Annotated in this window: 221 protein-coding genes, 1 tRNA gene and 3 pseudogenes; 116 read left to right on the plus strand and 109 right to left on the minus strand. The window is 74.3% G+C overall.

All coding sequences use genetic code 11. The features are described 5' to 3' along the window. Positions 1-306 precede the first annotated feature (306 nt). Genes Q1A09_RS08635 through Q1A09_RS08650 form a run of 4 tightly spaced genes read left to right on the plus strand, consistent with a single transcriptional unit; the run spans position 307 to position 5,391 of the window. Positions 307-1,185 carry a hypothetical protein gene (locus Q1A09_RS08635; RefSeq protein ID WP_299953613.1) on the plus strand — a complete coding sequence of 293 codons (879 nt, stop codon included), beginning with the start codon at positions 307-309 and terminating at the stop codon, positions 1,183-1,185. A 33-nt stretch (positions 1,186-1,218) separates the two neighbouring features. Further along, positions 1,219-3,306 carry a glycosyltransferase gene (locus Q1A09_RS08640; protein ID WP_299953615.1) on the plus strand — a complete coding sequence of 696 codons (2,088 nt, stop codon included), beginning with the start codon at positions 1,219-1,221 and terminating at the stop codon, positions 3,304-3,306. Further along, positions 3,303-4,244 (plus strand): glycosyltransferase family 2 protein, encoded by a 942-nt coding sequence (locus Q1A09_RS08645; RefSeq protein WP_299953617.1) that lies wholly within the window; start codon positions 3,303-3,305, stop codon positions 4,242-4,244. Before Q1A09_RS08640 ends, Q1A09_RS08645 begins: the two co-directional genes overlap by 4 nt. After that, positions 4,237-5,391, plus strand: a complete 1,155-nt coding sequence (locus tag Q1A09_RS08650; RefSeq protein ID WP_299953619.1) for an acyltransferase — start codon at positions 4,237-4,239, stop codon at positions 5,389-5,391. The genes Q1A09_RS08645 and Q1A09_RS08650 overlap by 8 nt, the downstream gene beginning before the upstream one ends. 10 nt (positions 5,392-5,401) lie before the next feature. Here Q1A09_RS08650 and Q1A09_RS08655 read toward each other — a convergent pair whose 3' ends face one another. After that, positions 5,402-6,436, minus strand: a complete 1,035-nt coding sequence (locus tag Q1A09_RS08655) for a hypothetical protein (RefSeq protein WP_299953621.1) — start codon at positions 6,434-6,436, stop codon at positions 5,402-5,404. 220 nt (positions 6,437-6,656) lie between these two features. On the opposite strand from Q1A09_RS08655, the gene Q1A09_RS08660 reads away from it, so the two are divergent. From Q1A09_RS08660 to Q1A09_RS08705, 10 genes are all read left to right on the plus strand, one after another. After that, positions 6,657-7,736 (plus strand): polysaccharide pyruvyl transferase family protein, encoded by a 1,080-nt coding sequence (locus Q1A09_RS08660; protein ID WP_299953623.1) that lies wholly within the window; start codon positions 6,657-6,659, stop codon positions 7,734-7,736. Continuing rightward, a complete protein-coding gene (locus Q1A09_RS08665; protein ID WP_299953624.1) occupies positions 7,733-9,298 on the plus strand; it encodes a lipopolysaccharide biosynthesis protein in 1,566 nt (521 codons plus the stop codon). Before Q1A09_RS08660 ends, Q1A09_RS08665 begins: the two co-directional genes overlap by 4 nt. Positions 9,299-9,301: 3 nt before the next feature. Next, the gene (locus Q1A09_RS08670) at positions 9,302-10,615 is read left to right on the plus strand and encodes a hypothetical protein (protein WP_299953626.1); all 1,314 of its coding nucleotides are present in this window, start codon (positions 9,302-9,304) and stop codon (positions 10,613-10,615) included. A 67-nt stretch (positions 10,616-10,682) separates the two neighbouring features. After that, positions 10,683-12,212 (plus strand): polysaccharide biosynthesis tyrosine autokinase, encoded by a 1,530-nt coding sequence (locus Q1A09_RS08675; RefSeq protein ID WP_299953629.1) that lies wholly within the window; start codon positions 10,683-10,685, stop codon positions 12,210-12,212. After that, positions 12,209-12,820 (plus strand): hypothetical protein, encoded by a 612-nt coding sequence (locus Q1A09_RS08680; RefSeq protein ID WP_299953631.1) that lies wholly within the window; start codon positions 12,209-12,211, stop codon positions 12,818-12,820. Before Q1A09_RS08675 ends, Q1A09_RS08680 begins: the two co-directional genes overlap by 4 nt. A 203-nt stretch (positions 12,821-13,023) precedes the next feature. Continuing rightward, positions 13,024-13,482, plus strand: coding sequence for an adenylyltransferase/cytidyltransferase family protein (locus tag Q1A09_RS08685; RefSeq protein WP_299953633.1), 459 nt, complete (start codon positions 13,024-13,026; stop codon positions 13,480-13,482). Positions 13,483-13,599: 117 nt separating this feature from the next. Continuing rightward, complete coding sequence (gene mfd / locus Q1A09_RS08690) at positions 13,600-17,145, plus strand: transcription-repair coupling factor (protein WP_299953635.1); 3,546 nt, start codon at positions 13,600-13,602, stop codon at positions 17,143-17,145. A gap of 105 nt (positions 17,146-17,250) precedes the next feature. Beyond that, positions 17,251-18,234 carry a SurA N-terminal domain-containing protein gene (locus tag Q1A09_RS08695; protein ID WP_299953636.1) on the plus strand — a complete coding sequence of 328 codons (984 nt, stop codon included), beginning with the start codon at positions 17,251-17,253 and terminating at the stop codon, positions 18,232-18,234. 4 nt (positions 18,235-18,238) lie between these two features. After that, positions 18,239-19,156, plus strand: a complete 918-nt coding sequence (locus Q1A09_RS08700; protein WP_299953637.1) for a MazG family protein — start codon at positions 18,239-18,241, stop codon at positions 19,154-19,156. Positions 19,157-19,289: 133 nt separating this feature from the next. Then, positions 19,290-20,564 (plus strand): mechanosensitive ion channel family protein, encoded by a 1,275-nt coding sequence (locus Q1A09_RS08705; protein WP_299953638.1) that lies wholly within the window; start codon positions 19,290-19,292, stop codon positions 20,562-20,564. A gap of 9 nt (positions 20,565-20,573) precedes the next feature. Here the strand turns inward: Q1A09_RS08705 and Q1A09_RS08710 are convergent, their stop codons facing one another. Then, positions 20,574-21,542 carry a DUF3592 domain-containing protein gene (locus Q1A09_RS08710; protein ID WP_299953639.1) on the minus strand — a complete coding sequence of 323 codons (969 nt, stop codon included), beginning with the start codon at positions 21,540-21,542 and terminating at the stop codon, positions 20,574-20,576. Positions 21,543-21,658: 116 nt separating this feature from the next. Between Q1A09_RS08710 and eno the strand changes: the two genes are divergently transcribed. The 4 genes from eno to Q1A09_RS08730 all read left to right on the plus strand — a co-directional run bounded on the left by eno (position 21,659) and on the right by Q1A09_RS08730 (position 25,208). After that, the gene (eno, locus tag Q1A09_RS08715; RefSeq protein WP_299953640.1) at positions 21,659-22,945 is read left to right on the plus strand and encodes a phosphopyruvate hydratase; all 1,287 of its coding nucleotides are present in this window, start codon (positions 21,659-21,661) and stop codon (positions 22,943-22,945) included. An 83-nt stretch (positions 22,946-23,028) separates the two neighbouring features. Then, positions 23,029-23,577 carry a septum formation initiator family protein gene (locus Q1A09_RS08720; protein WP_299953643.1) on the plus strand — a complete coding sequence of 183 codons (549 nt, stop codon included), beginning with the start codon at positions 23,029-23,031 and terminating at the stop codon, positions 23,575-23,577. Between the two features lie 96 nt (positions 23,578-23,673). Next, entirely contained in the window at positions 23,674-24,261 is a 588-nt protein-coding gene (locus tag Q1A09_RS08725) for a DUF501 domain-containing protein (protein ID WP_299953645.1), read from the plus strand. After that, positions 24,258-25,208, plus strand: coding sequence for a Ppx/GppA phosphatase family protein (locus Q1A09_RS08730; protein ID WP_299953646.1), 951 nt, complete (start codon positions 24,258-24,260; stop codon positions 25,206-25,208). The genes Q1A09_RS08725 and Q1A09_RS08730 overlap by 4 nt, the downstream gene beginning before the upstream one ends. A gap of 94 nt (positions 25,209-25,302) precedes the next feature. On the opposite strand, the gene Q1A09_RS08735 is transcribed toward Q1A09_RS08730, so the two are convergent. Then, the gene (locus Q1A09_RS08735) at positions 25,303-25,608 is read right to left on the minus strand and encodes a DUF4235 domain-containing protein (protein ID WP_299953648.1); all 306 of its coding nucleotides are present in this window, start codon (positions 25,606-25,608) and stop codon (positions 25,303-25,305) included. Between the two features lie 59 nt (positions 25,609-25,667). Between Q1A09_RS08735 and Q1A09_RS08740 the strand changes: the two genes are divergently transcribed. The 3 genes from Q1A09_RS08740 to Q1A09_RS08750 all read left to right on the plus strand — a co-directional run bounded on the left by Q1A09_RS08740 (position 25,668) and on the right by Q1A09_RS08750 (position 27,451). Continuing rightward, a complete protein-coding gene (locus Q1A09_RS08740; protein WP_299953650.1) occupies positions 25,668-26,429 on the plus strand; it encodes a uracil-DNA glycosylase in 762 nt (253 codons plus the stop codon). Between the two features lie 9 nt (positions 26,430-26,438). Beyond that, positions 26,439-26,512, plus strand: a tRNA-Leu gene (locus Q1A09_RS08745). 117 nt (positions 26,513-26,629) lie between these two features. Then, entirely contained in the window at positions 26,630-27,451 is an 822-nt protein-coding gene (locus Q1A09_RS08750; protein ID WP_299953652.1) for a Bax inhibitor-1/YccA family protein, read from the plus strand. 170 nt (positions 27,452-27,621) lie between these two features. Here Q1A09_RS08750 and Q1A09_RS08755 read toward each other — a convergent pair whose 3' ends face one another. Together Q1A09_RS08755 and Q1A09_RS08760 are read right to left on the minus strand one after the other, a co-directional pair. Further along, entirely contained in the window at positions 27,622-28,842 is a 1,221-nt protein-coding gene (locus tag Q1A09_RS08755; RefSeq protein WP_299953655.1) for an acetyl-CoA C-acetyltransferase, read from the minus strand. Positions 28,843-28,934: 92 nt separating this feature from the next. Then, on the minus strand, positions 28,935-29,954 hold the full coding sequence (locus tag Q1A09_RS08760; protein WP_299953658.1) for an SGNH/GDSL hydrolase family protein: 1,020 nt from the start codon (positions 29,952-29,954) through the stop codon (positions 28,935-28,937). Between the two features lie 87 nt (positions 29,955-30,041). Here Q1A09_RS08760 and Q1A09_RS08765 point away from each other — a divergent pair, with 87 nt between their 5' ends. Next, positions 30,042-31,394, plus strand: coding sequence for a DUF2252 domain-containing protein (locus tag Q1A09_RS08765; protein ID WP_299953661.1), 1,353 nt, complete (start codon positions 30,042-30,044; stop codon positions 31,392-31,394). 12 nt (positions 31,395-31,406) lie between these two features. Here Q1A09_RS08765 and Q1A09_RS08770 read toward each other — a convergent pair whose 3' ends face one another. From Q1A09_RS08770 to Q1A09_RS08780, 3 genes are all read right to left on the minus strand, one after another. Further along, positions 31,407-31,877, minus strand: coding sequence for a GNAT family N-acetyltransferase (locus Q1A09_RS08770; protein WP_299953663.1), 471 nt, complete (start codon positions 31,875-31,877; stop codon positions 31,407-31,409). 70 nt (positions 31,878-31,947) lie between these two features. Next, entirely contained in the window at positions 31,948-33,942 is a 1,995-nt protein-coding gene (locus Q1A09_RS08775) for a VWA domain-containing protein (protein WP_299953666.1), read from the minus strand. Between the two features lies 1 nt (position 33,943). Further along, positions 33,944-35,425 carry a sigma 54-interacting transcriptional regulator gene (locus Q1A09_RS08780; RefSeq protein WP_299953669.1) on the minus strand — a complete coding sequence of 494 codons (1,482 nt, stop codon included), beginning with the start codon at positions 35,423-35,425 and terminating at the stop codon, positions 33,944-33,946. 102 nt (positions 35,426-35,527) lie between these two features. Between Q1A09_RS08780 and ilvA the strand changes: the two genes are divergently transcribed. The 4 genes from ilvA (at position 35,528) to Q1A09_RS08800 (ending at position 41,039) form a co-directional block, all read left to right on the plus strand. Further along, positions 35,528-36,730: a threonine ammonia-lyase gene (ilvA, locus tag Q1A09_RS08785; protein WP_299953672.1), complete on the plus strand. Its 1,203-nt coding sequence runs from the start codon at positions 35,528-35,530 to the stop codon at positions 36,728-36,730. Positions 36,731-36,916: 186 nt separating this feature from the next. Beyond that, positions 36,917-37,918, plus strand: coding sequence for an ATP-binding cassette domain-containing protein (locus Q1A09_RS08790; RefSeq protein ID WP_299953675.1), 1,002 nt, complete (start codon positions 36,917-36,919; stop codon positions 37,916-37,918). Then, entirely contained in the window at positions 37,915-38,724 is an 810-nt protein-coding gene (locus Q1A09_RS08795; RefSeq protein WP_299953678.1) for an ABC transporter permease, read from the plus strand. The genes Q1A09_RS08790 and Q1A09_RS08795 overlap by 4 nt, the downstream gene beginning before the upstream one ends. 233 nt (positions 38,725-38,957) lie before the next feature. Further along, a complete protein-coding gene (locus tag Q1A09_RS08800; RefSeq protein WP_299953681.1) occupies positions 38,958-41,039 on the plus strand; it encodes a M3 family metallopeptidase in 2,082 nt (693 codons plus the stop codon). A 76-nt stretch (positions 41,040-41,115) separates the two neighbouring features. On the opposite strand, the gene Q1A09_RS08805 is transcribed toward Q1A09_RS08800, so the two are convergent. After that, entirely contained in the window at positions 41,116-41,460 is a 345-nt protein-coding gene (locus Q1A09_RS08805; protein ID WP_222192310.1) for an RNHCP domain-containing protein, read from the minus strand. An 8-nt stretch (positions 41,461-41,468) separates the two neighbouring features. Further along, positions 41,469-41,975: a transcription elongation factor GreA gene (gene greA / locus Q1A09_RS08810; RefSeq protein ID WP_299953688.1), complete on the minus strand. Its 507-nt coding sequence runs from the start codon at positions 41,973-41,975 to the stop codon at positions 41,469-41,471. Between the two features lie 280 nt (positions 41,976-42,255). On the opposite strand from greA, the gene mca reads away from it, so the two are divergent. Genes mca through Q1A09_RS08825 form a run of 3 tightly spaced genes read left to right on the plus strand, consistent with a single transcriptional unit; the run spans position 42,256 to position 44,014 of the window. Further along, positions 42,256-43,143 (plus strand): mycothiol conjugate amidase Mca, encoded by an 888-nt coding sequence (gene mca / locus Q1A09_RS08815; protein ID WP_299953691.1) that lies wholly within the window; start codon positions 42,256-42,258, stop codon positions 43,141-43,143. Beyond that, positions 43,140-43,460, plus strand: a complete 321-nt coding sequence (locus Q1A09_RS08820) for a hypothetical protein (RefSeq protein WP_299953694.1) — start codon at positions 43,140-43,142, stop codon at positions 43,458-43,460. The genes mca and Q1A09_RS08820 overlap by 4 nt, the downstream gene beginning before the upstream one ends. Positions 43,461-43,495: 35 nt before the next feature. Then, a complete protein-coding gene (locus Q1A09_RS08825; RefSeq protein WP_299953697.1) occupies positions 43,496-44,014 on the plus strand; it encodes a phosphate-starvation-inducible PsiE family protein in 519 nt (172 codons plus the stop codon). Between the two features lie 15 nt (positions 44,015-44,029). Here Q1A09_RS08825 and Q1A09_RS08830 read toward each other — a convergent pair whose 3' ends face one another. Then, complete coding sequence (locus Q1A09_RS08830) at positions 44,030-44,608, minus strand: hypothetical protein (protein WP_299953700.1); 579 nt, start codon at positions 44,606-44,608, stop codon at positions 44,030-44,032. A gap of 203 nt (positions 44,609-44,811) precedes the next feature. On the opposite strand from Q1A09_RS08830, the gene Q1A09_RS08835 reads away from it, so the two are divergent. Together Q1A09_RS08835 and Q1A09_RS08840 are read left to right on the plus strand one after the other, a co-directional pair. Next, a complete protein-coding gene (locus Q1A09_RS08835; RefSeq protein ID WP_299953703.1) occupies positions 44,812-45,399 on the plus strand; it encodes a hypothetical protein in 588 nt (195 codons plus the stop codon). A 24-nt stretch (positions 45,400-45,423) separates the two neighbouring features. Continuing rightward, positions 45,424-46,674: a geranylgeranyl reductase family protein gene (locus tag Q1A09_RS08840; RefSeq protein WP_299953705.1), complete on the plus strand. Its 1,251-nt coding sequence runs from the start codon at positions 45,424-45,426 to the stop codon at positions 46,672-46,674. Positions 46,675-46,879: 205 nt separating this feature from the next. Here Q1A09_RS08840 and Q1A09_RS08845 read toward each other — a convergent pair whose 3' ends face one another. Then, positions 46,880-47,710, minus strand: a complete 831-nt coding sequence (locus Q1A09_RS08845) for a hemolysin III family protein (protein WP_299953708.1) — start codon at positions 47,708-47,710, stop codon at positions 46,880-46,882. Between the two features lie 125 nt (positions 47,711-47,835). Here Q1A09_RS08845 and Q1A09_RS08850 point away from each other — a divergent pair, with 125 nt between their 5' ends. From Q1A09_RS08850 to Q1A09_RS08865, 4 genes are all read left to right on the plus strand, one after another. Then, positions 47,836-48,615 carry an isoprenyl transferase gene (locus tag Q1A09_RS08850; RefSeq protein WP_299953711.1) on the plus strand — a complete coding sequence of 260 codons (780 nt, stop codon included), beginning with the start codon at positions 47,836-47,838 and terminating at the stop codon, positions 48,613-48,615. Positions 48,616-48,747: 132 nt separating this feature from the next. Continuing rightward, entirely contained in the window at positions 48,748-49,965 is a 1,218-nt protein-coding gene (locus Q1A09_RS08855; protein WP_299953714.1) for a DUF885 domain-containing protein, read from the plus strand. A gap of 3 nt (positions 49,966-49,968) precedes the next feature. Beyond that, the gene (locus Q1A09_RS08860) at positions 49,969-50,166 is read left to right on the plus strand and encodes a hypothetical protein (RefSeq protein ID WP_299953717.1); all 198 of its coding nucleotides are present in this window, start codon (positions 49,969-49,971) and stop codon (positions 50,164-50,166) included. Positions 50,167-50,473: 307 nt separating this feature from the next. Beyond that, positions 50,474-51,769: a PhoH family protein gene (locus Q1A09_RS08865; RefSeq protein ID WP_299953720.1), complete on the plus strand. Its 1,296-nt coding sequence runs from the start codon at positions 50,474-50,476 to the stop codon at positions 51,767-51,769. Between the two features lie 113 nt (positions 51,770-51,882). On the opposite strand, the gene Q1A09_RS08870 is transcribed toward Q1A09_RS08865, so the two are convergent. The 31 genes from Q1A09_RS08870 to Q1A09_RS09020 form a co-directional block, all read right to left on the minus strand. Next, positions 51,883-52,131 carry a hypothetical protein gene (locus Q1A09_RS08870; RefSeq protein ID WP_299953722.1) on the minus strand — a complete coding sequence of 83 codons (249 nt, stop codon included), beginning with the start codon at positions 52,129-52,131 and terminating at the stop codon, positions 51,883-51,885. Beyond that, a complete protein-coding gene (locus Q1A09_RS08875) occupies positions 52,128-55,325 on the minus strand; it encodes a hypothetical protein (RefSeq protein ID WP_299953724.1) in 3,198 nt (1,065 codons plus the stop codon). Before Q1A09_RS08875 ends, Q1A09_RS08870 begins: the two co-directional genes overlap by 4 nt. Beyond that, positions 55,306-57,351, minus strand: coding sequence for a flagellar biosynthesis protein FlhA (gene flhA, locus Q1A09_RS08880; RefSeq protein WP_299953726.1), 2,046 nt, complete (start codon positions 57,349-57,351; stop codon positions 55,306-55,308). Before flhA ends, Q1A09_RS08875 begins: the two co-directional genes overlap by 20 nt. A gap of 195 nt (positions 57,352-57,546) precedes the next feature. Next, complete coding sequence (locus Q1A09_RS08885; RefSeq protein WP_299953727.1) at positions 57,547-58,680, minus strand: flagellar biosynthesis protein FlhB; 1,134 nt, start codon at positions 58,678-58,680, stop codon at positions 57,547-57,549. Between the two features lie 24 nt (positions 58,681-58,704). Then, positions 58,705-59,469, minus strand: coding sequence for a flagellar biosynthetic protein FliR (gene fliR, locus Q1A09_RS08890; RefSeq protein ID WP_299953729.1), 765 nt, complete (start codon positions 59,467-59,469; stop codon positions 58,705-58,707). Positions 59,470-59,475: 6 nt separating this feature from the next. Further along, a complete protein-coding gene (gene fliQ / locus Q1A09_RS08895) occupies positions 59,476-59,751 on the minus strand; it encodes a flagellar biosynthesis protein FliQ (protein WP_299953731.1) in 276 nt (91 codons plus the stop codon). Beyond that, a complete protein-coding gene (fliP, locus tag Q1A09_RS08900) occupies positions 59,748-60,581 on the minus strand; it encodes a flagellar type III secretion system pore protein FliP (RefSeq protein ID WP_299953733.1) in 834 nt (277 codons plus the stop codon). Before fliP ends, fliQ begins: the two co-directional genes overlap by 4 nt. Continuing rightward, positions 60,578-61,012: a flagellar biosynthetic protein FliO gene (locus Q1A09_RS08905; RefSeq protein ID WP_299953734.1), complete on the minus strand. Its 435-nt coding sequence runs from the start codon at positions 61,010-61,012 to the stop codon at positions 60,578-60,580. Before Q1A09_RS08905 ends, fliP begins: the two co-directional genes overlap by 4 nt. A gap of 76 nt (positions 61,013-61,088) precedes the next feature. Then, positions 61,089-61,826, minus strand: coding sequence for a flagellar motor switch protein FliN (gene fliN, locus Q1A09_RS08910; protein WP_299953735.1), 738 nt, complete (start codon positions 61,824-61,826; stop codon positions 61,089-61,091). Beyond that, the gene (locus Q1A09_RS08915) at positions 61,823-62,800 is read right to left on the minus strand and encodes a flagellar motor switch protein FliM (protein WP_299953737.1); all 978 of its coding nucleotides are present in this window, start codon (positions 62,798-62,800) and stop codon (positions 61,823-61,825) included. The genes fliN and Q1A09_RS08915 overlap by 4 nt, the downstream gene beginning before the upstream one ends. A gap of 186 nt (positions 62,801-62,986) precedes the next feature. Next, positions 62,987-63,466 carry a flagellar basal body-associated FliL family protein gene (locus Q1A09_RS08920; RefSeq protein ID WP_299953740.1) on the minus strand — a complete coding sequence of 160 codons (480 nt, stop codon included), beginning with the start codon at positions 63,464-63,466 and terminating at the stop codon, positions 62,987-62,989. Between the two features lie 84 nt (positions 63,467-63,550). Further along, positions 63,551-64,465 (minus strand): flagellar motor protein MotB, encoded by a 915-nt coding sequence (locus tag Q1A09_RS08925; protein WP_299953743.1) that lies wholly within the window; start codon positions 64,463-64,465, stop codon positions 63,551-63,553. Then, positions 64,462-65,232, minus strand: a complete 771-nt coding sequence (locus tag Q1A09_RS08930) for a motility protein A (RefSeq protein WP_299953746.1) — start codon at positions 65,230-65,232, stop codon at positions 64,462-64,464. Before Q1A09_RS08930 ends, Q1A09_RS08925 begins: the two co-directional genes overlap by 4 nt. Positions 65,233-65,235: 3 nt before the next feature. Then, on the minus strand, positions 65,236-65,523 hold the full coding sequence (locus Q1A09_RS08935) for a flagellar FlbD family protein (RefSeq protein WP_299953749.1): 288 nt from the start codon (positions 65,521-65,523) through the stop codon (positions 65,236-65,238). Positions 65,524-65,709: 186 nt separating this feature from the next. Further along, positions 65,710-67,014, minus strand: a complete 1,305-nt coding sequence (locus tag Q1A09_RS08940; RefSeq protein WP_299953751.1) for a flagellar hook protein FlgE — start codon at positions 67,012-67,014, stop codon at positions 65,710-65,712. Positions 67,015-67,071: 57 nt separating this feature from the next. Beyond that, positions 67,072-67,536 carry a flagellar hook assembly protein FlgD gene (locus Q1A09_RS08945; protein WP_299953753.1) on the minus strand — a complete coding sequence of 155 codons (465 nt, stop codon included), beginning with the start codon at positions 67,534-67,536 and terminating at the stop codon, positions 67,072-67,074. 15 nt (positions 67,537-67,551) lie between these two features. Further along, positions 67,552-68,805: a flagellar hook-length control protein FliK gene (locus Q1A09_RS08950; RefSeq protein WP_299953755.1), complete on the minus strand. Its 1,254-nt coding sequence runs from the start codon at positions 68,803-68,805 to the stop codon at positions 67,552-67,554. Beyond that, positions 68,802-69,749: a transglycosylase SLT domain-containing protein gene (locus Q1A09_RS08955; protein WP_299953757.1), complete on the minus strand. Its 948-nt coding sequence runs from the start codon at positions 69,747-69,749 to the stop codon at positions 68,802-68,804. Before Q1A09_RS08955 ends, Q1A09_RS08950 begins: the two co-directional genes overlap by 4 nt. Continuing rightward, complete coding sequence (locus Q1A09_RS08960; protein ID WP_299953759.1) at positions 69,737-70,186, minus strand: flagellar export protein FliJ; 450 nt, start codon at positions 70,184-70,186, stop codon at positions 69,737-69,739. The genes Q1A09_RS08955 and Q1A09_RS08960 overlap by 13 nt, the downstream gene beginning before the upstream one ends. Before the next feature lie 55 nt (positions 70,187-70,241). After that, positions 70,242-71,564, minus strand: a complete 1,323-nt coding sequence (locus tag Q1A09_RS08965; protein ID WP_299953761.1) for a FliI/YscN family ATPase — start codon at positions 71,562-71,564, stop codon at positions 70,242-70,244. Next, a complete protein-coding gene (locus tag Q1A09_RS08970) occupies positions 71,561-72,505 on the minus strand; it encodes a FliH/SctL family protein (RefSeq protein ID WP_299953762.1) in 945 nt (314 codons plus the stop codon). The genes Q1A09_RS08965 and Q1A09_RS08970 overlap by 4 nt, the downstream gene beginning before the upstream one ends. Continuing rightward, complete coding sequence (fliG, locus tag Q1A09_RS08975) at positions 72,489-73,565, minus strand: flagellar motor switch protein FliG (RefSeq protein ID WP_299953764.1); 1,077 nt, start codon at positions 73,563-73,565, stop codon at positions 72,489-72,491. The genes Q1A09_RS08970 and fliG overlap by 17 nt, the downstream gene beginning before the upstream one ends. A 141-nt stretch (positions 73,566-73,706) precedes the next feature. Beyond that, a complete protein-coding gene (gene fliF / locus Q1A09_RS08980; protein WP_299953766.1) occupies positions 73,707-75,260 on the minus strand; it encodes a flagellar basal-body MS-ring/collar protein FliF in 1,554 nt (517 codons plus the stop codon). Continuing rightward, complete coding sequence (gene fliE / locus Q1A09_RS08985) at positions 75,260-75,586, minus strand: flagellar hook-basal body complex protein FliE (RefSeq protein WP_299953767.1); 327 nt, start codon at positions 75,584-75,586, stop codon at positions 75,260-75,262. Before fliE ends, fliF begins: the two co-directional genes overlap by 1 nt. Before the next feature lie 2 nt (positions 75,587-75,588). After that, positions 75,589-75,993, minus strand: a complete 405-nt coding sequence (locus Q1A09_RS08990) for a flagellar basal body rod protein FlgC (RefSeq protein ID WP_299953770.1) — start codon at positions 75,991-75,993, stop codon at positions 75,589-75,591. Then, positions 75,993-76,322: a flagellar basal body rod protein FlgB gene (flgB, locus tag Q1A09_RS08995; RefSeq protein ID WP_299953772.1), complete on the minus strand. Its 330-nt coding sequence runs from the start codon at positions 76,320-76,322 to the stop codon at positions 75,993-75,995. The genes Q1A09_RS08990 and flgB overlap by 1 nt, the downstream gene beginning before the upstream one ends. 286 nt (positions 76,323-76,608) lie before the next feature. After that, complete coding sequence (locus Q1A09_RS09000) at positions 76,609-76,932, minus strand: hypothetical protein (RefSeq protein ID WP_299953775.1); 324 nt, start codon at positions 76,930-76,932, stop codon at positions 76,609-76,611. Between the two features lie 50 nt (positions 76,933-76,982). Beyond that, a complete protein-coding gene (gene fliS / locus Q1A09_RS09005) occupies positions 76,983-77,369 on the minus strand; it encodes a flagellar export chaperone FliS (protein WP_299953778.1) in 387 nt (128 codons plus the stop codon). A gap of 33 nt (positions 77,370-77,402) precedes the next feature. Beyond that, positions 77,403-78,803: a flagellar filament capping protein FliD gene (fliD, locus tag Q1A09_RS09010; protein WP_299953780.1), complete on the minus strand. Its 1,401-nt coding sequence runs from the start codon at positions 78,801-78,803 to the stop codon at positions 77,403-77,405. 119 nt (positions 78,804-78,922) lie between these two features. Next, the gene (locus Q1A09_RS09015; RefSeq protein ID WP_299953782.1) at positions 78,923-79,744 is read right to left on the minus strand and encodes a flagellin; all 822 of its coding nucleotides are present in this window, start codon (positions 79,742-79,744) and stop codon (positions 78,923-78,925) included. A 235-nt stretch (positions 79,745-79,979) separates the two neighbouring features. Continuing rightward, on the minus strand, positions 79,980-80,882 hold the full coding sequence (locus tag Q1A09_RS09020; RefSeq protein WP_299953784.1) for a sigma-70 family RNA polymerase sigma factor: 903 nt from the start codon (positions 80,880-80,882) through the stop codon (positions 79,980-79,982). A gap of 205 nt (positions 80,883-81,087) precedes the next feature. On the opposite strand from Q1A09_RS09020, the gene Q1A09_RS09025 reads away from it, so the two are divergent. The 8 genes and pseudogenes from Q1A09_RS09025 to Q1A09_RS09060 all read left to right on the plus strand — a co-directional run bounded on the left by Q1A09_RS09025 (position 81,088) and on the right by Q1A09_RS09060 (position 87,669). Then, the gene (locus Q1A09_RS09025) at positions 81,088-81,579 is read left to right on the plus strand and encodes a flagellar protein FlgN (RefSeq protein ID WP_299953785.1); all 492 of its coding nucleotides are present in this window, start codon (positions 81,088-81,090) and stop codon (positions 81,577-81,579) included. Positions 81,580-81,652: 73 nt separating this feature from the next. Next, positions 81,653-83,080: a flagellar hook-associated protein FlgK gene (gene flgK / locus Q1A09_RS09030; RefSeq protein ID WP_299953787.1), complete on the plus strand. Its 1,428-nt coding sequence runs from the start codon at positions 81,653-81,655 to the stop codon at positions 83,078-83,080. Positions 83,081-83,084: 4 nt separating this feature from the next. Continuing rightward, positions 83,085-83,990: a flagellar hook-associated protein FlgL gene (gene flgL / locus Q1A09_RS09035; protein WP_299953789.1), complete on the plus strand. Its 906-nt coding sequence runs from the start codon at positions 83,085-83,087 to the stop codon at positions 83,988-83,990. A 144-nt stretch (positions 83,991-84,134) separates the two neighbouring features. Continuing rightward, positions 84,135-84,314, plus strand: a pseudogene (gene csrA / locus Q1A09_RS09040) (carbon storage regulator CsrA); the annotation flags it as partial. A 211-nt stretch (positions 84,315-84,525) separates the two neighbouring features. Further along, on the plus strand, positions 84,526-85,095 hold the full coding sequence (locus Q1A09_RS09045; protein WP_299953791.1) for a hypothetical protein: 570 nt from the start codon (positions 84,526-84,528) through the stop codon (positions 85,093-85,095). 94 nt (positions 85,096-85,189) lie between these two features. Continuing rightward, positions 85,190-86,320 carry a flagellar biosynthesis protein FliA gene (locus Q1A09_RS09050; RefSeq protein WP_299953794.1) on the plus strand — a complete coding sequence of 377 codons (1,131 nt, stop codon included), beginning with the start codon at positions 85,190-85,192 and terminating at the stop codon, positions 86,318-86,320. 243 nt (positions 86,321-86,563) lie between these two features. Further along, positions 86,564-86,911, plus strand: a complete 348-nt coding sequence (locus Q1A09_RS09055) for a hypothetical protein (RefSeq protein ID WP_299953796.1) — start codon at positions 86,564-86,566, stop codon at positions 86,909-86,911. Continuing rightward, entirely contained in the window at positions 86,908-87,669 is a 762-nt protein-coding gene (locus Q1A09_RS09060; protein ID WP_299953798.1) for a hypothetical protein, read from the plus strand. Before Q1A09_RS09055 ends, Q1A09_RS09060 begins: the two co-directional genes overlap by 4 nt. Before the next feature lie 121 nt (positions 87,670-87,790). Here the strand turns inward: Q1A09_RS09060 and Q1A09_RS09065 are convergent, their stop codons facing one another. From Q1A09_RS09065 to Q1A09_RS09075, 3 genes are all read right to left on the minus strand, one after another. Beyond that, positions 87,791-89,410, minus strand: a complete 1,620-nt coding sequence (locus Q1A09_RS09065; protein ID WP_299953801.1) for an NlpC/P60 family protein — start codon at positions 89,408-89,410, stop codon at positions 87,791-87,793. A 629-nt stretch (positions 89,411-90,039) separates the two neighbouring features. After that, positions 90,040-91,341 carry a citrate synthase gene (locus Q1A09_RS09070; RefSeq protein ID WP_299953803.1) on the minus strand — a complete coding sequence of 434 codons (1,302 nt, stop codon included), beginning with the start codon at positions 91,339-91,341 and terminating at the stop codon, positions 90,040-90,042. 81 nt (positions 91,342-91,422) lie between these two features. Continuing rightward, positions 91,423-92,817, minus strand: coding sequence for an aspartate ammonia-lyase (locus Q1A09_RS09075; protein WP_299953805.1), 1,395 nt, complete (start codon positions 92,815-92,817; stop codon positions 91,423-91,425). Positions 92,818-92,994: 177 nt separating this feature from the next. On the opposite strand from Q1A09_RS09075, the gene Q1A09_RS09080 reads away from it, so the two are divergent. Both Q1A09_RS09080 and Q1A09_RS09085 read left to right on the plus strand, forming a co-directional pair. Beyond that, on the plus strand, positions 92,995-93,549 hold the full coding sequence (locus tag Q1A09_RS09080; protein ID WP_299953807.1) for a hypothetical protein: 555 nt from the start codon (positions 92,995-92,997) through the stop codon (positions 93,547-93,549). A gap of 24 nt (positions 93,550-93,573) precedes the next feature. Next, complete coding sequence (locus Q1A09_RS09085; RefSeq protein WP_299953809.1) at positions 93,574-94,221, plus strand: DUF1707 domain-containing protein; 648 nt, start codon at positions 93,574-93,576, stop codon at positions 94,219-94,221. Between the two features lie 45 nt (positions 94,222-94,266). On the opposite strand, the gene glpX is transcribed toward Q1A09_RS09085, so the two are convergent. After that, on the minus strand, positions 94,267-95,319 hold the full coding sequence (glpX, locus tag Q1A09_RS09090; RefSeq protein ID WP_299953811.1) for a class II fructose-bisphosphatase: 1,053 nt from the start codon (positions 95,317-95,319) through the stop codon (positions 94,267-94,269). A 114-nt stretch (positions 95,320-95,433) separates the two neighbouring features. Here glpX and Q1A09_RS09095 point away from each other — a divergent pair, with 114 nt between their 5' ends. Continuing rightward, positions 95,434-96,123 (plus strand): DUF4245 domain-containing protein, encoded by a 690-nt coding sequence (locus tag Q1A09_RS09095; protein WP_299953813.1) that lies wholly within the window; start codon positions 95,434-95,436, stop codon positions 96,121-96,123. An 18-nt stretch (positions 96,124-96,141) separates the two neighbouring features. Here Q1A09_RS09095 and Q1A09_RS09100 read toward each other — a convergent pair whose 3' ends face one another. The 4 genes from Q1A09_RS09100 to Q1A09_RS09115 form a co-directional block, all read right to left on the minus strand. Continuing rightward, complete coding sequence (locus tag Q1A09_RS09100; protein WP_299953814.1) at positions 96,142-96,354, minus strand: exodeoxyribonuclease VII small subunit; 213 nt, start codon at positions 96,352-96,354, stop codon at positions 96,142-96,144. Next, positions 96,351-97,616, minus strand: coding sequence for an exodeoxyribonuclease VII large subunit (xseA, locus tag Q1A09_RS09105; protein ID WP_299953816.1), 1,266 nt, complete (start codon positions 97,614-97,616; stop codon positions 96,351-96,353). The genes Q1A09_RS09100 and xseA overlap by 4 nt, the downstream gene beginning before the upstream one ends. A gap of 144 nt (positions 97,617-97,760) precedes the next feature. Continuing rightward, entirely contained in the window at positions 97,761-98,621 is an 861-nt protein-coding gene (locus Q1A09_RS09110; RefSeq protein ID WP_299953818.1) for a D-alanyl-D-alanine carboxypeptidase family protein, read from the minus strand. Between the two features lie 35 nt (positions 98,622-98,656). Continuing rightward, positions 98,657-99,940 (minus strand): hypothetical protein, encoded by a 1,284-nt coding sequence (locus tag Q1A09_RS09115; RefSeq protein WP_299953820.1) that lies wholly within the window; start codon positions 99,938-99,940, stop codon positions 98,657-98,659. A 154-nt stretch (positions 99,941-100,094) separates the two neighbouring features. On the opposite strand from Q1A09_RS09115, the gene Q1A09_RS09120 reads away from it, so the two are divergent. Then, a complete protein-coding gene (locus Q1A09_RS09120) occupies positions 100,095-101,066 on the plus strand; it encodes a 4-hydroxy-3-methylbut-2-enyl diphosphate reductase (RefSeq protein WP_299953822.1) in 972 nt (323 codons plus the stop codon). A 155-nt stretch (positions 101,067-101,221) separates the two neighbouring features. Here Q1A09_RS09120 and Q1A09_RS09125 read toward each other — a convergent pair whose 3' ends face one another. From Q1A09_RS09125 to Q1A09_RS09140, 4 genes are all read right to left on the minus strand, one after another. Further along, a complete protein-coding gene (locus Q1A09_RS09125; protein ID WP_299953824.1) occupies positions 101,222-101,851 on the minus strand; it encodes a DUF6542 domain-containing protein in 630 nt (209 codons plus the stop codon). A 339-nt stretch (positions 101,852-102,190) separates the two neighbouring features. Continuing rightward, positions 102,191-103,390 (minus strand): DNA recombination protein RmuC, encoded by a 1,200-nt coding sequence (locus Q1A09_RS09130; RefSeq protein WP_299953827.1) that lies wholly within the window; start codon positions 103,388-103,390, stop codon positions 102,191-102,193. A gap of 125 nt (positions 103,391-103,515) precedes the next feature. Next, complete coding sequence (locus tag Q1A09_RS09135; RefSeq protein ID WP_299953829.1) at positions 103,516-104,052, minus strand: methylated-DNA--[protein]-cysteine S-methyltransferase; 537 nt, start codon at positions 104,050-104,052, stop codon at positions 103,516-103,518. Further along, positions 104,049-105,551 (minus strand): AlkA N-terminal domain-containing protein, encoded by a 1,503-nt coding sequence (locus Q1A09_RS09140; RefSeq protein WP_299953831.1) that lies wholly within the window; start codon positions 105,549-105,551, stop codon positions 104,049-104,051. Before Q1A09_RS09140 ends, Q1A09_RS09135 begins: the two co-directional genes overlap by 4 nt. A 142-nt stretch (positions 105,552-105,693) precedes the next feature. On the opposite strand from Q1A09_RS09140, the gene Q1A09_RS09145 reads away from it, so the two are divergent. The 8 genes from Q1A09_RS09145 (at position 105,694) to Q1A09_RS09180 (ending at position 113,119) form a co-directional block, all read left to right on the plus strand. Continuing rightward, on the plus strand, positions 105,694-106,587 hold the full coding sequence (locus tag Q1A09_RS09145) for an ABC transporter ATP-binding protein (protein ID WP_299953833.1): 894 nt from the start codon (positions 105,694-105,696) through the stop codon (positions 106,585-106,587). After that, entirely contained in the window at positions 106,584-107,405 is an 822-nt protein-coding gene (locus Q1A09_RS09150) for an ABC transporter permease (protein WP_299953835.1), read from the plus strand. The genes Q1A09_RS09145 and Q1A09_RS09150 overlap by 4 nt, the downstream gene beginning before the upstream one ends. A 13-nt stretch (positions 107,406-107,418) precedes the next feature. Next, positions 107,419-108,663, plus strand: a complete 1,245-nt coding sequence (locus Q1A09_RS09155; RefSeq protein WP_299953837.1) for a sensor histidine kinase — start codon at positions 107,419-107,421, stop codon at positions 108,661-108,663. Then, complete coding sequence (locus tag Q1A09_RS09160; RefSeq protein WP_299953839.1) at positions 108,660-109,301, plus strand: response regulator transcription factor; 642 nt, start codon at positions 108,660-108,662, stop codon at positions 109,299-109,301. The genes Q1A09_RS09155 and Q1A09_RS09160 overlap by 4 nt, the downstream gene beginning before the upstream one ends. Before the next feature lie 196 nt (positions 109,302-109,497). Beyond that, on the plus strand, positions 109,498-110,571 hold the full coding sequence (gene ychF / locus Q1A09_RS09165; RefSeq protein ID WP_299953841.1) for a redox-regulated ATPase YchF: 1,074 nt from the start codon (positions 109,498-109,500) through the stop codon (positions 110,569-110,571). 146 nt (positions 110,572-110,717) lie between these two features. Continuing rightward, on the plus strand, positions 110,718-111,821 hold the full coding sequence (locus Q1A09_RS09170; protein WP_299953843.1) for a mandelate racemase/muconate lactonizing enzyme family protein: 1,104 nt from the start codon (positions 110,718-110,720) through the stop codon (positions 111,819-111,821). Between the two features lie 328 nt (positions 111,822-112,149). Then, on the plus strand, positions 112,150-112,347 hold the full coding sequence (locus Q1A09_RS09175) for a hypothetical protein (RefSeq protein ID WP_299953846.1): 198 nt from the start codon (positions 112,150-112,152) through the stop codon (positions 112,345-112,347). A gap of 238 nt (positions 112,348-112,585) precedes the next feature. Beyond that, positions 112,586-113,119 carry a YitT family protein gene (locus tag Q1A09_RS09180; RefSeq protein WP_299953849.1) on the plus strand — a complete coding sequence of 178 codons (534 nt, stop codon included), beginning with the start codon at positions 112,586-112,588 and terminating at the stop codon, positions 113,117-113,119. Here Q1A09_RS09180 and Q1A09_RS09185 read toward each other — a convergent pair. Then, positions 113,095-114,558: a YdiU family protein gene (locus Q1A09_RS09185; RefSeq protein WP_299953852.1), complete on the minus strand. Its 1,464-nt coding sequence runs from the start codon at positions 114,556-114,558 to the stop codon at positions 113,095-113,097. The genes Q1A09_RS09180 and Q1A09_RS09185 overlap by 25 nt on opposite strands. Positions 114,559-114,607: 49 nt before the next feature. After that, positions 114,608-115,951 carry a reverse transcriptase family protein gene (locus Q1A09_RS09190; protein ID WP_299953855.1) on the minus strand — a complete coding sequence of 448 codons (1,344 nt, stop codon included), beginning with the start codon at positions 115,949-115,951 and terminating at the stop codon, positions 114,608-114,610. Positions 115,952-116,238: 287 nt separating this feature from the next. Here Q1A09_RS09190 and Q1A09_RS09195 point away from each other — a divergent pair, with 287 nt between their 5' ends. Further along, entirely contained in the window at positions 116,239-116,847 is a 609-nt protein-coding gene (locus Q1A09_RS09195; RefSeq protein WP_299953857.1) for a hypothetical protein, read from the plus strand. A gap of 28 nt (positions 116,848-116,875) precedes the next feature. Here Q1A09_RS09195 and Q1A09_RS09200 read toward each other — a convergent pair whose 3' ends face one another. Both Q1A09_RS09200 and Q1A09_RS09205 read right to left on the minus strand, forming a co-directional pair. Next, positions 116,876-117,292, minus strand: a complete 417-nt coding sequence (locus Q1A09_RS09200; protein ID WP_299953858.1) for a hypothetical protein — start codon at positions 117,290-117,292, stop codon at positions 116,876-116,878. Between the two features lie 87 nt (positions 117,293-117,379). Beyond that, positions 117,380-117,715 carry a hypothetical protein gene (locus Q1A09_RS09205; RefSeq protein ID WP_299953860.1) on the minus strand — a complete coding sequence of 112 codons (336 nt, stop codon included), beginning with the start codon at positions 117,713-117,715 and terminating at the stop codon, positions 117,380-117,382. Between the two features lie 146 nt (positions 117,716-117,861). Between Q1A09_RS09205 and Q1A09_RS09210 the strand changes: the two genes are divergently transcribed. Continuing rightward, positions 117,862-118,851, plus strand: coding sequence for an LLM class flavin-dependent oxidoreductase (locus Q1A09_RS09210; protein WP_299953862.1), 990 nt, complete (start codon positions 117,862-117,864; stop codon positions 118,849-118,851). Positions 118,852-118,923: 72 nt separating this feature from the next. On the opposite strand, the gene Q1A09_RS09215 is transcribed toward Q1A09_RS09210, so the two are convergent. Further along, positions 118,924-120,207, minus strand: a complete 1,284-nt coding sequence (locus tag Q1A09_RS09215; protein ID WP_299953864.1) for a C40 family peptidase — start codon at positions 120,205-120,207, stop codon at positions 118,924-118,926. 160 nt (positions 120,208-120,367) lie between these two features. On the opposite strand from Q1A09_RS09215, the gene Q1A09_RS09220 reads away from it, so the two are divergent. Continuing rightward, the gene (locus Q1A09_RS09220) at positions 120,368-120,565 is read left to right on the plus strand and encodes a hypothetical protein (protein ID WP_299953866.1); all 198 of its coding nucleotides are present in this window, start codon (positions 120,368-120,370) and stop codon (positions 120,563-120,565) included. Between the two features lie 147 nt (positions 120,566-120,712). Continuing rightward, on the plus strand, positions 120,713-121,315 hold the full coding sequence (locus Q1A09_RS09225) for a GDSL-type esterase/lipase family protein (protein ID WP_299953868.1): 603 nt from the start codon (positions 120,713-120,715) through the stop codon (positions 121,313-121,315). 41 nt (positions 121,316-121,356) lie between these two features. On the opposite strand, the gene Q1A09_RS09230 is transcribed toward Q1A09_RS09225, so the two are convergent. Beyond that, positions 121,357-121,737 carry a thiol-disulfide oxidoreductase DCC family protein gene (locus Q1A09_RS09230; protein WP_299953870.1) on the minus strand — a complete coding sequence of 127 codons (381 nt, stop codon included), beginning with the start codon at positions 121,735-121,737 and terminating at the stop codon, positions 121,357-121,359. A gap of 20 nt (positions 121,738-121,757) precedes the next feature. Then, positions 121,758-122,522 (minus strand): endonuclease/exonuclease/phosphatase family protein, encoded by a 765-nt coding sequence (locus Q1A09_RS09235; RefSeq protein ID WP_299953872.1) that lies wholly within the window; start codon positions 122,520-122,522, stop codon positions 121,758-121,760. 64 nt (positions 122,523-122,586) lie between these two features. Between Q1A09_RS09235 and Q1A09_RS09240 the strand changes: the two genes are divergently transcribed. Then, positions 122,587-123,138: a nucleotidyltransferase gene (locus Q1A09_RS09240; RefSeq protein WP_299953874.1), complete on the plus strand. Its 552-nt coding sequence runs from the start codon at positions 122,587-122,589 to the stop codon at positions 123,136-123,138. A 107-nt stretch (positions 123,139-123,245) separates the two neighbouring features. Here the strand turns inward: Q1A09_RS09240 and Q1A09_RS09245 are convergent, their stop codons facing one another. Genes Q1A09_RS09245 through Q1A09_RS09255 form a run of 3 tightly spaced genes read right to left on the minus strand, consistent with a single transcriptional unit; the run spans position 123,246 to position 126,696 of the window. Beyond that, positions 123,246-124,025 (minus strand): succinate dehydrogenase/fumarate reductase iron-sulfur subunit, encoded by a 780-nt coding sequence (locus Q1A09_RS09245; RefSeq protein WP_299953876.1) that lies wholly within the window; start codon positions 124,023-124,025, stop codon positions 123,246-123,248. After that, on the minus strand, positions 124,022-125,968 hold the full coding sequence (locus Q1A09_RS09250) for a fumarate reductase/succinate dehydrogenase flavoprotein subunit (RefSeq protein WP_299953879.1): 1,947 nt from the start codon (positions 125,966-125,968) through the stop codon (positions 124,022-124,024). The genes Q1A09_RS09245 and Q1A09_RS09250 overlap by 4 nt, the downstream gene beginning before the upstream one ends. Positions 125,969-125,985: 17 nt before the next feature. Beyond that, on the minus strand, positions 125,986-126,696 hold the full coding sequence (locus tag Q1A09_RS09255; protein ID WP_299953882.1) for a succinate dehydrogenase cytochrome b subunit: 711 nt from the start codon (positions 126,694-126,696) through the stop codon (positions 125,986-125,988). A gap of 218 nt (positions 126,697-126,914) precedes the next feature. Between Q1A09_RS09255 and Q1A09_RS09260 the strand changes: the two genes are divergently transcribed. The 3 genes from Q1A09_RS09260 to Q1A09_RS09270 all read left to right on the plus strand — a co-directional run bounded on the left by Q1A09_RS09260 (position 126,915) and on the right by Q1A09_RS09270 (position 129,392). Further along, positions 126,915-127,526 carry a sulfite oxidase-like oxidoreductase gene (locus Q1A09_RS09260; RefSeq protein ID WP_299953885.1) on the plus strand — a complete coding sequence of 204 codons (612 nt, stop codon included), beginning with the start codon at positions 126,915-126,917 and terminating at the stop codon, positions 127,524-127,526. Beyond that, complete coding sequence (locus Q1A09_RS09265; RefSeq protein ID WP_299953888.1) at positions 127,526-128,308, plus strand: FAD-binding oxidoreductase; 783 nt, start codon at positions 127,526-127,528, stop codon at positions 128,306-128,308. Before Q1A09_RS09260 ends, Q1A09_RS09265 begins: the two co-directional genes overlap by 1 nt. Before the next feature lie 76 nt (positions 128,309-128,384). Then, entirely contained in the window at positions 128,385-129,392 is a 1,008-nt protein-coding gene (locus Q1A09_RS09270; RefSeq protein ID WP_299953891.1) for an iron-siderophore ABC transporter substrate-binding protein, read from the plus strand. 111 nt (positions 129,393-129,503) lie between these two features. Here the strand turns inward: Q1A09_RS09270 and Q1A09_RS09275 are convergent, their stop codons facing one another. Beyond that, positions 129,504-131,615 (minus strand): catalase, encoded by a 2,112-nt coding sequence (locus Q1A09_RS09275; RefSeq protein ID WP_299953894.1) that lies wholly within the window; start codon positions 131,613-131,615, stop codon positions 129,504-129,506. A gap of 244 nt (positions 131,616-131,859) precedes the next feature. Between Q1A09_RS09275 and Q1A09_RS09280 the strand changes: the two genes are divergently transcribed. Beyond that, complete coding sequence (locus tag Q1A09_RS09280; protein WP_299953896.1) at positions 131,860-132,681, plus strand: formate/nitrite transporter family protein; 822 nt, start codon at positions 131,860-131,862, stop codon at positions 132,679-132,681. A gap of 3 nt (positions 132,682-132,684) precedes the next feature. On the opposite strand, the gene Q1A09_RS09285 is transcribed toward Q1A09_RS09280, so the two are convergent. Next, on the minus strand, positions 132,685-133,233 hold the full coding sequence (locus Q1A09_RS09285) for a DUF1990 family protein (RefSeq protein ID WP_299953898.1): 549 nt from the start codon (positions 133,231-133,233) through the stop codon (positions 132,685-132,687). A gap of 53 nt (positions 133,234-133,286) precedes the next feature. Between Q1A09_RS09285 and Q1A09_RS09290 the strand changes: the two genes are divergently transcribed. From Q1A09_RS09290 to Q1A09_RS09300, 3 genes are all read left to right on the plus strand, one after another. Beyond that, positions 133,287-134,144, plus strand: a complete 858-nt coding sequence (locus tag Q1A09_RS09290; RefSeq protein WP_299953901.1) for a HipA family kinase — start codon at positions 133,287-133,289, stop codon at positions 134,142-134,144. Next, positions 134,141-134,536: a DUF3037 domain-containing protein gene (locus tag Q1A09_RS09295; RefSeq protein WP_299953903.1), complete on the plus strand. Its 396-nt coding sequence runs from the start codon at positions 134,141-134,143 to the stop codon at positions 134,534-134,536. Before Q1A09_RS09290 ends, Q1A09_RS09295 begins: the two co-directional genes overlap by 4 nt. A gap of 186 nt (positions 134,537-134,722) precedes the next feature. Further along, positions 134,723-135,106, plus strand: a complete 384-nt coding sequence (locus tag Q1A09_RS09300) for a VOC family protein (protein ID WP_299953905.1) — start codon at positions 134,723-134,725, stop codon at positions 135,104-135,106. A gap of 5 nt (positions 135,107-135,111) precedes the next feature. Here Q1A09_RS09300 and Q1A09_RS09305 read toward each other — a convergent pair whose 3' ends face one another. The 5 genes from Q1A09_RS09305 to Q1A09_RS09325 all read right to left on the minus strand — a co-directional run bounded on the left by Q1A09_RS09305 (position 135,112) and on the right by Q1A09_RS09325 (position 138,798). Next, positions 135,112-135,405, minus strand: a complete 294-nt coding sequence (locus Q1A09_RS09305) for a 4a-hydroxytetrahydrobiopterin dehydratase (protein WP_299953907.1) — start codon at positions 135,403-135,405, stop codon at positions 135,112-135,114. 127 nt (positions 135,406-135,532) lie between these two features. Continuing rightward, the gene (locus tag Q1A09_RS09310) at positions 135,533-136,246 is read right to left on the minus strand and encodes a phosphoadenylyl-sulfate reductase (RefSeq protein WP_299953909.1); all 714 of its coding nucleotides are present in this window, start codon (positions 136,244-136,246) and stop codon (positions 135,533-135,535) included. Next, complete coding sequence (locus Q1A09_RS09315) at positions 136,243-136,413, minus strand: hypothetical protein (RefSeq protein ID WP_299953912.1); 171 nt, start codon at positions 136,411-136,413, stop codon at positions 136,243-136,245. The genes Q1A09_RS09310 and Q1A09_RS09315 overlap by 4 nt, the downstream gene beginning before the upstream one ends. 2 nt (positions 136,414-136,415) lie before the next feature. After that, on the minus strand, positions 136,416-138,095 hold the full coding sequence (locus Q1A09_RS09320) for a nitrite/sulfite reductase (RefSeq protein WP_299953913.1): 1,680 nt from the start codon (positions 138,093-138,095) through the stop codon (positions 136,416-136,418). Positions 138,096-138,315: 220 nt separating this feature from the next. Next, a complete protein-coding gene (locus Q1A09_RS09325; RefSeq protein ID WP_299953915.1) occupies positions 138,316-138,798 on the minus strand; it encodes an Rrf2 family transcriptional regulator in 483 nt (160 codons plus the stop codon). A gap of 27 nt (positions 138,799-138,825) precedes the next feature. Here Q1A09_RS09325 and Q1A09_RS09330 point away from each other — a divergent pair, with 27 nt between their 5' ends. After that, complete coding sequence (locus Q1A09_RS09330; RefSeq protein ID WP_299953918.1) at positions 138,826-139,587, plus strand: (deoxy)nucleoside triphosphate pyrophosphohydrolase; 762 nt, start codon at positions 138,826-138,828, stop codon at positions 139,585-139,587. Between the two features lie 12 nt (positions 139,588-139,599). Here the strand turns inward: Q1A09_RS09330 and Q1A09_RS09335 are convergent, their stop codons facing one another. Further along, entirely contained in the window at positions 139,600-140,964 is a 1,365-nt protein-coding gene (locus tag Q1A09_RS09335) for a TldD/PmbA family protein (RefSeq protein ID WP_299953920.1), read from the minus strand. After that, on the minus strand, positions 140,964-142,475 hold the full coding sequence (locus Q1A09_RS09340) for a TldD/PmbA family protein (protein WP_299953922.1): 1,512 nt from the start codon (positions 142,473-142,475) through the stop codon (positions 140,964-140,966). The genes Q1A09_RS09335 and Q1A09_RS09340 overlap by 1 nt, the downstream gene beginning before the upstream one ends. A 399-nt stretch (positions 142,476-142,874) precedes the next feature. Here Q1A09_RS09340 and Q1A09_RS09345 point away from each other — a divergent pair, with 399 nt between their 5' ends. The 7 genes from Q1A09_RS09345 (at position 142,875) to Q1A09_RS09375 (ending at position 151,027) form a co-directional block, all read left to right on the plus strand. Continuing rightward, positions 142,875-144,593, plus strand: a complete 1,719-nt coding sequence (locus Q1A09_RS09345) for an ABC transporter family substrate-binding protein (protein WP_299953924.1) — start codon at positions 142,875-142,877, stop codon at positions 144,591-144,593. Positions 144,594-144,900: 307 nt separating this feature from the next. Further along, positions 144,901-145,890, plus strand: coding sequence for an ABC transporter permease (locus Q1A09_RS09350; protein WP_299953925.1), 990 nt, complete (start codon positions 144,901-144,903; stop codon positions 145,888-145,890). Positions 145,891-145,918: 28 nt separating this feature from the next. After that, on the plus strand, positions 145,919-146,887 hold the full coding sequence (locus Q1A09_RS09355) for an ABC transporter permease (RefSeq protein WP_299953927.1): 969 nt from the start codon (positions 145,919-145,921) through the stop codon (positions 146,885-146,887). Between the two features lie 23 nt (positions 146,888-146,910). Continuing rightward, positions 146,911-148,230, plus strand: a complete 1,320-nt coding sequence (locus Q1A09_RS09360; protein WP_299953930.1) for an ABC transporter ATP-binding protein — start codon at positions 146,911-146,913, stop codon at positions 148,228-148,230. Further along, positions 148,227-149,291 (plus strand): ABC transporter ATP-binding protein, encoded by a 1,065-nt coding sequence (locus Q1A09_RS09365; RefSeq protein ID WP_299953932.1) that lies wholly within the window; start codon positions 148,227-148,229, stop codon positions 149,289-149,291. The genes Q1A09_RS09360 and Q1A09_RS09365 overlap by 4 nt, the downstream gene beginning before the upstream one ends. A gap of 408 nt (positions 149,292-149,699) precedes the next feature. Next, complete coding sequence (gene mshB / locus Q1A09_RS09370; RefSeq protein ID WP_299953935.1) at positions 149,700-150,599, plus strand: N-acetyl-1-D-myo-inositol-2-amino-2-deoxy-alpha-D-glucopyranoside deacetylase; 900 nt, start codon at positions 149,700-149,702, stop codon at positions 150,597-150,599. Next, entirely contained in the window at positions 150,596-151,027 is a 432-nt protein-coding gene (locus tag Q1A09_RS09375; RefSeq protein ID WP_299953937.1) for a hypothetical protein, read from the plus strand. Before mshB ends, Q1A09_RS09375 begins: the two co-directional genes overlap by 4 nt. On the opposite strand, the gene Q1A09_RS09380 is transcribed toward Q1A09_RS09375, so the two are convergent. Further along, positions 150,984-151,736: a GNAT family N-acetyltransferase gene (locus tag Q1A09_RS09380; protein WP_299953938.1), complete on the minus strand. Its 753-nt coding sequence runs from the start codon at positions 151,734-151,736 to the stop codon at positions 150,984-150,986. The genes Q1A09_RS09375 and Q1A09_RS09380 overlap by 44 nt on opposite strands. 190 nt (positions 151,737-151,926) lie before the next feature. Between Q1A09_RS09380 and fdxA the strand changes: the two genes are divergently transcribed. After that, positions 151,927-152,253 (plus strand): ferredoxin, encoded by a 327-nt coding sequence (gene fdxA, locus Q1A09_RS09385; protein WP_091764542.1) that lies wholly within the window; start codon positions 151,927-151,929, stop codon positions 152,251-152,253. Positions 152,254-152,264: 11 nt separating this feature from the next. Further along, the gene (dapC, locus tag Q1A09_RS09390) at positions 152,265-153,347 is read left to right on the plus strand and encodes a succinyldiaminopimelate transaminase (protein WP_299954684.1); all 1,083 of its coding nucleotides are present in this window, start codon (positions 152,265-152,267) and stop codon (positions 153,345-153,347) included. Between the two features lie 6 nt (positions 153,348-153,353). Here the strand turns inward: dapC and Q1A09_RS09395 are convergent, their stop codons facing one another. Next, a complete protein-coding gene (locus Q1A09_RS09395; RefSeq protein ID WP_299953944.1) occupies positions 153,354-154,298 on the minus strand; it encodes an AraC family transcriptional regulator in 945 nt (314 codons plus the stop codon). Positions 154,299-154,380: 82 nt separating this feature from the next. On the opposite strand from Q1A09_RS09395, the gene Q1A09_RS09400 reads away from it, so the two are divergent. Further along, positions 154,381-155,214, plus strand: a complete 834-nt coding sequence (locus Q1A09_RS09400) for an NAD(P)H-binding protein (protein ID WP_299953946.1) — start codon at positions 154,381-154,383, stop codon at positions 155,212-155,214. Next, a complete protein-coding gene (locus tag Q1A09_RS09405) occupies positions 155,211-155,681 on the plus strand; it encodes a DUF1772 domain-containing protein (RefSeq protein WP_299953949.1) in 471 nt (156 codons plus the stop codon). The genes Q1A09_RS09400 and Q1A09_RS09405 overlap by 4 nt, the downstream gene beginning before the upstream one ends. A 24-nt stretch (positions 155,682-155,705) precedes the next feature. On the opposite strand, the gene Q1A09_RS09410 is transcribed toward Q1A09_RS09405, so the two are convergent. From Q1A09_RS09410 to dapD, 3 genes are all read right to left on the minus strand, one after another. Next, on the minus strand, positions 155,706-156,758 hold the full coding sequence (locus Q1A09_RS09410; RefSeq protein ID WP_299953951.1) for an IS110 family transposase: 1,053 nt from the start codon (positions 156,756-156,758) through the stop codon (positions 155,706-155,708). A gap of 252 nt (positions 156,759-157,010) precedes the next feature. Then, positions 157,011-157,901 carry a hypothetical protein gene (locus Q1A09_RS09415; RefSeq protein ID WP_299953953.1) on the minus strand — a complete coding sequence of 297 codons (891 nt, stop codon included), beginning with the start codon at positions 157,899-157,901 and terminating at the stop codon, positions 157,011-157,013. A 109-nt stretch (positions 157,902-158,010) separates the two neighbouring features. Beyond that, positions 158,011-158,994: a 2,3,4,5-tetrahydropyridine-2,6-dicarboxylate N-succinyltransferase gene (gene dapD / locus Q1A09_RS09420; protein WP_299953955.1), complete on the minus strand. Its 984-nt coding sequence runs from the start codon at positions 158,992-158,994 to the stop codon at positions 158,011-158,013. 177 nt (positions 158,995-159,171) lie between these two features. Between dapD and Q1A09_RS09425 the strand changes: the two genes are divergently transcribed. The 5 genes from Q1A09_RS09425 to Q1A09_RS09445 are packed head-to-tail and all read left to right on the plus strand — an operon-like array spanning position 159,172 to position 163,935. Beyond that, on the plus strand, positions 159,172-161,082 hold the full coding sequence (locus Q1A09_RS09425) for a phosphatase PAP2 family protein (protein ID WP_299953957.1): 1,911 nt from the start codon (positions 159,172-159,174) through the stop codon (positions 161,080-161,082). 52 nt (positions 161,083-161,134) lie between these two features. Then, positions 161,135-162,271, plus strand: coding sequence for a succinyl-diaminopimelate desuccinylase (gene dapE / locus Q1A09_RS09430; protein WP_299953959.1), 1,137 nt, complete (start codon positions 161,135-161,137; stop codon positions 162,269-162,271). Then, positions 162,268-163,095: a TIGR00730 family Rossman fold protein gene (locus Q1A09_RS09435; RefSeq protein ID WP_299953961.1), complete on the plus strand. Its 828-nt coding sequence runs from the start codon at positions 162,268-162,270 to the stop codon at positions 163,093-163,095. Before dapE ends, Q1A09_RS09435 begins: the two co-directional genes overlap by 4 nt. A 2-nt stretch (positions 163,096-163,097) precedes the next feature. Continuing rightward, the gene (locus Q1A09_RS09440) at positions 163,098-163,478 is read left to right on the plus strand and encodes a DivIVA domain-containing protein (protein ID WP_299953963.1); all 381 of its coding nucleotides are present in this window, start codon (positions 163,098-163,100) and stop codon (positions 163,476-163,478) included. Then, positions 163,471-163,935 (plus strand): SRPBCC family protein, encoded by a 465-nt coding sequence (locus Q1A09_RS09445; protein ID WP_299953966.1) that lies wholly within the window; start codon positions 163,471-163,473, stop codon positions 163,933-163,935. The genes Q1A09_RS09440 and Q1A09_RS09445 overlap by 8 nt, the downstream gene beginning before the upstream one ends. Positions 163,936-163,942: 7 nt before the next feature. Here Q1A09_RS09445 and Q1A09_RS09450 read toward each other — a convergent pair whose 3' ends face one another. The 6 genes from Q1A09_RS09450 to Q1A09_RS09475 all read right to left on the minus strand — a co-directional run bounded on the left by Q1A09_RS09450 (position 163,943) and on the right by Q1A09_RS09475 (position 168,380). Next, entirely contained in the window at positions 163,943-164,683 is a 741-nt protein-coding gene (locus Q1A09_RS09450) for a cytochrome c oxidase assembly protein (protein WP_299953968.1), read from the minus strand. Positions 164,684-164,693: 10 nt separating this feature from the next. Next, positions 164,694-165,167 carry a DUF2243 domain-containing protein gene (locus Q1A09_RS09455; protein WP_299953970.1) on the minus strand — a complete coding sequence of 158 codons (474 nt, stop codon included), beginning with the start codon at positions 165,165-165,167 and terminating at the stop codon, positions 164,694-164,696. An 88-nt stretch (positions 165,168-165,255) separates the two neighbouring features. Then, on the minus strand, positions 165,256-165,819 hold the full coding sequence (locus Q1A09_RS09460; RefSeq protein WP_299953972.1) for a hypothetical protein: 564 nt from the start codon (positions 165,817-165,819) through the stop codon (positions 165,256-165,258). Between the two features lie 19 nt (positions 165,820-165,838). Then, positions 165,839-167,077: a molybdopterin-dependent oxidoreductase gene (locus Q1A09_RS09465; RefSeq protein WP_299953974.1), complete on the minus strand. Its 1,239-nt coding sequence runs from the start codon at positions 167,075-167,077 to the stop codon at positions 165,839-165,841. Continuing rightward, positions 167,074-167,730 (minus strand): DUF2064 domain-containing protein, encoded by a 657-nt coding sequence (locus tag Q1A09_RS09470; RefSeq protein ID WP_299953976.1) that lies wholly within the window; start codon positions 167,728-167,730, stop codon positions 167,074-167,076. The genes Q1A09_RS09465 and Q1A09_RS09470 overlap by 4 nt, the downstream gene beginning before the upstream one ends. Beyond that, positions 167,727-168,380 carry a glycosyltransferase family 2 protein gene (locus tag Q1A09_RS09475; protein WP_299953978.1) on the minus strand — a complete coding sequence of 218 codons (654 nt, stop codon included), beginning with the start codon at positions 168,378-168,380 and terminating at the stop codon, positions 167,727-167,729. The genes Q1A09_RS09470 and Q1A09_RS09475 overlap by 4 nt, the downstream gene beginning before the upstream one ends. A gap of 144 nt (positions 168,381-168,524) precedes the next feature. Here Q1A09_RS09475 and Q1A09_RS09480 point away from each other — a divergent pair, with 144 nt between their 5' ends. The 4 genes from Q1A09_RS09480 (at position 168,525) to Q1A09_RS09495 (ending at position 172,952) form a co-directional block, all read left to right on the plus strand. Further along, complete coding sequence (locus Q1A09_RS09480; protein ID WP_299953980.1) at positions 168,525-169,895, plus strand: hypothetical protein; 1,371 nt, start codon at positions 168,525-168,527, stop codon at positions 169,893-169,895. Between the two features lie 95 nt (positions 169,896-169,990). Beyond that, positions 169,991-170,644, plus strand: a complete 654-nt coding sequence (locus Q1A09_RS09485; protein WP_299953982.1) for a pentapeptide repeat-containing protein — start codon at positions 169,991-169,993, stop codon at positions 170,642-170,644. Positions 170,645-170,871: 227 nt separating this feature from the next. Next, positions 170,872-171,990, plus strand: coding sequence for an RNA polymerase sigma factor (locus Q1A09_RS09490; RefSeq protein WP_299953984.1), 1,119 nt, complete (start codon positions 170,872-170,874; stop codon positions 171,988-171,990). A 53-nt stretch (positions 171,991-172,043) separates the two neighbouring features. Next, complete coding sequence (locus tag Q1A09_RS09495; RefSeq protein WP_299953986.1) at positions 172,044-172,952, plus strand: DMT family transporter; 909 nt, start codon at positions 172,044-172,046, stop codon at positions 172,950-172,952. Positions 172,953-173,009: 57 nt separating this feature from the next. Here Q1A09_RS09495 and Q1A09_RS09500 read toward each other — a convergent pair whose 3' ends face one another. After that, on the minus strand, positions 173,010-174,068 hold the full coding sequence (locus Q1A09_RS09500; RefSeq protein ID WP_299953988.1) for an NAD-dependent epimerase/dehydratase family protein: 1,059 nt from the start codon (positions 174,066-174,068) through the stop codon (positions 173,010-173,012). 119 nt (positions 174,069-174,187) lie between these two features. On the opposite strand from Q1A09_RS09500, the pseudogene Q1A09_RS09505 reads away from it, so the two are divergent. From Q1A09_RS09505 to Q1A09_RS09540, 8 genes and pseudogenes are all read left to right on the plus strand, one after another. Then, a pseudogene (locus tag Q1A09_RS09505) lies at positions 174,188-174,672 on the plus strand (DNA-3-methyladenine glycosylase I). A gap of 114 nt (positions 174,673-174,786) precedes the next feature. Then, positions 174,787-174,954, plus strand: coding sequence for a DUF3117 domain-containing protein (locus tag Q1A09_RS09510; RefSeq protein ID WP_222195917.1), 168 nt, complete (start codon positions 174,787-174,789; stop codon positions 174,952-174,954). Positions 174,955-175,061: 107 nt separating this feature from the next. Further along, on the plus strand, positions 175,062-176,576 hold the full coding sequence (locus tag Q1A09_RS09515; protein ID WP_299953991.1) for a M17 family metallopeptidase: 1,515 nt from the start codon (positions 175,062-175,064) through the stop codon (positions 176,574-176,576). Positions 176,577-176,661: 85 nt separating this feature from the next. After that, complete coding sequence (locus tag Q1A09_RS09520) at positions 176,662-176,829, plus strand: antitoxin (RefSeq protein ID WP_299954686.1); 168 nt, start codon at positions 176,662-176,664, stop codon at positions 176,827-176,829. Positions 176,830-176,902: 73 nt separating this feature from the next. Then, complete coding sequence (locus tag Q1A09_RS09525; RefSeq protein ID WP_299953993.1) at positions 176,903-178,363, plus strand: hypothetical protein; 1,461 nt, start codon at positions 176,903-176,905, stop codon at positions 178,361-178,363. 116 nt (positions 178,364-178,479) lie between these two features. Next, positions 178,480-179,187, plus strand: a complete 708-nt coding sequence (locus tag Q1A09_RS09530) for a hypothetical protein (RefSeq protein ID WP_299953995.1) — start codon at positions 178,480-178,482, stop codon at positions 179,185-179,187. 167 nt (positions 179,188-179,354) lie between these two features. Further along, the gene (locus Q1A09_RS09535; RefSeq protein ID WP_299953997.1) at positions 179,355-180,296 is read left to right on the plus strand and encodes an ABC transporter ATP-binding protein; all 942 of its coding nucleotides are present in this window, start codon (positions 179,355-179,357) and stop codon (positions 180,294-180,296) included. Further along, positions 180,293-181,162 (plus strand): ABC transporter permease subunit, encoded by an 870-nt coding sequence (locus tag Q1A09_RS09540; protein WP_299953999.1) that lies wholly within the window; start codon positions 180,293-180,295, stop codon positions 181,160-181,162. Before Q1A09_RS09535 ends, Q1A09_RS09540 begins: the two co-directional genes overlap by 4 nt. Before the next feature lie 248 nt (positions 181,163-181,410). On the opposite strand, the gene crtI is transcribed toward Q1A09_RS09540, so the two are convergent. The 7 genes from crtI to Q1A09_RS09575 all read right to left on the minus strand — a co-directional run bounded on the left by crtI (position 181,411) and on the right by Q1A09_RS09575 (position 189,855). Beyond that, positions 181,411-182,904 (minus strand): NAD(P)/FAD-dependent oxidoreductase, encoded by a 1,494-nt coding sequence (gene crtI, locus Q1A09_RS09545; protein ID WP_299954001.1) that lies wholly within the window; start codon positions 182,902-182,904, stop codon positions 181,411-181,413. A gap of 99 nt (positions 182,905-183,003) precedes the next feature. Beyond that, complete coding sequence (locus tag Q1A09_RS09550) at positions 183,004-183,873, minus strand: polysaccharide deacetylase family protein (RefSeq protein WP_299954003.1); 870 nt, start codon at positions 183,871-183,873, stop codon at positions 183,004-183,006. Positions 183,874-184,032: 159 nt separating this feature from the next. Then, a complete protein-coding gene (locus Q1A09_RS09555) occupies positions 184,033-185,523 on the minus strand; it encodes an HNH endonuclease signature motif containing protein (protein WP_299954689.1) in 1,491 nt (496 codons plus the stop codon). Positions 185,524-185,829: 306 nt separating this feature from the next. Then, positions 185,830-187,359 (minus strand): DUF2252 domain-containing protein, encoded by a 1,530-nt coding sequence (locus tag Q1A09_RS09560; RefSeq protein WP_299954005.1) that lies wholly within the window; start codon positions 187,357-187,359, stop codon positions 185,830-185,832. A gap of 68 nt (positions 187,360-187,427) precedes the next feature. Next, a complete protein-coding gene (locus tag Q1A09_RS09565; protein WP_299954007.1) occupies positions 187,428-187,898 on the minus strand; it encodes a GNAT family N-acetyltransferase in 471 nt (156 codons plus the stop codon). Between the two features lie 20 nt (positions 187,899-187,918). Beyond that, the gene (locus Q1A09_RS09570; RefSeq protein ID WP_299954009.1) at positions 187,919-188,944 is read right to left on the minus strand and encodes an ABC transporter permease subunit; all 1,026 of its coding nucleotides are present in this window, start codon (positions 188,942-188,944) and stop codon (positions 187,919-187,921) included. Further along, positions 188,941-189,855, minus strand: a complete 915-nt coding sequence (locus Q1A09_RS09575; protein WP_299954011.1) for an ABC transporter ATP-binding protein — start codon at positions 189,853-189,855, stop codon at positions 188,941-188,943. Before Q1A09_RS09575 ends, Q1A09_RS09570 begins: the two co-directional genes overlap by 4 nt. A gap of 136 nt (positions 189,856-189,991) precedes the next feature. Between Q1A09_RS09575 and Q1A09_RS09580 the strand changes: the two genes are divergently transcribed. After that, a complete protein-coding gene (locus Q1A09_RS09580) occupies positions 189,992-190,966 on the plus strand; it encodes an App1 family protein (protein WP_299954013.1) in 975 nt (324 codons plus the stop codon). Here the strand turns inward: Q1A09_RS09580 and Q1A09_RS09585 are convergent. Together Q1A09_RS09585 and Q1A09_RS09590 are read right to left on the minus strand one after the other, a co-directional pair. Then, on the minus strand, positions 190,915-192,006 hold the full coding sequence (locus tag Q1A09_RS09585) for an MsnO8 family LLM class oxidoreductase (RefSeq protein WP_299954015.1): 1,092 nt from the start codon (positions 192,004-192,006) through the stop codon (positions 190,915-190,917). The two genes, Q1A09_RS09580 and Q1A09_RS09585, sit on opposite strands and share 52 nt — an antisense overlap. Continuing rightward, the gene (locus Q1A09_RS09590; protein ID WP_299954017.1) at positions 191,979-193,106 is read right to left on the minus strand and encodes a spore photoproduct lyase family protein; all 1,128 of its coding nucleotides are present in this window, start codon (positions 193,104-193,106) and stop codon (positions 191,979-191,981) included. Before Q1A09_RS09590 ends, Q1A09_RS09585 begins: the two co-directional genes overlap by 28 nt. A gap of 97 nt (positions 193,107-193,203) precedes the next feature. Between Q1A09_RS09590 and Q1A09_RS09595 the strand changes: the two genes are divergently transcribed. Then, entirely contained in the window at positions 193,204-193,623 is a 420-nt protein-coding gene (locus tag Q1A09_RS09595) for a DUF350 domain-containing protein (protein WP_299954018.1), read from the plus strand. Between the two features lie 41 nt (positions 193,624-193,664). Here the strand turns inward: Q1A09_RS09595 and Q1A09_RS09600 are convergent. Next, positions 193,665-194,663 (minus strand): annotated as a pseudogene (locus tag Q1A09_RS09600) (EamA family transporter); the annotation flags it as partial. Here Q1A09_RS09600 and Q1A09_RS09605 point away from each other — a divergent pair. Next, positions 194,586-195,491, plus strand: a complete 906-nt coding sequence (locus tag Q1A09_RS09605; protein ID WP_299954020.1) for a LysR family transcriptional regulator — start codon at positions 194,586-194,588, stop codon at positions 195,489-195,491. The pseudogene Q1A09_RS09600 and the gene Q1A09_RS09605 sit on opposite strands and share 78 nt — an antisense overlap. A 73-nt stretch (positions 195,492-195,564) precedes the next feature. Next, positions 195,565-196,572: a diguanylate cyclase gene (locus Q1A09_RS09610; protein WP_299954022.1), complete on the plus strand. Its 1,008-nt coding sequence runs from the start codon at positions 195,565-195,567 to the stop codon at positions 196,570-196,572. Positions 196,573-196,585: 13 nt separating this feature from the next. On the opposite strand, the gene glgA is transcribed toward Q1A09_RS09610, so the two are convergent. Beyond that, positions 196,586-197,758 (minus strand): glycogen synthase, encoded by a 1,173-nt coding sequence (gene glgA / locus Q1A09_RS09615; protein WP_299954025.1) that lies wholly within the window; start codon positions 197,756-197,758, stop codon positions 196,586-196,588. Positions 197,759-197,842: 84 nt separating this feature from the next. Here glgA and glgC point away from each other — a divergent pair, with 84 nt between their 5' ends. Both glgC and Q1A09_RS09625 read left to right on the plus strand, forming a co-directional pair. Continuing rightward, complete coding sequence (gene glgC / locus Q1A09_RS09620; protein WP_299954027.1) at positions 197,843-199,063, plus strand: glucose-1-phosphate adenylyltransferase; 1,221 nt, start codon at positions 197,843-197,845, stop codon at positions 199,061-199,063. Beyond that, on the plus strand, positions 199,063-199,626 hold the full coding sequence (locus Q1A09_RS09625) for a 2'-5' RNA ligase family protein (protein ID WP_299954029.1): 564 nt from the start codon (positions 199,063-199,065) through the stop codon (positions 199,624-199,626). The genes glgC and Q1A09_RS09625 overlap by 1 nt, the downstream gene beginning before the upstream one ends. Before the next feature lie 28 nt (positions 199,627-199,654). Here Q1A09_RS09625 and Q1A09_RS09630 read toward each other — a convergent pair whose 3' ends face one another. Continuing rightward, the gene (locus Q1A09_RS09630) at positions 199,655-200,332 is read right to left on the minus strand and encodes an O-methyltransferase (RefSeq protein ID WP_299954032.1); all 678 of its coding nucleotides are present in this window, start codon (positions 200,330-200,332) and stop codon (positions 199,655-199,657) included. A 275-nt stretch (positions 200,333-200,607) separates the two neighbouring features. On the opposite strand from Q1A09_RS09630, the gene sigE reads away from it, so the two are divergent. The 5 genes from sigE to Q1A09_RS09655 all read left to right on the plus strand — a co-directional run bounded on the left by sigE (position 200,608) and on the right by Q1A09_RS09655 (position 204,645). Beyond that, entirely contained in the window at positions 200,608-201,192 is a 585-nt protein-coding gene (sigE, locus tag Q1A09_RS09635; protein WP_299954691.1) for an RNA polymerase sigma factor SigE, read from the plus strand. Next, on the plus strand, positions 201,189-201,785 hold the full coding sequence (locus Q1A09_RS09640) for an anti-sigma factor (RefSeq protein ID WP_299954035.1): 597 nt from the start codon (positions 201,189-201,191) through the stop codon (positions 201,783-201,785). The genes sigE and Q1A09_RS09640 overlap by 4 nt, the downstream gene beginning before the upstream one ends. Before the next feature lie 248 nt (positions 201,786-202,033). Continuing rightward, positions 202,034-203,395 carry a S1C family serine protease gene (locus tag Q1A09_RS09645; protein WP_299954037.1) on the plus strand — a complete coding sequence of 454 codons (1,362 nt, stop codon included), beginning with the start codon at positions 202,034-202,036 and terminating at the stop codon, positions 203,393-203,395. A gap of 118 nt (positions 203,396-203,513) precedes the next feature. Then, a complete protein-coding gene (locus Q1A09_RS09650) occupies positions 203,514-203,885 on the plus strand; it encodes a twin-arginine translocase TatA/TatE family subunit (protein ID WP_299954040.1) in 372 nt (123 codons plus the stop codon). Positions 203,886-204,018: 133 nt separating this feature from the next. After that, entirely contained in the window at positions 204,019-204,645 is a 627-nt protein-coding gene (locus Q1A09_RS09655) for a DUF2975 domain-containing protein (RefSeq protein ID WP_299954042.1), read from the plus strand. Between the two features lie 67 nt (positions 204,646-204,712). On the opposite strand, the gene Q1A09_RS09660 is transcribed toward Q1A09_RS09655, so the two are convergent. Then, positions 204,713-205,873 carry an Mrp/NBP35 family ATP-binding protein gene (locus tag Q1A09_RS09660; protein WP_299954044.1) on the minus strand — a complete coding sequence of 387 codons (1,161 nt, stop codon included), beginning with the start codon at positions 205,871-205,873 and terminating at the stop codon, positions 204,713-204,715. A 151-nt stretch (positions 205,874-206,024) separates the two neighbouring features. On the opposite strand from Q1A09_RS09660, the gene Q1A09_RS09665 reads away from it, so the two are divergent. Next, positions 206,025-206,717, plus strand: a complete 693-nt coding sequence (locus Q1A09_RS09665; RefSeq protein WP_299954046.1) for an AzlC family ABC transporter permease — start codon at positions 206,025-206,027, stop codon at positions 206,715-206,717. Continuing rightward, a complete protein-coding gene (locus Q1A09_RS09670; RefSeq protein WP_299954047.1) occupies positions 206,714-207,031 on the plus strand; it encodes an AzlD domain-containing protein in 318 nt (105 codons plus the stop codon). The genes Q1A09_RS09665 and Q1A09_RS09670 overlap by 4 nt, the downstream gene beginning before the upstream one ends. Positions 207,032-207,074: 43 nt before the next feature. On the opposite strand, the gene Q1A09_RS09675 is transcribed toward Q1A09_RS09670, so the two are convergent. From Q1A09_RS09675 to Q1A09_RS09685, 3 genes are all read right to left on the minus strand, one after another. Beyond that, positions 207,075-208,658, minus strand: coding sequence for an MDR family MFS transporter (locus tag Q1A09_RS09675; RefSeq protein ID WP_299954050.1), 1,584 nt, complete (start codon positions 208,656-208,658; stop codon positions 207,075-207,077). A gap of 32 nt (positions 208,659-208,690) precedes the next feature. After that, a complete protein-coding gene (locus tag Q1A09_RS09680) occupies positions 208,691-209,293 on the minus strand; it encodes a TetR family transcriptional regulator (RefSeq protein ID WP_299954052.1) in 603 nt (200 codons plus the stop codon). Between the two features lie 85 nt (positions 209,294-209,378). Beyond that, positions 209,379-211,991, minus strand: coding sequence for a SpoIIE family protein phosphatase (locus Q1A09_RS09685; protein WP_299954054.1), 2,613 nt, complete (start codon positions 211,989-211,991; stop codon positions 209,379-209,381). Positions 211,992-212,156: 165 nt separating this feature from the next. Between Q1A09_RS09685 and Q1A09_RS09690 the strand changes: the two genes are divergently transcribed. After that, a complete protein-coding gene (locus Q1A09_RS09690; RefSeq protein WP_299954057.1) occupies positions 212,157-212,795 on the plus strand; it encodes a DUF6518 family protein in 639 nt (212 codons plus the stop codon). Position 212,796: 1 nt separating this feature from the next. Beyond that, positions 212,797-213,294 (plus strand): AAA family ATPase, encoded by a 498-nt coding sequence (locus tag Q1A09_RS09695; RefSeq protein WP_299954059.1) that lies wholly within the window; start codon positions 212,797-212,799, stop codon positions 213,292-213,294. A gap of 4 nt (positions 213,295-213,298) precedes the next feature. On the opposite strand, the gene Q1A09_RS09700 is transcribed toward Q1A09_RS09695, so the two are convergent. Both Q1A09_RS09700 and Q1A09_RS09705 read right to left on the minus strand, forming a co-directional pair. Then, positions 213,299-213,838 carry a DUF1003 domain-containing protein gene (locus Q1A09_RS09700; RefSeq protein ID WP_299954061.1) on the minus strand — a complete coding sequence of 180 codons (540 nt, stop codon included), beginning with the start codon at positions 213,836-213,838 and terminating at the stop codon, positions 213,299-213,301. Then, complete coding sequence (locus Q1A09_RS09705) at positions 213,831-215,069, minus strand: magnesium transporter MgtE N-terminal domain-containing protein (protein ID WP_299954063.1); 1,239 nt, start codon at positions 215,067-215,069, stop codon at positions 213,831-213,833. The genes Q1A09_RS09700 and Q1A09_RS09705 overlap by 8 nt, the downstream gene beginning before the upstream one ends. Before the next feature lie 101 nt (positions 215,070-215,170). Between Q1A09_RS09705 and Q1A09_RS09710 the strand changes: the two genes are divergently transcribed. From Q1A09_RS09710 to Q1A09_RS09720, 3 genes are all read left to right on the plus strand, one after another. Beyond that, a complete protein-coding gene (locus Q1A09_RS09710; protein WP_299954065.1) occupies positions 215,171-216,052 on the plus strand; it encodes a PhzF family phenazine biosynthesis protein in 882 nt (293 codons plus the stop codon). After that, positions 216,049-217,005, plus strand: a complete 957-nt coding sequence (locus tag Q1A09_RS09715; RefSeq protein ID WP_299954067.1) for a DMT family transporter — start codon at positions 216,049-216,051, stop codon at positions 217,003-217,005. The genes Q1A09_RS09710 and Q1A09_RS09715 overlap by 4 nt, the downstream gene beginning before the upstream one ends. Positions 217,006-217,163: 158 nt before the next feature. Then, on the plus strand, positions 217,164-217,394 hold the full coding sequence (locus tag Q1A09_RS09720) for a hypothetical protein (protein WP_299954069.1): 231 nt from the start codon (positions 217,164-217,166) through the stop codon (positions 217,392-217,394). Positions 217,395-217,785: 391 nt separating this feature from the next. On the opposite strand, the gene Q1A09_RS09725 is transcribed toward Q1A09_RS09720, so the two are convergent. Continuing rightward, positions 217,786-218,709 carry a hypothetical protein gene (locus Q1A09_RS09725; protein ID WP_299954071.1) on the minus strand — a complete coding sequence of 308 codons (924 nt, stop codon included), beginning with the start codon at positions 218,707-218,709 and terminating at the stop codon, positions 217,786-217,788. Positions 218,710-220,127: 1,418 nt separating this feature from the next. Between Q1A09_RS09725 and Q1A09_RS09730 the strand changes: the two genes are divergently transcribed. Further along, positions 220,128-221,081, plus strand: a complete 954-nt coding sequence (locus tag Q1A09_RS09730; protein ID WP_299954074.1) for a CoA ester lyase — start codon at positions 220,128-220,130, stop codon at positions 221,079-221,081. A 6-nt stretch (positions 221,082-221,087) separates the two neighbouring features. Here the strand turns inward: Q1A09_RS09730 and Q1A09_RS09735 are convergent, their stop codons facing one another. From Q1A09_RS09735 to Q1A09_RS09750, 4 genes are all read right to left on the minus strand, one after another. After that, positions 221,088-221,567, minus strand: a complete 480-nt coding sequence (locus tag Q1A09_RS09735) for a DUF4190 domain-containing protein (RefSeq protein WP_299954077.1) — start codon at positions 221,565-221,567, stop codon at positions 221,088-221,090. 99 nt (positions 221,568-221,666) lie between these two features. Beyond that, on the minus strand, positions 221,667-222,353 hold the full coding sequence (locus Q1A09_RS09740) for a hypothetical protein (protein WP_299954079.1): 687 nt from the start codon (positions 222,351-222,353) through the stop codon (positions 221,667-221,669). A gap of 68 nt (positions 222,354-222,421) precedes the next feature. Beyond that, positions 222,422-224,470 carry a glycosyltransferase family 39 protein gene (locus Q1A09_RS09745; RefSeq protein WP_299954081.1) on the minus strand — a complete coding sequence of 683 codons (2,049 nt, stop codon included), beginning with the start codon at positions 224,468-224,470 and terminating at the stop codon, positions 222,422-222,424. Then, entirely contained in the window at positions 224,467-225,747 is a 1,281-nt protein-coding gene (locus Q1A09_RS09750; protein WP_299954084.1) for a dolichyl-phosphate beta-glucosyltransferase, read from the minus strand. The genes Q1A09_RS09745 and Q1A09_RS09750 overlap by 4 nt, the downstream gene beginning before the upstream one ends. Before the next feature lie 129 nt (positions 225,748-225,876). On the opposite strand from Q1A09_RS09750, the gene Q1A09_RS09755 reads away from it, so the two are divergent. Further along, complete coding sequence (locus Q1A09_RS09755; protein WP_299954086.1) at positions 225,877-226,815, plus strand: NADP-dependent oxidoreductase; 939 nt, start codon at positions 225,877-225,879, stop codon at positions 226,813-226,815. Positions 226,816-226,840: the final 25 nt, after the last annotated feature.

A 226,840-nucleotide genomic window follows, 5' to 3' on the forward strand; every position in this document is an offset into this window, starting at 1 on the left:
AGGGGTGTACCTGCAGGGCTACACCTCTGGCTCGGCGACCGGCCCGCAGGTCATCGTCGCCGACCAGCTCCACGTGGATGCACCGGGGAGCACGCCGGCCCCCGCACCCGTCCCGGCGGGCTGAACCGGCGGGCGGGGGTGGCCGGACCAGTGCCCACCCCCGCCGCGGCAGCTGCTCCGGGTCGCCGCACGAGTCACCCACTCCGGGGGATGTGCGGCGCCCGGAGCTGGGCTGAGATGGCAGGACACGCTCCGCGCGCCTGCCTCCGGCACCGCGCGCCCCCGCACGACGATCGAGAGCTGGACATGTCCTCTGCACCGGACCGCGGGGCGGTCATCGCCTACAACGGCTACGACTCCGGGCTCGGGAACCGGGTGCGCGTCGTCCTCGGCGCCCAGAGCCTGGCCGAGCTGGAGGGCCGCTCCTTCGCCTACGTCTGGCCCACCGGCCCGCTGTTCGGGCCGGCGTTCTCCGACCTGTGGGACTTCCGTGGCCGCACCGTGCCCCGGGCGGTCTCCCGGCTGCTGGCGTACCGCTGGCCCTACGAGGACGCCTCACTGAGCTGGCTGGACGACCGCAAGCGCCGGGAACGCCTGTGGCAGATCCGCACCGGCTCGGAGCTGCAGTTGCCGCCGGGGGCCCGGCCGTGGGCCGACGCCTACCGCGCGCTCACCCCGGTCGACGCGATCGCCGAGCGGGTGACCCGGCTCTTCGACGACCAACTCCGCGGGGAGCCCTACGTCGGGGTGCAGATCCGCGCGCACGCGGTCTCCCACGCCGAGACCCGGGCGACCTCCCCGGTGGAGTGGTTCGAGCGCCGCATGCAGCGGATCGCCGCGGAGCGGCCGGGCACCCGGTTCTTCGTCTCCTGCGACGTTCCCGAGGTCCAGGAGCGCATCTGTGCGACCGTGCCGGGCTGCACCGGGCAGATCGACAAGGGCGCCTACAACTCCGTCGAGGGGGTGCGCTCCGCCGTGGTGGACCTCTACCTGCTGGCCGGCTCCGGCTACCTGCTCGGGCCGCACTGGTCCAGCTTCCTGCACCTGGCCCAGCACCTCGCCGACGACCAGGTCCCGGTGGAGACCGCGGTCAAGGACGAGCCAGACGCCGTCGACCCCGCCGCGCTGGGTGTCGCCGTCGACCCGCTGCGCCCCGCCGTCCGGCGACTGGGCACGCCGTCGTGACCCCCCGCCCCGTGGTGCGGGCAGCGCGGACCCGTGTCGGCCGCTGACCCGGCCAGCCCGGGCGGACTGCTCGGGGTGGTCGTCGTCAACTACGGGTCCTCCCGGCTGCTCGCCGCCAACCTGCTGGCGGCCGCCGACCTGGGACCCGACGTGCGGGTCGTGGTGGTGGACAACCTGAGCACCGCCGCGGAGCGCGCCGCGGTGGGCGTCCTGGCCGCCGAGCGCGGCTGGGAGCTCGTCGGGCTCCCGGACAACCGCGGGTTCGGTGCGGCCAGCAACGAGGGCGTGCGGCAGGCCCGGGCACTGGGCTGTGTCACGTTCCTCCTGCTCAACCCGGATGCCGTGATCACCCCGGACGTCCTCGCGGAGCTCCGGGACCACAGCCTCCGCGCCCCGCAGGAGCTGATCAGCCCGCTGATCACCGACTCCACCGGGGCGGCGGTGTTCCGTGGCTCGCGACTGTCGCTGCGAGACGGCCGGATCCGCGGCGACCGGCCCGGCCGGCCGGCGCTGCCGGACAGCGAGGAGTGGCTGACCGGCGCCTGCTTGGTCGTGCACGCCGAGGTCTGGGACCGGATCGGCGGCTTCACCGAGGGCTACTTCCTCTACTGGGAGGACGTCGACCTCAGCCACCGCGCCCTGGCCGCCGGCGCCCGGCTGACCGTGCGCCGTGACCTCCGCGTCGTCCACGACGAGGGCGGCACCCAGGGCACCCGGCGAGGCCGCGGTCACTCGCCGTTGTACTACCGCTGGAACTGCCGCAACCGGCTGGTGTTCGCTGCCCGCAACCTGCCACGCCGGTCGGTCCTGCGCTGGCTGGTCAGCACCCCTGCGGTCAGCCGGGAGATCCTGCTGCGCGGCGGCCGGCGGCAGCTGCTGCAGTCGCCCCGCCCGCTGTGGTCCGCGGTGCGCGGCACGGTCGAGGGCGTGGGCGCGGCGCTGGCCGCGCTGGTGTCGCCGGCCCGACCCAGGCCGGCCGGGAGGCAGAGGCGGGTGCTGCTCGCCCATCCGGGGGCGGAGCTCTACGGCTCCGACCGGGTCTTCCTGGAGACGGTCGCGGCCCTCGTGGGCGAGGACCGGGTGACCGTCGCCCTCCCCGCGCCGGGGCCGCTGGCCGACGCCGTGCAGGAGCTGGGCGCCGAGGTCGTGCACTGCCCGATGCCGGTGATCCGCAAGAGCGCCCTGCGCCCGGCGGGGGCCCTGCGCCTGCTCGGCGACGCGGCGCGCGGCCTGGCACCGGCGGCGCGGCTGCTGTGCACCGCGGGCCGGGACGGCGTCTACGTCAGCACCCTCACCATCCCGATGTGGATCGCGCTGGGCCGGCTGCTGGGACGGCGGGTGGTCTGCCACGTGCACGAGGCCGAGCGCGGCGCGCCCGCACCGGTCCGCCGGCTGCTGGCGCTGCCCGTCTCCTGGGCCACCGCGGTGGTGGTCAACAGCCGGTTCAGCCTCGGGGTGCTGGCCGGGTCGGCGCCGGGCGTCGAGCGCCGCGCCACCGTCGTCCACAACGGCATCCCCTCGCCGGCGAGCGTGCCGCCGCCCCGGGAGAGGCTGGACGGCGGCGTCCGGCTGCTCTTCCTCGGCAGGCTGTCGGCCCGCAAGGGCCCACAGGTCGCCGTGGCCGCGCTGGCCGAGCTCCGCGACCGGGGCGTGCCGGCCTGCCTCGACCTGCTGGGCGGGGTGTTCCCCGGCTACGAGTGGTTCGAGGCCGAGCTGCGGTCGGCGGTCTCCACCGCTGGGCTGGACGGGCAGGTCACCTTCCGCGGTTTCGCGACCGACGTCTGGCCGGTGCTCGCGCAGGCCGACGTCGTGCTGGTCCCGTCCGTGGTCGACGAGCCGTTCGGCAACACCGCGGTCGAGGCGGTCCTGGCCGCCCGCCCGCTGGTGGTCAGTGACAGCAGCGGCCTCCGGGAGGCCGCGGAGGGCTATGCCTCGGCCCGGTCGGTGACCCCGGACCGGCCGGGGGCCTGGGCGGACGCCGTCGTGCAGCTCGTCGAGCAGTGGCCGGCCATCCGTCGGCAGGCCGTCGACGACGCGGCACTGGCCCGCCGGCGGCACGACCCGCTGACCTACCGCGCCGAGGTGGCGGGTCTGCTGCGGCGCAGCTGGGCCCCCCGGTGACCGGGCAGCCGCCCGTCACCGTCGCCGTCCTGACGTTCCGGCGCCCGGAGACCCTCGCCGCCCTCCTCCCGGAGCTGGTCGCGCAGGCCGCCGACGTCTCCTGCGGCGCGCGCGTGCTGGTCGTGGACAACGACCCCGCGGGCAGCGGCCGCCGCACGGTGGCGGACGCCCGGCCGTCGTCCGAGGTGCGGGTCGACTACGTGCACGAGCCGACGCCGGGGATCGCCGCTGGCCGCAACCGCGCGCTCGCGGAGTCCGCGGACGGCGACCTCCTGGTCTTCATCGACGACGACGAGCTGCCGCACCCTGGCTGGCTGGCGCACCTGCTGGCCACCCAGGCCGCCACCGGGGCAGCAGCGGTGGCCGGCACGGTCACCTCCCGCTTCCCGGCACCATTGCCGCCCTGGATCGAGGCGGGCGGCTTCTTCGACCGCCGGCGGCTGCCGACCGGCACCCCGATCGAGGTGGCGGCGACGAACAACCTGCTGCTGCACCTGCCTCAGGTGCAGGCGGCCGGTGTGCGCTTCGACCCGGCCTTCGGGCTGAGCGGGGGAGAGGACACCCTGTTCACCCGGCAGCTCGTCGCTGCGGGCGGCCGGATGGTCTGGTGCGCGGAAGCCGTCGTCACTGACGTCGTGCCGCCCGAGCGGGCCACCCGGGCGTGGGTCCTCCGACGCGCCTTCAGCTCCGGCAACTCGGTCAGCCGGGTGGCGCTGGCGCTCGCCGGCTCCCCGTTGCGCCGGGTGGTGGCCCGGGCCGAGGGATGGAGCCGGGGCGTCGGCCGGGTGCTCGCCGGTGCCGCCCGCTGGCTGCTCGGGGTGCTGACCGGCGACGTCCGGCACCGGGCTCGCGGTGCCCGCAGCGCCGCCCGCGGTGCCGGCATGCTGGCCGGCACGGCCGGCCACGTCTACCAGGAGTACGGGACCGCCCATGGCTGACCGGAGCACCCCCCGTACGCGCCCGTGCCGATCCGCGCCTCGGCTGCAGGACTACCCCGCTCGGCACAACAGTCTCAACGCGCTGAGGCTGTTCCTCGCCGTGGTCGTCATCGTGGCGCACGCCTGGCCCATCGGCGGCTTCGGCGAGACCCCGCACGTCGGCGACGTGTCGCTGGGCACCCTGGCCGTGGCCGGCTTCTTCGCCGTCTCCGGCTGGCTCATCACGGCCAGCCGGCTGACCTCGGAGCTGCCGGGCTTCGCCTGGCGCCGGTTCCTGCGGATCTACCCCGGCTACCTGGCGTCCTTGCTGGTCGTCGCCTTCGTCGTGGCCCCGGTCGGCAGCGCCCTCGGGGCCGGGCCCTACGCCGTCGGCGACGGCGTCGGGCACCTCCTGGCGAACCTGACCCTGGAGGTCCACGAGTACGCCGTGGGCGCCACACCGACCGGGGTGCCCTACGCCGGGGTCTGGAACGGGTCGCTCTGGACGCTCTGGTACGAGGCGTTGTGCTATGTCGCCGTCAGCCTGCTGCTCACCGTCGTGCCGCGCCGGTGGGCCCGTCCGGCGGTCGTCGCCGCGTGGGCCGTGGTCACGGTGCTCGCCGTCGCCGAGCGGTCCCTGGGCCTGGAGATCCGCTACGACGTGGACACGTTCCTCGAGCTGGCGCCGTTCTTCTTCGCCGGCGCGGTGCTGTTCTTGCTCCGCGACCGGGTGGCGCTGCACGGCCTGCCGGCCGCGATCAGCGCCGGCTGGGTCGCCGTGGTCGTCGTCCTCGATCTCGGTCCGGCACCGGCGGCCCTGCCGATCGCCTACCTGCTGCTCTGGCTGGGCGCGGTGCTCCCGTTGCAGCGGGTGGGCCGGCGCAACGACGTCTCGTACGGCATGTACGTCTACGCCTTCCCGGTCCAGCAGCTGCTGGTGCTGCTCGGTGCGCACTCGGCCGGCATCGTGCCCTACGTCGTGCTCAGCACGCTGGCCACCGCGCCCCTGGCACTGGCGAGCTGGCTGCTGGTCGAACGTCCCGCCCAGCGGCTGCGCCACGTGGCCGATCGCTTCCCGTTGGTCCGCACCGGCACCGGCGTGCGGCGGCGGCCACCGCGACCCAGCGACGAGACCCCTGGCAGGACGGCCGCGCCGGCCGGCCGCTGACCGTGCCGGGTCAGCCGCGGGCGATCGCCACGGCACGCCGGTAGGCGGCCAGGTGCAGACGCCCGGCGGTGTCCCAGTCGCGGGCCGACAGGTCCGGCGGCGGGACGTCGCCGCGGGCGCGCAGCGCGAGCAGCGTCCCGGTCAGGTCCTCGGGTGCCAGCTCGCCGGAGTAGGTCCACACCCATCCCGGGCCGACCTCCGTGGCCAGCGCACGGTTGACCTCGTTGTCCGGCAGCAGCACGGGCCGGTCCAGCGAGAGCGCGGTCAGCGCGCCGCCGGAGTTGTGCATCTCCCGGTAGGGGAGGACCACCAGCTCCGCGGCGCTGACCTCCGCGACGAGCTCCGGGTCGTCGAGGAACTGCAGGCGCAGGGTGATCCGCGGGTCGGCCGCCGCCGCTGCCTCGAGCGTGGCGACCAGGTCGTCGGAGGAGGGCTTGCCGGCGACGTGCAGGCTCAGCCCGCCCGGGACGGCGGAGTCCGGCGTCTGGGCGAACACGGTGGCCAGCGCGTCGACCCCCTTGTAGCGGCGGACCAGTCCGAAGAAGGTGACCCGGCCGGGCACCTGCTCGGCACGGGGCAGGTCGGCGAACCAGTCCCGGTAGTGGCCGTGCACCACCAGGTCCGAGGGCTGCTCGGCCGGCAGCCGGGTGTGGTCGTTGAGGCGGATCCGCAGCGTCGTCCAGCGGTCGGCCAGGCGCAGCAGGGCGACCTCGCGGCGGCCGATGCCCTGCGGCAGCTCCAGGTTGTGCACGGTGCGCACCAGCGGGGTCCGGGTCAGCCGCAGCCGCAGCAGCAGCAGCAGGAACAGCAGCTGGCGCACGAGCTTGCGCGGCGCGGTGCGGCCGGTCACCAGGATCTCCGGCCAGTGCGCGTGGAAGACGTCGGCGCGCTGCAGCAGCGCACGACGCCAGCTGAAGGTGCGCAGCTCCACGCCCGGCAGCGCCGCGATGCTGCGGCCCAGCATCACGATGTAGGGATTCGTGGTCGGGCGCGGTTCCGGGAACGACTGCTGGACGACGAACCTGGCCTGCGTCGGACTGGGCACCTGGGTCAGCTCCTGGGGACGTGCAGGGGCCTGCGCCCTGACCCGTTCGAGGGTAGGGCGCCGCGGACGTCCTCCCTTCGAGTGGGTGCTGACCTGGGCAGACGCCGTCCGGCGACTAACGTCGCGGGAGATCCGAGCCCCACCGGTCCGGAGAACCCGACCGACGACGCGGGCGCGACGCAGCGCCCTCCCGTCGTCCCCCGCTGAGGAGCCACGAAGCATGCGAGCCCTCGTCCTCTGGGCCGATGAGCAGTCCCCGAACCTGGGCGTCCGGGCACTGGCCGAGGGCACCGCGGCGCTCGCCGACCGGGTCTGGCCCGGCGTCGAGGTGGTGACCCAGAACTACGGCTCGTCGGTCGCGCCGGTGCGCTTCGGCGACCCGCGTGCGCTGGCCCGGGAGTGGGTGACCCGGCGAGAGGGCATGGCCGCCTGGCTGCGGGAGTTCGACGTCGTGCTGGACACCCGGTCCGGTGACAGCTTCGCCGACATCTACGGCCTCATGCGGCTGTTCGTGATGTCGTGGGCGGGGGAGTACGTGCACCGCGCCGCCGGCGTTCCGCTGGTGCTCGGCCCGCAGACGATCGGCCCGTTCGGCGGTCGCCGGGCGAGGACCCTGGCTCGTGCCAGCATGCGGTCGGCGACCCTGACGATGGCCCGGGACCACCTCAGCGCCGAGCACGCCGCCTCGCTGGGCCGGCCGGTCGACGTCCTCACCACCGACGTCGTCTTCGCCCTCGACGTGCCCGAGCGGGTGCCCACCCACGACGTGCTGCTCAACGTCTCCGGCCTGTTGTGGCGCTCCGGTGAGCACGTCGACTCCGCCGGTTACCGGGCGACCGTGCAGGAGCTGTACGACGGCCTGGTCGCCCGCGGACGCCGGGTGACGCTGCTGGCGCACGTGCTGGACTCGCCGTCGGAGGACAACGACGTGCGCGCCGCGCGCGAGTTCGCCGCTGCCCAGGACGAGCCACCGGCGCTGCTCACGCCCACCTCGCTGGCCGAGGTGCGGCAGCAGGTCGCCGGTGCGGAGCTGGTCATCGGCAGCCGGATGCACGCCTGCCTCAACGCGCTGTCCGTCGGCACCCCGGCCATCCCGCTGGCCTACTCGCGCAAGTTCGAGCCGCTGCTGGAGAGCCTGGCCTGGGACCACCTGATCGACCTGCGGCGGGACCCCGCAGCGGCGCGGACCGCGCTGGCCCTCACGGATCTCGGCGGCCTCCGGGAGCGGGCCGGCGGCGTCCGGGACCGCGCCCAGGAGCTGCTCGTGCCCGCCGAGACGGCCCTGCGGCGGTTGGGGTGAGCACCGGGGCCCCCGTCGACGACGCGGTGGCGGGGTCCCCGTCGGCCGACGCCCCGGGCACGCCGGCCCCACCACGGCTGGCCGACCGGGCCGCGCGTGGCGTCCTGGTCTCCCTGGGCGGTCAGGGTCTGCGCATCGTGGTGCAGGTCCTGTCCGTCGTCGTGCTCTCCCGGCTGCTGGAGCCCTCGGACTACGGCCTGCTGGCGATGACCACGGCGGTCATCGGGGTGGCCGACATCTTCCGCGACCTGGGCCTGTCGACCGCCGCCGTCCAGGCCCGGCACCTGTCGGCCGCCCAGCGCAGCAACCTGTTCTGGCTCAACACCGCGATCGGGCTGGGCCTGGCGCTGCTGGTCTTCGCCGGCGCGCCGCTGCTGGCCGCGGTGTACGGCCACGACGAGCTGACCGGGCTCGCCCAGGTGCTGTGCTGGACCTTCCTGCTCAACGGCATCGCCACCCAGTACCGCGCCGACCTGACCCGCCGGCTGCTGTTCCTGCGCCTGGCCGTCGCCGACACCCTCTCGCCCGTCCTCGGGCTGGCCGCCGCGATCGCGGTCGCCCTGGCCGGCGGTGGCTACTGGGCCCTGGCCGTGCAGCAGCTGGTGCAGTACGGCGTCATGATGACCGTGGTCCTGGCCGCCGGCCGGTGGCTGCCCGGCCGTCCGGACCGGCGCGAGCCGATGGGCGGGCTGCTGCGGTTCGGCTGGAACATGGTCGGCACCCAGCTGATCGGATACGCCGGCAACAACGTCGACTCACTGGTGATCGGCCTGCGCTTCGGCGCGGCTCCCCTGGGCCTGTACAACCGTGCCTTCCAGCTGCTGATGACCCCGCTGAACCAGCTGCGCGGACCGACCACCCAGGTGGCGCTCCCGGTGCTGGCCCGTCTCCAGGAGGACGGTGCGGGCTTCGGCGCCTTCCTGCGTCGCGGGCAGCTGGCTCTCGGGCACACCCTGGTGGTCGGCCTGGCGGTGGTCGTCGGCGCAGCCGAGCCGGTCACCGAGGTCTTCCTCGGCGACCGGTGGTCGTCGCTGTCGCCGCTGCTGCGGCTTCTCGCTGCGGCTGCGGTGTTCCAGACCCTGGCGCTGGTCAGCTACTGGGTCTACCTGGCCCACGCGCTGACCCGGCACCTGCTGCACTGGTCGATGGTGCAGGTCGTGGTGAAGGTGGCGTGCGTCCTGATCGGCAGCACCGGTGGGCTGGTCGGCGTGGCCGTCGGCTACGCGGCCGCGCCGGCCCTGTGCTGGCCGCTGTCGTTCTGGTGGTTGTCCCGCCGGGCGGCGATCCCGGTGGCCGACCTGGTCCGGGGTGCCTCCCGGGTGCTGGTCGTCGCGGTGGTCGTCGCCGGGGCCTCGTGGGCGGGCGCGACGGCGACGGCGAGTGCGCCGGCCGCGGTCTCCTTGCTGGTCGCCGTGGTCGCCGGGGCGGCCGGGTACCTCGCCGTCGTCGCGCCGGTCGCGCCGCTGCGCCGTGACTCCCTCGCCGTCCTGGACGTCCTCCGCCGGGCCGTGCGGTCACCGCGCCGGCCGAGGGCCCGGGCGACGTCCGGCGGACAGGGCTGACCCATGGGGACGGTCGACCCGCGGCTGCTGGCCGCCACTGCGCTCGCCCTCGGCGCGCTGGTCTTCCTCGGGCTGCGCCGCGCGCCGCGGGGGGCGTTCGCCGCGTGGCTGGTGGTGCTGTGCCTGGTGCCGGTCTGGGCCGGCGTGCAGCTGGTGGTGTTCTTTCAGCCGCAGGTGCTGGCCGGCCTGGCGGTGCTGGCTGCGCTCGTGCCGCTGCGGCGGACGGTGCGGCTGACCGCAGCCGACCTGGTGATGGTGGCGTTCCTGGTGTGCGCGCTGCTCCCGGTCGCACTGGGCGGGGCCACCGTCCCAGCGGTCTTCGTGCTCGTCGCCCAGTGGGGCGGTGCCTTCCTGCTGGGTCGGCTGCTGCTCCACCGGTTGTCCGCGGGCTGGGTGTACGGCGCCGTTGCCGTGGCCTTCACCGTCGTCGCCGTGGTCGCGATCGTCGAGTCGGTCACCGGGTGGAACCCCTTCGTCGCGGTGCCCGGGGGCGGTGACCTGCACGCCACCTGGTCGACGCTCCAGCTGCGCGGTGGCTCGCTGCGCGCCGAGGGTGCCTTCGGCCACTCCATCGCGCTGGGCGGCAGCCTGGCCCTGGCCATCCCGCTCGCCCTGGCCGCGCCCCTGCCCAGCGCCGTCCGCCTGCCGATGGTGCTGCTGATGGGGGTCGCCTGCGTGCTGACCATCAGCCGGATCGGGCTGGGCACCGCGGCGCTGGGCATCGTGCTGACCCTGCTGTTCGGCCGTACCGGGCTGACCACCCGGCTGCGGGTGGGGCTCGCCGTGGCCTGCACAGCCGCGACCGTGGCGGTGCTGCCCTTCCTCAGCGGTGTGTTCGCCGCCGCCGGTGACGAGGCCGCCGACAGCGCCTCCTACCGCGGTGACCTGCTCAGCCTGGTCGGCCGGATGGCGCCGCTCGGGCTGTCCGACAGCCAGTACCGGTCGCCCACCGGTGAGGTGTTCTTCGGGTCCTTCAAGTCCATCGACAGCGCGCTGGTGCTTTTGGGGCTGACCTACGGCGCCATCCCGCTGGTCCTGGTGCTCCTGGGTGCTCTGCTGGCCTGCGGCACGGTCCTCCGACGCAGGGCCACTCCGCCCACCCTGGCGTTGGTCGCCCAGCTGCCGGCCTTCGCCACGGTCGCCCTGATCACCCAGTACGCCACCTGGGCGTGGTTCATCGCCGGGCTGGCGGTCGCCACGCAAGCGCTGCGCGGGGCCGAGCCGCCGTCTCCCGCCGACGGCGCACCGGACCACCCCGGCGAGACACCCTCTCCGGACGGGCGACGATCGTCACCCCTCGTGGTGACAGGCCGGTGAGAAGCGCCGACCAGGCGGTTACGTTCGTAGCTCACAGTGATCACATGATCCTCTCGAGGAGGCAGCGATGGAGTTGCGCCGGTTCCTGACGCTGCTGCGCCACCATCTGGTCGGCATCGTCATCAGCCTCGTCGTCTGTGGGGTGGCCGCCTTCGCGCTCAGCTCCTCGACGACCCCCACCTACCGGTCGACCGCCGCCTTGTTCGTCTCGCTGCAGAACGGCGACAGCGCCAGTGACCTGGCCCAGGGCGCGAACTACACCCGGGACCAGATGGCCTCCTACGCCACGCTGGCCACCACACCCGCCGTGCTGCAGCCCGTCGTCGACGAGCTGGCACTGCCGGGGACGGCGCGCGACCTGGCACACCGGGTGACGGCCGTGGCCCCCAACGACACCGTCGTGCTCGAGGTGAGCGTCGCCGACCCCTCACCGGAGGCCGCCGCCCGGATCGCCGACGCCATCGCCGAGCAGCTGATCGTGGTGCTCGGGGACGTCGCACCGCGGGGTGAGTCCGGCGACGCGACCGTGCGGGTCAGCGAGGTGACCCCGGCAGAGGTGCCGCGTTTCCAGACCTCGCCGAACACGAAGACGGACCTGGCCGTCGGGCTCCTGCTCGGCCTGGTCGTCGGGGTCCTCTACGCGGTGCTGCGGGAGACGCTCGACACCCGGGTGCGCGACGTGAGCCGGGTCGAGGCCGTCACCGACGCCCCGGTCCTCGGCGCCGTGCCCCGGCTCCCCGGGGAGTCCGGCCACCTGCTGGCCCTGGCCGACGACCCACGTGGTGGGCTGGCCGAGGTGTTCCGACAGCTGTCCACCAACGTGGAGTTCCTGCGCGTCGGCGACGCCCCGGTGAGCCTGCTCGTGACCTCTTCGCTGCCCGGAGAGGGCAAGTCGACCGTCGCCGCCAACCTCGCGCTCGCGCTGGCCGAGGTCGGCCATCGGGTCGTGCTGGTCGACGCCGACCTGCGCCGGCCGTCGGTGGCCCAGCGGCTCGGGCTGGAGGGCGAGGCCGGGCTGTCCACCGTCCTGCTAGGCCGGGTCGAGTACGAGGACGTCCGCCAGGAGTGGGGCGGGAGCGGGCTGCACGTGCTCACCGCCGGCGCCATCCCGCCCAACCCGGTGCAGCTGCTCTCCTCCTCCCGGATGGCGGACCTGATGAGCACGCTGGAGTCCCGCTACGACGTCGTGGTCGTCGACTCCGCGCCGGTCCTGCCGGTCACCGACGCCCTCGTGCTCTCCCGGCACGCCACGGGGACGCTCCTGGTGGTCAACAGCCGCGCGCTGCGGCGCGCGCAGCTGACCGAGACGCTCCGGCGGCTGGACCACCCCGGCACCCGGTTGCTCGGCGTGGTGGTCAACCAGCTCAGCGACTGCAGCGCCGTGCACGGGTACGACGCCTACCGGGCCGCCGACCAGGCCCCGGCACCCGGTCGCCGGTCCACGTGGTGGCGCGTGCCCGGGTGGGTGCGGTCCCCGCGCCGGTCCGCCGACGGCACACCCGTCGCGCCCGCCTCGGAGACGTCCGGGCCCGCCCCGACCGGCAGGACCACGACCGGCGCGATGTCCCCGGCCGACCGGGGTGCCCCGGTCCGATGACGGCAGGCCCGTCCGCGGCCGGGCGCGGGGCCGGAGCCGAGGTGCTGGTCGTCTGCACGGGCAACGTCTGCCGCTCCCCGGCGGCCGAGCGCCTGCTCCGTCACCGGCTGCCCGCCGAGTCGGGCATCCGCGTCTCCAGCGCCGGCACCCGGGCGCTCGTCGGGCGGCCCATGGACCCACCGATGGCCGCCCTGGTCGGGCAGGCCGGCGCCGGCAGCGGCGAGTTCACCGCCCGGGCCATGAGCCCCGTCCTCGTCCGGGACGCCGACCTGGTCCTGGTGATGATGCGGGCCCAGCGGTCCGTGGTGGTGGCTGCCGAGCCCCGGGCGGTCCGGCGCACCTTCCTGCTGACCGAGCTGGCCGTGCTCGCCGACCTGGTGGCAGCCGCCGGCTGGCCCGTCGACGTCGGCGCCGATCCGGCGGACCGGCTCCGCGCCCTGCCCGCCCTGGCGCCGGCCCACCGTGCGGCGCTGCAGCGGACGGAGCTGCCCGGCGGTGGCGCCGACCCCGACGTCGTCGACCCGTTCGGCCGGCCGGCCGAGGTCTACGAGCGGTCCATGGCGACGATCTCCGCAGCCGTCGACCTGTTGGTCGCGGCCCTCGCCTGAACCCGTCACCCGGCCGGGTGGTGCTGCTCTCCCGTGCAGGTGAACCGGAGCCGGATCGCTCACGCTCAGTGAGCTGGCCGCCCTAACGTCGAGGTCGGACATCGACGACCGGACGACCCCAGCGCCGTCCGGTCACCCTGCGTGAACAGTCGGCCGACCGGACGTCCGTCCGCGGCCCGCGTTCGCCGGACCTGGAGGTACGAGTGACCGTTGTCGGCTACGCGCCCGGCGCGTACGACCTGTTCCACATCGGGCACCTGAACATCCTCAAGCACGCCGCGGACCACTGCGACCACCTCATCGCCGGGGTGGTGTCGGACGAGATGCTGCTGCAGAGCAAGGGCCGGCTCCCGGTGGTCCCGCTGGCCGAGCGGATGGAGATCGTGCGCAACCTGCGGTTCGTCGACCAGGTGCACGCCGAGGTCGTCCCGGACAAGCTCGACACCTGGCGCGTGCAGCCCTTCGACGTGATCTTCAAGGGCGATGACTGGCGGGGGACGCCCAAGGGCGAGAAGCTCGAACGGGACTTCCAGGCCGTGGGCGTGCGGGTGCACTACTTCCCCTACACGATGCACACCTCCAGCACGCTGCTCCGCAAGGCGCTGGCCGCGATCGACGCCGAGGAGCCGGTGGGCCGGGTCGCCCGGTCGCTCACGAACTGACCGGGTCGCGCCGGCCGCAGGCGGTCTAACCTGGGCAACCGGCCCCCGCGCGCACCCGGCGCGCGCTCCGCTGACCGGCGGACGAGGTGCGGCCACCAGGAACCAGGAGTGACCTCCGTGAGCTTGCGCGGCGTGCTCGACGTCGTCCTGACCGACGCCGGCGTGTCCTCGGTGGTGCAGAAGGCGGGCACCGCCGAGCTGGCGGTCACCGCGCCGCCGCCGGTCCAGCCGCTGGTCGCCGCGGCGCTCGCGGCGCCCGCCCCGGGCGCCGGGGTGCCGGTGCTCGTGGTGACGGCGGGGGAGCGGGACGCCGACGCGCTGGCCGCGGTGCTCCGCTGCTTCGTCCCCGACAAGCGGGTGGAGGTCTTCCCGGCCTGGGAGACGTTGCCGCACGAGCGGCTCAGCCCCCGCGCGGACACCGTCGGCCGCCGGCTGGCCGTGCTGCGCGACCTGACCCACCCCGGGGAGAACGGCACGGTCGACGTGCTGGTCGCCCCGGTGCGCAGCGTGCTCCAGCCGCTGGCCCCCGGGCTGGGTGACCTGGTTCCCGTGAAGCTGGCACCCGGCCAGAGCGCCGAGCTGGACTCGGTGGCCCAGGCCCTGTCCGACGCCGCGTACTCCCGGGTCGAGCTGGTGGAGAAGCGCGGTGAGTTCGCCGTCCGCGGTGGCCTGCTCGACGTGTTCCCGCCGACCGAGCCGCACCCGGTCCGCGTGGAGTTCTGGGGCGACGAGGTCGACGAGCTGCGGTACTTCTCCGCCGCCGACCAGCGCTCGCTGGACGAGCGGCCCGAGCGGCTCTGGGCACCGCCGTGCCGGGAGCTGCTGCTCACCGACGACGTCCGGGCCCGGGCCGCGCAGCTGGCCGTCGACCACCCGGAGCTGGCCGAGGTCGCCGGCAAGCTGGCCGAGGGCATCGCCGTGGAGGGGATGGAGTCGCTGATCCCCGCGCTCATCGGCGGCCACCAGATGCAGCTGCTGACCGACCTGGTCGCGCCGGGCACGCACGTGCTGGTCTGCGACCCCGAGCGGGTGCGCAGCCGGTCGGCGGACCTGGTGCGCACCGCCGAGGAGTTCCTCGCCGCGTCCTGGCAGACCGCCGCCGAGGCCGGCCAGGCGCCGATCGACCTGGGCGCCTCCTCCTTCCAGGACCTCACCGACGTGGAGTCCGCCGCCCGCCGCCGGGGACTGCCCTGGTGGACGACGGGCGCCTTCACCCTCTCCCCGGACGACGACGACCAGCACGTGACCCTGGACGCCACCGGGGTCGAGCGGTTCCACGGCGACCAGCAGCGGGCGATCGAGCAGCTGCGCGGCTGGACCCGGGACGGCTGGCGGGTGGCGCTGACCTTCGCCGGCCCCGGTCCCGCGCAGCGCGCCGCCGACCAGCTGACCGAGGCCGACCTGGGCGCCCGTCTGGTGCCCGGCATCGAGACCGTCCCGGAGCCCGGCGCGCCCTTCGTCACCCAGGGCAACCTGGAGGCGGGCTTCGCCTTCCCGGCGGTCGGGCTCGCCCTGGTCACCGAGAGCGACCTGACCGGCCAGCGCGGCACGTCGATGAAGGACGCCACCAAGATGCCGGCCCGGCGGCGCAACGCCGTGGACCTGGTGCAGCTGCAGCCCGGTGACCTCGTGGTGCACGAGCAGCACGGTGTCGGCCGGTACGTGGAGATGGTCAGCCGCACCGTGCACGGCGGCCAGCGCGACTACCTGATCGTGGAGTACGCGCCGGGCAAGCGGAACCAGCCGCCGGACCGGCTGTTCGTGCCCACCGACTCCCTGGACCAGCTGACCCGCTACGTGGGCGGCGAGGCGCCGGCGCTGTCCAAGCTCGGCGGCGCCGACTGGCAGAAGACGAAGAACCAGGCCCGCAAGGCGGTCAAGCAGATCGCCGCGGAGCTGATCCGGCTGTACTCCGCCCGGATGGCCACCAAGGGCCACGCCTTCGGCCCGGACACCGTCTGGCAGCGGGAGCTGGAGGACGCCTTCCCGTTCACCGAGACCCCCGACCAGCTCGCCGCGATCGATGAGGTCAAGGCGGACATGATGAACCCGGTCCCGATGGACCGGATCATCTGCGGCGACGTGGGCTACGGGAAGACCGAGATCGCCGTCCGGGCGGCGTTCAAGGCGGTGCAGGACGGCAAGCAGGTCGCCGTCCTGGTGCCCACGACGCTGCTGGCCAACCAGCACTACAAGACCTTCGCCGAGCGGTTCGCCCAGTTCCCGGTGACGGTCGCCGTCCTCTCCCGGTTCCAGTCGACGGCCGAGTCGAACGAGACGCTGCGCAAGCTGGCCGACGGCGAGATCGACGTGCTGGTCGGCACCCACCGGCTGCTGCAGCCGACCACCCGGTTCAAGGAGCTGGGCCTGGTGATCGTCGACGAGGAGCAGCGCTTCGGCGTCGAGCACAAGGAGTACCTGAAGACGATGCGGACGGCGGTCGACGTGCTGTCGATGTCGGCGACGCCGATCCCGCGCACCCTGGAGATGTCGTTGACCGGCATCCGGGAGATGTCGACGATCCTCACCCCGCCCGAGGAGCGGCACCCGGTGCTGACCTACGTGGGCGCCTGGGACGACAAGCAGATGGCCGCCGCGATCCGCCGCGAGCTGCTCCGCGACGGCCAGGTGTTCGTGATCCACAACCGGGTGCAGTCGATCGACAAGGCGGCGGCGAAGATCCGCGGGCTGGTGCCCGAGGCCCGGGTGGCGGTGGGCCACGGGCAGATGAAGGAGCACGAGCTCGAGCGGATCATGGTCGGCTTCTGGGAGAAGGAGTACGACGTCCTGGTCGCCACCACGATCGTCGAGTCCGGGCTGGACATCCCCAACGCCAACACCCTGATCGTCGACCGGGCCGACACCTTCGGCCTCTCCCAGCTGCACCAGATCCGCGGCCGGGTCGGCCGTGGCCGCGAGCGGGCCTACGCCTACTTCACCTACGACCCCTCGCGCCCGCTGACCGAGACCTCGGTCGACCGGCTGACCACCATCGCGCACAACACCGACCTCGGGGCCGGCATGGCGGTGGCGATGAAGGACCTGGAGATCCGCGGCTCGGGCAACCTGCTCGGCGGCGAGCAGTCCGGGCACATCGCCGGCGTCGGCTTCGACCTCTACGTCCGGCTGGTCGGTGAGGCGGTCAGCGACTACCGGGCCCAGGCGACCGGGGAGTCCCCGGCGGTGGAGCCGGCCGAGGTCCGGGTCGACCTGCCGGTCGACGCGCACCTGCCGCACGACTACGTGCCCGGCGAGCGGCTGCGGATGGAGGCCTACCGCAAGGTCGCCGGCGTGCAGGACGACGACCAGGCCCAGGCCGTGCTCGACGAGCTCACCGACCGCTACGGCCCGGCGCCGGCCCCGGTGCTCAACCTGCTGGCGGTCGCCCGGTTCCGGGCGGCGATGCGGGCGCTGGGCGTCACCGAGGTGTCCTTGCAGGGCCGCAACGTCCGGGTCGGCCCGGTGGAGCTGCGCGAGTCCCAGGTGATGAAGCTGTCCCGGCTCGCCGAGGGCGCCACCTACAAGGAGGCGGTCCGCACGGTGTCGATCAAGGTGCCGGTCGGGCCGGACCGGCGCACCCCGCTGCGGGACGTCGCGCTGCTGGAGAAGCTGCACGTGCTGCTGTCCGCCGTCCTCGCGCAACCGGTCGCCGTCGCCTCCTGAGGGGCGGTCCTCCGCACCGGCGCGGTGCGGAGGACCAGGTGACGTGCCGCGCCGGGCCAGGCGCGGGGGGCGACGCAGGTCACATCGCTGTGGCACGCTGCCGCCGTGTCGCGCCGCAGAGTGCTCGCCGTCCTGCTCGTCGGTGCCGCCGGGCTGGGTGGCCTGGCCGGCTGCCGCACGGCGCCGTCCGTGGCCGCCTACGTGGGCCAGACGCAGGTGAGCGTCGCCGAGCTGGACGACGCGGTCGCCCGGCGGCTCGCCGACCCCGACATCGCCGCCTTCGTCGGGGACGGCGAGGCGGCGTTCACCCGTCAGGTCCTCTCCCTGCAGGTGACCGAGGCGGTGCACGACGCCGCTGCCCAGCGCCTGGACGTCGAGGTGACCGACGCCGACGTGCGGGACCGGATCGGGCAGCTGCTGGACGGCAGCGACCCGGCCGCGGTGTTCGCGCAGGTCGCCCGGCAGCAGGGGGCCAGTGAGGCCGACGTGGTGGAGAACGTGCGCCAGCAGCTGATCCGGCAGCGGCTGGCGGCGGCCGTGGGAGAGGCCGACCTGTCCGAGGCGGGCCTGCGCGCCCGCTACGAGCAGGTGCGGGAGAGCCTGGGCCAGGTGGAGCTCGGCCTGGTGACGGTGCCCGACCAGGCCGCCGCCGACGCGGTGCTGGCCCGGCTCACCGCCGACCCGGCCGCCTACCCGGCGGTCGCGGCGCAGTACGCGGGGCCGAACACCCTGCCGCAGATCGAGGCGCGGCCCCCGGCCGACCTGCCCCAGGTGCTCGCCGCCGAGGTCGCCCGGACCGCCCCCGGCCAGGGCTTCACCCTGGCGGTGCCCCAGGCCGGCGGGGTGGTGGTGGGGTTCGTGCGCGCGGTGGTCCGGCCGACGTTCGAGGAGGTGCGGGACGAGCTCGCGGAGCAGGCCCTCGCCGACGCCGACGCGGTGGGCCAGCAGCTGGTGTCCGCCGTCCGGGACGACCTGGACGTCGTGGTCAACCCGCGTTACGGGGAGCTGACGGAGGGGCAGGTGGTCCCCGCCGACGGCGGGGTCGTGCAGCTGCTGGCCGACGCGGGTGCCGCACCTGCCGGAGACTGAGCGGGTGCCCGTCGCGCTCCTCGTCACCGTCAGCCCCCGCCTGCCCGGCCTGCTCGCCCCCGCCGGCTGGCGGGCGGTCACCGCCGCGCCCGCCGTGCTCGCCCTGCCCGGGGCCGCCGCCACCGCGACCGCGCTCCGCGCCGAGGGCATCGCGGTCATCGACGTCACCGGCGCCGCACAGGCCGACGCAGGGGCCCCTGGCGCCGTCCTGCTGGCCACTCCGGAGGAGGCGGCCGGCTGGGACCGCGTCCGCCGGGTGGCCGGCGCCCCCGAGCCGCCCGGTGCCCGGTTGCTGGACGTCGTCACCGTGATGGACCGGCTGCGCTCGCCCGGCGGCTGCCCCTGGGACGCCGAGCAGACCCACGCCTCGCTGCGCGGCTACCTGCTGGAAGAGGCGCACGAGGCCTACGACGCGATCGTGGACGAGGACCCGGTGGCCATGCGCGAGGAGCTGGGCGACGTGCTGCTGCAGGTCGCCTTCCACGCCCGGGTCGCCGCCGAGGCCGAGCCCGGCTTCGACGTCGACGACGTGGCCGGTGACCTGGTCGACAAGCTCGTACGCCGGCACCCGCACGTGTTCGCCGACGCCGGCCCCCGGGACGTCGCCGCGGTGGAACGCGGCTGGGACGAGATCAAGAAGACCGAGAAGCAGCGGCGCTCGCCGACCGAGGGGGTGTCCCGCTCACAGCCGGCCACCTCCTGGGCCACCGCGCTCACCGGGCGCGCCGAGCGGGCCGGCCTGCCCACCCCGCCGGCCGGTGAGCTGGCCGCCCGGGACGCCGACGAGCTCGGGCAGCTGCTGCTGGGGCTGGTCGTGGCCGCCCGCCGCCGTGGCTGGGACGCCGAGGACGCCCTGCGCACCGCCGTCCGCCGGTACGCCGACGAGCTGGACGCCGCCGCGCACGCCCGCACCGACGGCTGAGCTGCCCGCGGCTGTGGGTCATCGCACGGCGGACCGCCCGGCTCGGCACAGCTGCTGCCCCTAGCGTGGGTGGACGACCGGCCGACGAGGTGCCCGGTCGTCCACCGTCCCCGCTGGGAGGAGCAACACCCGCGTGCCTGCGCACCCTGACCTCGAGGTCCTGTCCGCCGCCGACGACAGGGTCTCCGGGGTGCTGCCCGACAGCACCTGGGCGCTGCTGCTGGTGGTCGCCGGCGCCGCGCTGGTGGCCTGGCTGGCGGCCGTCGTGATCGGCCTGGTGGTCTCCCGCTTCGTCGGTCGATCGGCCGCCGTCGCCGACCTGTCCCGGCGCGGGCGGCGACCGCTGCGCCTGTTCCTCGTGCTGCTGGCGGTCACGGTCGTGCTGGACGCGGCGCCCGGGGTGGGGGAGTGGCGCGACGTCGTCGTCCGGGTGCTCGGGCTGCTGCTGATCGCCGCGGTCGCCTGGCTGATCGCGGTCGCCGCGTTCGTCGTCGAGGATCTCGCGCTGGCCCGCTACGACGTCGACGTGGCCGACAACCGGCACGCCCGCCGGGTGCGCACCCAGGTCTCGCTGATCCGCCGGCTGACCGTGGCGGTGATCGCCGTGCTGGCCATCGCCGGGATGCTGCTGACCTTCCCCTCCGCCCGCGCGGCCGGCACGAGCATCCTGGCCAGCGCCGGGGTGCTGTCCGTGGTGGCCGGTCTGGCCGCCCAGACCTCGCTGGCCAACGTCTTCGCCGGTCTGCAGCTGGCGTTCACCGACGCGATCCGGGTCGACGACGTGGTGGTCATCGAGGACGAGTGGGGCCGGATCGAGGAGATCACCCTCACCTACGTGGTCGTGCACGTCTGGGACGACCGCCGGCTGGTGCTGCCCTCGACCTACTTCACCACCACCCCGTTCCAGAACTGGACCCGCAAGGAGTCCGCCGTGCTGGGCTCGGTGGAGATGGACGTCGACTGGACGGTGCCCTTCGACGAGATGCGCGGCGAGCTCGACCGGCTGCTGGCGGGCGACGACCTCTGGGACCAGCGGGTCAAGGTGCTGCAGGTGACCGACGCGGTCGGCGCGCTCGTCCGGGTGCGGGTGCTGGTCAGCGCCAAGGACGGGCCGACGTTGTTCGACCTGCGCTGCCACGTCCGCGAGGGGCTGGTGGTCTGGCTGCAGCGCACCCACCCCACCGGGCTGCCGAAGGTGCGCAACGAGGGCACCGCCGGACCCGACGTCGTCGCACCGGGTCGCCGTCCGGGGGCGGTGGACGGCGACGCCCGACCGGCCGGGCCGCAGGCCGGGCTGTTCACCGGCAGCGAGGAGGCCCGCGAGCGGTCCCGGGCCTTCACCGGGCCCAGCGAGGAGGAGTTGGCCGCCCGCGCCCGCACCGACGCGGAGGCCGAGCCGACCGCCTGACGTGCCCGGTCAGGAGGCGCGGGTCGCCCGCGGGTCCGAGCCGAGCCACTGGGGCAGCCAGAACAGCACCGCGGCGGCCAGCGCGGTGGCCACCGCGAAGCCGCGCGGCCCGCTGCCGTCGACGTAGGCCCACAGCAGCCCGAGCACGGGCGCCAGGAAGGGCAGCACGCCGTCGGCCCGGGCCTGCCGCCCCAGCCCCACCTCGACGGCGGCCGGGTCGACGGGTGCCTGCCGCACCTCCCCGCGCGGCTCCCGGCTGCGCAGCCGCCCGGAGGGCCACACCTCGGTGCCGTCCACGACCGGCAGCACCTGCCGGGCGCGGGCGGGGTCGCCGTGCACGGTCACCCGGGTGCCGGGGGTCAGGCGGTCCAGCTCGGGCGCCCAGTGCACCGGCAGCCACCGCCGGCCGGCCGAGGTGTCGAGCTCGAGGGCGCTGCGCACGAGCAGGCCCTGCCGGACGACGACGTGGGTGGCGGGCACCGTCGTCGTCGGGCGGGTGCGCAGCCGGGGCCGGCCGAGCAACCGGACGAGGGTCAGCGCGCCGACCACCAGCACCACCAGCGCGACCGCGACCAGCCCGAAGACGACGTCGCCGACCGCGGCGTGCGCGGCGTCCCCGTCGGTGAACACCGGGACGGTGCCCCCGGCCGGCAGGTCCGGGTCGTAGCTCACCGTCAGCTCGGCGCCCACCGGCACGTCGAGCGGCTCGACCAGCTCGATCCGGCCGGCGCGCTCCGCCCCGGCGACGTCGGTGAACTCCACGTCCAGGCCGCGACCGTCCGGGGCGGTGCCGGTGGCGGTGACCGTGGCGGTCGTCGTCTCCCGGGCCGCGGCCAGCGGTGCCTGCACGTCGGGCAGCCGCAGGGCCAGGCCGACGAGCAGGACCAGGCCGACGAGCAGCACCGGGACGAACCCGAGCAGCAGCTGGCCGACGGCGCGGCGGTGCCGGTGCGGGGTCGGGGCGGGCGGGTGCGTCATCACCGGTCATCGTCCCAGGCACGCGCTGGTCGTCCGTCCTACCGGGCACGCGCTGGTCGCCGGGTGTTCGGCGCGGGGGTGTCACCGCGTCGCGCCGGCTGGCTAGGCTGCAGCCCGTGGCCAGCATCGACGCAGTAGGCGCGCGGGAGATCCTCGACTCGCGCGGAAACCCCACCGTGGAGGTCGAGGTCGCCCTCGACGACGGGACGATCACCCGGGCCGCCGTGCCCAGCGGCGCCTCGACCGGCGCCTTCGAGGCGGTGGAGCTCCGTGACGGCGGCAGCCGCTACGGCGGCAAGGGCGTGACCCAGGCCGTCGACGGCGTCCTGGACGTGATCGGCCCCGAGCTCGTCGGCTTCGACGCCGCCGAGCAGCGGCTGGTCGACCAGCGGCTGATCGACCTCGACGGCACCCCCGACAAGTCCCGGCTCGGCGCGAACGCGATCCTCGGCGTCTCCCTCGCCGTCGCCAAGGCCGCCGCAGAGTCCGCCGGCCTGCCGCTGTTCCGCTACGTCGGCGGCCCCTCGGCGCACCTGCTCCCGGTGCCGATGATGAACATCCTCAACGGTGGCGCCCACGCCGACAGCAACGTCGACGTGCAGGAGTTCATGATCGCGCCGATCGGCGCGGCCTCCTTCGCCGAGGCCCTCCAGGTCGGCACGGAGACCTACCACGCCCTCAAGTCGGTGCTGAAGAAGCGTGGCCTGGCCACCGGGCTGGGCGACGAGGGCGGCTTCGCCCCGTCGCTGCCCAGCAACCGGGACGCCCTGGACCTGATCGTCGAGGCCGTGCAGGCCGCCGGCTACACCGTCGGCACCGACATCGCCTTCGCCCTCGACGTCGCCGCCACCGAGTTCCACACCGACGGCGGCTACGACTTCGAGGGGCAGACCCGCTCGGCCGAGTACCTCGTCGACTACTACAAGGGCCTGGTCGACGCCTACCCGATCGTCTCGATCGAGGACCCCCTCGACGAGGAGGACTGGGACGGCTGGGTGGCCATGACCCAGCAGCTGGGCGACCGCGTGCAGATCGTCGGCGACGACCTGTTCGTCACCAACCCGGCCCGGCTGGCCGACGGCATCGCCCGCGGCGCCGCCAACGCGCTGCTGGTGAAGGTCAACCAGATCGGCACGCTCACCGAGACCCTGGACGCGGTCAGCCTGGCCCACCGCAACGGCTACCGCTGCATGATGAGCCACCGCTCGGGCGAGACCGAGGACACCACGATCGCCGACCTCGCCGTCGCCACCGACTGCGGGCAGATCAAGACCGGTGCCCCGGCCCGCAGCGAGCGCGTGGCCAAGTACAACCAGCTGCTCCGGATCGAGGAGGAGCTGGACGACGCCGCGCGCTACGCCGGCGCCGCCGCGTTCCCGCGGCTGGCCGCCCGCCAGGGCTGACCCGGCGCCCCGAACGGGCCCGTCCCGGCCGTGAGCACGGCGCCGGGGCGGGCCCGTTCGAGCACTGACAGCGAGGAGAACCAGTGAGCACCGGTCCCACCCGTCGCGGCCGGTCCGGTGGCGGCCGTCGCCGGACCCCGTCGCGACCGGTGCGGGCCGGTGCCCGCGGTGCGGCGGACAGCCGGCCGGGCCGCCGCACCACCCGCCGCCCGACCCGGGGGACCGCACCCCGGCGCGGTCCGCGGTTCACCGGTCGCGCCGTCCTCCTCACCGCTCTGGTGCTGCTGCTGGCGCTCACCCTGGCCGGCCCGCTGCGCCAGTACGTCGCCGGCCGGCAGCAGCTCGCCCAGCTGGCGGCCGAGGAGGCCGCCCTCACCCAGCGGGCGGCCGAGCTGCAGGCCCGGCTGGACCAGCAGGCCGACCCGGCCTACGTCGAGCAGCAGGCGCGCGAGCGGCTGACCCTCGTCCCGCCGGGCAGCCGGCTGGTCATCGTGGGCGACGCCGGCGACCCGGGAGACACCGCCGACGCACCGCCCGGGGCGACGGACCCCAGCGCACCGGTGCCCTGGTACGAGGGCCTGCTCGGCTCGATCGCCACCGCCGACGGCGAGCCCGCGACGGACGGCGACTGAGCGAGGTCTCCGACGACCTGCCCCGACACCAGCTCGCGTCGGGTGCCGGGAGGGGGCCGTGCGCGACGGGTCGAGGCGCTGCCGGAGACTCTTGGGGTGTCCAGTCCCGACCCCGCCCAGGTCTCGCCGCCGGTCACGCCGGACGAGCGCGCCGTCATCGCCCGCCAGCTCGGCCGCCCGCCCCGCGCCCTGGTCGGCGTCGCGCACCGCTGCCCGTGCGGCCAGCCCGACGTCGTGGAGACCTCGCCCCGGCTGGAGGACGGCACCCCGTTCCCGACGCTCTACTACCTGACCTGCCCGCGGGCGACGGCGGCGGCGAGCCGGCTGGAGTCCGCCGGCCGGATGCGCGAGTGGCAGGACGAGCTGGCCACCGACCCTGAGCTGGCCGCGGCCTACCTCGCGGCGCACGAGGCGTTCCTGGCCACCCGCGACGCGCGGGACGTGCTGCCGACCCGGGCCACCGCCGGCGGCATGCCCGACCGGGTGAAGTGCCTGCACGCGCTGGCCGGCCACGCCCTGGCCGCCGGCCCCGGGGTCAACCCGATCGGCGACCGGGCGGTGGCCGAGATGGGGGAGTGGTGGTCGGCCGGGCCGTGCGCCCAGCCGTCCCCCCAGGACCCGGCGGACGTGCGCTCCCCGGACGCTGCGGACCTGCGCTCCCCGGACGCGGGGGGACGGGCGTGACCCGGGTCGCCGCCATCGACTGCGGCACCAACTCCATCCGGCTCCTGGTGGCCGACGTCCCGGCCGAGGGGGCGCACACCGACCTGCTGCGCCGGATGGAGGTCGTCCGGCTCGGGCAGGGGGTGGACGCCACCGGCCGGCTGGCCCCGGAGGCGATCGAGCGCACCCGTGTGGTGCTGGCCGAGTACGCCGCCCAGGCCCGCGAGCTGGGGGCCGAGCGGGTGCGGATGGTCGCCACGAGTGCCAGCCGGGACGCCGCCAACCGGGACGAGTTCGAGGCGATGGTGGTCGCCACCCTCGGCCAGCTGCCCGACGTGGTGCCCGGGGTGGAGGAGGCCGAGCTGTCCTTCCTGGGGGCGACCGCGTCCCTGGCGGCGGCAGCGCAGGCGCACGGTCAGGCGGCGCCCCGCCCGCCGTACCTGGTCGTCGACATCGGCGGCGGCTCGACCGAGTTCGTGCTCGGCGACGCGGCCGGGGTGCGCGCGGCCCGGTCGGTGGACGTCGGCTGCGTGCGGCTCACCGAGCGGCACCTGCGCAGTGACCCCCCGCCGCCGGACGAGGTGCAGGCCGCCGAGGCCGACGTCCGCGCGGCGCTGGACCTGGTGGCCGCCGAGGTCCCGGTGGGGGAGGCCGCCACCCTGGTGGGCCTGGCCGGCTCGGTGACCACGGTCGCCGCACTGGCGCTGGGCCTGACCGCCTACGACCCGGCCGCCATCCACGGCTCCCGCATCCCGGTCGGCGCCGTCCGCTCGGTCACCGCCGGGCTGCTCACCGCCACCCGGGCCCGGCGGGCGGCCTCGCCGGTCATGCACCCGGGCCGGGTCGACGTCATCGGCGCCGGCGCCCTCGTGCTGCGGGTGATCATGGACGCCTTCGAACTCGAGGACGTCGTGGTCAGCGAGCACGACATCCTCGACGGCATCGCCCTCCGCCTCGCGCGCTCCTGACGCCGCGGGACGGGCCCGCAGGGCCCGTCCCGTCGGCCCCCCTGCAGGGGCCCGCGCCGAGCGTGCGAGGCGTGGGGGGCAGGGGGGTCCTTTCTCAGGCGGCGCTGTCGGCGTTGACGCCGGGGGGCAGGTTGCCGGTGACCTTCTGGTAGACGGTCGCGGCCGCGTTGGCGGCGACCAGCCGGCCGGCGGCGTAGAGCGCGCCGGAGACCGCGGCCCAGGCCAGTGCGTCGGGCCAGGTGACGCCGGGGGCGGCGGGGTTCTTCGGCGGCGGGTAGCCCCGCACCTTCTCCCACGTCGTGTCGGCCACCTTCTTGACCACGATCCCGGCCGGGATCGCCATCGCCGGGCCGAGCAGCTTGTACAACAACGGGGTCTTCACCTTCTGCTTCTTCGCCACCCCACGATCATGCCGGGGGTGGCTGCGGCGCGCTCCCGGAGCAGTGCTGTGCTGTCGGCATGGCACGTGACGCCGACGGCTTCCCCGTCACCCGCAGCGCCGCCGGGGTCCGGCGCGGCGCGGCCGGCAGCCGCGACCTGGTGCTGCTCGACGAGCGGGTCTCCGGCTGCCGGGCCTGCCCGCGGCTGGTGGCCTGGCGGGAGGAGGTCGCCCACGTCAAGCGGGCGTCCTTCCGGGACGAGGACTACTGGGGCCGCCCGGTGCCCGGGCTCGGGCCGGCGGATGCGCGGATCGCCGTCGTCGGGCTGGCGCCGGCCGCCCACGGCGGCAACCGCACCGGCCGGGTGTTCACCGGTGACCGCAGCGGTGACTGGATCTTCGCCGCGCTCTGGCGGGCCGGGCTGGCGAACCAGCCGACGTCGGTGCACGCCGACGACGGTCTGGAGCTCACCGACGTCCGGGTGTGCGCCGCCGTCCGGTGCGCGCCGCCGGCGAACGCCCCGACGCCGGAGGAGCGGGACACCTGCTCGCCGTGGCTGGCCCGTGAGCTCGCGCTGCTGCCGCGGCTGCGGGTGGTCGTCGTCCTGGGCGGGTTCGGCTGGACGGCGCTGTGGCCGGTGCTGGCCGGCGCCGGGGTGACGCTGCCGCGGCCACGGCCGGCGTTCGGGCACGGCGTGGAGGTCACCCTGGCCGGTCCGCACGGCCCGCTGACCCTGCTGGGCAGCTACCACGTCAGCCAGCAGAACACCTTCACCGGCAAGCTGACCGAACCGATGCTGGACGCCGTGCTCGCCCGCGCGACGGAGCTGGCAAGCTCCTGAGCGCTGGACGCCCCCGTAGCCCAATCGGCAGAGGCAGGCCCCTTAAAAGGGTCCCGGTGTCGGTTCGAACCCGACCGGGGGCACCCGTCCGAGTGGTGCCGGGAGAGTGGGAACTCGCCGGGCTGACCTGGCGTTGGAACAGGCAGCGTGGGGTGCACCGACTGCCTCACGGTCCGACCAGTCACCTCGAGGAGATGACGATGCCCAGCAGCAACCCGGCCTTCAGCCGGGGGTTCCCCGCGGCCGGCACCGGCCAGAACGCCGGCTGGGGCACCGCCCCGCAGCAGACGTACGGCGGGGCTCCCACCCAGCAGGACCCCTACGCCGCACCGTCGCCGTACGCGGCCACCGGTCGCGCCTACCTGACGATGGACGACGTCGTCACCAAGACCGGCATCACCTTCCTGGTGACCGTCCTGGCCGCCGCCGCGACCTGGGCGCTTCCGGGCACCTCCGCCGCGGCCTTCGCGCTGCCGGCGGTGCTGATCGCCTTCGTGATCGCGATGGTGATCTCGTTCAAGCAGATCGCCAACCCCGGGGCCACGCTGGCCTTCGCGGCCCTCGAGGGCATCGCACTGGGTGCGATCAGCGAGCTCTACGCCCTGCAGTTCGGCGGCAACATCATCATGCAGGCGGTGATCGGCACCTTCGGTGTCTTCGTCGGCATGCTGGTGGTCTACAAGACCGGCGCGATCCGGGTCACCCCGAAGCTGACCCGCTGGATCGTCGGCGCGATGTTCGGTGTGCTGGCCCTGGTGCTGGTCAACCTGGTCGCGAGCTTCTTCACCCCCGGCGGCCTCGGCCTGCGTGACGGTGGCACGTTCGCCATCATCTTCAGCCTGGTGGTCATCGGTGTCGCGGCGTTCTCGCTGCTGCTCGACTTCGACATGGCCGACGAGGCGATCCGCCGCGGTGCCGAGCCGAAGTTCGCCTGGTACATCGCCTTCGGCCTCCTGGTGACGGTCGTCTGGCTGTACCTGGAGATCCTGCGTCTGCTGAGCTACCTGCAGTCCAGCGACTGATGAAGGGCCTCCTTCTCCTCACCCCTTGCACGCTCGGGGCGAGCCTCTGAAGGGGCCTGACAACGACAGTGGCCCGGTCCCCGCGAGGGGGCCGGGCCACTGTCATGAGAAGGACCCCGTCCCCGGGCCCACGACACGCTCCGCGCGCCGCGGGCCCGGGGACGGAACTGCTAGCTCAGGCGCTCGAGCACCATCGCCATGCCCTGGCCGCCACCGACGCACATGGTCTCCAGGCCGAACTGGCCGTCCCGGGCGCGCAGGCCGTTGAGCAGGGTGCCGGTGATCCGGGCGCCGGTCATGCCGAAGGGGTGCCCGACGGCGATCGCGCCGCCGTGCACGTTCAGCTTGTCGATGTCGATGCCCAGGTCGCGGTAGCTGGGGATGACCTGCGCGGCGAACGCCTCGTTGATCTCCACCAGGTCCATGTCCGAGATGGACATCCCGGCGCGGGCCAGCGCCTGCTGCGAGGCGGCGACCGGGCCGTAGCCCATGATCTCCGGCGAGAGCCCGGTGACGCCGGTGGAGACGATCCGGGCCAGCGGGGTGATGCCCAGCTCGGCGGCCTTGGTGTCGCTCATGACCACCAGGGCGGCGGCGCCGTCGTTGAGCGGGCAGGCGTTGCCGGCGGTGACCCGGCCCTCGGGGCGGAAGACCGGCTTCAGGCCGGAGATGCCCTCGATCGTGGTGCCGGCGCGCGGGCCGTCGTCCGTGGTCACCACGGTGCCGTCGGGGGTGGTGACCGGGGTGATCTCCCGCTCCCAGAAGCCGCTGGCGATGGCCTGCTCGGCCAGGTTCTGGCTGCGGACGGCGAACTCGTCCATCTCGGCGCGGGAGACGTCCTTGAGCAGCGCGAGGTTCTCCGCCGTCTGGCCCATGGCGATGTAGGCGTCGGGCAGGTCGCCGTCCTCGCGCGGGTCGTGCCAGGAGTCGGCCCCGCTCTCGGCGGCCTTCGCGACCTTGGCCTGGGCGGCCTCGAACCGCGGGTTCTGGGTGTCCGGGATGGCGTCGGAGTTGCCCTTGACGAAGCGGGACACCATCTCCACGCCCGCGGAGATGAACACGTCGCCCTCGCCGGCCTTGATCGCGTGCAGCGCCATCCGGGTGGTCTGCAGCGAGGAGGAGCAGTAGCGGGTGATCGTCGTCCCGGGCAGGTGGTCCATGCCCATCAGGACGGCGACGACGCGGCCCATGTTGAAGCCCTGCTCACCGCCGGGCAGGCCGCAGCCGAGCATCAGGTCGTCGATGTCGGTCGGGTCCAGCTGCGGCACCTGGTCCAGCGCGGCCCGGGTGATCGTGGCGGCCAGGTCGTCGGGGCGGAAGTCCTTGAGCGACCCCTTGAACGCGCGGCCGATGGGGGAGCGGGCGGCGGCGACGATGACGGCTTCGGGCATGGGTCCTCCACGATGAGGCGCGCCGCCCCGGCGGGCGGCGACGGACGTCTGTCGCCTCGAACCTACTCCCGGGTACGGAGCGGCACCCGACCTCAGGACGACGCGGCGGCGGAGACGGCGTCGTCGGCCCGCTCGGCGGTCGGGATGTCCGGCGGGCGCCGGCGGCGCAGCCGGGCCCAGGGGCCCCGCGGCCCGGTCTCCTGGCCGCGGACGGCGGTCGGCTGGACCTCGGTGCCGGGGCGCCCGGCGGCGCGGGCGGCCGCCTGGGCGATCGGGCGCACGGTGTCCCGGCGCAACCGGAGGCCGCGGTCGGCGGCGGCCGGCCACACGCCCAGCGCGTCGGCGACCGAGGGCAGCAGCGACGCCGCGGCGGCGGCGTAGCCGGCGGCCGAGGGGTGGAACTCGTCGTTGCTGAACAGCCCACGGTCGGTGGCGAACGACGGGCCGAGCACCGAGCCCAGGGAGACGGTGCGCCCGCCCTCGGCAACCACGGCGATGGTCTGTGCCGCGGCGAGCTGGCGGCTCCAGCGCCGGGCCAGCAGCCGCAGCGGCTGGCTGATCGGCCGGATCGTGCCGAGGTCGGGGCAGGTGCCGACGACGACCTGGCAGTCGGCGGCGATCAGCCGGCGGACCGCCTCGGCCAGCGCCCGCACCGAGTCCGCTGGCCGGGCCCGGCTGGTCACGTCGTTGGCGCCGATCATGATCACGGCGACGTCCGGGTGCTCGTCCAGCGCCAGGTCGACCTGGGCGGCGAGGTCCTTGGAGACGGCACCGGACCGGGCGAACTTGGCCAGCCGGACCGGCCGCTCGGCGAGCTCGGTGAGGGCGGCGGCGATGAGCACGCCCGGCGTCTCGCCCGGGTCGTCCACGCCGAGCCCGACGGCGCTGGAGTCACCCAGCACGGTCAGGACCAGGGGCTTGCCGCGGCCGCGGCCGTAGACGCCGTTGCCGGTCGGCGGGTCGGCGGTGGCCGTGCCGGCGGTGATCCTGCGCCGGGCCGCGCGGGCCTCCTCGCGCAGCAGCGTCACCAGTGCGGCGCCGGCCAGTCCGACCCCGCCGCCGCCGTACACCGCGCCGGTCGCCAGTCGCCGCGCCCTGCTCGCTCGCGTCACCCGGCCCGTCCTCTCTCCCGGCTCCTCCGCCGCGTCCTGCGGTCGGGAGCGCTGATCACCAGGCTAGCCACCGCCTACGGTGGGGCCGTGGCCGACCACGCTGACCTCACCCCTGCGGACGACGACCGTCAGCAGCAGATCATCGACGTCCTCGTCGACGCCTTCGCCGACCTGATGGCCGCCGACGCGGACGCCTTCCGGACCAAGTTCCGCAAGATGGCCGCCGACCCGTTCGCCTTCTACCGCGGCTCGGCGTGCCTGTTCTACGCCGACATGGCGACGCTGTCGGATCGCTGGTGCGACGAGCGGACGTCGCGGGTGTGGATCCAGGGTGACCTGCACGCGGAGAACTTCGGCACCTACATGGACGGTCAGGGCCGGATCGTCTTCGACGTCAACGACTTCGACGAGGCCTACCTCGGCCACGTCAGCTGGGACCTGCGCCGGTTCGCCGCCAGCTTCGCGCTGCTGGCCTGGCGCAAGGCCCTCGGCGACGACGCGATCGACGCCGTGCTGCGCCGCTTCCTGGAGTCCTACCTCGACCAGGTACAGGCCTTCGTGGCCGCCGACGACGACCGCTCGTTCGCGCTCCGCCGGGAGAACACCGAGGGCGCGGTGCACGAGCTGGTGCTCAGCACCACCGAGCGCACCCGGATCGGCCTGCTGGAGCGGATGACGGTGATCGAGCGCCACCAGCGGCGCTTCGCCGACGGCCCGCGCACCCGCCGGCTGGACGACGCGGAGCACGCGGTGGTGCTGGCCGCCGTCGAGCGCTACCGGGAGACGTTGCCCGAGGGCCAGCGCCGTCGGGAGGTGACCTACGACGTGAAGGACGTCGTGGCCACCGGCGGCTTCGGCATCGGCAGCGCCGGGCTGCCCGCCTACAACGTGCTGATCGAGGGCTACGACCAGGCGCTGGAGAACGACGTCGTCCTGTCGATCAAGCAGGGCGGGGTGTCCGCGGTCAGCCGCGTGGTCACCGACCCGGCCATCCGCCGGCACTTCGAGCACGAGGGCCACCGGACGGCGATGAGCCAGCGGGCGCTGCAGTCGCATGCCTCGCCGTTCCTGGGGCACACCGAGATCGACGGGGTGGGGTTCGTCGTCGCCGAGCTGTCGCCCTACGAGCTGGACCTGGACTGGGACGACCTGACCGAGCCCGAGGAGATCCTCCCGGTGGTCACCCAGCTGGGCCGGGCCACGGCCAAGATGCACTGCGTCGGGGACGCCGACAGCGACCACGAGCTGGTGGACTTCCAGACCGAGGACGCGATCACCGCGATGGTCGGCGACCGGCGCGAGGAGCTGATCGCCGACCTGACCGCCTTCGCCCACTCCTACGCCCAGCGCACCCGGGACGACCACCGGCTGTTCGTGGACGCCTTCCGGGCCGGGCAGATCCCGGGGATCAGCTCCAGCGGGGCGCACCCGCTGCGCTGACCGCGTGCGGGTTCAGCGGATCGGCAGCTCGATCAGCATGCCGCGGTGCGGGCCGACCGGGCGCAGGTCGTACTCCTCGGTGACGGTGCTGAAGCCGATCCGCTCGTAGAAGCCGACGGCGCTGGCGCGGGCGTCGCACCAGACCAGCTGCCCTCCGCGGGCCGCGACCCGGGTGAGCCCCGCGGCGACCAGCGCCCGGCCGGCGCCCAGCCCGCGCACCCGCGGGTCGGTGGCCATGCCGCGCAGCTGCCAGGAGCCCTCGCCCTCCCGCCACGGGCAGTCCCGCGGGTGGAAGCGGACCACCCCGACCACCTCGCCGCCGTCGACCCGGGCTGCCAGGTGGAGGGTGTACGGGGCGTCGTCCTCGTCGATCTCCAGCGGCCGGCCCTGGCGGAGCTCCTGGGCGCGCAGCGGGTAGGTCGTCGCTGCGTCGACCTGCTCGATGGTGATCGTGCCGGTGCGGGCCGCGGACTCGGTGCTCACGCCTCCAGTCTCCCCGACCTCCTCGATGCGCCGGTGCGCCCCGCTGGGCGATGGGCAGCGGGGTCCTCCCTCAGCGGCGACCGCGTCCCCGGCGGGCGCGCAGGTAGTCGGCGACCACGTACTCGCCGAGCCGCTCGCTGTCGGGCTGGAAGACCCGCCCGCCGGCCCGCGCGGTGATGTCGTGCACGAACTCGATCAGCCCGGGCTCGGGGTCCAGTGCGAACACGTTGAGCGTCGCGCCCGAGCGGGCCACCCGTTCCACCTCGGCCACGGTGCGGGCGATCGTCTCGGGCATCGGCGGCCAGCAGAAGTACGGCGTCCCGTCGTCCTCGAGGTGGGCGGTGGGCTCGCCGTCGGTGACCACCAGCACCACCGGCTCGGCGTCCCGGTGCCGGGCCAGGAAGCGGCGGGCCAGCATCAGGCCGTGCTGCAGGTTGGTGCCCTGCAGGGTGTCCACGGAGAGCTCGGCGAGGGTCTCCGGGCGCAGCACCTGCGCGGTGGAGGAGAAGCCGATGATCTCGATGGCGTCCTGCGGGAACTGGGTGGTCACCAGCGAGTGCAGCGCCATCGCGGTCGACTTGGCCGCGCCCCAGGTGCCGCGCAGCGCCATCGAGTAGGAGAGGTCGACCAGCAGCGCCACGGCGGCCCCGGTGCGCCGTTCGGTCTCCACCACCTCGAAGTCCTCGACGGCGATCTGCACCCGGCGCGCGCCCTCCTGCCGCGGCGTGCCGGCGCTGCGCAGCACGGCGTTGCGCACCGTGCGGACGACGTCCAGCGGCTGCTCGTCGCCGAACCGCCACTCCCGCGACGCCCCGGTCAGCTCGCCGGCGGCACCGGCGTCGGCGACGTCGTGCTCGCCGCGGCCGGTCGCCGACAGCTGGGCGAACACCCGGCGCAGCGCGGTGGCGCCCAGCCGGCGCACCGCCTTGGGGGAGAGCTGCAGCGCGCCCTCCGACCGGTTCAGCCAGCCCTGCCGCTCCAGCTCGCGCTCCAGCCGGCGCAGCGCGGCCAGGTCGTCGACGGCCGAACGGCCCAGCGCCTGTTCCAGCAGCTCCTCGTCCACGTCGGCGAGCGAGGCGCCGGCGTAGCCCTGGGACAGCTGCTGGGACAGCGACTCGAGGTCGGCCAGCTCGGCGACCGCGGTCGTCGCGTCGCCCAGGCCGAGGCCCTGCTCGCCGTCCGGCACCGGACCGCGCTGGCCCCACGGCAGGTCGGGGCGGGCCTGGCGCAGCGCGTCGGACAGGTGCGCCATCTCGCTCTGCAGCCCGAGGTCGCCCATCGCCTGGCCCATCAGGTCCTGCAGCTCGGCCCGCTGCTCGGCCGACAGTCCGGCCATCATCCGCTCCTGGGCCGCGGCCCGGCGGGCGAGGGAGTCGATCAGCTCCTCCACCGACTGCGGGTCGTCGGGGAAGAACTGCCCGTGCTTGCTCATGAAGTCGGCGAACTGGGCGTCGGTGTCCTCGCCGCGGTTGTGCGCGTCGACCAGTGCGGACAGGTCGGCGACCATGTCCTTGACCGCCTGCATCGCGGCGCCGTCGCCGTCGGCCATCTGCTGCAGGGCCTGCTTCATCCCCTGGAAGGAGCTGTCCAGCACCTCCTGCCGGAGCAGGTCCTCGATCTCCCGGTAGGCCTGCGCGGCCTCGGGCGAGCGCCAGGCGCGGTCCTTGAGCGCCCGGACGGCGCCGGCGGTGTCCTGGGGCAGCGCGTCCAGCTCGGCCTCGGCCAGCCGGGCGCCGTCGTCCGGGTCGGGGAACAGTGCCGTCCGCTCGGCCTCCACCGCGCGGTCCAGCAGCTCGCGCACTTGTTCCAGCGTGCCGTCCAGCCGGCCGGCCTGCCGGGCCTTGCGCAGCCGGTCGCGGACGTCGCGGCGGAGCTGGTCCAGCCCGCGCCGTCCGTCCGCCCCGCGGCGCAGCAGGTCGCGCATCGCCTCCCGGACGCCGCTGCCGGCCAGCACCTGGTCGCCGATCTCGTCGACCGCGGAGGCGACGTCGTAGGGCGGGGCGAGCGGATCGGGCCCGCCCCGCCACTTGCCGTACCGGTACCCGCCGTGCCGTCGCTGGGGCATGTCAGGCCCCGTAGACCGTGCGGGAGCCGTCGGTGTCCTTGGCCAGCCGGCGGGTGAGCCAGAGCCCCTCGAGCGCGAACTCCACCGCCGCGGCGGCCTGCTCGGCGGACTGCTCGCCCTCGGGCACCCCGAGCCGGCCCAGCAGCTGGGCCAGGTGCGGGATGGTGCCGAGCTGCCCGAGCAGGGCGGCGGCCGGCACCAGGTCGCCGGACTCGACGGTGTCGCCGCCGGTGAAGTGCTCCTGCAGGCCGGTCAGGTCCAGGCCGCCGCAGCGGGCCCGGAACGTCTGCGCGGTCGCCTGCCGGAGCAGGTGCTCCAGCACCTCGAGGTCACGGTCGTCGTCGGCGTCGCTGCCGGCGTCGGCGAACTCGACCTTGCCCCGGCTGGCCGGCACGATGCTGGGCAGGTCGACCACCCGCGCCACCGGCCGGGTCTCCCCGGCGACCGCGGCCCGCCGGACGGCGGAGGCGGCGACGGTCTCCAGCCCGGCGATGGCGAACCGGGCGCTGACCCCGGAGCGCTGGTCGACGTGGCTGGACTCGCGGACCAGGCGGGTGAACCGGGCGACGATCTCCACCAGGTGCTCGGGCACCAGCGGGGCGTCCAGGCCGTTGCCGGTCAGCCAGCCGGTCTGCGCCTCCTGGTGCAGCAGCCGGATCTCATCGGCGAGCTCGATGGGGTAGTGGGTGCGCACCTCGGCGCCGAACCGGTCCTTGAGCGGGGTGATGATCCGGCCCCGGTTCGTGTAGTCCTCCGGGTTCGCGCTGGCCACCAGCAGCAGGTCCAGCGGCAACCGCACCCGGTAGCCGCGGATCTGGATGTCCCGCTCCTCCAGCACGTTCAGCAGCGCCACCTGGATCCGCTCGGCCAGGTCGGGCAGCTCGTTGACGCTGAAGATGCCGCGGTTGGTGCGTGGCACCAGCCCGTAGTGCACCGTCTCCGGGTCGCCCAGGGTGCGGCCCTCGGCCACCTTGATCGGGTCGACGTCGCCGATCAGGTCACCCACGCTGGTGTCGGGGGTGGCCAGCTTCTCGCCGAACCGCTCGCTGCGGTGCAGCCAGCCGACCGGGGTGGCGTCGCCGTGCTCGGCGACCTGCCGGTGCCCCCAGACGCTGATCGGGGCCAGCGGGTGCTCGTTGAGCTCGCTGCCGACCAGCACCGGCGTCCACTCGTCGAGCAGGCCGACCAGGGTGCGGATCAGCCGGGTCTTGCCCTGGCCGCGCTCGCCGAGCAGCACCAGGTCGTGCCCGGCGATCAGGGCGCGCTCGACCTCGGGGACGACGGTCTCCTCGAAGCCGACGATCCCGGGCAGGGAGGGCTGCCCGGCGGCGAGGCGGGCGAGCAGGTTGTCGCGGATCTCGGCCTTGACCGGCCGCGGGGTGGCGCCGCTGGCGCGGAGCTCGCCCAGCGTCGTCGGAGCAGGGGCCTCGGGAGCGGGAAGGGTGGGGGACTGCGAGGTCCCCGTCGGTGCGGCGTCCGTCACCTCGACCACGGTACGACGGACCGGTGACACCCGGGTGTCCGTCGGTCCGCCCACCTGCGGGCTGGGAGGATCGGCGGCGTGTCCGTCCCCGGTGCAGTTCCCATGATCAGCGGCGCCGACGTCGAGGCGGCCGCCCAGCTGCTGGACGGCGTCGTCCGGCGCACGCCGCTGGAGCACTCCCGCGCCCTCGCCGAGCGGGTGGGCGGACCGGTCTGGCTCAAGTGCGAGAACCTGCAGCGCACCGGCTCGTTCAAGATCCGCGGCGCCTACACCCGGATCGCCCGGCTGACCGACGAGGAACGGGCCCGCGGGGTGGTCGCCGCCAGCGCCGGGAACCACGCCCAGGGGGTCGCGCTGGCCGCCCGGGAGCTGGGTGCTGCGGCGACGGTCTTCATGCCGGAGAGCGCGCCGTTGCCCAAGGTGGCCGCCACCCGCGGGTACGGCGCGGAGGCGAGGCTGGGCGGGGCGACCCTCACCGAGGCGATGGTGTCGGCCGTCGAGCACGCCGCCGCGACCGGGTCGGTGTTCATCCACCCCTTCGACCACCCGGACGTGATCGCCGGGCAGGGCACGGTCGGGCTCGAGGTGCTCGAGCAGTGCCCCGACGTGGCGACCGTCGTGGTGTGCACCGGCGGTGGGGGGCTGGTCTCCGGGATCGCCGCAGCGGTCAAGGCCCGCCGTCCCGACGTCCGGGTGGTCGCCGTGCAGGCGGCCGCGGCCGCGGCGTTCCCGGCCTCGCTGGCCGCCGGCCGGCCGGTGCCGCTGACCGCGATGAGCACGATGGCCGACGGGATCGCCGTGGCCGCCCCCGGCGACCTGACCCTGGCGCACGTGGCCGGGCTGGTCGACGAGGTGGTCACCGTGACCGAGGGCGACCTCTCCCGCGCGCTGCTGTTCTGCGTGGAGCGGGCCAAGCTCGTCGTCGAGCCGGCCGGGGTGGCCGCGGTGGCCGCGCTGCTGGCCGACCCGGCCGCCTTCGCACCGCCCGTGGTGGCCGTCGTCTCCGGCGGCAACATCGACCCGGTGCTGATGATGAAGGTCGTCCAGCACGGCATGGCCGCGGCCGGGCGGTACCTGTCGCTGCGGGTGACCGCCCCCGACCGCCCCGGCTCGCTGGCCCGGCTGCTGCACGAGCTCGCCGGGCTGGCGGCCAACGTGCTGTCGGTCGAGCACGAGCGGACGACGCCGCGGCTGGACCTCGGCGAGGTCGAGATCGGCGTGCACCTGGAGACCCGCGGCCCCGACCACGCCCGGGACGTGGTGGCGGCGCTGGCCGCCGCCGGCTATGCGCCGCAGGTCGACTGAGGTGCCCCGCAGGTCGACTGAGGCCGGATGGATGAGTTCTCCGGCCGGGAAGGGTCTTCTGCACGGCTGACCCTCCGTCGCGGCGGAGGGTTCCACCGTCGTCGGAGGAGTGTTCATGCAACGGACCCGTGGGGTCGCCGGGAGCTTGCGCCGGGAATGTCGGGGGGTGCCTCTACCGTGCCGGGCATGACCAACGCCGTCGTCGTCGAGGGGCTCGTCAAGCGCTTCGGGGAGCACACCGCCCTCGATGGGGTCGACCTCACCGTGGCCGAGGGCACCGTCCTCGGGTTGTTGGGCCCCAATGGGGCTGGCAAGACCACCGTGGTGCGCATCCTCAGCACCCTGCTGCAGCCCGACGCGGGGCGTGCTGAGGTCGCCGGCCTCGACGTGGTCGCCCAGGCCGACCAGGTGCGCGCCACCATCGGGTTGACCGGGCAGTACGCCGCGGTCGACGAGCACCTGACCGGTGCGGAGAACCTGGAGATGGTCGGCCGGCTGTACCGGCTGGGCAAGCGGGAGGCCCGCGCGCGCGGCGGCCAACTGCTGGAGCGGTTCGACCTCACCGGCGCGGCGAACCGCCCGGCGAAGACCTACTCCGGCGGGATGCGCCGGCGGCTGGACATCGCCGCGTCGCTGATCGCCCGGCCCAAGGTGGTGTTCCTCGACGAGCCGACCACCGGCCTCGACCCGCGCAGCCGGCTGGGGATGTGGGAGTTCATCGCCGACCTGGTCGGCGAGGGGACGACGATCCTGCTCACCACCCAGTACCTGGAGGAGGCCGACCGGCTCGCCGACCGGATGGTGGTGATCGACCGCGGCAAGGTGATCGCCCGCGGCACCGCCGACGAGCTGAAGGCGCAGGTGGGCGGGGAGCGGCTGGAGCTCACCGTGGCCACCGTCGAGCAGCTCGCCGTGGTCACCGACGCCCTGCGCCCGCTCGCCCACGGCGAGCCGCACGCCGACCAGCAGACCCGCCGGCTCTCGGTGCCGGTCACCGGCGGCACCGACACGCTGGCCGAGGCGCTGCGCCGGCTGGCCGGCACCGGCGCCGAGGTGCTGGACGTCGGGCTGCGCCGGCCCGATCTGGACGACGTCTTCCTGACCCTCACCGGTCGCCCCACCGAGGAGACCGAGAGCTCCGCGACCGCCGAGTCGACCACCGCCGCCAGTGCAGGAGCCCAGTCGTGACCACAGTGGCCCAGACCATCTCCGACAGCGCGGTCATCACCCGGCGCAACCTGATCAAGGTCAAGCGGGTGCCCGACCTGATCGTCTTCGCGACGCTGTCGCCGATCATGTTCGTGCTGCTCTTCCGCTATGTCTTCGGCGGTGCCATCCAGGGGCTCCCGCCGGGCGTCAGCTACGCGGAGTTCCTGCTGCCGGGGATCTTCGCCCAGACCATCGTCCTCGGGTCCACCACCACCGGCGCCAGCATCGCCGAGGACCTGCAGAAGGGGCTGATCGACCGGTTCCGGTCGCTGCCGATGTCCCGCTCGGCCGTGCTGATCGGCCGCACCGTTGCCGACCTGGGCCTCAACGCCATCTCCATCGTGGTGATGGCGCTGACCGGGCTGGTCGTGGGGTGGCGGATCAACAGCTCGGTGCCCGAGGCGATCGCCGGGTTCCTCCTGCTGCTTGCCTTCGCCTTCGCCATCAGCTGGATGATGGCGCTGGTCGGTCTGCTCGTGCGGACGCCCGAGGTGGTCAACAACGCCAGCTTCATCGTGATCTTCCCGCTGACCTTCGTGGCCAACACGTTCGTGCCGCTGGAGACCTTCCCGACGGTGCTGCGGGTCTTCGCGGAGTGGAACCCGGTGTCCGCGGTCGTGCAGGCCGCCCGTCAGCTGTTCGGCAACCTGCCCGAGGGCTTCCCCGCGCCCGACGCGTGGTCCTTGCAGAACCCCGTGCTCTACACGCTGCTGTGGGTGCTGCTGTTCCTGGCCATCTTCGTGCCGCTGGCGGTGCGGGCCTACCTGCGCACCGCCAGCCGCTGATGAAGGACCCCGTCCTCCTCATCCTTCGCAAGCTCAGGGCGAGCCTCTGGACGGGGCCGACGGGAGGACCCGGCAGCGGGGCCGGGACCAGGGCGGGGCCGGGGCTGGGACCAGGGCGGGGCTGGGACCAGGGCGGGGCCGGAGCTGGGACCAGGAAGGGAACTGCAGGGCGGTCGTGACCGGGTGGTCGTCCAGGTGACGGCCGGTCGGGGGGCGGGGCGAAGATGGGGGCGATGAGCACCGCTGCACCGACCTCCGCGTCGGATCCCGCGCCCCTGTCCGCCTCGAACCCGCTGGCCGCGCCGTCCGCGCTGCCGTACGAGCTGCCGCCGTTCGCCGACATCTCCCTGGAGCACTGCCGGGAGGCGCTGCTGGCCGGCATGGCCGCGCAGCGGGCGGAGGTCGCCGCGCTGTTGGCCGACCCGGCCGAGCCGACCTTCGACAACACCGTCGTCGCGCTGGAGCGCTCGGGCCAGCTGCTCGGCCGGGCCGAGGCGGTCTTCTGGAACCTCGCGTCCTCGCTGGCCACCGACCGGCTGCGGGAGATCGAGCGGGAGGTCGCTCCGCTCTCGGCGGCCCACTCCGACGCGCTGCGGCTGGACCCGGCGCTGTTCGCCCGGATCGACGCGGTGCACGCCGGCCGGCTCGACGCCGGCCTGGACGCCGAGTCGCTGCGCCTGGTCGAGCGCTACCACCTGGACTTCGTGCTCGCCGGCGCCGGCCTGGACGAGGCCGGGCGCGAGCAGCTGCGAGACCTCAACCAGCGCCTCTCCGAGCTGTCCACGACCTTCGGGCAGAACCTGGTGGTGGCCACCGAGGCCGCGGCGGTGCTGGTCAGCGACGAGGCCGAGCTGGACGGGCTGAGCCCCGCCGAGGTGCAGGCCGCCGCCGGCGCCGCGTCCGAGCGGGGTCACGAGGGCGGGCACCTGCTCACCCTGGTGCTGCCCAGCGGTCAGCCGGCCCTGGCGAAGCTGCGCAACCGCGAGCTGCGCCGCCGGCTGCACGAGGCGTCGCTGACCCGCGCGTCGGCCGGGGAGCACGACAACGGCCCGATCGCCGCGGAGATGGCCCACCTGCGCGCGGTGCGCGCCCGGCTGCTGGGCTTCGACACCCACGCCGACCTGATCGCCGCCGACCAGACCGCGCAGACCTCCGCCGCCGTCGACGAGCTGCTCGGCGCCCTCGTGCCGCCGGCGATGGCCAACGCGAAGGCCGAGGCGGAGGTGCTCGCCGAGGTGGCCGCCGCCGACGGGGTGCAGCTGGCCGCCTGGGACTGGGCCTTCTACTCCGAGCGGGTGCGGGCCGAGCGCTATGCCGTCGACAGCGCGGCCCTGCGCCCGTGGTTCGAGCTGGACCGGGTGCTCGTCGACGGCGTCTTCCGCGCCGCCGAGCTGCTCTACGGCCTCACCTTCACCCCGCGCCCGGACCTGCAGGGCTACCACCCCGACGTCCGGGTGTGGGAGGTCTTCGCCGACGAGCAGCCCGTCGGGCTCTACCTGGGTGACTTCTTCGCCCGCGAGGGCAAGCGCGGCGGGGCGTGGATGAGCTCGTTCGTGCACCAGTCGGGCCTGCTGGACACCCGCCCCGTGGTGTTCAACTGCCTCAACGTCACCCGGCCGGCGGCCGGGCAGCCGACCCTGCTGACCCTCGACGAGGTCACCACGCTGTTCCACGAGTTCGGGCACGCGCTGCACGGGCTGTCCTCGGCGGTGACCTACCCGCGGTTCTCCGGCACCAGCGTGCCGCGGGACTTCGTCGAGTTCCCCAGTCAGGTCAACGAGATGTGGGCGCTGTGGCCCGAGGTGCTGGCCCACTACGCCAAGCACGTCGAGACCGGTGAGCCGCTGGCCCAGACGACCGTCGACGCGATCGAGGCCGCCGCCCTGTGGGGCGAGGGGTTCGCCACCGTCGAGTACCTGGGCGCCACGCTGCTGGACCAGGCCTGGCACCGGATCGGGCCGGACACGCAGGTCCCCGACCCCCAGGCGTTCGAGGCCCGGGCCCTGGCCGACGCCGGTGTCGCGTTCGAACTGGTGCCGCCGCGGTACCGGACGACGTACTTCCAGCACGTCTTCGCCGGCGGCTACTCGGCCGGCTACTACTCCTACATCTGGTCGGAGGTGCTGGACGCCGACACGGTGGAGTGGTTCAAGGAGAACGGTGGGCTGCGCCGGGCGAACGGTGACGTCTTCCGCGAGCGGCTGCTCTCCCGCGGTGGCTCGGTCGACCCCCTGGGTGCCTTCGCGGCCGTCCGCGGCCGCACCGCCGACACCGGCCCGCTGCTCCGCCGCCGCGGTCTGGCCCCGGCCGCCTGATCCAGCCAAGCGGAACGGCCCCACGGACGTGTGTCCGTGGGGCCGTTCGGTCTCCGCCCGCGGTGGGCGGATCGGGTCAGAGCCAGGGGAGCTGGAGCACCAGGTCGAGGTCGTCGGGGGCGGCGCCGTCCCGGACCAGCCGGTTGGGCTGCCGGTGGCCGCAGGTGGTGCACCGGTGCACCACCTGCCAGCCCTTGCCCGACTTCTCCACCAGGCCGATCGGCTCCATCAGCGCCCGGCACTCGCTCGCCCGGTCGCCGGGCAGCTCGTCGACGTGCAGCGACCACAGGCACCAGGGGCAGTGGTTGCGGTAGTGCCCGTCGGTGTTGGCGGGCACCAGGGTCTCGCAGTGCCCGCAGACGAAGGTGGTGTTCTCCGCCCGCCGGCCCCGCGTGTGCCCGCCGTCCACCGTGCTGGTCATGCGGCCGGTCAGGGGACGAACGGCTCGACGGCCAGGACCTTCACGGAGATGTCCTTGCCGTTGGGTGCCTGGTAGGTGACCGTCGACCCCGGCTCGGCGCCGACGATCGCGGAGCCCAGCGCCGACTCGGGGGAGTAGACGGTGAGCTCGGTGGTGCCGGCGATCTCGCGGGAACCGAGGAGGAACTTCTCGGTGTCGTCCTCGTCGCCGTCGAAGGCGATGGTGATGACCGTGCCGAGGGCCGCGTTGGTCGCGGTGGTCGGCGCGTCGCCGACGCGGGCCTTGCGCAGCAGGTCGGTGAGCTGGCGGATCCGGCCCTCCTGCTTGCCCTGCTCCTCGCGGGCAGCGTGGTAGCCGCCGTTCTCCTTGAGGTCACCCTCCTCGCGGCGGTCGTTGATCTCCTTGGCCATGGCCGGACGGTTCGCCACCAGCTGGTCGAGCTCGGCGCGCAGCCGGTCGTGGGCCTCCTGCGTCAGCCAGGTGCCCTGGTCCTGCTCGTCAGTGGGGGTGGACACGTAGTGCTCCCGGTGCTCGATTGGTGACCCTCCGCTCCGAGGGCCACCGGTGGTCAATCCGAGCAACCTAACACCGGAGCCTGCCCTCGCGCAGTGCTCGGCGGAACCGGTCCGGCCGCTGGCCGAGGTCGCGGGGAGTGGCGCGGCGCACACCCGGTGCTCCCCGGGGGGCGTGCCAGGACGCGGATCCGAGTGGGACGATGGCCGGTGTGGCCGAGTGGGCCAGGCCATCAGGCAGCACCGTCGGGCACGGGTTCGACGAGCCGAGCGAGGAGAGACCGTGACCGAACCGGACCAGCTGCGGCTGCTCGCGGTGCACGCGCACCCCGACGACGAGTCGAGCAAGGGCGCCGCGACCATGGCGAAGTACGTCGCCGAGGGCGTCCAGGTGCTGGTGGCCACCTGCACCGGCGGCGAGCGCGGCTCGGTGCTGAACCCGGCCATGGACCGTCCCGAGGTGTGGGAGCGGATGGCGGAGATCCGCACCGAGGAGATGGCCCGGGCCCGCGAGATCCTCGGCGTGGAGCAGGAGTTCCTCGGCTTCGTCGACTCGGGGCTGCCCGAGGGCGATCCGCTGCCGCCGCTGCCCGAGGGCTGCTTCGCCCTCGTCCCCGTCGAGGAGGCCGCGGCCCCGCTGGTCGCGCTGATCCGCCGGTTCAAGCCGCAGGTGATGACCACCTACGACGAGCGGGGCGGCTACCCGCACCCCGACCACATCAAGACCCACGACATCTCCGTGCACGCGTTCGAGGCGGCCGGCGACCCCGACCGTTACCCCGAGCTCGGTGAGCCCTGGCAGGTCAGCAAGCTCTACTACCACATGGGCTTCACGCTGCCCCGCACGAAGGCGCTGCACGAGGCGATGCTCGCCACCGGCGCCGAGTCGCCCTACACGGAGTGGCTGGCGAGCTGGGACCCGGCCAACGACATCTCCCACCGGGTGACCACCCGGGTGCCCTGCGCGGAGTACTTCCCGGTGCGCGACGCGGCGCTCATCGCCCACGCCACCCAGATCGACCCGACCGGGCGCTGGTTCTCCGTCCCGCTGGACCTGCAGACCCGCACGTGGCCGACCGAGGACTACGAGCTGGCCCGCTCGCTGGTCGACTCGACCACCCCGGAGGACGACCTGTTCGCCGGCGTCCGCACCTCCGCGGACGTCTCGTGAACGCCACCTTGACGCTGCTGGCCGTCCAGGAGCAGCAGCTCCCCGAGGACGTCGGCAAGGCCGGCCCGGTCGGGCTGTTCCTGATCGTGGTGCTGCTGATCGCGGTGATCCTGCTCGGCCGGTCGATGGGCCGGCACCTCAAGCGGGTGCCGCGCAGCTTCGACCCGGCCGACCGGGTGCCCGACAGCCCCGCCGAGCTGGTCGACGACCCGGCCCCGGGTCAGGAGCTGCTGGACACCCTGCGCCGGGCGCCGCTGGCGATCGAGCCGCCGCGTCGCAGCGGTGACCCGCACGAGGGACGTCCGCCCGCGTCCTGATCCCCGCAGGGGTCGCCGGCGGCCATGATCGCCGGATGGCGACCCAGCGGGCCCGGCGCGACCCCGAGCAGCAGGACGACGAACGGCCCGGCCTGGGCCGGTTCGGCACCCGGGCGCTCGAGGTCGGCGAGAACCTCGTCTACGCCGGCATCGCCCTGTTCCTGGTCGTCAGCGCCTTCCTGCTGCTCATCGTGGCCGGGAAGACCACCTGGGGGATGGTCGATGACTTCTCCCAGACACCGGTGCTCGAGCTCCTCGACGTCCTGCTGCTCGTGTTCATCGTGGTCGAGCTGCTGTTCGCCGTCCGCACCACGGTCGAGCGCCGCGAGCTGATCGCCGAGCCGTTCCTGCTGGTCGGGATCATCGCCTCGATCAAGGAGATCGTCGTCCTCTCGGTCGAGGCGGCGAGCGCCCTGGGCAAGGGCCCGGCCTTCGACGACCGGATCACCGAGATCGCCGTCCTGGGGGTGCTGGTCGTGCTGCTCGGTGCGACGGCCTGGCTGCTGCGCCGCAAGGAGCGGGAGCCGGACGAGGGCCAGATCCCGCCGGACTGACCAGGCCCGCCGGACTCACCAACGGTGGGCGACGTCCAGCACGAGGCGGGCGCCGTCGGCGGTGCCCGGAGCGCCGTCCAGTACGAAGACCCGGAACGGCAGCCGGGCCCGGGTGCCGACGGCGAGGGACGTCTGCCCCTCGAAGGAGCCGGCCCAGGCGACCTGTTGCAGGGTGCGGGCGCCGCCGACGGCGACGACCTCGGTCGGGTCGGTCGGCTGGTACGTCGGCCGGTAGGCGTCGTCGTACGCGGGTGCCTGCACGATGACCTGCAGCACGGCGCCACCCCGGGCGGGCACCGGTGTGCCCGATCCCTGGGCTCCGACCTGCTCGACGTACCGGACGGCGTACCCGCTGGTCCCGCCGGCGTCCTGGAGGTCCACCACCAGCCGGTCGAAGCACGGGTGCTGCCCGGCCCGGACGTCGGCGACCGTGCCGGGGGAGTACGCCGGCGGCGCGGCCTCGGGCAGTGAGCCCCAGCGGATGCCGCAGTACGGGTCGCTGCCGGCGTGAGCCGGCAGCGCGCCGCCCAGCAGGGCGACGGTGGCGAGCAGCACGACGGCGAGCACCCGCGGGCGGGTTCGGGTCCGGTCCATGACGACCTCCTCGGTGTCGTCGAGGAGGTGCCCGGTGGGCGGTCCGGTGAACGTGACGATCGGGTGACGAGGGCTCCGGACCGGTGCCGCGGTCCTCGGTGGACGGGTGGCGGCCCTGTCCGCTGTCAGCGCAGCGACGAGGCCGCCAGACCCTCGATTACATGATTACAGTCCGAGGAGTCCGTCCGTCCTAGGAGGCACTCGTGTTCACCCACCACCACCGTTTCCCGCCTGAGGGCTTCCCCGGCCGGGGTCGCGCCCGCGGCCGGGGAGCCGACACCAGCCCACCGGTCGAGCGCGCGGAGGTCGCCGGCTGGTTCGCCGGCCGGCTCCCCGACGAGTGGTTCACCGGCCCGGTCGAGCTGGTCATCGACCGCGACGAGATCACCGTCATCGGCGCCGTCCCCGAGCCCGACGCGGGGGAGGGCGACCCGGCAGCGGCCCGGGCCGGGCGGATCGCCCGCTTCCGGGAGCAGACCCGAGGGCAGCGGATGGCGATCGCCGACGCCGCGCAGGAGCGCTACGGCCGCTCGGTGGCCTGGGGGGCGTCCTGCGGCGACGCCCGGGAGCTGTTCACCACGCTCTCGGTCCCGGTGATGACCCGGCTGCGCCAGCCCGAGCGGCTGGTGCTGGACACCCTGGTCGACGCGGGGGTGGCGCGCAGCCGCTCCGAGGCGCTGGTCTGGGCGGTACGGCTGGTCGGGCAGCACACCGACGACTGGCTGGCCGAGCTGCGGACGGCGATGGCCGGCGTCGAGGAGGTCCGTTCGCGGGGGCCGAACGTCGGCTGAGGCCCGGGCGAGGACACTGGGCCGGTGACCACCAGCGTCGAGCCGACCGAGACCGACGTCCTGGTGGTCGGGGCCGGCCCCGCGGGATCGGCTGCCGCGGCCTGGGCCGCGCGGGGCGGTGCCGACGTCGTCCTCGCCGATGCCGCCGTCTTCCCCCGCGACAAGACGTGCGGCGACGGGCTCACCCCCCGGGCGATCGCCGAGCTCGACCAGCTGGGGCTCGGTGACTGGGTGCGCTCACACGGCCGCAACCGCGGTCTGCGGGCCGCCGGGTTCGGCCAGGAGCTGCTGCTGCCGTGGCCGGGGGGCTCGCTGCCCGACCACGGCGGCGCCGTCCCGCGCACCGAGCTCGACGCCCGGATCCGGGAGGTCGCCCTGGAGGCCGGGGCCACTCCGGTCGAGGGCGCCCGCGCCGTGGACGTCGAGCGGGACGGCGACCGGGTGGCCGGGGTGGTGTTCCGCCGTCCCGACGACTCGACGACGACGGTGCGGTGCCGCCGGCTGGTCGTGGCCGACGGTGTCCGCTCGCCGCTGGGGCGGGTGCTGGGCCGGGAGTGGCACAAGGACACCGCCTACGGCGTGGCCGCGCGCGGGTACGTGACCTCGGGTCGCAGCGACGACGAGTGGATCTCCTCGCACCTGGAGCTGCGTGGCGCCGAGGGTGACCTGCTCTCCGGCTACGGCTGGGTGTTCCCGCTGGGCGCGGACGCCGGGGAGGTCAACATCGGGGTCGGGACGCTGGCCACCGAGCGCCGCCCGGCCGACGTCCGGCTGCGCAGCCTGCTGGAGCTCTACACCGACCAGCGGCGCGAGGAGTGGCAGATCGAGGGCGCCGTCCGGGCTCCGGCGAGCGCGCTGCTGCCGATGGGCGGGGCGGTGTCGGGGGTCGCGGGGCGCAACTGGGCACTGGTCGGCGACGCCGCGGGCTGCGTGAACCCGCTGAACGGCGAGGGCATCGACTACGGCCTGGAGACCGGTCGCAGCGTGGTCGAGCTGTTCGCCGACGACGACTGGTCACGGGCCTGGCCGGAGACGCTGCGCCGCCACTACGGCGAGGCCTTCTCCATCGCCCGCCGCCTGGCCGGCCTGCTCACCGTGCCCCGCCTGCTCCCCGCCGCCGGCCCGATCGGCATGCGCTCCCGCGCCCTGATGACCGTGGCCCTCCGCGTCATGGGCAACCTCGTCACCGACGCCGACCGCGACGTCACAGCCCGCGCCTGGCGCCTGGCCGGCCGAGCCTCCCTCAAGCTGGACCACCGGGTCCCGTTCAGCTGAGCCACCCCGGCCGCAGGCCGTCCGCCCGAGCGGGGGCCCGGAGGGTCCCCCGAGAGCGGACTCGATCGGCGGCCGACATGGACGGACCGCGGACCGGAGGTCCGCAGTGCGACGACGTCGCGGGGCCGCAGGCTCCCGACGCCGTCGCACGAAACGGCTCAGCGACCCCGGGGCACGGCTCGTGGCCGCGGTGTGATCCGGAGGATCACGATATGAACGGCGAGTTGTACAGGGCGAAGTACACCGCGATGTAGTGGCAGGTAGCGGCCACGATGGTCATCGCGTGGAACACCTCGTGGTAGCCGAACGTGCCCGGCCAGGGGTTGGGGCGCTTGCTGGCGTAGGCGAGGGCGCCGACGCTGTAGAGCACGCCGCCGACGGCCATCAGCACCAGCACGGTCACCCCGACCAACTGCAGGATGTCGACCAGCACGAAGACCGCAGCCCAGCCGAGCGCCAGGTAGATCGGCACGCCGAGCCAGCGCGGTGCGGTCGGCCAGACCATCTTGAGCGCGACGCCGAGGGCGGCGCCCAGCCAGACCGTGCCCAGCAGCCACCAGCCGGTGGGTTCCGGCACGGCGAGGAGCGCGAACGGCGTGTAGGTGCCGGCGATGAAGATGAAGATCATCGAGTGGTCGGCGCGCTTCATCAGCTTCCAGCCGCGCGGTGACCACCGGCGCCGGTGGTAGGCCGCGCTGATCCCGAACAGGCCGAGGATGGTCAGGCAGTAGACGGTGACCGACCAGCCGGCCCGCGGGCTCTCGACGAAGGCCAGCGGGATGAGCACCGCGGCGGCCACGATCGAGCCGAAGAAGGCGAACAGGTGCAGCCAGCCGCGCATCCGCGGCCGGGTGTCGGGGTGGGTGAAGTCGGAGTCGCCGTAGTCGGCGAGGGCCCAGTCGCCGTCCCGCTCCACCGCCTGGACGTGCTCGCCCTCGGCGTGGACCGCGTCGACGCCCTCCCGGGCGGGAGCCTGCAGCTCGGCGCCGTCGGCGGTGATGCGGACGTGGTCCTCGCGGTCTGAGGAGACGCTCATGGACCGAGGTTACGGAGGCGTAGGTACCGCCGTCACCCGGAACCGGCTGTGAGGTTGCCGCCGAGTCCGCGACGCGGTCGGCGCCGCAGCCAGCCGGTCGGTGGCTGGGCACCTAGGGTGACGGCGTGGGGGTGCGCGCGCGGGTCCGGGACGCACTGACCGTCCTCTACGAGCGCCGGCTGGCCCGAGGGCTGGTGGGTGCCGACACGCCGCGCCACGTGGGCGTGATCATCGACGGCAACCGGCGCTGGGCGAAGGCGATCGGGCTGGAGGACGTCAGCGAGGGGCACCGGCGCGGGGCGGACAAGATCGCCGACCTGCTGTCCTGGTGTGACGAGGCCGGGGTGGAGGTGGTCACCCTCTTCCTGCTGTCCACCGACAACCTGACCCGGCCCGAGCCGGAGCTGACCCCGTTGCTGCGGATCATCGAGGGCGTGGCCTGCGACCTGGCCGGCCCGGACCGGCGCTGGCACCTGCGGGCGGTCGGCGCACTGGAGCTGCTGCCCGAGGAGACGGTCGCCGTGCTGACCCGGGCCGAGCGGGACACCCGGGACCGTCCTGGTGCGACGGTGAACCTGGCGGTCGGCTACGGCGGCCGGCGGGAGATCGCCGACGCCGTCCGGTCGCTGCTGACCGAGCACGTCGAGCGGGGCACGACGCTGCCGGAGCTGATCGAGGTGCTGGACGTGGAGCACATCGCCGAGCACCTCTACACCCGCGGGCAGCCCGACCCCGACCTGGTGATCCGGACCAGCGGCGAGCAGCGGCTGTCGGGCTTCCTCACCTGGCAGACGGCGCACTCGGAGTTCTACTTCACCGACGTGTACTGGCCGGAGTTCCGCCGGGTCGACTTCCTGCGGGCGCTGCGCGCCTACGCCGCCCGGCACCGTCGCTTCGGCAGCTGACCGCCGACCGGCGGACCAGCAGAACGGCGGCCATGTTGGCGAACATGGCCGCTGAGGGACGGTGGAACGGCGGCCATGTTGGCGAACATGGCCGCTGGGGGACGGCGGAACGGCGGCTGGGAGACTGCGGGCATGGCAGCCGGCGCGGTCGACGTCCCCCTGGAGTACGTGCGGCTGGGGCTGCGCTTCGACCGGCTGGAGCCCGGTTTCGTCGACGCCTACACCGGCGATCCGCGGCTGCGGGCACAGGTCGCCGACGAGCCGGCGCCGAGCCCGCAGCGGCTGCGGGACCAGGCGCGCGGCCTGCTCGCCGAGCTCGACTCGGCGTCCCTGCCGGCCGACCGCACCGCCTACCTGCGCGGTCAGCTGACCGGTCTGGAGTGCAGCGCCCGCAAGCTGGGTGGCGAGCCGGTCGGGTTCATCGCGGAGGTGGAGGCCTACTTCCAGGTGTCGGTGACCCTGGGCGACCCGGCCGAGTACGCCGCCGCGCACGCGGAGCTCGACCGGCTGCTGCCCGGCAGCGGCACGCTGGCCGAGCGCTATGCGGTGCACCGGCGCCGGGAGGAGTGCCCGCCGCAGCGGCTGGAGGCCGCGGTGCACGCGCTGTCCTCGGCGCTGCGCGACCGGGTGCGCGGGCAGTACGGCCTGCCGGAGGTCGAGACGGTGCGGTACGAGGTGGTCACCGACAAGCCGTGGTCGGGGTTCAACTACTACGAGGGCGCCTACCGGTCGCGGGTGGCGATCAACGCCGACCTGCCGCACCGGCTCGGTCAGCTGCCGCACCTGGTGGCGCACGAGTCCTACCCCGGGCACCACACCGAGCACTGCCGCAAGGAGCGGGGGCTGGTCGAGCGCGACCAGCACCTGGAGCACACCGTGTTCCTGGTGAACACCCCGGAGTGCCTGATGGCCGAGGGGCTGGCCGACCTCGGCGTGGAGGCGTCGATCGGCGCCGGGTGGGGGCCGTGGGCGGCCGACGTCCTCGGTGACCTCGGGCTGCGGTTCGACGGGCACCTGGCCGAGCGGATCGCCGCGGCCGCGGCACCGCTGAACCGGGTGCGCCAGGACGCCGCGATCCTGCTGCACGACCGCGGCGCCGACCCCGACGTGGTCATCGCCCACCTGCAGCGCTGGGGGCTGGTCAGCCACGACCGGGCCGTGCAGCAGCTGCGCTTCCTCACCGACCCGCTGTGGCGGGCCTACATCTCCACCTACGTCGAGGGCTTCGACCTGCTCGCTGCCTGGCTCGCCGCGCGGCCGGCCGAGCAGTCGGTGGCCGACCGCTTCCTCCGCCTGCTGGACGAGCCGCTGACCCCGGCGGTGGTCACCGCCGAGCTCGCCGGCGCCTGACCCGTGCCGGACGACGGGACGCCGGACGAGCGGCGGCTGCTGGGCCTGTGGACGGCGGGCTGGCTGGCGGTGCTGCTGCTGGTCGGTCTGCTGTGGTTGGGTGACCTCTCCCTGCAGTGGCCCGTGCTGCTGGTGCCGCTGGTCTGGGCGCTGGTGGCTGCCCGCCGCCGCCCCCGGGAGCGGCCGCCGGCCGGCAGCTGACGCGGTCGGCCCCGTCGCGCGACGACGGGGCCGCTCGTCCGGGGCGCGACGTTTCCGGCAGGAGTCCAGCTGGCGAACGGCGCACCACTGGTCACCCGATCGCGTGTCGGACGCGTGCTTTCGTCGGTGGGGCGGCCTAGCGTCCGAGGTGGAGGACGGGCTCACCCCGCCCTCCACGGGAGGCCCGGTTGGTGCGACGGAGATCGTTCACCAAGGGGGCCGCGTCCTGGCCCCAGCGCCGGGACCCGGCCACCTTCGAACCGGGGCGCGCCCTGTCACCAGGGTGTGGCCCCTTGGGAGCCGACTCGTGAGCACTCGCCGTACCTACGTCCTCGACACCTCCGTGCTCCTCTCCGACCCCGGCGCGCTGCTGCGCTTCGACGAGCACGACGTGGTCGTCCCGCTCGTCGTCATCGGTGAGCTCGAGGACAAGCGCGACCACCCGGAACTGGGCTGGTTCGCCCGGCAGACCCTCCGCAAGCTCGACGACCTGCGGATCGAGCACGGCCGGCTCGACGCCCCGGTGCCGGTCGGTGACCAGGGCGGCACGCTGCACGTCGAGCTGAACCACAGCGACCCGTCGGTGCTGCCGGCCGGCTTCCGCAACGACAGCAACGACAGCCGGATCATGGTCGTCGCGCTGAACCTGCGCGCGGAGGGCCGCGACGTCTGCCTGGTGACCAAGGACGTGCCGCTGCGGGTGAAGGCGGCCGCGATCGGCCTGGCGACCGACGAGTACCGCGGACTGGGCGTGGTCGACGCCGGCTGGACCGGGATGACCGAGCTGTCGCTGGAGGACGAGGAGATCCGCGAGCTCTACGACGCCGGGACGGCGTTCCTGCCCGCCGCGGCCGAGCTGCCCACGCACACCGGGCTGGTGCTGCTGTCCTCCCGCGGGTCGGCGCTGGGCCGGGTGACGCCGGACAAGCACGTGCGGCTGGTCCGCGGTGACCGGGACGCCTTCGGCCTGCACGGCCGCTCCGCCGAGCAGCGCATCGCCCTGGACCTGCTGCTCGACCCCGAGATCGGCATCGTCTCCATGGGCGGCCGGGCGGGCACCGGCAAGTCGGCGCTGGCGCTGTGCGCGGGGCTGGAGTCGGTGATGGAGCGCCGGGCGCACAAGAAGGTCGTGATCTTCCGGCCGCTGTACGCCGTGGGTGGCCAGGAGCTCGGCTACCTGCCCGGCAGCGAGGGCGAGAAGATGGCGCCCTGGGCACAGGCGGTCTTCGACACCCTCGGCGCCCTGGTCTCCTCCGACGTGCTCGAGGAGATCATCGCCCGCGGCCTGATCGAGGTGCTGCCGCTGACCCACATCCGGGGGCGCTCGCTGCACGACTCGTTCGTGATCGTCGACGAGGCGCAGTCCCTGGAGCGGGGCGTCCTGCTCACCGTGCTCTCGCGGCTGGGCACCAACTCCCGGGTCGTGCTGACCCACGACGTCGCGCAGCGGGACAACCTGCGGGTCGGCCGGCACGACGGGGTGACCGCGGTGATCGAGGCGCTCAAGGGCCACCCGCTGTTCGCCCACGTCACGCTGACCCGCTCCGAGCGGTCGCCGATCGCGGCGCTGGTCACCGAGATGCTGGAGGACCTGCCGCTCTGACCGGCGTGCGCCCAGGGGCGCGCGTCCCGCAGCACTGAACGACCAGGGCCCCGCCGTCCAGCTGGACGGCGGGGCCCTGTCGGTCAGGAGGTGGTCGGTCAGGAGGTGGTCGGTCAGGAACTGCTCGGCTGGCCGGCGGGTTCCGTCGGGTCCGTCGCCGCCGGGGTGGCGGTCGGCTGCGGCTTCGGGGGCGTGCTGGCCCAGCGGATCAGCGCGACCGCCGCCCAGCCGGCGGCCAGACACCACGGCAGCCGGGTGATCACCTCGTCCGCGGTGAGGTCACCGCGCAGCGCCAGCAGGAACAGCGGCACCGCCAGCACGAAGGCGGTCAGCACGACGTCCCGGCGGAACGGGCTGGTCACGCGTCCATCTCCTCCAGGCGCTCACAGAGCAGCGACGCCCAGCGGTGGGCGGTGGCCCGGGCGCCGTCGACGAGGGCGACCGGCACCGACACGTGTCCGAGCACGGCGGCGGGGTCGGCGGTGGAGTCGGTGTCCTGGACGACGACCGCGTCCAGCCGGGGCAGCGCGTCCAGCCACGGGACGAGGTCCTCGGGCTTGCGGGTGGAGTCCATGACCGCCCACACGGCCGCCGGGGTCCAGACCGAGAGCATGTGCTCCAGCCACGGCCCACCGGCGGTGCGCAGCGGCGCGTCGACGGCGACGATGGTGATCGTGCCGCGGGAGCCGCTGGTGCGGCGTCGCTCGGCGGCGGTCTCCAGCGAGGTGATCCGGCTGCTCTCCGGAGCCAGCCCGGCCAGTGCACCGGAGGCGGCCCACTGGACGTCCTCGGGCTCCAGCCGGAGCGAGAAGGCCAGCGACCGGGCGGCGGCCAGGGTCTCGGCGCCGGGGCCGACGACCATGAGCACCTCGCCGGCCTCGGCGGGCACCTCCGGCGCCGCCGGCAGACGCTCGGCCAGCGTCCGGGTCAGGGCCGCGTAGACCCCCCGGCCGGCGGCGTCCATGGCGAAGTCGGCGTCCAGCAGCGAGTGGGGGAGGCCCAGGGTGAGCAGCTGACCGACGAGCTCCTCGGGACCGGTCACCGGGTAGGGCGCCAGCTCCTTGGACGGTGCCGGGACCAGCCGGGTGACCGTGGCCAGCCGGGTGCCGGTCTCGGCGGCGGCCGGCAGCGCGCTGGGCGCCGGCGCGGCGGCCACCGGCAGCGGGGCGACCCGCGGGCGGCCGGTCAGCGGGGGACGGCTGGCCGGCACCGGCGGCCGCGACCGGCGGACCGGCGGGACACCCGGGCGCGTGGCGAGCAGCGGGGGCAGGCCGTTCGCCGTGCCGAACCGCGACGGCGGCATCAGCGACAGCGGCGGCAGGACGGTCGTGGCGTCCATCGGCAGGGGGGCGGGGTCGCTGGCGGTGCGGGCCAGGGCGGGCGCGACCGACCTGGGCAGCACGAAGCGCTCGGCCGGTGCCTCGACCGGGCGCGGGGCCACGCGCCGGAGGTCCTCGGCCGGGGCGTCGTCCACGAGGACGGCGTCCACCACGAGGTCCTGCGCGGCAGCCACCTGCGCCGCGCGCTGGGCGACCCGCGCGTCGGCGCCGAGGACGTCGATGCGGTGGGCGCCGGTGTCGTAGGCACTGGGCTGCGACCCGGTGGCCGCGTAGGCCCAGGGGCGCGGCACGTCGCGGACCTGGTTCACGACCGAGGGGATGGCGGGGGCCGCGGGCCCGGCGGCAGCGGCGCCGACGACCGCACCGGCGGTCACGCCGGCGACGGTGTCCTGGTCGTCCTGCGCGCCGGCCTCGGGGAAGCGGTGCCGGCCACGACCGGTCCCGTTGGCTGCCAGCACCTCCTCGAGCAGGTCGGCGAGCTCCTCGTCGGCGGAACGGACCGACTCGACCATGGACAGCGCCGGCACGTCGTCGACCGGCTCGGCGGCGGCGGCCGGCTCGGTCTCGGCGGCAGCGGCCTCAGCGGTGATCCGCTCGGCCTCAGCGGTGATCCGCTCGGCCTCGGCGGTGATCCGCCGGGCCTCCCGGCGCTCTGCCTCGGCCTGGGCAGCCTTGACCCGCTCTGCCTCGACCCGCTCTGCCTCGACCCGGGCGGCAGCGGCCTCGGCGGCGATCCGCTCGGCTGCCGCGGCGATGCGCTCGGCCTCCAGACGCTCGGCCTCCAGGCGCTCGGCCTCGATCCGGGCCGCCTCGACCCGGGCGGCCTCGGCAGCAGCGGCGGCGGCCTCGACGGCGACGCGTTCGGCTTCGAGGCGGGCGGCCTCGACCCGGGCGGCCTCGACCCGGGCGGCCTCAGCGGCGACTCGCGCAGCCTCGGCAGCCGCGGCCTCAGCCGCGACGCGGGCGGCCTCGGCGCGGGCGGCCTCAGCGGCGACTCGCGCAGCCTCGGTAGCCGCGGCCTCAGCCGCGATGCGCTCGGCTTCGATGCGCTCGGCTTCGATGCGCTCGGCTTCGATGCGGGCGGCCTCGGCGGCGATTCGCGCAGCCTCGGTAGCCGCGGCCTCGGCGGCGATGCGCTCGGCTTCGATGCGCTCGGCTTCGATGCGCTCGGCCTCGATGCGCTCTGCCTCGAGCCGCGCAGCCTCCTGACGCGCGGCCTCGACCTGCTCGGCCTCGATGCGGGCAGCCTCGGCGGCGGCCGCGGCCTCGGCTGCGGCCTGGATCCGGGCGGCCTGGGTGCGGGCGGCCTGGGCCCGGGCGGCCTCGGCGGCGGCCGCGTCGATCCGCGCTGCGGCGAGCCGGGCGGCGTCGGCGGCAGCAGCCTCGACCGCCGCGGCCTGGTCGGCGGCAGCGTCCGCGGCGGCCGCGTCGGCAGCGGCCGCCTCGGCGGCCGCGTCCTCGGCCGCGGCGTCGGCGGCGGCCTGGACCGGGCTGGAGCTCACCATGCGGGTGAGTGCAGCGGCGAACGGGGACGGGGAGGCCGGCTCGTCCGCGGCCGGCTCGTCGGCGGTGGTGCGGGGGGCGTGCAGCTCGTCCGCCGACAGCATCAGCGTGTGCCGGGCCGGGGTGAACGGCTTCGCCGCGGTGCCCCGCGGTCCGGCCGGGGCGGCCGCCGGGCGTGCGGTCCGGGGGGCGGCGGCGATCCGGGCGGCCGCGGCGGCGGCGGAGTGCGTGGGGACCGACTCGCGGGGCGATGCGGCGGACCGCGCCGGGGCAGCGGCCGCGCGGGCGGTGGCCCTGCGGACGGGGGCTGCGCTGCGCACGGGCGCCTCGTCGTCGGCGAGGAGGGACCGCGCGGGCGTGGCCCGGCCGTACATCTCCACGTCCGGCGTCGGCTGGCCGGCGGCGCCGAGCAGGTCGGCGAGCTCCTGCATGCGGTCGTCGAGCGACGGGGCGGCGGGCGCGGCGGCTCCGGCGGCCTTCAGCACACCGGCTCCGGCGTCCTTCAGCCCGGCACCGCCGGTGCTGCCGGTCGGTGCCGCGGTGCCGGCCGGCACCTCGACCTCGGCGATGAACCGCTCGTTGGTGAAGAAGCCGAACATGCCGCCGGAGCGGATGCGGCGGACCCCGACGACCCGGGCGGTGGGACCGAACTGCTCGCGTGCGGCGGCGATCGCCTCGTCACGCGTGGCGGCCTCAACGGATTGCGACGGCACCGCTCACCACTCCCAGGGACTCGATCTGTGCCGTGCGGGACACCTCGTTGTAGGAGATGACCGGCAGGCGGGGCAGGACCTGGCGGACCAGGCGGGACAGGGCGGCTCGCACCTGCGGCGAGCAGACGAGCACGGGGGAGAGGTTCAGCCGTTCGGCGTCCTCGAGGATGTCGGTGCAGCCGCGGACCAGCAGGTCGACGGTGTGCCCGTCGAGGGCCAGCACCTGGCCCCCCTCGGTCTGCCGGACGGACTCCAGCAGCCGCTGCTCGAACGAGGGCTCGAGGGTGATGACGTGCAGCCGCTCGTCGTCGGTGACGTGCGGGTGGCTGATCGCGGCACCGAGGGCGGCGCGGGCCGCCTCCACCAGGCCGTCGAGGTCGGTGGAGACCTTGGCGCGCAGCGACAGGGCCTCGAAGATGCGCACCAGGTCGCGGATGGAGACGCCCTCGTCGAGCAGCGCCTGCAGCACCTGCTGCACCTGGCCCAGGCTGAGCAGCGTCGGGGTCAGCTCCTCGACCACCGCCGGGTGCGAGCGCCGGACCATCTCGACCAGCACCTTGACGTCCTCGCGGCCCAGCAGCGCGGAGGCGTTCTGCCGGACGACCTCGGCCAGGTGCGTGGTGATCACCGAGGAACGGTCGACCACGGTCGCGCCGGCCATCTCGGCCTGCCGCTGCAGCTCGGCGGGCACCCACTTGGCGGCCAGGCCGAAGACCGGCTCGCGGGTGGCCTTGCCGGGCAGCCCGTCGAGGTGGTCACCGATCGCCAGCACCGTCCCGGCCGGGGAGGTGCCCTTGGCGGCGGGGACGCCGTTGAGCCAGATGACGTACTGCGAAGCGGGCAGGTCGAGGTTGTCGCGGGTGCGCACCAGCGGGATGACCAGACCGGTCTCCATGGCGACCTTGCGGCGCAGGGCCTTCACCCGGTCCAGCAGGTCGCCGCCGCGGGCGGTGTCGACCAGCTCGACGAGGTCGAAGGCGACCTCCAGCTCCAGCGGGTCCACCCGCATCCGGTCGGCGATCGCCTCCGGGGAGTCCGGCTGCGGTTCGGCGGCGGTCAGCTGGGCGGCGGGGCTGTCGTCGTCGTCCTCCTCGACCCGGTCGGTGAGCCGGGTGGAGATGAACAGGGTCAGACCACCGATGAGCAGGAACGGCAGCTTGGGCAGGCCGGGGATCAGGCACAGCGCGAGCGCGGCGATGCCGGCGATCCGCACCGGCTGCTTGTTCCGGGACAGCTGGCTGATCAGGTCCGAGCCCATGTCGCCCTGGGAGGCGGAGCGGGTGACGATCAGGCCGGTCGCGGTGGAGATCAGCAGGGCCGGGATCTGCGAGACCAGGCCATCGCCGACCGACAGCAGCGAGTAGGTGGAGATCGCCTCGGCCGGGGCCATGCCCTTCTGCATCATGCCGATCGCGAAGCCACCGATCAGGTTGATCAGCGTCACGATGATCGCGGCGATGGCGTCGCCCTTGACGAACTTGCTGGCGCCGTCCATCGAGCCGTAGAAGTCGGCCTCGGAGGTGACCTCCTGGCGCCGCTTGCGGGCCTGCTTCTCGTTGATCAGACCGGCGTTCAGGTCGGCGTCGATGGCCATCTGCTTGCCGGGCATCGCGTCGAGGGTGAAGCGGGCGCCGACCTCGGCGACGCGGCCGGCACCGTTGGTGATGACGACGAACTGGATGATCGTGAGGATCACGAAGATCACCAGGCCGACGATCAGCGAGCCGCCGATGACGAAGTGGCCGAACGCCTCGATGACCTTGCCGGCGTATCCGTCGGTGAGCACCAGCCGGGTCGAGGAGACGTTCAGCGCCAGCCGCATCAGCGTCGCGATCAGCACCAGGGACGGGAAGATCGCGAAGTCCAGCGGTCGCTTGATGTTCATCGAGACCAGCAGGATCAGCAGCGACCCGACGATGTTCAGGGCGAGCAGCACGTCCAGCACGGGCGCCGGCAGCGGCACGACGAGCATCAGGACGATGGACACGACCCCGATGGGGACGGCGGCCTTCGTCAGCTTTCCCACGGGCCCTCGTTCCTGTGCGGTCGTCCTCCGGCGGTGCGCCGGGGCGCTCCCTCAGGGACCTTCTCGGCAGCCCGGGGAACGGTCCGTACCGCGGCGGGGACGACGGCAGCCCGCCAGCCCCGTCCGTCACAACAGCTCCGGCCGCCCCGTCAGCGGGGGGTCGGAGTGGACGGCGGGGTCGGTGGGGAGCAGGGATCAGCGGCGCCGACCCGCCTTGGGGAGCCCGTCGAGGGCGGGCGCCTCGAAGCCCGGCCGGTGCATGCCGCCGCGGACGCCGCGGGCGGACAGGTGCATGACGAAGGCCAGCACCCGGGCGACGGCGGTGAACAGCTGGGCGGGCACCTCCTGGCCGATCTCGCAGGAGCCGTGCAGCGCACGGGCCAGCGGGATGTCCTGGACCATCGGGACCCGGCACTCCTCGGCCCGGGAGCGCAGCTTCGCCGCCACCTCGCCGGCGCCCTTGGCGACCACCCGGGGGGCGCCCTTCATCGGGTCGTACTTCAGCGCGACGGCGACGTGGGTGGGGTTGACCAGCAGGACGTCGGCGTCGGCGATCTCGGACATCATCCGGTTGCGCGACATCGCCATCTGGGTGGCCCGGCGCTGGGCCTTCATGTGCGGGTCGCCCTCGGACTGCTTGTGCTCCTGCTTGATCTCGTACTGGCTCATCTTGAGCTGCTTCATCATCTTGTGCCGGACCACCAGGTAGTCGGCGATGGCGATGACCAGTCCGGTGATGCCGACGACCCGGAACATCAGCACCGCGGAGTCGGTGAAGGCGCGGGTCACCTCGCCCAGGGGCATGGCGCCGGAGGCGGCGACCAGTTCCTGGGCCTTGCCGGAGGTGACGATGATGACCGCGGCGAGCGCGACGGTCTTGATGATCGCCTTGGTCGCCTCCCAGAGGCCCTGGGTGCCGAACATCCGCTTGATGCCGGGGAAGGGGTTGAGCTTCTTCAGCGTCGGCTTCATCGCCTTCGTGGCGAGGGTGACCCCGCCCTGACCGGCCGAGGCCAGGGTGCCGATCAGCATCATGGCCAGCGCCATCGGCAGCAGGACCGTCATGAAGGCCATCAACGCCTGGCCCAGCAGCGCGGACAGGATCGCCGGCTCCGGGTTGTCGGCGACGCTCCCGATCTGGATGAACAGCTGCTGGATCTCCTCGAACGCGTTGCCGACCAGCATCGGCAGCAGCACGCTCGCGGCAGCCGCGCCCAGCCAGGTGCCCAGCTCCTGGGTCCGCGGGATCTGGCCTTCCTTGCGGGCCTTCTTGAGCTTCTGCGGTGTCGGCTTCTCGGTCTTCTCCCCGCCGGGACCGTCCTTCGCCATCAGTCACCTCCTCCCGTGGGCACGTCAGCCGCTCCGCAACGAGGTGATCGCGTCCAGCGCGGTGTCCATCAGCGAGTCCACCGCCGCCGGCAGCAGCGGGAACGTCAGGCCCAGCAGGGTCAGGGTGATCATGATCTTGACCGGGAAGCCGATCGCGAAGATGTTCAGCGCGGGCGCGGCCTTCGACAGCAGGGCCAGGGCCACGTCGGCCAGGAGCAGCACGGCCACCATCGGCCCGGCGATCTGGATCGCGGCCAGGAACATCATCGAGAAGGCCGTCATGAGGGTGGAGGCCACCTGGTCGGTCGGCAGCGCGCCGCCCACCGGCAGCCCCTCGTAGGAGGTCACGAAACCCCGCACCAGCAGCAGGTGGCCGCCGCTGGTGAACAGCAGCGTGGTGGCGAGCAGGTAGTGCAGCCTGCCGATCACGCCGCTGGTGGTCAGCGACATCGGGTCGTAGGCCGGCTGCAGCGAGAAGCCGCCGGCGAGGTCGATGACGTCACCGGCCAGCTGGACGGCGGCGAACAGCACCTGGACGATGAAGCCCAGCGCCGCGCCGATGATCGCCTCGGTGACCGCCCCGACGATCAGGAACCCCGCGGTGATCTCCGGCATCAGCCCGGTGATGTGCGGGAACGCGACCAGCGCGAGGGCCAGCGCCAGCGCGCCCTTGACCGCCCGGGGAATGCCGTTGGAGTTGAACGGCGGCGCCAGGACGATGAACCCGGTGGCCCGCGTGCTGGCCAGCAGCAGCGCCGCCAGCGTCGCCGAGGGGACATCGAGGTCCATGCCGGCTCAGGCCTTGCCGAGCAATCGCGGCAGCGACGCGAACAGCTGGTCGGTGAAGGAGACGAGCTCCGAGAGCACCCAGTTGCCGGTCACCAGCAGCGCGATCGCCACCGCGATCATCTTCGGCACGAAGGAGAGCGTGGGCTCCTGGATCTGGGTCGCCGCCTGGAACAGCGAGATCATGAAGCCGACCAGCAGGGCGGTCAGCAGGATCGGGGCGGCCACCTTGGCCCCCACGATCATCGTCTGCGTCGCGATGTCCGTGACGTCTGCGTCGCTCATCCGTACGACCCCACCAGCGCGGTCGTGATGAGTGCCCAACCGTCGACGACCACGAAGAGCAGCAGCTTGAAGGGCAGCGACACGACGGTCGGCGGCACCATCATCATGCCCATCGCCATCAGCGCGGCGCTGACCAGCATGTCCAGCACCAGGAACGGGATGAACACGACCAGGCCGATGATGAAGGCGCTCTTGAGCTCGGAGAGCACGAACGCCGGCACCAGGGTCAGCATGCTCACCGACTGGGCGTCCGCCGGCGCTTCCTCCCCGGACAGCCCGATCATCAGCTTCAGCTCGTCGTCCCGGGTGTTGTCCAGCAGGAACGTCTTGAGCGGCTCGACGCCGGAGTCGTAGGCCGCCGAGGCGGTGATCGCGCCGTCCAGGTAGGGCTGGACGGCGACCTCGTTGATGTCACCGAACACCGGGCCCATCACGAAGATGGTCAGGAACAGCGCGATGCCGGTGAGCACCTGGTTGGGCGGTGAGGTGGGCAGGCCCAGCGCGTTCCGGGTCAGCGCCAGCACGATGAGGATCTTGGTGAACGAGGTCACCAGCAGCAGTGCCGACGGCGCAATCGACAGCACGGTGATCGCCAGGATCAGCGTGACCGCGGTGCTCGGGCTGTCCCCACCGATGGAGATGTCCAGTCCGCCGTCGTCCACCACGGGCGCGGTGGGGTCGGTCGGTGCGATGGGGGCGGTCGGCGCGGCCGAGGCGGGGCCGGCCAGCAGCACCATCGCGACGACGGCACCGAGCAGCACGAGCAGCAGCAGGGCCGACCGCTGCGCGGTCGACCGGCCGCGGGTGGCCGGCGCAGGCAGGGTGGTCACGACCGTCGCACCGTCCGCTCGCGCAGCTCCTGCACGACCGTCGTCCAGGTGCCGCGGTCGAGCACGGACCCGGCCAGGGCGGGGGAGCCGACGCGGGCCGGAGGGCGCGGGGCGGGTACGCCGTCCAGGTCGCCGGCGGTGCCGGTGACGGCCGGGCGCACCTGGGCCGTGGCCAGCGCGGTCCGCAGTTCCTCGTCCTCCACCTCGGCGAGCAGGGTGACGTGCTCCTCGGTGGAGCCGACCACGAGCACCCGGCCGGCGACCCGCAGCACCGAGACGCTGCTCGCCCGGCCCATGCGCTGGCGGGCGACGACCTCGATCACGCCGGTGGTGCCACCGAGCCCGCGCTTGGCGGCCAGCCGGCTGGCGAACAGCAGCACCGCCGCGATGAAGCCCAGGCACAGCACCAGGCGGATGATCATCCACGTCATCGCTCGACTCCGAACTCGTTCCGCTCCTCGGTCGCTGGCGCTCCCTGCGATGCTCGCTCGCACGTCGTCTTCGGGGTCACGGGGCCGCCGTCCCCGGGTCGGCGTCGGTCACGATCTCGCTGATCCGCAGGCCGAAGTCCTCGTCGACGACGACGATCTCGCCGCGGGCGATCAGGGTGCCGTTGACCAGCAGGTCGGCCGGTGCGCCGGCGGCGCGGTCGAGCTCGACGACCTCACCGGGGTGCAGGGAGAGCAGCTCGGAGACCGTCATCCGGGTCCGGCCGATCTCGACGGTGACCTCCATGGCCACGTTGCGCAGCAGGTCCAGGCTGCCGCGCCGTTCACGCCGCTGCGGCAGGGTGACCTGCAGGGCCAGCGTCGCGGCGATCTCGCTGCCGTTGACCAGGGGGACGGCGAGGAAGACGCCCTTGTCACGCAGGCCGTCCAGCGCGGGGACGACCTCCTCGACGCGCTCGGCGGCCACCCGGACCCGGCCCAGGGCCGCGGCGGCGGCCTCCAGCGCGGGGCGCAGCGCAGTGGCGACGTCCATCGGGCCGACCGGGGAGTTGGTCAGCGCGCTGACGATCTCCTCGGAGAGCACCAGCACGATGTCGCCGCTGACCTCACCGCCGAGGGCTGCGGTGACGGCCGCCCCCGGGGTCGCCGGGAGGGGGACCGACTCGGGGTCGGCCACCGTCTCCCCGGCGCGCAGGTCCAGCTCGGCCGGCAGCGCGGCCGCGGCGGCCTGGGCGGCGGCCGCGACGGCGGTGGCGATGGTCTCGGAGTCCGAGGAGGTGCCGAAGGCGGTGGTCATGGGTGGTCCTTTGCGACGGTCGCGACGATGTCGGGGACGATCTCGGCGGCCAGGCGGCGCCGGTGGTTGCTCGGCAGGGCGTGGGCGAAGGTCACGTCGTTGGTGGTGACCTCGAGCGGGCTGTCCTGGGTGTGCCGCAGCAGCAGCACGTCGCCGACGGCGAGGGACAGCAGGTCGCCGGAGGGGACCTCGATCGGGTTGAACCGGACGCTGACGTCGACCGGCACGTCGTTGAGCCGCTCGGTCAGCGCCTCGTGGGCCCGCTGCCGCTTGACCCGCGCGGACTCCGACAGCTGCGGGGAGGCCGCGTTGTTCAGCGCCCCGACGAAGGCGGAGAACGGCAGCACCAGCGTGGCCTCGGGCTCCCGGGTGCCGATCCGCATGCTGTAGGTGGAGACCATCACGGTCTCCGAGCCCGACGCCGCCTGGGCCAGCTGCGGGTTGTACTCGACGCCGTCCAGGGCCGGCTGCAGCGCGGTGATGTGCGCGAAGGCCTCGGCGAACTGCTCGAGCAGCTGCTGCAGCAGGTGGCCGGTGATGCTGCTCTCCATGCCGGTCATCGGCCGGTTGGGCTGGTCGCCGGCGCCGGCGCCGCCCAGCATGTGGTCGACCATCGCCATCGCGGTGTCCAGCGGGTAGGCCAGCAGGCCCTTGCCGGGCAGCGGCTCCAGCGTGAAGACCGCCAGGAAGTACGACGGCGGCAGCGTGGCGACGTAGTCGTCGTAGGAGAACTGCTCGATGCCGACCAGTTCCATCCGCGCCCCGGTGCGCAGCGCCGAGGTCAGCGTCGTCGTCGCCTGGCGGGCGAAGTTCTCCTGGGCGATCTGCAGGATCCGGACGTGCTCGCGGGAGAGCTTCGTGGGGCGACGGAAGTCGTAGGTGCGCGGTTCCCGTCGCCGGGCACGCCCCTGCCCGTCGGGGTTCCGGGGGGCGGGGACGCTGGGCGCCTCGGCCACGGTGTCGGACAGGCTCACGCATGTCCTCATCGGCGGTGGGGTGGTCGACCCTGACCGCCGGGGACCAGCCGGTACCGGTTCTCCGGTACCGGCTGGTGCCGGTGCGTCCCTCTGGGGGAGGAGCGTCTGGTGTGGTGCTGGTCGGCCCCCTCGCAGGGCCCCGGCACGAGCGTGCGAGTGCCGGGGGGCGAGGGGGTCCTTCGACTACTGGGTGACGTACTCCGTGTACCAGAGCTCGTACACGTCGCCGTGGTAGGCCTCGACGACCGCTGCCTCGAAGGCGGCCTTCATCGCCTCGCGGTTGGTCTGCACGTCCGACAGTGCGGCGCCGGAGAACTGCGAGATGGCGATGTCCATGGCCTTGGAGCCGTCCGGCGTGGCCCCGCCGCCGTGCCCGCCGCCGCCGGCGTGCTCGTCGTAGGCGAGGGAGAACTGCAGCGTGAAGCCGAGCTTCAGGTAGCTGCCGCCGGCCAGGTTGATGGCCACCGAGTCGACGGGCAGGACGACCGCGCCGGCCTCGGGTGCCGGCTCCGCCTCGGCCTCGCCGCTCCCGCCGAACATGAAGAAGTACGCCGCGGCGCCGAGCGCCAGGACGGCGACCAGCCCGATGATCAGCAGCTTCTTCTTCCCGCCGCCCGCGGCGTCCTCGTCCTCGGGCGTCTCCTTCTTGGTCTTCTTGCTCATCCGTGGCCTCCCTCGGAGTTCGGTGCCCGCGTGGCTGTGGGTGCGCGCGGTGCGTCGGTGGTGCGGGTCGGTGGGACCGACCGGCTACTGGGCTGCGGCCTCGAGGCCGGGCAGCAGGGCGTTGGCGCTCGCCGAGGCGTCGGACAGGACGACGACGTCGACCCGCCGGTTGACCGTGACGTAGCTGGGGTCGCTGTCGGGCACGAGCGGCCGGGTGCTGCCGTAGCCCGCCGCGGACATCCGGGTGTCGGGGATGCCGTCGGTCTCGGCGAGGTGCCGCAACACGGTCGTGGCACGGATCGCCGACAGCTCCCAGTTGGACGGCCACGGGCCACCCGCGGTCACCGGCAGGGAGTTGGCGTGGCCCTCGACCTCGATCTGGTTGGGCAGGCCGAGCAGCGTCGGGGCCAGTGCGTCGAGGACGACCGTGCCCTGTGGCTGCAGTGTCGCCGACTCGGGCGCGAAGAGCACCGGGTCGGACACCACGTGGATGACCAGGCCGCGCTCGTCGATGACGAACTCGGCCGCGCCGGACTGCCCGGCTGCGGCGAGCGCCTGCTGGAGCTCGGCGCGGGCCGCGGCGAGCTGGTCGTAGGCCGCCTGTGCCTCGGCGGCGGTCTGCCGGGCCGCGGATGCCGCGGCCGCCTCGGCCGCCGCCTGCTCCGCGGCGGTCTGCGCGGTGCCGTCGATGGCGGCCTCCTGGGCCACCTGGACCGGCTTGAGCGGGCTGTCGTTCTCCGTCGGTGCGTCGATGGCGGCACCGTCGTTGAGGATGGTGATCGGTGCACCGCCGCCCTCGCGGGCGCCCGCCGCGAAGGCGGTGAACTTGGCCGCGTCGATCGAGCTCATCGCGTAGAGAACCACGAACAGCACGAACAGCAGCGTCATCATGTCGAAGCCGGACACCAGCCACCGTTCGTGGTTCTCGTGCTCCTCGTGCTCCTCGTGCTTCTTGCGGCGGCCACCCCCGTGGCCGCCGTGCCCGCCGCTCTTGCTCATGCCGCCTCGCGCTCCTGCTCACTGGGCGGGATCAGCGAGGTGAGCTTGGCCCGGACGGTGCGCGGGCTGGTGCCGGCCTGGATCTCGGCGATCCCCTCGACGAGCAGCTCCATCTGGGCGGCCTGGAGCTCGCTGACCCGGGCGATCTTGGCGCCCATCGGCAGGAACCAGAAGTTGGCGGCCATGACGCCCCACAGGGTGGCGATGAACGCCGCGGAGACCATCGGGCCCAGCGCCTCTGGGTTGCTGAGGCTGCCCATCACGTTCATCAGCCCGACGATGCAGCCGAGGATGCCGATGGTCGGCGCGTAGCCGCCCATGGTCGTGAAGAACTTCCCCGCGACCTTGTCCTCGGCCTTCTTGGCCGAGATCTCGCCCTCCAGGATGGCCCGCAGGTCCTCGGGGTCGGTGCCGTCGATGCTCATCTGCAGCCCGCGCTTGAGGAACGGGTCGTCGATGTCCTTGACCTGTGCCTCGAGCGCGAGCAGGCCCTCCTTGCGGGCCTTCTCGGCGAGGCTGACCAGGGTCTGGATCTGGTCGGCGGCCGGGGGCACCTTCGCCGGCAGCACGGCCATCTTGAACCAGGTGGGGATCTTCTTCAGGTCGGCCATCGTCTGGCTGGCCAGCGCGGCACCGAAGGTCGCGATGATGACCAGCACGATCGCCGGCAGGAAGATCAGCGACGTCGGGTCGGCGCCCTCGAGGATCATGAAGACGAAGAACGCGATCAGGGAGATCGCGAACCCGATCAGGGTGGCGGGGTCCATGGCTCAGCGCTCGTCTCGGCTCGGGAAGGGCACGACCGAGGCGTCCTCGGGGCCCTGCAGGTCGGTGGTCGTCGGCGGGCGGTACTCACCGCGGTCCATCTGGAAGGCGACCGCCTGGATGCCGGCCCGGTAGTCGCGGACCTCGCGGACCACCTCGTCGACGGTCTCGGTGACGACGTACTTCGTGTCGTCGCGGAGCGTGACCACGGTGTCGGGATGGCCCTCCACCCGCTGGATCAGCTCAGCGTTGAGCACGAAGTGCTCGCCGTTGAGGCGCGTCAGACGGATCACGGACTGCTCCAGGGGTTCGGGGGTGGCGGGATGCCACGTCGGGCCTCGTCGCGCCGCACTGCTGTCATCGGCGGTTCGAGGGTGGGGCTTGAGCCGGATGGCCCGGCCACCCCGTACGGGTGACCGGGCCGTCCGGCCCCTCCTCACCGGCACGAGCGTGCGAGCGGCGAGGAGGAGGGGCCTGCGTCAGCGCTTGAGCTGGACCAGGTCCTGCAGGATCTCGTCGGAGGTGGTGATCACGCGGCTGTTGGCCTGGAAGCCACGCTGGGCGACGATCAGGCCGGTGAACTCCTCGGCCAGGTCGACGTTGGACATCTCCAGCGCGCCGGCGGACAGGCTGCCGCGGCCGCCGGTGCCGGCCTGCCCGACCAGCGGGTTGCCGGAGTTGTCGCCGGCCCGGAACGAGCTGTTGCCGGCCTTCTCCAGGCCACCGGGGTTGGTGAAGGTGGCCAGCGCCAGCTGCCCGATGTTCTGCCGCAGCCCGTTGGAGTAGATGCCGACGATCGTGCCGTCGTTGGCCAGCGAGTAGCCCTCCAGCACGCCCATCGCCGAGCCGCTGTCGGCGGTGGTCTTGGCTGCGGCGTCGCTCTTGCCGCCGAACTGGGTCATCGCCGACAGGTCGATGTTCACGTCCTTGGTCCACGCGGCGGCGCCGGCGGTGGCGCTGTCGAGCTCGAAGACGGCAGGCATGGGCGTGTGGAGGGTCCCAGCCGGCCGGGGCAGGCCGTTCCCGTCGAGGTAAGCGCCGGTGCCGTCGGCGAACTGCAGCGTGAGAGCAGGGCCCATCTGAGTCCCCGGTGAGGTGGCCGACGCGGTCGAGGTGTCGGTGAAGGTGACCGCCCAGCTGTTGGCCGGGGTGGCGTTGCGGGTCATCGACACGCTGATCGGGTGGGCGTTGCCCAGGTCGTCGTACATGGCGATCTGCGAGGTCACCGGCGTCTCGTCGGCGACCGGGGTGGCCGAGAGGTTGCCGGCCAGCGCCGCACCGGTGGTGGCGACCGGCGCCAGCACCTGGCCGGTCGGGATCCGCAGGTCCTGCACCGGGCCGTTGGCGTCGACGACGCCGAGGGCGTTGGCCATCCAGCCCTGCAGCTTCGCCCCGTCGGGGGTGACCAGGTTCCCCACGCCGTCGGTGTCGAAGGAGCCGGCCCGGGTGTAGAGCTGCTCGTTGCCGACCTTGGTGACGAAGAAGCCGTCGCCGCTGATCATGAAGTCGCTGGCCCGGCCGGTGTTCTGGGTGGAGCCCTGGCCGAAGTTCGTGGTGATGCCGGCGACCTTGACGCCCAGGCCGACCTGCGCCGGGTTGGTGCCGGCGACGCCGCCGTTGGGCGCCGAGCCGTTGCGCAGCACCTGGCTGAGCGTGTCCTCGAAGACGGTCTGGCTGGCCTTGAAGCCGACGGTGTTGACGTTGGCGATGTTGTTGCCGGTGACGTCGAGCTTGGTCTGGTGGGCGCGCAGGCCGGAGATGGCCGAGAACATGGAACGCAGCATGGGGAGGACTCCTCGCGATCGGTGATCGGTGTCGGTTCGGGGGACGGGACGCCGGGGTCAGCTGGCGGAGGTGCCCGTGGTGGTCGGGGGAGTGGTCGGGGTGACGACCTCGGCGACGGTGATCTCGGTGACCCGGCCCAGCGGCACGGCCTTGTCGCCGACGATCGCCCGCGGCTCGCTGCCGGCGGTGACGATGACCGAGGAGACCGCGCCGGTGACGGTGGTGCCGTCGTCGGCGGTGTAGGCCACGTGCTTGCCGACCAGGGCGCCGGCGCTCAGCGAGCGCTGCAGGGTGAGCAGCTCGGCGTTCTGCTTGGCGATCTCCTCGAGCTTCTCCACCTGGGTGAACGTCGCGGTCTGCGCCATGAACTCGCTGCTGCTGGTCGGGTTGCTCGGGTCCTGGTAGCGCATCTGGGCGACCAGCAGCTTGAGGAAGGTGTCCTTGCCCATCTGGTCGGAGCGGTCGACCGCGCTGCTGGCGGTGGTCGTCGAGGTGCCGACGCTGCCTACGGGGGTGGTCATCGAGCGGACTCCAGGTCAGACGCGGACGTCCACGCCGGACGACGTGGACCGGGCGGTGGTCAGGGGGGTGCCGTCGGCGGCGACGGCGTCGGGGACCGAGCCCCAGGTGCGGGGCGCCTGCTGGCCGGGCTGGCCGGAGGAGCCCTGCTGGCCGGCGCGGGCGTCGAGCAGCTGCTGCTGGGCCGCGCGGGAGCCCGAGTCGGAACCGGTGCCGGTGCCGACGTCGAGCTTGCTCAGCGACAGGCCGGCGCCCTCCAGGTCGCGGCGCAGGTCCGGCAGCGCGTCGACCAGGGCCTGCCGGCCGTGGTCGGAGGCGCCGTGCAGCATCAGGTCGAGCGTGCCGTCGGTGATCGTGACCGCGACGGTGACCGGCCCGAGCGACTCGGGGGTGATCACCATGGTCATCGTCTGGCTGCCGTCCGGCGCGTTGCGCAGGACGGCGATCTGCCGGCCGAGCTGGGCGGCGACGGGTGCGTCGTCCGGCAGCGGGGCCGGGGCCGGGGCGGCCTCGGCGGGGGCGCCGACGGTGGCGCTCGCCGTCGCACCGCCCAGCGTGAACACCGCGTCGGCGTCCTGGGGTGCGTCGGCCGCGGCCGCCGGCACGGCACCGGCCGCACCGCCGGTCGCCCCGTCGGTGTCCGCGTCCGCCGACCCGGCCGCCCCGGCGGCGGGCGGTAGCACGCTGCCCGCGACGACGGCCGGCTCGGCGGTGACGGGGCCGCCCGTGGGGGCGGGCTCGCGGACGACGGTGAGCCCGGCCGCCTCGGCCAGCACGTCGACCGCGGCCGGCGCGGGGACGGCGGTGCCGGTGGGCTCGGTGGCGACCTGCAGCTGCTCGGCGCCCGGGACCGCGGCGCCGGGGACCGGCACGTCGGCGGCCGGTGTGCCGGGCAGCGTGGGCACCGCGAGTCCGGTCACCGCCCCGATCAGGCTGGCCGCCGCGGTGCTGGCGGCCGTCCCGGGGGAGGAGGTGGTCAGCGGGGTCACCGCGGTCATCAGCGCCCACAGCCCGGGCACCAGCACCACCGGCGCGGGCGCCGTGGCGTCGGTCTCGGCCTGCTCGGCGTCGGTGGTGGCGGGGTCGCCGGTGGCCGTGCCGCCGCCGGAGAGCGTGTCGTCCAGGGCGGTGTCGAGGGCGTCGGCGAAGGCGGGGGAGCCGTCGGCGGGCGCGGACGCCGTGCCGGTCGGGCCGCTGCTGCAGGCCGTGCTGGTCGGGCCGCCGGCGCGGGCCGCGGCCGGCATCACCGGCATCGAGGTGGGAGCGGTCATGAATAGGCCTCCGCGGCTCGGGTCACCTTCTGGACGTAGGACTGCGTCTGGCCGTTGGCCGGGATGCCCCCGGCCCGGCTCACGGCGCCGGGGCCGGCGTTGTAGGCGGCCAGCGCCAGCTCGGTCGAGCCGAACTGCGCGGTCAGGCTGCTCAGGTAGCGAGCGGCGCCGTCGATCGCGGACGCCGGGTCGGCCGCGTTGACGCCCAGCCCCGTGGCGGTGGCGGGCATGAACTGCATCAGCCCGGTGGCGCCCGCGGAGGAGACCGCGGAGCTGTTGAACCCGGACTCGACCTTGGCGACCGCGGCCAGCAGTGCGGGGGAGATGCCGTGCTTGGCGCCGGCCTGGGTGAAGAGGTCGGCGTAGGGCACCCCGGCCAGCCCGCCGCCGGTGGCGGCGGAGACGGCGGCGGTGCTGGTGCCCTCCGGGAGCACCCGGCGGATGAGCGTCGGGTTGCCGACGTCCTGGACCTTGACGACGTCGCCCTCCTGCGGGGCGGCGATCATCTTCCCGCCGCCGATGTAGAGGCCCACGTGGTCGATCCCGGTCCGGGACGAGGAGTTGTCGAAGAAGACCAGGTCGCCGGGCTGGGCCTCGGCGAGGGAGGCGACGGGCCGGCCGGCGGTGGCCTGCTGCGAGGAGGTCCGCGGGATGCTGATCCCGAGGTCGGCGTAGACCCGCTGGGTGAAGCCGGAGCAGTCCAGCCCGGTGGCCGGGTCGGTGCCGCCCCACTTGTAGGGGACGCCGAGGTACTTGGTCGCCGCGCCGACGACCTCCGCGCCGGTGCCGGTGGCCGACAGCGTGGCGGTGCTCGTCGCCGAGCCGGTGCCGGTGAGGCCGGCGGCAGCGGCCGCGCTGGCCCACGAGGCGCTGGTCGCCGCGGGGGGCGTGAAGCGTGCCTGGATCTGGCCGATCCGGGCCTGTACCGCGATCAGTCCGTCCACGTCTCCTCCTCCCTGTCGGTGGTGCTGTAGCGGCCGGTGACCAGGTCGTCGACCGCCCGTACCTCGGCGGCGTCGGCCGCTGCCTGCAGGGCGGCTTCGTGCCGTTCCCGCAGGCGCTCCAGGCCCTTGGTGCGCTGCGCGGCGGCGGTCCACCGCGCACGCACCAACTCGGCCTGCTCAGCCCGGGCGAGCGCGAGTGCCCGTGCAGCAGACACATCGGCAGCCGCGGCGGTCGATGCGACCATCGCGGCCACGAACGCCCCACCGGTCGCAGCCGCGGGCAGGCCGCGCCGGCCCAGCGCGACGGCGTCCCGCTCGGCCCGCTCGGCCGCCTCGGACGCCTCGCGGGCTGCCTGGGCCGCCGCGAGGGCGGCGGCCCGCTCCTCGGTCCGGCGCAGCCGCAGCACCGGTTCCAGGCGGAAGGCCGGCTGCTTCACGGCGCCGGGCAGCCGGGGCCGGCGGGCTCGCGACCGGCCCGCACACGGCCGGCGCTCACGCGGTGGTGGCGATCGCGTGCAGTCGGGCGAACGCCTCGGCGGTCGAGGTCGCGTCGTCCCCGGTCTGCCGCAGGAAGGCGTCGATCGCCGGGACGAGCCGGCGGGCCCGGTCGACCAGCGGGTCGCTGCCGGTCTGGTAGGCGCCGATCTCGATGAGCTCGCGGACGTCGCGCAGCGCGGCCATCATCCGGCGGATCTCCCGGGCGTCGGTCATCTGCGGCGGCGGCACGATGGTGTTCGCCACCCGGGAGATCGACTCGAGCACGTCGATGGCCGGGAAGTGCCCGGCGGTGGCCAGCTTGCGGGTGAGCACCACGTGCCCGTCCAGGATCGACCGGGCGGTGTCGGCGATCGGCTCGTTGTGGTCGTCACCCTCCACGAGCACCGTGTAGAGGCCGGTGATCGACCCCGTCGTCGACGTGCCGGCCTTCTCCAGCAGCTTGGGCATCATCGCGAAGACGCTCGGCGGGTAGCCGCGGGTCGCCGGCGGCTCCCCGGCCGACAGCCCGACCTCGCGCTGGGCCATCGCGGTGCGGGTGATCGAGTCCATCATCAGCAGCACGTCGCGGCCCTGGTCGCGGAAGCCCTCGGCGATCCGGGTGGCCACGAACGCGGCCTTGAGGCGCACGAGCGGCGGTTCGTCGGAGGTCGCGACGACGACGACGGTGCGCGCCATGCCCTCCGGCCCCAGGTCCTCCTCGAGGAACTCCCGGACCTCGCGGCCACGCTCGCCGATCAGCCCGATGACCCGGACGTCGGCGTCGGTGCCCCGGGTGATCTGGCTCATCAGCGTGGACTTGCCGACGCCGGAGCCGGCGAAGATGCCCAGCCGCTGGCCCTTGCCGACCGGGACGAGGGTGTCCAGGGCGCGGACGCCGGTGGTCAGCTGCCGGCTCACCCGGGCGCGGGTGAGCGCGTTCGGGGTCTCGCTGGTCAGGTCCACGTACCGGACGGCGGAGCCCAGCGGCGGGCCGCCGTCCATCGGCCGGCCCAGCCCGTCCAGCACCCGGCCGAGCAGGGACTCGCCGACCGGCACCTGCAGCGGCATGCCGGTGGGTCGCACGCGGGCGCCGGAGTGCACGCCGGACAGGTCGCCCAGCGGCATGCAGGTCAGCCGGTCGCGCTGCACGGCGACGACCTCGGCCAGCAGCGGCCGCGGGCCGGTGGTGACCTCGACCAGGTCGCCGACGGCGGCGGAGACGCCCTCGACGGTGAGGGTGAGCCCCATCGCGCCGGTGACGATCCCGGTGATCTGCGGGCGGGCGGCCGCGCGGGCGCGCTCCAGAAGATCGGCGGTGCCGAGTCCGAGCACGCTCACGAGCGGAGCACCTCGCGGACCCGCTCGAGCGCGGCGGACAGCTGGGCGTCCACCCGCTGGGTGCCGGCCTCGGCCAGGGCGCCGGCCCGCTCGACGGCGTCGTCGGCGACCACGGTCACCGACGCGGGCAGGCCCGCGAGCGTGTCGGCGGGGACCTCGGCGAGGTCGTCGGGGTGCAGCCGGACGACGACCGGGACGTCGCGCGGGCAGAGGGTGAGCGCCCGGCGCAGCGCGTCCAGCCCGGGGGAGGCGGCCATCGCCAGCTCCCGGCCGAGCAGGTCGCCGACCAGCACGAGGACGGTGTCCAGCACGCTGTCCCGCAGCTCGTCGACGACCGGGGCGGCGGTGGCGTCCAGCTGCTCCACCGCGGCGCCCATGGCGGCGGTGGCGGTGGCCAGCCGGCGCTCCCAGCGCACCTGCACCGCGGCGAGGCGCTCCTCGGCGGCCCGCTCGGCGGCGTGCACCACCTGCTCGGCGGCGACCAGGCCCTCGGCGTGGCCGGCGGCCCAGCCCGCCCGGCGGGCCTCCTCGCGCAGCCGGGCCAGCTGCTCGGCGTAGACCTCGCCCAGCCGCAGCCCGACCCGGGCGGCCGACGCGGAGTCGGCGTCCCGGCTGGTGGTGGAGGCGGTGGACGGCGGGGTCGGCACCGGAACGGCGTCGACCGGGCCGGCCAGCACCGTCGGCGGCGGGCCGGACCGGGCCGGTGCCGGCGGGGGCACCGGCGGGGTCGCCGGACGCACGACCACGGACTCGTCGGCGAGCGCCGTCGTCCCGCGCCGTCCCCAGACCGGGGCGCCGGGGGCGCTGCGCTGGTAGGGGATGGCGTCGGCGGCCGAGGACCCGCGCAGCAGCAGCGTCTCGCGCCTGCCGTCGGGCGACGTCCGCTGGGACGCTGCCCGGTCCGTTGCCCGCCCGCCGGCGACGTCAGGCGACGAAGTCATCCTCACCACCCCGCGAGATGGTCAGGGTGCCCTGCTCCTCGAGGGTGCGGATGACCGCGACCACCTTGGCCTGGGCCTCCTCGACCGTGCGGGTGCGCACCGGGCCGAGCAGCTCGATCTCCTCGATCAGGTTCTCCCCGGCGCGCTCGGAGAGGTTGCGGACCACCTTGTCCCGGACGTCCTGCTTGACGCCCTTGAGCGCGGTGGCCAGGTCGTTGGCCTCGACGTCGCGCAGCACCAGCTGCAGCGACCGGTCGTCGATGGTGACGATGTCCTCGAAGACGAACATCTGCGAGCGGATCCGCTCGGCGAGCTCCGGGTCGCTGTTCTCCAGCCACTCCAGGATCGAGCGCTCGGTGGGCCGCGAGGACCGGTTGATGATCTCGACCAGGGTCTCGACGCCGCCGACGGTGGCCATGTCCTGGTAGGCCAGCAGCGACCCCATCCGGCGGCCGAGCTCCTCCTCGACCATCCGGACCATCTCCGGAGCGGTGCGGTCCATCATCGCGATCCGGTAGGCGACGTCGGCCTGCTGGTCCGGCGGGAAGCCCGACAGCACCTCGGCCGACTGCGGCGCCGGCAGGTGCGCCAGCACGAGGGCGACGACCTGGGGGTGCTCGTCCTTGAGGAAGGTGACCAGCTGCCGGACGTCGCTGTTGCGCAGCGAGGCGAAGGGCAGCTCCGTGTAGACCACGTTGAGCCGGGAGAGGATGCCGTCGGCCTTCTCCTCGCCGAGGCCCGCGGCCAGCACCTCGCGGGCGAACTCGACACCGCCGGTGCCGACGAAGCGGCGGGCCTGCATCAGGGCGTGGAACTCGCTCAGCACGTCGTCGACGTCGCCGCCGTCGACCCGCTGCAACCCCATAAGCTCACCGGTCAGCTTCTCCACCTCGGAGGGTCGCATCTGCGCGAGCACGGCGCCGGCCTCCTCCTTGGTCAGCTGGGCGAGGAACACCGCTGCCTTGCGCAGGCCGGGCAGCTCGGGGCGGGAGGACGCGGCGAGCTGACCACCGGTCCGGGCCGGCACCCCGGTGAGCTGTTCGATGCTGGCGATGCTCACTGCTGTCGTTCCCCCCTCGTCACGGACGCCGGCGGCGTCCACCTACTTGATCGGCAGTCCGGGGCCCCACCCGGCAGGGCATCGGCCCCGCCGGGGGAGGCCCCGGACGTCGTGCTCACCGGGCGGTCCGCCCGGTCGTGCTCACTTGGCGTCGGCGAACCAGCCGCGGAGCATGGTGGCGACCTCGTCGGGCCGGTCGCTGACCATCTCGGAGATCTCGCCGCGCACCCGCTCGCGCTGGGCGGCGGCCAGCTGGGCGGCCCGGTCGTCGAGCTCGGGGTCGCGGACGCTCTCGACCTGGATGCGCTCGTACTCGGGCTCCTCGTCCTCCAGCTCCTCGTACTCCTCGCGGTTGCGCCGGGAGCGCAGCCAGACGATGAGCACCAGCAGGGCGATGCCGAGCGCGATGCCGCCGGTCTTGATCATCGACCACATCTGGGCGGTCTTCTCCGCCTCCCGCGCGGCCGCGAGGTCGGCGGCGGCCTGCTCGGCCGCGGTGTTGTCGAAGGCCATCGCGGCGACCGTGATGGCGTCGCCCCGGGCGACGTCCAGCCCCACCGCGTTGCCCACCAGGTCCTGGATCGTGGCCTGGTCCAGGGCGCCGGCGGTGGCGTCGTCCATGACCACGGAGACGGTCAGCCGCTCGACCGCGCCGGGGGCGCCGGCGATGGTCTCCACCGTCTTGTCGACCGCGTTGTTCGAGGTGGTCGACTCCTTGTCGTAGGTCGAGTCCCCGCCGCCCGCGGCCACGTCCTCCGCGCCCAGCACCCCGCCGACGGCGGCACCGGTGCCGGTGTAGCTCTCGGTGGTGGTCGACTCCGACAGCGCCGGGGTGCCCTCGTTGTACTGGTAGCTCTCGGTGGTGGTGTCGCGCTGGGAGAAGTCCAGGTCGGCGCGGACGGAGACCACGGCGTTGCCGGGGCCGGCCACCCGGTCGAGGATCTGCTGGGCGTTGGCCGCGAGCCGCCCCTCGTAGGCCTGCTCCTGCTCCGACTGCGCGTCGCCGGCGGCGCCGGTGGCGCCCCCGCCGGCGGCGGACAGCACCGCGCCGGTGGAGTCGGCCACGGTCACCGAGTCCGGGGACATCCCCTCGATGCTGGAGGAGACCAGGTGGGTGACCGCCTGGATCTGCTCGCCGCGCAGCTCGGTGCCCGGCGCCAGGTCCAGCAGCACCGAGGCGGTCGGCTCGGCCTGGTCGGTGGCGAAGACGTCCTCCTTGGGCAGGGCGACGTGCACCACCGCGGAACGGACGCCGTCCAGCGCCTTCAGGGTGTTGGAGAGCTCGCCCTCCAGGGCCCGCTGGTAGGAGACCTGCTGCTGGAACTCGCTGGTGGTGATGCCCTGCTCGTCCAGGAGGGAGTAGCCGGTCTCGTTGCCGGCCGGCAGCCCCTTGCCGCTCATCGCCAGACGCATGTCGTAGACCTTGTCCTGGGCGACCATGACCGTCTGGCCGCCGTCGGCCAGCTCGTAGGGCACGCCCTCGGCGTTCAGCTCCTCCACGATCGCCGAGGCGTCGGTGGAGGCCAGGTTGCTGAACAGCGGCGACAACGTCGGCGCCGTGATCCACCGGGTGAAGAAGACCCCGCCGAGCAGCAACCCGACCAGCAGCAGACCGATCACGATCTTCTGGCCGAGGCTGATGGTGGACAGGGTCGTCCGGATGCGGTCGAGCGGTCCGGCGAGAGCGGCGGGCATCAGATCTGCATCCTCATGATCTCGGTGAAGGCCGCCACCGCCGAGTTCTTCAGGGTCACCACGGTGTCGGTGGCCAACCTCGCCTCAGTGCTGGCGATCATGTAGTCGTGCGCGTCCTGCAGGTCGCCGGTGGCGGCCTGCAGGGCGAGGGTGTCGGCCGTGCCCTGCACCGCGTTGAGCGAGTCGATCGAGCCGGTGAGGACCGCGGCGAAGCCGCCGTCGCCGGAGACCGACGCGGGCGCCGCGGCCGAGGCCGCCCCGGCGACGCCGGCCACGTCGGTGATGCCGGGCATGCCGAAGGAGATGCCGCTGATCGGCGAGGTCATGGTCAGCCCTTCCCGAGCTGGAGGGCCTGCTGGTAGGCCTCGGTGGCGCTGCGGATGGTGGCCAGGTTGGCCTGGTAGCCGCGCTGGGCCATGAGCAGCTGGGTCATCTGGTCGCCCAGGTCGATGTCGGGGTAGCGGACGTAGCCCTCGTCGTCGGCGAGCGGGTTGCCCGGCTCGTAGACCATCCGGCCCTCGGCGCTGCCGAGCTCGACGCCGGCGACGCGGACGCCGCCCTGACCGGAGCCGTACTGCACGGCCTCGGCGACGACCATCCGCTCCTGGAACGCGTCCTCGCCGGGGGCGTTGACCGTGTTGATGTTGGCCATGTTGTCGGCGACCGCGTCCATCCACTTGCGGTGGACGAACAACGACGAGCCGCCGATGCGCAGCGTGTCGAACACGGTCATCACTGCGTCCGCAGGGCCGAGCGCAGCAGGGCGTACTTGCCGTCCAGGGCGCTGATCGACAGCTGGTAGCGCAGGCCGGTCTCGGTGGCGATGACCGTCTCGGTGTCCAGGTTGACGTTGTTGCCGTCGGTCCGGGTCGGGTCCATCGACCGGGTGACGGCGCTCTGGCCACCGGTGGCGACCGCGCCGTTGGCGATCTCGTTCTGCAGGGTCGACTCGAAGTCGACCCGGCCGGCCAGGAAGCCCGGCGTCTGGACGTTGGCGATGTTGTCAGCGGTCACCCGTTGGCGCTGCTGCAGTCCGGTGAGGGACGCGTGCAGGGCCGTCATGGTCGAGTCGGTGATCACCGGACGCTGCGCAGGGAGCGACGGAGCACGAGGTACCTCCGGGTACGGCGGGACGCGCTCGCAGGAGGTACCTGCGAACGAGGGGGGCCGCCGATCCGTGGCGAGAGTGGTGCATTCCGTGCAGTGGAGTCATCGGCAGCCACGGGGCCGACCGTGACCACATGCACCCGATCGGGCACGTCCAGCCACAGAACGCACACGTCCCCCGGGGCCAGAGTCGCGACTGTGGCCCCGGGGGACGGGGGAGTGCTGGTGGTGCGGGTGGGGGCTACAGGGCCCGGTCGATGAATGAGGCGACCGGGCGGGTGGGGGCGTAGGACATCCGGGCGGCCAGGTCGCGCTGCTTCTGCGACTGGGTGATCCGCTCGACCAGGGCCTCGGCGACCGCGAGCTGGTGCTGCAGCAGCCGGGCGGCCCGCTCACGCAGGTCGTCGGGGAGCGGCCCGAGGTTGCTCGGCGGGATCCAGTCGGTGGACCGGCGACCCCAGGCCGCGATCTCGTCCGCCCGCCCGCGAGCGAGGGTCTCCTCCGCCTCGTACACGTCGCCCTCCAGGGCGTCGAGCACCACCGGCCAGCTCCGGGCGTCGTCCACCAGGGCAGGGAAGTCCCCGATCCGGTTGCGGCCGGGGCCCGGGCCGCCGGTCACACCGGTGCCGAGGCCAGGGAGGCCGCAGCCTCCCGCCACGCGTCGCGCAGCGGCTCGACGATCTTGCGGCAGTCGGCGACGACCCGGGCGCTGCCCTTCACGTTGGCCCGCACCAGCTCGCCGTGCAGCCAGGTGTACAGCGCGGAGAGGCGGGGACCGCCCTCCCAGCTGTCGACCTGCAGGCTGGAGTGCAGCTCCAGGACGATCTCCTGGGCGTGCTGCAGCTGGCTGTTCGCCTCGGCCCGGTCCCCGCCGTCGAGCGCCTGCTCGGCCCGCTCGAGGTCCAGGGCCAGGCGGTCGTACAGCATCACCAGCAGGCGCTGGGGCGACGCGGTGCTGACCGAGTCGCCGAGGTAGCGGTTCCGCAGGGCAGCGGCACTCATGTGGTGTTCCTCCGGGGGAGCGGTCGGGGTGGGTCAGGAGCCGGACGACCAGCTGGGCAGCGAGCCCAACTGGGAGGAGAGCCAGGACGACTTGCTCTGCAGGGTGCCCAGGGCGACCTCCATGGCGTTGAACCGGGCGGTGATGCTGGCTTCCCGCAGCTCCAGCCGGCGGTCCCAGTCCTCGATCTGGCTCGTCAGGGTGGAGGCCTCCTGGTCCTCGCCCTTCGCCTTCAGGACCAGGATGCCGGTCGTCGAGTTGGTGGCCTGCTTGGCGAGGGCGAGCAAGCGCTGGGCGACACCCTGGACCGCGGGGCTGGTCGTGCCGTCCGGTCCGGTCGTGGCGTCGGCGCCGTTGACCAGGCGCTGCACCGTGGTCGGGTCGGCGGCGAGCGCGGCGGTGAACGTCTCGGCGTCGAACGAGAGCCGGCCGTCCCGGGTGAGCGTGATGCCCACCGTGGACGCCGACGCACCACCGATGGCGGTGGAGATGGTCGACAGGACCGAGTTGCTCAGGGCGCGCAGCGTGCTGTCGCCCTTGAGCACGGCCGTGCTACCGGTGCTGCTGTTGGTGTGCGTGGCGATCGCGGACAGAGCGGCGTTGGCGGCGTCCACCATCGTCTTGACAGCGGTGCTCACCGCCGCCGGGTCGCTGTCCACGCCGACCGTCGTGAAGCCGGTGGGATCGGCCTTGGAGACGGTGAAGGTGACCCCCGGGATGAGGTCGGTGAAGGTGTTGGTCGCGGAGCTGGCGGTCAGCCCCTCGATGCCCAGGTCGAGGGTGGCGTCCTGGCCCTGCGCGAGGAGGGCGAAGCCGGTGGTGGTACCCCCATCGGTGCGTGGGGTCTCGGCGACCGTGAAGACACCGCCGCCGCCGCCGGTCGTGGAGGTCAGCTGCAGCCGGAACTTGTCGCCGGCCAGCTGCACCACGGTGGCGGTCACGCCCACACCTGCGGAGTTGATCGCGGAGGCGGCGTCGGTGAGGGTGCCGCCGGCCGGGAGCTCCACGGTGGCGGTCTTCCCGGCGCTGTCGGTGATGGTCAACGGCCAGCCCGGCCCGTCGGTGCCCAGCGGGGCGGTCTTCGAGGACCACTGGCCCTGGCTGATCTCGGTGTGCGTCCGGGCCAGGGTCAGGACGGAGAAGGAGACCTGGCTCCCGGGCTTGGCAGTGGCTGCGGCGGTCGCGACGACATCGGTGCTGGAGCTGGTCGCCTTGGCGGCGCCGAAGGTGGCCGACTTGGTGAGCGCCTCGGCCGCGCTGCGCAGCGCGTCGAACGTGGTGTTGACGGCGCGGTAGGCGGCGGCGTCCGCCTTGGTGTCGAGCAGCTTGTTCTTCAGCAGGGTCTGCGGGTTCGCCTCGATCTGCATGAGCTGGCTGATCATGGTGTTGTAGTCGATGCCCGAGATGAGGCCGGTGCTCACGCTCATGCCTGCCATGTCGGTTCCTCCGGTCTCGGGGGCGGTGCGGGGATCTGCTGCTGGGGGATGACGCCGGTGAGGGGGGAGGCCGCGGGGCCTCCCCCCTCACCGGGTGGTGCTCAGGTGGTGCGGTTCGATCAGCCGCGCAGGAGGGACAGCAGGCCCTGCGTGGACTGGTTCGCCTGGGCCAGCATGGCCGTGCCGGCCTGGCTCAGGATCTGGGTCCGGGAGAAGTTGGTCATCTCCTGGGCCATGTCGGTGTCGCGGATGCGGCTCTCCGACGCCGACAGGTTCTCGACGGTGGCGTTCAGGTTGTTGATCTTGTGCTCGAGCCGGTTCTGGGTGGCACCCAGGTCGGCGCGGGTGGTGGAGACGGTGCCGATGGCGGCGTCCAGGGCGTCGATCGCGGTCTGGGCGCCGGCCAGGGTGGAGATGTCGCCGGTGGCACCCAGCGTGGTGGCGTCCATGGCGGCGATCGTGACGTTGAGCTGCTCGCCGGAGTTGGAGCCGACCTGGAACGACTTCGCCGTGTAGGTCCCGTCCAGCAGCTTGGTGCCGTTGAACGTGGTCTTGGTGGCGATGTCGTTCAGCTCCGCCGACAGCTGGGTGAACTCCGCGTTCGCCTTCGCCTTGTCGTCGTCGCTCAGCGAACCGTCGTTGGACGCCTGCACCGCGAGGTCACGCATGCGCTGCAGGATGGAGTGCGTCTCGGTCAGGGCGCCTTCCGCGGTCTGCACGACCGAGATGCCGTCCTGGGCGTTGCGGGAGGCGACCTTCAGGCCACCGATCTGCGAGCGGAGACCCTCGGAGATGGCCAGACCGGCCGCGTCGTCGGCGGCGCGGTTGATCCGGAAGCCGGAGGAGAGCTTCTCCAGGGACTTGCTCATCTGGCCGTCCGTCACCGACAGGTTGCGGTAAGCGTTCATGGCGGCGACGTTGGTGTTGACGCTGAGACCCATGGTGTTCCTCCGTGGAAGTGGGTTTTCTGGGTGAGACCCGCTGCATCCGTGCTGCGGGGCGTTGCACAGTTGGTAACGGCGCTGACCGGGGTGTCCTTGAGCCGAATCGCAGAATTTCCTCCCGGCCCCTCCGGTCGGGTGAGACGCCCGGGAGCGGCAGCCTCGCCGACACGGCGAACGCCCCGTCCTCCCGGAGTGGTTACGGGGAGGGGGCGTTCGCCGTTCCGGAGGTAGCTCAGGCGGACTGGACGGCCGCGGCCCGCTCCGGGCGGATCCAGCTGTGCCGCGAGCGCGGCCGTGGTTGCGGCACGGGAGTGGTGGCTGGCAGTGCTGCGCTGCGACCGGCCGACTGGCCGGAGGTCACCCGGTCGACGTACGCCCGCTGCTGGTTGCGTGCCCGCACCCCGCCGGCCGCGGGCACGGTGGTGCCCTCCCAGATCTCGCTCATCGCCGCGTGCAGCAGGGTCAGCGCCCGGGCGCGCATCTGGGACACCCGGGAGAGGGTGACGCCCAGGGAGTCGGCGATGTCGGTCAGCGACTCGTCGCCGAAGAAGTTCCGCTCCACGACCTCGTCCAGCCGGTCGGGCAGGGCGCGGATCGCCTCGTGCAGGTGCCGGGCCCGCTCGCCGCGGAGCAGGGCGCGCTCCGGGGAGTCGCCGGTGTCGGGCAGGTCCAGCGACCCGCCCTCGGTGCCGGTCTCGGCATCGATGCTGACCATCACGGCCCGGTGCACGTCCAGGTGCAGCGAGTCCAGCTCGGCGCGCGCGACGCCGAGGCTGGCAGCCAGCTCTTCCTTGGTCGGCGGCCGGCCGAGGCTGATGGTGAGCGCGTCGGCCGCGGCGTCCGTGCGCCGGGCGGCTGCCCGTACCGAGCGGCTGGCCCAGTCGCCGGAGCGCAACTCGTCCAGGACGGCGCCCTGCAGGCGGGGCAGGGCATAGGTGGCGAACGTGGCGCCGGCGGTCGGGTCGAAGCGGCGGGCCACCTCGACCAGCGCGACGCTGGCGCAGGAGAGCAGGTCATCCCGGCTGACGTGGCCGGGCAGGGAGATCCGGGAGGCCACCGCGTTCACCGCGAACTGGGCCAGCGGGAGATGGGTGGTCACCAGCGCGTCGACGTCGGGCTGTCGGCGCTCACTCACGACGGGGCGGGCTGCGGTCACACCTCTCTTCTCGGCTGATCGACGCCTGCTCGGCACCGCCATCGGCAGGAATCTGTGCGTCCTCGAGTCATCTCGGCTTGACCGGGCCGGACGGCGTGCCGAAGGGAGATCGACAGTTCCCGCCGCCCCCGGCGGGACGAGGCCTGCACGACGGGCTGCACACGACGACGGAAAGGCGGCCGGCATGGACCACCAGCACCTGTCGACGTTGCTCTGGCGAGAGCAGGAGCTGCTCGACCTCCTGCTCTTCAAGGCCGAGGAGAAGCAGTACCTGATCCTGACCGGCAAGAGCCGGTGGCTGGCCCGCATAGCCCACGAGATCGAGGTCTTGCTGGAGCAGCTGCGCACGCTCGAGCTCGAGCGTGCCGCCGCCACCGAGCAGATCGCCGGCCGGCTGGGCATGGAGGCCAACCCGTCGCTGCGCCAGCTCGCCGAGGCGGCCCCGGCACCCTGGGACGACTTGTACGCAAAGCACCACGAGGCCCTGTTGGTGCTCGTGACGGAACTCCGCGGTCTCTCCGACGCCAACAAGGAGCTCATCGAGAGCGGCCTGTCGGTGATCAACGACGCCCTGAGGTCCTCCGGCCCGGCCACCACGGCCGCCGGCACGTACACCCAGGCGGGCCGCGCCGCCGGCAACGCCTACCGATCGGTCACCCTGGACGGCGCGCTGTGAGCGAGCTCGCGAGCGGGACGATGGACACAGCAGCAGCGCGAATGCCGGCGACGAGCGCCAGCGAGGAGTCGAAGTGAGCACCTTCTCCGGTCTGAACACCGCGACGACGGCCTTGTGGGCGCAGCAGCGCGGGCTCGATGTCACCGGTCAGAACATCGCCAACGTCAACACGGCCGGCTACTCCCGTCAGCGCGCCGAGCTGCAGTCGGTCGGCGGCAACGTCGTACCGGCCACCTACGCGGTCAGCAAGGAGATCGGCCAGGGCGTCAACGCCGACACGGTCACCCGCATCCGCGACGCCTTCCTCGAAGGCCGGGCGCAGATCGAAAGCGCCGAGACCGCGCGGATGACCGTCAAGGACAGCACCCTGGCGCAGATCGAGCAGGCGTTCCGCGAGCCGGGGGAGACCGGCATCGCCGCCAAGCTCACCGGCGTCTTCACCGCCTGGGCCGACGTGGCCAACAAGCCGACCGAGAGCGGCGGGCGCACCGCGGTGCTGCAGAAGACCGCCACCCTGGTGGCCGAGCTGCACACGACCAGCTCGAACCTGGACAAGCAGTGGACCCAGACCCGGGACAGCCTGGACACCCTGGCCACCGACGTGAACGCGAAGGCGAGGTCGATCGCCGAGCTCAACACGGCGATCAAGCGCGCGACGCAGACCGGCCTGCCCTCCAACGAGCTGGCCGACAAGCGCGACGTCCTGGTGATGGAGCTGGCGGCCTCGATCGGTGCCACCGTCACCCCGGGCGACGACGGCCAGGTCAACGTGGTCGTCGCCGGCGCCCAGCTCGTCTCCGGCGGTTCGACGCTCGCCATCAAGGTCGTCGGCACCGATGTGCCGTCGGAGGCCACGGTGGGCAACCCGGCCTTCGTCACCGACCCGGGTGGCACGCGGCTGGCCGTCGGCGGCACCGCCGGTGGTTCGCTGACCGCGCTGACCGACACGATCCCGAAGTACCAGGCCCAGCTGGACGCCGTCGCGGTGCAGCTGGCCACCGAAGTGAACGCCGCCCACGGGGCCGGCTACGACCAGAACGGTGTCGCCGGGGAGCCGATGTTCGACGACGGGTCGGGCACCCTGCCGGTCGACCTGAGCACGATCACCGCCGCCAACCTGCGGCTGCGGATCACCGACCCGGCCAAGCTCGCCGCCGGCGCGGTGGCGCCGTCGGGCGGGGGCGCCTCGGCCGACGGCGGGAACGCCACCACGCTGGCGGGCATGGCCAAGGCGGGCACCGGGGTGGCCGTCACCTACCGGCAGCTGATCGTGGCCCTGGGGGTCGAGGCGTCGGTGGCCACGAGCAACCTGCAGACCCAGACCGTCGTCACGGCCCAGGTCGACGCCTCCCGCGAGTCGGTCTCCGGGGTCAACATCGACGAGGAGATGACCAACATGCTCCAGTTCCAGCACGCGTACTCCGCAGCTGCCCGCATGATCACCGCGATCGACGAGACGCTCGACGTGCTGATCAACCGCACCGGCCGAGTGGGGCTGTGACCTGATGCGGATCACCCAGCGCGCCCTCGCGGTCACCAGTCTGCAGGGCCTCAACCGCAACATGGACGCCATCGCCAAGCTGCAGACGCAGCTGACGTCGGGCAAGACCATCAACAAGCCCTCGGACGATCCGACGGGCACGAACGCGGCGATGCAGACGCGCCAGGAGCTCGCGGGTGCCACGCAGTACGCCCGGAACATCAGCGACGGCATCGGCATGCTGGACGCCACCGACTCCGCCTTGCAGAACATGATCACGCAGGTGCAGAACGTGCGCGCCCTGACGGTCAGGGGCCTCAACGACGGGGTCAACTCCGAGGCGGCCCGGGTGGCGATCGCCACCGAGGTGTCCGGCATCAGGGCGAGCCTGCTCGGGCTGGCCAACACCTCGGTGCAGGGCACGCCGATCTTCGGTGGCGTCACCAGCGGAGCGATCGCCTACGACGCCGGTACGGGCACCTATGTCGGCTTCGGCGGTGCCGGTGGTGTACCGGTGGTGCCGGTCAACCGGCAGGTCTCCGATGCCGACGCGGTGCGGGTCGACATCACCGGGCCGGAGGCCTTCGGCGACCCGGCGGCCGGCGACCTGTTCGCCATCGTCCAGGCCATCGTCACCGACGTGGTCAGCGATCCGGGAGCCTTGGCGGGGCATCTGGATGACCTCGACGTCGCGCTCGACCGGCTGCTCGCCGTCGCCGCCGACATCGGCACGCGCACCAGCCGGATCGAGACCGCCCAGCAGGTGAACTCGGATCTGCAGCTCTCACTGACCACCCGGTCGGCGCAGATCGAGAACGTCGACCTGCCGAAGACCATCATGAACTTGCAGATGCAGCAGGTCGGCTACGAGGCGGCGCTGGGCGCCACCGCGAAGGCGCTGCAGCCCACCCTGCTGGACTTCCTGCGCTGATGAACAGGCAGGACGCCCGGTTCCGGGCGGCACCTGCCGAGAAGTAGGAGCAGGGACGCGCCCGCCCGGGTGGGCGCGCCCCGGCCCCGCCCTCCGGCGGGGCGATGCCACGGACGGCCCACACGAACCCATGGAGGGGTACCCATGCTCACTCTCACCCGCAGCGTCGGCGAGAGCATCCGGATCGGCGAGGACATCGAGGTCTACGTCGTCGAGGTGCGTGGCGGCACCGTGCGGCTGGGCTTCAAGGCCCCCCGCGAGGTGACCATCCACCGCGAAGAGGTCTACAAGCAGATCGCCGAGGCGCGCAGCCTCGCGGCCGAGGTCGCGGCGGATGCCGTTGGTGCTTTGGCAGCATTCGCGCCAGCGTCGGAGGCCTCACCTAGCAACAAGTGACAGCAAGGTGGACGATTCGGGCAAATAGGCGCCGATCCCGTCCGCCACAGTAGTCACAGGACGGCGAGTCTCGCCGTCGGCCCGATCGATCGTGCGCAAGTCTCTCCCCACAGCAACACGGTTACAGGGGGAGACGAACATGGAACTCAGCGCACTCGCATCGGGGCCGGCGGCGACCGTCGACCTGACCGACGACCTCCAGCTCCTCGAGGCCGCCGACGTCACCGTCGACACGCTCGACCAGGTCTCCGCCGAGCAGGCCTGGAGCGAGACGGTCGTCGTCCACGTGCAGCTGCGGCCGCGTCGCCCCGCCACCCGCCGCTGCCTGGCCGCGCTCTCCGCTCTCGCCGCCCGGCACCCCGAGGTGCCCTTCGCCCTGACCGGCCTCGGTGGCGACGACCGCGTCGTCCGGGTCACCGTGGGCGTCGAGCTCGGCCCGCGTGAGCTGATCGCCAAGTTCTCCGACGAGGCGCAGGCCGCCTACGCCTTCGTCGACGGGCTCTTCACCGACCTGTACGACTTCATGCCGGTCTACGTCGGCGAGCCCGGCGAGGCCGAGCGCGCCGCCGCCGCCGGCGTGCTGCGGGCCGCCGACGCGCCGCGTCCCCGCACCCCCGCGCCGCGCTCGCCGATGCCGCGCATCCCCAGCCCGCGCGCGCCGATGGACACCGCGGCCGCGACCCGGCGCGCGGTCCCCGTCCCCGCCTGACGACGGACCCTGCCCCCTTCCAGACCGGGGGCCGCGGTCACGCACCACGCCAGCCATCCCGCCCGCCCGCCTGCACTTCCCCTCAGGAGGACCGGTGTCCGAGAACATCCTCGCCGCCCCGCCCATCGTCCCCACGACGTCCCAGCCGGCCGAGGCCGCCGACGAGCGCGCCCGCACCCGCGAGCCCCTGGTCTTCGGTGGGCTCAGCGAGGCCGAGGGCTGGGCGCTCGCCCCGATCACCCCCCGCGACCGGGTGCACTTCCGCACCGACCGCGAGCTGCCGCTGGCCGACTTCCGCGCCGCGCTGCCCGCCTCGGTCACCGTGACCTACGACGAGGGCGACGGCCTCTACCGGGTGGACGGCGAGACCGGCACCGCCGAGGCCCTCGCCGGCCTGATCCGCGCCTGGTGCGCCGAGCAGGGCTACGCCACCGTCGGGCTGCGGCCGGAGAACGGCGTCCGCCGCCGGGCGCCCCGCGACCTGCCCCCGGCCTTCCTCGACGGCCTGTGCCGGCACTACTGCCGGGTCAGCCTCAAGCGCCTGCAGCGGAACATGAGCACCATCCGGCTGCACCTGCCCGACAACGACGACATCGACCAGCAGGTCGCCGAGTGGGTGCTCAAGGCGGTCAGCCAGTACGACGAGACCAAGTCGGTGCCCTTCGGTGCCTTCCTGGCCACCCAGCTGTCCAAGTGGGTGCACGACCTGGGCCGCAACGCCTACGGCCGCACCGCCGCCGACACCGAGAACAAGCAGCAGAAGGCCGTGGCCGCCTTCACCGCCGAGCACCAGCGCCGGCCGAGTGAGAAGGAGCTCGCGGAGTACATGGGCCAGAGCGTGGCCACCCTCCGCCGCAACTCCCAGACCGTCGCCACGCTGAACGGCCTGCGCAACCTCCAGTCCCTGGACGGCGGCACGGACACCGTGGAGTTCGTCGTCCCCGACAGCGCCGAGGTGCCCGACGAGATCATGGGCGAGGCGGAGCAGACCCTGCTCTCGCACGCGCTCACCGCCGCCTGCGCGCCCGACCCGACCGCCCGGCGCGACCAGCGGGCCGCCCAGCCGAACGTGCTGGGCTGGGCCACCTGGTACCTCACCACCTGGGGCGGGCAGACGAAGACGCAGCTGTCGGCCGACCTCGGCACGTCGGTGCGCAACATGAACGTGCACGCCGACCGCGCCGAGCAGGCGCTCAAGGCCCGCCTCGACGACCTGGCCGGCTGAGCCGCCGACCCGACCGCCCGACGGGACGACGACGTGCCTCCGAGCTGCGAAATCAGGTTGTGACATGGGTCCATCACGGCCTCAACCTGCCGATATCCAGTTCGTGACCGCGCCGGAGCCCACTCGCCGCCCGGCCGGGGGCGTCCCTCTCCCGGCCGGGGGCAGCGCCCTCCCGGCCGGGGGCAGCGGCCGTTCGGTGGCGCTGCTGCCCGTCGCGGGCACCCGCCGTCCGGTGGTGGCCGCATGAGCGTGCCCCCGGCGGAGGACCCGGCCACGGCCGTGCTCGTCCCGCACTGGCTGAGCAGCCCCGACCGGCTCGAGGTCGAGCGGGCGGTCCGCACCGCACTGGACTCCGGCCCGGTGCACCCGGTCGCCGCGATCCACCTGAGCGACGTGCTCACCGAGCTGCACGTGGCCGCCGCCCGCGAGGTGGTCTGGCCGGCGCCGGTGTCCCGCGTCCGGCAGGCGACCGGCTGGGGCGAGGACGTCGTCCCCGTCCGGCTGTCCGCGGTCGAGCTGGCCAGCGTCCTGTCCCTGCCCGGGCTGGCCACCGTCGCCCGGGACGCACTGACCGGAGGACGCAGCACGTGACCGAGGCCCTCTTCGGCCCCCCGTCCGGTTTCCTCCAGCGGCTCAACCGCGCCGAGGTGCGGGTTCCCGACCTCCGCGAGGCCGCCGCGCGGCTGGCGGAGGACCAGGTCGCCCCCGGGCTGGAGCTCGCCGTGCAGGGCGGCACCGGTCGCGGGCCGATGCTGGTGCTCGAGGAGGCCGGCCGGCGCACCCGGGTGCTGCTGGCCGAGCTGGCCGTGGAGATGACCCGGGCCCACGTGCCGGCGACCCCCGACGGGGTGGCCACGGCGCTCGCCGCCTGGCTGGCTCGCCGCCCGGTGCCCGACGGCATCGCCGCGACCCAGGGCATCGCGGTGGTGGACTGGACCGACAGCACCCAGAGGACGCTCGGGTGGCGGGTCGTCATCGCCCGGGACGCACTCGTCGTGCCCTGGCGTCCCTCGGGCAGCGCCACGCTGCCGCTGGTGCACCAGACCCGCTCGGCCGCCCTCGGCCGGTCCGCGGCCCTGCCCGGACAGCTGCAGGTGCGCGGCCCGGTGGCGCTGTGGACCTCCACCGAGCCGGCCGGCGTCGACACCGCCGTGCTCGCCCGCCCGGAGCAGCTGCTGGCCGAGATGGCCGGGGCCGGCCTGCGGCTGCGGGACGCGCACGTCGTCGTCACCCCGCGCCGGCCGGTCGCCTGTGCGGAGGCCGGGGTGGCCCGGCGGCTGGCGGCCGAGACGACCGACGCGTGGCTCAGCCTGCCCTGGCGGCAGCTGGCCGACCTGGGCTGGGCCTGACCCCACCCGTCCGGGCCTCAGACGGCGCGCCTCAGGTCGGTGCACCTCAGGCCAGTGCACCTCAGGCCAGTGCACCTCAGGCCAGTGCACCTCAGGCCAGTGCACCTCAGGCCAGTGCACCTCAGGCCAACGCGCCGTACTCCCAGTGCCACGGCTCGGGGTTCGTGCCGTCTGCCTGCGCCCAGTCCGGGTGGACCCAGCCGTAGTACCCGGCGTTGAGCTGCATCCACGCCGTCTGCGCGGTGCCGAACACGTTGATCCCGCCGCACAGGTCCACGGCCAGGGCCCAGCCGTGGTTGGACGTGCCCGGGACGGCGGTGATCTTCGGCTTGCGGTGGTGGGCGTCGACCTGCGCGTCCAGTGACCGGTAGGAGTCGGTGATGCAGAGCGGGGTGCCGAACGCCGTCTGGTACGCCGCCGACATCGCCGTGTATGCCGCCGCGGCGTCGCAGCGCAGCCGGTGGCCCTTGCCGATGGTGCACAGCTGGTCGGCCGGGATCCGGCCGTTGGACCAGCCACCCCAGGCTGCGGAGGTGGTGCCGGCGGTCGGGGTCGGCGCGCTGCACGTCGCTGGGAAGGGGCCGGTGACCGGCAGCGGGGCCGGGGTGGCGGGCGGCACGGTCACCCGGACGGCGGTGCTGAGGTCGGCCAGCTCGCGGACCGCCACCTGCCGGCGGTCGGCGGAGGCGGACAGCACGCTGGTGCCGCCCAGGTAGATGCCGGCGTCGTCCAGGCCGCTGCGCGGGTCGGTGCTGAACACCAGGTCGCCGACCTGGAGCTGGCCGGCCGGCACCGGGGTGCCCTGCGCCCACTGGCCGGCGAGGTCGCCGGGCAGGCCGATGCCGCCCTGGGTCCACGCGGCCGCGACGAGACCGGCGCAGCCGTACCTGTCCGGTCCGGTCCGGTCGGCCACGTAGGGCTTGCCGAGCTGGGCGAACGCGGCGCTGACCGCGGCCACCGTCTCGGCGGGGAGCACGGTCAGCGTGCGGCCGGCGACGTAGGTGGTGGCCACCCCGGGGACCGGGGCGCCCGCGGCGTCGCGCAACGCGGCCAGCCCGACGGGCAGGTCGGCCGGGTCGGCGAGGTCGGCGGCCGGCGGCGGGGTGATGCCGGCCAGCGCGAGCTGGGCCAGCTGGTCCTGCCACCCGGCCAGCGCGGCGGCGTTGGCGGCGTCCTGACCGGCGGAGCTCAGGCTGGTGCCCGACGCCGCCCACTGGGCGCTGACCGCCGGGTCGAGGTCGGCAACCACGGCCCGGATCTCGGTCAGCACGCCCTCGGCCCGGCGGTGCGCGTCGGCGGCCAGGGCGTCGGCGGTGTCGGCGGCGTCGATCTGCTCGGCCGCCCGCACGGCGGCCACGGCGGCGCGGGCCACCTGGGCGTCCCGGTCGGCGGTGAGCTGCTCGGCGAGACCCGCGGCGTGCAGCACGTCGGCGGTCGCCTCGGGGGCGTGCACCGACAGCTGGGCCAGCGGCCAGCGCTCGGACGGGTTGCGCTGGTAAAGGATCGCCGCGTGGTCGCCCACGAGGGCGCGGGCGGCGGCCGCCGCCGCGAGCGCGGTGCTGCCGGCCTCCCGCGCCTGGCGGGCCTGCGTCTCGAAGTGGGTGGCCTCGGTGAGGGCCGCGCGGTAGCGGGCGGCCGCAGCGGTGAGGGTCGCGGAGGTCTGCTGCGCCTGGCCGGCGGCACTGGCCGGCTGCGGCACCTGGCCGGCCTCGGTGGGCGGCTGGACGAAGGCGGCGAGCACGGCGACCAGGGCGAGGGTCGCACCACCGACGACGGCGAGCCGGGACCACCGCAGCCGGACGGCACCCGGGGTGCGGGTGCGCCGGGCGGCGGGACGTCGGCCGGCCGGGGGGTGGCGGCGGGCGGGGGCGCCACGCCGCGGGGCGGGGCGCTGGCCGGTGCGCGGAGCGCCGGTCCGCGCAGTTCCGCTGCGCGGAGTGCCGGTACGAGGAGTCCCGGTACGAGGGGCTCCGGCACGCGGGGCTCCGGTACGAGGCGTCCCGCTGCGGGGAGATCCGGTCCCGGGCGTGCTGGTGCCGGCTGCCTGCGCACCGGCACCGGCACGGGCCGTGCCGGGGCGTGGCTGGGCGGCCGGTCGCCGGGCCGGGGGCTGGGCGGTGGACCCGCCACGCGATCGCGGGGTCGCGGACTGCGTGCGTGGTGCGGGCACCGTCGTCCCCCCTGCTGCGTCGGATCGGCCCGGTCGCCAGGTGGCGTCCGGTGTCCTGATCCCATCGACGCAGCCCCCGTGGGGGTGGAGCGCCCTCACCGCTTCGGGGGAGGCCGATCACCCCTTCGGGGGAGGGGGGAGAGACGACGAGGCCCCGCCGTCCACGGGGGACGACGGGGCCTCGGCTGGTGCGGGCTGGGTCAGCGGTTGCCGATCTCCACGAAGGAACGCTCGGTCTCGCCGGTGTACACCTGACGCGGGCGGCCGATCTTGGTGGCCGGGTCCTCGATCATCTCCCGCCACTGGGCGATCCAGCCGGGCAGCCGGCCCAGGGCGAACAGCACGGTGAACATCTTCACCGGGAAGCCCATCGCCCGGTAGATGAGCCCGGTGTAGAAGTCGACGTTCGGGTAGAGCTTGCGCTGGATGAAGTAGTCGTCGTTGAGCGCGATCTCCTCCAGCTGGCGGGCCAGGTCGAGCAGCTCGTTGTTGCCACCGAGCTTGTTCAGCACGGTGTCGGCGGTCTGCTTGACCAGCGTCGCGCGCGGGTCGTAGTTCTTGTAGACCCGGTGGCCGAAGCCCATCAGCTTGACGCCGGGCTCCTTGTTCTTCACCCGGTCGACGAAGCGGTTGATGTCACCGCCGTCGCGCTTGATGGCCTCGAGCATCTCCAGCACCGACTGGTTGGCCCCGCCGTGCAGCGGGCCGAACAGCGCGTTGATGCCGGCGGAGACCGAGGCGAACATGTTGGCGTGCGAGCTGCCGACCAGCCGCACCGTGGAGGTCGAGCAGTTCTGCTCGTGGTCGGCGTGCAGGACGAAGAGCATGTCCAGCGCCTTGACCAGCTCGGGGTCGGCCTCGTACGGCTCGGCCGGGAACCCGAAGGTCATCCGGAGGAAGTTCTCCACCAGGCCCAGGGAGTTGTCCGGGTACAGCATGGGCTGGCCGACCGACTTCTTGTAGGCGTAGGCCGCGATCGTCGGCAGCTTGGCCAGCAGGCGCACGGTCGACAGCTCGACCTGCTCCGGGTTGAAGGGGTCCAGCGAGTCCTGGTAGAAGGTCGACAACGCGCTGACCGCCGAGGACAGCACCGGCATCGGGTGCGCGTCCCGGGGGAACCCGGAGAAGAACTGCTTCAGGTCCTCGTGCAGCAGCGTGTGCCGGCGGATCCGCTGGTCGAAGGCCTCCAGCTGGTCGGCGGTGGGCAGCTCGCCGTAGATCAGCAGGTAGGAGACCTCGAGGAAGCTGGCCTTGCCGGCGAGCTGGTCGATGGGGTACCCGCGGTAGCGCAGGATGCCTTGGTCACCGTCGATGTAGGTGATCGCCGAGGTGCAGGACGCCGTGTTCACGAAGCCGATGTCCAGGGCCACCTGCCCCGTCGTGGCCAGCAGCTTGCTGGTGTCGATGCCCTCGGAACCCTCGGTCGAGGGAACCACCCGCAGGGGGAGCTCACCACCGGGATAGCGCAGGGCCACGTCTGAGGTGTTCGCTGTCTCGCTCATCAGCTCTGGACGCTACTCAGTTCTCGCGCGGATGCGACAGGGCCCCGCCGCACCGGATGAGACGGGGCCCTGTCGCCGTCCTCACGGGTGGGTCATGGAGAGGACGTCGAGCGCCTGGTCCAGCTGCTCCTCGGTGAGCTTCCCGGCCTGGACGTACCCCCGCTCGACGACCACCTGGCGGATGGTCTTCTGCTCGGCCAGCGACTGCTTGGCGACCTTGGCCGCCTCCTCGTAGCCGATGTACTTGTTCAGCGGCGTGACGATGGAGGGCGAGGACTCGGCGTAGGTGCGGCACTGCTCGACGTTGGCGGTGATCCCGTCGACGCAGCGGTCGGCGAGCACCCGGCTGACGTTGGCCAGCAGCCGGATCGACTCCAGCACGTTGCGGGCCATCAGCGGCAGCGTCACGTTCAGCTCGAAGACGCCGGTGGTGCCGGCGTAGGTGACCGCCGCGTCGTTGCCGATCACCTGGGCGCCCACCTGGATGACCGCCTCGGGGATCACCGGGTTCACCTTGCCCGGCATGATCGAGCTGCCCGGCTGCAGGTCGGGGAGGGCGATCTCGCCGAGCCCGGTGCGGGGGCCGGAGCCCATCCAGCGCAGGTCGTTGGCGATCTTGATCAGGCCGACGGCGATGGTCTTCAGCTGGCCGGAGCCCTCGACGAGGGCATCGCGGGAGCTCTGCGCCTCGAAGTGGTCGCGCGCCTCGGACAGCGGCAGGCCCAGGTCGGCGGCGAGCGCGTCGATGATCGCCGCGGCGAAGCCGGGCGGGGTGTTGATCCCGGTACCGACCGCGGTGCCGCCCAGCGGCAGTTCTCCGATGCGGGGGAGGGAGGCATGCAGTCGCTCGATGCCGTAGCGGACGGCGGCGGCGTACCCGCCGAACTCCTGCCCCAGGGTCACCGGGGTGGCGTCCATCAGGTGCGTGCGGCCGCTCTTGACCACCTCGGCGTACTCGGTGGCCTTGCGCTCCAGCGAGGTCGCCAGGTGCTCCAGCGCCGGGACCAGGTCGCGCACGATGGCCCGGGTGGCGGCGACGTGGATGGCCGAGGGGAACACGTCGTTGGACGACTGCGAGGCGTTGACGTGGTCGTTGGGGTGCACCGGGGAGCCCAGCGCCTCGGTGGCGAGGGTGGCGATGACCTCGTTGGTGTTCATGTTGCTCGAGGTCCCGGAGCCGGTCTGGAAGACGTCGATCGGGAAGTGCTCGTCCCACTTCCCGGCGGTCACCTCCGCGGCGGCGGCGACGATCGCGTCGGCGGTCTCCTGGGACAGGACCCCGAGCGAGGCGTTGACGGTGGCGGCGGCGCCCTTGATCGACGCGAGGGCGGCGATCAGCTCGCGCTCGATCGGCGTGCCGGAGATGGGGAAGTTCTCGACGGCGCGCTGGGTCTGGGCCCGCCACTTCGCCCAGGACGGGACGCGGACCTCCCCCATGGAGTCGTGCTCGACGCGGTAGTCCGTCTCGGTGGCCACGGTGCGCTCCCGGTGGTGGTGGATGGTTCGGAACCTCGCCCGCGACCCTAGACACCCGCCGGGACGGCGGCGCCGTCGGAGCCTGTGGACGACGCCCGCGTGGCCCGCCGCCGCCGTCCTACGCTCCGCCGGGAGCCCGACCGACCCCCTGTCGGTCCCCGTCCGCAGGAGACGCGCATGCCCGAGCAGCCCCCGTCCTCGCCCGTGCCGTGCCCGCCGCCGCAGCCACCCAGCTGGCCGGCCGCCGGCTGGGGGCCCGGTGCGCCGGGCCCCGGCACCGCATGGCCGGGCCCGCCGCCCGCGCCGCCCGCGGCCCGGCCCACCGGGGCGTCACCGGCTGCGGCCGCCGTCCGGGCGGGGGTGCTCGCGCTCGGCATCGTGCTGGCGGTGGTGGTGGGCGCACTCGTCCTCCGCTCGGGCGCCGACGACCTCGGCCGGGGTATCGGGGAGGGCTGGGCGGAGGCATCGGCCGCGGCAGTGGCCGATGCGTCGTCCGGCTACCCCGACCCCGGCTGGTACGACCCGGTGCCCGAGCAGTCCGACCCGGAGGCGCCCGACGGCCTGGGCGACGACCCGGTGCTGGACGGCCTCGCCCAGCAGTGCTTCGACGGGGACCTGCCCGCCTGCGACGACCTCTACCTGGAGGCGGTGCCGGGGTACCGGGAGTACGGCCTCACCTGCGCCGGCCGGGTCGAGGCGTACGCCGTCTACAGCTGCGCCGAACTGGGCTGACGTCCCGCCCGTTAGGGTCCGGGCATGAGCGAGCAGCCGGCTCCCGATCGTCCCGTCGTCCGTGCCTCCGACGCCGAGCGCGAGGCGGTGGTGGCCCGGCTGCAGACGGCGGTCGGTGAGGGCCGGATCGACCTCGACGAGTTCGGCCAGCGGGTCGAGGCCGCCTACGGTGCCACCACCACCGCGGACCTGGGCGAGCTGCTCGCCGACCTGCCCGCCCCGGCGTCGGCCGTGCCGGCGTTCGGCGAGGTCGTCGGCGAGCGGACGACGGGGGCGATCGCCACCGTGTTCGGCGACGTGAAGCTCACCGCCACGACCAGCGTGCCGGAGAAGGCGAGCACCGTCTTCGGTGACGTGCGGATCGACCTGCGCGGCCTGCGGACGTCGGAGGAGACGGTGGCGCTGCAGCTGGGCACGGTCTTCGGCGACGTGGAGGTCATCGTCAGCGAGGGGGTCGCCGCCGAGATCGAGGGCTGGACCGTGTTCGGCGACCGCAAGACCCAGCTCGCGCCGGTCCCACGGATCCCCGGCACCCCGCGGGTCGTCGTCCGCGGCTGGACGGTCTTCGGTGACCTGAAGCTGCGCAGCCTGGCGCCGGGGGAGTCCCCGAGCCGCTGGCGCGCCGTGCTCGACCGCCTGGCCGAGCGCCGCGCCACCCCGCCCACCCCCTGACCGCCGGCCCCGCTGCCGGCTCGGGAGCGGGGCGACGGCGTCCGGCTACTCGCCGTCGCCGAAGGGGACGGCGGAGTACTGGTTCAGCTTCTCCAGCGAGTGCAGGCTGTCGATCGACCGGATCGTGCCCGACCGCGAGCGCATCACCAGCGACTGCGTGGTCGCCCCGCCGGCCCGGTACTGGACGCCGCGCAGCAGCTCCCCGTCGGTGATGCCGGTGGCCACGAAGAACACGTCGCCCTGCACCAGGTCGTCGATGGCCAGCACCCGGTCGAGGTCGTGGCCGGCGTCCAGCGCCTTCTGCCGCTCGGCGTCGTCCCGCGGCCACAGCCGGCCCTGCAGGGCGCCGCCCATGCACTTGAGCGCGCAGGCGGTGATGATGCCCTCCGGCGTGCCACCGATGCCCATCAGCAGGTCGACGCCGGTGCCCTCGCGGGCGGCGGCGATGGCGCCGGCCACGTCGCCGTCGGTGATGAACTTGATCCGGGCCCCGGCCTCGCGCACCTCGCTCACCAGCTGCTCGTGGCGTGGGCGGTCGAGGATGCACACGGTGACGTCGCCGACCGAGCTGCGCTTGGCCTTGGCCACCTTGCGGATGTTCTCCGCCACCGGCGCGGTGATGTCGATGACGTCGGCGGCGGCCGGCCCGGTGGCGATCTTGTCCATGTAGAACACCGCCGACGGGTCGTACATGGCCCCGCGGTCGGCCACGGCCATCACCGCGATGGCGTTGGGCATGCCCTTGGCCATCAGCGTGGTGCCGTCGATCGGGTCGACCGCCACGTCGTAGTCGTTGCCCCACCCGTCGCCGACGTGCTCGCCGTTGTAGAGCATCGGGGCCTCGTCCTTCTCGCCCTCCCCGATGACCACGACGCCGCGCATGTGCACCGTGCCGATCAGCGCCCGCATGGCGTCGACGGCGGCGCCGTCACCGCCGTTCTTGTCGCCCCGCCCCACCCAGCGGCCGGCGGCGAGCGCGGCGGCCTCGGTGACCCGGACCAGCTCCAGGGCCAGGTTGCGGTCGGGGGCCGGGCGGTCGGCGCGCAGGGTCGAGGCCGGCCGGGTGGGGGGCGGGCCGTCGGGGAGCGGCAGGGACACGTGACCTCCTGGGCAGGTCCCCCTCCTGGGTCCCCGGGCGAGCTCGGGACGCCGTGGCGGGGGCCACGGACGTTGCTCGGCGGGGTGGGGGAGCGGTGCTGCGATCCTAGGGGCATGCCCGACACCGGCCAGCACGGTCAGCACCCCGAGGAGCAGGCCACCGCCGTCCCCACCGCCACGCCCGGTGCGGGGGACCCCGCCGTCCCTGCCGCCGGGGCCACCGCGGCGGCGCCGGACGGCGGGGGCGCCGCCCCCGCCGCCGCCCCGGCGGTGGACCGCATGCAGCGGTTCACCGCAGCCAACATGATCCGGTCGCTGCTGCCGCTGCTGGTCATCTGCCTGGTGCTGGTCGGCTGGTCCGCGCTGAAGTACAACGGCGGCGACCCGGTCCGCGAGGTGGACCCCACCAGCGCCGAGCGGGCGGTCGCCGAGGTGGCGGGCTACCCGGTGCTGGTGCCGCGCGGCCTGCCCGAGGAGTGGCGGCCGACGAGCGTGCGCACCGACGCCGGGGCGGCCTCCGCGGGTGACCCGGTGACCCTGCAGATCGGCTGGTACACCCCGGCCGAGGAGTACGCCGGCTACGTGATCAGCGACGACGCCGACGCCGATGCGCTGACCGCCGTGCTGGACGACGCGACCGACGACGGCACGGAGCAGGTGGGCGGTCAGACGTGGGATCGGCGCATCGCGGCGAACGGGGAGACCGCGCTGACCCGCACCGAGGGCGACGCGACCCTGCTGGTCACCGGTTCCGCCTCGGACGAGGAGCTGACGACGCTGGCCGGCTCGCTCCAGCCCTACTGAGGCTCTCGGGCCGGGAACTCAGTCCTGGGCGTCCGGAGGGGCGGCGGCGGCCAGCCGCTCGCGGGCCCGGTCCAGCCAGTGCTGGCACAGCTCGGCCAGCGCCTCGCCGCGCTCCCACAGGGCCAGCGACTCCTCCAGCGTCAGCCCACCGGCCTCCAGCCGGCGGACGACGTCGGCCAGCTCCTCGCGGGCCTGCTCGTAGGTCTGGGTCGGCTCCGGCGTCTCGCTCACGGTCGCCCATCCTCCCCGGTCGTCTGCACGTCGGTGCCCCGGTCCCCGCTGCCGGCGCGGTCGACGCGGACGGCGAACCGGCCGCCGGCCACCCGCACCTGCAGCTGCTCGTCGGCGGAGACCTCGGCCGGGTCCCGCACCAGGCCCCCGTCGGCTCGCTGCACCACCGCGTAGCCGCGCTGCAGCGTGGCGGCCGGGGAGAGCGCGCCGACCCGGGCGCGGGCGTGCTCGACGTCCCGCTCGGCGGCCTCGACCCGGTGGGTGAGGGTGCGGGTCGAGCGGGCGCGCAGCGCGCTGACGTCGTCGGCCCGGCCGGCCAGCAGCCGCTGCGGATCGGCCAGCACCGGCCGGCTGCGCACCGACTCCAGCCAGCGTTCCTGTTGGTCGAGCCGGCCGGCCAGCAGGTGCCGGGCCCGGGCGCGCAGGCCCTGCACCAGCTGCCGCTGCTCACCGATCTCCGGCACGACCCGGTGGGCGGCGTCGGTCGGCGTCGCCGCCCGCACGTCGGCGACGTGGTCGACCAGCGTGGTGTCGGTCTCGTGCCCGACGGCGGTGACCACCGGGGTGCGGCTGGCCGCGATCGCCCGCACCAGCCCCTCGTCGGAGAAGGGCAGCAGGTCCTCGACCGACCCGCCGCCGCGGGCGATGACGATGACCTCCACCGTCGGGTCGGCGTCCAGCCGCTGCAGCCCGGCGATCACCGACTCGGCGGCGGTGGGGCCCTGCACCGCGCAGTTGTGCACCGCGAACCGGACCGCCGGCCAGCGGCGCCGGGCGGTGACCAGCACGTCCCGTTCGGCGGCGGAGTCCCGGCCGGTGATCACCCCGACGACGGCCGGGGCGAAGGGCAGCGGCCGCTTGCGGACGACGTCGAAGAGCCCCTCGGCGGCCAGCAGCCGGCGGATCCGCTCGATCCGGGCCAGCAGCTCGCCGAGGCCGACCGCGCGGATCTCGGTGGCCCGCAGGGAGAAGGAGCCGCGGGCCACGTAGTAGTCGGGGCGGGCCCGGACCAGCACGCGGGCGCCCTCGGTCAGTTCCAGGCCTGGCCGGTCGGCGACGTCGCGGTGGCAGGTGACCGGGACCGACAGGTCGGCCGCGGGGTCGCGGAGGGTGAGGAAGACGGTCGCGGCGTTGCCCCGGCGGGAGAGCTGGGCGACCTGGCCCTCGACCCAGACCTCACCGAGCCGGCCGATCCACTCGGCGACCTTGCGGGCCACGGTCCGCACCGGCCACGGCTGCTCCGGGGAGGAGGGACTCGTCACCCCCCGAGCCTGCCAGAGGCCCCCGTGCAGGGTCCCGCCGCGAGCCTGGGAGTGGTGGGGGGCACGGGGGTCCTTCGTCTCCTCCCCGGCCCTCGCCAGCTCGGGCCGGGCCCCTGGAGGGGGCCGACGGCACGGGGGTCCGGCTCAGCCGAGGTACCCGGGGGCCGCGGGGAGACCGAAGAACTCCTCCATCGTCGGCACCCCGGTGCGCTGCATCTCGGTGGCGAGGGCGACGCCGACGTACCGCACGTGCCACGGCTCGTACTTGAAGCCGGTCACGTCCTGCCGGCCGTCGGGGTAGCGCACCAGCCAGCCGAACTCCGGGCCGCGCGCGGCCACCCACTGGCCCTCGGCCGTGGTGGCGAAGCAGCTCTCGATGTCGCAGCCCCCGCCGCCGACGTCGGCGGCCAAGCCGGTCTGGTGCTCGCTGTACCCGGGCCGGGCCACCTGCACCTCGGCCCGTTCCTCGCCGAACCGGCTGACCTGGGCCTCGAAGAGGCCCACCTGGTAGTCGTAGGCGCGGTAGGCGCTCTGCACGTCGATGTCGAGCCCCTCGGCCGCGGCGGCGGCGAGCATGGCGTCCATCGCCTGGGCCGCCTCGGCGCGCAGCTGGTAGCCGTTCCCGACCGGCACCAGGTCGGTGGGGGCGACGTCGATCGGGCTCAGCGGGCGGGCCTTGTTGACCACGACCCATGGGCTGGCCGGGTCGGTGATCGACAGCTGGGTGCGGTCGAAGGTCGGCGTGGGCGTGGGCGTGGGCGTGGGCGTGGGCGTGGGCGTGGGCGTGGGCGACGGCGTCGGAGCCGTGGACACCGCGGCGGGCGCGGACGACGTCGGCCCGGCAGCGGCGGACGGATCGGCGTCGCCCTCCGCACCGCCGGCCCGCAGCCAGACGACCAGCCCGGCGGCCACGGCCAGCACCGCCACCAGCACCAGCAGGGGGACCAGTCGCCGGGACCGGCGCCGCGGGGGCGTCAGGGGCCCGTCCGTGTGCTCGCTGCCCACCGTCTCCTCGGTCCGTGGTTGCGACCGCGGCCGGCTCACCCGCGGTCGATGCTCAGCTTCTCCAGCCGGTTCTGCAGCAGGGTGACATACGGGGCGCGGGCCCGGGTGGCCCGCTCGTAGTCCAGCAGGTCGGCGACCGTCTCGGCCGGGTAGGCGCGCAGGTGGCCACGCAGCGCCGGGATGCTGAAGGAGTCGTAGCCCTCCACCGGGGTGGTGGCCGCCGGTGCGGCGTCATCGGCCGGGGGGGTGTCGACGGCGGGGACGAGCGGGTCGCTGGCCGCGCTGTCGGTGACCGGGCTGCCCGGGGTGACGCTCTCCGCCGCCTCCGGCCCACCCAGGTCGACGAGCTCCTCGCCGGCGTCGGCCAGGGCCGCGACCGCGGGGTCGGCGTCGTCCACCAGTTCGGTCTGTGCCGGTGCGGACTGCGGCGCCACGTCGTCCAGCGTCGGCGGTCCGGTGACCGGCTCGTCGTCGGCCGGCGGGGTGCCCCCGACGGCTGCGTCGGCGATCAGTTCGTCGGTGACCGCCTCCTCGATGGCGGTCTCCTCCTCGGCGATGTCGGTGACGGTCTCGGCGGTGAGGTCCTCGAGCAGCTCGTCCGGGGCGGCGTCGGGCACCTCCGCGGCGACCTCGTCCGCGACCTCGGCGGCCAGCTCGTCGACGACGGCGGTCACCGCGTCGGCGGCCGGGTCGGCGGGCAGTGCGGCGACCTCGGCGGGGGAGAGGTCGCTGTCGTCCCCGGCCGCGAGGCTGAGCACGGCGGCTGCCCCGTCGGCCAGCTCGTCGGCCTCGGCCGCCGACAGGTCGCTGTCGGCGATCGGCAGCTCGACGCCGCCTCCCGCGAGGTCGTCGTCGATCGTGGCGGAGTCGCCGTCGGCCAGGTAGCCGTCCGCCACGGGGAGGTCGTTCGCCACGGGGAGCTCGCCGTCGGCCACCGGCAGGTCCGCGACGGCCAGGTCGTCGGACAGCTGGTCGGCGAGCTCCTCGTCCACGGCGTCGTCCGGCAGGTCGTCGACCCGGTCGAAGGCCGAGCTGCGCAGCCCGCCGGCGCCGGCCGGCCGGGGCGGCGCGGCGAGGTCGTCGTCGTCGAAGGTGGCCATCCCCGGCTCGGCGTCCCCGCGCAGGCCGGTGAACACCTCGTCGCCGCGGGCGACCAGGCCGGAGTACTGCTGCTGCAGGCGGAGCGAGGTCTGCAGCGCCTGCCCGATCAGCCGCACCGGCAGGCCGGGCAGCGTCTCGGGGAGCTTGCGCGCCTCGTCCAGCACGGTGGCGGCCAGTCCGGCGGCAGCGCGGACCACCTCGGGGATCTCTCGAGCCATGCCCCCAGCGTGCCGCACCGGGCGACCACCGGCAGCCCGACCAGACCTCGGACCCCCGATCAGGTGGTCGTCGGTGGTCTCCGGGGTGTCGAGCGCCACCCTCCGGGTCGCGCCGGGGCCGGTCCGTCGTGCGTGACCCACCTACCATGGGGTCATGGCTGAACCGCGCGGACGCGTCCTGCTGGCCGACCCCCGGGGCTACTGCGCCGGCGTGGACCGGGCGGTGGTCGCCGTCGAGCGGGCGCTGGAGATCCACGGCGCCCCGGTGTACGTGCGCAAGCAGATCGTCCACAACAAGCACGTCGTCGCGACGCTGGAGCGCCGGGGCGCGGTGTTCGTGGAGGAGACCGACGAGGTGCCCGAGGGCGCGGTCGTCGTGTTCAGCGCGCACGGGGTCTCCCCGGCGGTGAAGGCGGAGGCGCAGGCCCGGTCGCTGCAGACCATCGACGCCACCTGCCCGCTGGTGAGCAAGGTGCACATGGAGGCCAAGCGCTTCGCCAAGGACGACTACGACATCCTGCTGATCGGCCACCGCGGGCACGAGGAGGTCGAGGGCACGATGGGTGAGGCCCCGGCCAACACCCAGCTCGTCGACGGCACCGAGGACATCGCCAACGTCCAGGTGCGCGACCCGGAGAAGGTCGTCTGGCTGTCCCAGACCACGCTGTCGGTCGACGAGACGCTGGCGACGGTGGACTCGCTGAAGAACCGCTTCCCCGGCCTGCAGAGCCCGCCCAGCGACGACATCTGCTACGCCACCCAGAACCGGCAGCAGGCCGTCAAGCAGATGGCCGCCGAGTGCGACCTGGTGCTGGTGGTCGGCTCGACCAACTCGTCGAACTCGGTGCGGCTGGTCGAGGTGGCGCTGGAGGCCGGCGCCCGCGACTCGCACCTGGTCGACTTCGCCTCCGAGGTCGACGAGGCGTGGCTCGCCGGGGTCGAGACCGTGGGCGTGACCAGTGGCGCCTCGGTGCCGGAGATCCTGGTCAGCGAGGTGCTCGACTGGCTGGCCGCCCGCGGCTACGCCGACGTCGAGACGGTGAAGGCCGCCGAGGAGCGACTGGTCTTCGCGCTGCCGCACGAGCTGAAGCCCCGCCGCGAGGCGCTGGCGGTCGAGTCCGACTGAGGGCAGATCCCGCTCTGCCCTTCGCGAGCTCGGACCCGGCACGGGGCTTGACCGGCTCTCCTCCTCGCTCGCTCAGGGCGTGACCCGGGACGGGGCGGCGCGACGCAGAACGGCCCGGCACCCCAGGGTGCCGGGCCGTTCTGCGTGCGGGCTGCTCAGCGACGGGCGGCGAGCCGGATGAGGGTGAGGACCAGGGCGGCGCCGGTGGCGATCGCCATCGCCGGGAAGCCACGGACCAGCAGGGTGACCAGGCTGGCCAGGTTCAGGGTGGCCGAGGGGGCCAGGCCGATGTTGGCCAGCGCGACGGCGCTGAAGACCAGCGGCGGGGCGACCACGACCGTGAGCAGGTCGCGGCGCCGGGTGACCAGCGCGGCGAAGACCGTGGAGCCGGTGAGCGCCACCAGGGTGATGATCCCCAGCCCGATCCCGACGTAGGAGTCGGCGGCCGCGGCGACCAGGGTGATCAGGAAGACCCCCAGGACGGCGACGACCCCCGGCACCCGCGGCCCGGACGCGGGGACGCTGCGGGCGGCGGAGGCACCGGTGTGCCGGTCGCCCCGGGCCTCCCGCGCCGGCTGTGGGACCGGACGGCGGAACTCGCCCGAGTGGTGGCCGCCCCGGGCGGACTCCCGCGGCGCGGGCGGACGGCGGTCGGGCGTACGGCGGTCGCGGTCCTGCAGCAGGCGGTCACGGTCCGCACGGCTCCGGGACGGGCTGCTCGCCGCGCGCGGCGACGGATACGCCCGCCCTGCGGCGCGGCCGGCGTCGCTGGGTTCTGCGCGCACAGCAGCCTCCCGCCTGGCATCGACAGTCACCGGAGCGATCTTGCACCTCCTCGTTCGCGGAGCGGGCCACGACCCGCACCGACCGGGCCACGGTAACGGCCCTGCCTGAGTAGACGCTGGACGTCGACCGATGCGGCGGGTCAGAACTCGCCGGTGTCCGGGTGCCCGCCTGGCGACATGTGCGGAACACCGCCCCACCAGCCCCACCACCCACGGAACTCCCGCAGCCGGGGGAGTGCACCGTTCCTGCGGTGGTCCCGGGGCCGGGCCAGCGTGCGCAGTCAGGACCGGCGGAGGGCGGGACGACCCGCCAGGACCGTCGCTGGCCGGCGGGGCGGGTCAGCCGTGCGTGCCGTCGCGGTCGGCGGTGTGCCGCCCACCGTCGGGCTCGGTGTGCCGGGTGGACTCCGGCCGGGCGGGCGGTGCCAGGTCCGCCGGTGGGCGGGCGGGGGAGTGCAGCCCCGGCAGTGTGAGCTCCCCGGTGGCGCGCCCGGCGGCGTCGTCGTCGGGCACCGACCGGAGCACCCGGACGGCGCCCTCGACCGGCGCGGGGGTCGGGACGGGGGCAGCGGCCACCCCGAGGTCGTCGAAGCGGCGGGTGGCCACCAGCACCGACCGCTCGTAGGAGCCGACGGTCTCGTTGTAGCGGCTCACCGCCGAGCCCAGTGCCGAGCCGAGCTTGGTCAGGTGGCCGGAGAGCGTGCCGAGCCGGGCGTGCACCGTGCGGCCCACCTCGAGCACGGCGGCGGCGTCCTGCGCCAGCCGCTCCTGCCGCCAGGAGTAGGCGACGGTGCGCAGCAGGGCCAGCAGGGTGCTCGGGGTCGCCACGATGACGTCGCGGGCGAAGCCGTGCTCCAGCAGGTCGGGCTCGGCCTCCAGCGCGGTGGTGAGGAAGCCGTCGGAGGGGACGAAGAGCACGGTGAACGGCGCGGCCGAGCCGAAGGCGGTGGGATAACGGCGGGCGGCCAGGGCGTCGACGTGCACCCGCAGCTGGCGGGCGTGGTCGGCCACCCGCTGGGCCCGGACGCCCTGGTCGGTGGCCTGCACGGCCTCGATGTAGCCGGTGAACGGCACCTTCGCGTCGACGATCACCTCTCGGCCGTCGGCGAGGGTGACCACCAGGTCGGGCCGCACCCGGTCGCCGTCGTCGGTGGTGCCCGACGGCTGCTCGACGAAGTCGCAGTGCTCCAGCAGCCCGGCCACCTCGACCACCCGGCGCAGCTGGAGCTCACCCCACCGGCCCCGCACGTGCGGCGTGCGCAGCGCGGTGACCAGCGCGGCGGTCTCCTGGCGCAGCAGCGCCGAGGTCTGGCCGATGGTGCCGACCTGCTCGCGCAGCTCGCCGTGCGCGGTGGCCCGGTCGCGCTCGATGCCGGCCAGCAGGCGGTGCAGGTGGTCCAGCGACTCGTGCACCGGGTCGAGCGCGTCGGGCGCCGCCGCCGGCGTCGACCGGCCGCGCAGCGCGACCACGCCCAGGGTGATCGCGGTGGCGAAGAGGGCACCGAGCAGGAGCCCGAGCAGCAGGGAGGCGGCGTCCATGCCCGTCAGGTTGCCGGAGGGGTCCGACAGAACCGGTCAGGCAGGGCGGGGCCCGGCACGACGGCGCCCAGCACGACGGCGCCCAGCACGATGGCCACCCGGCAGAGCGGCGCGCGTGAGATGGCTCAGGCGGGGACCGACGCATGCGAGGCCTCGTGGTCGAGCAGCCAGCGCTTGACCGGGGTGCCCCAGCGGAAGCCGCCCAGGCCGCCGCCGGTGGACAGCACCCGGTGGCAGGGCACGAACAGCGCCGCGGCGTTCTTGGCGCAGGCACCCGCGGCGGCGCGCACGGCGGTGGGCCGGCCGCAGCGCTGCGCGAAGGAGGCGTAGGTGTCCGGCGCGCCGGCCGGCACGGTGCGCAGCGCGTCCCAGGCGTCGGTGAGGAAAGGCCCCGACCGCTGCCGCACCGGCACCCCGTCGATCGCGGTCACGTCGCCGGCCCAGAACGCCGCCACCGCGGCCAGCACCGGCAGGTCGTCGTCGGCCCGCTCCACCCAGGTGGGCCGCAGCGAGCGGTGCACCACCGGCAGCAGCTCGGTGACGTCGTCGGTCCAGCCGCTGGCCAGCACGACGTCCTTGCCGTCGGGGCCAGCGGTGACCAGCACGGTGAACGGGCCGGGCGGGGTGTCGACCGTGGCGTACCGGGCGGGGGCGATGGTCATGACGGGCTCCGTTCATCAGTGGTGCCGCGGGTGAAGAGGGCGGGCACGGCGAGCGCCCAGAGGTGCAGCACGGCGTAGGAGCGCCACGGCCGCCAGCGGGTCGCGGCGTCGGTGTCGGAGCTGCCCAGCGCGGTCAGGCTGCGGCGCAGCGCCAGGTCACCGGGCAGCCAGACGTCGGGGTCGGCCAGCCCGCGCAGGCCGACCAGCGCCGCCGTCCACGGGCCGATGCCGGGCAGGGCGAGCAGCTGGCGGTGCGCCGCCTCGCGGTCCGCGCCGGGGTCCAGTGCCACGGTGCCCTCGGCGAGTGCGGCGGCCAGGGTGTGCACGGTGCGGCGGCGCGCCCCGGTCAGGCCGACGGCGGAGAGGTCGGCGTCGGCCAGCGCGGCCGGGCAGGGGAAGGCGTGGGTCAGCGTGCCCACCGGCTCGGCGAGCGGCCGGCCGGCGGTGGCCACCACCCGCGCGGTCAGCGTCCGGGCACCGGCGACCGACACCTGCTGGCCGAGGACGGCGCGCACCGCGAGCTCGTCGGCGTCCGGTGCGGCCGGCACCCGGCGACCCGGTGCACCGGAGACCAGCGGCGCCAGCGCCGGGTCGGCGCCCAGCACCGCGTCGACGGCGGCCGGGTCGGCGTCCAGGTCCAGCAGCCGCCGGCACCGGGCGACGGCGACGCCCAGGTCGCGCAGCTCGGACAGCCGCAGCCGGGCCAGCACCGCCGGCCCGCCGTCCGGGGAGGGGGAGAGCCGGACGACGGCCGGCCCGTGCGGTAGGTCGAGCACCCGGGAGAACGTCGTCCCGTCCCACTCCTCCAGGCCCGGGGTGGCGTGCGCGCCGAGGAAGAGCAGCACCTCGTCGGCGGCGAACGGGGCGCGGGCGGCCAGCCGGAGGGTCAGCCAGCCGGGCGGGCCGCCGTCGCTGCGCGGGGTGGCCGGGCGCAGGGCCGAGGGCGTCGTCCCGAACACCGCGCGCACCGTGTCGTTGAACTGCCGGATGCTGGCGAAGCCGGCCGCGAACGCGACGTCGGCCATCGGCAGCCGGGTGGTCTCGATGAGCAGCCGGGCGGTCTGCGCGCGCTGCGCTCGGGCCAGCGCCAGCGGGCCGACGCCGAGCTCGCCGGTGAGGAGCCGGTGCAGCTGGCGCTCGGAGTACCCCAGCCGGGCGGCCAGCCCTCCGACGCCGGCGCGCTCCACCTCGCCGTCGGCGATCAGCCGCATCGCCCGGGCGACGACGTCGGCGCGGGCGTCCCACTCCGGCGACCCGGGGACGGCGTCGGGGCGGCAGCGGCGGCAGGCGCGGAAACCGGCCGCCTGGGCCGCGGCGGCGGTGCTGTGGAAGGAGACGTTGCGCTCCAGCGGCGTGCGCGCCGGGCAGGACGGGCGGCAGTAGATGCCGGTGGTGTGCACGGCGGTCACGAACCAGCCGTCGAAGCGCGGGTCCCGGCTGGAGACGGCGCGGTAGCAGCGCTCGACGTCCAGCTGCCCGCGCTCCAGCGTCGTCGTCATGGCACGAGCATGGCACCGCCGGCGGTGCCCGACTGGCGGCTTTCGGACGGGACGGTGCGCGGCTCGCCGTCCACCGGTCGGTGGACGTCCGGCCCACGCTCCGGTGGTCCCGGCGGCGTCCCCGCGCCGACAGGCTCGGGGCATGACGACGACCGAGTGGGCACCGCCCGCCCCGACCACCGCGGACGCCCCCGCCGTGGTCGTGCGCGGGCTGGCGAAGAGCTACGGGGGGAGGGCCGTGCTCGACGGCCTCGACCTGGAGGTGGTCCGCGGGGAGTGCTTCGCCCTGCTCGGGCCCAACGGTGCGGGCAAGACCACCACCATCGAGGTGCTCGAGGGGGTGCGGTCCCGCGATGCCGGCGAGGTCCGGGTGCTCGACGCCGACCCGGCGACCGCCGGCCGCCCCTGGCGGGCCCGGATCGGCGTGGTCAGCCAGGGGGAGGGAGCGGCGCAGGCGCTGACCGTGCGCGAGGCGCTGGACCACTTCGCCGCCTACCACGCCGGTCCCCGTCCCACCGCCGAGCTGCTCGCCGCGGTCGGCCTGGAGGAGAAGGCCGGCACCCGGGTGGGGCGGCTCTCCGGTGGCCAGCGGCGCCGGCTGGCCGTGGCCCTCGGCGTGCAGGGCCGGCCGGAGCTGGTCTTCCTGGACGAGCCGACCACCGGGATGGACCCGGTGGCCCGGCGGCAGTTCTGGGAGCTGGTCCGCGGCCTGCGCGCCGAGGGGACGACGGTGCTGCTGACCACCCACTACCTGGACGAGGCCGCCGAGCTGGCCGACCGGGTCGGGGTGATCGCCGACGGCCGGCTGGTCGAGGTCGGGCCTCCGGCCGAGCTCGGCGCGCAGCTGCGCCGGGTGGCGACCGTGTCCTGGCTCGAGGGCGGCGCCCGCCGTTCGGTGCGCACCGAGGCGCCGGGCGCGGTGCTGCGCGACCTGCTGGCCACCACCCCGCACGAGGTGCCCGGCCTCACCGTCACCCGGCCCGGCCTGGAGGACGTCTACCTGCAGCTCGTCGGCACCCCTGGAGGAGAGCAGTGACCACCACCCTCGTCCGCCCGGCTCCGCCCTCGGCGGCGCGGGTCGCGCTGGCCCGCACCCGGCTGGAGCTGCGGCTGTTCGCCCGGGAACGCCAGCAGGTGGTGTTCTCCTTCGCCTACCCGATCGTGATGATGGTCGTGTTCGGTTCGGTGCTCGGCGGCGACGTGCTGCCCGGCGGCGTCCCGTTCCCGCAGTACTTCCTGGCCGGGATCGCGGCCACCGGCATCATGCTGACCAGCTTCCAGTCGATCGCCACCTCGATCGCCGCGGAGCGCGAGGCAGGTCAGCTCGAGCGCCTGCAGGTGCTCGGCACCCCGCCGGTGGCCTACTTCGCCGGCAAGGCCGGGCTCGTGCTGGTCACGGCGGCGGTGCAGCTGGCCCTGCTGCTGCCGGTGGCGCACTGGGGCTACGACGTCCCGTTGCCCGCGGCCGCGGCCGACTGGGCCACGTTCGGCTGGGTCGCCGTCCTCGGGTCGCTGGCCGGCACGGTGCTGGGCATCGCCGTCGCCGGGCTGCCGGGCAGCGCCCAGTCGCTGACCACCGGGGTGACGGCGTTCGCCGTGGTGCTGCAGTTCTTCAGCGGGGTGTTCTTCGCCTTCCCCGAGCTGCCCGGCTGGATGCAGCAGGTGGCCGCGGTGTTCCCGCTGAAGTGGCTCACCCAGGGCATGCGGTCGGCGTTCCTGCCCGACGAGGCCGCCGCGTTCGAGGTGGCCGGCGGATGGGAGCACGGCAGGACTGCCCTCGTGCTGGTCGCATGGGTGATCATCGGTGTCGTGGTGTGCACCCGGACGTTCCGCTGGCGCTCGGCCGAGCGATGAAGCAGGTCGACCGTTGAGCGTCGCCTCCCGGCTGCAGGCCGCTGTCCTCCCCGCCCGGGGTGAGGACAGCGGTTCGCCGCTGTCCGGGCGCGGCTGGCGGGCCACCGTCGTCGGCTTCCACGTGGCGTTCGTGACGCTGCTGGCCCTCGCGGTGGTCGCCACGCAGGTCGGCCGGGTGGAGGGCTCGACCAGGTGGGCACTGACGGCGCTCGCGGTCCTGGCGGTGGCCTACCTGTTCCTGGGCGCGCCCGCGCTCGCCGAGGAGCGCCCGGCCCACGCGGTCGGCTACCTGACCGTCCTGGTCGCCGTGTTCGGCGTGCTCGGCTGGCAGGCGCCCCAGCTGCTGTTCCTGCTCTTCCTGGCCTATCCGCAGATCTGGTTCCTGGTCGAGTCGCCGCGCCCGGGCACGGTGTGGACGGTGCTGCTCGCCGTGGCCAGCGCGGTGGGCCCGGCGACGGCCTGGACGCGTGGCGCCGAGCCGCTGTCGGAGGTGCTCGACTCGGGCATCGGTCTGGTGTTCAGCGTGGCGCTGGGGGTGTGGGTGAGCCGCGTCCTGCAGCAGAGCCGGGAGCGGGCGCGCCTCATCGCCGAGCTGGAAGCCACCCGCGGGGAGCTCGCCGAGGCCCACCACCATCAGGGCATCGCCGCGGAGCGGGAGCGGTGGGCCCGGGAGGTGCACGACACCCTCGCCCAGGGCTACACCAGCATCGTGGTGCTCGCCCAGACCGCCACCGCCCAGCTGCGCACCGACCCGGACGCCGCCGCCGAGCGGCTGGCGCTGATCGAGGACGTCGCCCGGGACAACCTGGCCGAGGCCCGGGCGATGGTCGCGGCGATCGCCCCGGTGTCGCTGGACTCCGCTTCGCTGCTGGAGGCGCTGCAGCGGCTGGCCGAGCGGTTCGGCCGGGAGACCGGCATCGACACCCGGGTGGACCTGTCGGCGCTGGACGACGCGGGAGCGCTGACCCGGGCGGAGGAGATCGTGCTGCTGCGTGGCGCGCAGGAGGCGCTGGCCAACGTGCGCCGGCACGCGGCGGCGACCTCGGTGGTGCTGCAGGTCAACCGGGTCGGTGCGGGGGAGTCGGGGCAGGTGTCGGTGCACGTCGCGGACGACGGCGTAAGCTTCGACCCGGCGACGGCGCCCGGGGTGGGCCTGGCCGGGCTGCGCGACCGGGCCGCGGAGGTGGGCGGCGCGGTCGACGTCGTCTCCGCGCCGGGGCAGGGCACCCGGGTGACCGTCCGGGTGCCGGCGCCGTGAGCGTGCGGGTGCTGGTGGTCGACGACCACCCGGTGGTGCGCGGCGGCGTGGTCGGCTGGCTCGCCGCCCAGCCGGACATCGAGGTGGTGGGGGAGGCCGGCGACGGGCTGGCGGCGCTGGCCGCGGTCGCCGAGCACGCGCCGGACGTCGTCCTGATGGACCTGCGGATGCCCCGGATGGACGGCGTCACGGCGACCGGCCGCATCGTCGCCGCGCACCCGGGCGTGCGGGTGCTGGTGCTCACCACCTACGACACCGACGCCGACATCGTGCGGGCGGTCGAGGCCGGCGCCACCGGCTACCTGCTCAAGGACACGCCGCTGCCTCAGCTGGCCGACGCGGTGCGCGCGGCGGCCCGCGGGGAGACGGTGCTGGCTCCGCCGGTCGCGGCGAAGCTGGTCTCCCGGATGCGGGCGCCGGGGGTCGAGGCGCCGACGGCCCGGGAGCTGCAGGTGCTGGGCGGCGTGGCGCGCGGGCTGACCAACGCCGAGATCGGCCGGGAGCTGTTCATCGGCGAGGCCACGGTGAAGACCCACCTGCTGCGGGTGTTCACCAAGCTCGGGGTGGACGACCGCACCCGCGCCGTGCTGGTCGCCGTCGAGCGCGGCCTCCTGCCGGGCCCCGGTTCGGCGGGCTGAGCCGACTCACGCCGTCGAGAGGCGTCCTGTCGTCGCATCGTCGACGCGGGACCCGACGACGAGACGACTCCCGACGCCGGCACGGCGGCGCATGGACGGCGTCATCCCGCGGGATCTGCGATCTCGGAGCTGCTCGACCGTTGGGGCCACGAGATCGCAGCACCCGCGCGAGGCGACGTCCGTAAGCTGGTCTCCCGTGAGTCTCACCATCGGGATCGTCGGCCTGCCCAACGTCGGCAAGTCGACCCTCTTCAACGCCCTGACCAAGAACGACGTGCTCGCCGCGAACTACCCGTTCGCCACGATCGAGCCGAACGTCGGCGTGGTGGGCGTGCCCGACCCGCGGCTGGACAGGCTCGCCGAGGTGTTCGGCTCGCAGAAGACCATCCCGGCGACGGTGAGCTTCGTCGACATCGCCGGCATCGTGCGCGGCGCCAGCGAGGGGCAGGGGCTGGGCAACAAGTTCCTGGCCAACATCCGCGAGAGCGACGCGATCTGCCAGGTGATCCGGGTGTTCACCGACCCCGACGTCGTGCACGTCGAGGGCAAGGTCGACCCGGCCGACGACATCGAGACGATCAACACCGAGCTCGTGCTGGCCGACATGCAGACGCTGGAGAAGGCGATCCCGCGGCTGGACAAGGAGTCGCGCAAGGACAAGGAGCGCAAGGCGCTGCACGACGCTGCCGTCGCCGCGCAGGAGGTGCTCAACACCGGCAAGACGCTGTTCGCCGCCGGGGTCGACCCCGAGCCGCTGCGCGAGCTGACCCTGCTGACGACCAAGCCGTTCCTCTACGTCTTCAACGTCGACGCCGACGAGCTGGCCAACACCGCGCAGCTGGACGAGCTGCGGGCGCTCGTCGCCCCGGCCGAGGCGATCTTCCTGGACGCGCAGACCGAGTCCGAGCTGATCGAGCTGCCCGCTGACGAGGCCGCCGAGCTGCTGGCCTCGATCGGTCAGGACGAGCCGGGCCTGGACCAGCTGGCCCGCGTCGGCTTCCGCACCCTGGGCCTGCAGACCTACCTGACCGCCGGCCCCAAGGAGTCGCGGGCCTGGACCATCCCGGTCGGCGCCACCGCACCCGAGGCGGCCGGGGTCATCCACACCGACTTCCAGCGCGGCTTCATCAAGGCCGAGATCGTCGGCTTCGACCAGCTGATGGAGGCCGGGTCGATGGCCGAGGCCAAGTCCAAGGGCTGGGTGCGCATGGAGGGCAAGGACTACGTGATGGCCGACGGCGACGTGGTGGAGTTCCGCTTCAACGTCTGACGCTGCCTGGACCTGCTGCTCAGCCGGTCGTCGGCGTCGTCCGGTCCGCAGCGAGTCCGCCGGATCGTCGAGCCTGACAGCACCAGCAGGGAGGTCCACCAGGAAGCGACGACACCGGCGTCGCCCCGCGGATCGGGAGGACCACCATGCGGATCGCCGAGATCCACCTCTACCAGGTCGACCTGCCGGTGAACGGCAGCGTCTACCGGATGTCCGAGGGCGCGCACAGCGTCCTGGACTCGACGGTCGTGCAGATCGTGTCGGACACCGGCCTCTCCGGATGGGGCGAGACCTGCCCCATCGGCCCGACCCACGCCTCGGCCCACGCCCTCGGCGCCCGCGCGGCCCTGACCCAGATGGCCCCGGGACTGATCGGCCGGACCGTGACCGGACCCGCGGCGGTCCAGCGCGCGATGCACGGTCTGCTGCACGGCCACAACTACGCGAAGGCCGCGATCGACATCGCGGTGCACGACCTGCTCGGCAAGGCCCACGGCCTGAGGGTGTGCGACATGCTCGGCGGCGCGATGACCGATCAGGTCGACTCGTACTGGTCGCTGACGCTCGACGACCCCGACGAGACCGCCCGGGTCGCGGCGGAGAAGGTCGCCGAGGGTTACCCCCGCCTCCAGATGAAGGTCGGTGGACGGCCGGTCGAGGTCGACATCGAGGCGATCCGGAAGGTGTGGGAGGCGACCGGCCGCACACCGCTCGTCGTCGACGCCAACCGGGCGCTGCTCACCCGCGACGTCCTGCGGATCGACCGGGAGTGCGCCGACGTCCCGTTCGTGCTCGAGCAGCCCTGCAACACCATGGAGGAGATCGCCGCGATCCGCGCCCAGCTGGACCACCCGGTCCACCTGGACGAGAGCGCCGAGGACCTCGGTGAGGTGTTGCGGGCGATCTCGCTCGGGGTGTGTGACGGGTTCGGCCTCAAGGTCACCCGCCTCGGCGGCCTCGGGGCCATGGCCACCGTCCGCGACGTCTGCGAGGCACGTTCCCTGCCCCACACCTGCGACGACTCCTGGGGCGGGGACATCATCGCGGCGGCCTGCGTCCACGTCGCCGCGACCGTGCACCCCCGCCTGCTCGAAGGCGTCTGGATCGCCGAGCCCTTCATGGGCCTGCACTACGACTCGGCACACCCGGTCCGGGTCGAGGGCGGCCGCATCCAGGTGCCGACCGGTCCCGGACTCGGCGTCGTCCCCGACGACGGCGCCTTCGGCGATCCCGTCGCATCGTTCAGCTAGATCAGCGCCGCCCTGCCGGGGAGGAGCTCCTCGCTGAGGCGGCGGTGCCTGAGTGGCCCACACCTCACGCGGGCGCCCCTCCCGCGAGCTCGCTGCATCGGGCTGGACGGCCCGCCCGTCGGACACGCCGGCGATGTTCCCGCGTCGTCGTCGTTGGGTCCTCGCCCAGTCGGTCACTGAGCGGTGGGCACCCCGGCGCCTGCCCCGGCGGCCGGGCATGTCTGCCGTGGGATCGTCGTTGGCCTTCAGCAGTGGCGTGGTGCTGCCGATGTGCCCGAGGACCCGACAGTCGGGTCGACCACCAGAACGGCACGACCGAGGAGATGACGTGGACTACCTGAACCGCCTGCGGATGGAACGTCCCGTGCTCTTCTTCGTGGTCCTGCTGGTGGGCTTCTGGGTGGCGTTCCAGCTCGTGCTGTTCCTCGTCGCCCTGGTCATCGGGCCCTTCGGGCTGCCGTCCTGGGCGCCCATCGCGCTCGTGCTGGCCGGCCTCGTCATCGTCGCGAGACGACAGCAGCGCTAGCCGCGGACGACGGCGGCGCCCCGGTGATCGAGATGCCGGACGCCGCCGAGCGGGGATGCTGTGAGGGTCGTCCGCGCAGAGGAGCCCCGTGTCGTCCCGCACCACCGCCGTCCGTGCCCGTCTCCGCCGTTGGACCCCACCGCCTGGACGCGCCCTCCGCTTCGTCGGGGGCCTCGTCCTGTGCGCGCTCGCCGTCTGGACGTCCCTGCAGGTCCAGCTCGGCCTCGCACCGTGGGACATGCTGCACGCCGGTCTGAGCGAGCGGCTGGGGCTGTCCTTCGGCCTGGTCGTGATCCTGGTCGGGCTCGCCGTCCTGGTGCTCTCCGCCGCGCTCGGTGAGCGCCCGGGCATCGGCACGCTGGTCAACGTGCTCGGCGTGGGGTGGGTGATCGACCGGCTGCTGGCCACCTCGTGGCTGGACGGCCTGCCGGACGCCGCCCTGTGGCTGCGGGTGCTGGCCCTGGCCGGGTCCGTGGTGCTGCTCGGTGTCGGCGCCGCGCTCTACATCGGTGCAGCGTTCGGGGCCGGACCGCGGGACAGCCTGATGGTCGCCTGCCACCACCACGGCTGGCCGATCGGCGCCTCCCGGGTGGGCATCGAGGTCACCGTGCTGCTGGTGGGCTGGCTGCTCGGTGGTGCCCTCGGGCTCGGCACGGTGCTGCTGGCGCTGGGCACGGGGCCGGTCGTCCAGCTCACCTTCCGGGTGCTCGGTGAGCAACCGCCCAGCCGCCGGGTCCGCGCGCCGGCTCAGGTGCCGCAGAACGTCCGGTAGGCGCCGAAGTCGACCGGGGCGGGTTCGGCGTACCGCGCCAGCTCGGGGCGCTCGTCGAACGGCCGGGTCACCGCGTCGAGCAGCCCGTGCAGCGGGGCCAGGTCACCGCCGGTGGCCGCCGTCAGGGCCTCCTCGACCAGGTGGTTGCGCGGCACGTAGACCGGGTTGACCCGGTCCATCGCGTCGGCGTCCGGGCCGGTGGCGCGCCAGCGCTCCACCCAGGCGTCGAAGCCGGCGAGGTCGAGGAACAGGTTGCGGGTCGGCTCGGCGTCGCCGCGGGCGACCCGGCCCAGCCCTCGGTAGAACGACGTGTGGTCGACGTGGTCGGCCTGCAGCAGGACCAGCAGGTCGTCGGCGAACGCGCCGACGACGGCGTCGTCCAGGCCCTCGGGCAGGCCCAGCTTGGTCCGCATCCCCGCCGTCCAGGCTGCGTTGTAGTGCGGGCGGAAGGCGCCCAGGGCGTCCACGGCGAGCGCGATCGCGCGCTCCTGGTCGTCGTCGATGAGCGGCAGCAGCGCCTCGGCCAGCCGGGCGAGGTCCCACTCGGCCACCACCGGCTGGTTGCCGTAGGCGTACCGCCCGCCGGTGTCGATCGAGCTGTACACGGTGGCCGGGTCGAAGGCGTCCAGGAAGGCGCACGGCCCGTAGTCGATCGTCTCGCCGGAGATGGTCACGTTGTCGGTGTTCATCACCCCGTGCACGAACCCGACGAGCATCCACTGCGCCACCAGCGACGCCTGGGCGGCGACCACCGACTCGAACAGCGCCAGCGCCGGGCGCTCGGCCGCGGCCGCCTCGGGGTGGTGCCGGGCGATCGCGTGGTCGGCGAGCCGGCGCAGCAGGTCCAGGTCACCGCTCGCCGCGGCGTACTGGAAGCTGCCCACCCGCAGGTGGCTGCTCGCCACCCGGGCCAGGAGGGCGCCGGGCAGCAGCTCCTCGCGGCGCACCGGCCGCCCGGTCGCCACCACGGCGAGCGCGCGGGTGGTGGGGATGCCGAGGGCGTGCATGGCCTCGCTGACGACGTACTCCCGCAGCATCGGCCCGACCGCGGCCAGCCCGTCGCCGCCGCGCGCGAACGGCGTGCGCCCGGAGCCCTTCAGGTGCAGGTCGCGCAGCCGGCCGGCGGGGTCGGTGAGCTCGCCGAGCAGCAGGGCCCGCCCGTCGCCCAGCCGCGGGTTGAACCCGCCGAACTGGTGCCCGGCGTAGGCCTGCGCCACCGGGGTGGCACCCGCCGGGACGTCGGCCCCGACCAGCAGGCGCACGCCGGCGGCGCCGCGCAGGGCCGCGGGGTCCAGCCCGAGCTCGGCGGCGAGCGGCTCGTTGAGCACCAGCAGCTGCGGGTCCGGGGCCTCCTCGGCCTGCCACGGCACGGCCATCTCCGGCAGCTCGTCGGCGAACCGGTGCCCGAGGGGAACGGTCGAGGGCAGGGCGACGCTCATGCCCCCGACGGTACGTCGGACGGCGCGGTCGGCCAGTCGATCAGCGGGGTCAGGTGCCGGCCGACCAGTCGATCCGGTCGGCCAGCGCCCGCAGCCGGGTACCGCTCACCGGGTCCAGCGACGCCGCCCAGGCCACCCGGCCCAGCACGTGGTCGCGGAAGGTGCCCGGGTCGCGCCCGCGCAGCTGGGTGGTCCACCCACGGGTCGCGCAGTTGTGCAGCAGCGCCCGCAGCGCGTCCCGCTCGGCGCGGGACAGTGCGGGCCGGGTGTTCACCACCGCGCCGAGCACCGACTGCCGCCGCGCGTCGCTGGTCACCGACGTCTTGGCCGGGTTCACCCGGAACCCCTCGTCGGCGGCGATCTCGGTCACCAGCTCGGCGAACCGGCCGCGGCCGAGCCCCGGGTCACCGCTGAACGTGAGGTCGTCGACGTAGCGGGTGTACCGGGCGCCGAACGCGTCGGCCAGGCCGGTCAGCCGGCGGTCCAGCCGGGCGCAGGCGAGGTTCGCCAGCGCGGTGGACGTCGGCGCGCCCTGCGGCAGGTGCGGCACGGCCAGCAGCCGGCCGAGCACGTGGTGCCGGTCGCGGGCATCGGCGTCCGCCGGCACCGGCACCGCGCGCCACACCTGTGCCGGCAGCACGGTCGTGACCAGGCCGGTGACCACGTGCGCCACCGGCTCGGGCAGGCCGGCGACGCCGAGCAGCAGCCCGTGCACCCGCCCCGCCGGGATGCTGGCGAAGAAGGCGGTGAGGTCCATCCGCAGCACCACGGCGCGGCCGGCGTGCGGGGCCACCGCCGTCCGCACCGACCGGCCGGGCACGCCGCCGTGCGCGGCGTCGTGCAGCGGGACCGGTGCGAGCACGTGCCGCAGCAGCCGGCGTTGGGCCTCCTTGAGCCGGGGCTTCGGTGCGGCCAGCAGCCGCACCCCGGAAGGGCGCGGCACGACCCGCCAGCGGTAGTGCCGCAGCGGCTCGCCGACGGTGCGCTCCAGCCGGTGGAGGTCGGCGAACCAGGCGAGCTCACCGGCGTCGACGTCCAGCAGCCGGGCGACCGCCGCCTGGTCGGGCAGGTCGGCCACCGGCCAGCGCTGCCAGGCCAGCTCGGTCGGCCGGGGCGCCCACCGCACCACCCGCGGGGGCGCCGCGGCGGTCAGCCCGCGCTGGAAGCCCCGCGTCGTCCGGAGGAAGGCGGCCAGCTCGCGCGGCCGGTCGACCGGTGGGCGGGCGTAGCCGGTCTGCACCTCACCGACCATCGTGCCCACCCAGGTGGCGGCGCGGGCCTGGCCGAGCGCGACGGCCACCCGGCGGACCATCTCCCGCCGCCGCCACGGCCCGGCGAGCAGGGCGGTGCCGATCCCGGCGGCCAGGGCTGCCTGCTGTCGCGGTGCGGTCACCGGTGGGCCGGACGGGGTGCGCGACGGGGTGGCCAGCCGTCCCCTGAGGGATGTGCCGCTGGGTGCGCGGAGCGCGCCGCCTGGCTCATGACGCGATGCCTGACCTGTTCACGATGCCCCGGGGTTGCCCCGGGGTGACCGGCTGCTGCCGATCGTCCTGACCTCCCCGCCGCGCACCCGGCCCACCGTAGGGGTGCCGAGACCCCAGGTGAAGGCCTGGACGACAAGACCCCCGGATACGACAGGATGGGCGCTCCGCAGCATCGCCCGAGCTCAGGAGCCTGCCCGTGACCGTCCCGCACCAGCCCCCGATGACCGTCCCGGCGTTCTTCGTCACGCAGCGGGTCACGATGATGGTGAACCGCTACGAGGTCATCGCCGCCAACCCCGACGGCTCCGCGGGGCAGCTGCTGGCGCTGGCCGAGCAGAAGCGGATGAAGCTCAAGGAAGAGGTCGTCTTCTACGCCGACGAGTCCAAGAGCCGCCGGGTGTTCTCGTTCAAGGCACGCCAGCGCCTCGACGTCGCCGCCGAGCACGACGTGTTCGACGAGCACGGGCAGCGGCTGGGCGAGTTCAGCAAGGAGTTCGGCGCCAGCCTGCTGCGCTCCACCTGGAACCTCTCCGCACCCGGGTTGGTCGCCCGCGGGCAGGAGCGCCGTCCGGTGCTCGCGGTGCTGCGCCGGGTCTGGGGCGTCGTCCCCTACGCCGGCAACGTGCCGGTGCCCTTCGTCTTCCACTTCGACTTCGTCGACACCACCACCGGTGCGCCGGTGCTCACCAGTGAGCGGCAGCGGTCCATCCGTGACCGCTACACCGTCACGGTGCCCGACCCCCGCCTGGACTTCCGGGTCGCCGCCTCGATGGCCGTCGCGCTGGACGCGCTGCAGAGCCGCTGACCGCGCGACGTCCCGGGTACGGGCGGAGCTAGCGGCAGCGGGCCTCCAGCTCGGCGAAGAAGGCGCCGGCCAGGGCGCGGAACCCGGCCTCACGGACGGCGATCTCGTCGCCCACCCGGAGGCCGAGCACGCTGCGGCCGGGGTCCAGCCTGATCCGCCAGTCGGCGATCATCGTGTTGCCGTGCGCCAGTGACCCGGCCAGCAGCCGCACCTCCCTGACGGCCACCTCGTGGTCGTGCACGTCGCCGTCCAGTGCCGCCAGGCCGCGGTACCCGAACCAGTCCGCCAGGACGACGACCAGGTCGTTGAAGAAGACCGGCTCGAAGCGGTGCAGCGCGGCCGGGTCGGTCGTCTCGGCCAGCGCGTGCCAGGCATCGATCCGCTCGTCGACCGCTGCCCGTCGTCCGTCGATCTGGTCCAGTGCGTAGGTGCTCTGACACAACACGGCTGCTCCTCGGTGGATCGCGACGCTGCGTCCAGGGACGACGTCCAGCGTGACAGGCCGAGTGGCCGTACGGAACCGGAACGGGCGTCAGGCCCGGCCGTGCACCGGCTGCAGGCTGCGCAGCGGCGGCAACGGGGGGAGAGGTGTCGGGGTCCGTCGGGCCTGCTCCGGCGTGGGGAGCAGCATGTCCGGCTGGGTGCGCGGGGCCGGCGGCGTCCAGGCCGGTTCCGGCTCCGGCAGGCGGACCTCGGTCAGCGCCAGCCAGCTGGCCCGGCGCAGCCCGCCGATGACGAACTGGACGCGCACCCGGCACGTGCCGTCGGGCTCGTGGCGCCAGCCGACCAGGACGGCGGGGCACCAGCTCCCGTTGAGGTCGAACTCCACGGCCAGGGGCTCGCCCGCGAACGTCGTCATCTCCGGCACGGGCGGACTGTAAGTGAGCGTTCCGTCACGGATCGGCAGGCGCGCGTGGCGCTGTCCCGCCTGTCACATCTGGGCACCGACCTGCCCGGGAAGTGGCGCCCGGTGTCGCGCGTTGGGCTGGACAACCGACTGGAAGGCCCTTCGTCATGCGCATCCCGCTGTCCGTCCTCGACCTCGCCCCGATCGCCCGGGGAGAGACCGTCAGCAGCAGCATCGCGGCCAGCGTCGCCCTCGCCCAGCGTGCCGAGGAGCACGGCTACCGGCGGGTCTGGTACGCCGAGCACCACAACATGCCGACCATCGCCTCCTCGGCGACCAGCGTGCTCATCTCCCACGTCGGGGCGCAGACCAGCAGCATCCGGCTCGGTGCCGGCGGGGTCATGCTGCCCAACCACTCGCCGCTGACCATCGCCGAGCAGTTCGGCACGCTCGAGGCGATGTACCCCGGCCGGATCGACCTGGGCCTGGGCCGCGCCCCGGGGTCGGACCAGAACACCATGTACGCGCTGCGCCGCGACCCGAACTCCGCCGACACCTTCCCGCAGGACGTGCTGGAGCTGCAGGCCTACCTCGCCGGGAAGACCCGGGTGCCCGGCGTCGACGCGATCCCCGGCAGGGGCACGGACGTGCCGCTGTACGTCCTGGGCTCCTCGCTGTTCGGCGCGCACCTGGCCGCCGCCCTGGGCCTGCCCTACGCCTTCGCCAGCCACTTCGCGCCGCAGGCCCTGGAGGCCGCCGTGGCCACCTACCGCTCGGAGTTCAAGCCCTCCGCGCAGCTGGCCGAGCCGTACGTGATCGCCGGGGTCAACGTCATCGCCGCCGACACCACCGCGCAGGCGCAGGAGAACCTGCAGGCGGTGCGCCGGAACATGGCCGTCGGGCTGTTCGGCCGGGGCCGGACGTTCACCGACGAGGAGGCCGACCTGCTGCTCGAGCAGGGCGCCGGCCAGCACGTCAGCTCGATGTTCACCTACGCCGCGATCGGCACCGCGCACGAGATCGGCGACTACCTCGAGGGCTTCCTGAAGCAGGCCGACGCCGACGAGCTGATCGTCGCCCACCAGTCGCCGACCACCGAGGGCCGGCTCCGCTCGGTCACCCTCACCGCCGAGGCGCTGGAGTCGGTCAGCGCCTGACGACGCACAACTGGACACCGGCGGCCCAGGACTCCACGAGTCCTGGGCCGCCGGTGTCCAGCAGGGATGCGTTCAGGCGCTGGGCCGGGCCCCGCCGATGAAGCCGCCCCACCGCATCGAGGTGACCCGGATGACCGAGCCGCTCTGCGGCGCCTCCAGGATCTGGCCGCCGCCGAGGTAGATGGCGACGTGGTGGATGGTCGAGGGGTTGCTGGTGTTGGTGGCCCAGAAGACCAGGTCGCCGCGCTGCAGGTCCGACCGGCTGACCTTGGGCAGCGCCTGGTACTGGGCACTGCTGTTGCGGGGGATGGAGACGCCGGCCTGGGCGTAGGCGTAGCGGGTCAGGCCCGAGCAGTCGAAGCCGACGATCCCGGCGTCCACGCCCCAGCCCATGCTCGGGCCGCTGAGCGAGCCGCCGCCCCAGGAGTAGATGGTGCCGAGGTACCGGCGCGCCGCGGAGATCGCCGTCTCCACGGCCGAGGAGTCACCGGCGCCGGCGTTCGAGACGAGCTGGTGGGTGCCCGCCGAGGAGCTGCTGGTGGTGGACCGGGCGGCAGCCGCCTGGGCGGCGGCGGCCTGCTGGGCGGCGTACTGCTGGGCGGCGGCGCGGGCGCCCTGCAGCCCGAGCAGCGTCTCCTGGGCCTGCTGCAGCTGCTGCTGCACGGTGGCCTGCTGGGTGGCCAGCGCGCCGGCCTGGGCCCGGGCGCTCGCCTCGAGCTGCTCGGCGACCGCGAGCGCGTCGGCGGCCTCCTGCTCCAGCGTCGCGGCCGCGGCGAGCGCGGTCTGCGCGGCGGCGTCGGCCGTGCGGGCCTGCTGCTCGGCGGCGGTGACCTGCACGACCACGTCGCCCTGGTGGGCGCCGGCGGCCTCCAGCAGCGCCGCCCGCTCCAGCATCTGCGCGGGCCCGTCGGCGGTGGTCAGCGCCTCGAGCGTGGGGTTGGTGCTGCCCTGCACGTAGCTCTGCCGGGCGAAGTCGGCGACGTTGCTCCGAGCGATGGCCAGCTCGGCCTCGGCCTGGCGGGCGGCGGCGGTCGCGGCGTCGGCGGCGGCCTGGGCCGCCTCGTGCTCGGCCTGCTTGCCCTGGAAGGTGTCCAGGGCGATCGCCGACTGCGCGCGGGCGGCGTCGACCTCGGCCTGGGCGCTGGCCAGCTGGGCGGAGAGCGCGCCGACCTGCTGCGCGGCGGCGTCCTTCTGCTGCTGGGCGGCGCCGAGCTGGGCGTCGGAGGGGTTGGTCGGCGTGGCGGAGGCGACCCCGGGAGCTGCCCCCAGGCACAGCGCCGCTGCGACGAGGACCCCCGCCACGCGGCGCGCCGGACGGGTGCCGGTCGCTGCCTCGTTCGTCGTCCTGGTGCGCATCGTCTCGCCTCTCACTCTCGTGGGTGTCGCCCGTCCGGGTGACCTGATCAAGAGGTCGGCCGATTGCGGAGAGTGCTTGAGGGATTTCTCTGTGTTGAGTTGGCGAAAGCAACCCGGGCCTCGGGAGTCGGCGCCGGAGGCACGGACGACGATGGACCTCATGAACGTCTTCACCGACTACGCCGAGACGCACTGGGTCCCGATCAACGGCGACATGGTGACCGTGCAGACCATCGACACCGCCGGACGACGGGAGACGCACGTGCTGTCGGTGCCCGACGCACTCGCCCAGTTCAAGGTCAAGTACCCCTTCGTGGACGACGCCCAGGCCGCCGCCCTCTTCGCCCAGGGCGGTTGATCGAAGGAACCCGGTGCCCCCCCACGCCTCGCAGGCTCAGCGCGGGCCCCTGCACCGGGGCCGGGGGCGAGCCTCCGGACGGGGCCGCGAGGCGGCGGGGCCGCGGGCTGCGGGATGGGGCGTGGGGGAGCGGGCGTTGGAGGAGGTGTGCGCTTCCTCGTCCTCGGTGACTCCCTGGCCTTCGGCACCGGTGCGGCCACCCCGCACGACACCCTCGGCGCCCGGCTGACCCGCGCGCTGCGGCAGGCCGGGCACGACCCCGAACTGCAGGTGCTCGCCGTCCCCGGCGCCACCTCCCTCGACCTCGCCGCCCAGGTCCGCCGGGTGACCGGGCCCGTCGACCTCGCGCTGCTGGTGGTCGGGGCCAACGACCTCACCCGTCAGGTGCCGCCCGCGCAGGCGGCCGCGGCACTCGGGCACGCGGTCGGCGTGCTGGGGGAGCGGGGCGCCACGGTGCTCGTCGTGCCCACCCCGGACCTGTCGTCGGTGGCCTGGGTGCCGCCGGCCTTCCGGGCGGTCGTCGCCGGCATCTGCGACCAGCTGCGCGCGCGGCAGACCCTCGCCGCCGAGTCGGCCGGCGCGGTCGTCGCGCCGGTGGCCCCGGAGCTGTCCCGCCGGTTCGCCGCCGACCCGGCGCTGTTCTCCGCCGACCGTTTCCACCCGTCCTCGGCCGGCTACGCGCTCGTGGCCGAGGCCCTCGCCCCGCGGTTGCTCGAGCTCGCCGGCCGACGCCAGGAGGGCGCCGCCTGAGTCAGGCCGCGTCGCGCTGAGTCACGCCGCGTCCCGCGGAGTCACGCCGCGTCCCGCGGGGGCACCCGGCAGGCCGCGGTGCCCCCGGGCAGCCGGTACCGGTTCGCGGCGACCAGGCGGTAGCCGGCCGCGGCCACCCACCGCACCGGCGGCAGCGAGAGCAGCACACCGAGCGCGGCCCACGGCGCACCCGCGGCCCGCAGCGCCCGGGCCACCGCGGCGGCCCCACCGGAGACCGCGCCGTCGCCGTCGACCCACAGCACCTCGGTCTGCGCCCGCTCGGCGGTCACCCCGAGCGCCGGCAGGTCGGCGAACTGCCACGCCACGACCGCGCAGCCGGCCGGGAGCACCCGCCGCGCGACCTCGGCCGACCGGGTGCAGAAGGCGCAGTCACCGTCGAAGACGAGCGTGGGCGTGGGCACCCCGCCATCGTGGCAGAGCCTCAGGCCTCGACGTCCACGGTGAGTGCCCGGTGGTCCGACAGCGGCAGCCGCGGGGCCGAGGTGGCGGTCACCCGGCCCAGCGATCCCCGCAGCAGCACGTGGTCCAGCTGCCGGTCCGGCTCCTCCAGCGGGAAGGTCAGGCCCTCGGCCAGCGGCGCCCAGCCGGTCACCGCGGCCGGTGTCGGCGGGGTCATGTTCAGGTCGCCCATCAGCACCAGCGGCCCCGGGAACGCGGTCAGGTCCCGGCGCAGCCGGCGCAGCTGCAACCGGTTCCAGCCGGGCACGAACGACAGGTGGGTGTTGACCACGGTCAGCTCGCCGTGCGGGGTCTGCACCACCGTGACGACCGCGGCCCGCGGCTCCTCGTGCACCTTGATCACCTTGCGTGGCCCGGGCAGCCACATCGGGAAGGTGAACGGGATCGCCGGCAGCCGGATCACCTGGCACGAGCGCACCGGGTACCGCGACAGCAACGCGATCCCGTACTCCGCCGTCCCGGGCTGCTCCCGGCCGGTGGCCGCCATCCAGGTGGCGCCCGGGGTGCCCGCGATCGCGGCGACGAACCGGTGGGCCACCGCGCCCATCGCCTCGGCGGCCACCGCGGTCAGGTCCGCGTGGTGCGAGCGGGGCTGCTCCCGGTCCACCTCCTGCAGGGCGAGCACGTCCGCGTCCAGCTCCCGGACGGCGTCGGCGAAGCGGTCCACGTCGACCCGGTCGTCGGCCGGGGAGCGTCCGTGCAGGATGTTGAAGGTCGCGAGTCGCACGCGTGTGCGCCTACCCGTTCGGGTAGACGCACACCCGATCTGGCCGATGGACCCGAGGAGTTCTGTGACCGCCGACCGCGACGCCCTGCGGACCGCCCTGAAGCGCACGGCGTCTGCGCTCAAGCACGACGGCGTTCCGTTCGCCCTCGCCGGCGGCTATGCGCTGTGGGCCCACGGCGCCCCGGAGTCGGAGAACGACGTCGACTTCGTCGTCGCCGAGGGGGACACCGAGCGGGCCGCCAACGTGCTGGAGGCGGCCGGCTTCGAGATCGTCCGGCCGCCGGAGGACTGGCTGTTCAAGGCGTGCACCGACGGCGTCGTCGTCGACGTGCTGCACCGGGTCGTCGGCGAGCCGGTCGACGCCGAGCTGCTGGACCGCTCGGCGGAGATGGACCTGCTCGGCGTCCGGATGCCGGTGCTGCCGGCGACCGACCTGCTCAGCAGCAAGCTGCGGGCGATGACCGAGCACTACTGCGACTTCGGCGCGCTGCTCCCGCAGGTGCGCGCCGTCCGGGAGCAGCTGGAGTGGGAGCGGCTGCGCAAGGAGGTCGACGGCAACGACTTCGCCGCGGCGTTCCTGTTCCTGGTCGACCGCTTGGGCGTGAGCACCGACTGAGCCCCGGACGACGAACGGGCCGGCACCCCCGAGGGGGTGCCGGCCCATGAAGGACCCCGTCCTCCTCACCCCTCGCAAGCTCGGGGCGAGCCTCTGGACGGGGCCGATCAGCTCGTCGGCACCGCGCCGGCGCGCAGGGCGCCGAGCAGGTCGTGGTTGAGCCGGGAGATGGTCTCCATCGAGATGCCCTTCGGGCACACCGCGGAGCACTCGCCGATGTTGCTGCAGCCACCGAAGTCCTCGGCGTCCTGCTGGCCGACCATCTTCAGCACCCGGGCGTCGCGCTCGGGCTGGCCCTGCGGCAGCAGCCCGAGGTGGGCCACCTTGGCGGCGGTGAACAGCATCGCCGAGCCGTTCGGGCAGGCCGCGACGCAGGCGCCGCAGCCGATGCAGGTCGCGGCGTCGAAGGCGGCGTCGGAGTCCTTCTTCGGCACCGGGACGGCGTGCGCGTCGGGGGCGGTGCCGGTCGGGACGCTGATGAACCCACCGGCGGAGATGATCCGGTCGAAGGCCGAGCGGTCGACCGCGAGGTCCTTGACCACCGGGAACCCACCGGAGCGCCACGGCTCGATGTCCAGCACGTCGCCGTCGGAGAAGGACCGCATGTGCAGCTGGCAGACCGTGGCCTGCTCCGGGCCGTGCGCGATGCCGTTGATCATCAGCCCGCACGAGCCGCAGATGCCCTCGCGGCAGTCGTGGTCGAAGGCCACCGGGTCGTCGCCGTCGAGGATGAGCTTCTCGTTGAGGACGTCGAGCATCTCGAGGAACGACATGTCGGGCGAGACGTCGGTGACGTGGTAGGTCACCATCTTGCCCTTCTTGGTCGCGTCGCGCTGACGCCAGATGCGCAGCGTCAGGCTCATGGTGCGTGTCTCGGTGCTGGTCACTTGTAGCTCCGCTGTGCGAGGTGGACGTACTCGTACTCGAGTGCCTCGCGGTGCAGCACCGGCGGGACGTTCTCGGGGGTGTACTCCCACGCGGCGACGTAGGCGAAGTTCTCGTCGTCGCGCAGCGCCTCACCCTCAGGCGTCTGGCTCTCCGCCCGGAAGTGCCCACCGCAGCTCTCGTTGCGGTGCAGTGCGTCGACGCACATCAGCTCGGCGAGCTCGATGAAGTCGGCGACCCGGCCGGCGTGCTCCAGGTTCTGGTTGAAGATGCCCTGCTCGCCGGAGACCTTGACGTTGGTCCAGAACTCCTGGCGGATCTCGGGGATCCGGTCCAGCGCCTTGCGCAGGCTCTCCTCCGAGCGCTCCATGCCGCACAGGTCCCACATGAGCTTGCCGAGCTCGCGGTGGAAGGAGGCCACCGTGCGGGTGCCGTTGATCGACAGCAGCTTCTCGGTCTGCGTCTTGACCGCCTGCTCCGCCTCGACGACCGCCGGGTGGGTGGCGTCGACCTTCTCGAACGGGCCGTCGGCCAGGTAGTCGTTGATCGTGTTCGGCAGCACGAAGTAGCCGTCGGCCAGGCCCTGCATCAGCGCGCTGGCACCCAGCCGGTTCGCGCCGTGGTCGGAGAAGTTGGCCTCACCGATCACGAACAGGCCCGGGATGGTCGACTGCAGGTCGTAGTCGACCCACAGCCCGCCCATCGTGTAGTGGACCGCCGGGTAGATCCGCATACCGGTCTCGTACGCGTCCTCACCGGTGATCCGGTTGTACATGTCGAAGAGGTTGCCGTACTTGGCCTCGATCGCCTTGCGGCCCAGCCGCTGGATCGAGTCGGAGAAGTCCAGGTACACGCCCAGCCCGTTCGGGCCCACGCCGCGGCCCTCGTCGCAGACGTTCTTGGCCTGGCGCGAGGCGATGTCGCGGGGCACCAGGTTGCCGAACGCCGGGTAGATGCGCTCGAGGTAGTAGTCGCGCTCGTCCTCGGGGATCTCCCGCGGGTCCCGGGTGTCACCGCGCTCCTTGGGCACCCACACGCGCCCGTCGTTGCGCAGCGACTCGCTCATCAGCGTCAGCTTCGACTGGTAGTCGCCGCTGACGGGGATGCAGGTCGGGTGGATCTGCGTGTAGCAGGGGTTGGCGAACAGCGCGCCCCGCTTGTGCGCCCGCCAGGCCGCCGTGACGTTGGAGCCCTTGGCGTTCGTGGACAGGTAGAAGACGTTGCTGTACCCGCCGGAGGCGAGCACCACGACGTCGGCCATGTGCGAGGTGATCTCACCGGTGATCAGGTGCCGGACGACGATCCCGCGGGCCCGGCCGTCGACCACGATCAGGTCGAGCATCTCGGTGCGCGGGTGCTGCTCGACGTTGCCCAGCCCGATCTGCCGCTCCAGCGCCTGGTAGGCGCCGTACAGCAGCTGCTGGCCGGTCTGGCCGCGGGCGTAGAAGGTGCGCGACACCTGGGCGCCACCGAAGGAGCGGTTGTCCAGCAGGCCGCCGTACTCGCGGGCGAAGGGCACGCCCTGGGCGACGCACTGGTCGATGATCGCGGTGCTCACCTCGGCGAGGCGGTGCACGTTGTCCTCGCGGGAGCGGAAGTCGCCGCCCTTGACCGTGTCGTAGAACAGCCGGTGCACGCTGTCGCCGTCGTTGCGGTAGTTCTTCGCGGCGTTGATCCCGCCCTGCGCGGCGACCGAGTGGGCGCGGCGCGGGCTGTCCTGGAACCAGAAGTTCTTGACCCGGTAGCCGGCCTCGGCCAGCGTCGCCGCGGCCGAGCCGCCGGCCAGGCCGGTGCCGACCACGATGACCGACAGCCGGCGGCGGTTGGCCGGGTTGACCAGCCGGGCGCGGAACCGGCGCTCGTTCCAGCGGTCCTTGATCGGGACGTCGCGGGGTGCCTTGGTGTCGGCGATCGGCTCGCCGACGGTGAAGAGCTCGAGAGGCATGGGAGTGTCCTTCTCTCTCAGTCGATCAGGCCGAAGGCGACGGACAGCGGCACCAGCAGGAAGCCCACGGTCAGCACGGTGGCGATGACGTACGCCAGGCCGTTGACCGCGCGCTCGCGCTTCTTGTTGGTCTGCCCGAGGGTCTGGGTGGCGGCGAAGATGCCGTGCCGCAGGTGCAGCCCGAGCAGCAGCATCGAGACGACGTAGAACGCCGTGACGGGGATGTTCGAGAAGCTGGCGACCAGCCGCTCGTAGGGCGTGCTGTCGTGGCCCTCGGGGTTCACCGCACCGAGGGTGAGGTCGAGGATGTGCCAGATGATGAACAGGGCGAGGATCAGCCCGCCCCAGCGCACCGTGCGCGAGGCAAAGCTCTGCTGCACCCGCTTCTTGGTCGCGTAGGGCACCGGCCGGGCGCGCCGCGCCTGGCGCCAGAGCGAGATGGCCGCCCAGAAGTGCAGCACCACCGCGGCCAGCAGCACCAGCCGGATGATCCAGAGCGTCGTCTGGGCCGGGAGTGCCGGTTCGCCGATGGTGCGGATCCAGCCGGAGTAGGAGTTGAACTTCTCCGCGCCCTGGAACGCCTTCAGGTTCCCGATCATGTGGGCGATCAAGTAGAGGATCATGATGATCCCGCTGACCGCCATGACCGTCTTCTTGACGACCGAGTTGTTGAACCGCCCGGTCTTTGGGGCCTTGCGCTGGCCCGGTTGCGTCGTCACTGTCGCCACGGGGCTCACGGTATGCCTCTTCACACATGACACCCAGGTGAACCCGCCGTGACTCAGCTCATGTAAGGCAGGCCTCACTCCGAGAACGGGTGCAGCAGTCGCAACGAGGCAGGCGTCCGCGGTGTTCCCCCTGCGACGCGGACCAGGGGAGACAGCCCGCCCCGGCGTGGAGGAAGATCGCCGCTGACACCACCTGCCCTGCCCCGAGAGGACCCGACGTGCCCGGACCCACCCGCGGTTTCCTCGGCCGCCGCCGTTCGGCCGGTGACCCCCGGCTGCCACCTGGCCAGTACGACGTCGGCGGTGACTGGCCGGTGCTGACCGCCGAGCCGACGCCGCGGATCACCCCGGCCGACTGGACGATCACCGTGGACGGTGAGGTGGCGACCCCGACCACCTGGACCTGGGACGAGGCGCACGCGCTGCCGGGTGCCGAGTACCGCGGCGACATCCACTGCGTGACGACGTGGTCGAAGTTCGACACCCACTTCGCCGGGATCAGCGTCGACTCGCTGCTCGACGTCGCGCAGCCCACCGCCGAGGGCCGGTTCGTGATGGCCACCTCGAAGACCGGCTACACGACCAACCTGCCGATCGAGGACGTCACCGGCGGCAAGGCCTGGCTGGTCTGGGAGTTCGACGGCAAGCCGCTGACACCCGAGCACGGCGGTCCGGTGCGGATGCTGGTGCCACACCTCTACTTCTGGAAGAGCGCCAAGTGGATCAGCCGGATCACCCTGCTCAAGCGCGACCAGCAGGGCTTCTGGGAGCAGAACGGCTACCACGACCGGGGCGACCCGTGGCGTCAGCAGCGGTACCAGGGCGACTGATGGTGGACCCGATCGCCGGGGCGGACTCGGGGGCCACGTCGGCGACGGCCGGCGGTCCGCCCGGTGGGGGAGCGGCCCCGACCGGCGCGTGGCGCACCGCCACCGTCGCGGGGCTGCGGCGGCCGATCGCCCGCTCGGTGGAGCTGCGCCTGGACGTGCACGACCGCATCGACCACCTGCCCGGCCAGCACTACGTCGTCCGGCTGACCGCCGAGGACGGCTACACCGCCCAGCGGTCGTACTCGGTCGCGTCGGCGCCGGGTGACCCGCTGGTCGAGCTGTTCGTCGAGCGGCTGGACGACGGCGAGGTCTCCACCTACCTGGCCGACGTCGTCGAGCCCGGCGACGAGCTGGAGGTCCGCGGCCCGATCGGCGGCTGGTTCGTCTGGGACGGCGCCACCCCGGCGCTGCTGGTCGGCGGCGGCAGCGGAGTGGTGCCGTTGGTGGCGATGGTGCGGCACGCGCGGGCCATCGGGCGCCTCGACCTGCTGCGGGTCGCGGTCTCGGCCCGGACGCTGGATGCGTTGCCCTACGCCGAGGAGCTGGCCGAGGCCGGCGCCCTGGTCGTGCTGACCCGGGAGGCGCACGGCATCCGGCCGGCGGCCCGGCTGACCTCGATGGACCTGCTCCCGCTGTGGGAGCCGGGGCAGACCGCGTTCGTGTGCGGGTCGGCGGGCTTCGCCGAGGCGGCCAGCCAGCTCCTGGTCGGTCTCGGGATGCCGCCGGCGTCGGTCCGGGTGGAGCGCTTCGGGCCGTCGGCGCTGGAGCAGCCGAAGCGCTGAGCCGGGCCCTCGGTGCGCGGCCGACGAAGGCAAGGCTAACCTCTTCTCGTCCGACGTTGATCTCGAGGAGCCTGCCGTGCCCCGCCGTCCTGCCCGCCGTGCCGCCGTCCTGGTCGCCGGCCTCACCGCCGTCCTCGGGCTCACCGCCTGTGGCGGATCCGACTCCGGCGACGCGCCCGCCGCCGAGGAGTCGTCCGGGTCGAGCGCGTTCCCGGTGTCCATCGAGAACAAGTTCGGCACCACCGAGATCCCCGAGGAGCCCGAGCGGGTGGTCACGGTCGGGTTCAACGACCAGGACTTCGTGCTCGCCCTCGGCGTGACCCCGGTCGGTGTCCGGGAGAACCTCGGGGACTACGACGCGACCCAGCGGCCGTGGGCCGCCGAGCAGCTCGACGGCGCGGAGCTGCCGACCGTCGGCGGCACCGAGATCGACGTCGAGGCCGTGGCCGCGCTCGACCCGGACCTGATCGTCGGCGTGTACTCGTACATGGACCAGGCGGTCTACGACCAGCTGTCGGGCATCGCCCCGACCCTCGCGCAGACCGACGACCACGCCGACGGCGCGACGCCCTGGCAGGAGCAGACCCTGCTCACAGGTGAGGCCCTGGGCCGCGAGGAGCAGGCGCAGGAGCTGGTCGACGAGGTCGAGGGCGCCTTCGACCAGGCGATCGAGGACAACCCGGGCTTCGCTGGGACGTCGATCGCGGTGGACCTGACCGGGGTCGGCTCGGGCCACTACCTGCTCGGTCAGGACGACCTGCGCACCCAGTTCTTCACCGACCTGGGCTTCAGCGTCCCCGAGGCCAGCACCGATGTCAGCCAGGAGCGCCTGGACCTGCTGGACGCCGAGGTCCTGGTGCTCAACGGCTACACCGCGGAGGACACCGCCGCCGAGCCGCTGCTGGCCGCGCTGCCCGTCGTCACCGAGGACCGGACCGTGCACCTGGGGTCCTACAGCGGTGAGGTGAGTGCCGCCCTGGGCTACGGCAGCCCGCTGTCGCTGCCCTGGCTGCTCGACCGGGTCGAGCCGGCGCTGGCCGCGGCCGCCGACGGCGACCCGGCCACCGAGGTGCCCGAGGTCTGACCCGAGGACCGAGACACGACGGGCCCGGTGCGCAGCTGCGCACCGGGCCCGTCGTGGCCCCTCGCGGGGGCCCGCCGCGAGCGTGCCAGCGGGGGGCGAGGGGGTCCTTCCTCAGGCGGCCGGGGGCACCGAGCTGGCCGTCACCAGCTCCGCGCGGTCCCACACCCGGTGCTGGGCCATCGTGGTGATCAGGTCGGCGGCGAGCGCGGCGCCGTCGTCGGCGCTGAGCACACCCGGGCCCGAGGCGTCGATGCCGGCGGCGGTGAGCACCTCGGTGCCGTCGCCCCAGGTGCCGAACGCCTTCAGCTGGCGGAAGGCCTCGTGCAGCAGCACGACCGCCTTGATGTCCTTCTCCTTCGGCGCGCCGTCGGCGACGACCACCGCGTCGAACTCGATCGACCGGGCGGTCACGTAGGTGCGCTCGACCACCTGCGCGGTCTTCCCCGAGCCGAGCTCCCCGCCGAACGGTGCCAGCACCTTCACCTGGGCGCCGGCCGCCTCGATCGCCTCGCGGAAGGCGGCGATGCCCGCCAGGTCGGCGTCGGGTCCGGCGATGACGGCCACCTGCCGACCGTCGATCGGGTAGGCCTCCCCGGTGACCTGCGCGAGCGCGGGCGAGGGATCGAGGTGGTCGACGAGATCCGGCTTCGGGGCGGGCAGGCCGAGCCCCGCGGCGACCTTTTCGCACAGCTCGGTGTCGATCTTGGCCAGCACGTCGAGCGCCCGGAGCTTGATCTCCTTCTCGTAGACCTTGCCGAGCTCGAAGGTGTACGCCTCGGTGGTGTGCACCTTCTCCGGCTCGGACAGGCTGGCGTAGAACATCGCCGGCTGGGAGAAGTGGTCCTCGAACGAGGACTGGCTCTCCCGGACGACGTCGCCCTCGACGTGCCGCGGCACGGTGACGTAACCGCCGTGCTCCCAGTCCGCCGGCACCGGCTCGCCGCCGTCCACCCAGTTGGGCAGGTAGGGGGCGTCGCCCTCGGGGATGCCCTGCTGCATGAACCCGTCGCGGTGGTTGTCGTTCACCGGGGCGTGCGGGCGGTTGATCGGGATCTGCCGCCAGTTCGGCCCGCCGAGCCGGGTGAGCTGGGTGTCCAGGTAGGAGAAGTTGCGGCCCTGCAGCAGCGGGTCGTTGGTGAACTCGATGCCCGGGACGACGTGGCCGGTGTTGAACGCGACCTGCTCGGTCTCGGCGAAGTAGTTCGTCGGGTTGGCGTTGAGCACCAGCTTGCCGATCGGCTGGACCGGGACCATCTCCTCGGGGACGATCTTGGTCGGGTCGAGCAGGTCGATGCCCTCGTACATCTGCTCGTCGTTGTCCGGGAACACCTGGACGCCGAGCTCCCACTCGGGGAAGGCGCCGGCCTCGATGGCGTCGGCGAGGTCGCGGCGGTGGAAATCCGGGTCGGCGCCGGCCGCGATCTGCGCCTCCTCCCAGGTGAGGGAGTGCACGCCCAGCTTCGGCGTCCACTTGAACTGCACCAGCACGGTCTCCCGCGCCTCGTTGACCAGCCGGAAGGTGTGGACGCCGAAACCTTCCATCATCCGGTAGGAGCGCGGGATGCCCCGGTCGCTCATGTTCCAGATCGTGTGGTGGGTGGCCTCGGTGTGCAGCGTGACGAAGTCCCAGAACGAGTCGTGCGCCGACTGGGCCTGCGGGATCTCCCGGCTGGGGCTGGGCTTGCCCGCGTGGATGATGTCGGGGAACTTGATCGCGTCCTGGATGAAGAAGACCGGCATGTTGTTGCCGACCAGGTCCCAGTTCCCTTCCTTCGAGTAGAACTTCACCGCGAAACCGCGGGTGTCCCGGGCGGTGTCGGCCGAGCCGCGCGACCCGAGCACCGTGGAGAACCGGACGAAGACCGGCGTCTGCAGGTCCTTCTCGGCGAGGACGGCGGCGCGGGTGATGTTCCCGGCCGTCCCGTAGGCGGTGAAGACGCCGTGCGCGGCCGCGCCGCGGGCGTGCACCACGCGCTCGGGGATCCGCTCGTGGTCGAACGCGTTGATCTTCTCGCGGAGGTGGAAGTCCTCCAGCAGGGTCGGGCCGCGGCGGCCGGCCTTGAGCGAGTGGTCGGTGTCCGGGATGCGGACGCCCATCGGCGACGTCACGAACCCACCGGCCTGGGCGCGCGGGTCACGACCGTCCTCCGGGCCCTCGTAGCCGACGCCGGTGGCGCTGACGGTCTTCGGGGCGGACTGGTCGGGCTTGCGCTTCGGAGGCACGTGGTTCTCCCTGCTTCTCGGGATGGGGTCGGTGCCACCTACCCGGCCCGGCGGACGCAGGAAACGATCACTCCCGCTGGCCGGGATCCCGGTGCTCCCGCCCGGCGGACTCGCTGCCCACCCGTGCCGGGTCGGCGCCGAGGGCCGGTGGGTGCGCCGACGGGGTGTGGGTCGGGCGCGACCGGGTAGGGGGCGCCGGACCGCGGCGGTAGTCCCCGTGCCGCCGAGGTGAGGAGGATCGTTCGTGACCGTCGACGAGGAGAGCGCCCGCGAGGAGCTCGGCGAGACGGCGGGGTCCACCGAGGACGAGCTGCAGGTGGCCTTCGACACCATCGTCAGCGAGGGTGCCCAGCGGTTGCACCGCAGCTGGCGGGAGGTGCTCACCACCGGGTTCGCCGGTGGCCTGGAGGTCGGCACCGGCGTGCTGCTGCTGCTCGCCGTCTACGCCGAGACCGGCAGCCACCTGCTGGCCGGGATCGCCTTCTCGGTGGGCTTCATCGCGCTGCTGCTGGCCCGCAGCGAGCTGTTCACCGAGGGCTTCCTCGTCCCGGTGACCGCGGTCGTCTCCGGTCGGGCCAGCGCCGCGCAGCTGGGGAAGCTCTGGAGCGGCACCCTGCTGATGAACCTGCTCGGCGGGTGGCTGTTCATGTGGCTCGTCGTCCGGGCCTTCCCCGACCTGCGGGCCACAGCGATCGAGAGCGCCGTGCACTTCGTGGATGCCCCGCTGGACCTGCAGTCGGCGTCGCTGGCCGTGCTGGCCGGTATCGCCATCACGCTGATGACCCGGATGCAGCACGGCACGGAGTCCGACCCGGTGAAGGTGGTGGCGGCGGTGGCGGGCGGCTTCGTGCTGGCCGGCCTGCAGCTGTTCCACTCGATCCTGGACTCGCTGATCATCTTCGGCGCGCTGCACGCCGGTGCACCGTTCGGCTACGGCGACTGGCTGGCCTGGTTCTGGTACACCACCCTGCTGAACATGGCCGGCGGACTGCTGGTGGTCACCCTGCTGCGGCTGGTGCGCAGCAAGGAGATGATCAAGAACGAGCGGGCCCAGGCGGGGCGCTGAGCCTCACCCGCCGCGCGCTGCCTGGCGCATCGCCGTGACGTAGCGGTCCAGTGCCAGGGTCTGCACCCGGCTGCTCACCGGCCCGCCGAGCCGGGCCAGCGGCGTGGCCAGCCGGGAGAAGGCCCGCAGCGTGTAGACGACGTCGCCGTCGGGGCGCCGGGTGACGACGAAGGACTCCTCGCCGCTCTCCGGGTGGCCGGGCAGGGTGCCGTAGCCGAACCCGCGGCGGTCGGGCTCGTCGACGACCCAGACCACCCGGCAGGGGATGTCCAGGCCCAGGCGGCGCAGGCCGGCGGTCATCAGGACGACGGTGCCCGGCGTGCTGGCCGGGCCGTCGGCCTGGATCCGCAGCCCGGCACCGCGCTGCGCACTCCAGCGGAACACCGCTGCCGACGCGCGGTCGAACGCGGCCGCACCCGAGCCGATGACGTGCTCGCGCTCGACGTGGTGGTAGCCGGCGGGCAGGTCGCCCTCCCGGGTCGCGCCCACCTCGCGGTAGGTGAACGGGGCGTCGGCCAGCTGGGCGAGCGTCATGGCGCGGAGGAGTCCCACGGCGTCCAGTCTCCCCGGGCGGCCCGGGCGCGGCCGGTAGGGTCCAGCGCACTGTGCTCGCCGCCGTCTCCGCCACCCGCTACGTCACCCCGCTGCGCGAGGGTGGCTCGCTGCCGGGGCTGATGGAGGCCGACGACCTCGGCACCTACGTGGTCAAGTGGCGGGCCGCGGGGCAGGGCGTGAAGGTGCTCGCCGCCGAGGTGGTCTGCGGTGAGCTGGCCCGCCGGCTGGCGCTGCCGGTGCCCGCGCTGGTGACGGTGGACGTCGTCCCGGAGCTGGCGGTGGGGGAGCCGGACTTCGAGGTGCAGGAGCTGCTGCGCAACTCCGCCGGGGTCAACCTCGGCATGGACTACCTGCCCGGCGCGCTGGACTTCGAGGCCGGCGCGGCCCAGGTGGAGCCGGAGCTGGCCGGGCGGGTGGTGTGGTTCGACGCGCTGATCGGCAACGTCGACCGCTCGTGGCGCAACCCGAACATGCTGTTCTGGCACGGTCGGCTGCACCTGATCGACCACGGCGCCGCGCTCACCTTCCACCACAACTGGCCCGGCGCCGCCGCCTCGGTGACCCGGGCCTACGACGCCGCCCAGCACGCGCTGGTCGAGTGCGCCCCCGACGTGCGCGCCGCCGACGCCGCGCTGGCCCCGCGGGTCACCCGCCCCCTGCTCACCGAGGTGCTCGCCCAGGTGCCCGACGCCTGGCTGGAGGGCCCCGACCCGGACGAGCCCGCCGACGAGGTGCGGGCCCGCTACGTCGAGCAGCTGCTGGCCCGGCTGGCCGCCCGCGACGCCTGGCTCCCCGGAGTGCTCGCCGCCGCCGCGGCCGGCGGCGCCGGCCGGGGGAGCGCCCCCCGCGGGCAGAACCGGCCCTCGTGGCTCGGCCCACCCCCGCCCGAGGGGGTGACCCAGCGATGACCGCGTGCGAGACGTTCGAGTACGCGGTGCTCAGGGTCGTGCCCCGGGTGGAGCGGGGGGAGTCGCTGAACGCCGGGGTGCTCGTCTACTGCCGGCAGCGTGACTACCTCGGCTCCCGGGTGCACCTGGACGCCGACCGGCTGCGTGCCCTCGACCCGACGGCGGACCCGGCGGCGATCACCGCCGCGCTGCAGGCCGCCGCGGACGTCTGCTCGGCGGCGGTCGCCTCCGGGGCGGCCGGCCGGGAGGCGCTGGGCTCGCGGTTCCGCTGGCTGACCGCACCCCGCAGCACCGTCGTCCAGCCCGGCCCGGTGCACACCGGCCTGACCGCCGACCCGGACGCCGAGGCCGACCGGCTGCTGCGTCTGCTGGTCCTCCCCGTCGAGGGCTGAACGGGGTCGGGAACGGCCAGGGCGGCAGCTGACCCCGGCCGACGAGGCCCTGTGCCGCCCGTCGCTGTGGGCTGGCCTCGGTGCAGGGCGCCGGGCGGGCACGCACACGTCCACCCGACGGGCGTACGCCCGGTCGAGCAGACCGACGGGGCGGTTCCTGTCCGACCTGTCCGGTAGACCATCCGCATGGAGATCTCCGCGGTGGGCGTCGCCGCCACCGACCTGCGCCGGGCCGTCGCCTTCTACGAGCTGCTCGGGTTCCGCTTCCCACCGTTCGGCGACGACGAGGAGCACGTCGAGGCCGAGGCGGGCCCCGGGGCCCAGCTGATGATCGACGGCGCCGCGATGATGACCGGTCTGCTGGGTGAGCCGCCCCGTCCGGGCAACCTGGCCGTCTTCGCCACCCGGCTCACGACCCCGGCCGAGGTCGATGCGGTCGCCGGTCGGGTCAGGGCGGCCGGGCACGCCGTCGTCACGGAGCCGTGGGACGCCCCGTGGGGACAGCGCTACGCCACGGTCGCCGATCCCGACGGCCACCGGATCGACCTGTATGCGCCGCTGGGTTCCTGACCGGGTCAGCCGGGGAACAGCGCGTCGACCCGGCGGGCGAGCTCGAGGTCCAGTTCGGTGAGGCCGCCCGCGGAGTGGGTGACCACCGCGACGCGCACCCTCGTCCAGCGCAGGTCGAGGTCGGGGTGGTGGTCCAGCAGCTCGGCGACGTCGGCGATCATGCTGATCGCCTCGACCGCGGCCCGGAAGCTGGGCAGCTCGAGCGTCCGTCCGATGCCGTCCGTGCCGCCCGACCACAGCGGCAGGCCGCCCAGTGCGGCGGCGACGTCGTCGGGGGACAAGCGCGGAGGACGCGGCATGCGCCGATCATGCCCGCCGGAACGGCCCCGTCCCAGCGGCCCACGACGTGCGGATCGCGTGGCCCTGATGCAGGGGCCCGTTCTGAGCTCGCGAAGGACGGGGGGCAGCAGGGTCCTTCCACCTTCTTCAGGTGTGCAGCCCGCACTCGACCTTGTTCTTGCCGGCCCAGCGGCCGGCACGCGGGTCCTCGCCCGGGGCGACCGGGCGGGTGCAGGGAGCGCAGCCGATCGAGGCGTAGCCGATCTCCGACAACGGGTTCACCGGCACCTGGTGCTCGGCGATGTAGGCGTCGACGTGCTCCTGGGTCCAGGCGGCCAGCGGGTTGACCTTCACCATGCCGCGCTTGGCATCCCAGTCGACGACCCTGGTGCCCGTGCGGGTGGCCGACTCGTCGCGACGCACGCCGGAGCCCCAGGCGGTGAAGCCGGCCAGCGCCTGCGCCAGCGGCTGCACCTTGCGCAGCGAGCAGCACAGGTCCGGGTCCCGCTCGTAGAGCTTCGCGCCGTGCGCGGCGTCCTGTTCCGCGACGGACTGCAGCGGCTGGACGTCGTGCAGCGTGATCGGCAGGACGCTGGTGATCCAGTCGCGGGTGCCGATCGTCTCGGCGAAGTGGTAGCCGGTGTTGAGGAACACCACGTTCACCCCGGGGACGGCGCGACTGGCCAGGTGCGCCAGCAGCCCGTCGGCCATCGAGGAGGTGATCGCGAACGAGTCCCCGAAGGTCTCCCCGGCCCAGGCGAGCACGGCCAGTGCCTGCTCGACCGGGTCGGCGATGCCCTCGAAGCGGGCATCGGCCTCGGCGGCCAGCTCCGGTGTCGGCTGGACGACAGCGGTGGTCACGGTCGGTTCACCCCAGTTCCGGTCAGGTGCACGGTGAAGGTGCGCAGGCACGACGTGCAGTGCCAGCCCTCGTCCTCGGGGACGAGCTCCTCGTCGCCGCAGTACGGGCAGTGGAACACCGGGAGCTGCCGGGTCCTTCCCCGCCGCGGCTCGCCCTCCTCCGACATGGTCAGACCAGCCACTCCTCGTCGGCGCGCGCGACGTACTGGGCGAACCGCTCGCCCGGCTCGCGCCGGTCGAGATAGCCGCGCAGCACCCGCTCGCAGTAGTCCGCCGTCTCGTCCTTGGTGATCTTGTGGCCGCGGAACTTGCGGCCGAACGAGGCCTCGACCCCGAGGTGACCGCCCAGGTGCACCTGGAAGCCCTCGACGCTCTCGCCCTCGGCGTTGCGGACGATCATGCCCTTGAAGCCGATGTCGGCGGTCTGGAAGCGGGCGCAGCTGTTCGGGCAGCCGTTGACGTTGATCCCGATCGGCTCGTCGAACTCCGGCAGCCGCCGCTCGAGCTCGGCGTAGAGCTCCTGGGCGTGCGCCTTGGTCTCCACGATCGCCAGCTTGCAGAACTCCAGGCCGGTGCAGGCCATCGTGCCGCGGCGGAAGGCGCTCGGGCGCACCAGCAGGTCGTGCTCGGCGAGGGCGTCCACCAGCTCCTCGACCCGGGCGTCCGGGACGTCGAGGATGACCAGCTTCTGCTGGGTGGTCGTCCGGATCCGGCCGCCCTGGGTGCCGTACTCCTCGGCGAGGTCGGCGATCCGGGTGAGCAGCGTGCCGCTGATCCGGCCGGTGCGCAGGGCGAAGCCGAGGGCGTTGTTGCCGTCCTTCTGCTTGCTGACCCCGACGTGGTCGCGCTGGTCGTGCTTCGCCGGGTCCGGAGCGGGGCCGTCGGGCAGCTCGGCGTGCAGGTACTCGTCCTGCAGCACCTGGCGGAACTTCTCCGGACCCCAGTCGGCCATCAGGAACTTGATCCGGGCGTGGTTGCGCGACCGGCGGTAGCCGTAGTCCCGGAAGATCGAGGTGCACGCCGCCCAGACGTCGGACACCTGGTCGGGCCGGACGAAGACGCCGATCCGCTTGGCGAACATCGGGTTGGTCGACAGGCCGCCGCCGACCCACAGGTCGTAGCCGGCCTCGCCGGCCTCGTCGACCACGCCGACGAAGGAGACGTCGTCGATCTCGGGCTCGGTGCAGTGGTCGACGCAACCGGACATCGACGTCTTCCACTTGCGGGGGAGGTTGCTGAACTGCGGGTCGCCCAGGTACTTCTCCACGGTCTGGGCCAGCACCTCGGAGGCGTCGATGACCTCGTCGGCGAGGACGCCGGCGAGCGGGCAGTTCAGCATCACCCGCGGGACGTCGCCGCAGGCCTCCATCGTGCTGAGGCCGACCGACTCCAGCCGTCGCCAGATCTCCGGCACGTCCTCGATCCGGATCCAGTGGTACTGGACGTTCTGCCGGTCGGTGACGTCGGCGACGTCCCGGCCGAACTCGGTGCTGATGCCGCCGAGCACCCGGAGGGCCTCACTGGTCAGCTGCCCGCCGTCGATGCGTGCCCGCATCATGAAGTAGGAGTCCTCGAGCTCCTCGGCCTCCAGCACGGCGGTCTTGCCGCCGGGGATGCCCTGGGCGCGCTGGGTGTAGAGGCCCATCCAGCGCATCCGGCCGCGCAGGTCACCGGGGTCGATGCCGTCGAAGCCGGTGTGCGCGTAGATGTCCAGGATCCGCTGGCGGACGTCCAGGCCGTCGGAGTCCTTCTTCATCCGCTCGTTCGGGTTCAGCGGCTCGCGGTAGCCCAGTGCCCACTGGCCCTGTCCGCGGACGGGGCGGTTGCTGGAGCGGGTGGGGGTCGACACGTCAGTCGTTCTCCTCTGCGCCGGCACGGGGTGCGTGCGCGACGCGGCCGGGTGCGGGTGCAGCGGGAGGCTGCGGGGAGCGGGGGCCGTGGTCAGCGCGGAGCGCGACAGGCGGCGCTGGAGACCCGCGCCAGATCGACGTGCAGGCGCGCCACGAGGAGAGCGCCGCAGTCCGTCACGGTCCGATCGTGCCACACCGGGACGCCGGAGGGGTGGGCCATCAGTCGGCGGCGGGGACGCCGAAGGAGCGCCAGGCGCTCTCCAGCTCGATCATCTCCGCCACCTGGGGCGGCATCCGCCCGGCGACCACGTCGGCCAGGGTCACGTTCTCCAGCACCCGGCGGTAGGCCTCGCGGGCAGCCACCCAGACCGACGCCAGCGGTTCCGCGGCCCCGGGATACTCGACGTCCTCGGGGCGCTGGCCGTGCACCTCGGCGAGGAAGCCCTGCTCCACCCGCATGACCCGGGCGATCGAGACCTCCGCGGGCGGCAGGGCCAGCCGGTACCCGCCCTCCCGGCCGCGCTGGCTGGTGACCAGCCGGGCGTGCTGCAGGTCGCCCAGGATCGCCTGCAGGAAGCGGGCCGGGATGCCCTGCGCCTGCGCGATGCGGTCCGACGTCAGTGACGCCGGCGCCACGGCGGCCAGCTCGACGGCGGCCCGCACGGCGTAGTCGACCCGGGCGGAGATGCGCACGGAGCCCATCCTGCCTGGTCTGCGAAGCTGGGCCGCGTGTCCCAGCTGCGGTTCACCACCTTGGTGGAGGCCCCGCTGACCGTTGCGTTCGACGTCGCGCGGTCACTCGGGCGGCCCTGGCCCCGGCCGCTGCGGGAGGTCGTCTCCGAACGGCCCTGGCGCGACGTCCACGAGGCGGAGCTGAGCGGGCGGCGCCGGCTGGTGCACACCCGGGAGTTCGCCGCCACCGGCGCCGGCACGCTGGTGCACGAGCAGGTCGACTGGCAGACCGCGCTGCCGGGGCCGCTGGGTGGCCTGGTCGACCAGACGGTGCTGCGCCGCCGGCTGGTCCGGGCGATGCAGGCGCACCTGGACGCCTACGCGGCCGCCGCGGCCCGCCGGGCCGCCGACGTCACCCAGGTCGTCGGCGCCGCGCTGGTCGACGACCGCAGGCGGGTGCTGGTCGCCCAGCGCGGGGCCGGTCCGCTGGCCGGTCTCTGGGAGTTCCCCGGCGGCAAGGTCGAGCGCGGTGAGGCCGAGCTGGCCGCGCTGGTCCGGGAGTGCCGCGAGGAGCTGGCCGTCGGCATCGCCCCGCAGGCATTCCTCGGTGAGGTGCCGCTGGACGGCGTCGTCGCCGGCGGTGCCCCCGGCGCGTCGACGCTGCGGGTGTGGTGGGGCCGGATCACCGCCGGCGAGCTGGTCGCCGCCGAGCACAGCAAGCTGCGCTGGCTGCCCGCCGAGGACCTCGAGGAGCTGCCCTGGATCCCGGCGGACCGCCCGCTGCTCCCCGCCGTCCGCTCCCTCCTCGCCCGCCTCTGACGGTCCGGTGCCTCAGCCGGCGGCGTTGCCGGTGATGTTCCAGGCGGCCAGCCGCAGCGCCGGGACGGCGACCCGGTTGTAGCCCATCGGGCCCATCAGCCGGTACGGCTGCGGGTCGACCTCGGAGCCGACGACGACCGCCCCGGGGGCCAGCGCCTCCAGGTAGGACTGGGTGAACCGCAGCGTGCTCACCGGCGCGACCAGCTGCCCGTCCTCGACCAGCCAGACGCCGTTGCGGGTCAGCCCGGTCCAGACCGAGCGCCGCGCCTCGACGACCCGGGTGTACCAGAGGTCGCTGACCAGCAGCCCGCGCTCCAGCCCGGCGACCAGGTCGGTCACGCTGCCGCCGGAGCCGGGGGAGAGCACCGGGTCGCCGGCGACCGGGCCCCACGTGGTGCTGACGTCGGAGGCGTGCCCGGACGGCGCCCGGTCCAGCGCCGCGGCGGTCCGCCGATCGGTGGTCAGCCCCACCGGGACGCCGTCGCGCACCAGTTCGGTGCGGGCGGTGGGCGTGCCCTCGGTGTCGAAGGGCAGCCCGACGCCGGCGGCCGGGTCGTCGGTGAGGGTGACCGCCGGGTCGAACTGCTGCTCGCCCAGGCGCAGCCCCGAGGTCCCGTCGACGACGGCCTTGCCGTTGAACTGGCCCGACACCAGCCCGCCGACCAGGTCGGTGACCGCGGCCGGCTCCAGCACGACCGGGTAGGAGCCTGGGTCGACCGGTACGGCGTCGACGCCGGCCCGGGCCTTGGCACCGGCCCGGGCGCCCAGTGCGGCGCAGTCGAGGTCGGCGAGGCGGGCGGACATCGACCGGGCGACGCCGTCGGCGCCGGAGAGCCGGGCGATGCCGTCGCAGATCGCCGAGGTGGTCGCGCCGCGCAGGTGCCGGCCGGCGGTGTCGGCGAGCACGGTGCTGAGCGCGGCGGTCTGCACGAAGCCGGCGGTGCTCAGCCCGCCCGCGGCGGCGACGAACGCGGCGACGCCGGCGGCCCGGTCGGCGGGGGAGGCGGCCGCGGTCGCCTCGTCCGGGGAGCCGGCGGAGGTCAGCGGTGCCGGCTCGCCGAGCCCGGGCCAGCTGGGGTCGCGAGGGCGCAGCCGGGCGGCGGCGAGGGTGGCCGCGACCAGGTCGGCGACCGCGTCGGGGCGGGACCGGGTGGTGGCGGCGGTCGCCGTCCGGCCGCCGTCCACGGTCAGCTGCAGGTGCAGCGTCACCTGCTCGTCGGCGACGTTCTGGTGGATCGCGGAGTCGGCGAAGCGGGTCAGCGCCAGCGTCGAGCGCTCGGCGCGGACGGTCGCCGCGGCGTCGGCGCCGGCCTGCCGGCGCACCTCGCCGAGGACGGCACCGGCCAGGTCGTCGAGGAGGGAGTCGGGGGAGGGCATCACCCGCGCACCCCCACCCGGACGCCGGAGAAGCGGGCCGGCGCCGCGCCGTGGCCGGTGTGGCCCACCTGCCCGGGCTGCCCCTTGCCGCAGTTGGGCGTGCCCCAGGCCCGCCACTCACCCGGCGCGCGGCCGGCGAGCATGTCCAGCGAGGACCAGAAGCGCGGCCCGATCCCGGTGTAGGAGGGGTTCTTGAGCATCCGGCCCTTCCGGCCGTTGCGCACCTCCCAGCCGATCTCGCAGCCGAACTGGAAGTTGAGCCGGCGGTCGTCGATCGACCAGGAGCGGTTGTGCTCCATGAGCACGCCGTCGTCGGTGGCGGCGATCATCTCCTCCAGCGTGTGCGGGCCGGGCTCGAGCCCGACGTTGGTCATCCGGACCATCGGCAGGCGGGCGTACCCGTCGGCGCGCACGGAGCCGGCGTACCCCAGCCCGGCGAGGGCGGCGGAGTCACGGCCGGCCAGCACGCCCACCCAGGTGCCGTTGCGCACCGCGTCGCGGGCGGTGGCCGGGGTGCCCTCGTCGTCGTAGCCGAAGGAGCCCAGCGCGCCGGGGATGGTGGGGTCGATGGTGATGTTCATCAGCTCGGAGCCGAAGCGCAGCGAGCCGAGCTGGGAGAGGTCCAGCCAGGAGGTGCCGGCGAAGGCCGCCTCCCAGCCGAGGATGCGGTCGAGCTCGATGGCGTGCCCGACGGACTCGTGGATCTGCAGCGACATCTGCTCCCCGCCCAGCAGCAGGGTCGTCTCGCCGGCGGGGCACGCCGGCGCGGTGAGCAGCTCCTGGCACTCGGCGGCGATCCGGTCGGCGTGGCCGGGCAGGTCGAGCTCCCGCACCAGCTCCCAGCCGCGGGTGCCGTACTGGCCGCGGAAGGCCGGGTAGGAGCGGCGCTGGGTCTCCCCGTCCCCGACGGTGAGGCAGTGCATGCCGGCGCCGGTCTCCCGGACGTGCTGCCCGATCCGGGCGCCCTCGCTGGAGACGAACGCGGTGCGGGTGTCCCAGGCCTGGTGCAGCGCCTCGGCCACCGCGACCCCGGCCGCCCGCATGGTCGCGGTGACCCCGGTGAGCAGGTCGCCCTTCTCCGCCAGCGGCACGGTGAAGGGGTCCTCCAGGCACTCGCTGGCCCAGTCGGCCTGCACGGCCGGGACGGCGACGAGCTCCATCGGCGGCCCGGGGACGGCGGCCGAGGCCTGGGCGATGGCGGTGGCCCGCGCGCCGGTGCGGCGGGCGTCGGCGTCGCCGGCCGGGTCGCCGAGGGCGGCGAAGCCCCACGAGGAGCCGACCAGCGCGCGGACGCCCAGCCCGACGGAGGTGGTCTGGGACAGCGAGCGGACGTCGCCGTCGCGGGCGGTCATCGACTCGTGCCGGCGGTCGACCAGCCGGGCGTCGGCGTACCGGGCCCCGGCCGCCAGCGCGGCCTCCACCGCAGCCGCCGCCGCCTCGAAGGCGGCCGGGTCGACCGCGGACGAAGCGCCGCCCCGACCTGCTCCACCGCGACCAGGTTCATTAGCCATGCTCATCATCGCGGACCATCCTCCGCCCCCGTCCGGCACCACACAAGGAGCGGCCGCCGCCCGTCGCGGACCGGGTGCCGGGAAGGCGGTGTCGAACGGTTGATCAATTGCTGCGGAGAGATCATCGAAGCGTCGAAAAGTGTCCGGTCGCAACGGTTGTATTGCGTCGGTGTTTCGCGTTCTCCCAGGTGGTCGTTTGCACAGGTCACAAAATGATGACGGTCGTGGACTGCCTCTTCCGGCTCTGCCTAGGGTCTGCCCCGTCGCTCCTGTCCGTCAGCGTCCCGACAGCTGCCTGACAGCGTGCGTTCACGCACGACCCCCAGTCCGTCCGGTGATCCCGGGTCGGTCAGACCTGATCGTTCCTCCCGCTTCCGCGGGTCGAGGAGGCAATCCAACGTGAAGTTGAGCAAGCGCAGTGCGATGCTCATCGCGACCGGGCTCACCGGTGCGATGGCGCTGTCGGCCTGTGGCGGCGGCAGTGACGACGGTGGCGGCGACGGCGAGAGCGGCGCCTCGGGTCGGGTCGTCTTCGGTGAGTCCACGGACTTCCCGGAGAACCTGTACCCGAACATCGCGGCCGGCAACGCGACGTCGGTGGCCAACGTGCTGATCCGCGTCCTGCCCTCGCCGTACCACATCCAGCCCGACTTCACCGTCGAGTACAACGACGAGCTGCTGACCGAGGAGCCGACCCTCGAGACCGACGGCGGCACCCAGGTCAACACCTACTCGATCAACGAGGAAGCGGTCTGGAGCGACGGCACCCCGATCACCGCCGACGACTTCGAGTTCACCTGGCAGGCCAACCGCAGCGGCGACCCGGCCGACGGCGGCTGCCCCGCCGTCCTGTCGACCACCGGCTACGACATCATCGAGAGCGTCGAGGGCTCGGACGACGGCAAGACCGTCACCGTCACCTACACCACGCCGTTCGCCGACTGGCAGGGCAACTTCGAGAACCTGCTGCCGGCCCACCTCATGGCCTCCGAGGACCCGGTCGCGCTCTGCGAGACGATCACCACCGGCTGGCCGATCTCCGAGGGCCTGCCGGAGAACATCTCCGGTGGCCCCTGGCAGGTGTCGAACATCGACGCCGGCACCCAGGTCATCGTGCTGACCCCCAACCCGGAGTGGTGGGGCGACGGCCCGAACCTCGAGCAGCTGATCATCCAGAACATCGGCAACGACCCGACGACCGCCGTCCAGGGCATCCAGTCCGGTGAGCTCGGCGTGATCTACCCGCAGCCGCAGCTGGACCTGGTCGAGCAGATCCAGGCGCTGGAGCCGAACGTCGAGAGCGAGATCAGCTTCGGTCTCTCCTTCGAGCACGTCGACCTCAACACCCAGGACCCGCACCTGGCCGACCCGAACGTCCGCACGGCCTTCGCCTACGCGCTGGACCGTGAGGAGATCGTCGACCAGACCGTCGGCCAGTTCTCCAGCGACGCGCAGGTCCTCAACAACCGGATCTGGCTGAACACCCAGCCCGAGTACGAGGACACCGCACCGGAGGAGGTCAAGACCCAGAGCGTCGACGCCGCCCGCGCGCTGCTCGAGCAGTCCGGCTACACCGCCGGCGCCGACGGGATCTACACCCACCCCGAGCGTGGCCCGCTGAACATCCAGATCGACACCACGGCGAACAACCCGCTGCGGCAGACGACGATCGAGGTGATGATCCCGCAGCTGCGCGAGGCGGGCATCAACGCGACGTTCAACGCCAACCCGGACATCTTCGCCGGTGCCGAGCAGCCGACCAGCCTCGAGGCCGGCGGTTTCCAGGCCGCGCTCTTCGCCTGGGTGGGCAACCCGTTCGTCACCTCGTCGCAGTCGATCTACCAGACGCCGCAGGGCGACAACGTCCAGCAGAACTACTCCCGGATCGGGACGCCGGAGATCGACGCCCTCTTCGCGGAGCTGGGCACCACGCCGGAGCGCGAGCGGCAGGCGGAGCTGGGCAACGAGATCGACGCCCTGCTGTGGGAGCAGATGGCCACCATCCCGCTCTACCAGAAGCCGACCTTCATCGCGTACCAGTCCTCGATCGAGGGTGTGCAGGACAACCCCACCGAGGCCGGTCCGCTCTGGAACTCGCAGACCTGGACGATCGAGTGACCTCGGTCGCCTGAGCACCACCTGCACCGAGCACCACCCGCACCGAGCAACACCCGCACTGAGCACCACCGGACCCGGCGCCGCCCCCCGCGGCGGCGCCGGGACCCGGGCCCACGGCCCCCTGGGATCACTCCCGGGGGGCCGTGGGGTGTCCGGGGTCGATGTGTCGCCGCTGTTGCGCGGCAGTGACCCCCGCATGGCGGCCCTGCCGCCCCATCGCCACCGGCCGGCCCGTCCCTCCCAGGACGCGCCGCTCACCTGGCCGTCCGACACCGGACGGCTTCCGCTCCCGGCGTAAGGTCACCGCATGTTCTTCTTCACGATCCGGCGGATCATCGCGTCGGTCCTCGTGTTGCTGGTGAGCTCGTTCCTGGTCTTCGCGCTCTGCGCGGCCAGCTTCGACCCGCTGTCCCGGTACTACACGCTGAACCCCCGGCCGCCGGAGTCGTTCTTCAACAACCTGCGCGACGAGCTGGGGCTCAACGACAACTTCTTCGTCCGGTACTGGAACTGGCTCAGCGGTGCCGTGACCGGCGACTTCGGGCAGACCGTCAACGGCACCCCGGTCGCCGACCAGCTCTTCGGCCGGATCGGGGTCACCGGGCGGATGATCATCGCCGCTGTGGTGATCGCGGTCGTCCTGGCGATCATCGTCGGTGTGATCGGCGCCGTCCGGCAGTACAAGGCCTCCGACTACGCCCTCACGTTCTTCGTCTACATCCTGATCGCACTGCCGACCTTCTGGTTCGCCGCGCTGCTCAAGGAGTTCGTGGCCGGCGGGATCAACGACCTGTTCGGCTCCCAGGTGCTCTACACCATCGGTGAGGAGACCCCCGGCCTCGCGCTGTACGCCGACGGTTGGGAGCTGTGGTCCGACCGGCTGGGGCACCTGATCCTGCCCACGATCAGCCTGGCGATGCTGTCCTTCGCCGCCTGGAGCCGCTTCCAGCGGGCCGCGATGCTCGACGTGCTCGGGTCGGACTACATGCGCCTCGCCCGGGCCAAGGGGCTCACCTATCGACGCACCATCGTCCGGCACGGCCTGCGGAACGCGCTCATCCCGCTGACCACCGTCGTGGCACTGGGCATCGGCACCCTCTTCGGTGGCGCGATCATCACTGAGACCGTCTTCGTCTGGCACGGCATGGGCGAGTACCTGATCGCCAACGGCATCGGGCAGCAGGACATCAACGTGGTGCTGGGCTGGCTGCTGGTCAGCGCGGTCTTCGTCGTCGTCTTCAACCTGATCGCCGACATCCTCTACGCGGTCCTGGACCCGCGGATCCGGCTGGCCTGAGCCGCCTCGCGAGAGAGAAGGACACCCCATGGCCACCACCCAGGCCACGCAGGACACCGCCGGCGGCGTCCTGCCCGCCACCCCTGGCGCGCCGCAGAGCGGCGGCGGGGTCGAGCGCGAGTTCACCGTCAAGGCGCGCAGCCAGCGGCAGCAGATCTTCCGGCGGTTCTTCCGCAACAAGGTCGGCATGACCGGGCTGGTCATGTTCGTGATCCTGCTGGTCTTCGGCTTCATCGGCCCCCTGGTCGACGGCAAGACCTACGACACCCAGAACTCCAGCGCCCAGTCCGTGCCCCCGGGCACCGCCGGCTACCTGCTGGGCAGCGACGCGATCGGCCGCGACCTGCTGGCCGGGCTGATGCAGGGCGTGCAGCGCTCGCTGTTCATCGTGCTGCTCTTCGTGGTCATCGCCTTCCCGCTCGGCCTGCTGGTCGGCGCGCTGGCCGGCTACTTCGGCAAGTGGGTCGACAGCCTGCTCATGCGGGTCGTCGACCTGATCCTCACCGTGCCGCTGCTGGTCGTGCTCATCGTCGTGGCCAGCAACTTCCCCAGCTCCCGGACGCCGCTGGGCGTCGGCATCATCCTGGGGTTGTTCGGCTGGCTCGACCTCGCCCGCATCGTGCGCAGCCAGTTCCTCTCGCTGCGCGAGAAGGAGTACGTGGAGGCCGCGCACGCGATGGGCGCCTCCAACAGCCGGATCATCTTCAAGCACCTGATCCCGAACACGCTCGGCTCGCTGATCGTGTGGACGACGCTGGCCGCCGCCACCGCGATCACCCTCGAGGCCGCGCTGACCTACCTCGGGTTCGGCGTCAACGGGGCCAACCAGACCTCGCTGGGCCGCCTGGTCTCCGACGGCGTGCAGGCCGCGAGCACCCGACCCTGGCTCTTCTACTACCCGGGCATCGCGCTGCTGCTGATCGTGTTGGCGATCAACCTGATCGGTGACGGCATCCGCGACGCCTTCGACCCCAGCAACCGCCGCGTGCGGGCCTGACAGAACTGAAGACGGGGAGTTCCATGTCCACCCTCGGGACCAGTGGCACCGGTGCGTCCGGTGCCACCGCCGTCGGCACGTCCTCGACCGGCACCCTCAGCCAGGCCGGCAGCCGCACCACCAGCCTCGGCGGCTTCGACGCCAGCGCTCCGCTGCTGCAGGTCAGCGACCTCAACGTGCACTTCCCGACCGAGGACGGCGCCGTGCACGCCGTCCGCGGGGTCGACTACACGCTCCGCTCCGGTGAGGTGCTCGGCATCGTCGGCGAGTCCGGCTCCGGCAAGTCGGTGACCTCGCTGGCGGTCATGGGGCTGCTGCCGGGCTCGGCCCGGGTCACCGGATCGGTCCGCTACCGCGGCCAGGAGCTGCTCGGCCAGAGCGACCGGAGCATGTCCCGGGTGCGCGGCAAGGGCGTCTCGATGATCTTCCAGGACCCGATGACCTCGCTGGACCCGGTCTACCGGGTGGGGTACCAGATCGAGGAGACCCTGCGGATCCACGACAAGTCGCTGTCGTCCAAGGCCGCCGAGGCCCGGGCGGTGGAGCTGCTGGAGCTGGTCGGCATCCCGAACGCCGGCGAGCGGGTCCGCTCCTACCCGCACGAGTTCTCCGGCGGCATGCGCCAGCGGGTGGTCATCGCGATCGCGATGGCCAACCAGCCCGAGGTGATCATCGCCGACGAGCCGACCACCGCCCTCGATGTGACCGTGCAGGCGCAGATCCTCGAGGTGCTGCAGACCGCCCTGCAGGAGACCGGCGCCGCGATGGTGCTGATCACCCACGACCTCGGCGTGGTCGCCGGGTTCGCGGACCGGGTGCTGGTCATGTACGCCGGGCGCCCGGTCGAGGTCGGCAGCGTCGAGGACATCTACTACGAGCCGCGGATGCCCTACACGCTTGGGCTGCTCGGGTCGCTGCCGCGGCTGGACTCCAGCACCAAGGAGCGGCTCACCCCGATCCTCGGTGCGCCGCCCTCGCTGCTGAACATGCCGCCGGGCTGCCCCTTCGCACCCCGCTGCCCGCTGCACATCGCCGCCTGCGACGAGGCCGAGCCGCCGCTGCTCCAGGTCGGTGGCGGACACGAGGCCGCCTGCATCCGCACCGCCGAGGTGGCCAAGGCCCACGGCCACGCCGCCGACGTCTTCAGCGTCACCGGCGCGGACACCGAGCCGGCCGGCACCGCCCGGTCCGCCGACCTCACCACCACCGAGGAGAGCCGGGAGACCGGCGCCCCCGGCACCCCGCCGGGCGACCAGACCGAGCCCGGCGCCGGCACCACCACCGGCCGGACCGGCAGCGTCGTGAGCCCCGAGCCGCGCCCCACGAACGGAGACCGGGCATGACCGCCCCCACCACCGACCGCGCCGCCGACGGCGCGGACCCCCGCGGCGAGCCGATCCTCTCGGTCCGCGGCCTGGAGAAGCACTTCCCGATCAAGGGCGGTGGCCTGATCAAGCGCACCGTGGGTGCGGTGCGCGCCGTCGACGGCGTCGACCTGGACCTCTACCCCGGTGAGGTGCTGGGCCTGGTCGGCGAGTCCGGCTGCGGCAAGTCCACCACCGGGCGGGCGATCCTGAACCTGCAGCCGGCCACCGCCGGCTCCGTGGTCTTCCAGGGCCGGGAGATCGTCGGGCTCGGGCGCAAGGAGATGCGCCCGCTCCGCCGGGACATCCAGCTGGTCTTCCAGGACCCCTACGCCTCGCTGAACCCGCGGCTGCCGGTGTTCGACATCGTCGCCGAGCCGCTGATCATCCACGGCCTGACCAAGGACGACGACGAGTTGCGCTCCCGGGTCCGCGAACTCGTCGAGACCGTGGGCCTGAACCCCGAGCACACCAACCGGTACCCGGCCGAGTTCTCCGGCGGGCAGCGGCAGCGCATCGGCATCGCCCGGGCCCTGGCCCTGCAGCCCAAGGTGCTGGTGCTCGACGAGCCGGTGTCCGCGCTGGACGTCTCCATCCAGGCAGGCGTGATCAACCTGCTCGAGGACCTCAAGGACTCCCTCGGCCTCAGCTACCTGTTCATCGCCCACGACCTGTCGGTCGTCCGGCACATCTCCGACCGGGTCGCGGTCATGTACCTCGGCCGGATCATCGAGATCGCCGAGCAGGAAGAGCTGTTCAACCGGCCGGTGCACCCCTACACCCAGGCGCTGCTGTCGGCGATCCCGCTGCCCGACCCGCGCCGCGAGCGCGCCCGCCAGCGGATCATCATCTCCGGCGACGTGCCCAGCCCGGCCAACCCGCCGTCCGGCTGCCGGTTCCGCACCCGCTGCCAGAAGTTCGCCAACGTGCTCACCGACGGCCAGCGGGAGCTCTGCATGACCGAGGACCCGAAGCTGGAGACCCGGGGCACCGGCCACCTCAACGCCTGCCACTACGCGGAAGCGACGGCTGTGCTGTAACGCGATCCTCCGGATCGCAACGCGGCCAGGAGCCGTGCCCGGTCTGCGCTGAGCCGCTTCGTCGATCGCCGGCAGGACCCTGCGGGCCCGTGCCGGCGATCGACAGCTCGCTCTGCTCGCGGACCGCAACGCGACCGAGGGGCTCGTGAGCTTCGTTCGGCGGCCCTGGTCCGTCCCCGGCAGGACCCTGCGGGTCCGTGCCGGGGACGGACAGCTCGCTGCGCTCGCGACGTGCCGTGGTGGCCGGGTCGTCCCGTCTGGCTGGGGGCGGTCAGCCGTCCGGGGGACTGTCGAGGGCCGGTGCGAGGTCCGGGGGGTCTCCGCCCCGGCATCGACCGAGCGGCTCCTCGGGGTGGGGGCGGCACCTGGTCGCGGGGCGGCCCGGAGGGGCGCGGTGTAATCGTCGGCGTGACTGCGCCCTCTCGCCGGCTGATGCTGGTGCACGCCCACCCCGACGACGAGACGATCAACAACGGGGCGACGATGGCCCGGTACGTGGCCGAGGGCGTCGGCGTCACCCTGCTCACCTGCACCCTCGGTGAGGAGGGGGAGGTGCTGGTGCCCGAGCTGGCGCAGCTGGCCGCCGACCAGGCCGACCAGCTCGGCGGCTACCGGATCGGGGAACTGGCCGCGGCGATGGCCGCCCTCGGGGTCACCGACTGGCGCTTCCTCGGCGGTGCGGGCCACTACCGGGACTCCGGGATGATGGACACCCCCGCCAACGACAAGCCCCGCGCCTTCTGGCGGGCCGATCTCACCGAGGCGGTGGCGCACGCGGTCGCCGTCGTCCGGGAGGTGCGGCCGCAGGTGCTGGTCACCTACGACGAGATCGGTGGCTACGGGCACCCCGACCACATCCAGGCGCACCGGGTCGCGATGGGTGCGGTGGACGCCGCCGCGGACCCCGCCTACCGGCCCGACCTGGGCGAGGCCTGGACCGTCGCCAAGGTCTACTGGAACGCGATGCCCCGCTCGGTGGTGCAGCGCGGCATCGACGCCATGGCGGCGCTGGGCGAGGAGTCGCCGTTCGCCGCGCTGGGCGACCTGGACGAGGTGCCGTTCGCCGTCGCCGACGACGTGGTCACCACCGAGGTCGACGGCCGCCCGTACGCCGACCGCAAGGACGCCGCGATGCGGGCGCACCCGACCCAGATGACGGTCGACGGGCCGTTCTTCGCGCTGTCGAACAACCTGGGGCAGCAGGTGCTCGGTACCGAGCACTACCGGCTGGTGCGTGGGCAGCGCGGTCCGGCCGGGCCCGGGCCGCAGGGCTGGGAGGACGACCTGTTCGCCGGGCTGCCCGGATGAGGGGGCTCCGGCTGGCCGGCTGGGCGGTCGTCGCGGTGCTGGTCTCGGCCTGGCTGGCGCTGGTGGAGGTCTTCTGGCTGCCGTGGCGGCTGGGCGGGGTGCCGATCCCGGTCTCCCTGCTGGCGGCGGTCTTCGGCAACGTCCTCCTGGTCGGCGCGGCTCACCGGCTCTCCGGGTCCCGGCTGGTCGCCGTGCTGCCCGCCGTCGTCTGGCTGGGCATCGCGCTGGCCGCGACGATGCAGCGCCCGGAGGGCGACCTGCTGCTGCCCGGCGGCGATGCGGTCACCGAGCTGGTCAACCTGGGCTTCCTGCTGGTCGGCGTGGTCGCCGCGGCGTTCGCCGTCGGCCGTGCGCTGGGGGGCGCGCCGCCGGCCCGCCCGCCGGTCAGCCGACCCGTCGCCGGTAGTGGTAGCGGTGGTGCTCGATGAAGCCGGCCCGGCGGTAGAGCGCCCGCGCCGGGGCGTTCTCCGCGGTCACCTGCAGGTAGACCGAGTGGGCACCCCGGTCGGCGGCCCACTGCTGCAGGCCGGCCATCACCGCGGTGGCCAGCCCGCGGCGGCGGTGCTCCTCCGCGACGGTGACCGCCGTGACGCCCAGCCAGCCGTCGGTGAGCACGCCACGTGCGACCGCGGCCAGCGGCGCCGGCTCGCGGTCCAGCCGCACCGATGCGAAGACGACGTCCTCGCCGTGGGTCAGCACCTCGAGCGCGCCGGCCGGCAGCGGGCCGCCCCGGTACCGGTAGCCGGCCAGCCAGGCGTCGTCCGGGGTGGGGGAGAGGTCGACCGGGACGGCGGGCGGGCCGGTGGGCGCGACCGGCGCGGTGAGCACCAGCACGTCCCCGTCGGTGGCCCAGCCGGCCGCGGCGAAGGCGGCGTCCGCGCGGCGGGACTGCACGCCCGGCAGCATCGCGCACGGCTGCAGGCCGCGGTCGTCGTACCAGCGCGCCACCGCGGCCACCGCCTCCTCCGGCGGCACCCCGGGGTCACCGACGACCAGCACCGAGTTCGCCCGGCCGGTGAAGCCGTTGCCGGCACGCAGCAGCCAGTCGCCCAGCCGGTCCTCCTCCAGCGCGCGCCAGCCGCGGGCGGCCAGCAGCTCGAGCTCGACGACGCCCAGCGGTGACCGCCTCTGTCCCATGCCGCGATCCTGCGACGTCCACCTGGGAGGGCGTCGGGCGGGGGTCGGCGTGCGGGGTGAGCAGGTGGAGGAGGGGGTGTCGGCCCGACCCGTCGCGCTGGAGCGCGGGGCCTCGGGTGATACTGGAGTTGATCGAACGCACCCCTGGCCGGCCAGGGAACGCGCCACCCGCACGTCCCGGAGGAACCCCGTGACCTACGTCATCACCCAGGCCTGTGTCGACGTCCTCGACAAGGCGTGCATCGACGAGTGTCCGGTGGACTGCATCTACGAGGGCGACCGGATGCTCTACATCCACCCCGACGAGTGCGTCGACTGCGGTGCCTGCGAGCCGGTCTGCCCGGTGGAGGCCATCTACTACGAGGACGACGTCCCGGACAAGTGGAAGGACTTCTACAACGCCAACGTGGAGTTCTTCTCCGACCTGGGCAGCCCCGGTGGCGCGGCGAAGACCGGCAAGATCAACAAGGACCACCCGCTGGTCGCCGCCCTCCCGCCGCAGGGTGAGGGGCACTGAGCGCGGTCCGGCTGCCGGACTTCCCCTGGGACTCCCTCGCGCAGGCGCGGTCCCGCGCCGCTGAGCACCCGGGCGGTGCCGTCGACCTGTCGATCGGCACCCCGGTCGACCCGACCCCGGCGCTGCTCGGGACGGCGCTGGCCGCCGCCGGGGACGCCCCGGGCTACCCGACGGCGCTGGGCACCGCCGAGGTCCGGCGGGCCGCCGCGGGCTGGCTGGACCGCCGGCTGGGCGTCCAGCTCGCCGACCCGTTCGGCGCCGACCCCTCGGTGATCCCGACGGTGGGCTCCAAGGAGCTCGTCGCCCTGCTGCCCACGCTGCTCGGGCTCCGCAGCGGCACCGTGCTCATCCCCGAGGTCGCCTACCCGACCTACGAGGTCGGCGCGGTGGTCGCCGGGCTGACCGTGCGCCGTACCGACGCCCCGCCGGCCGACCCCGGTGACGTCGTCCTGGTCTGGCTGAACTCCCCGGGCAACCCGCACGGCCGGGTGCTCACCGACGTGCAGCTGCGCGACTGGGCCGGCTGGGGGCGCGCACACGGGGTGCCCGTGGTCGCCGACGAGTGCTACGTCGAGCTCGGCTGGGACGTCCAGCCGCGGTCGTTGCTGCACCCCGACGTCGCCGGCCGCGACCACGCCGGGCTGCTCGCGGTGCACTCGCTGTCCAAGCAGTCCACCGCGGCCGGGTACCGCGCCGGGCTGCTGTCCGGTGACCCGGTGCTGGTCCGCCGGGTCTGGGAGACCCGCCGGCACCTGGGCCTGCTCGTGCCCACGCCGGTGCAGGCCGCGATGGCCGCCGCGCTCGCCGACGACGAGCACGTCGCCGCCCAGCGCGAGCGCTACCGCCGGCGCCGCGAGCGGCTCGCCGCCGCCGTCCGGGCCAGTGGCGCACGGATCGACCACTCCGAGGCGGGCCTGTACCTGTGGGTCACCCGCGACGAGGACTGCTGGACGACGATCGACTGGCTCGCCGGGCTGGGCATCGTCGCGGCACCGGGCACCTTCTACGGCCCCGCCGGCAGCCGGCACGTGCGGATGGCGCTCACCGCCACCGACGAGCGGGTCGACGCCGCGGTGGAGCGCCTCGCCGGCTGACCGGCCTCAGCCGGTGGCACCCAGCCTGGCGCGGTGGGCGGCGGGGCTGACCCCGGTGGCCCGCTTGTAGGCGGCGCTCAGCGCGAAGGGGCTGGCGTAGCCGACCCGGCGGGCGATGCCGGTGAGGGTGAGCGAGGGGTCGCGGAGCAGGTCGGTGGCCAGCGCGATCCGCCAGCCGGTCAGGTAGCTCATCGGGGGCTCGCCGACCAGGTCGGTGAACCGGCGGGCCAGGGTGGCCCGGGCGACCCCGACGGCGCCGGCCAGCGAGGCGACGGTCCACGGCTCGGCCGGCCGGTCGTGCAGCAGGGCGAGCGCCGGCCCCACGACCGGGTCGCCGGCAGCGAGGTACCAGCCGGGGGCGCCGGCGTCCGGGCGGGCCGCCCACGTGCGCAACGCCGACACCAGCAGCACGTCGAGCAGCCGGTCGAGCACCGCCTCCTGCCCGGCGGCGTCCCGGTCGATCTCGGTGGCCAGCAGCTCGGTCACCGCCCGGGTGCCGGCATCGGCCCGGACGACGACCAGCTCGGGGAGCGCCCGCACCAGCCGCTCGCCCACCGCGCCCGGCGCGGGGTACGTGCCGGTGAGCAGCACGGTCGGGCCGGCCGCGTCGTTGCCCCACGACCGCCCGCCCAGGACGGCCATCGGCTCACCGCCGGCCCCGCCGACCGGGGTGCACACCTGCCCGGGCCCGACGTGCACCTGCGGCGCGGTCGCCGGGTCGTCGGCCACCGTGTACGGCCGTGGGCCGCGCAGCAGGACGACGTCCCCGGTCGGTACCGGCACGGTCCGGCCGTCGGCGAGGACCACCCAGGCCGACCCGCGCAGCACGGTCAGCACGGTCAGCGGCGCCTCGTCGGCGATCCGCAGCGACCATGGCGGCCGCAGCAGCGAGCGGAGCAGGAAGGCACCGCGGGCGTGCGGCCCGCCGAGCAGGGCGGCGACCGGGTCCATACCGCGCAGCGTAGACGCCTGCGCATGCAACAGCGCCTCTGGACCATGGATCGTCTCGCCGCGGGTCGCTGTACTGACCGGCATGAGCGAACCGACGATCCTCGTGACCGGCGGCACCGGCACCACCGGCAGCCGCATCACCACCCGCCTCCGCGCCCGGGGTGTCGATCCCCGGGTGGCCTCCCGCAGCAGCGCCTGCCGGCTGGACTGGGCCGAGCCGGGCACCTGGGCACCGGCGCTGGCCGGCGCCCGGGCCGTGTACCTCGCCTACGCCCCCGACCTGGCCGTGCCCGATTCCGACGACGTGCTCGCCGCGGTCACCCGCACCGCCGCGGCGGCCGGGGTGCGCCGGGTGGTGCTGCTGTCCGGGCGGGGCGAGCCGGGCGCCCAGCGGGCGGAGGCCGCGGTGCGGCAGGCCGCCGAGGAGGGCGGGCTGGCGTGGACGGTGCTGCGCTGCAGCTGGTTCGTGCAGAACTTCACCGAGGGGCAGTTCGCCGGTGAGCTGGCCGCCGGGGAACTGACGCTGCCGGTGCCGCACGTCCCGGAGCCGTTCCTGGACGCCGAGGACATCGCCGACGTGGCGGTCGCCGCCCTGCTGGACGACGGGCACGCCGGGCGCACGTACGAGCTGACCGGCCCCCGGGCGCTCACCTTCGACGAGGCGGTCGCGGAGGTCGCCGCGGTGACCGGCCGGCCGGCGCGGCTGCGCCGGGTGCCGTTCGCCGCGTACGCCGCCGGGCTGACCGCCGCCGGGGTGCCGGACGACGTGGTCGCGCTGATGGCCCACCTGTTCACCGAGGTGCTCGACGGCCGGAACGCCGCCCCCACCGACGGGGTGCAGCGCGCGCTGGGGCGGCCGGCCACCGACCTCGCCGACGCGGTGCGGCGCGGCGCGCTGGCCGGGAGCGGGCGGTGACCGGGGCGCGGGCGCCGCTGCTGGTGGTCGCGTCGCTGGGGTCGGGGCTGGTCGCCGGGGCGTTCGCCGTCTTCAGCGTGCTGGTGGTGCCGGCGCTGACCGCCCTGCCCGGCGCGTCGGGGGCGGCGGCGATGCAGTCGGTGAACCGCACCGCCGTCCGGCCGGTGTTCATGACGCTGCTGTTCGGCACCGCGCTGGTCTGCCTGGTGCTCGGCGGGGCGGAGCTCGCCGGGCAGCGGCGGCCGGCGGTGCTGACCGGGGTGGCGCTGTACCTGTTCGGCGTGGTCGGGGTGACCGTGCTGGCCAACGTGCCGCTCAACGACGCGCTGGCCCGGCTGGACGCGGCCGCACCCGGGGCGGCGGAGGCGTGGCGGGAGAACGCGGCCCGCTGGACGGGGTGGAACACCGTGCGCTCGCTCGCCGCGACCGGGGCGGCGACGGCCTTCGTGCTGGTGCTGGCCGACTGACCGAGCGGACGCTCCTATGCCGCGTCAAGCTGCGACTGGTGATGATTCGAGGCGTCGGTAGAGCTCGCGGGCGATGTAGCGCTTGAGGCAGCGCTTGATCTCCCGGTCGGTCTTGCCCTGGGTGCGGCGGCGGTCGGCGTAGGCGCGGGTGCGCTCGTCCCGTTGCAGCCGGCTGAGGACAACGGTGTGCAGGGCACGGTTGAGCTGGCGGTCCCCGGATCGGTTGAGCCGGTGGCGCACGGTCTTGCCCGAGGACGCCGGGATCGGTGCTGTGCCGGCGAGCATGGCGAAGGCGGCGTCGCTGCGGCAGCGGCCGGGGTGAGACCACGCGGTGAGCACGGTGGCGGCCACGATCGGACCGACCCCGGTGAGCTGGAGAAGGTCTGGTCGCCAGGACCTGACAATGGCGCGGATGGCCTTCTCGTGATCGAGAGCTTCAGCTTCGAGGAATCGGATCCGGCGGGCCAGCTCGCGCAGCACGGTCAGCGCGGTGATGGCCTCGACATCGCCGCTGGAGGCGGTCGGGCGCAGCCCGGCGGCGGTGGCGATCATGGCGCGGGTGCTTTGGCCGCGGAACCGTGAGCGCACCTGCTCCGGGCTGGTGATCACCATCGCCAGCAGCTGCCGCTGGCCGGCGGTGGCGGCCTCGACCGCGGCCCGTCGCGCGGTCAGTCGCATCTGCAGACTTGCCCGCTCAGCGCCGGTTTTGGGCTGGGCCAGCTGAACACGGGCCAGCGCATCTCGGGCGGCACGTTCGGCGTCGATCGGGTCGGACTTCGCCCCGGCCCATCGGGCCGGCCGCTTGGGCCGGTCGAGTTCGACGACCATCTCACCGCCGTCGGCCAGGTGGCGGGCCAGGCCGGCGCCGTAGCCGCCGGTGCCCTCCATCGCCCAGGCCCGCAGCCCGGCGTGCTGCTCGGCCAGGGCGAGCAGTTCGGCGTAGCCGTCCGGGTCGGCGGTGACGGTTGCGCGAGCCAGCACGCCACCGGTGCGGGCATCGAGGACCGCGGCGGTGTGAGTCTGGCTATGGGTGTCGACGCCGATGACGACCTCGACCAGTTCTGCCAGCATGGACATGCGTTCTTCTCCTTGACCGGGGGACGCAGCAGGTCCCGGTCCGGTGCGGAGATGGCAGGACTGTGATGAGACACGTCAGCAGCCACTGGCGGTCAAGCTCCTGATCAGGCCAACGTCTCCGGCCGGGCCGGTGCCGGCAGCAGCAGACGGACAAGTCCGCTCGAAGGCACGAAGCCAGTCAGACCAAGAGTCACGCCCGCTGCTGCCGACCGTCAGCTCATCACCGATGAACCGACCCGGCCAGCCTCACAGTCAGACCAGCCGGAGCTGGAGCGGCAGCTCGAAGGCGCTGGGGGTGCTGACCCAGCCGCCGCCCGGGGTCCACGCCCAGCCGTCCATCGACACCCGGGTGAGGCCGAACCGCTCGGCGTGGGCGACCGCCCAGGTCGCCTCCGGCCAGCCGGCGCCGGCGATGGTGACCGTGCCGTCGGCCTCCGTGGTGGGCGCGCCGGCCTCCCGTCGGGCGGTCTCGGTCAGCGCCGCCGTCCGGGCGGCCGGGTCGCCGGCGGCTCCCGGCGGGTAGCCGCAGGCCAGGGCGCCTGCCTCGGTCGCGGCGAGGGCGCCGGCCAGAGCGGAGGCCATCGGCTCCCACTGCTGGTAGGCCTCGGGGAAGCCGCTGCGCTGCACGGCCTGGGCGACCTCGGTGAGCCGGCCGGTCTCCCAGCCGGGCACCTCGACCAGCCCGTCGAAGAACTTGCCGGCGGAGTAGACCGGGTCCTGCACCTGGGCCTCGGTGCCCCAGCCCTGCGAGGGGCGCTGCTGGAACAGGCCCAGGGAGTCGCGGTCGCCGTAGTCCAGGTTGCGCAGCCGCGACTCCTGCTGGGCGGTGGCCAGCGCGATCACCGTGGCCCGCTGCGGCAGGCCCCGGGAGCGGGCCACCGCGGCGATGGTGGCGGCGGCCGCGGCCTGCTCGGTGGTCACGGTGACGTCGGAGCGGGGCACGGTGCACCCGGCCAGCACCGACGGCGTCACCTCGTCGTCCCGCCAGCTCAGCGCCACGGCGGCGACCAGGGCCGCGACGAGCAGCAGCGGCCACAGGCCGCGCGCCCGTGACCGGCGCCGGCGGGCTCGCGCGGGGGGCCGGCTCGCCGGACGGGTCGCCCGCGGCGGGGGCCGCCGGGCCGCGACCGAGGAGCTCACCATCGCGCCGATGCTAGGTCGCTCCGCTGGCAGCCGGCTGTGCGCCGGTGGCCCGCGCGACGCCGGGGTCGGGTGGGGCGGACGAGCCCGATGAGCCGCCCCGCCGCCGCCGTCAGTTGGCGTGCAGGGCGGCGTTCAGGGCGCCCCAGTCGCCGTTGCGGGGCAGGGCCTCCAGCGCGCCGTCCAGGGAGTTGCGGCGGAACAGCAGACCGTCGCGGCCGGACAGCTCGCCGGCCTTGGTCGTCGTCCCGTCGGGCAGCCGGACCTTGGACCCGGCGGTCACGTAGCAGCCGGCCTCGACGACGCACCCGTCGCCGAGGGAGATGCCGATGCCCGCGTTGGCGCCCAGCAGGCAGCCGGAGCCGATCGAGATGACCTGCTTCCCGCCACCGGACAGCGTGCCCATGATCGAGGCGCCGCCGCCGATGTCGGAGTCGGCGCCGACCACCACACCGGCGCTGATCCGGCCCTCGACCATGGAGGGGCCGAGCGTGCCGGCGTTGAAGTTGACGAAGCCCTCGTGCATGACCGTGGTGCCCTCGGCCAGGTGGGCGCCGAGCCGGACCCGGTCGGCGTCGGCGATCCGCACCCCGGCGGGGACGACGTAGTCGACCATCCGGGGGAACTTGTCCACCCCGAAGACGGTCAGCTGGCCGTGGGCGGCGCGCAGCCGGGCCCGGACGGCGTCGATCTCGGTGGCGAGCACCGGCCCGGCGCTGGTCCAGGCCACGTTGGCGAGCAGACCGAAGACGCCGTCCATGCTCATCCCGTGCGGGCGGACCAGCCGGTGCGAGAGCAGGTGCAGCCGCAGGTACACGTCGTGGGCGTCGACCGGCGGCGCCGACAGGTCGGCGATCGTGGTCGAGACGGCGATCGACTGCACCCCGCGGGTGTCGTCGCTGCGCACCAGCCCGGCGAAGTCCGGTCCGAGCAGCCCCTCCAGCTCCAGCACCCCGATCTGCTGGGTGCCGGTCTCGCCCTGGTCGGCGGTGCTCAGCGCCGGGGAGGGGAACCAGGTGTCCAGCACCGTGCCGTCAGCGGTCAGGGTGGCGATGCCGACGCCGTTGGCGCCGGTGGTCTCTGCAGCGGTCGTCACGGACGCCGAGGCTACCGAGTGCGCGGCAGTGACCTGGCCCGCACAGCGGCCACCCGGCACACCAGGACTGTTCAACCGGGCGCCGATCACCGTTCGTCCACCTGCGGCCCGGTCCCGCGACGCTGCCCTGGACTGAGCACGGGCCGCCCGGCCCGGCCGACCCGAGGGGAACGCGCAGTGCTGCTGCACCAGGACGTGGACCGACGGAGCTTCCTCGCGCTGGGGGCGGTGGGTACGGCGCTGCTGGCCGTCCCCAGCGTCTTCCGCGCACCGGCCGCGAAGGCCGGCGAGCCCGCGGCCGGCACCACCCACCCGCTGCTGCCGTTCGTGGACAACTACAACACCAACACGACGGCCAACCTCAACACGGAGACGAACGCTGCCGCCGTCATCCTGTCCGGGATGGCCGACCTGTGGCGGACCGGCTCCACCTGGGACACCGGCCTGGCGGTCGACCCGGTGCTGCGGCAGAACATCACCCACGTCGTGCAGGTGAGCCGGGCCCGCACCGCGGCCGAGGCGAAGCAGTCCTTCATCTACGACCGGCAGCACCAGAGCTACGCCGTCACCGGTGGGCTCGGTCCGCTGGCCGAGCTGTACCGGACGGGGGCCAAGGCGGTCACCAGCATCACCTCGGCGCCCGACGGCACGCCGCCCACCAAGATCGACGACGCCCTGCCGGTCGGTGCGCCGGCCGGCGCGTCGCTGGGTGCGGGGTCCTCGGCCTCCGAGCTCGGCCGGGTGGTCGACCTGGTCAACACGCTGCGCGGCTCGAACACCTCCAGCAACCCGTCGAAGTTCACGTACCAGTACCCGCGCCCGTGGCGGATGACGGTGGCGAACACCGTGGTGCCCACCGGCGCCGTCGACGAGTACGGGTTCCCGGTGTACCGGTCCGACGTCGTGGTCGCCCCGCAGCTGCTGCGCCAGCGCAGCACCACCCCGGAGAGCGACGGCGGATACGTCAGCGGGCACACGAATGCCTACTGGCTGGCCGCGCTGGCGCTGGCCTACGCCGTGCCGGAGCGCTACCAGGAGATGGTGGCGCGCGCCGCCCACCTGGCCGACTACCGGATCGTCAGCGGCATGCACTCCCCGGCCGACGTCATCGGCGGCCGCATCCTGGGCACTGCGCTCGCCGCGGCCAAGCTCTACGAGGCCGGCAACGCCCAGGTGAAGGCCGAGGCCCGGGCGCAGGCGCTGGCCTGGTTCACCGCGCGGACCGGGACGACGCCGGAGACGCTGATCGACCTCGCGCAGAACAGCGACGACCCCTACACCGACCGGGAGCCCGCCCGCCGGGCGTACCTGCAGCGGATGACCTACAGCCTGCCCACCCGCGGGTCGACGACCGTCCCGATGGTGGTGCCCAAGGGTGCCGAGGCGCTGCTGGAGACCCGGCTGCCCTATCTGACCGCCGAGCAGCGCCGCGAGGTGCTCCGCACCACCGCGCTGCCCTCCGGCAACCCGCTGCTGGACGGCCCCGAGCTGTGGGGCCGGCTGGACCTGTTCACCGCCGCAGACGGTTACGGCAGCCTGGCCGGCGACGTCCGGGTGGTCATGGACGCCGTCACCGGAGGGTTCTCCGCCCGTGACACCTGGCGCAACGACGTCGGCGGCACCGGCGCCCTGGTGAAGGCCGGCTCGGGCACCCTGGAGCTGACCGGGGCGAACAGCTGGACCGGGGGCACCCGGGTGACCGAGGGGACCCTGGTCGCCCGGTCCAACAGCGCGCTCGGCCGCGGCCCGGTGCAGGTGGCGGGCGGGGCGCTGCGGCTGGGTGCCGGCGCGACCGTCGTCGCGGCCCGCGGGAACGTCACCCTGACCGGTGGCGCGCTGGCACTGACCTTCGGTGCCGGCCCGCAGCCGCCGCTGTCGGTGATCGGCACCGCCACCCTGGGGGCCGGCAGCCGGCTGGAGGTCACCGTCGAGGACGCCCGCCGCTGGGCGCACGGCGGTCCGGTGCCGGTGCTGCTGGCCCGCTCGGTGCGCGGCACCTTCGGCACGGTGGTCGAGACGACCGGGCGGTTCGACGTCGAGCCGGTGTACCAGGCCGGCGGTGTCTCGGTCCGGCTGCGGGCGCGCTGACCGGACCCGCGCGGGCGGCCGGTCACGGGGTGGGCCTGATTAGGCTCGGCCCGTGACCGGACCCGCCCCCCTGGACCTGACCGCCGACGTCCTCGCCCTGACCCGGGCGCTGGTCGACGCGCCGTCGGTCTCGGGGTCGGAGGGGCCGTTGGCCGACGCGGTGGAGGTGGCGCTGCGCGGCCTCGGCGGGCTGGAGGTGGAGCGGATCGGCGACTCGGTGCTGGCCCGCACGAACCTCGACCGGGACACCCGGATCGTGCTCGCCGGGCACCTGGACACCGTGCCGATCGCCGGCAACCTGCCCAGCCGGCTGGAGACGGTGGACGGCGAGCAGCGGCTCTACGGCTGCGGCACCAGCGACATGAAGGCCGGGGACGCCGTCATGCTGCGGCTGGCCGCCCGGTTCGGCGTCCCCGGCGCGCAGCCGGCCCGCGACGTGACCTTCGTGTTCTACGACAACGAGGAGGTCGAGGCGGTCCGCAACGGCCTCGGCCGGGTCGCCCGCGAGCGCCGGGGCTGGCTGTACGGCGACCTGGCGATCCTGATGGAGCCGACCGACGGGGCGGTCGAGGGCGGCTGCCAGGGCACGCTGCGGGTGGTGCTGACCGTGCCCGGCAAGCGGGCGCACAGCGCGCGCTCGTGGCTCGGGGTGAACGCGGTGCACGGCGCGGCCGGCATCCTGGCCACCCTGGCGGCGTACCCGGCGCGCGAGGTGGAGATCGACGGGCTGACCTACCGCGAGGGGCTCAACGCCGTGGGCATCGAGGGCGGGGTGGCGGGCAACGTCGTCCCCGACGAGTGCCGGGTGACCGTCAACTTCCGGTTCGCCCCCGACCGGGACGAGGACCAGGCGCTGGCCCACGTCCGCGAGGTGTTCGCCGACGCCCTCGCCGCCGGCGCCGCCCTCGAGCTCACCGACTCCTCCGGAGGCGCGCTGCCGGGGCTGTCCGAGCCGGCCGCCGCGGCGTTCGTCGCCGCGGTCGGGCAGCCGCCCCGGGCGAAGCTGGGCTGGACCGACGTCGCCCGGTTCGCCGCCTTCGGCATCCCCGCGGTCAACTACGGACCGGGCGACCCGAACCAGGCACACCAGGCCGCCGAGCACGTCGTCGTCGACCGGCTCCAGCCGGCCGAGGACGCGCTGGTCGCCTACCTGACCGAGAACGACGGCGAGACGGGGAGCAACGCATGAGCCAGCCCGAGGACGACCGGCGCCGACCGGTCCGCCACCGCGGACCGATCACCCTGCGCGGCGGCGAACCCGATCCGCGGAACACCGGGACGACGACCGACCAGCGACTGCTGGACCGGCGGGGCGACAGCGGCTTCGTGCACACCGACCCGTGGCGGGTGCTGCGCATCCAGGCCGAGTTCGTCGAGGGCTTCGGGCTGCTGGCCGACCTGCCCCGGGCGGTGAGCGTCTTCGGCAGCGCCCGCACGCCGCGCGACTCCGAGTACTACGCCATCGGGGTGCAGCTGGGCGCGGCGCTGGCCGAGGCCGGCTACGCGGTGATCACCGGTGGCGGCCCGGGCGCGATGGAGGCGGCCAACAAGGGCGCCTGCGACGCCGGCGGCATGTCGGTCGGGCTGGGCATCGAGCTGCCGTTCGAGCAGGAGCTCAACGAGTGGGTCGACGTCGGCGTGCTGTTCCGCTACTTCTTCGTGCGCAAGACGATGTTCGTGAAGTACGCGCAGGCGTTCGTGATCCTGCCCGGCGGCTTCGGCACCCTCGACGAGCTGTTCGAGGCGCTGACCCTGGTGCAGACCCGCAAGGTCACCCGCTTCCCGGTGATCCTCTTCGGCAGCGAGTACTGGGCGGGGCTGGTCGACTGGATCCGGCAGACGATGGTCGCCCAGGGCACCGTCGGCCCGCACGACCTGGAGCTGCTGCACGTCACCGACTCCGTCGAGGAGGCGGTGCAGCTGATCCAGGCCGCCGACGCGGCCCGGGAGCAGCACACCGAGGAGCCGCCGTCCGGGGACCCGGTCCCCGGGCGGGCACCGGTCGACGGCTGACCGTGGGCGGTCTGGTCTTCGTCATCGGCCTGCTGCTGGTCGGCGGGCTGCTGTTCCTGGGTGCCTCGCTGCTGCTCGGCCGCGGGGAGACCCAGCCCGCGGCCGACGTCGCGCGGTCGCCGGTCGAGCTGCCGGAGGGGCGGGAGGTGGTCGGTGACGACGTCCGCGCGCTGCGCATCTCGGTCGCCGTCCGGGGGTACCGGATGACCGAGGTCGACTGGCTGCTGGACCAGCTCGCCCAGGTGATCGACGAGCGGGACGTCGAGATCGCCGCACTGCAGGCCCAGCTGCCGCCGCGGCCGCGGGCGGTCGACGTGCACGACACCGACCCCGACGGCGTCCCCGTCCCGGGTGCGGACGACGAGAGGAGCACCGGTGCCTGAGCTGGTCGAGCAGGTGGACGTGGACGCCCCGCCGGAGCAGGTCTGGGCGGCGCTGGTCGACTGGGACCGGCAGGGGGAGTGGATGCTGCTCACCGACGTCCGCTCCGGGGCGCAGGACGGCCAGGGCGTGGGCGGTGAGCTGGCCGCCACGACCGGGGTGCGGCTGCCGGTGCTCGGCCGCCGGGTGGGCGTGCTGGACACCATGCTGATCACCGGCTGGGCGCCACCGCTGCGGGTCGACGTGCGGCACACCGGCCGGGTGGTGCGCGGCACCGGCACCTTCGAGGTGCGCCCGCGGGCCGGTGGGGGCTCGACCTTCGTCTGGACCGAGGGCCTGGACCTGCCGCTGGGCGTGCTCGGGCGGGCCGGCTGGCCGCTGGTGCGCCCGGTGATGGCGGCCGGCGTCCGGCTGTCGCTGCGCCGCTTCGCCGCCTACGCGCGAGCCCACCCGGCCTGACCGGCGCTCACACCGGGGCGGGCCGGGCGGCCAGTTCGGCGTCCCGGACGGCGGCCCGGCTGCGGTACCACTGCCGCCACAGCAGCGCGGCCACGAGCACGTGCACCACCGTGCCGCCGTCGTAGAGCAGCCGTGCGCCCGCCGCCGCGTTCGTCACGCCGTCCGGCGGGTGGGCGTAGAGCCACTTCGCCAGCACGTCGTGCCCGGCCATGCCGGCGCCCAGCGCCACCGCCCGGGCCACCACGCCCCGCCGGTGCGGCGACGGGTCGACCGCCAGGACGGCGGCGGTGGCCAGCCAGCCGGTCAGCAGCACGTGCACCGAGACCAGCAGGTGCCCGCCGGGGGAGTGCGCCACGGTGCCGAGCAGGCCGCTGACGTGCAGCAGCCACAGCCCGCCGACGTTGAGCGCGACCGCGACGAACGGGTCGCCCAGCACCCGGGCCGGGCCCGAGCGCAGCACCCGGCTGACCAGCCGGGCCCGGCGCACCGGCAGCGCGCGCAGCAGCAGGGTGACCGGCGCGGCCAGCACCAGCAGCACCGGCGCCACCATCCCGGTCAGCAGGTGCGCGGCCAGGTGCGCCCGCAGGTCGCCGTGCGCCGCCGCCAGCGGACCGGTCAGCCCGCCCGCCGCCACGGCGAGGCCGGCCAGCCAGCTCGCCGTCCGCAGCGGTGACCAGCGCAGGTCGACCGCGGCCAGCACGTACAGCAGCCCCGCCGAGGCGAGGATGGCGAGGACGACGCCGCTCACGGGGCGGGGCTCACCGGTCGGCGGAGGTGGTGGTGGTGGTGGTGCGGCTGCGGGCGAGCAGCGCGAGGCCCACGGCGAGCAGGACGACGCCCGCGCCGATCCAGGCGACGTCGTAGCCCAGCAGGTCGACGCCGTAGCGCACCTGGTGAACCCGCAGCACCTTGTGGTCCACGACCCCGTCGAAGGTCTGGAACGCCCCGGCGCCGGTGAGCGCCGCGCCCCACCAGGTGCGCGGCGCGAAGCCACCCCGCCGCCGGACGTCGGCCAGCAGCGCCAGCCCGGCCACGGTCACCGACCAGGTGACCGCGTGCAGCAGGCCGTCGGAGACCAGGGCCGCGTCGCCGCCGGCCCGGTCGTAGAAGTGGTGCCAGTGCAGCAGCTGGTGGAAGACGATCTCGTCGACCGCCCCCATCGCGCCCACGCCGAACAACAGACCGGACAGCAGCAGCCGCCGGTCGGGCCGGGCGGGTCCGGGTGCGGTCACGCGGACCTCCGTGGTCGGTGCGGGCGTGCCCGCTCGCTGCCCGCCGGACCACCCGGGGAAACCCGCCGGCCCGGCGTGACCACTCCGGTCAGCCCGGCGTGACCACTCCGGTCAGCCCGGGGTGGTCACGCCCGGCCCGGCGGGCCCGGCGGACGGCGACGGCGGCCCAGATCGCGGCCACCAGCCACACGGCCAGCACGATCAGCAGCAGGTTGCGGCCGTACTCCCGGGGCAGGAACGACGGGTTCGCCGGGTCGGCGCCGGGGGTGAGCAGGAACGGCAGCGTGATCAGCGTGAGCACCCCGCTGACCACGGCGGCCACCACCACCGGCGGCCGGGCCGGCCGGGGCAGCAGCCGCGCGGCCAGCCAGCCCAGCCCGATCCACAGCGGGGCGAGCACCAGGTCGTGCAGCAGCGCGGCGCCGACGAACCAGGTCGCCCACGAGCCCAGCGGGATGCGGCCGCCCGCGGAGACCAGCCCGAAGGCGCCCCAGACCAGCGCGGCGATGCCGGGCAGCAGGAACAGCCACCGCCACCAGGGCCGCAGCGCCGACGTCGCCGGCCGGTCCGGGTCGGCGGCGTACGGGTCGTCGGGCACCAGACCGGCGGCCCGCGGGTCGCGCTCCCGGCTGCGCTCGGCTTCCAGGCTCATGGCGCCGTCACCTCCAGGCTCATGCCGGCGCCACCGCGGTGACCCACTTGGTCTGCATGACCCCGGGCCGGTTCGGCGCGATGAGCCGCACCGGGTAGCCGTGGTCGAGGTCCAGCGGCTCGCCCTGCAGCTGCAGCGCCAGCAGGGTCAGCGGGCTGCTGGCGTGCGGCGGCGCGACGGTGGACACCCGGTACAGCCCACCGGGCTGCAGCGACTCCACGGTCACCTCGGTGTCCCGCGCCAGCCCGGCCTCCTCGAGCAGGTCGGCCAGTCGCACCCCGGTCCAGGTGCCGCCGGCGCTCCAGCCCTCCACGCAGGTGATGGGCAGGTCGACGGTGTGCTGGCGCATCCCCTGCAGGTCGGCCAGCGTCAGCTCGAGCGGGTTGGGGCCGGCGACGGTGAGCCGGTAGGCGGGGTCGACGGCGGTCTCGGTGACCCCGGCCCGCTCCGCGGTCTGCCGCACCGGCAGGTCCTGCGGGCCCACGCTCGGGTCGCGCGGGGCCAGCAGTGAGACGTCGGCCAGCGGCGAGAAGGTCTGCCCGGCCATGGCGAGGGTGACCGCGCCGGCGCCGGCGCCGGTGGCCAGCACGAACGTCCGGCGGGACACCGCGCCGTGCTCGGCGGCGTCGTCCTCGGCGGTCAGCTCGGCCGCCTGCTCCGGTGCCAGGCCGGCGACCGCGCCGGGGGAGCCCCGGCGGGCCAGCCCGCGGCGGATCTCCGGCGCCTTCGCCCCCACGTGCACCGCGACCGCGCCGATGGCGATCCAGCCGGTCCAGTAGTGGGTGTCGGTGAAGAAGAAGCCCCACGGGTACCACTGCGCGATGTTCAGCAGGCCGGTGAACAGCTGGAAGGTGGCCGCGGCGACCAGCACGAGGATCGACAGCCGGCTGATCAGCCGGGACGGCGACCCGGCCGGTGGCCACTCGAACAGCTTCGGGTAGACGGTCCACAGCTTGACCAGCAGCAGCGGGATCGCGGCCAGCCCGGTGACCACGTGCAGGCCCTGGGTGACCCCGTAGAGCCACACCGGCCGGGCCGGCCAGAAGAACCAGCTCGGCGCGTCCTGCACGAGGTGGCTGATCATCCCGGTCAGGAAGCAGACGAGGAACGCCGCGCCGAGCCAGGCGCCGACCCGGGAGGCCCGGCGCTCGGAGTGCAGCGGGCTGGGGAAGGCGCCGCGCCGGAAGGGCCCGCGGCGCAGCCCGTCCGGCGGTGCCGGCAGCCGGGCGCCGAGCACCCGGTCGAGGGGGGCGGTCACGACAGGCCTGCCGCCACCTGGTCGACGACCCGGCGGGTGCGGCTGTCCGGCGGGCACAGCGCCGCCACCGACACGGCGTCGGGGAAGTGGTCGATGTCGGTCAGCTGCGGCAGGTCGAGCACGGTCAGCCCGGCACCCTCCAGCGCGGCCCGGGTGAGCACCGCGGTGTCGTCGCGGGACATCGGGACGTCGGGCAGCACCTGCGCGCCGTCGGGGGAGTGCAGGCCCAGCGCCCACCAGCCGCCGTCGGGGGCCGTGCCGAGCACCGCCGTCCCCGGGCCGGCGGCGACCAGCCGGTCGAGGGCGTCGGTGAGCAGGGCGGGGCTGACCTGCGGGGTGTCCATCCCGATCAGCAGGGTGGGCAGTGCGCCGTCCGGGGCGGCCATCGCGTCGGCGAAGGCGCGCGCCAGCCGGGTGCCCAGGTCACCGTCCACCTGCGGGACGACGACGCAGCCGGCCAGGTCCAGGTCGCGGGGCTCGCCGTCCAGGGCCACCACCCGGCGCTGCACCGGCGTCGCCCGCACCACGTCGAGGGTGTCGCCGACCGCAGCCGAGGCGATGGCGGCGGCCTGCTCGGGGGTGCACGGTGGGGTGAGCCGGGTCTTGCTGCGGCCGGGCACCGGAGCCTTGGTGATCACCAGCAGCTGGGTCATCGGGCCAGCACCTTCCGCATGTCGTTGATCGTCTTCACCGTGCCGAGGACCGTGCCGGTGACCTTGGACTTCGTCCCCTCGGCGCGGGGGGCGTAGTCGACGTCGACCTCGACGATCCGCCAGCCGGCGTCGGCGGCCCTGGTGACCATCTCCAGCGGGTAGCCGAACCGGCGGTCGGTGATCCCCAGGGCCAGCAGCGCCTCCCGGCGGCCGGCGCGCATCGGACCGAGGTCGTGCAGGGCCAGCCCGGTGCGCCGGCGCAGCATCACGCTCAGCGCGGTGTTGGCGACCCGGGCGTGCGGCGGCCAGGCGCTGCGGTGCGTGGGCCGGCGCCGGCCGAGCACCAGGTCGGCCTCACCGGCGAGCACCGGGTCGGCCACCCGGGGCAGGTCGGCGGGGTCCATCGAGGCGTCGGCGTCGCAGAAGCAGACGACGTCGGCGGTGGCCGCCTCCAGGCCCGCGTGCGCCGCGGCGCCGAACCCGCGCTGCGGCACGTGCACCACGGTCGCGCCGTGGTCGGTGGCGATCTGCGCCGACCCGTCGGTCGAGCCGTTGTCGGCGACGATCGCGCGGTAGCCCGCGGGCAGCCGGGTGAGCACCGCGGGCAGCGCCCCGGCTTCGTTCAGGCAGGGGAAGACGACGTCCGGCACGGTCGGACGGTAGCCGCGGTCTCCGCTCATCGCCCGGTGTTCGCGCGCTGACACGGGTCCGGATGACCCGGACGGGGTGGTCGTGGACCCGGGGCATCCGGCGGGGCGGGGCCGGGCCGCCGGGGCCCACCTACGCTCGCGGGCGTGCAGACGGTCCCCGCCGAGGTCGCCCCGCCCGTGTCAGCAGGCCGGCGCGGACACCGGCCGTGGGTGCCCCCGCTGGTGGTCGCCCTCGTGGCGGTGGGCGTCGTGGTCACCGGCGTGGTCGGGTGGCGGCTGACCGAGGACGGCGTCGTCCTGCACCTCCTCGGCGGCTACGTGCTGCGCGGTGGCTTCGACGTGGTGCTCACCCCACGGGTGCTGCTGCCGGTGGTCGTCGGCCTGGCCGGGGTGCTCACCGGGCCGGCGCTGGCCGCCCGGGCGCCGTGGCGGGTGCTGCTGCCCGGGTCCGCGGTCGCCGCCGCGGCGTGGGCGGTGGCGCTGGCGCTCAGCTCCGGCTGGCACCGGCTGCCCGAGCCGCTGTCGGTCGTCTACGAGTACCCGAACGACGTGCCCCGGGTCGGCGGGATCGGGGCACTCCTGTCCGGCTTCGTCGCCTCCGTGCCGGCCGACGCCGCCGACCCGTGGACGACGCACGTCGCCGGGCACCCGCCGGGTGCGCTGCTGGCCTTCGTGCTGCTGGACCGGCTCGGCCTGAGCGGGCTGGGCTGGGCCGCGGCGATGTGCGTCGCCGGCGGGGCGCTGGCGGTGCCGGCGGTGCTGGTCGCCGTCCGTGCGGTGGCGGGGGAGGGGCCGGCCCGCACCATCGCCCCGTTCCTGGTGCTCGCCCCGATGGCGCTGTGGGTGGCGACCTCGGCCGACGCGCTGTTCGCCGGGGTGGCGGCCTGGGGCGTGGCGCTGCTGGCCACCGCGGCCGCCCGCGCGCCCGGCGTCGCCGCCGACCTGCGCGCCCTGGCCGGGGGGCTGCTGCTGGGGCTGGCGCTGTTCCTGTCCTTCGGGCTGACCGCGCTGGGCCTGGTCGCGCTCACCGTCGTCCTGGTGCACCGCGGGCGGCTCGGCTGGAGCGGCGTCGTCCGGGTGCTGGGGGTCGCTGCGCTCGGCGTCGCCCTGGTGGTCGCAGCGTTCGCCGTCGGTGGCTACTGGTGGGTCGACGGCTTCACCGCCGCGGGGGACCGGGTGCGCTCGGGGCCCTCCTACGCCAACCGGCCGCTGGAGTTCTTCGTCGTCGCCAACCTGGCCGCCGCCGCCCTCGCGGTCGGCCCGGCGGCCGTGGCCGGGCTCGCCTCGCTGCGCCGCGCCCGGCTCGCGCTGCTGCCGCTGGCCGCGCTCGTCGGCATCCTGGTCAGCGACCTGACCGGCCTGGTGCGCGGGGAGACCGAGCGCATCTGGCTGCCGTTCTACGTCTGGGTGCTGGTCGCCACGGCGTTCCTGCCGCCCCGGCAGCGGCGGGGATGGCTGGCCGCCGGTGTGCTGCTCGCGATCGGCATCGAGGTCGTCGTCCGCACGGAGTGGTGAGCAGCAGACCGGGTGGTGAGGATCAGACCGGCCCGCGCCGGGCGCACCCGGGGCCTGCCCGGGCCGACCTGCGGCAGCGCCTACCTTCCCCAGGCGTGGCATCTCGACCCCAGAGCTCCCCGCCCGCTCCGCCGCAGCTGCCGGCCGACCTGACCGAGGAACACCTCCTGGTGGCCGATCTGACCGCGCACGTCGAGCAGCGCAGCCTGCACGGCGAGGTCGAGGACGTGCTGCTGGACGACGTCGAGGTCAGCGCCGGCCGGCTGACCCGGCTGCGGCTCATCGGCGGGCGGATCACCCGGTGCCAGTTCACCGACGTCGAGGTCGTCGACTCCGACCTGTCCGGCGTCGACGTCCCGGACAGCCGCTGGCAGCGGGTCGCGGTCCGGGACAGCCGGCTGGCCGGGGTCTCCCTGGCCGGCGGCACCTGGTCCGACGTCACGCTGACCGACGTGCGGGCCGCGCGGCTGGACCTCCGGTTCGCCACCGTCCGGCGCGCCCGCTTCACCCGCTGCGACCTCAGCGCCCTGGACCTGACCGGCGCCACGCTGGACGGCGTGGTCTTCGAGGACTGCCGGCTGGTGGAGGCGCGGTTCGCCCAGCTCACGGTGAAGCGGGCCGAGTTCGTGGGCTGCGACGCCTCGGCGTCGATGGGGGTCGACTCGCTGCGCTCGGCGGTGGTCGACGCCACCACGCTGATGTCGCTGGCGGCCCCGATGGCCGCCACCCTGGGCCTCCGGTTGAGCTGAACGGACCCCCCGGGATCCCGCCGCGGGGTGAGATCTCGCCCGCGCCGACCGCCCCTCGGCCGGGACGGGTTAAAATTGCAGGCCGACTGCCCGAGCGGGGCCGCTGACGCGGCCCGAAGGGCGGTCGACCGTCAGCACGTGCCGGCTCCTGCCGGCACCCAGCACCGGCCTCTCCGCCATCACCCTCGGGTGCGGCGACGCCGACGACACCGTCAGGAGAGGCGATCATGAGCGTTGCCGACGTGGACACCTCGAGCAACCCGGCCGACGCCGACTCCGTCGTGCAGGTCGTACCCGCCGCCGCCGAGGAGACACCTGCGGGCACCGAGGGCTCCTCGGCCGCCGAGACCTCCTCGGACTTCGTCTGGGAGGACGACGAGGACGCCGTCGCCCTGCGCCAGGCCCGCAAGGAGGCCGAGCTCACCGCCTCCACGGACTCGGTCCGCGCCTACCTCAAGCTGATCGGCCGCGTGAAGCTGCTGACCGCCGAGGAGGAGGTCGACCTCGCCAAGCGGATCGAGGCCGGGCTCTACGCCGACCACAAGCTGGCCGAGGCCGCCGCGGCCGGGGAGAAGCTGGCCGCGCCGCTGCGCCGCGAGCTGACCTGGATCGTGCGGGACGGCGAGCGGGCCAAGAACCACCTGCTGGAGGCCAACCTCCGCCTGGTGGTCTCCCTGGCCAAGCGCTACACCGGCCGCGGCATGGCGTTCCTGGACCTGATCCAGGAGGGCAACCTGGGTCTGATCCGCTCGGTGGAGAAGTTCGACTACACCAAGGGCTTCAAGTTCTCCACCTACGCCACCTGGTGGATCCGGCAGGCGATCACCCGCGCGATGGCCGATCAGGCCCGCACCATCCGCATCCCGGTGCACATGGTCGAGGTCATCAACAAGCTCGGCCGGATGCAGCGGGAGATGCTCCAGGAGCTGGGCCGTGAGCCCACCCCGGAGGAGCTGGCCAAGGAGATGGACATCACCCCGGAGAAGGTGCTGGAGATCCAGCAGTACGCCCGGGAGCCGATCAGCCTCGACCAGACCATCGGCGACGAGGGCGACAGCCAGCTCGGTGACTTCATCGAGGACTCCGAGGCGGTCGTCGCGGTCGACGCGGTGAGCTTCGGGATGATGCAGGAGCAGCTGACCGGCGTGCTGCAGACGCTGTCGGAGCGGGAGGCCGGCGTCGTCCGGCTGCGCTTCGGCCTCGCCGACGGGCAGCCGCGCACCCTCGACGAGATCGGCCAGGTCTACGGGGTCACCCGGGAGCGGATCCGGCAGATCGAGTCCAAGACGATGTCCAAGCTGCGCCACCCCAGCCGTTCCCAGGTGCTGCGCGACTACCTCGAGTGAGGCCGGACCCGCGCTCGGCATGATGACCGGGTGACGAGCGCGGGGCAGCAGCGGTGAGCAGGCGGGGCTGGGCCCTGTTCCTGGCGATGTCGGTCATCTGGGGCGTGCCCTACCTGCTGATCAAGGTCGCCGTCGGGGAGTTCTCCCCGGTGGTGGTGGTCTTCCTCCGCTGCGCGATCGGCGCCGCCCTGCTGCTGCCGTGGACGCTGGCCCGCGGCGACCTCGGCGGGGCGCTGCGCCGGCACTGGCGGGCGTTGCTGGTGTTCACCGTGCTGGAGATGACCGGCCCCTGGTTCCTGCTGTCCTGGGCCGAGCAGGAGCTGTCCTCGTCGCTGACCGGGCTGCTGGTGGCCGGCGTCCCGTTCGTCGCCGCCCTGACCGCTCGGCTCGCCGGGGACGAGGACCGCCTCTCCCCGGTCCGGGTGCTCGGCATGGTCGTCGGGGTGGTCGGCATCGCCGCCCTGCTGGGGCTGGACGTCGGCGGTGCCCAGCTCACCGCGATCGGTGCCGTGGCGCTCGTGGTGGTCGGCTACGCGACCGCGCCGATGGTGATCAGCCGCCGGCTGCCCGACGTCCCCGGGGTCACCGCCAGCGCCTTCGCCCTCTCGGTCACCGCCCTGGTCTACGCACCGTTCGCCGTGCCCCGGCTGGGTGACGCGGTGGCCGCGCCGGCGCACGCCTGGGCGTCGGTGGTGGTGCTCGGCGTCGTCTGCACCGCCGTCGCGCTGGCGCTGTTCTTCGCGCTGATCCGGGAGGTCGGGCCGCAGCGGGCGCTGGTGATCACCTTCGTCAACCCGGCGGTCGCCGTTCTGCTGGGCGTCGCGCTGCTGGACGAGCCATTCACCCTCGGCATCGCCGTCGGCCTGCCGCTGATCCTGCTCGGCTGCGTGCTGGCCACCCGCCGCAGCCCGGCGCGCACCGGACGCTCCGAGCTCACCGACCTCGACGCCGCCGTCCCCTGACCTCCCGGCCATGTTCGCCAACATGGCCGCGCGGGTCAGGCGTCAGGGAGCAGGGCGTCAGGGGGCGGGGCGCAGGGGGGCGGTGGCGAACTCGCGCATGCCGTCGGCGAAGGCGACCCGGGCGCGGTAGCCGAGCTCGCTCTCGGCGCGCACGGGGGAGGCGACCACGTGCCGGACGTCGCCGATCCGGTACTCGCCGGTGACCTCCGGCGCCGGGCCGCCGAACGCCTCGGCCAGCGCTGCGGCCATGTCGCCCACGGTGTGCGGCACGCCCGAGGCGACGTTGTAGGCCCGCAGCGACGAGTCCGGGGGAGTGGCCTGCAGGGACAGCAGGTTGGCTTGCGCGACGTCGGTGACGTGCACGAAGTCCCGCTGCTGGCCGCCGTCCTCGAACACCTTCGGCGCCCGGCCGGACTCCAGCGCGCTGCGGAAGATCGACGCCACCCCGGCGTAGGGGGTGTCCCGCGGCATGTGCGGGCCGTAGACGTTGTGGTACCTCAGCGCGATCGCGCCGCCCCCGGTCGAGCGGGCCCAGGCCGCGGCCAGGTGCTCCTGGGCGAGCTTGGTCGCGGCGTAGGTGTTGCGCGGGTCGGCCGGGGTGTCCTCGCCGACCTCGCCCCAGGTCAGCTGCCGGCCGCACACCGGGCAGGGCGGCTCGAACCGGCCGGCGTCCAGGTCGGCGCGGCGCCGCGGTGCGGCCGGGACGACGCCGTGCTCGGGGCACTCGTAGCGGCCCTCGCCGTAGACCACCATGGAGCTGGCCAGCACCAGCCGGCCGATCTCCGCCCGGGCCATCGCGGCCAGCAGGACCGCCGTCCCGAGGTCGTTGATGCCGGCGTAGTCGGGCATGTCCTGCACGTCGATGCCCAGGCCGACCATCGCCGCCTGGTGGCAGACCGCGTCCACGCCGTCCAGGGCGCGGTCGACGGCGTCCCGGTCGCGCACGTCGCCGACCTGCAGATCGACGCCGTCCAGGCCGGGCACGCCGTCGGCGTAGCGCGGGTGGACGGCCGGGAGCAGGGCGTCGAGCACCCGTACCTCGTGGCCGGCCTCCCGGCAGGCGGCGACGACGTGCGAGCCGATGAAGCCCGCCCCTCCGGTGATCAGGATGCGCACGACCGCAGACGCTAGCTTCGGCACCCGTGGAGCGCCCCCGGAACACCGACGAGCTGCCGCGCTGTGGCTGGGCGACCAGCGCGCCCGAGTACGTCCGGTACCACGACGAGGAGTGGGGGGTGCCGCTGCGCGGGGACGACGCGCTCTACGAGCGGCTCACCCTGGAGGCCTTCCAGTCCGGGCTCTCCTGGATCACCATCCTGCGCAAGCGCCCGGCCTTCCGGGCCGCGTTCGCCGGCTTCGCCATCCCCGTGGTGGCCGCGTTCACCGAGGCGGACGTCGAGCGGCTGATGGCGGATGCGGGCATCGTCCGCAACCGCGCCAAGGTGACTGCCGCGGTGCGAAACGCCCGGGCGGCGCTCGAGGTCCCGGAGGGGCTGTCGGCGCTGCTGTGGTCCTTCGCCCCGACCGCTGCGCGCCCGCGACCGCAGGGGCTCGCCGACGTCCCGGCCACCCGGAGTCGGTTGCGCTGGCCAAGGAGCTGAAGCGGCGGGGGTTCTCCTTCGTCGGACCGACCACCTCCTACGCCCTGATGCAGGCCACCGGGATGGTCGACGACCACGTCGCCGGCTGTTTCCGGGCGGGGGAGACGCACCCGGACTGAGGGGTCCGGGTTGGTCGATGGCCGGGAATACGGGATCATGGGGCGAGAGCTCTGCACGAACAGTCGCCACACCACGGCCAGCCGGTCCGTGGGTGGCCGGTGAAGGAGGCACGCATGGCGGCCATGAAGCCGCGTACGGGTGAAGGTCCCCTCGAGGTCACCAAGGAGGGCCGCGGCCTGGTCATGCGCGTCCCGCTGGAGGGTGGCGGCCGGCTGGTCGTCGAGCTGTCCCCCGATGAGGCGAGCGCCCTCTCCGAGGCCCTGAAGGGCGCGACCAGCTGAACACCGACGCGAGTCTGCCTCCGGGCAGCCCCGCGATCGACGACGCGGCCCCGGCCGCCGGCAGCACGCCGGCGACCGGGGTCGCGCCGTTCCCGCGGGTCGAGGTCGTGCCGGCGCTCCCGGCCCTGGGTGAGGACGACGTCCTGGCCGTGCCGGTGGGCGCGAAGGGCGCACTGCCCGACTGGCTCACCGCGGCAGCCGAGCCGCCGGTCGACCCGGGGCTCCTCGCCGGCGCCCTGGCCGACACCGGCAACGGGGGCAGGCCCGGCGGGATCACGAACGTGCCGATCGCCGGCCGACGGCCGCGCAGCGTGCTGGCCGTCGGGGTGGGCGACGCGACCCTGCCGCACCTGCGCTCCTACGTCGCGGTCGCCGTCCGGCGCGGGCAGACCCTCGCCGAGTCCGGCGCCCGGCGGCTGGTGCTGCCGCTGGACACCGGGGTCGCCCCGGCCGGGGCCGACGAGGTGCGCACCGCCGTGGAGACCGCGCTGCTGGCCGGCTACCGCTTCCGGGACACCTCGGCCCCGCACCCGCCCCGACTCGCCGAGGTGCTCGTGGTCGCCGCGGACGCCGACGACCCGGCGGTGACCGCCGGTGAGGTGGCCGGCCGGCTCGCCGCGGAGTCGGTGGCCTGGGCGCGCGACCTGGTCAACACCCCGAGCAGCACCAAGACCCCGGCCTGGCTGGCCGACCGCGCGGTCGAGCGGCTGGGCGGCCTCCCGCACGTGCAGGTGTCCGTGCTCGGGCCGGACGAGCTCGCCGCCGGCGGCTTCGGCGGCGTGCTGGCCGTCGGTGGGGGGTCGGCGAACCCGCCCCGGGTCGTGGTCGCCAGCTATCGGCCGCCGGGTGCCGGTACCGGGCACCCGGTGCTGGTCGGCAAGGGCATCACCTTCGACACCGGCGGCATCTCGATCAAGACCAACGCCGGCATGCGGGAGATGAAGACCGACATGGCCGGCGCCGCCACCGTGCTCGCCGCCGTGGACGCCGCGGCCCGGCTCGAGCTGCCGGTGGCGGTGAGCGCCGTTGCCGCGCTGGCCGAGAACGCGGTCTCCGGTGCCGCCTACCGGCCGGCCGACGTGGTGCGGCACGTCGGTGGGCGCACAACCGAGGTGCGCAACACCGACGCCGAGGGCCGGATGGTGCTCGCCGACGCGCTGGCGCACGCCCGGCTGTCGCTGGGCGCCACCGTGCTGGTCGACGTGGCGACCCTGACCGGGGCGATGAAGACCGCGCTGGGCGCCCGCACCGCCGGCCTCTACGTCACCGCCGACGGCCTGGCCGACGCGCTGGGCACCGCCGCCGGGCACGCCGGGGAGGCGGTCTGGCGGATGCCGCTGTCGGGGGAGCACGTCGGGCACCTGCGCGCCCAGCTGGACTCCGAGGTGGCCGACGCGAACAACGCGCCGGGCAACCCCGGCTCGACCACCGCGGCGCTGTTCCTGCAGCCCTTCGCCGGGGAGCTGCCGTGGGCGCACCTGGACGTCGCGGGCCCGGCGCGGTCGGGCAGCGACGAGGCGGAGGTGGTCAAGGGCGGCACCGGGTTCGGCGTCCGCACGCTGCTGCGCTGGCTGGAGGCGGGAGCGCCGGCCGACGTGCCCGGCCCGATCGTGCGCGACTGAACGGTTGTCCCGGCCGGTCGGCGGGCACGTCCCAGGTCGAGCCGCGCCACCGGCGCGACCGGACCGAGGGGGAACAGCCGTGAGCATGATGGACAAGGCCAAGGGCGCGCTGAACAGCGACAAGGGCGAGCAGGCCAGCGACAAGGCCCTGGACAAGGGCGAGCAGTTCGCCGACAAGAAGAGCGGTGGCAACCACGACGCCCAGATCGACAAGGGGCGCGACGCCGCCGACGGCAAGATCGGCAACCAGTAACCGGACGGTCCCGGCGGCTGGGGCCCTGAGCCTCAGCCGCCACCGGCCCGCCGGGTCGGGCAGGATCGGGCGGATGAGTGAGGAACAGCGCGGCGTCGTCTTCCCGGCCGGCCCGGACGGCCGGCGCAGCACCGCCACGCTCGGCCGCGCGGTGATCGCCGACGCGCTGCGCCCGGTCGACCCGACCGGCGCGCGGGCGGCCGAGCAGGAGACCAACTGGCGGGCGGGCTACCTGGCCCACGTGCGCCGCACCGTGGAGGCCGGGCTCTCGTCCCGCGAGGCGGCCCTGTCGATCGCCGGTGCCGGGCTGGACTCCCTGCACGACCGGATGCGGGTGGCCGGCCCGGACGGCGAGCAGGAGCTGGCCACGCTGCGCACCGCCCCGGCGGCGCACCGGCTCGGGACCGTCGAGCTGCGCGGGGAGGCCGAGCCCGAGCGGGAGCTGTCGCTGCCCTACCGCGGCGGCCGGCTGCGCGGGGACGACCTGCACCGCCGGCTGGCCGCATGGGTCGCGGCCGGGGTGATCGAGCCGAGCTGCGCCGAGGCGGTGTACACCGTGGCCGAGCACCCCCAGTGGCTGGCGCTGCCCGACCACACGGTCGCCGTGCTGGGCGCGGGTGCGGAGATGGGGCCGCTCACCGCGCTGCTCCGCTGGGGCGCCCGGGTGGCTGCGGTCGACCTGCCCCGGCCGGCGCTGTGGCAGCGGGTGCTGGACACCGCCCGCCGCGGCGCGGGCACGCTGCTGGTGCCCACGAGCGCGGACGGCGACCTGGCGAGCACCGCGGGGGCCGACCTGATCGCCGGGGTGCCCGAGGTGGGCGACTGGCTGACCGACCTGCCGGGCGTGCCGGTGCTCGGCAACTACGTCTACGCCGACGGGGCCACCAACGTGCGGGTGTCCACGGCGGTCGACGCACTCACCCTGCGGCTGGCCGCGGCCCGCCCGGACCTGGCGCTGGGGTTCCTGGCCACCCCGACCGACGTCTTCGCCGTCCCCGCCGAGGCGGTCGAGTTCTCCGTCGCTGCCTACGCCCGGCGCCCCCGGACCGCGAAGCTGCTGGGCCGCCCGCTGCGCACGCTGTCCGCCGGTCGGCTGCTCACCCGCGGCTACCTGCCCGGTGCCGACCCCGGGGTCAACGACAGCCTGGTGCCGCAGCAGGGCCCGAACTACGCGCTGGCCAAGCGGCTGCAGCGCTGGCGGGCCCAGGTCGCCCGGGCGGCGGGGAGCACGGTGTCGATGAACGTCGCCCCGCCCACCCGCACCCGCTCGGTGGTGAAGAACCGGGCGCTGGCCGCGGCCTACGCCGGGGCGCACCGGTTCGGTGTCGAGGTGTTCGAGCCGGCCACGTCGAACGTGCTGATGGCCGCGCTGCTGGTGCACGACCTGCACACCGGCGGCGGGCCGGCGCACGCCCACCCGTGGCAGGACGAGGCGTACGCGGCTGCGCACGGCGGGCTCTGGCGCAGCCCCTACGCCCCGCGCAGCGCGCTGGGGCTGGCCGCGGTGCTCGGGGTGGCCGGCGCCCGGGGCTGATCCGCCCGGGGTGCGCCCCGCGCAGCGCGCCGGGGCTGGGGGTGGCCGGCGCCGGGGCTGATGCGGTCAGGCGTGTTCCGTTGCCGTCGCCGGCCGGGCACCCCTACGGTCGCGCCATGTCGCCCGGAGCCGAACCGACCACGGCGGTCCGGCCACGTCCACGGCCCTCGCCGCGGGCCCCCTGGACCGCGGTGCGGGTGGCCCTGGTCGTGCTCTGGCTGGGCATCGCGCTGGCCACCGTCCTCACCGGCCAGCGCGCGGCGTCCCTGGCCGACCTGCGGACCGCCGTCGACAGCGGCCGGGTGGACGAGGTGCGGGTCAGCCAGGGGCTGGAGCCGGGGACCGTCGGCTCCGCCGTGCAGTCGGCGGTGTGGCGCGCGGGTCCGGTCACGCGGCGCACCGAGGTCTGGGTCGCCAGCCCCGGGGTCGCCGTCCCGCAGGACACCCGACCCCGGATCTCCGGCGACCTGGCCGACGAGCTGCGCGTGACCGCCCCGGGCTTGCGCGTCGTGCCGCTGGTGGAGCCGTTCTCCTGGTCGGAGGTGGCGGGCTGGCGGGTGCCGACCTGGGTCGGTGCGCTCCTGCTGGTCGACGGGCTGGCGGTGCTGTTGCTGCTCGGCGGTGGTCCACCGCCGGCGCGGGCCACCCGCTGGGCCTGGTTCTGGCTGAGCTGGCCGCCGGTCGGCAACCTGGCGTTCCCGCTGCTCTCCGGGCCGTTCCCGGGGCTGCCGGCGCCACGCCCCGGTGGGCGGCGGCTCACCGGGGGCTGGGTGTTCCTGCTCTGTCTCGTGCTGGGCGTCGGCTTCTTCGGCGCCGCCCGCTGACCGGCGCCCGGGAGCTCCGCTCAGGGGCCGCTCAGGGGCCGCTCAGGGGCGCAGGTCGGGGGCGGGTCAGGGTCGGTTCAGGGCGCTCCCCGATGTCCGCGGCGCGGCTCCGCCGACAGGCTCGTCGGCATGGACACCACCTCCTCCGCCCGCCCCGGGGGGACGCTGTGATCGTCGCCCGGGGACTCACCAAGACCTACGGACCCAAGACCGCCGTCGACGACCTGAGCTTCACCGTCGAGCCCGGCCGGGTGACCGGCTTCCTCGGCCCGAACGGGGCCGGCAAGTCCACGACGATGCGGATGCTGCTGGGCCTGGACCGCCCGACGTCCGGCAGCGCGACCGTGAACGGCCGGTCCTATGCCGCATCGCCCGCGCCGCTGCGCGAGGTCGGCGCGCTGCTGGAGGCACGGGCCCTGCACCCGGGCCGCAGCGCCCGCGACCACCTGCGCTGGCTGGCCGCCAGCAACGGCATCCCGCGCGCCCGGATCGACCAGGTGCTGGACCTGGTCGGGCTGGAGGCGGTGGCCGACCAGCGGGTGGGCCGGTTCTCCCTCGGCATGGGCCAGCGGCTGGGCATCGCGGTCGCGCTGCTCGGGGACCCACCGGTCGTCGTCCTGGACGAGCCGGTCAACGGGCTGGACCCCGAGGGCATCCGCTGGGTGCGGAACCTCGCCCGGGAGCTGGCCGGGCAGGGGCGGACGGTGCTCGTCTCCAGCCACCTGATGAGCGAGATGGCTCTCACCGCCGACCACCTGATCGTGGTCGGTCGCGGCCGGATGCTGGCCGACTGCTCGATGAGCCGGTTCATCGCCGACCACGCCGCCTCCTACGTGCGGGTGCGCAGCCCCCGGACCGCGGAGGTGGAGACCCTGCTGCGTCAGCACGGCCTGGACGTCGACCGGCAGGACGTCGACCGGCAGGACGGCGAGCTCCGGGTGCAGGGGCTGGACGCCGCCGGCATCGGCGAGCTCGTCGGCGGGGCCGGGCTGCACCTGCACGAGCTGACCCTGGTGCAGTCCTCGCTGGAGGACGCCTTCATGACCCTGACCGCCGACAGCGTCGAGTACGCCGCCCACCAGACCGAGACCGCAGGAGCCCTCCGATGAGCGCCGGCCCGACGACCAGTGCGGCCCCGCTCCCGTCTGCAGCCGGCCCGGACGTCGTCCGGTTGGACCCGGACCGGCACGTGCCCGGCCGGCGCGCCCCCGGCTTCGGCGCGGCGCTGAACGCGGAGTGGATCAAGTTCTGGACCGTGCGCTCCAGCCGCTGGTCGCTGGGGCTGCTGTTCGCGCTGGGCGCCGGCCTCACCACGCTGATCTGCTGGGGCGCGGCCCGGGACCTCGCCGCCGGTGCCACGACGGAGGTGCCGGAGACCTTCATCACCTTCGGTCTGCTCTTCTCCCAGCTGACCGCGGTGGCACTGGGCGCGCTGGTGGTCACCAGTGAGTACGGCACCGGCATGGTCCGGGCGACGCTGACCGCGGTGCCCCGGCGCGGCCGGGTCCTGGCGGCCAAGGCGGTCGTGCTCGCCGGCGTGCTGTTCGTCGCCGGCGTCGTCACCGCCTTCGCCGGCTACCTGGGTGGCAACTGGTTCCTCGACCGGGAGGGCTTCGGCGTCGCACTGTCCGACGACGGAGTGCTCCGCGCGCTGGTCGGCAACGGGCTCTACCTGGCGGGCCTGGGTCTGTTCGCCATGGCGCTCGGGCTGCTGGTGCGGCACACCGCCGCGGCGCTGACCGTGGGCATCGCGCTGGTGCTGGTCGTCGGCAACCTGGCCTACGCGCTGCCCGGCGCCTGGGGGGAGTGGGTGGCCAAGGTGATGCCCGGCAACGCCGGTGGCACGGTCGCCCAGGTGCTCCCCTTCAACGGCGGTGCAGTGCTGGGGCCGTGGACCGGGTTCGGGGTCTTCGCCGCCGAGACGGCGGCGCTGCTGATCGTGGCCACCCTCGTCTTCCGCCGCCGCGACGCCTGAGGCCGACCTGCTCGGTCCCGTGCCCGGTCCGCTGCCAGCGGGCCGGGCACCGGCGCGTGCATGGCTGGGTGTGCGCGGACGGCGGCGTGCTCCCTCCGGACGGCGGCGTGCTCCCTCCCGACGGCAGCGTGCTCCCTCCGGACGGCAGTGTGCTCCCTCCCGACGGCGGCGTGCTCCCTCCCGACGGCAGCGTGCTCCCTCCGGACGGCGGCGTGCCCGGTACCCGGCTGCTGAGCCCGCCGACCGGCTCAGGCCGGGCCGATCAGCCCCGCCACGATCTCGGCCGAGAGGGTGACCAGCGGCAGCCCGCCGCCGGGGTGCGCCGAGCCGCCGACCAGGAACAGGCCGGGCACGGGAGAGGCGTTGGCCGGCCGCAGGAACGCCGCCCGGGCGCCGTTGCTGGACGTGCCGTAGATGGACCCGCCCGGGCTGGCGGTCTCCTGCTCCAGGTCCGCCGGGGTGCGCACCACCTGCCAGCGCACCCGGTCGCGGACGTCCAGGCCGCGGGCCGCCATCCGGGCGAGCACCAGGTCGGCGTAGGCACCGGCCCGGCCGTCCGCCGTCCAGTCGACGCCGCGGCCGGGCTCGTGGCGGGGGGCGTTGACCAGCACGAACCACGACTCGCTGTCGTCGTCCGGCCGGGTGGCCGGGTCGTCGGGGGCGCTGATGTAGACGGTCGGGTCGGCCACCGGCCGCTTCGGGCCCTGCCGGCCGAACAGCGCGTCGAACTCCGCGGTGTGGTCGGTCGGGAAGAGCACCGTGTGGTGGGCCAGATCCGGCGTGCGGCCGCGCAGGGCCAGCAGCAGCACGAAACCCGAGGACGACGGCGTGACCCGGCGCAGCGCGGCCCGCGGGCCGCGGGCCGGCACCCGGGCGGGCAGCAGCCGGCCGTAGAGGTGCGCGGCATCGGCATTGCAGACGACGACGTCGGCCGGCAGCACGGCGCCGTCGGCCAGCCGCACGCCGGTGGCCCGGCCACCCTCGACCAGCACCTCGGCGACGTCGGCGTCGGTGCGCACCACGGCGCCGCGTTCGACCGCCCGGTCGGCCACCGCCTCGGGCAGTCGGCGCAGGCCACCGGGCACGTACCAGGAGCCGAACGCCTGCTCGGCATAGGGCACGGTGAGCAGGGCGGCGGGTGCGCGTCGGGGGTCGGAGCCGGAGTAGGTGGCGTACCGGTCGAGCAGCATCTGCAGCCGCGGGTCGGTCAGGTGCCGGCGGCCGAGTCCGCGGAGCGTGCGGCCGGGGGCGATGGTGCGCAGGTCGGCGACGTTGCGGGCGAGCCGGGCCAGCGTGGCCGGACCGGCGAGCGGGGACCGCAGGAACGGCTGCTCGGTGGCCCGCCACATCGCCTCGGCCCGGCTCAGCAGCGCCGACCACTGGGCGCCGCTGCCGGGGCCCAGGTCGGCGTCCAGCCGGGCCGTGATCGCGTCGCGGTGGCCGGGCACCGCCGTCGTCGTCCCGTCGGCGAAGCGGTAGGCGACGGCGGGGTCCAGCCGGCGCAGCGGGAGCACCGTGGCGAGCGGGTCGCCGGTGGCGGCGAAGAGGTCCTCGAAGACCTGCGGCAGCGTGACCAGGCTGGGGCCGGTGTCGAAGCCGTGGCCGTCGCGGGCGTACCAGCCGAGCTTGCCGCCGACCTGCGGTGCCTGCTCCAGCACGGTGACCGTGTGGCCGCCCGCCGCGAGCCGCGCCGCGGCCGCCAGCCCCCCGAGCCCCGCCCCGACGACGACGACCCTGGCCACGGCGCTCACCGTAGCCGCGTGGCCCGCCGGGCCGGGGCGCCGTTGGTCACGCAGTGCGGTCTCGACTGCTCCGAGACCGCACTCAGTGACCAACGGCGGTCAGAAGTCCGACTCCAGGTGGGCCAACAAGGTGGCGCCGTCCCAGGTGGGCGGCGGCATGACGCGGCGGATGGTGAGGAGTGGCTGGGCGGGGTCCTGGGTGTCGGAGAGCTGGAAGGCGGCTCGATAGCCGGCGGCGGCGACGTGCGGTAGGGCCTCCTGGTCCCACATGCCGTGCGGGTAGGCGAGCAGGTCGACCGGCTGGCCGAGGATCTCGGTCAGGGTCTGGCGGGGCTGGTCCAGCTGCTCGGTCCACTGGTCGCCGGTCAGCTGGTCGACCCGCTGGTGGTCCCAGCTGTGCGCGCCGATGGTCATCCCGGCTGCGGCCATCTCACGCAGCTGGTCGCTGCTGAGCCAGTTCGGCTTGTCCAGCACCACGGTCATCGGGAAGAAGGTCGCAGGGAAGCCGAACTGGCGGAGCGTCGGCAGCCCGACGGTGGCGTGGGTGGCCGAGCCGTCGTCGAAGGTGAGCAGCACCGCCCGGTCGGGCAGCGCGGTGCCGAACTGGAGGTGGTCGACGAGCGCGGTACCGGACACCGGGGTGTGGCCGCCGTCGCGCAGCGCCTGGAGCTGGGCGCTGAACACCGCCGGTGGCGTGATCATCGTGCGGGCGTAGGGGCTGTCGTCGGCGGTGTGCTCCCGCAGCTGGTGGTAGCAGAGCACCGGGACGGTCGAGCGGGCCAGCACCTCGGCGGGAGTGCCCGGCGTCGGCGGTGGTGGCTCCGGAGCCGGGCTGGGAGTGGGCGTGGGCTCGGCCGAGGACGACGGTGCGGGAGACGTCGTCCGATCGGCAGTGCGCCGTTCCGTGCCGCCGCTGCAGCCGGCGAGGGCGAGTGCGGCTCCGGCGGCGAGGAAGTGGCGTCTGTGCACCCGCTGAGACTGCTCATCGCTGCCGGTGAGCGCAAACGTCCCGAGTACGGCGGCTCGCCCAGGGCTCGCGTTCGTCGGCCTTCATCCAGTGGTCCCGGTCGGTCGTCTGGGGACATGGCGACATGTCGACCTCTCGTGTCGATGGGCGGGCTCGGCCCGTCAGAAGGGCGGTGGGTCGTCGGCGGGTTGGTCCAGCAGCGGATCCGGTCCGGGCGGCACCGCCTCGGTCTGGGGCGGTCGCGAACCTGGTGGTCGGGTGGTGCGGGTGACCCCGGACGGCGTGGTGACGTGCAGGGTGCCGTCGCCGTCGAGGTGGAAGCGCCAGCCGGGGGCGAAGGTCTTGAGCCGGTGGTGGGAGCGGCACAGGCAGCAGAGGTTGGTGCAGTCGGTGACCCCGCCGCAGGCGTGGGCGGTGACGTGGTCGAGGTCGGTGAAGCCGACGCGTTGGCCGCAGTTGGGGAACCGGCAGCGCCGGTCGCGGGTGGTGACGAAGGCGCGTTGTCGGGCGGTGGGTGTGTAGCCGCTGGTCGGTGGTGGCGGGCCGAGCACCTGGCACCCGCACGGATCGGGGGCACTGGCTCGTTCGGCGCGAGCCCCGGTCGCGGCTTCGGTGTCGGCGATGTGGCGACGGACGATCGGGCCGTTGCTGCCCTCGCTGTCGCTGTCGCTGTCGGGGTGCTGGGGGCAGCCGCGGCGAGCGAGGCGGGCCAGCTCGGCGGGGGTCACGGTGGCCAGGAGCTGCCCGTCGGGACCGGTGAGGGCGTAGGTGAGCGTGCCGCCGTCGGGGGTGGTGAGGCCGAGGGCGCCGACGCGGGCCAGGAGGTCGCGCAGGTGGGTGGCGGTGATCGGCAGGCCGTTGACCTCACCGGTGGTGCTGCTGGCGCCTTCGAGGGCGCTCAGGTCGGCGGTGATCGTCAGGTTCGCAGCGACCGATGGGAGCCCCGAGTCGGCCGGGCGGCGGATCAGGGCTGAGAGCACGTGCGCCCGCAGCACCCCGATGGGGCGGGGGTCACCGTCGGCCTTGAGCATCGTGGCGAGCTGGTCGATCAGGTCGTGGCACTCCACGGCCTCGTCGGTGGGCAGGTCTGCCGCGAGCGTCGATCGGCCGTCGGTCGGGGAGGGGTAGACGCGCACGTCGGCGGTCTTCTCCCCTTCCGCGCGGCGTTCCTCGGCCGCGGCGGCGTCGAGTTCGAGCATGAGTGCGGTGGCGCGTTCGCGCAGCCGGTACACCGACAGACCGGTGGCCTCCGGGAGCAGGGCGGCCTCGACCTGCCCGGCGACCTCGGTGGTGGTGTGGGCCAGGACGTCGGCCAGGGCGTCGGCGCGGCGTTCGTCCAGGTCGCCGGACTCCAGCGCGGCCAGGGTGGCGGGGAGCTTGCGGGACCAGGTCAGCGCCCGGGCCAGCCGGTGGGAGGCGGTGCCGCGGCCGAGGTTGAGCACCGTGGACAGCTCGGCGGGGAAGAACTCGCTGATCTCTCCACCCCCGGGCTGAGCGGCCCAGGTCGAGGACGGCGCGCCGGGGCCGACCGGGTCCAGCGCGGCCGGGCGGGCGGCGGCCAGCTGCAGGATCAGTCGCGCCTCGTGGGCGGCGTCCATCGCCCGCCGGCGCTGGATGCTCTGCAGCTCCGCGGCGACCTGCTCGGCAGACATCGCCCGGGCCCGTGATGAGTGGGAGCCGAAGGCGTACTGCAGATCGATGACGACGTCGATCGGGCCGAGGGGCATCGGTGTCGTCGTCACGCATCGAACATACGTTCGAGGTATGACAGTTTCGGTAGAGGCCGACCGGCCGAGGGGTCGCCGCGGTGGAGACCGCTGAGCGGGCGACCCACCCCGGGCCGAGTGCAGCCCCCACCGGAGTGGAGGCTCGACGGGAGTGCAGCCCCGACCGGGAGTGCAGCCCCGAACGGAGTGCACCCTCGAGCGGGAGCGCTGCCCGGGGCGGCCGGCCGCGGGTCAGCGGTAGACGACGTCCACGTTCTGGAAGGCGCCCAGCTCGTGGTCGGCGACGAAGTGCTCGTGGTCCCGGCGGACGCGGTCGGCGGCCTCCTCGGCGAAGCGCAGGACGTCGTCGACGAACAGGTCCCGGCCGCCGATCGCGTCGAGGATGGCCGGCTCGACGTCGTAGTCGACGTTGCCGTTCTCGTCGGACATCGCATGCGTGTGCGCCAGCACCCGCCCGCAGATCTCCGCGTACTCCTTCCAGTCGCCCGCCGACAGCGAGCCCAGGCTGATGTCGTCACGGAACGGTGCCCGCTCCCGCACCATGAAGCTCTGCCCCTCGATGTCGACGCTGCCGTAGAAGACGTCGCCGTCGACCAGGTGCACCCGCTGCGCGTGCCGGATCCGGTCGCCCTGCTCGTCGGCCTCGTACCCCGACGGCGGCACGAGCCCGGCCAGCGCCGACCGGCGGGCCCGCTTGAACTCCAGCAGCAGGTCGTCGGTGCCGTCGTCCTGCATGCCGGCGATGAGCACGTAGTACCGGGTCAGCCCCAGCGACGCGGTGCCGGCGCCGCGCCGCTCGGCGACGTCCTTCACCCGCATCTGCCCGGCCCGCTCCGGCACCCGCACCTCGTTCTCGGCGACGTACCGGTCGACGATGCCCTGGAACTCCTCGCGGCGGCTGCTCACCGGCACCAGCTCGTCGTCGGTCCGGAAGCCGCGGCGGGTCTCGTCCAGCAGGTCGCCGAGCCACTCGGCCCGGCTGGTCTCCAGCGTGCTGGAGATCAGGTCGGCGATCAGCGGCGGCGCGTTGTCCAGCCGCAGCTGCTGGGTCTGCTCGCGGCCGTCGGCGGCGTAGGAGGCGATCCCGTCGATGTACCCGCGCACGAAGCGGCGGGCGACGGCGAGCTGCTTCTTCCGGCTCAGGTCGCCCTTCTCGGCGGCGCCGAGCAGGAAGCCGACGGCGCCGCGCTTGAGGTCCCAGGTGAACGGCGCGTAGTAGGCGTCGTCGAAGTCGTTGACGCTGAAGATCGGCACGTTGTCCGAGCTCGGCATCACGCCGAAGTTGCCCGGGTGGACGTCGCCGAGCGCGAGCACGGTGGGCAGCCGGGAGTCCTCGCCGACGAGGTCGCGGTAGAAGAGCAGGTTGGTGCCGCGGAAGAAGTGGAAGACCGACCCGGCGAGCTTGTCGAACTTGTCGCGCGCCTCCAGGTCGCCGGTGGCGATGCGGGTCTCGTGGTCCTCGCGCACCGTCTCGCGCACGTGCACCCGGCGGTCGTTGCCGGTGAGCATCCGGGGGATCAGCACCATCTCGCCGCGGGCCCGGGCCTCGGCGAGCAGGCGGAAGGCCTCGACCCGGGAGTACACCGGACGGCGGCCGTCACCCCGCACCGTGCCGTCCCCGGGACCGTCCCCGTCGGCGGGTGAGGGGCGCAGGTGGTCGAGCAGCTGCTCCTTGCTCATCGACGAGCGTCCGGGCACGTCCTGCTCACGCGCGCGGCGCAGCAGCTCGGTACGGGTGGCGGACTCGAGGTCGGTGTCCATGACCTGGGCCTACCCGGCACCCGCCCTGCGCCGAAACGGATGTCATCAGGTCGTCAGATACCGGCCGCTCAGCGGACGAGGCGGACCTCCGCCAGCCCCTCCCACGCGTCGTCGACCTGCCGTGCGCCGTCGGGGGTGAAGCCGTTGCGCCGGTAGAACGCGATCGCCCGCGGGTTCTGCTCGGCCACCCACAGCGACGCGGGCCGGCCGGCGAGGACGGCGTCCAGCAGCGCCTGGCCCAGGCCGCTGCCGTGCTGCGCCGCACGCAGGTACAGCGTGCTCAGCTCCTCCGCCCGGACCGGGGGCTCGTCGCGGCTGGGGACGGCCTGGGCGAACCCGACGACCTCGCCGTCCACCTCGGCGACGACCACGGACGCGGTCTCCGGGTCGGCCAGGAGGCGGCCCCAGTTGGCGGCGAACCGCTCGGGCGACCGGATGGCGAAGAAGGCGGGGGACAGCAGGCCGCCGTAGGTCTCCTGCCAGCAGGCGAGGTGACAGGGGCCGATGCCGGCGGCGTCCGCCGCGGTCGCCGGGCGCACGACGCCCTCCCGCGCGGGGTTCAGTGCAGGTCCCGGCGGCTGAAGAGCACGATGCCGATCCCCAGGACGACGGCCGTCACGACCGCCACGAAGACCCCGGCCTGCAGGTTGCCCAGCACGTACACGGTGGGCTGCCCGGTGAACCGGTCGTAGTCGGTCGTGATGGTCAGCCCGTCCGGGAGCCCCAGCGCCGTGGCGTTGTTGGTGAGCAGCCACGGCTGCCACTCCGGGCGGATGATGCGCACCGCGGTCTCCAGCACCGCGAAGTACACGAAGCCGACCCCCAGCGCCGCGCCGGTGTTGCGCACCAGGTTGGTCAGGCCGAAGCCGAGCAGCCCGACGAGGGTCGTGAGCAGCACACCGCGGCCGGCGGTGCCGAGCAGCTCGGGCCAGAAGTCGCCGGGCAGGGCGACGCCGTCGCCGACGAACGCCTGCCACAGGCCGGACATCGCCAGCCAGGCGGCCTGCGCCACCACGCCCAGGACGGCGGAGGCGACCGCGACGACGGCGATCTTGGCGGCGAGCACCCGGGGGCGCCGGGTCTCCCAGAACAGCAGCGCCACCATCGACCGGGTCGACCACTCCGCGCCGACGAAGGTGGCCCCGACCAGGAAGGCCAGCACCGAGCCCGCGGCGCTGAACGCCACCGCGCCGGCGATGCCGTCCGCGGCGAGGGAGAACGGCGCCGGGGACAGGAACCAGTCCAGCGGGACGTCGTCCGTGGTCGTCTCCGGGCCGCACCACTGGTCCAGCGTCAGGTCGTCCGGGGGAGCGGCGTCCCGGAGGCACTGTTCGCGCCCCTCGTTCTGCATCTCGACCTGCTCGGCGCGGGCCTGCTCGGCCGCGGCGAGGCGCTCGGGCGTGGGCGAGGCGTAGCCGATCAGTCCGATGACGGTCACCGCGGCCCAGCCCAGCGCCGCGAGCACCAGCAGCACGTGGATGAACCGGCGGGCCGCGAAGCGGTGCACCTCGGCGGTGAGCAGGCCGCCGAAGCGGCCGGCCGGCCGGGTGGCCGGGGCCTCCGGCGGGGTCTGGACGGCGCTCATGCCGGCTCCGCCGTCAGCGCCAGGAACGCGCTCTCCAGGTCCGCTGCCACCGGTGTCAGCTCCTCCAGGTAGTGGCCGTGCTCGGCGAGCACCCGGGTGACCTCGCCCGGGCCGCGCACCGCCGCGACGACCAGGGCGTCGTCGGCCGGGGTGACGGTGTAGCCGGCGGCGGTGAGCACCGCGGTCGCGGCCGCCCGGTCGGGCACCCGCACCCGCACGTCGCCGGTGGAGCGGCCGGCCAGCACCTCGTGCACCGGGCCGGCGGCGATGCACCGGCCGCGGGCCATGATCGAGACGCGGTCGGCGACCTGCTCGATCTCGGCCAGCAGGTGAGAGCTGAGCAGGACCGTGGTCGACCCGTCCCGGCCGAGCCGGCGGATCAGCTCGCGGACGTCGCGGATGCCGGCCGGGTCCAGCCCGTTGCTCGGCTCGTCCAGGATCAGCAGCTGCGGGGACTTCAGCAGCGCGGCCGCGATGCCCAGCCGCTGCTTCATCCCCAGCGAGTAGCCCTTGAACCGGTCGTCGGCGCGGTCGGTCAGCTCGACGGTCTCCAGCACCTCCTCGACCCGGGTGCGCGGCAGGCCGGCGGTCTCGGCGAGCAGCCGCAGGTTGCGCCGTCCGGAGAAGCCGGGGAAGAACAGCGGGGTCTCCACCAGGGCGCCGACGCTGCCGATCACCTCGGGCAGCCCGGCCGGCACCGGCCGGCCGAGCAGGCGCACCTCACCGGCGTCGGGCCGGATCAGCCCGAGCAGCACCCGGATGGACGTCGTCTTGCCCGAGCCGTTGGGCCCGAGGAAGCCGTGCACCCCGCCGGTCTCGACGACCAGGTCGAGGGCGTCCAGCGCCTGCTGCGGCGGTCGGCCGCGCCGGGCGTAGGACTTCGACACCGCGTGCATCTCGACGGCGGGCACCGGCGCCTCCTGGCGGCTGGCTGGTCAGGACGGGTGCACCGTGGCACAGCCGGTGCGCCGGCGACACCACCTGGACGCCGTGTCCCCGCGATCTGCCCGGATCGGTTCCGGCCACCGGGGGTGGCAGTCTGCGGTCGTGGTCTCCTTCCCCGCCCTGGCCCATCGCGCCGACGTCGCCGTCCGCGAGCTGCTGTCCCGCACTGCCCGGCGGGCGGGCTGGACACCGGCCGTGCTGGCGTACCCCGGGTACGGCAGCGGGGGGCGGGTGCGGGTCCTCGGCCGGGTGCTGCTGGCGCCGGCGAACACCCATCCGGAGGACCGCCGGGCGGTGCCCGGCTGGCAGCGGTTCCTCACCCTGGAGAGCGCGGGCACCGAGGTGGAGATCGAGCTCGCCGGGCAACGGACGCGGATCCGCAGTGACGACGGCGGGCTGGTCGACGTCACCGTCGACCTCACCGGCGGCCTGCCCGACTCCCCGACGCTCGAGGTGGTGCTGCGGGCCGGGGACCGGCAGTCCACCGCGACGGTCCACCTCGCCTCCCCGGACGCCGCCCGGGGCGTGGTCTGCGACATCGACGACACCGTGCTGGTCACCGGTCTGGCCACCCCGCTGCGCGCCGCCTGGCGCACCTTCGTCAAGCCGATGAGCCAGCGGCGGGCGGTGCCGGGGATGGCGGCGCTGCTGCACGAGCTGGTCAGCGGGGCGCCGCACGTGCCGGTCGTCTACCTGAGCAACGGACCGTGGAACCTGGCCGGGCCGCTGACCCGGTTCCTGGAACGCGCCGGCTTCCCGCCGGGCCCGCTGCTGCTCACCGACTGGGGCCCGACGCCGGACCGCTGGTTCCGGGACGGCCAGGCGCACAAGCGCACCGCGCTGCGGCGGGTGGCCGAGGACCTGCCCGGCGTGCGCTGGACGCTGGTCGGGGACACCGGTGAGCACGACCCGGCGCTGTACGAGGAGTTCGCGCTGGACCAGCCGGAGCGGGTGGCCGCCGTGCTGCTGCGCGACGTCGCGGGGGAGGGCGTGCGGGTCGCGCGGTTCGGTGCGGTGCCGGTCGTCTACGGCCGGGACGGCGAGGCGCTGACCGCGGGCCTGGGCTCGCTGGACTGAGCACGGTCCGCCCCGGTCGCCCGGCCGAAGAGCTCGGCCAGGGCGGCGTCGGAGGCGGCCAGCGCGGCCCGGTCGAAGGTGCTGCTGGAGGCGATCAGCTCCGCGGCGCCGGTGCGCTCCACGAGCTCGGCGAGCCGCCGGGCGACCTGGTCGGCGGTGCCCGCGATCGCCGAGGCCGCGGTCTGCTCCACGTACTGCCGCTGCCGCGACGTCCACTCGTGCGCCCGGACAGCCGCGACCGGCTCCAGCGGTGGGAAGGCGCCGGCGGTGCGGGCCTGCGCCATCGCCCACGCCTCGGGCAGCAACAGCTCCTGCGCCTCGGTCGTGGTGTCGGCCACCAGTACGTCGAGGCTGATCGAGACCCGCGGCTCCGGCTGCTGCGCCGAGGGCCGGAAGGCGCGCCGGTAGCCGTCGAGCGCGGCCAGCCCCGGCTCCGGGTCGCCGGCCACCCCGAGCAGCGGCCCGCCGACGACGACCGGCAGGCCGAGGTCGGCGGCCACCTCCAGCCCGCGCCCGGTGGCCAGCACCGTCATCGGCACCGGCGCGGCCGGGCGGGGGCGCGCGGTCACCTCCGCCGTCCCGTCCAGGTATGCGCGCAGCTCGGCGAGGTCGGCGGCGAAGTCGGTCTCGTGCTCGCGCAGCGCCCGGCGCACCGGTGGGGTGAAGCCGGGGGAGCGGCCCAGCCCGAGGTCGACCCGGCCCGGCGCCAGCGCCGAGAGCATGGCGAACTGCTCGGCCACGACCAGCGGCTGGTGGTGCGGGAGCATCACCCCGGCCGAGCCGATCCGCAGCGTCGTCGTCCGGCCGGCGATCGCGGCGAGCAGGACGGCGGGCGCGGCGCTCGCGACGCCGGGGACGCCGTGGTGCTCGGCGACGAAGAAGCGGTCGTGGCCCAGCCGCTCGGCGGCGACGGCCCGGTCGACGGTGCCGGTCACCCCGGTGCTGTCCGGCTCGCCGGCCCGGGTGCGGGAGCGGTCCAGCAGCGACAGTCCGACGCCGGTGAGGGCGGCCATCAGAACGCGTACCGGACGGGCAGCCATGGGGCGTGCTGGGCGATCAGCTCCTGCAGCCGGGTGACGCCGGCCCGCTTCACGTCGTTGCGGTAGCGGACGTTGAGCTGGCCGTTCTGGCTGACCTTGGGCTGCTGCAGCTCCGGGCGCCAGAGCAGCTCCTCGGCCCTGGGGTGCCAGCCCAGGTTCACCTCGTGCAGGCCCTCGTTGTGGGTCAGCATGATCACCTCGGTGGCGGCCTGGGCCTTGGTGGCGGCCGAGAGCCGGTCGTCCAGCTGCTGCAGCAGCGCCGTCCAGTCCGCCTCCCAGCCCTCGCGCAGGACCACGGGGGAGAAGTTCAGGTGCACCTCGTAGCCGGCCTCGACGAAGTCGTCGATCGCGGCGATCCGCTCGTCGATGCGGCTGGTGCGCACGTCCAGCAGCCGGGCGTCGGCGTCGGGCATGAGGGAGAAGCGCACCCGGGTGCGGCCGGCCGGGTCGAGGTCGAGCAGCTGCCGGTTGACGAACTTGGTGGCGAAGGAGGCCTTGGCGGTGGGCAGCTCGCGGAAGGTGGCGATCAGGTCGGCCACGTTGTCGCTGACGACCGCGTCGACCGAGCAGTCGCTGTTCTCGCCGAGGTCGTAGACCCAGGCGTCCCGGTCGCACTGGTTCGGCTCGGTCTTGGGGCCCTGGCGGGCCACGTGCCGGCGCAGGTGCGCGGTGATCTGCTCGATGTTGGTGAACACCGTGATCGGGTTGGCGTAGCCCTTGCGCCGCGGCACGTAGCAGTAGGCGCAGGACATCGCGCAGCCGTTGGCGGTCGAGGGGGCGATGAAGTCCGCGGAGCGGCCGTTGGGCCGGGTGCTCAGCGACTTCTTGACGCCGAGCACCAGCGTCTCGCTCTTCACCCGCACCCAGCGCTCGACGTTGCCGGCGTTGCCGTGCAGCTCGGGCAGCTGCCAGTGCGAGTCGACCTCGACCAGCTCGGCGCCGGGGAACCGGGCGAGCACCTGACGGCCCCGCGGGGACGCTGCGGCCGCCGGCTCGGCGTAGACGGTGCGGACCTGCAGCAGCCGGTTGTCGACCGGCGTCTCCTCGGCCCGGACGTCGTCGTCCGGGCCGATGTCGAACAGCGTCAGCGCGTCGGTCACGGCAGCTGCAGCGCCGGGCCCGGGAGCGCCATTCCGCGGCCCGGTGTGGCGGACCCCCTAGGCTCCATCGCGCCCCGCCCCTGACCTGGAGGTCCCCGTGCTGGCCAGCATCGGTTACGCCGTCGCCTACACCGCCGTCGGCATCGCGCTGCTGTTCGTCGGCGCGCTCGCCCTCGACCTGCTCACCCCTGGCCGGCTGGCCAAGCACATCTACGAGGAGCGGTCGGTCAACGCCGGCATCGCGCTGGCCGCCGGCTTCCTCGGTCAGGGTGCGATCGCGTTCACCACCATCTGGACCAACGCGACCAGCGGGTTCGGCCGGGCGCTGGCCTACACCGTGGTGTTCGGCCTGCTCGGCGTGCTGCTCCAGGCGCTGGCGTTCCTGCTGCTCGACGTGCTCACCCCCGGCCGGCTGGGCCACCACCTCACCGACGTGGCCTTCCACCCGGCCAGCCTGGTCTCCGCCGGCTCGACCCTGGCGGTCTCGGCGATCATCGTCGCCTCCATCTGGCCCTGATCTCGCCGAGCCGGAGTGCGCCCGGTCGTCGTGGCCAGCAGCACCCCGGCGACGACGACGGCGCCGCAGCCGATCTCCACCGCGGAGGTGGCGTCGTCGAGCAGCAGCCACGAGGCCCCGATGCCGACCACCGGCACCAGCATGGAGAACGGGGCCACCGTGCTGGAGGGGTGCCGGGCCATCAGCGCCGTCCAGATCCCGGAGCCGATCAGCGTCGCCACCACGACGGTGTAGAGCAGCCCGGCCAGCGCCAGCAGCCCCTGCTGGCTGCCCAGCGTGGTGAACGAGCGGGCGATCGCGGCCGGGCCCTCGGCGAGCAGTGACACGGCCAGCATCGGCAGCGGCGGCACCACGCTCATCCAGAGGGTGAGCTTCAGCGGCTCGGTGGCCCGGGCCTGCCGGGTGCAGAGGTTGCCCAGCGCCCAGCCCAGCCCGCCGCAGAGGGTCAGCAGGACCGGCAGCAGCAGCGCCGCACCCCCGACCTCGGCCCGGTAGAGCGCGATCCCGCCCAGCCCGGCCACCGCGATGCCCACACCGGTGAGCTGCCGGGCGGTGAGCCGCTCGTGCAGCAGCAGGCCGGCCAGCAGCACGGTGAACGGTGCCGAGGACTGCAGCACCAGCGAGGCCAGGCCGGTCGGCATGCCGGTGTCCATCGCCAGGTAGAGGAAGAAGAACTGCAGGACGCCGAAGCCGGTGCCGTAGCCGATCAGCCAGCGCAGCGGGACGGCCGGCCGGGGCACGAACAGCAGGGTCGGGACGGCGATCAGCCCGAACCGCAGGGCGACCAGTGCGAACGGCGGGAACTGCTCCAGCGACAGGTGGATCGCGGTGAAGTTCAGCCCCCACAGGACGGCGACGAGGCAGGCGAGCAGGCGGTCACGGAGCGGCACGTCGACGATCCTCCCGGCCGCCGTCGTCAAACTCCAGCGAACAGATCTTGACCCACCGTTCAGACTCGCTGCATGGACCTGCGCACCTTGGAGACGCTCCGCGCCGTCCGCAGCCGGGGTGGGGTGACCGCTGCGGCGGCGGTGCTGCACCTGACCCCGTCGGCGGTCTCCCAGCAGCTGGCCGCGCTCACCACGGAGATGGGCGTGCCGCTCACCGAGCGGGTCGGGCGGGGGCTGCGGCTCACGCCGGCCGGGGAGGCGCTGGCCGACGCCGCCGTCGACGTCGCCGTGGCGGTGGAGCGGGCCCGGGTGGCCTGCCAGGAGTTCCACGACCGTCCGGTCGGCACCGTGCGGGTCTCGGCGTTCCAGAGCGCGGCGCAGCTGCTCTTCCCGCCGCTGCTGGGTGCCCTTGCGACGGCGGAGGGCATCACCCTCGAGCTCGCGGACGAGGACGTCGCCCTGGCCGACTTCCCGGCGCTCACCGACCGCTTCGACGTGGTGGTCGCCCACCGGCCCGACGGCGCCGCCGACTGGCCTGCCGGCGTACGCGTCGTGCCGCTGTTCCGCGAGCCGCTGGACGTCGCGGTGGGAGCGGCGCACCGGCTCGCCGGCCGGACGGCGGTCACCCCGGAGGAGCTCGCGGGCGAGGAGTGGATCACCGTGCGCGAGGGCTTCCCCGTCGCCCCGGTGCTGGCCGCGGTGGCGGCCCGGTCCGGTGCCGCCCCGCACATCGCCCACCGGATCAACGACTTCACGGTGGCCTCGGCGATGGTGGCGGCCGGGCACGGCATCTCCCTGCTCCCACGGCACACCACCTCCCGCCGGCCGGGGGTGCGGATGCTGCCGCTGACCGGGGTGCCCGCCGGGCGCCGGGTCGAGGCGCTGCTGCGCCCGGACCGGGCCGAACGGCGAGTGGTGGCGCGGGTGGTCGACGCCCTGACGGCGCTGGCCGCCGAGATCGACCGGGCCGCCGGCTGACCGGGTCACCCGGAGGGGGCTGTCGCTGCTGGGAGAGACTCCGGTGTCCCCGTCCCCGGACCGATGAGGCTGCATGTGGTGGAGGCGCAGCGCACCGGAGGTGGCCACCGCCCGGGTGATCGGGCCGGTCATCGGTGCGCTGTACGTCGCCGGTGGACTGGCCGTGCTGGCCCTGGTGGCGCTGTCGACCGGGGACCGCGACGGACGAGCCACCGTGCTCGCCGTGATCGGCGTGCTCGCCGCGGCCGCGGGGGCCGCGGTCGTCCGGTGGGGCCACCGGTTGCCCCGGCCGCTCTTCCACGTGCTGGTGCTGCTGGGCACCGCGCTGATCAGCACGGTGGTCGCGCTGGCGCCGGACACGGTGAGCGCGCTGGCGCTCGCCGGCATCTACTCCTTCGTGGCGGTCGCCGCGTTCTTCCTCTTCGCGCCCCCGCTCGCGGCGGCGTACCTGCTGACCGCCATCACCGCGGGCACGGCCGTGCTCTCCGTGCGCGGCGTGCCGGCCGGCCCCGTCGTCGTCCTCGCCGTGGCCACCTGCACCATCGCGCTGGTGGTCGCCAGCCTGGTGCGGCGGGCCTCGACCGCGAGCCTCGACGGGCTGACCGGGCTGGCGAACCGGCGGGGCTTCGACGACGCGTTGGAGGAGGCGCTGCGCGTGGCGACCCGGTCGGGTGCCCACCTGTCGGCGGCGCTGGTCGACGTCGACCACTTCAAGGCGATCAACGACCAGTACGGGCACGCCGCCGGCGACGAGCTGCTGCGGACCGTGGCCGGCGAGTGGCTGCCGCGGGTGCCGCGGGGCGCAGTGCTCGCCCGGCACGGCGGAGACGAGTTCGCGCTGCTGCTGCCCGACCACGACGGCCCCGCCGCCCTGGCGGTCGTGGAGGAGCTGCGGGTCGCCAGCGCGCGGGTGGCCCTGTCGGTCGGGGTCGCCGAGCACCGACCCGGGGAACTCGCCTCCCAGCTGATGCGCCGAGCCGACACCGCCCTGTACCGGGCCAAGGCCGCCGGCCGCGGCCGGTCCGCGCTCTACGACCAGCCCGGCACCGGTCAGAGCGGCGCGGGCGGGCGCTCGCGCTGACCGGCCCGGCGGGTCAGCTGCGTGCGGCGAGGACCGCCTCGTAGACCTCGACGGTCTGCTGCGCGATCGCCGGCCAGCCGAACTCGGCGAGCACCCGCTCCCGGCCGGCGGCGCCCATGGCCGCGGCGCGGGCCGGGTCGGCGAGCAGCTCGGCCATCCGGGTGGCCAGCCCGGCGGCGAAGGCGGCCGGGTGGTCGGCGTCGTAGGGCACCAGCAGCCCGGTGCGCCCGTCGTCGACCACCTCCGGGATTCCGCCCACGGCGCTGGCCACCACCGCCGTCCCGCAGGCCGCGGCCTCCAGGTTCACGATGCCGAGCGGCTCGTAGACCGAGGGGACGACGAACACCGTGGCGCCGGTGATCAGCGGGACCAGCTGCTCGCGCGGCAGCATCTGCTCGATCCAGACCACGCCGGTGCGGCGGGACTGCAGCTCGGCCACGGCGTCGGCCACCTGCTGGCGCTCGGCCGGGGTGTCGGCGGCGCCGGCGCAGAGCACCAGCCCGGCCTCGGGGGGCAGCTGCTCGGCCGCGGCCAGCAGGTGCACCAGCCCCTTCTGCCGGGTGATCCGGCCGACGAACAGGGCGTAGGGCCGATCGGGGTCGACGCCCAGGCCACGGACGACGTCGGGTGCCTCGACCGGGCGGTAGGCCTGTGCGTCCACGCCGTTGCCGACCACGAACACCTTCCCGGGGTCGAGGTCGGGGTAGACGTCGAGCACGTCGGCGCGCATGCCGCGGCTGACGGCGATCACCGCGTCGGCGGCGTCGTAGGCGGTGCGCTCGACCCAGGAGGACAGCCGGTAGCCCCCACCCAGCTGGTCTGCCTTCCACGGCCGGCGCGGCTCCAGCGAGTGCGCGGTCACCACGTGGGCGGACCCGTGCACCAGCTGGGCGAGCAGGCCGGCGGAGTTGGCGTACCAGGTGTGCGAGTGCACCAGGTCGGCGTCGGCCAGGGCCGCGGCGATCTCCACGTCGACCCCCACCGCCTGGAGCGCGCCGTTGGCCGACTGCAGCCCGCTGGGCACGCCGTGCCCGGTCGCGTCGGGGCGCGGACCGCCGAAGCAGTGCACGTCCAGCTCCGGGCCGTGTTCCAGCCCACGCAGGGCCGCGACGAGGTGCTCGACGTGCACCCCGGCCCCTCCGTAGACGTCCGGCGGCCATTCCCTCGTCACCACTCCCACGCGCACGCGCTTCACCCTAGGTGGTGGTGCGCTGCCGCGTCCTGCGCGCAAGATCGCGCGAACCGGGGGCTCAGCAGTTACGTTGCGTCCATGCGTGGCGGTCCGAAGGTCCTGGGAATCGTGCTGGCCGGTGGCGAGGGCAAGCGCCTCGCCCCCCTGACGCAGGACCGGGCCAAGCCCGCGGTGCCCTTCGGGGGCAACTACCGGCTCATCGACTTCGTGCTGTCGAACCTGGTGAACGCCGACATCCGGCGGATCGCCGTGCTGACGCAGTACAAGAGCCACTCCCTGGACCGGCACATCACCACGGTCTGGCGCATGTCGACCCTGCTGGGCAGCTACATCACCCCGGTGCCGGCGCAGCAGCGGCTGGGCCCGCGCTGGTACACCGGCAGCGCCGACGCGATCTACCAGAGCCTCAACCTGATCTACGACGACCGGCCCGAGATCGTCGTCGTCTTCGGCGCCGACCACGTGTACCGGATGGACCCGGCGCAGATGATCGAGCAGCACCTGGCCACCGGTGCCGGCGTCACCGTCGCCGGGCTGCGCGTGCCGCGGCAGGAGGCCACCGCCTTCGGCGTCATCGACGCCGACGAGAACGGCAAGGTCCGCCAGTTCCTGGAGAAGCCGGCCGACCCGCCCGGCATGCCCGGCAGCCCCGACGAGACGTTCGCCAGCATGGGCAACTACGTCTTCACCACCGACGCGCTGCTCGAGGCGCTGCGGGTCGACGCCGCCGACGAGAACTCGGTGCACGACATGGGCGGCTCGATCATGCCGATGATGGCCGAGGCCGGCGACGCCTACGTCTACGACTTCAGCAGCAACGTCGTCCCCGGGGAGACCGAGCGCGACCACGGCTACTGGCGCGACGTCGGGACGCTGGACGCCTACTACGACTCGCACATGGACCTGGTGTCGGTCTCGCCGGTGTTCAACCTCTACAACGACCGCTGGCCGATCTACACCCTCCCGCCGATGCTGCCGCCGGCGAAGTTCGTGCTCGGTGGCCGGGCCGAGGAGTCGATGGTCAGCGCCGGCGTGATCATCGACGGCGGCTCGGTGCACGGCTCGGTGGTCTCGCCGGGCGTGCGGCTCGAGCGCGGTTCACGGGTCGAGGGCAGCGTGCTGATGGACGGCGTGCACATCGGCGAGGGCGCGATCGTGCGCCGGGCGATCCTGGACAAGAACGTCGTCGTCCCGCCCGGTGCGCACATCGGGGTGGACCTCGACCGCGACCGTGAGCGCTACCACGTCAGCGCAGGCGGGGTGACCATCCTGGGCAAGGGCGCCCGCGCCATCGGCTGATGTCCGACGGCACCGGCGCGGCCCCGCTGATCGTCACGCTGCTGCTCGACCGGGCGGCGCAGGAGCGGTTCGACCGGTTGCGGGCCGAGCACTTCCCGGCCAGGCCCCTTTCAGGGGCCCACCGCGAGCCTGCGAGTGGTGGGGGGAAAGGAGTGTTTCGTCTGCAGGCGCACGTCACGCTGTTCCACGCGCTGCCGGGGGAGCAGTTGGAGCCAGTGCGGCGAGAGCTGGCGGCTGCGGCGGACCGGCCGGCGTTCGACGTCACCGTGACCGGGGTGCGGTTCCTCGGTCGCGGGGTGGCGCTGGACCTGGGGTCGAGCCAGCTGACCGCGCTGCGCACCCGGCTGGCCGGTGCCTTCGACCCGTGGCTGACCCGGCAGGACCGGCAGTGGTCCCGCCCGCACGTGACCGTGCAGAACAAGGTCGCCCCGGACGTCGCCCGGGCGCTGCACGCCCAGCTGTCCGCCGGCTTCGTGCCGGAGACGGTCACCGCCCGCGGGCTCGGCCTCTGGCACTACCGTGGCGGCCCCTGGGAGCCGGCGGACCGGCTGCTCTTCCGCTGAGGCAGCGCTGGCGGGCGGGAGAGGTCTCTCAGGTGCGCTTGGTGGCGACCAGGAGGCCGGTGCCGATGGGCAGGACCGCGCAGGTGAGCGTCTCGTCCTCGCGCAGGGTGCGGGCGATCTCCCGCCAGGCGACGGTCTGCGGGTCGCGGGCCGCGCGGTCGGCGATCCGGGCCTCGGTGAGGAGGCCGTGGCAGACCAGCGACCCGCCGCGACGGATCAGCCCGAGCAGGCCGTCGAGGTCGCTGGAGTACTCCAGCGGCGGGCCGGCGCAGCTGACCAGGTCGTAGCCGCCGGGGGAGAGCCGCGGCAGCACCTCACCCGGGGTGCCGAAGATCAGCCGGGTGCGGCCGTTGGGGATGCCGGCCTCGGTGAACGCCCGCCGGGCGGCGCGCAGCTCGGCCGGGTCGGCGTCCAGCGAGGTGAGCACCCCGTCGGTGCGCATGCCCTGCAGCAGCCACAGCCCGGCCACGCCGCCGCCGCTGCCGATGGAGACGACCGAGCGGGCGTCGCTGGAGGCGGCGAGGACGGCGAGGGTGGCGCCGACCGCGGGCTCGACGGGCGCAGGGGTGCCGAAGGCACTGGCCGACGTCAGGGCCCGCTGTCGCGCCGCGGCCTGGGCCGGGCTCTCGGTGGCGAAGCTGTCGGCGTAGTCCGCGGCACTGGTCGGGGACCCTCCTGAAGGGGGCGGTCCGGCAGCGCTGGTCACTGGGCGAGGGTAGTGGCGGCACCGGCGTCCGCGCCCGGGAGGGTGGCGCCGCCGTCGTCCACCGGGTGCGTTCCTGGCAACTGGCTGTGGGTCCGGTGCGGACGGGAACACCGCTCTGCCACCTGCCCGTTGGACCGGACGTGCGTCTCTCGCGTACCACCACCAGCCAGCCTGCCGTCGAGCGGTCCACCCCCGGTGGGGAGGTGTCCGCGCCCGTGGTCTGCGATCCTGGGCCGGTGACCGGACCCGCCACGACCGAACCCGCGGGGCAGGGGCTGCCCGAGCCCGCTGCCGCGGCGGCCGAGCCGTGGGTCGCCCCGACGTGGGAGCAGGTCGTCCGCGACCACTCGGCACGGGTGTACCGGCTGGCCTACCGGCTGTCGGGCAACCAGCAGGACGCCGAGGACCTCACCCAGGAGACCTTCGTCCGGGTGTTCCGCTCGCTGGCGGACTTCTCCCCGGGCACCTTCGAGGGCTGGCTGCACCGGATCACCACGAACCTGTTCCTGGACATGGTCCGGCGCCGGCAGCGGATCCGCTTCGACGCGCTGCCCGAGGACACCGAGCGGCTGCCCGGCTCCGCACCCTCGCCGGAGCAGGTCTACGCCGACACCCACCTCGACCCGCAGGTGCAGGCCGCACTCGACGCGCTGAGCCCGGAGTTCCGGGTCGCCGTGGTGCTCTGCGACATCGAGGGCCTCACCTACGAGGAGATCTCGGCGACCCTGGGCATCAAGCTGGGCACGGTGCGCAGCCGCATCCACCGCGGCCGGGTGCAGCTGCGCGAGGCCCTGGCACACATGGCGCCGAACCGCACTGCCGCCGGCCGCGCCGCGCTGGCCGCCGGGGAGGTGTCGTGAGCATCTCGGAGAGCCACCTCGCCCAGGAGGCGATCGCCGCCCTCGTCGACGGGGAGCTGTCCGGCGGGGCGGCCGGTCGCGCCGCCCGGCACCTGGGCGGGTGTGCCCAGTGCCGGATGGCGGTCGCCGCGCAGCGGGAGGCCAAGGACGCGCTGCAGCGGGGCGTCGACCTCGACGTCCCCTGTGACCTGCTGTCCCGGCTGAAGGCGATCCCGTTCACCGCGGACGTGCCCGGCAGCGGAGGGCTGGGCACGGTCAGCGCGGGCGCCGACGGTCTCACCACCAGCGGACTGGGCGGGTCGTGGGCGATCCCGCTGTCGCCGGCCGAGCCGCCGGCCCGCGTCGACGGCAGCCCGCGCTGGCTGCGCCGCGGGGTCACCGGTGCGCTGGCCGGGCTGGGGCTCGGCGTCGCCGTGCTCGCCGTCGGCCTGCCGGCCGGGGAGGTGCCCGCCGACGAGGTGGCGCGGCCCGGGCAGGTCGCCGGGCCGGTCAGCCGCACGGTCCCGACCGAGCGCACCGACATCGTGCCGCCGGTGGTGCGCGCGATGACCGTGGGCGCCACCACCACGCTGCCCCCGGACGGGACGCCCTGAGCGAGACGCCCGGCTCCGAGCCGACCGGTTCCCGGCGGGTCGACGAGCGCGCCGACGGCCACCCCGGGGACCCCGAGGGCGACCAGGCCGCCGTCTTCGGGCGGCCGGCCGGCACCACGGGTGCCTTCGCGCCGGCCGACGGTCGGCTGCAGCCCGACCGCGGGCCGCAGCCCCAGCCGCACCCCGCGCAGCAGGCCGCCTTCGGCCGGCCGCAGGAGGTCACCGGCTCCTTCAGCGGTGACCGGCCGGTGCCCGGTCCGCCGCCGGTCCCGCCGCCGCCGCCCGAGGCCGTGCTGCGCGCGTTCGCGCCCCGCGACGGCGCCTCCGGACTGGGTGAGCCGCCCGGCGGCCGCCCGCGGCGCCGGCGCACCGCGGCCGCCCCCTTCTGGAAGCCCGACGCCGCCGCCGATCCCTGGCGCGACCCGTACGCGCCCGCCGGGCTCGGGGCGCCGGCCCAGTACCCCCGCGAGGAGCTGCAGCCCGGCCCGGTCGTCGTCGACGCCCAGGGTCGCCGCAAGGTCCGGCTGCGCGACCTGTCGATCCGGCTGACCACCCTGGCGCTGCTCTGTCTCCTCATCGTCGGCGTCGCCGGCGGCACCACGGCGTGGTTCCTGGGCCGCACCGCCGACGAGGAGCCGCTGCTCTCCCCGGGCACGCAGCTCTCCGAGGTCTCCCCGGGCACCACCCGGGAGCCGGGCTCGGTCGCCGACATCGCCGGCCGGATCACTCCGGCCGTGGTCTCGATCGAGGTCCGGCTGGCCAACGCCGGCGCGACCGGCTCCGGCGTCGTGGTGGACGCCGACGAGGGCTACATCGTCACCAACAACCACGTCATCTCCGGGGCCGCGGACGCCGAGGACGCGGAGATCCGCGCGGTCTTCGACGACGGCAGCGGCTCCGCGGCCCGCATCGTGGGCCGGGACCCGTCCAGTGACCTCGCCGTCCTGAAGGTGGAGAAGCCCGGGCTGGTCGCGGCCTCCCTGGGTGACCCGGGCGGCCTGGTCGTCGGTGACCCGGTGGTGGCCATCGGCTCACCGCTGGGCCTGGCCGGCACGGTCACCAGCGGCATCGTCAGCGCGCTCGACCGGCCGGTCCGGCTCGCCGGCGAGGGCAGCGACACCAACGCGGTGATCAGTGCGGTGCAGACCGACGCCCCGATCAACCCGGGCAACTCCGGCGGTGCGCTCGTCGACGGCACCGGCGCGGTCATCGGGATCAACACCGCGATCGCCTCCGTGGGCGGCAACGGCACCACCGGCGGCTCGATCGGGCTCGGCTTCGCCATCCCGATCGACACGGTCCGCGACATCGCCGAGCAGCTGATCTCCACCGGGTCGGCGGTGCACGCCACCCTCGGGGTGAACGCCCGCTCGGTCACCGACGGCACCCGGGACGGCGCGCTGGTGGTGAACGTCGAGCCCGACAGCGGCGCGGCCGAGGCCGGCGTCCAGGAGCAGGACGTGGTCATCGCGGTGGACGGCGAGGCGGTGGGCAGCTCGGAGGAGCTGGTCGTAGCGGTCGACGCCCACGACCCGGGCGACACGGTGACCCTGGAGCTGGTGCGCAACGGGGCCTCCCGCGAGGTCCAGGTCACCCTCGGCGCCGCCTGAGCCTCGGCCCCCACGGGCAGGTCGGTCACCCGGTGTTGGGCCGTTGCTCAGCTGCACGACAGCCGGCCCACCTAGTCTGGACACGGTCGCGGCGCGCGGCCGGTCACGAGGAGGCGCGGTGTTCAACTCGATCGGCTGGGGCGAGATCGTCGTCCTAGCGCTGGCCGCGCTGTTCATCTTCGGCCCCGACCGGCTGCCCTCGCTGGCCAAGGACGCGGCCACCGGACTGAAGAAGGTCCGCGAGACGGTCACCGGTGTGCGCGGCCAGCTCCACGACACCCTGGGCGACGACTTCGACCACCTGCGGGACATCGACCTGCGGCAGTACCACCCCAAGACCTTCATCCGGCAGCAGCTGCTCAGCGACGACGAGCCGGCACCCCGGGCAGCCGCCACGGGGGCGACCGCTGCGTCCCGGGTGCGGTCCACGCAGCTGACCCGCACCCGCGCCGCCGGCAGCCCGCCCCCGTTCGACGCCGACGCCACCTGACCTCGGGGTCAGCTGCCCCCCCGGGCAGCACCTGACTCCGCCGTCCTCGGACGCCGCGGTGGATGCGCTGGACACCTCCGCCGTCGGTGGGCAGACTCCGCCCCCCGACCCGTCGACGCCCGGGGGTGCCGTCATGGCGCGTGAGACGACCTACGTGACGCCGTCGGTGCTCTGGTGGCTCCGGGGGCTGGTCACCGTGCTCGGGGTCGCCGGCGCGGTCGCGGGGCCGGTCTACGCGATCAACGGCGCCACCCAGGCAGGTGCCGCCGTCCGGGTGCCGGTCGAGCTGGCCGTCGGCACTGTCGACGTGCCCGGGCTGCCCGACGGCGCCCTGGTGACCGGGCAGGACGGGGGTCGGGCGGCGGAGCTGTCGGCCTGGTACTCCACCGTGGGCGAGCAGCTGCTGGCCCGCGGCGACGCCGCCGTCCTCGGCCTGGCCGCCGGCGTCGCGGCCTGGCTGCTGCGCCCGGTGCTGGCCTCGATCGCCGCCGGACACCCGTTCGAGCCCGGCAACGCCCGGCGGCTGGCCGGCCTGGCCGTGCTGGTGGTGCTCGCGGGCGGCATCGGTCCGCTGCTGCCGCAACTGGCCTCGCTCGCCGTCCTGGACCGGCTCGGGCAGGCCGGCCCCGGCGGCGCGTTCGTCCCCGGAGTGACCCTCACCGTCGTCCCGGCGCTGCTGGCCGGCGTCCTGCTGCTCGTGCTCGCCGAGGTCTTCCGGCAGGGGGAGGGCACGAGCTGGGACGTCGAGGAGCTGGTGTGAGCCGCCCCGGACGCAGCAGCGGCCGGTCACCCGTGGGGTGACCGGCCGCTGCTGTCCGAGCTGGTGACTACCGCTTGACCGGGGTGAGCCCCAGCGACATGCCGGACAGGCCGCGGGACCGGACGGCGAGCCCGTCGGCGATCTTCGACAGCTGCTGGGCCGCGGGGGCGTCGGGCTGGGCGAGCACGATCGGCGCACCGGCGTCACCGGCCTCGCGCAGCCGGGTGTCCAGCGGGATCTGGCCGAGCAGCGGCACCCGGGCACCGAGGGTCTTGGTCAGCGCGTCGGAGACGGCCTCGCCACCACCGGAGCCGAACACCTCCATGCGGGAGCCGTCGGGCAGCTCCAGCCAGGACATGTTCTCGATGACCCCGACCACCTGCTGGTGGGTCTGGGTGGCGATCGCGCCGGCCCGCTCGGCCACCTCGGCGGCGGCCAGCTGGGGCGTGGTCACCACGAGGATCTCGGCGTTGGGCACCAGCTGGGCGATGGAGATGGCCACGTCACCGGTGCCCGGGGGCAGGTCGAGCAGCAGCACGTCGAGGTCGCCCCACCACACGTCGGCGAGGAACTGCTGCAGCGCGCGGTGCAGCATCGGCCCGCGCCACACCACGGGGGTGTTGCCCGGGGTGAACATGCCGATGGAGATGACCTTCACGCCGTAGGACTGCGGCGGCATGATCATGTTGTCGACCTGGGTGGGCTTGTCGTCCACGCCGAGCATGCGGGGCACCGAGTGGCCGTAGATGTCGGCGTCCACGACGCCGACCGACAGGCCCTTCTTCGCCATCGCGGCGGCCAGGTTGACCGTGACGCTGGACTTGCCGACCCCGCCCTTGCCGGAGGCGACCGCGTAGACGCGGGTCAGCGAGCCCGGCTGGGCGAAGGGGATGACCGGCTCGGCGGTGTCGCTGCCGCGCACGGTCTTGCGCAGCTCGGTGCGCTGCTCGTCGCTCATCACGTCCAGGCCCACCTGGACGGACGTCACGCCGGGGACGGCGCCGACGGCCTGGGTGACGCGGTTGGTGATCGTCTCGCGCATCGGGCAGCCGGCGACGGTGAGGTAGACCTCGACGCGCACGGCGCCCGGGTCGCCGCCGACGCCGATCTGCACGTCCTTGACCATGCCCAGCTCGGGCAGCGGACGGTTGATCTCCGGGTCCTGCACCGTCGCCAGGGCCGCGTTCACGGCGTCCAGCGCCGGCGATCCGGTCAGCGTGTCGGACATGCGGGTTGTGTCTCCTTCGACGGGGAGCTCGCGGGTACCGGGCCCATGGCGGGGCCCGCGCGCGGGCGACCCTCACTGTACGGCGGCCCCGGGGGCCGGCCCGGGCCAGCGGGTGTGAGCCGGCCGACCCGGTGAGCTCTAGGGTCCCTGCGTGCCGTCCGACACCCGCACCGCGACCCTGCGTGATGCGATCGGGCTCGGGGTCGCCGTGGGTCTGTACGGGGTCGCCTTCGGTGCGGCCGCCGCCGGTGCCGGGCTGAGCACCTGGCAGGCGGTGACCCTCTCGGCGCTGATGTTCACCGGTGCCTCGCAGTTCGCGCTGGTCGGCGTGCTCGGGGCAGGCGGGGGTGCGTTCGCGGCGGTGGGCAGCGCGCTGCTGCTGGGCACCCGGAACACCGTCTACGGCGTCCGCCTCGCCCCGATGCTGACCCCCCGTGGCCTGCTCCGCCGGGCCGGCGCGGCGCACTGGGTGATCGACGAGACGACGGCGATGGCGGTCGCCGCGCCCGACCGGGAGCTGGGCCGGCTGGCGTTCTGGGTCACCGGCGCGACCATCTACCTCGGCTGGAACGCGACGACGCTGATCGGCTCGCTGGGTGCCGCCGCGCTGGGGGAGACCGCGCAGGCGGCGCTGGACGCCATCGTTCCCGCCGCCTTCCTGGCGCTGCTGTGGCCACGGCTGCGCCGGGGCGCGCCGGAGGCGGCGGTGCAGCGGCGGGTCGCGCTCGGCGGCGCGGCGGTGGCGCTGGCGCTGACGCCGTTCGTGCCCGCCGGGGTGCAGGTGGTGCTGGCCGTCGTCGCGGTGGCGCTGGCCGGGCGGCCGCGGACGGCGGTGACCCCGTGAGCAGCGGGACGCTGTGGGCGGTGGTGCTGGCCGGCTCGCTGGGCTGCTACCTGCTGAAGCTGGCCGGGCTGTCGGTGCCGGCGGCCTGGGTGCAGCGGCCGTGGGTGACCCGGGTGGTGGAGTTCGTGCCGGCGGCGCTGCTGGCCGCGCTGGTCGCCGTCCAGGCCGTGGCGTCGGGGCGCGATCTGGTCCTCGACGGCCGGCTGGTCGGGCTGGCGGTCGCCGCCCTGGCGCTGGCGCTGCGCGCGCCGTTCATCGTCGTCCTGGTGCTGGCCGGGGCGGCCGGCGCGCTGGTGCACGTGCTCACCGGCTGACGGCTGCCGTGCCCCCGAACGGGAGCACGGCAGCCGCCGGCGGTCAGTGGGCGAGGGGCAGCTGGGCCTGCTCCTCGGCGAGCCGCTCGGCGCCGCTGGTGGTCTTCAGCGGCTTCTCCTTGATGAAGAGCACGACCAGCAGCGCCAGGGCGGCCAGCGGGGTGGCGATCAGGAACAGCTCGGCGGTGGCATCGCCGTAGGCGTCCTGCACCACGCGGGCGACCTCCGGCGGCAGGGCCGACACGTCGGGGACGGCGGTCTCGCCGCCGCCCTCCGTGCCCCCGCCCAGCACGGCCAGGTCGCCGGCCACCCGGCTGGCGAGCACCGCGCCGAGCACGCTGACGCCGATCGTGCCGCCCAGGCTGCGGAAGAAGGACAGCACCGAGGTCGCCGAACCGAGCTCCCGGGCCGGCACGTCGTTCTGCGCGGCCAGCACCAGGTTCTGCATCAGGAGCCCGACGCCGACCCCGAGCACCACCATGAAGGCGCCCAGCAGCCAGATCGAGGTCTGCGCGTCGATGGTGGCCAGCAGGCCGAACCCGACGGTCATCAGCACGCCACCGGCGACCAGGAACCGCTTCCAGGTGCCGGTCTTGGTGATCAGCGCGCCGGCGACGGTGGAGGAGACCAGCAGGCCACCGATCATCGGCAGCGACAGCAGCCCGGCCTCGGTGGGGGAGTAGCCCAGCGAGATCTGGAAGTACTGGGACAGGAACACCGTGCCGCCGAACATCGCGATGCCGACCAGCGCGCTGGCGACGACGGTGAGCGTGACGGTCCGGTTGCGGAAGATGCCCAGCGGGATGACCGGCTCGGCCACCCGCGACTCGACGACCAGTGCCAGCGCGAGCAGCACCGCGGCGCCGCCGACCATGAGCGCCGTCGTGCCGGACAGCCAGTCGAAGTCGTTGCCGGCCAGGGTCACCCAGATCAGCAGGGTGCTCACCCCGGCGGTGATCAGCAGCGCGCCCAGCCAGTCGATCTGCACGTCGCGGCGGCGCACCTGCTCCAGCTTGAGGGTCTTCTGCAGCAGCACGATCGCCAGCAGGGCGAACGGCACCCCCATGAAGAAGCACCAGCGCCAGCCCAGCCACGAGGTGTCGACGATGACGCCGCCGATCAGCGGCCCGGCCACGGTTGCGACGGCGAAGACCGCGCCGAAGATGCCGGCGTACCGGCCCAGCTCACGCGGCGGGATCATCGCCGCCATCACGATCTGCACCAGCGCGGTCAGGCCGCCGGCGCCGAGGCCCTGGACCACCCGCGCGATGATCAGCATCGTGGTGTCCTGGCTGAACCCGGCCAGCAGCGACCCGGCGACGAAGAGCGCCAGCGACAGCTGCACCAGCAGCTTCTGGCTCACCAGGTCGGCGAGCTTGCCCCACAGCGGCACGGACGCCGTCATGGCCAGCAGCTCGGCGGTGACCACCCAGGTGTAGATCGACTGGCTGCCGTTCAGGTCGGCGATGATCACCGGCAGGGCGTTGGAGACGACGGTGGCGGCCAGGATGGACACGAAGATGCCCACCATGAGGCCGGACAGCGCCTGGAGCACCTCCCGCCGGCTCATCCGTGCCTCGGTGCTGGCCGCGCCGGCTGCCGGGCCGGTCTCCGCGGTGGTGGACATGGTGCTCCTGTCGGTGCTGTGGGCGGGGTGGGTCAGTGCGTGGGCTCGGGCAGGCCGGCGGACAGCGCGTCCAGCGCCTCGTCGAGCAGGGTGGTGAGCGGGACGGCGCCGTGCCCGGTGTGCCAGCGGGCGAAGCTGACCCGGACGGCGGCGGAGAGGACGGCGGCCAGCAGCCCGGGGTAGAGGTCGGTGGTGGCGTCCTGGCCGGTGCGCTCGGCGACCGCCACGGCGACCTCCAGCTCGTCGGCCGCGCCGACCTCGACCAGCCGGGGGAGGAGCGAGGGGTTGCCGGCGATCACGGTGATCCGGTCGTGCAGGGCGGTGGGGTCGCGTTCCAGCTCGGTCAGCTCCTCGCGCAGCGCCGCGCGCGCGGCGGCGAGCACGCCGAGCTCGGCCGGCTGGGCGCGCAGCCGGGCGGACAGCCGCGGCTGGTCGGCGCCGGCCGGGAAGACCAGCGCCTCCTCCTTGGCGGAGAAGTGGTTGAAGAACGTCCGGTAGGAGACGTCGGCCGCCGCCGCGATGGCCTCGACCGTGACGTGCTCCCAGCCCTGCTCGACCGCGAGCCGGAGCGTCGCGGCGGCGAGCGCCGCGCGGGTGTCGGCCTTCTTCCGCTCGCGCAGTCCTCGTTCGGTCACCGGCCCAGGATGAGCCTTTGGCTGCACACTGTGCATGATTGCTCGGTGTGCAGCCCGTCACCCCGTGGGCCGCGGTCGGGGCCGGTCAGTCCGTCGCGATGTCGGGCGGGACCCGGTTCGGCCCGGCCTCCACCGGACGGGGCAGCTCCTGCGGGTGCAGCCGGACGGCGATCAGCGCCACGTCGTCGTCGGGGTCGGCGGGCACCATCCGGGTCAGCACCTCGTCGCACAGCTCGTCGAGGTCCCGCCCGGCGAGCTCGGCCAGCAGCGCCTGCAACCGGGCCGTGCCCTGGTCGAGGTCCTGGTCGCGGCGTTCGACCAGCCCGTCGGTGTAGAAGACGACGACGGCATCGCGGCCGAGGGTCACCTGGGTGTCCTGCCGGTGCGCGCCCGGGTCGACCCCGAGCAGCAGGTCGGCGCGCTCGGCGGTCAGCACGGTGACCGCGCCGTCCGGGGCGACCACCATCGGCGGTGGGTGACCGGCGTTGGCCCAGCGGAGCCGGGTCAGCCCCTGCGCCTGCTCGCCGGCGGTCTGCTCGAGGCGGGCCACCACCGCCGTGGCCAGGATGCCCGACTGCAGGGTCTGCATGACCTCGTCGGACCGGCGCAGCACGGACGCGGGGGTGCTGTCGTCCAGGGCGCCGACGGTGCGCACGATGCTGCGGATCTGGCCCATCGCGGCGGCCGCCTGGGTGTCGTGCCCGACGACGTCGCCGATCACCACGGTGGTCGCGCCGTCGCCCTGCATGAACGCGTCGTACCAGTCGCCACCGACCTCGGCGGCCTGCGCGGCCGGCACGTACCGGACGACGACCTGCAGGTGGTCCGGCTGGGGCGGGGCGGTGAGCAGCGAACGCTGGAACCCCTCGGCCAGCCGGCGCTGCTGCCGGTAGAGCCGGCCGCTGTCGAGCACCAGGCCGGCGCGGGCGGCGACGTACCCGGCGGTGGCCAGCTCCTCCTCGGTGAACGTCCCCCGTGCGGCGCTGGTGGCCAGGGTCAGCAGCCCCACCGGTCCGGTGCGGCCGGGCAGCGGAAGGACCGCGATCGCCTCGGGGGCCACCGCGGTCAGCGCGTCGCGCTGCGGGCCCGGGGCGAGCATCTGCTCCGCCTGGGCGGTCGCGCCCGAGGCGATCAGCTGGAGCCGGCCGGTGCGCAGGGCGCGCTCGACGATCGCGTCGTCGTCGAAGGCGGCGAGCCGGGTCCGGGCGTAGCCGTCGACGAGGCCGCGGAGCCCGGGGTCGGTGTGCCAGGAGGCGACGGTGCGCAGCCCGCGGCGGGAGCCGGTGGCCTCGTCGTCGTCGACGAGGGTGACGATCGCGCAGTCGGCGACCGCCGGCACGGCCAGCCGGGTCAGCCGCCGGGCGGCCTCCGCGGCGTCGAGGGTGCTCCCGAGCTCCTCGGTGACCAGGCTCAGCAGCCGCTCGCGGGTGGCCAGCTGCTCGGCCTGCTGGTGGGCCCGGGCGCGGGCGGTGATGTCGACGAAGTGCAGCGCCAGCCCGGCCGGGTTCGGCACCGCGCGGACCTCCACCCAGACGTCGAGCGGCTCGGGGTAGTAGGCGTCGAAGGACATCGGTTCGCCGGTCTCGGCGGCCCGGCGGTAGTGCGCCTCGAAGTCGGTGCCGACGGTCGCCGGGAAGACCTCCCAGATCGTCCGGCCCAGCAGGTCCGCCCGCGAGGAGCCGGTGATCCGCTCGGCCTCCCGGTTGACGTGGGTGAACACCCAGTCGGCGTCCAGTGCGGCGAAACCGACCGCCATCGACTCCAGTGCCTGCGCGGCGAGGCCGAGCGGCTCGCGCTGCGCGGTGGTGTCGTGCACCAGGCCGACGAGGTGGGCACCGGTGTCCTCGGCCCCGGGGAGCACCTGCCCGCGGGCGGCGACCCAGCGGTGCGTGCCGTCGGCCAGGACGATGCGGTACTCGGCGTCGTACACCCCACTGGTGTCGATGGCCCGCTGCACCGCGGCGACGACGGCGGTGAGGTCGTCGGGGTGAACGCGGGCGTACACGTCCTCCGGCCGGCCGGTGAACGTGCCGCGGTCCAGCCCGGACAGCTCGAGCAGCCGGTCGTCGACGGTCAGCCCGCCGGTGGAGAGCTCCAGGTCGAAGGTGCCCGCCCGGCCGGCGACCAGCGCCAGTGCCCACCGGGACCGGTCGAACTCGTGCTGGGCCAGCAGCCGCCGTGCCTGGTCGGCCGAGGCGGTCATGTCGGCGGTGGCGTCGTCCGCGCGCTCGTGCGCGGCCCGCAGCCGCAGCTCGGAGCTGACCGCGCCGGCCAGGTCGGCCAGCACCGCCAGGTCGCGGTCGGACCAGGCGCGTGGCCGGCTGTCGATGGCGCACAGCGAGCCGACGACCCGGCCCCGGGCGTCGGTGATCGGTGCACCCGCGTAGGCGATGACGCCCAGGTCGGGGACCGCCAGGTTCTCGGCGACCAGCGGCTCGGTGCGGGCGTCGGTGACGACCAGTGGCTCGCCGGAGCGGACCACGTGCTGGCAGAACGAGTGGCTCAGCGGCGTGCTGCGGCTGGTCTGCCACGGCTCGGGCAGCCCCAGCGCGCCGGGGAAGACCTGCTCCTGGTCCGACACGAACGTCACCAGGGCCACCGGCACGTCCAGCGAGGCGCGCACGAGCCGCGCGAACCGCTCGAATGCGGGGTCGGACTCCGCGGGCAGGGGAGTGCCAGAGGGCAGTGAGCCGGTCACGAGTCCCCTCCCGGATGTGGGGACATGGCGACGGGCGTCCCGGACGAACGACCGAGGGTACCCACCGTCGCCACCGGCCCGAAGTCCTCGATCCTGGGCTGCCGACCTGGCCCTCCCGGGCGCGGCGAACTCGTCCGGGGGTGCCGCGACGGCACGATCGGTCCCGTGACGGCGACCCCCGAGGTGACGGCCCGCCGACGGGCCCCCCTGGCCCTGGCTGTGCTGGCGGGCCTGCTGGCCGGCGTCGCGGCGAAGGCCGGCGACGAGTCGGGCTGGCGCTGGGCCGCCGACCTGGGCAGCTACCCGGCGGCCTGGGTGCTCGTCGTGGCGCTGATCGGCTGGCGGGCGCCCTCGCTGCCGGCCGCCGGACTGCGCTCCGGGGTCTTCTTCGCCGCGATGACCGTGGCCTACTACGGCTGGGCCGCGCTCGTGCTCGACTTCGGCTGGCAGGCCGACCTGCTGGTCATCTGGCTGTTCCTCTCGGCCACCGCGGTCCCCGCCACCGGCGTGACCGTGCACTGGGCGACCCGGCGCAGCGGCTGGCTGCCCGGGGCCCTGCTCGGCGTCCCGGCCGGCCTGGTGCTGGGCAGCGGAGGCGCCCGGCAGACCTGGCTGGCCTGGCAGGACCAGGCGCTGGCGATGGCCGGTCGCCCGGTGCAGGCACTCGCCGAGGTGGTCACCGCACTGGTGCTGGTCCTCCTCCTGCCGCGGGACCACCGCACCCGGCTGTGGGCCGCGGCGTGCGCCGTCCCGGCGGTCTGGCTCGCGCCACAGGTGCTCGACCTGCTGCACCGGTGGGTCTGACGTGCTGATCGTGGTCGGCGGGCTGCCGGGGGTCGGCAAGACGACCGTGGCCCGCGCGGTCGCCGGGGAGCTGCGCGCGGCACACCTGCGGATCGACGCCTTCGAGACCGCGCTGCTCCGCCAGCACCTGGTGGCCGGGCCCGACGAGGTCGGGGCGCACGGCTACGACCTGGCCCTCGCCGCCGCCGACACCTGCCTCACCGCCGGCACCGACGTGCTGGTCGACGCGGTCTTCGACGTCGCCGCCGCCCGCCGGCCGTTCCGCGAGCTGGCTGCCCGGCACGGCGCCGGCGTGCACTGGCTGCGGTTGATCTGCACCGACCCGGCCGAGCACCGGCGCCGGGTCGAGGAGCGCACCGCCGACCTGGCCGGGCACACCGTCCCGACGTGGGAGCAGGTGCGGGCCCGGCGGGTCGACCAGTGGCACGAGCGGCACACGGTGGTCGACACCGCCGGCGGCGACCCGGTCGCCGCCGTGCTGGGCGCCGTCCGGGGCTGAGGGCTCAGACCGCCGGGTCGACCGCCTCGCGCCGCTTCTTGCTCTTCTTCTTGCGCTCGCCGTCGCCGTCGCCGTCGTCGGGCAGCAGCCGGTTCAGCTCGCCGCGGATGAAGTCGCGGGTGGCCAGCTCACCGACCGACACCCGCAGCGAGGCCAGCTCGCGGGCCAGGTAGTCGGTGTCGGCGCGGGTCTGCGCGGCCCGGCTGCGGTCCTCCTCGGCCTGCACCCGGTCGCGGTCGGCCTGCCGGTTCTGCGCGAGCAGGATCAGCGGTGCGGCGTACGCGGCCTGGGTGGAGAACGCCAGGTTGAGCAGGATGAAGGGGTAGGGGTCCCAGCGGAGGTTCACCGCGACCACGTTCAGCACGATCCAGACGATCACGATCACCGTCTGGACGGCGAGGAACCGGCCGGTGCCCAGGAACCGGGCGATCCCCTCGGCGAACCGGCCGACCGCGTCGGGGTCCAGCCGCAGGAAGCTGCCGATGCCCCGGGCCCCGCGCGGCTGGTCCAGGCGCAGGTCCGCGCGCCGGTTGTCCTCAGCCACGACGGGACCGCTCACGCCAGTCGTCGGGCAGCAGGTGGTCCAGGACGTCGTCCACGCTCACCGCGCCGACCAGCCGGCCCTGCGCGTCGACCACCGGGGCGGCCACCAGGTTGTAGGTGGCGAAGTAGCGGGTCACCTCGGCCAGCGGCGCCTCCGGGCGCAGCGGGTCGAGGTCGTCGAGCACCCCGCTGACCAGCGTCGAGGGTGGTTCGCGGAGCAGTCGCTGGATGTGCGCCAGCCCCAGGTAGCGCCCGGTCGGCGTGGCCGAGGGCGGCCGGCAGACGTACACCTGGCTGGCCAGCGCCGGGGTCAGCTCGGGCGCGCGCACCCGGGCCAGCGCCTCGGCGATGGTGGCGTCGTGGGACAGGATCACCGGCTCGCTGGTCATCATCCCGCCGGCGGTGTCCTCGGAGTACTTCAGCAGCTGGCGCACCGGCTCGGCCTCGTCGGGCTCCATCAGCTCCAGCAGCCGGTCCCGGTCCAGGGTGGACAGCTCGGCGAGCAGGTCGGCCGCGTCGTCGGGGTCCATCTCCTCCAGGACGTCGGCGGCCCGCCGCTCCTCGAGGGTGCCCAGGATGGTGATCTGCTCGGCCTCGGGCAGCTCGCCCAGCACGTCGGCCAGCCGGTTGTCGTCCATCGCCTCGGCGACCTCGTGCCGCCGCTTGATCGGCAGCTCCTGCAGCGCGTGCGCGGCGTCGGCGGCGTTCAGCTCGCGGTAGGTGGCGATCAGCGTCTCGGCGCTCTGCCCGGTCTCCGGCAGCGCGAGCCCCTCGACCTCGTCCCAGGCCAGCTGGTGCAGCTGCCCGCGGCGGCCGAGCCGGCCCGGCTCCTGCACGGCCAGCCGGGACAGCACCCAGTCACCGGTGCGGGTCTGCTCGATCGCGGCGTCCACGACGGTGGCCGGCCGGCCGTCGTCCTCGATGGTGACCCGGCGGTCCAGCAGCTCGCCCAGCACCAGGGTCTCCCCGGCGCGCTGCTCGAACCGCTTGAGGTTGACCGTGCCGGAGGCGAGCATCACCGAGGCCGCGTCCAGGCCGGTGACCCGGCCCATCGGGCAGAAGATCCGCCGGCGGGCGACGACTTCGACGATCAGGCCGAGCACGCGCGGCGCGGCGCTGCCCACGCGCAGCGCGACGAGCACGTCGCGGGCCTTGCCGACCCGGTCGCCGTTGGGGTCGAAGACGGTCAGGCCGGCGATCCGGGATACGTAGGCCCTGGTCACCGTGGTCACGGCACCTCCTCGCGCGCGCTCGTCGGCCAGGGGACCGGGCAGTTGGGTGGACGGCGACCTCACCAGCTCCGGTCGCCGGGGCTGAGGCTACCGTCGGCGTCGTGGGCGCCCCTGAGTCTGACCTGCTGGCCTTCGAGGTCGTGGACGTGTTCGCCCCGCGGCCGTTCAGCGGCAACCAGCTGGCCGTCGTGCTGGACGCCGGGCAGCTGAGCACCGCGCAGTGCCAGGCGCTCGCCGCGGAGTTCGGGTACTCGGAGTCGACGTTCGTCAGCGCGCCCACCGAGCCCGGGGCCGACTACCGGGTGCGGATCTTCACCCCGCGCACCGAGCTGCCCTTCGCCGGCCACCCGAGCGTGGGCACCGCGCACACCCTGGTCCGGCTGGGCCGGCTGCCCGCCGGGGTGCTCCGGCAGGAGTGCGGCGCCGGCGTGGTCGAGGTCGAGGTGGACGACGACGGCGCCCGGCTGACCGGCGGCACCGTCTCGCAGCGCCCCGGCCCGGACGTCGCCGCGCTGGCCGCCGCCTGCGGTCTCGGCCCGGACGACGTCACCGGCCGCCCCGCGCACCTGGTCGGCTGCGGCATCGACTTCGCCCAGCTGGAGGTGCACCCCGGCGCGCTGGACCGCGCGGTGCCCGACGGCCCGGCACTCGACCGGCTGCTGCCCGGCGTGCAGGGCGGGGTCTCGCTGCTGGCCTGGGACCCGGCGACGGCCTCGGGCACCGTGCGGGTCTTCGCCGCCGGGCTCGACTGGCACGAGGACCCGGCCACCGGCTCCGCGGCGCTGGGCACCGGCATCTGGCTGGCCGCCGTGGGGCTGGCCGGCGACGGCGTCACCGACTACCGGCTGGCGCAGGGTGCCGCGGTCGGGCGCCCGTCGGAGCTGCGCGGCCGGGTCGCCGTCGCCGGTGGCGAGGTGACCTCGGTGAGCGTGGCCGGCGCCGTCCGGGCGATCGCCGGCGGCACCGTCCGGGTGCCGGTGTGAGCGACACCGCGGCTGCCGGCGGGACGCTGCAGCAGGGCCGGCCGGCCTCGCAGGCGTGGGCGGTGCACCGGCCGGGTGGGCGGGACGTCGGGCTGATGGCGGTGGCCGTCGTCGGCGTCTCCTTCTCCGGCCCGCTGACCGCGATGGTCACCGCCTCGTTCCTGGCCATCGCCTTCTGGCGCAACGCCGCCGGGGCGGTGCTGCTGCTGCCGGTGCTGCTGCTGCGCGAGCGGTCGACGCTGCACGGCCTGCGGGCCCGGCAGCTGGGCAGCTCGGTGGTCGCCGGGCTGTTCCTGGCCGCGCACTTCGCCGCCTGGCTGCCCAGCCTGTCGATGACCACGGTGGCCGCCTCGACCGCGCTGGTCACCACCACCCCGATCTGGACGGCGCTGGCCGCCCGGGTCTCCGGCGTGCACCTGCCCGGCCGGGTGTGGTGGGGGCTGGCGCTGGCGGTGCTGGGTGCGGCGCTGATCGCCGGGGTCGACGTCACCGTCTCCTGGACGGCGCTGGCCGGCGACGGGCTGGCCCTGCTGGGGGCGATCTGCGCCGGTGGCTACATGCTCGCCGGCGCGCGGGCGCGGGAGCGGCTGACCACCTCGGCCTACGCCGTCGTCTGCTATTCCACCTGCGCGGTCGCCCTGGCGGTGGCGGCGGTGGTGGCCGGGGTGCCGCTGGCCGGGTTCAGCGCCCGCGACTGGTGGCTGATCGCGGCGATCACCTTCTGCGCGCAGCTGCTCGGGCACACCCTGCTGAACCTGGTGCTCTCCACGGTCGGGCCGACGGTGGTCGGGCTGGCGGTGCTGCTGGAGGTGCCCGGCGCGCTGCTGGTCGCCCTGGTCCTGCTCGACCAGGTGCCGCCGCTGCTCGCGCTGCCCGGGATGATCGCCGTCGTGGTCGGGGTGGCGCTGGTGATCCGCGGCGGCCGCCCCGCCCCGGAGGCCGAGCCGGTCTAGGGCGTGTCTTTCAAGTCAGTGGCAGCCAAGACGACGACGCCAGCTGCCGCTGACTTGCGAGACGCGCCCCAGCTAATGACCTGATCAGGTGACCGGGGGGCTAGTTGGAACAGCTCCAACCAAGGGGTTGGTTCGATCGGTGTGAGAGCAACCCGCAGATGATGTACTCCGTCGACGAGCCAGCGCTGTTCACGACCCAGGGTGTCAACGCGCGCGGCACGGCCCCCGGCTCGTTCCAGGGCCGCAAGCCCTGTCCGTTCAGCACCGGCGAGACCTACTTGTACGGGATCGACGTTCACTACCAGGCCGGCAGGGCCCTGAACTTGGACGCCTTCTACTTCCCCGTCAACGCCAAAGGTGAGTTGCGTAGGCAGGGCATCATCGCTTGACGCCGCTTCTCGGGCGGGCCGGAGGTCGGCCGAGCGCTCTCGGCGACGTCGCCGAGCTGCGTGCAGCACAGCGCGCCCTGTCGCGCGCCATCGAGTTCATCGGGTCGCAAGGCGGCGCGCAGCAGCGCAGCGTTGAGGCAGCGGAAGGTCACGAGGGCCGCTGACGCGCCCCCGTGACCCCCATCGCGCGGCTGTTGGGCCAGAAGCCTCGGTCAACGCTGGCTGCGCGACCGCCGAACTATGGTGAAGAGCACACCGAGAACCACTAGAACCGCCGCCCAGTGAACGAGCGGGAATCCGCCGTCCTCAATCGTCTTCCACACGGCCAATGCGAACATGGCCGCCAAGGCAAGCGAAACGCCCAACACTGGTCTCATCAGGATCCTCTCAATCAGTAGCATGCATTTCCGCTGCAGGATGAGGACCGAGAACCGCAGCACTCGATGAACGCAATGCCACAGGTGGAAGCCAGGCATGTGATGCAGCCGAAGCTGATGGCGCCGCAACTGGTGGCGCACCCAGCGCAGCCAACACCTCCCAGGACGCACTTTGCCACGCTTGTGGTCTTGCAGCGCGTGATCAGCACGGCACCGCTGCCATTCAGGCAGCAGCCGCCACACGGGTCGCCCTTGGGATAGCCAGTGCACTTGGCGGCTGACACGGAGAACTCTTCGATCGAAGCCGGCACCGGAGTGTCCAGGTGGCCGTTCTCGCTGGCCTTCAAGAGAAAGAGGTCCCCAGAGTCCCAGTCCATGCGGTAGAGGGTGGCTAGCGAGTTGGAGGTCCCATCCGCGTGAAAGGTCTGCTCCAAGGTGATCATCTGATCCTCGTCAAGAGAGAACGAGGTCACCCGTGACCTTCCGCCGGACACCAGTCGGTGTTCTGCCTGCGCGACTGCACTGACCGCGCCGCGAACTTCCTGCCCCGGACCGAGCCGGGTCGTACCGGACGACCGTCGGGTGACCAATGGCTCCTTGGTCGCCCCCTGCCCCCACGCTCCTGCGCTTAGCGCTGCCAGCTCTCGCCGGTCGACGAGATTGATCACATCCGGATTCGTCAACGACCTCCTGAGGCCGTTCTGGAGTGCTGATCCACGCACTTCTGCAGTAGACAGGACGCCGACCGCCTTGGCTGGCGGGGCCGCCATCGCCGGCTTGCGGCCGCTCAGGATCATGACGCCTACCGCCGCGCCTGCCCCGATCTGCATGACGCCGCGACGTGACAACCCACGACCGAGGTTGCGGGTGACCGCCACGTCCTTCCATTCCTGATGCAGCTCGCCCATAGCGCGCAGCACGCGAGCGGTGCGCTTCACACCAAGGTGCTTGGTCAGAGGTAGGCCCATGGATCTTCCCTGCCAAGCGCGCAGCGGAGTGGTCGTCGTAGAGCCACCGTCAAGGCGGAACAGAACAGGTGCCCACGGAGAGTCATCGCCTAGCAACTCGGTGCGCCACTTGCGGACGTCTGGGTCGTTCAGGCCAACGGTGCGCAACCGACCGTCACAGGCGGTCGAGACGCGCTCTGAAATCGCTCGGCAAGTGGAACACGATGCATCGAATGCCAAGAGCAGCGTTTCCGGCGCTTCAACCTTCGCTTGTGTCACTACAGCATCACCTTCCGTAGTTACCAGAGGGGGTGAAAGTGTCATGAGTCACATCAGCGCGTCAAGGGGCGGGGCCACAAGAAGTTGCAACGACCAAGAAACGCCGGCGCAGCCACCAGCGCGTGTCTCCCTGGTCGGCGGGGTCCGGTACGGATCTCGAACGGGTGGCCAACTGGCGCTGAGCCGAGTGATGGGCAGGGGGCGGTGATCGAGCCGTTGGTGCCGCAAGGTGGGGCGGCCGCGGCCTTACTGGCATCGCAGGCAGGTGGTGGAGGGCATCGTGCACCCGATGTCGGTGCGGGCTGGCTTGGCAGGATCTGCCGGAGAGCTTCGGGGCGTGGCAGACGGTGTGGAAGCGGCACGCCCACTCCTCCCGGGACGGCGCGTGGAACAGTGTGCTGGCTGAGGTCATCGCCTCCGCGGATGCCGCGGGTGAAGTCGGCCGGGCGGTCTTGGTGGACTTCATGGTCAACCGCGCGCATCAGCACGCCACCGACCTGCCGTGAGCCGACATCCCCACGCGGGACATCGGCGAACTACATGAAACAGGTTCGCGGTTCCCGCGCCGACCCGGCTGACCACGGCATCGGCCGTTCCCGGGGCGGCCTGCCGACCGAGGTCCACCACGCCGTCGACGGCCGCGGACGCCCACTCTCGATCCCGATCGGCGCCGGTCAGGCCAGTGACGCGCTGGCCTGTCTGCCGCTGCTGGCCGGCATACGAGTGGCTCGACCGGGACCAGGTCGACCCCGCACCCGCTCGACCGCGGTGCTGGACGATCGGGCCTCCTCCGCCAAGGCAATCTGCGCCCACCTGCGAGCCCGTGGGATCACCTCGGTCATCCCCGAGCCCGCGACCAGCAGGGCCATCGCGCCCGCCGCGGCAGCAGAGGCGGCCGGCCGGTCAGCTACCGGCGAGCTCAACCAGAAGCGCAACCTCGTCAAAGGCTCATTCGGCCTGTTCAAGCCGTGGCGCGGATTGGCCACCCGCTACGACGAGCAAGTACTCATTCACCGGGCGCGGTGGTCCTGGCCGCCGTCCTCGCCTGGACCCGCGCCGGAGAGCCATGCCCTAGCTCGCGCGTGTCGCTACTGTCCGGTAACTGAGCCGCCGAGAAGAGAGAAGGCACCGTGGCCGAGCTCCGATCCCGTCGTTCCAACCTCGCCGTCCCGGGCAGCAACCCCCGGTTCCTGGAGAAGGCGAAGAGCCTGCCCGCCGACCAGGTCTTCCTCGACCTCGAGGACGCCTGCGCCCCGCTGGCCAAGCCCGGCGCCCGCAAGAACATCGTCGCCGCGCTCAACGAGGGCGGCTGGGGCTCGAAGATCCGCACCGTCCGGGTCAACGACTGGACGACGGAGTGGACCTATCGCGACGTGGTCGAGGTGGTCGAGGGCGCCGGCGCGGAGCTCGACTGCCTGATGCTGCCCAAGGTCGCCGACGCCGCCCAGGTCAAGGCGCTGGACCTGCTGCTCACCCAGATCGAGAAGGCCAACGGGCTCGAGGTCGGCCGGATCGGCATCGAGGCCCAGATCGAGACGGCGCAGGGCCTGATCAACGTCAACGACATCGCGTTCGCCAGCGACCGGATCGAGACGATCATCTTCGGCCCGGCCGACTTCATGGCCAGCATCGGCATGCGCTCGCTGGTGGTCGGCGCGCTGCACCCGGACTACCCGGGTGACCCGTTCCACCACATCCTGATGACCATCCTGATGGCCGCCCGCGCCCGCGGGGTGCAGGCCATCGACGGGCCGTTCCTGCAGGTGCGCGACGTCGACGCCTTCCGTGAGGTGGCCAAGCGCTCGGCGATGCTCGGGTTCGACGGCAAGTGGGTGCTGCACCCGGGCCAGATCGACGCGGCCAACGAGATCTACGCGCCGTCGCAGGCCGACTACGACCACGCCGAGCTGATCCTGGACGCCTACGACTGGGCGACGTCGGAGGCGGGCGGGAAGAAGGGCTCGGCGATGCTCGGGGACGAGATGATCGACGAGGCCAGCCGCAAGATGGCGCTGGTGATCGCCGGCAAGGGCCGGGCGGCCGGGATGTCCCGGACGTCGAGCTTCACCCCGCCGGAGGGCTGATCGGGCTCAGCCGCCGAGGGTGCCGTTGCTGATCGACACCAGCGCGAGCGTCCAGAACAGCACGAACGCGACGATCATCGCCACGGCCACCCCGCCGATCACGATCGCGGCCGTCGCCAGGCCGGCGCCCTCCTCGCCGGTGCGGCGGATCTGCTGGCGGGCCAGCACACCGAGCACCAGCGCCAGCGGCGGGAACAGGAAGATCGAGATGACCGCGGCGATGGCCAGCCCGTTGGTCGGCCGGCGCCCCGCGCCGTAGAAGGGCGGGGCCCCGAAGCCGGGCGGCGCCCAGCCAGGTGCAGCCTGGCCCGGCGGCGGGCCGTAGCCCGGGGGTGGGCCGTAGCCCGGGGGTGGGCCGTAGCCCGGGGGCGGGCCGTACCCGGGCTGGGCGTACCCGGCGGCGGGCGGGGGCGTCCCCGGGCCGGTGGGCGAGTGCTGGGCGTCGCTCCAGGGCGCGTCGCCGCGGTAGAAGTCGTCCTGGCTCACGTCGTCCCCCCGTCGCCGGTCTGCGCCGCCGACCGGCGCCACGCCGTCCGGGACCGCACCACCCGGGAGCACACCGCCCGGGCCTGGACAGTGTGCCGGTCAGGCACCGATCGCCCCGGCAGGCAGCGCCGCCAGCCGCGTGGCGATCGCGCGGCCGGCGGCCGCGGTGGTGTCCGGGTCCTCACCGATCAGCACCGACAGCACCTGGCCGCGGGCCTGGGCGAGCACGACCTGGGTGGTCCCGTCGGCGAGCTCGTACTGGAAGACGACGCTGGTGGCGGCCAGGCCCTCGGCGCTCGGGGCGGGCTGGAAGGTGTACTGGTCCTCCGGGCAGCGGCCGAAGGCCTGCACCAGCTCCTGGACGGCGGCGCCGGCGGCGGCGGGGGAGTCGTAGGCGATCGCCTCGGACGACAGCTGCGGGGTGCCGGTGTCGTCCAGCCCGACGACCGGCTGCTTCGAGGTCCGGTGCTGCTCGGAGGCGAAGGTCTGCCCGCAGATGCCGGTCAGGCTCGGGTTCGCGGTGAGGTCGGCGCCGGCGGGCAGCGGGTTGGCCTGCACCGACCACCCGGCCGGCAGGTCGGCGGCGCGCAGGGCGACGGCGACGGCGGCCGAGGCGGGGTCCTGCACCGCGGCCGGGTCGGCCGTGGCCGCCGCAGAAGCGGCGACGTCCGCCGCGGTGGGCTCCGCGGTGCCGGGGCTGCCCGTGGCGGCCGACTCATCGGCCGAGGAGCAGGCGCTCAGCGCGACGGTGGCCAGTGCGGCGAGGACGAGACGGCGGAGCTCCACCGCTGCGACGGTAACCGCCGAGGCTGGGCGGTCGGGCCGAGGAAGGAGCCCGACCGCCCGGCGCAGGCTCAGCCGGTGGTGCCGCTGAGGTCGTACATCGTCACCCCGTCGATCGTCTGGGCGGTGTAGTTCTCCGCGACCCAGGCGGCGATCTCGGCGGCGGCGTCGCTGCCGCTGTCGCTGCTCATCCCGGTGCCGCCGCCGATGAACCAGTGCACCTGGCCGTCGGCGACGTAGGCCTGGAACTGCTCCAGCGTGGGCGAGGGGTCGCTGCCGTTGAACCCGCCGATGGCCATCACCGGCTCCTCGCTGGCCAGCTGGTACCCGGCGGCGTTGTTCGAGCCGACCGCCGCGGCGACCCAGGTGTAGTCGTCGGCGTCGTCCAGCAGCGCCTCGACGACCTCCTCGCTGGCGTCGGCGGCGTCCAGCAGGCCGCCCATGCCGCCGCCCGCGCCGCCGCCGCGGGTCCCACCGGTGGTGCCGGTGGGCGGCGTCCCGGTCTGGCCGCCGGGGCCACCGGTCGGCGGGGTGCCCTGCTGACCGCCACCTCCGCCGCCACCCGGGAAGCCGCCGCCGCCGGGGCCGCCACCGCCGAAGCCGGAGCTGCCGCTCACCGTCGGGCCGGCCGAGGGGATCGAGCCGGTGTGCGCCGTCCCGGCGGTCTGCACCGCGTAGGCGGCCGGGCCGCCGAGCGAGGCGAGGACGCCCACGGCGAGCACCGTCGCGGCCACCAGCCGGCCGCCGGCGTGCGCCACGAGCAGGCCGAGCGCGGCGAGCAGGCCGCCGACCAGCACGCCCCAGCGCAACCAGGGCAGGAAGTCCGCCGACCGGCCGAGCAGCACGAACGACCAGACCGCGGTGCCGGTGAGCGTCAGGGCGAGCACGATCCGCGCCCAGATCGCCGTCCGGCGCTGCCAGAGCAGCCCGCCGCCGATGCCCACCAGGGCGGCGATCGCCGGGGCCAGGGCGACGGTGTAGTAGGCGTGGAAGATGCCGGCCATGAAGCTGAAGGTGGCGCCGGTGACCAGCAGCCAGCTGCCCCAGGTGATGAGTGCTGCCCGGCGCGGGTCGGTGCGCGGCGCCCGGCCCACGGCCACCAGGCCGGCGACCAGCAGGGCGAGTGCCGCCGGCAGCAGCCAGGCGACCTGACCGCCGATCTCGGAGTTCACCAGCCGGCCGAGGCCGGTCTCTCCCCAGTTGCCACCGGTGCCGCCGCCACCGCCGACGCTGCCGGTCTCGTCGCCGGTCAGCCGGCCCAGGCCGTTGTAGCCCCAGATCAGCTCCCAGGCGGAGTTGGTCTGCGAGCCACCGATGTAGGGCCGCCACGACTCCGGCACCAGCTCGACGACCGCGACCCACCAGCCACCGGCGACGACCATCGCCGCTCCGGCGGCGAGCACGTGCCCGAACCGCTTGGCCAGCGTGGTCGGTGCGGCGACCAGGTAGACCAGCGCGAAGCCGGGGACGACGAGCATCGCCTGCAGCGTCTTGGTCAGGAAGGCGAAGCCGATCAGCACGCCGACGCCGACCATCCAGCGCAGGCCGGCCCGCTCCAGTGCCCGGGTGGTGGCATAGGCGGCCAGCGTCATCAGCAGCACGAGCAGCGCGTCGGGGTTGTCGAAGCGGAACATCAGCACCGCCACCGGGGTCAGCGCCATGGCCGCCCCGGCGAGCAGCCCGGCGCCCGGGCCGACGACCCGGCGCACCGCCAGGTACACCACGCCGACGGTGGCCACGCCCATCAGCGCCTGCGGCACCAGCAGCGACCACGAGTTCAGCCCGAAGACCCGGACGGCGAGCTCCATCACCCACAGCGAGGCCGGTGGCTTGTCCACGGTGATCGAGTTCGCCGCGTCCGAGGAGCCGTAGAAGAAGGCCACCCAGCTCTCCGACCCGGCCTGCACCGCGGCGGCGTAGAAGGCGTTCGCCCAGCCGGAGGCGGCGAGGTCCCAGAGGTAGAGCAGGCCGGTGGCGGCGAGCAGGCCGAGCAGCGCGGGGCGCACCCAGCTGGGGTCGTCGTCCCGGCCGCGCACCAGCCGGCGGGCGCGGGACGTGCGGGCGGCAGGTGCGGGCGGCGGCGCCGCCGGGGGAGTGGGGGTGTCGAGGACGGTGCTCATCGGACGGTCTCCATCGCCGGGACGGCGGGCTCGGGGGTGGGTGTCGGGGACGTGGGGGTGCGGAACACCCAGCCGCGCAGCAGCAGGAAGCGGAGCAACGTGGCCAGGGCGTTGGCGACGACCAGCAGCAGCACCTCGGTGCCCCGGGCCGGGGACGGGGTGACCGCGTGCAGCACGGCGAGGGCGCCGCTGGTCAGCGCCAGTCCGAGGCCGAGGACGACGAGGCCCTGCAGCTGGGCGCGGCCGGCACCGGGGCCGCCGCGGATGCCGAAGGTGATCCGCCGGTTGGCCGCGGTGTTGGCGACCGCGGTGACCAGCAGGGCGACCAGGTTGGCCGGCTGGGGGCCCACGACCGTGCGCAGCAGCACGAAGAGCAGGAGGTAGGCCAGCGTGGAGGCGACCCCGATGGCGGCGAACCGGATCAGCTGGCCGAACAGCCCGGCGGGGACGCCGGGCACCGGGTCGGCGAGCGGGCCGGGCAGGGGGCCGCGGCCCAGCTGGGCCCGCAGCTCGGCGACCGGCAGCCGGCCGGTGGTGAGCGCGCGCAGCATCCGGGCGATCCCGGCGAGGTCGGCCTTCGCGGTGGCCACGATGTCGACCCGGCTGTCCGGGTCGTCGACCCAGTCGACCGGCACCTCGTGGATCCGCAGCCCGCTGCGCTCGGCGAGCACCAGCAGCTCGGTGTCGAAGAACCAGCCGGTGTCCTCCACCAGCGGCAGCAGCCGGGCGGCCACGTCGGCGCGGATCGCCTTGAAGCCGCACTGCGCGTCCGACAGCCGGGTGGCCAGCGCGCCGCGCAGCAGCAGGTTGTAGCCGCGGGAGATGAGCTCCCGCTTGGCGCCGCGCACCACCCGGGACGACGCCGCCAGCCGGGTGCCGATGGCCAGGTCGGAGTGCCCGCTGATCAGCGGGGCGACCAGCGGCAGCAGCGCGGCGAGGTCGGTGGACAGGTCGACGTCCATGTAGACCAGTACGGGTGCGTCCGAGCCGAGCCAGGCGGTGCGCAGCGCGCGGCCCCGGCCGGGCTCGGGGAGCACCAGCACCTCGATGCCGGGCAGCTCGGCGGCGACCCGGCGGGCCACGGCGACCGTGCCGTCGGTGCTGGCGTTCTCCGCGACGGTGATCCGGAACGGGTAGGGCAGCTGGGTGCTCAGGTGGTGGTGCAGCCGGCGCAGGCACGGCTCGAGGTCGGCCTCCTCGTCGTGCACGGGGACGACGACGTCGATGACCGGGCGCAGCGGGACGGGCTCGGCGGTGCCCAGGGGGAGCGATGGCATGCAGTGACCGTCGGGTCACTGGCTGGCGGCGGGCACAGCCGTGGCTACGCGCCTGCTGTGAGTCCCCGGTGGCGCCGGACACGTCCGCCCCGGGTGTGGGCGACGTCGCCGCGGGGGTAGCCGGTCGGCATGAGAGCAGTCGGAGTGACGGAGTTCGGCGGGCCCGAGGCCCTGCACCTGGTCGACGTGCCGGCCGAGCCGGTGGGCCCGGGCCAGGTGCGGGTGCAGGTGAGCGCGGCGACGGTCAACCCGACCGACACCTACTCCCGCAACGGCACCTACGCCCAGCGCGACCCGGTGAAGGAGTTCCCGTACGTGCCGGGGATGGACGTCGCCGGGGTGCTGGCCGAGGTCGGCGAGGGCGTGCAGCTCGGCATCGAGGTCGGCGAGCGGGTGATGGGCGTCGTCGTCCCGACCGGTGCGCACGGCGGCTACCGCGAGGACGTCGTCCTGCCGGCGGCGTCGGTGGCCCGGGTGCCGGCCGGGACGAGCGACGTCGAGGCGTCGACGCTGCCGATGAACGGGCTCACCGCGCGGATGGCGCTGGACGCGATGGCGCTGACGCCCGGGCAGGTGCTCGCGGTGACCGGCGCGGCCGGGGCGTTCGGCGGCTACGTCGTCCAGCTGGCCAAGGCCGAGGGGCTCACCGTGGTCGCCGACGCGAAGGCCGAGGACGAGGAGCTGGTGCGCGGCCTGGGCGCCGACGTCGTCGTCCGGCGCGGCGACGACGTGGCCGACCGGATCCGGGAGCAGTACCCCGACGGGGTCGACGGGCTGGCCGACGGCGCGGTGCAGGACGCCGCCGTGCTGCCCGCGGTCAAGGACGGCGGCGCGCTGGCCACCGTGCGCGGCTACCGCGGCGACGGGCAGCGTGACCTGCGGGTGTTCCCGGTGATGGTGCGCGACTACAGCGAGGAGCCCGGGAAGCTGGACGGGCTGCGGGAGCAGGTGGAGGCGGGCGTGCTGACCCTGCGGGTGGCGCAGACCCTCCCGGCCGCGGACGCCGCGGAGGCGCACCGCCGGCTGGAGGCCGGTGGCGTGCGCGGTCGGCTGGTCCTCACCTTCTGAGCACGGTACGAACGACCGCATGAAG

The sequence above is a fragment of the uncultured Modestobacter sp. genome, from assembly GCF_947486615.1.
In the GTDB taxonomy this organism is placed as follows: Bacteria; Actinomycetota; Actinomycetes; order Mycobacteriales; family Geodermatophilaceae; genus Modestobacter.

Coding starts and splice junctions, on each gene's coding strand:
- Q1A09_RS08635 (WP_299953613.1), top strand. CDS start 307: ATGTCCTCTGCACCGGACCGCGGGGCGGTCATCGCCTACAACGGCTAC.
- Q1A09_RS08650 (WP_299953619.1), top strand. CDS start 4,237: ATGGCTGACCGGAGCACCCCCCGTACGCGCCCGTGCCGATCCGCGCCT.
- Q1A09_RS08660 (WP_299953623.1), top strand. CDS start 6,657: ATGCGAGCCCTCGTCCTCTGGGCCGATGAGCAGTCCCCGAACCTGGGC.
- Q1A09_RS08670 (WP_299953626.1), top strand. CDS start 9,302: ATGGGGACGGTCGACCCGCGGCTGCTGGCCGCCACTGCGCTCGCCCTC.
- Q1A09_RS08675 (WP_299953629.1), top strand. CDS start 10,683: ATGGAGTTGCGCCGGTTCCTGACGCTGCTGCGCCACCATCTGGTCGGC.
- Q1A09_RS08680 (WP_299953631.1), top strand. CDS start 12,209: ATGACGGCAGGCCCGTCCGCGGCCGGGCGCGGGGCCGGAGCCGAGGTG.
- Q1A09_RS08710 (WP_299953639.1), bottom strand. CDS start 21,542: ATGACGCACCCGCCCGCCCCGACCCCGCACCGGCACCGCCGCGCCGTC.
- Q1A09_RS08740 (WP_299953650.1), top strand. CDS start 25,668: ATGGCACGTGACGCCGACGGCTTCCCCGTCACCCGCAGCGCCGCCGGG.
- Q1A09_RS08750 (WP_299953652.1), top strand. CDS start 26,630: ATGCCCAGCAGCAACCCGGCCTTCAGCCGGGGGTTCCCCGCGGCCGGC.
- Q1A09_RS08755 (WP_299953655.1), bottom strand. CDS start 28,842: ATGCCCGAAGCCGTCATCGTCGCCGCCGCCCGCTCCCCCATCGGCCGC.
- Q1A09_RS08775 (WP_299953666.1), bottom strand. CDS start 33,942: ATGCCCCAGCGACGGCACGGCGGGTACCGGTACGGCAAGTGGCGGGGC.
- ilvA (WP_299953672.1), top strand. CDS start 35,528: ATGATCAGCGGCGCCGACGTCGAGGCGGCCGCCCAGCTGCTGGACGGC.
- Q1A09_RS08790 (WP_299953675.1), top strand. CDS start 36,917: ATGACCAACGCCGTCGTCGTCGAGGGGCTCGTCAAGCGCTTCGGGGAG.
- Q1A09_RS08800 (WP_299953681.1), top strand. CDS start 38,958: ATGAGCACCGCTGCACCGACCTCCGCGTCGGATCCCGCGCCCCTGTCC.
- Q1A09_RS08805 (WP_222192310.1), bottom strand. CDS start 41,460: ATGACCAGCACGGTGGACGGCGGGCACACGCGGGGCCGGCGGGCGGAG.
- Q1A09_RS08825 (WP_299953697.1), top strand. CDS start 43,496: ATGGCGACCCAGCGGGCCCGGCGCGACCCCGAGCAGCAGGACGACGAA.
- Q1A09_RS08830 (WP_299953700.1), bottom strand. CDS start 44,608: ATGGACCGGACCCGAACCCGCCCGCGGGTGCTCGCCGTCGTGCTGCTC.
- Q1A09_RS08845 (WP_299953708.1), bottom strand. CDS start 47,710: ATGAGCGTCTCCTCAGACCGCGAGGACCACGTCCGCATCACCGCCGAC.
- Q1A09_RS08855 (WP_299953714.1), top strand. CDS start 48,748: ATGGCAGCCGGCGCGGTCGACGTCCCCCTGGAGTACGTGCGGCTGGGG.
- Q1A09_RS08885 (WP_299953727.1), bottom strand. CDS start 58,680: ATGGCGAAGGACGGTCCCGGCGGGGAGAAGACCGAGAAGCCGACACCG.
- fliR (WP_299953729.1), bottom strand. CDS start 59,469: ATGGACCTCGATGTCCCCTCGGCGACGCTGGCGGCGCTGCTGCTGGCC.
- fliQ (WP_299953731.1), bottom strand. CDS start 59,751: ATGAGCGACGCAGACGTCACGGACATCGCGACGCAGACGATGATCGTG.
- Q1A09_RS08905 (WP_299953734.1), bottom strand. CDS start 61,012: ATGACGTGGATGATCATCCGCCTGGTGCTGTGCCTGGGCTTCATCGCG.
- fliN (WP_299953735.1), bottom strand. CDS start 61,826: ATGACCACCGCCTTCGGCACCTCCTCGGACTCCGAGACCATCGCCACC.
- Q1A09_RS08920 (WP_299953740.1), bottom strand. CDS start 63,466: ATGAGCAAGAAGACCAAGAAGGAGACGCCCGAGGACGAGGACGCCGCG.
- Q1A09_RS08925 (WP_299953743.1), bottom strand. CDS start 64,465: ATGAGCAAGAGCGGCGGGCACGGCGGCCACGGGGGTGGCCGCCGCAAG.
- Q1A09_RS08930 (WP_299953746.1), bottom strand. CDS start 65,232: ATGGACCCCGCCACCCTGATCGGGTTCGCGATCTCCCTGATCGCGTTC.
- Q1A09_RS08940 (WP_299953751.1), bottom strand. CDS start 67,014: ATGCTGCGTTCCATGTTCTCGGCCATCTCCGGCCTGCGCGCCCACCAG.
- Q1A09_RS08945 (WP_299953753.1), bottom strand. CDS start 67,536: ATGACCACCCCCGTAGGCAGCGTCGGCACCTCGACGACCACCGCCAGC.
- Q1A09_RS08950 (WP_299953755.1), bottom strand. CDS start 68,805: ATGACCGCTCCCACCTCGATGCCGGTGATGCCGGCCGCGGCCCGCGCC.
- Q1A09_RS08970 (WP_299953762.1), bottom strand. CDS start 72,505: ATGACTTCGTCGCCTGACGTCGCCGGCGGGCGGGCAACGGACCGGGCA.
- fliF (WP_299953766.1), bottom strand. CDS start 75,260: ATGCCCGCCGCTCTCGCCGGACCGCTCGACCGCATCCGGACGACCCTG.
- fliE (WP_299953767.1), bottom strand. CDS start 75,586: ATGACCTCGCCGATCAGCGGCATCTCCTTCGGCATGCCCGGCATCACC.
- Q1A09_RS08990 (WP_299953770.1), bottom strand. CDS start 75,993: ATGACCGTGTTCGACACGCTGCGCATCGGCGGCTCGTCGTTGTTCGTC.
- flgB (WP_299953772.1), bottom strand. CDS start 76,322: ATGACGGCCCTGCACGCGTCCCTCACCGGACTGCAGCAGCGCCAACGG.
- fliS (WP_299953778.1), bottom strand. CDS start 77,369: ATGAGTGCCGCTGCCCTGCGGAACCGCTACCTCGGCGACTCGGTCAGC.
- fliD (WP_299953780.1), bottom strand. CDS start 78,803: ATGGCAGGCATGAGCGTGAGCACCGGCCTCATCTCGGGCATCGACTAC.
- Q1A09_RS09015 (WP_299953782.1), bottom strand. CDS start 79,744: ATGGGTCTCAGCGTCAACACCAACGTCGCCGCCATGAACGCTTACCGC.
- Q1A09_RS09025 (WP_299953785.1), top strand. CDS start 81,088: ATGGACCACCAGCACCTGTCGACGTTGCTCTGGCGAGAGCAGGAGCTG.
- flgL (WP_299953789.1), top strand. CDS start 83,085: ATGCGGATCACCCAGCGCGCCCTCGCGGTCACCAGTCTGCAGGGCCTC.
- Q1A09_RS09045 (WP_299953791.1), top strand. CDS start 84,526: ATGGAACTCAGCGCACTCGCATCGGGGCCGGCGGCGACCGTCGACCTG.
- Q1A09_RS09055 (WP_299953796.1), top strand. CDS start 86,564: ATGAGCGTGCCCCCGGCGGAGGACCCGGCCACGGCCGTGCTCGTCCCG.
- Q1A09_RS09070 (WP_299953803.1), bottom strand. CDS start 91,341: ATGAGCGAGACAGCGAACACCTCAGACGTGGCCCTGCGCTATCCCGGT.
- Q1A09_RS09080 (WP_299953807.1), top strand. CDS start 92,995: ATGCCCGAGCAGCCCCCGTCCTCGCCCGTGCCGTGCCCGCCGCCGCAG.
- Q1A09_RS09085 (WP_299953809.1), top strand. CDS start 93,574: ATGAGCGAGCAGCCGGCTCCCGATCGTCCCGTCGTCCGTGCCTCCGAC.
- Q1A09_RS09095 (WP_299953813.1), top strand. CDS start 95,434: ATGCCCGACACCGGCCAGCACGGTCAGCACCCCGAGGAGCAGGCCACC.
- Q1A09_RS09115 (WP_299953820.1), bottom strand. CDS start 99,940: ATGGCTCGAGAGATCCCCGAGGTGGTCCGCGCTGCCGCCGGACTGGCC.
- Q1A09_RS09120 (WP_299953822.1), top strand. CDS start 100,095: ATGGCTGAACCGCGCGGACGCGTCCTGCTGGCCGACCCCCGGGGCTAC.
- Q1A09_RS09130 (WP_299953827.1), bottom strand. CDS start 103,390: ATGGACGCCGCCTCCCTGCTGCTCGGGCTCCTGCTCGGTGCCCTCTTC.
- Q1A09_RS09135 (WP_299953829.1), bottom strand. CDS start 104,052: ATGACCATCGCCCCCGCCCGGTACGCCACGGTCGACACCCCGCCCGGC.
- Q1A09_RS09140 (WP_299953831.1), bottom strand. CDS start 105,551: ATGACGACGACGCTGGAGCGCGGGCAGCTGGACGTCGAGCGCTGCTAC.
- Q1A09_RS09145 (WP_299953833.1), top strand. CDS start 105,694: ATGACGACGACCGAGTGGGCACCGCCCGCCCCGACCACCGCGGACGCC.
- Q1A09_RS09170 (WP_299953843.1), top strand. CDS start 110,718: ATGCGGATCGCCGAGATCCACCTCTACCAGGTCGACCTGCCGGTGAAC.
- Q1A09_RS09180 (WP_299953849.1), top strand. CDS start 112,586: ATGCTGCACGCCGGTCTGAGCGAGCGGCTGGGGCTGTCCTTCGGCCTG.
- Q1A09_RS09185 (WP_299953852.1), bottom strand. CDS start 114,558: ATGAGCGTCGCCCTGCCCTCGACCGTTCCCCTCGGGCACCGGTTCGCC.
- Q1A09_RS09210 (WP_299953862.1), top strand. CDS start 117,862: ATGCGCATCCCGCTGTCCGTCCTCGACCTCGCCCCGATCGCCCGGGGA.
- Q1A09_RS09215 (WP_299953864.1), bottom strand. CDS start 120,207: ATGCGCACCAGGACGACGAACGAGGCAGCGACCGGCACCCGTCCGGCG.
- Q1A09_RS09220 (WP_299953866.1), top strand. CDS start 120,368: ATGAACGTCTTCACCGACTACGCCGAGACGCACTGGGTCCCGATCAAC.
- Q1A09_RS09250 (WP_299953879.1), bottom strand. CDS start 125,968: ATGCCTCTCGAGCTCTTCACCGTCGGCGAGCCGATCGCCGACACCAAG.
- Q1A09_RS09265 (WP_299953888.1), top strand. CDS start 127,526: ATGGTGGACCCGATCGCCGGGGCGGACTCGGGGGCCACGTCGGCGACG.
- Q1A09_RS09295 (WP_299953903.1), top strand. CDS start 134,141: ATGACCGCGTGCGAGACGTTCGAGTACGCGGTGCTCAGGGTCGTGCCC.
- Q1A09_RS09300 (WP_299953905.1), top strand. CDS start 134,723: ATGGAGATCTCCGCGGTGGGCGTCGCCGCCACCGACCTGCGCCGGGCC.
- Q1A09_RS09305 (WP_299953907.1), bottom strand. CDS start 135,405: ATGCCGCGTCCTCCGCGCTTGTCCCCCGACGACGTCGCCGCCGCACTG.
- Q1A09_RS09315 (WP_299953912.1), bottom strand. CDS start 136,413: ATGTCGGAGGAGGGCGAGCCGCGGCGGGGAAGGACCCGGCAGCTCCCG.
- Q1A09_RS09325 (WP_299953915.1), bottom strand. CDS start 138,798: ATGGGCTCCGTGCGCATCTCCGCCCGGGTCGACTACGCCGTGCGGGCC.
- Q1A09_RS09335 (WP_299953920.1), bottom strand. CDS start 140,964: ATGCCCTCCCCCGACTCCCTCCTCGACGACCTGGCCGGTGCCGTCCTC.
- Q1A09_RS09340 (WP_299953922.1), bottom strand. CDS start 142,475: ATGGCTAATGAACCTGGTCGCGGTGGAGCAGGTCGGGGCGGCGCTTCG.
- Q1A09_RS09350 (WP_299953925.1), top strand. CDS start 144,901: ATGTTCTTCTTCACGATCCGGCGGATCATCGCGTCGGTCCTCGTGTTG.
- Q1A09_RS09355 (WP_299953927.1), top strand. CDS start 145,919: ATGGCCACCACCCAGGCCACGCAGGACACCGCCGGCGGCGTCCTGCCC.
- Q1A09_RS09360 (WP_299953930.1), top strand. CDS start 146,911: ATGTCCACCCTCGGGACCAGTGGCACCGGTGCGTCCGGTGCCACCGCC.
- Q1A09_RS09365 (WP_299953932.1), top strand. CDS start 148,227: ATGACCGCCCCCACCACCGACCGCGCCGCCGACGGCGCGGACCCCCGC.
- Q1A09_RS09375 (WP_299953937.1), top strand. CDS start 150,596: ATGAGGGGGCTCCGGCTGGCCGGCTGGGCGGTCGTCGCGGTGCTGGTC.
- Q1A09_RS09380 (WP_299953938.1), bottom strand. CDS start 151,736: ATGGGACAGAGGCGGTCACCGCTGGGCGTCGTCGAGCTCGAGCTGCTG.
- Q1A09_RS09395 (WP_299953944.1), bottom strand. CDS start 154,298: ATGGACCCGGTCGCCGCCCTGCTCGGCGGGCCGCACGCCCGCGGTGCC.
- Q1A09_RS09400 (WP_299953946.1), top strand. CDS start 154,381: ATGAGCGAACCGACGATCCTCGTGACCGGCGGCACCGGCACCACCGGC.
- Q1A09_RS09410 (WP_299953951.1), bottom strand. CDS start 156,758: ATGTCCATGCTGGCAGAACTGGTCGAGGTCGTCATCGGCGTCGACACC.
- Q1A09_RS09415 (WP_299953953.1), bottom strand. CDS start 157,901: ATGGTGAGCTCCTCGGTCGCGGCCCGGCGGCCCCCGCCGCGGGCGACC.
- Q1A09_RS09435 (WP_299953961.1), top strand. CDS start 162,268: ATGAGCCAGCCCGAGGACGACCGGCGCCGACCGGTCCGCCACCGCGGA.
- Q1A09_RS09460 (WP_299953972.1), bottom strand. CDS start 165,819: ATGAGCCTGGAAGCCGAGCGCAGCCGGGAGCGCGACCCGCGGGCCGCC.
- Q1A09_RS09470 (WP_299953976.1), bottom strand. CDS start 167,730: ATGACCCAGCTGCTGGTGATCACCAAGGCTCCGGTGCCCGGCCGCAGC.
- Q1A09_RS09490 (WP_299953984.1), top strand. CDS start 170,872: ATGAGCGTTGCCGACGTGGACACCTCGAGCAACCCGGCCGACGCCGAC.
- Q1A09_RS09510 (WP_222195917.1), top strand. CDS start 174,787: ATGGCGGCCATGAAGCCGCGTACGGGTGAAGGTCCCCTCGAGGTCACC.
- Q1A09_RS09520 (WP_299954686.1), top strand. CDS start 176,662: ATGATGGACAAGGCCAAGGGCGCGCTGAACAGCGACAAGGGCGAGCAG.
- Q1A09_RS09525 (WP_299953993.1), top strand. CDS start 176,903: ATGAGTGAGGAACAGCGCGGCGTCGTCTTCCCGGCCGGCCCGGACGGC.
- Q1A09_RS09530 (WP_299953995.1), top strand. CDS start 178,480: ATGTCGCCCGGAGCCGAACCGACCACGGCGGTCCGGCCACGTCCACGG.
- Q1A09_RS09540 (WP_299953999.1), top strand. CDS start 180,293: ATGAGCGCCGGCCCGACGACCAGTGCGGCCCCGCTCCCGTCTGCAGCC.
- Q1A09_RS09555 (WP_299954689.1), bottom strand. CDS start 185,523: ATGTCTGCCGAGCAGGTCGCCGCGGAGCTGCAGAGCATCCAGCGCCGG.
- Q1A09_RS09560 (WP_299954005.1), bottom strand. CDS start 187,359: ATGGACACCGACCTCGAGTCCGCCACCCGTACCGAGCTGCTGCGCCGC.
- Q1A09_RS09570 (WP_299954009.1), bottom strand. CDS start 188,944: ATGAGCGCCGTCCAGACCCCGCCGGAGGCCCCGGCCACCCGGCCGGCC.
- Q1A09_RS09585 (WP_299954015.1), bottom strand. CDS start 192,006: ATGGCTGCCCGTCCGGTACGCGTTCTGATGGCCGCCCTCACCGGCGTC.
- Q1A09_RS09605 (WP_299954020.1), top strand. CDS start 194,586: ATGGACCTGCGCACCTTGGAGACGCTCCGCGCCGTCCGCAGCCGGGGT.
- Q1A09_RS09610 (WP_299954022.1), top strand. CDS start 195,565: ATGTGGTGGAGGCGCAGCGCACCGGAGGTGGCCACCGCCCGGGTGATC.
- glgC (WP_299954027.1), top strand. CDS start 197,843: ATGCGTGGCGGTCCGAAGGTCCTGGGAATCGTGCTGGCCGGTGGCGAG.
- Q1A09_RS09625 (WP_299954029.1), top strand. CDS start 199,063: ATGTCCGACGGCACCGGCGCGGCCCCGCTGATCGTCACGCTGCTGCTC.
- Q1A09_RS09655 (WP_299954042.1), top strand. CDS start 204,019: ATGGCGCGTGAGACGACCTACGTGACGCCGTCGGTGCTCTGGTGGCTC.
- Q1A09_RS09660 (WP_299954044.1), bottom strand. CDS start 205,873: ATGTCCGACACGCTGACCGGATCGCCGGCGCTGGACGCCGTGAACGCG.
- Q1A09_RS09675 (WP_299954050.1), bottom strand. CDS start 208,658: ATGTCCACCACCGCGGAGACCGGCCCGGCAGCCGGCGCGGCCAGCACC.
- Q1A09_RS09720 (WP_299954069.1), top strand. CDS start 217,164: ATGATGTACTCCGTCGACGAGCCAGCGCTGTTCACGACCCAGGGTGTC.
- Q1A09_RS09745 (WP_299954081.1), bottom strand. CDS start 224,470: ATGAGCACCGTCCTCGACACCCCCACTCCCCCGGCGGCGCCGCCGCCC.
- Q1A09_RS09750 (WP_299954084.1), bottom strand. CDS start 225,747: ATGCCATCGCTCCCCCTGGGCACCGCCGAGCCCGTCCCGCTGCGCCCG.
- Q1A09_RS09755 (WP_299954086.1), top strand. CDS start 225,877: ATGAGAGCAGTCGGAGTGACGGAGTTCGGCGGGCCCGAGGCCCTGCAC.